The organism is Mycobacterium intracellulare ATCC 13950, from assembly GCF_000277125.1.
In the GTDB taxonomy this organism is placed as follows: domain Bacteria; phylum Actinomycetota; class Actinomycetes; order Mycobacteriales; family Mycobacteriaceae; genus Mycobacterium; species Mycobacterium intracellulare.
The window spans coordinates 3,659,606-3,885,411 of sequence record NC_016946.1 but is presented as its reverse complement, the minus strand read 5'-3'; the positions used below and the strand labels follow the sequence as shown (position 1 = coordinate 3,885,411).

The 225,806-nt window shown below is 69.9% G+C and carries 228 protein-coding genes and 4 pseudogenes (1 of these 232 cut by a window edge); 159 read left to right on the top strand and 73 right to left on the bottom strand.

Annotated elements, in window-relative coordinates:
* Positions 1-244: the 3' portion of a D-alanine--D-alanine ligase family protein gene (locus OCU_RS42720; RefSeq protein WP_014380729.1), read on the top strand. The gene continues 902 nt to the left of window position 1, outside the view; 244 of the gene's 1,146 nt are visible here — the last part of the coding sequence; its start codon lies off the left edge, out of view; the stop codon is at positions 242-244.
* Here OCU_RS42720 and OCU_RS42715 read toward each other — a convergent pair whose 3' ends face one another.
* Positions 245-829 (bottom strand): DUF3515 domain-containing protein, encoded by a 585-nt coding sequence (locus tag OCU_RS42715; RefSeq protein WP_014380728.1) that lies wholly within the window; start codon positions 827-829, stop codon positions 245-247.
* 45 nt (positions 830-874) lie between these two features.
* On the opposite strand from OCU_RS42715, the gene OCU_RS42710 reads away from it, so the two are divergent.
* The 3 genes from OCU_RS42710 to OCU_RS42700 are packed head-to-tail and all read left to right on the top strand — an operon-like array spanning position 875 to position 3,482.
* Positions 875-1,822 (top strand): thiamine-phosphate kinase, encoded by a 948-nt coding sequence (locus tag OCU_RS42710; protein WP_193375122.1) that lies wholly within the window; start codon positions 875-877, stop codon positions 1,820-1,822.
* Between the two features lie 41 nt (positions 1,823-1,863).
* Positions 1,864-2,547, top strand: coding sequence for a uracil-DNA glycosylase (locus OCU_RS42705; protein ID WP_014380726.1), 684 nt, complete (start codon positions 1,864-1,866; stop codon positions 2,545-2,547).
* A gap of 5 nt (positions 2,548-2,552) precedes the next feature.
* Complete coding sequence (locus tag OCU_RS42700) at positions 2,553-3,482, top strand: NADP-dependent oxidoreductase (protein WP_008258982.1); 930 nt, start codon at positions 2,553-2,555, stop codon at positions 3,480-3,482.
* Positions 3,483-3,492: 10 nt separating this feature from the next.
* Here the strand turns inward: OCU_RS42700 and OCU_RS42695 are convergent, their stop codons facing one another.
* The 4 genes from OCU_RS42695 to OCU_RS42680 are packed head-to-tail and all read right to left on the bottom strand — an operon-like array spanning position 3,493 to position 7,202.
* A complete protein-coding gene (locus OCU_RS42695) occupies positions 3,493-4,323 on the bottom strand; it encodes an oxidoreductase (RefSeq protein WP_014380724.1) in 831 nt (276 codons plus the stop codon).
* Between the two features lie 2 nt (positions 4,324-4,325).
* Positions 4,326-5,570, bottom strand: coding sequence for a hypothetical protein (locus tag OCU_RS42690; RefSeq protein ID WP_014380723.1), 1,245 nt, complete (start codon positions 5,568-5,570; stop codon positions 4,326-4,328).
* Positions 5,563-6,753: a sulfotransferase family protein gene (locus OCU_RS42685; RefSeq protein ID WP_009955154.1), complete on the bottom strand. Its 1,191-nt coding sequence runs from the start codon at positions 6,751-6,753 to the stop codon at positions 5,563-5,565. Before OCU_RS42685 ends, OCU_RS42690 begins: the two co-directional genes overlap by 8 nt.
* Positions 6,754-6,758: 5 nt before the next feature.
* Positions 6,759-7,202: a nuclear transport factor 2 family protein gene (locus OCU_RS42680; RefSeq protein WP_008258978.1), complete on the bottom strand. Its 444-nt coding sequence runs from the start codon at positions 7,200-7,202 to the stop codon at positions 6,759-6,761.
* Positions 7,203-7,269: 67 nt separating this feature from the next.
* On the opposite strand from OCU_RS42680, the gene OCU_RS42675 reads away from it, so the two are divergent.
* A complete protein-coding gene (locus OCU_RS42675) occupies positions 7,270-8,172 on the top strand; it encodes an SDR family NAD(P)-dependent oxidoreductase (protein WP_009955160.1) in 903 nt (300 codons plus the stop codon).
* A 2-nt stretch (positions 8,173-8,174) separates the two neighbouring features.
* On the top strand, positions 8,175-8,996 hold the full coding sequence (locus OCU_RS42670) for a mycofactocin-coupled SDR family oxidoreductase (protein ID WP_008258974.1): 822 nt from the start codon (positions 8,175-8,177) through the stop codon (positions 8,994-8,996).
* 6 nt (positions 8,997-9,002) lie between these two features.
* Here OCU_RS42670 and rpmB read toward each other — a convergent pair whose 3' ends face one another.
* Complete coding sequence (gene rpmB, locus OCU_RS42665) at positions 9,003-9,194, bottom strand: 50S ribosomal protein L28 (protein WP_008258973.1); 192 nt, start codon at positions 9,192-9,194, stop codon at positions 9,003-9,005.
* A 456-nt stretch (positions 9,195-9,650) separates the two neighbouring features.
* On the opposite strand from rpmB, the gene OCU_RS42660 reads away from it, so the two are divergent.
* The 4 genes from OCU_RS42660 to OCU_RS42645 all read left to right on the top strand — a co-directional run bounded on the left by OCU_RS42660 (position 9,651) and on the right by OCU_RS42645 (position 15,081).
* Positions 9,651-10,334 carry a transglycosylase SLT domain-containing protein gene (locus OCU_RS42660; protein WP_014380722.1) on the top strand — a complete coding sequence of 228 codons (684 nt, stop codon included), beginning with the start codon at positions 9,651-9,653 and terminating at the stop codon, positions 10,332-10,334.
* Between the two features lie 165 nt (positions 10,335-10,499).
* A complete protein-coding gene (locus OCU_RS42655) occupies positions 10,500-12,149 on the top strand; it encodes a DAK2 domain-containing protein (protein WP_014380721.1) in 1,650 nt (549 codons plus the stop codon).
* A gap of 2 nt (positions 12,150-12,151) precedes the next feature.
* Positions 12,152-14,371: an ATP-dependent DNA helicase RecG gene (gene recG / locus OCU_RS42650; protein WP_009955163.1), complete on the top strand. Its 2,220-nt coding sequence runs from the start codon at positions 12,152-12,154 to the stop codon at positions 14,369-14,371.
* Entirely contained in the window at positions 14,368-15,081 is a 714-nt protein-coding gene (locus OCU_RS42645) for an HNH endonuclease family protein (protein ID WP_009955164.1), read from the top strand. Before recG ends, OCU_RS42645 begins: the two co-directional genes overlap by 4 nt.
* A gap of 7 nt (positions 15,082-15,088) precedes the next feature.
* Here the strand turns inward: OCU_RS42645 and OCU_RS42640 are convergent, their stop codons facing one another.
* Positions 15,089-15,934, bottom strand: coding sequence for an aldo/keto reductase (locus tag OCU_RS42640; RefSeq protein WP_161807802.1), 846 nt, complete (start codon positions 15,932-15,934; stop codon positions 15,089-15,091).
* 356 nt (positions 15,935-16,290) lie between these two features.
* On the opposite strand from OCU_RS42640, the gene OCU_RS42635 reads away from it, so the two are divergent.
* From OCU_RS42635 to OCU_RS42610, 6 genes are all read left to right on the top strand, one after another.
* The gene (locus OCU_RS42635; protein WP_009955165.1) at positions 16,291-17,409 is read left to right on the top strand and encodes an alpha/beta hydrolase; all 1,119 of its coding nucleotides are present in this window, start codon (positions 16,291-16,293) and stop codon (positions 17,407-17,409) included.
* 95 nt (positions 17,410-17,504) lie between these two features.
* On the top strand, positions 17,505-18,272 hold the full coding sequence (locus OCU_RS42630) for a DsbA family protein (RefSeq protein WP_009955166.1): 768 nt from the start codon (positions 17,505-17,507) through the stop codon (positions 18,270-18,272).
* On the top strand, positions 18,269-18,901 hold the full coding sequence (locus OCU_RS42625; protein WP_009955167.1) for a vitamin K epoxide reductase family protein: 633 nt from the start codon (positions 18,269-18,271) through the stop codon (positions 18,899-18,901). Before OCU_RS42630 ends, OCU_RS42625 begins: the two co-directional genes overlap by 4 nt.
* Before the next feature lie 10 nt (positions 18,902-18,911).
* The gene (gene rsmD, locus OCU_RS42620; RefSeq protein WP_014380717.1) at positions 18,912-19,466 is read left to right on the top strand and encodes a 16S rRNA (guanine(966)-N(2))-methyltransferase RsmD; all 555 of its coding nucleotides are present in this window, start codon (positions 18,912-18,914) and stop codon (positions 19,464-19,466) included.
* 175 nt (positions 19,467-19,641) lie between these two features.
* Positions 19,642-20,124 (top strand): pantetheine-phosphate adenylyltransferase, encoded by a 483-nt coding sequence (coaD, locus tag OCU_RS42615; RefSeq protein ID WP_009953984.1) that lies wholly within the window; start codon positions 19,642-19,644, stop codon positions 20,122-20,124.
* Between the two features lie 226 nt (positions 20,125-20,350).
* Entirely contained in the window at positions 20,351-22,060 is a 1,710-nt protein-coding gene (locus OCU_RS42610; RefSeq protein WP_014380713.1) for a thiamine pyrophosphate-requiring protein, read from the top strand.
* Positions 22,061-22,066: 6 nt separating this feature from the next.
* Here OCU_RS42610 and OCU_RS42605 read toward each other — a convergent pair whose 3' ends face one another.
* Complete coding sequence (locus OCU_RS42605) at positions 22,067-23,233, bottom strand: permease (protein WP_036459368.1); 1,167 nt, start codon at positions 23,231-23,233, stop codon at positions 22,067-22,069.
* 433 nt (positions 23,234-23,666) lie between these two features.
* Between OCU_RS42605 and sepIVA the strand changes: the two genes are divergently transcribed.
* The 4 genes from sepIVA to mutM all read left to right on the top strand — a co-directional run bounded on the left by sepIVA (position 23,667) and on the right by mutM (position 26,630).
* Positions 23,667-24,404 (top strand): cell division protein SepIVA, encoded by a 738-nt coding sequence (gene sepIVA, locus OCU_RS42600; RefSeq protein ID WP_009956333.1) that lies wholly within the window; start codon positions 23,667-23,669, stop codon positions 24,402-24,404.
* 69 nt (positions 24,405-24,473) lie between these two features.
* On the top strand, positions 24,474-25,073 hold the full coding sequence (locus OCU_RS42595; RefSeq protein ID WP_193375121.1) for a YceD family protein: 600 nt from the start codon (positions 24,474-24,476) through the stop codon (positions 25,071-25,073).
* Positions 25,070-25,777, top strand: coding sequence for a ribonuclease III (gene rnc, locus OCU_RS42590; protein ID WP_009956337.1), 708 nt, complete (start codon positions 25,070-25,072; stop codon positions 25,775-25,777). Before OCU_RS42595 ends, rnc begins: the two co-directional genes overlap by 4 nt.
* A 4-nt stretch (positions 25,778-25,781) precedes the next feature.
* A complete protein-coding gene (gene mutM, locus OCU_RS42585; RefSeq protein WP_014380710.1) occupies positions 25,782-26,630 on the top strand; it encodes a DNA-formamidopyrimidine glycosylase in 849 nt (282 codons plus the stop codon).
* Positions 26,631-26,741: 111 nt separating this feature from the next.
* Here mutM and OCU_RS42580 read toward each other — a convergent pair whose 3' ends face one another.
* Positions 26,742-27,515: a PIG-L deacetylase family protein gene (locus OCU_RS42580; protein WP_014380709.1), complete on the bottom strand. Its 774-nt coding sequence runs from the start codon at positions 27,513-27,515 to the stop codon at positions 26,742-26,744.
* A 52-nt stretch (positions 27,516-27,567) separates the two neighbouring features.
* On the opposite strand from OCU_RS42580, the gene OCU_RS42575 reads away from it, so the two are divergent.
* The 7 genes from OCU_RS42575 to OCU_RS42545 all read left to right on the top strand — a co-directional run bounded on the left by OCU_RS42575 (position 27,568) and on the right by OCU_RS42545 (position 37,799).
* Positions 27,568-27,981: an OsmC family protein gene (locus OCU_RS42575; protein WP_014380708.1), complete on the top strand. Its 414-nt coding sequence runs from the start codon at positions 27,568-27,570 to the stop codon at positions 27,979-27,981.
* Complete coding sequence (locus tag OCU_RS42570; protein ID WP_008258938.1) at positions 27,968-28,261, top strand: acylphosphatase; 294 nt, start codon at positions 27,968-27,970, stop codon at positions 28,259-28,261. The genes OCU_RS42575 and OCU_RS42570 overlap by 14 nt, the downstream gene beginning before the upstream one ends.
* Before the next feature lie 135 nt (positions 28,262-28,396).
* Positions 28,397-31,987 (top strand): chromosome segregation protein SMC, encoded by a 3,591-nt coding sequence (gene smc / locus OCU_RS42565; RefSeq protein ID WP_014380707.1) that lies wholly within the window; start codon positions 28,397-28,399, stop codon positions 31,985-31,987.
* A 62-nt stretch (positions 31,988-32,049) separates the two neighbouring features.
* Complete coding sequence (gene ftsY, locus OCU_RS42560) at positions 32,050-33,381, top strand: signal recognition particle-docking protein FtsY (protein WP_014380706.1); 1,332 nt, start codon at positions 32,050-32,052, stop codon at positions 33,379-33,381.
* Positions 33,382-33,534: 153 nt separating this feature from the next.
* Entirely contained in the window at positions 33,535-34,956 is a 1,422-nt protein-coding gene (locus OCU_RS42555) for an ammonium transporter (RefSeq protein ID WP_009955175.1), read from the top strand.
* On the top strand, positions 34,953-35,291 hold the full coding sequence (gene glnB, locus OCU_RS42550; protein WP_003878721.1) for a nitrogen regulatory protein P-II: 339 nt from the start codon (positions 34,953-34,955) through the stop codon (positions 35,289-35,291). Before OCU_RS42555 ends, glnB begins: the two co-directional genes overlap by 4 nt.
* 45 nt (positions 35,292-35,336) lie before the next feature.
* Positions 35,337-37,799: a [protein-PII] uridylyltransferase gene (locus OCU_RS42545; protein WP_080552540.1), complete on the top strand. Its 2,463-nt coding sequence runs from the start codon at positions 35,337-35,339 to the stop codon at positions 37,797-37,799.
* An 18-nt stretch (positions 37,800-37,817) separates the two neighbouring features.
* Here OCU_RS42545 and OCU_RS42540 read toward each other — a convergent pair whose 3' ends face one another.
* The 5 genes from OCU_RS42540 to OCU_RS42520 all read right to left on the bottom strand — a co-directional run bounded on the left by OCU_RS42540 (position 37,818) and on the right by OCU_RS42520 (position 42,464).
* Positions 37,818-38,186 carry a VOC family protein gene (locus OCU_RS42540; protein WP_036459365.1) on the bottom strand — a complete coding sequence of 123 codons (369 nt, stop codon included), beginning with the start codon at positions 38,184-38,186 and terminating at the stop codon, positions 37,818-37,820.
* Between the two features lie 18 nt (positions 38,187-38,204).
* Complete coding sequence (locus tag OCU_RS42535) at positions 38,205-39,191, bottom strand: IS481 family transposase (protein WP_078450385.1); 987 nt, start codon at positions 39,189-39,191, stop codon at positions 38,205-38,207.
* Between the two features lie 72 nt (positions 39,192-39,263).
* Positions 39,264-39,743 carry a DUF6188 family protein gene (locus OCU_RS42530; RefSeq protein WP_014380703.1) on the bottom strand — a complete coding sequence of 160 codons (480 nt, stop codon included), beginning with the start codon at positions 39,741-39,743 and terminating at the stop codon, positions 39,264-39,266.
* Between the two features lie 61 nt (positions 39,744-39,804).
* Positions 39,805-41,568 carry a DEAD/DEAH box helicase gene (locus OCU_RS42525; RefSeq protein ID WP_014380702.1) on the bottom strand — a complete coding sequence of 588 codons (1,764 nt, stop codon included), beginning with the start codon at positions 41,566-41,568 and terminating at the stop codon, positions 39,805-39,807.
* Positions 41,569-41,669: 101 nt separating this feature from the next.
* The gene (locus OCU_RS42520; protein WP_009955181.1) at positions 41,670-42,464 is read right to left on the bottom strand and encodes an alpha/beta hydrolase; all 795 of its coding nucleotides are present in this window, start codon (positions 42,462-42,464) and stop codon (positions 41,670-41,672) included.
* A gap of 205 nt (positions 42,465-42,669) precedes the next feature.
* Between OCU_RS42520 and ffh the strand changes: the two genes are divergently transcribed.
* From ffh to OCU_RS42500, 4 genes are all read left to right on the top strand, one after another.
* Complete coding sequence (gene ffh / locus OCU_RS42515; RefSeq protein ID WP_014380701.1) at positions 42,670-44,226, top strand: signal recognition particle protein; 1,557 nt, start codon at positions 42,670-42,672, stop codon at positions 44,224-44,226.
* Positions 44,227-44,245: 19 nt separating this feature from the next.
* The gene (locus OCU_RS42510) at positions 44,246-45,328 is read left to right on the top strand and encodes an amidohydrolase family protein (RefSeq protein ID WP_009955184.1); all 1,083 of its coding nucleotides are present in this window, start codon (positions 44,246-44,248) and stop codon (positions 45,326-45,328) included.
* A 103-nt stretch (positions 45,329-45,431) separates the two neighbouring features.
* Entirely contained in the window at positions 45,432-47,264 is a 1,833-nt protein-coding gene (locus OCU_RS42505; RefSeq protein ID WP_014380700.1) for an N-acyl-D-amino-acid deacylase family protein, read from the top strand.
* A gap of 1 nt (position 47,265) precedes the next feature.
* Entirely contained in the window at positions 47,266-47,859 is a 594-nt protein-coding gene (locus tag OCU_RS42500) for a TetR/AcrR family transcriptional regulator (RefSeq protein WP_014380699.1), read from the top strand.
* A 16-nt stretch (positions 47,860-47,875) separates the two neighbouring features.
* Here OCU_RS42500 and OCU_RS42495 read toward each other — a convergent pair whose 3' ends face one another.
* Positions 47,876-48,763: a D-alanyl-D-alanine carboxypeptidase family protein gene (locus OCU_RS42495; RefSeq protein WP_009955186.1), complete on the bottom strand. Its 888-nt coding sequence runs from the start codon at positions 48,761-48,763 to the stop codon at positions 47,876-47,878.
* A gap of 59 nt (positions 48,764-48,822) precedes the next feature.
* Between OCU_RS42495 and OCU_RS42490 the strand changes: the two genes are divergently transcribed.
* The 5 genes from OCU_RS42490 to trmD all read left to right on the top strand — a co-directional run bounded on the left by OCU_RS42490 (position 48,823) and on the right by trmD (position 51,465).
* Complete coding sequence (locus OCU_RS42490; RefSeq protein ID WP_009955187.1) at positions 48,823-49,242, top strand: nuclear transport factor 2 family protein; 420 nt, start codon at positions 48,823-48,825, stop codon at positions 49,240-49,242.
* Between the two features lie 219 nt (positions 49,243-49,461).
* Entirely contained in the window at positions 49,462-49,983 is a 522-nt protein-coding gene (gene rpsP / locus OCU_RS42485; RefSeq protein WP_009955188.1) for a 30S ribosomal protein S16, read from the top strand.
* An 8-nt stretch (positions 49,984-49,991) separates the two neighbouring features.
* Complete coding sequence (locus OCU_RS42480) at positions 49,992-50,234, top strand: RNA-binding protein (RefSeq protein WP_003878715.1); 243 nt, start codon at positions 49,992-49,994, stop codon at positions 50,232-50,234.
* Positions 50,235-50,243: 9 nt separating this feature from the next.
* The gene (gene rimM, locus OCU_RS42475) at positions 50,244-50,759 is read left to right on the top strand and encodes a ribosome maturation factor RimM (RefSeq protein WP_008258891.1); all 516 of its coding nucleotides are present in this window, start codon (positions 50,244-50,246) and stop codon (positions 50,757-50,759) included.
* A 10-nt stretch (positions 50,760-50,769) separates the two neighbouring features.
* Positions 50,770-51,465, top strand: coding sequence for a tRNA (guanosine(37)-N1)-methyltransferase TrmD (gene trmD, locus OCU_RS42470; protein ID WP_014380697.1), 696 nt, complete (start codon positions 50,770-50,772; stop codon positions 51,463-51,465).
* Here the strand turns inward: trmD and OCU_RS42465 are convergent.
* The gene (locus OCU_RS42465) at positions 51,462-52,448 is read right to left on the bottom strand and encodes a serine hydrolase (protein ID WP_014380696.1); all 987 of its coding nucleotides are present in this window, start codon (positions 52,446-52,448) and stop codon (positions 51,462-51,464) included. The genes trmD and OCU_RS42465 overlap by 4 nt on opposite strands.
* Positions 52,449-52,801: 353 nt before the next feature.
* On the opposite strand from OCU_RS42465, the gene rplS reads away from it, so the two are divergent.
* From rplS to OCU_RS42445, 4 genes and pseudogenes are all read left to right on the top strand, one after another.
* Positions 52,802-53,143, top strand: a complete 342-nt coding sequence (gene rplS / locus OCU_RS42460; RefSeq protein WP_007775353.1) for a 50S ribosomal protein L19 — start codon at positions 52,802-52,804, stop codon at positions 53,141-53,143.
* 102 nt (positions 53,144-53,245) lie between these two features.
* Complete coding sequence (gene lepB, locus OCU_RS42455; RefSeq protein WP_009955193.1) at positions 53,246-54,142, top strand: signal peptidase I; 897 nt, start codon at positions 53,246-53,248, stop codon at positions 54,140-54,142.
* A 2-nt stretch (positions 54,143-54,144) separates the two neighbouring features.
* Positions 54,145-54,916 (top strand): annotated as a pseudogene (locus OCU_RS42450) (ribonuclease HII).
* 15 nt (positions 54,917-54,931) lie between these two features.
* Positions 54,932-55,237: a DUF2469 domain-containing protein gene (locus OCU_RS42445; protein WP_003875077.1), complete on the top strand. Its 306-nt coding sequence runs from the start codon at positions 54,932-54,934 to the stop codon at positions 55,235-55,237.
* Positions 55,238-55,244: 7 nt separating this feature from the next.
* Here OCU_RS42445 and OCU_RS42440 read toward each other — a convergent pair whose 3' ends face one another.
* Positions 55,245-56,015 carry a GAF and ANTAR domain-containing protein gene (locus OCU_RS42440; RefSeq protein ID WP_014380695.1) on the bottom strand — a complete coding sequence of 257 codons (771 nt, stop codon included), beginning with the start codon at positions 56,013-56,015 and terminating at the stop codon, positions 55,245-55,247.
* 191 nt (positions 56,016-56,206) lie between these two features.
* Here OCU_RS42440 and OCU_RS42435 point away from each other — a divergent pair, with 191 nt between their 5' ends.
* From OCU_RS42435 to OCU_RS42395, 9 genes are all read left to right on the top strand, one after another.
* On the top strand, positions 56,207-57,196 hold the full coding sequence (locus tag OCU_RS42435) for an NAD-dependent epimerase/dehydratase family protein (protein ID WP_014380694.1): 990 nt from the start codon (positions 56,207-56,209) through the stop codon (positions 57,194-57,196).
* Between the two features lie 46 nt (positions 57,197-57,242).
* Positions 57,243-59,582, top strand: a complete 2,340-nt coding sequence (locus tag OCU_RS42430; protein WP_029384859.1) for an FdhF/YdeP family oxidoreductase — start codon at positions 57,243-57,245, stop codon at positions 59,580-59,582.
* Positions 59,582-60,403 (top strand): formate dehydrogenase accessory sulfurtransferase FdhD, encoded by an 822-nt coding sequence (gene fdhD / locus OCU_RS42425; RefSeq protein WP_009955202.1) that lies wholly within the window; start codon positions 59,582-59,584, stop codon positions 60,401-60,403. The genes OCU_RS42430 and fdhD overlap by 1 nt, the downstream gene beginning before the upstream one ends.
* 119 nt (positions 60,404-60,522) lie before the next feature.
* Positions 60,523-60,897: a YraN family protein gene (locus OCU_RS42420; protein WP_043955203.1), complete on the top strand. Its 375-nt coding sequence runs from the start codon at positions 60,523-60,525 to the stop codon at positions 60,895-60,897.
* Positions 60,897-62,408: a YifB family Mg chelatase-like AAA ATPase gene (locus OCU_RS42415; RefSeq protein WP_014380692.1), complete on the top strand. Its 1,512-nt coding sequence runs from the start codon at positions 60,897-60,899 to the stop codon at positions 62,406-62,408. The genes OCU_RS42420 and OCU_RS42415 overlap by 1 nt, the downstream gene beginning before the upstream one ends.
* Positions 62,409-62,434: 26 nt before the next feature.
* Positions 62,435-63,574 (top strand): DNA-processing protein DprA, encoded by a 1,140-nt coding sequence (dprA, locus tag OCU_RS42410; protein WP_193375156.1) that lies wholly within the window; start codon positions 62,435-62,437, stop codon positions 63,572-63,574.
* 33 nt (positions 63,575-63,607) lie between these two features.
* The gene (locus tag OCU_RS42405) at positions 63,608-64,477 is read left to right on the top strand and encodes a siderophore-interacting protein (RefSeq protein WP_014380690.1); all 870 of its coding nucleotides are present in this window, start codon (positions 63,608-63,610) and stop codon (positions 64,475-64,477) included.
* 25 nt (positions 64,478-64,502) lie between these two features.
* Positions 64,503-65,663: a lactate 2-monooxygenase gene (locus OCU_RS42400; protein ID WP_009954248.1), complete on the top strand. Its 1,161-nt coding sequence runs from the start codon at positions 64,503-64,505 to the stop codon at positions 65,661-65,663.
* Positions 65,664-65,695: 32 nt separating this feature from the next.
* Positions 65,696-66,592 (top strand): tyrosine recombinase XerC, encoded by an 897-nt coding sequence (locus OCU_RS42395; RefSeq protein WP_014380689.1) that lies wholly within the window; start codon positions 65,696-65,698, stop codon positions 66,590-66,592.
* 231 nt (positions 66,593-66,823) lie between these two features.
* Here OCU_RS42395 and OCU_RS42390 read toward each other — a convergent pair.
* A pseudogene (locus OCU_RS42390) lies at positions 66,824-67,279 on the bottom strand (M23 family metallopeptidase); the annotation flags it as partial.
* Positions 67,280-67,618: 339 nt separating this feature from the next.
* On the opposite strand from OCU_RS42390, the gene rpsB reads away from it, so the two are divergent.
* From rpsB to OCU_RS42375, 3 genes are read left to right on the top strand one after another with little or no spacing between them, the layout of a single operon-like run.
* Positions 67,619-68,455: a 30S ribosomal protein S2 gene (rpsB, locus tag OCU_RS42385; protein WP_008258810.1), complete on the top strand. Its 837-nt coding sequence runs from the start codon at positions 67,619-67,621 to the stop codon at positions 68,453-68,455.
* Between the two features lie 12 nt (positions 68,456-68,467).
* Positions 68,468-69,295, top strand: coding sequence for a translation elongation factor Ts (gene tsf, locus OCU_RS42380; protein ID WP_009952702.1), 828 nt, complete (start codon positions 68,468-68,470; stop codon positions 69,293-69,295).
* 31 nt (positions 69,296-69,326) lie between these two features.
* The gene (locus OCU_RS42375; protein WP_009952700.1) at positions 69,327-70,730 is read left to right on the top strand and encodes an amidase; all 1,404 of its coding nucleotides are present in this window, start codon (positions 69,327-69,329) and stop codon (positions 70,728-70,730) included.
* Here the strand turns inward: OCU_RS42375 and OCU_RS42370 are convergent, their stop codons facing one another.
* On the bottom strand, positions 70,731-71,156 hold the full coding sequence (locus OCU_RS42370; protein ID WP_009952699.1) for a MarR family winged helix-turn-helix transcriptional regulator: 426 nt from the start codon (positions 71,154-71,156) through the stop codon (positions 70,731-70,733).
* A gap of 132 nt (positions 71,157-71,288) precedes the next feature.
* Here OCU_RS42370 and OCU_RS42365 point away from each other — a divergent pair, with 132 nt between their 5' ends.
* From OCU_RS42365 to OCU_RS42345, 5 genes are all read left to right on the top strand, one after another.
* Positions 71,289-71,702 (top strand): ChaB family protein, encoded by a 414-nt coding sequence (locus OCU_RS42365; protein ID WP_009952698.1) that lies wholly within the window; start codon positions 71,289-71,291, stop codon positions 71,700-71,702.
* A 143-nt stretch (positions 71,703-71,845) separates the two neighbouring features.
* Positions 71,846-73,024: a phosphatidylserine decarboxylase gene (locus OCU_RS42360; protein ID WP_009952697.1), complete on the top strand. Its 1,179-nt coding sequence runs from the start codon at positions 71,846-71,848 to the stop codon at positions 73,022-73,024.
* Between the two features lie 139 nt (positions 73,025-73,163).
* Positions 73,164-73,664 (top strand): hypothetical protein, encoded by a 501-nt coding sequence (locus tag OCU_RS42355; protein ID WP_009952696.1) that lies wholly within the window; start codon positions 73,164-73,166, stop codon positions 73,662-73,664.
* Between the two features lie 11 nt (positions 73,665-73,675).
* The gene (locus OCU_RS42350; RefSeq protein WP_014380685.1) at positions 73,676-75,166 is read left to right on the top strand and encodes a molybdopterin-dependent oxidoreductase; all 1,491 of its coding nucleotides are present in this window, start codon (positions 73,676-73,678) and stop codon (positions 75,164-75,166) included.
* A 1-nt stretch (position 75,167) separates the two neighbouring features.
* Positions 75,168-75,524, top strand: a complete 357-nt coding sequence (locus OCU_RS42345) for a hypothetical protein (RefSeq protein ID WP_009952693.1) — start codon at positions 75,168-75,170, stop codon at positions 75,522-75,524.
* On the opposite strand, the gene OCU_RS42340 is transcribed toward OCU_RS42345, so the two are convergent.
* The 4 genes from OCU_RS42340 to OCU_RS51430 all read right to left on the bottom strand — a co-directional run bounded on the left by OCU_RS42340 (position 75,490) and on the right by OCU_RS51430 (position 78,081).
* Positions 75,490-75,822: a hypothetical protein gene (locus tag OCU_RS42340; protein WP_009952692.1), complete on the bottom strand. Its 333-nt coding sequence runs from the start codon at positions 75,820-75,822 to the stop codon at positions 75,490-75,492. The two genes, OCU_RS42345 and OCU_RS42340, sit on opposite strands and share 35 nt — an antisense overlap.
* 10 nt (positions 75,823-75,832) lie before the next feature.
* Positions 75,833-76,903 (bottom strand): YncE family protein, encoded by a 1,071-nt coding sequence (locus OCU_RS42335; protein ID WP_009952691.1) that lies wholly within the window; start codon positions 76,901-76,903, stop codon positions 75,833-75,835.
* Positions 76,904-76,984: 81 nt separating this feature from the next.
* A complete protein-coding gene (locus OCU_RS42330) occupies positions 76,985-77,824 on the bottom strand; it encodes an SDR family oxidoreductase (protein WP_009952689.1) in 840 nt (279 codons plus the stop codon).
* 80 nt (positions 77,825-77,904) lie between these two features.
* Complete coding sequence (locus tag OCU_RS51430) at positions 77,905-78,081, bottom strand: hypothetical protein (RefSeq protein ID WP_020188525.1); 177 nt, start codon at positions 78,079-78,081, stop codon at positions 77,905-77,907.
* A gap of 296 nt (positions 78,082-78,377) precedes the next feature.
* Here OCU_RS51430 and OCU_RS42325 point away from each other — a divergent pair, with 296 nt between their 5' ends.
* Both OCU_RS42325 and OCU_RS42320 read left to right on the top strand, forming a co-directional pair.
* Positions 78,378-78,956: an MPT63 family protein gene (locus OCU_RS42325; RefSeq protein WP_008258797.1), complete on the top strand. Its 579-nt coding sequence runs from the start codon at positions 78,378-78,380 to the stop codon at positions 78,954-78,956.
* Between the two features lie 91 nt (positions 78,957-79,047).
* A complete protein-coding gene (locus tag OCU_RS42320) occupies positions 79,048-79,986 on the top strand; it encodes a lysophospholipid acyltransferase family protein (RefSeq protein ID WP_020188526.1) in 939 nt (312 codons plus the stop codon).
* 45 nt (positions 79,987-80,031) lie between these two features.
* Here the strand turns inward: OCU_RS42320 and OCU_RS42315 are convergent, their stop codons facing one another.
* Together OCU_RS42315 and mbp1 are read right to left on the bottom strand one after the other, a co-directional pair.
* The gene (locus OCU_RS42315; RefSeq protein ID WP_008258794.1) at positions 80,032-80,754 is read right to left on the bottom strand and encodes a winged helix-turn-helix transcriptional regulator; all 723 of its coding nucleotides are present in this window, start codon (positions 80,752-80,754) and stop codon (positions 80,032-80,034) included.
* 191 nt (positions 80,755-80,945) lie between these two features.
* Positions 80,946-81,185 carry a microaggregate-binding protein 1 gene (gene mbp1 / locus OCU_RS42310; RefSeq protein WP_008258793.1) on the bottom strand — a complete coding sequence of 80 codons (240 nt, stop codon included), beginning with the start codon at positions 81,183-81,185 and terminating at the stop codon, positions 80,946-80,948.
* A gap of 325 nt (positions 81,186-81,510) precedes the next feature.
* On the opposite strand from mbp1, the gene pyrH reads away from it, so the two are divergent.
* The 6 genes from pyrH to OCU_RS42280 all read left to right on the top strand — a co-directional run bounded on the left by pyrH (position 81,511) and on the right by OCU_RS42280 (position 86,464).
* A complete protein-coding gene (gene pyrH, locus OCU_RS42305) occupies positions 81,511-82,308 on the top strand; it encodes a UMP kinase (RefSeq protein ID WP_014712070.1) in 798 nt (265 codons plus the stop codon).
* Positions 82,309-82,323: 15 nt separating this feature from the next.
* A complete protein-coding gene (gene frr / locus OCU_RS42300) occupies positions 82,324-82,881 on the top strand; it encodes a ribosome recycling factor (RefSeq protein WP_008258791.1) in 558 nt (185 codons plus the stop codon).
* Positions 82,882-82,913: 32 nt separating this feature from the next.
* The gene (locus tag OCU_RS42295) at positions 82,914-83,858 is read left to right on the top strand and encodes a phosphatidate cytidylyltransferase (protein WP_029384172.1); all 945 of its coding nucleotides are present in this window, start codon (positions 82,914-82,916) and stop codon (positions 83,856-83,858) included.
* A 32-nt stretch (positions 83,859-83,890) separates the two neighbouring features.
* Complete coding sequence (rlmN, locus tag OCU_RS42290) at positions 83,891-84,994, top strand: 23S rRNA (adenine(2503)-C(2))-methyltransferase RlmN (RefSeq protein WP_008258789.1); 1,104 nt, start codon at positions 83,891-83,893, stop codon at positions 84,992-84,994.
* A gap of 74 nt (positions 84,995-85,068) precedes the next feature.
* Positions 85,069-85,578 (top strand): protein disulfide oxidoreductase, encoded by a 510-nt coding sequence (locus OCU_RS42285; RefSeq protein WP_009952684.1) that lies wholly within the window; start codon positions 85,069-85,071, stop codon positions 85,576-85,578.
* Positions 85,579-85,582: 4 nt separating this feature from the next.
* Positions 85,583-86,464, top strand: coding sequence for a cytochrome c biogenesis CcdA family protein (locus OCU_RS42280; protein ID WP_009952683.1), 882 nt, complete (start codon positions 85,583-85,585; stop codon positions 86,462-86,464).
* Here the strand turns inward: OCU_RS42280 and OCU_RS42275 are convergent.
* Positions 86,457-86,711 carry a DUF2631 domain-containing protein gene (locus OCU_RS42275; protein ID WP_036390065.1) on the bottom strand — a complete coding sequence of 85 codons (255 nt, stop codon included), beginning with the start codon at positions 86,709-86,711 and terminating at the stop codon, positions 86,457-86,459. The genes OCU_RS42280 and OCU_RS42275 overlap by 8 nt on opposite strands.
* Before the next feature lie 114 nt (positions 86,712-86,825).
* Between OCU_RS42275 and dxr the strand changes: the two genes are divergently transcribed.
* The 13 genes from dxr to OCU_RS42210 all read left to right on the top strand — a co-directional run bounded on the left by dxr (position 86,826) and on the right by OCU_RS42210 (position 101,450).
* The gene (gene dxr / locus OCU_RS42270; protein ID WP_009952681.1) at positions 86,826-88,037 is read left to right on the top strand and encodes a 1-deoxy-D-xylulose-5-phosphate reductoisomerase; all 1,212 of its coding nucleotides are present in this window, start codon (positions 86,826-86,828) and stop codon (positions 88,035-88,037) included.
* Between the two features lie 19 nt (positions 88,038-88,056).
* A complete protein-coding gene (locus OCU_RS42265) occupies positions 88,057-89,280 on the top strand; it encodes a M50 family metallopeptidase (RefSeq protein WP_014380682.1) in 1,224 nt (407 codons plus the stop codon).
* A gap of 8 nt (positions 89,281-89,288) precedes the next feature.
* Positions 89,289-90,455 (top strand): flavodoxin-dependent (E)-4-hydroxy-3-methylbut-2-enyl-diphosphate synthase, encoded by a 1,167-nt coding sequence (gene ispG, locus OCU_RS42260; RefSeq protein ID WP_014380681.1) that lies wholly within the window; start codon positions 89,289-89,291, stop codon positions 90,453-90,455.
* A gap of 49 nt (positions 90,456-90,504) precedes the next feature.
* The gene (locus tag OCU_RS42255; protein ID WP_009952679.1) at positions 90,505-91,359 is read left to right on the top strand and encodes a GNAT family N-acetyltransferase; all 855 of its coding nucleotides are present in this window, start codon (positions 90,505-90,507) and stop codon (positions 91,357-91,359) included.
* 167 nt (positions 91,360-91,526) lie between these two features.
* On the top strand, positions 91,527-93,341 hold the full coding sequence (locus OCU_RS42250; RefSeq protein ID WP_009952678.1) for a penicillin-binding transpeptidase domain-containing protein: 1,815 nt from the start codon (positions 91,527-91,529) through the stop codon (positions 93,339-93,341).
* Between the two features lie 51 nt (positions 93,342-93,392).
* Positions 93,393-93,977, top strand: coding sequence for a DUF1707 SHOCT-like domain-containing protein (locus tag OCU_RS42245; RefSeq protein ID WP_008258773.1), 585 nt, complete (start codon positions 93,393-93,395; stop codon positions 93,975-93,977).
* Positions 93,978-94,008: 31 nt separating this feature from the next.
* A complete protein-coding gene (gene map, locus OCU_RS42240; RefSeq protein WP_009952674.1) occupies positions 94,009-94,866 on the top strand; it encodes a type I methionyl aminopeptidase in 858 nt (285 codons plus the stop codon).
* A gap of 25 nt (positions 94,867-94,891) precedes the next feature.
* Positions 94,892-96,412, top strand: coding sequence for a cobyric acid synthase (locus OCU_RS42235; RefSeq protein WP_014380677.1), 1,521 nt, complete (start codon positions 94,892-94,894; stop codon positions 96,410-96,412).
* Positions 96,413-96,565: 153 nt separating this feature from the next.
* Positions 96,566-97,117, top strand: a complete 552-nt coding sequence (locus tag OCU_RS42230; RefSeq protein WP_008258770.1) for an alpha/beta hydrolase — start codon at positions 96,566-96,568, stop codon at positions 97,115-97,117.
* Positions 97,118-97,137: 20 nt separating this feature from the next.
* A complete protein-coding gene (locus OCU_RS42225) occupies positions 97,138-98,523 on the top strand; it encodes a glutamine synthetase family protein (protein WP_014380675.1) in 1,386 nt (461 codons plus the stop codon).
* Positions 98,504-99,301, top strand: a complete 798-nt coding sequence (locus OCU_RS42220) for a gamma-glutamyl-gamma-aminobutyrate hydrolase family protein (protein ID WP_225325552.1) — start codon at positions 98,504-98,506, stop codon at positions 99,299-99,301. The genes OCU_RS42225 and OCU_RS42220 overlap by 20 nt, the downstream gene beginning before the upstream one ends.
* Before the next feature lies 1 nt (position 99,302).
* The gene (locus tag OCU_RS42215) at positions 99,303-100,667 is read left to right on the top strand and encodes an aldehyde dehydrogenase family protein (RefSeq protein ID WP_014380673.1); all 1,365 of its coding nucleotides are present in this window, start codon (positions 99,303-99,305) and stop codon (positions 100,665-100,667) included.
* Between the two features lie 3 nt (positions 100,668-100,670).
* Positions 100,671-101,450: a 3-oxoacyl-ACP reductase gene (locus OCU_RS42210; RefSeq protein ID WP_014380672.1), complete on the top strand. Its 780-nt coding sequence runs from the start codon at positions 100,671-100,673 to the stop codon at positions 101,448-101,450.
* On the opposite strand, the gene OCU_RS42205 is transcribed toward OCU_RS42210, so the two are convergent.
* The 8 genes and pseudogenes from OCU_RS42205 to OCU_RS42170 all read right to left on the bottom strand — a co-directional run bounded on the left by OCU_RS42205 (position 101,422) and on the right by OCU_RS42170 (position 109,682).
* Positions 101,422-102,381 carry a PPE family protein gene (locus OCU_RS42205; protein ID WP_014380671.1) on the bottom strand — a complete coding sequence of 320 codons (960 nt, stop codon included), beginning with the start codon at positions 102,379-102,381 and terminating at the stop codon, positions 101,422-101,424. The two genes, OCU_RS42210 and OCU_RS42205, sit on opposite strands and share 29 nt — an antisense overlap.
* Positions 102,382-102,498: 117 nt before the next feature.
* Positions 102,499-102,960: a hypothetical protein gene (locus tag OCU_RS42200; RefSeq protein WP_014380670.1), complete on the bottom strand. Its 462-nt coding sequence runs from the start codon at positions 102,958-102,960 to the stop codon at positions 102,499-102,501.
* 82 nt (positions 102,961-103,042) lie between these two features.
* A complete protein-coding gene (locus OCU_RS42195) occupies positions 103,043-104,167 on the bottom strand; it encodes an alkaline phosphatase family protein (protein ID WP_014380669.1) in 1,125 nt (374 codons plus the stop codon).
* 47 nt (positions 104,168-104,214) lie between these two features.
* Positions 104,215-105,081, bottom strand: a pseudogene (locus OCU_RS42190) (Kae1-like domain-containing protein); the annotation flags it as partial.
* A 24-nt stretch (positions 105,082-105,105) separates the two neighbouring features.
* Positions 105,106-105,603 carry a hydrogenase maturation protease gene (locus tag OCU_RS42185; RefSeq protein ID WP_009955396.1) on the bottom strand — a complete coding sequence of 166 codons (498 nt, stop codon included), beginning with the start codon at positions 105,601-105,603 and terminating at the stop codon, positions 105,106-105,108.
* Positions 105,604-106,001: 398 nt separating this feature from the next.
* Positions 106,002-107,141, bottom strand: coding sequence for a Nickel transporter NicT (gene nicT, locus OCU_RS42180; RefSeq protein ID WP_014380667.1), 1,140 nt, complete (start codon positions 107,139-107,141; stop codon positions 106,002-106,004).
* 143 nt (positions 107,142-107,284) lie between these two features.
* A complete protein-coding gene (gene mtr / locus OCU_RS42175; RefSeq protein ID WP_008258759.1) occupies positions 107,285-108,664 on the bottom strand; it encodes a mycothione reductase in 1,380 nt (459 codons plus the stop codon).
* Between the two features lie 4 nt (positions 108,665-108,668).
* Positions 108,669-109,682: an alpha/beta hydrolase gene (locus tag OCU_RS42170; protein WP_009955392.1), complete on the bottom strand. Its 1,014-nt coding sequence runs from the start codon at positions 109,680-109,682 to the stop codon at positions 108,669-108,671.
* A gap of 166 nt (positions 109,683-109,848) precedes the next feature.
* On the opposite strand from OCU_RS42170, the gene mqo reads away from it, so the two are divergent.
* The 8 genes from mqo to OCU_RS42130 all read left to right on the top strand — a co-directional run bounded on the left by mqo (position 109,849) and on the right by OCU_RS42130 (position 120,403).
* Positions 109,849-111,282: a malate dehydrogenase (quinone) gene (gene mqo / locus OCU_RS42165; RefSeq protein ID WP_044059242.1), complete on the top strand. Its 1,434-nt coding sequence runs from the start codon at positions 109,849-109,851 to the stop codon at positions 111,280-111,282.
* Positions 111,275-111,745, top strand: coding sequence for a GNAT family N-acetyltransferase (locus OCU_RS42160; protein WP_008258755.1), 471 nt, complete (start codon positions 111,275-111,277; stop codon positions 111,743-111,745). Before mqo ends, OCU_RS42160 begins: the two co-directional genes overlap by 8 nt.
* Positions 111,742-113,583 (top strand): magnesium chelatase subunit D family protein, encoded by a 1,842-nt coding sequence (locus tag OCU_RS42155; RefSeq protein ID WP_014380664.1) that lies wholly within the window; start codon positions 111,742-111,744, stop codon positions 113,581-113,583. The genes OCU_RS42160 and OCU_RS42155 overlap by 4 nt, the downstream gene beginning before the upstream one ends.
* A gap of 15 nt (positions 113,584-113,598) precedes the next feature.
* Positions 113,599-114,213 (top strand): cob(I)yrinic acid a,c-diamide adenosyltransferase, encoded by a 615-nt coding sequence (gene cobO / locus OCU_RS42150; protein WP_009956278.1) that lies wholly within the window; start codon positions 113,599-113,601, stop codon positions 114,211-114,213.
* A gap of 11 nt (positions 114,214-114,224) precedes the next feature.
* Positions 114,225-115,607, top strand: coding sequence for a cobyrinate a,c-diamide synthase (locus OCU_RS42145; protein WP_014380663.1), 1,383 nt, complete (start codon positions 114,225-114,227; stop codon positions 115,605-115,607).
* Between the two features lie 81 nt (positions 115,608-115,688).
* The gene (cobA, locus tag OCU_RS42140; RefSeq protein WP_009953420.1) at positions 115,689-116,894 is read left to right on the top strand and encodes a uroporphyrinogen-III C-methyltransferase; all 1,206 of its coding nucleotides are present in this window, start codon (positions 115,689-115,691) and stop codon (positions 116,892-116,894) included.
* A 33-nt stretch (positions 116,895-116,927) separates the two neighbouring features.
* The gene (locus OCU_RS42135; RefSeq protein ID WP_026071284.1) at positions 116,928-118,535 is read left to right on the top strand and encodes an MFS transporter; all 1,608 of its coding nucleotides are present in this window, start codon (positions 116,928-116,930) and stop codon (positions 118,533-118,535) included.
* Between the two features lie 116 nt (positions 118,536-118,651).
* Positions 118,652-120,403, top strand: a complete 1,752-nt coding sequence (locus OCU_RS42130) for a proline--tRNA ligase (protein ID WP_014380662.1) — start codon at positions 118,652-118,654, stop codon at positions 120,401-120,403.
* Here the strand turns inward: OCU_RS42130 and OCU_RS42125 are convergent.
* Together OCU_RS42125 and OCU_RS42120 are read right to left on the bottom strand one after the other, a co-directional pair.
* Positions 120,400-120,846 carry a ferritin-like domain-containing protein gene (locus OCU_RS42125; protein ID WP_008258734.1) on the bottom strand — a complete coding sequence of 149 codons (447 nt, stop codon included), beginning with the start codon at positions 120,844-120,846 and terminating at the stop codon, positions 120,400-120,402. The two genes, OCU_RS42130 and OCU_RS42125, sit on opposite strands and share 4 nt — an antisense overlap.
* Positions 120,843-121,370: a hypothetical protein gene (locus OCU_RS42120; protein WP_014380661.1), complete on the bottom strand. Its 528-nt coding sequence runs from the start codon at positions 121,368-121,370 to the stop codon at positions 120,843-120,845. Before OCU_RS42120 ends, OCU_RS42125 begins: the two co-directional genes overlap by 4 nt.
* A 207-nt stretch (positions 121,371-121,577) precedes the next feature.
* On the opposite strand from OCU_RS42120, the gene rimP reads away from it, so the two are divergent.
* From rimP to OCU_RS42085, 7 genes are all read left to right on the top strand, one after another.
* Positions 121,578-122,102 (top strand): ribosome maturation factor RimP, encoded by a 525-nt coding sequence (rimP, locus tag OCU_RS42115; protein WP_014380660.1) that lies wholly within the window; start codon positions 121,578-121,580, stop codon positions 122,100-122,102.
* A 158-nt stretch (positions 122,103-122,260) separates the two neighbouring features.
* The gene (nusA, locus tag OCU_RS42110) at positions 122,261-123,307 is read left to right on the top strand and encodes a transcription termination factor NusA (RefSeq protein ID WP_009955964.1); all 1,047 of its coding nucleotides are present in this window, start codon (positions 122,261-122,263) and stop codon (positions 123,305-123,307) included.
* A 156-nt stretch (positions 123,308-123,463) separates the two neighbouring features.
* Positions 123,464-123,739, top strand: coding sequence for a YlxR family protein (locus tag OCU_RS42105; protein ID WP_009955965.1), 276 nt, complete (start codon positions 123,464-123,466; stop codon positions 123,737-123,739).
* 75 nt (positions 123,740-123,814) lie between these two features.
* A complete protein-coding gene (infB, locus tag OCU_RS42100) occupies positions 123,815-126,586 on the top strand; it encodes a translation initiation factor IF-2 (RefSeq protein ID WP_041787088.1) in 2,772 nt (923 codons plus the stop codon).
* Positions 126,587-126,592: 6 nt separating this feature from the next.
* Positions 126,593-127,081, top strand: coding sequence for a 30S ribosome-binding factor RbfA (gene rbfA, locus OCU_RS42095; RefSeq protein WP_008258717.1), 489 nt, complete (start codon positions 126,593-126,595; stop codon positions 127,079-127,081).
* Entirely contained in the window at positions 127,056-128,057 is a 1,002-nt protein-coding gene (locus OCU_RS42090; RefSeq protein ID WP_179960084.1) for a DHH family phosphoesterase, read from the top strand. Before rbfA ends, OCU_RS42090 begins: the two co-directional genes overlap by 26 nt.
* Positions 128,054-129,388, top strand: coding sequence for an MATE family efflux transporter (locus OCU_RS42085; RefSeq protein ID WP_014380657.1), 1,335 nt, complete (start codon positions 128,054-128,056; stop codon positions 129,386-129,388). The genes OCU_RS42090 and OCU_RS42085 overlap by 4 nt, the downstream gene beginning before the upstream one ends.
* Here OCU_RS42085 and OCU_RS42080 read toward each other — a convergent pair.
* The gene (locus OCU_RS42080) at positions 129,385-129,951 is read right to left on the bottom strand and encodes a hypothetical protein (RefSeq protein WP_036390080.1); all 567 of its coding nucleotides are present in this window, start codon (positions 129,949-129,951) and stop codon (positions 129,385-129,387) included. The genes OCU_RS42085 and OCU_RS42080 overlap by 4 nt on opposite strands.
* A gap of 49 nt (positions 129,952-130,000) precedes the next feature.
* Positions 130,001-130,750: an enoyl-CoA hydratase gene (locus tag OCU_RS42075; RefSeq protein WP_014380655.1), complete on the bottom strand. Its 750-nt coding sequence runs from the start codon at positions 130,748-130,750 to the stop codon at positions 130,001-130,003.
* Between the two features lie 71 nt (positions 130,751-130,821).
* Here OCU_RS42075 and OCU_RS42070 point away from each other — a divergent pair, with 71 nt between their 5' ends.
* Positions 130,822-131,091, top strand: coding sequence for a DUF2277 domain-containing protein (locus OCU_RS42070; protein ID WP_008258698.1), 270 nt, complete (start codon positions 130,822-130,824; stop codon positions 131,089-131,091).
* A complete protein-coding gene (locus OCU_RS42065; protein ID WP_014380654.1) occupies positions 131,088-131,648 on the top strand; it encodes a DUF1802 family protein in 561 nt (186 codons plus the stop codon). Before OCU_RS42070 ends, OCU_RS42065 begins: the two co-directional genes overlap by 4 nt.
* On the opposite strand, the gene OCU_RS42060 is transcribed toward OCU_RS42065, so the two are convergent.
* Entirely contained in the window at positions 131,607-133,328 is a 1,722-nt protein-coding gene (locus OCU_RS42060) for a CocE/NonD family hydrolase (protein ID WP_014380653.1), read from the bottom strand. The two genes, OCU_RS42065 and OCU_RS42060, sit on opposite strands and share 42 nt — an antisense overlap.
* 1 nt (position 133,329) lies before the next feature.
* Positions 133,330-133,920 carry a DUF3558 domain-containing protein gene (locus OCU_RS42055; protein ID WP_014380652.1) on the bottom strand — a complete coding sequence of 197 codons (591 nt, stop codon included), beginning with the start codon at positions 133,918-133,920 and terminating at the stop codon, positions 133,330-133,332.
* Between the two features lie 147 nt (positions 133,921-134,067).
* Between OCU_RS42055 and OCU_RS42050 the strand changes: the two genes are divergently transcribed.
* The 5 genes from OCU_RS42050 to OCU_RS42030 all read left to right on the top strand — a co-directional run bounded on the left by OCU_RS42050 (position 134,068) and on the right by OCU_RS42030 (position 139,207).
* Positions 134,068-135,045, top strand: coding sequence for a metallophosphoesterase family protein (locus OCU_RS42050; protein WP_014380651.1), 978 nt, complete (start codon positions 134,068-134,070; stop codon positions 135,043-135,045).
* Complete coding sequence (gene pptT, locus OCU_RS42045; protein ID WP_008258687.1) at positions 135,042-135,725, top strand: 4'-phosphopantetheinyl transferase PptT; 684 nt, start codon at positions 135,042-135,044, stop codon at positions 135,723-135,725. The genes OCU_RS42050 and pptT overlap by 4 nt, the downstream gene beginning before the upstream one ends.
* The gene (gene truB / locus OCU_RS42040) at positions 135,722-136,627 is read left to right on the top strand and encodes a tRNA pseudouridine(55) synthase TruB (RefSeq protein WP_014380650.1); all 906 of its coding nucleotides are present in this window, start codon (positions 135,722-135,724) and stop codon (positions 136,625-136,627) included. The genes pptT and truB overlap by 4 nt, the downstream gene beginning before the upstream one ends.
* Before the next feature lie 137 nt (positions 136,628-136,764).
* Positions 136,765-137,955 (top strand): lipid-transfer protein, encoded by a 1,191-nt coding sequence (locus OCU_RS42035; RefSeq protein WP_009955346.1) that lies wholly within the window; start codon positions 136,765-136,767, stop codon positions 137,953-137,955.
* A gap of 7 nt (positions 137,956-137,962) precedes the next feature.
* Entirely contained in the window at positions 137,963-139,207 is a 1,245-nt protein-coding gene (locus tag OCU_RS42030; RefSeq protein ID WP_014380648.1) for an acyl-CoA dehydrogenase family protein, read from the top strand.
* Between the two features lies 1 nt (position 139,208).
* On the opposite strand, the gene mntR is transcribed toward OCU_RS42030, so the two are convergent.
* Entirely contained in the window at positions 139,209-139,901 is a 693-nt protein-coding gene (gene mntR, locus OCU_RS42025; RefSeq protein WP_009955351.1) for a manganese-binding transcriptional regulator MntR, read from the bottom strand.
* A 113-nt stretch (positions 139,902-140,014) separates the two neighbouring features.
* On the opposite strand from mntR, the gene OCU_RS42020 reads away from it, so the two are divergent.
* On the top strand, positions 140,015-140,992 hold the full coding sequence (locus OCU_RS42020) for a bifunctional riboflavin kinase/FAD synthetase (RefSeq protein WP_009955352.1): 978 nt from the start codon (positions 140,015-140,017) through the stop codon (positions 140,990-140,992).
* Positions 140,993-141,005: 13 nt separating this feature from the next.
* On the opposite strand, the gene OCU_RS42015 is transcribed toward OCU_RS42020, so the two are convergent.
* The gene (locus tag OCU_RS42015; protein WP_014385417.1) at positions 141,006-141,491 is read right to left on the bottom strand and encodes an SRPBCC family protein; all 486 of its coding nucleotides are present in this window, start codon (positions 141,489-141,491) and stop codon (positions 141,006-141,008) included.
* A gap of 3 nt (positions 141,492-141,494) precedes the next feature.
* Positions 141,495-141,836, bottom strand: coding sequence for an ArsR/SmtB family transcription factor (locus OCU_RS42010; RefSeq protein WP_009955354.1), 342 nt, complete (start codon positions 141,834-141,836; stop codon positions 141,495-141,497).
* A gap of 169 nt (positions 141,837-142,005) precedes the next feature.
* Here OCU_RS42010 and rpsO point away from each other — a divergent pair, with 169 nt between their 5' ends.
* The 4 genes from rpsO to OCU_RS41990 all read left to right on the top strand — a co-directional run bounded on the left by rpsO (position 142,006) and on the right by OCU_RS41990 (position 147,360).
* Positions 142,006-142,275 carry a 30S ribosomal protein S15 gene (rpsO, locus tag OCU_RS42005; RefSeq protein WP_003878661.1) on the top strand — a complete coding sequence of 90 codons (270 nt, stop codon included), beginning with the start codon at positions 142,006-142,008 and terminating at the stop codon, positions 142,273-142,275.
* Between the two features lie 389 nt (positions 142,276-142,664).
* Positions 142,665-144,926, top strand: a complete 2,262-nt coding sequence (locus OCU_RS42000; protein ID WP_014380645.1) for a polyribonucleotide nucleotidyltransferase — start codon at positions 142,665-142,667, stop codon at positions 144,924-144,926.
* Positions 144,913-146,274, top strand: coding sequence for a M16 family metallopeptidase (locus OCU_RS41995; protein ID WP_014380644.1), 1,362 nt, complete (start codon positions 144,913-144,915; stop codon positions 146,272-146,274). The genes OCU_RS42000 and OCU_RS41995 overlap by 14 nt, the downstream gene beginning before the upstream one ends.
* A gap of 60 nt (positions 146,275-146,334) precedes the next feature.
* Positions 146,335-147,360, top strand: a complete 1,026-nt coding sequence (locus OCU_RS41990) for a nitronate monooxygenase (protein ID WP_014380643.1) — start codon at positions 146,335-146,337, stop codon at positions 147,358-147,360.
* A gap of 12 nt (positions 147,361-147,372) precedes the next feature.
* On the opposite strand, the gene ald is transcribed toward OCU_RS41990, so the two are convergent.
* A complete protein-coding gene (gene ald, locus OCU_RS41985; protein ID WP_014380642.1) occupies positions 147,373-148,488 on the bottom strand; it encodes an alanine dehydrogenase in 1,116 nt (371 codons plus the stop codon).
* A 98-nt stretch (positions 148,489-148,586) separates the two neighbouring features.
* Between ald and OCU_RS41980 the strand changes: the two genes are divergently transcribed.
* From OCU_RS41980 to OCU_RS41960, 5 genes are all read left to right on the top strand, one after another.
* Complete coding sequence (locus OCU_RS41980; RefSeq protein WP_009952942.1) at positions 148,587-149,048, top strand: SRPBCC family protein; 462 nt, start codon at positions 148,587-148,589, stop codon at positions 149,046-149,048.
* A gap of 22 nt (positions 149,049-149,070) precedes the next feature.
* Positions 149,071-150,528: a flavin-containing monooxygenase gene (locus OCU_RS41975; protein ID WP_014380641.1), complete on the top strand. Its 1,458-nt coding sequence runs from the start codon at positions 149,071-149,073 to the stop codon at positions 150,526-150,528.
* Between the two features lie 102 nt (positions 150,529-150,630).
* Complete coding sequence (locus tag OCU_RS41970) at positions 150,631-151,539, top strand: metal-dependent hydrolase (protein ID WP_014380640.1); 909 nt, start codon at positions 150,631-150,633, stop codon at positions 151,537-151,539.
* 3 nt (positions 151,540-151,542) lie between these two features.
* A complete protein-coding gene (locus tag OCU_RS41965) occupies positions 151,543-153,294 on the top strand; it encodes an SDR family oxidoreductase (RefSeq protein WP_014380639.1) in 1,752 nt (583 codons plus the stop codon).
* 8 nt (positions 153,295-153,302) lie between these two features.
* Positions 153,303-154,379, top strand: coding sequence for a PDR/VanB family oxidoreductase (locus OCU_RS41960; RefSeq protein WP_014380638.1), 1,077 nt, complete (start codon positions 153,303-153,305; stop codon positions 154,377-154,379).
* Positions 154,380-154,384: 5 nt separating this feature from the next.
* On the opposite strand, the gene OCU_RS41955 is transcribed toward OCU_RS41960, so the two are convergent.
* A complete protein-coding gene (locus OCU_RS41955; protein ID WP_009952948.1) occupies positions 154,385-154,960 on the bottom strand; it encodes a hypothetical protein in 576 nt (191 codons plus the stop codon).
* 194 nt (positions 154,961-155,154) lie between these two features.
* On the opposite strand from OCU_RS41955, the gene OCU_RS41950 reads away from it, so the two are divergent.
* From OCU_RS41950 to OCU_RS41925, 6 genes are all read left to right on the top strand, one after another.
* Positions 155,155-156,162 carry a Rieske 2Fe-2S domain-containing protein gene (locus tag OCU_RS41950; RefSeq protein ID WP_014380636.1) on the top strand — a complete coding sequence of 336 codons (1,008 nt, stop codon included), beginning with the start codon at positions 155,155-155,157 and terminating at the stop codon, positions 156,160-156,162.
* Positions 156,159-157,241, top strand: coding sequence for an NAD(P)H-dependent amine dehydrogenase family protein (locus OCU_RS41945; protein WP_014380635.1), 1,083 nt, complete (start codon positions 156,159-156,161; stop codon positions 157,239-157,241). The genes OCU_RS41950 and OCU_RS41945 overlap by 4 nt, the downstream gene beginning before the upstream one ends.
* Positions 157,242-157,305: 64 nt before the next feature.
* The gene (locus OCU_RS51840; RefSeq protein WP_026071287.1) at positions 157,306-157,845 is read left to right on the top strand and encodes a hypothetical protein; all 540 of its coding nucleotides are present in this window, start codon (positions 157,306-157,308) and stop codon (positions 157,843-157,845) included.
* 91 nt (positions 157,846-157,936) lie between these two features.
* The gene (gene dapB / locus OCU_RS41935; RefSeq protein ID WP_008258635.1) at positions 157,937-158,674 is read left to right on the top strand and encodes a 4-hydroxy-tetrahydrodipicolinate reductase; all 738 of its coding nucleotides are present in this window, start codon (positions 157,937-157,939) and stop codon (positions 158,672-158,674) included.
* Positions 158,671-159,129 (top strand): tetratricopeptide repeat protein, encoded by a 459-nt coding sequence (locus OCU_RS41930; protein WP_009952956.1) that lies wholly within the window; start codon positions 158,671-158,673, stop codon positions 159,127-159,129. The genes dapB and OCU_RS41930 overlap by 4 nt, the downstream gene beginning before the upstream one ends.
* Positions 159,122-159,583 (top strand): flavodoxin family protein, encoded by a 462-nt coding sequence (locus OCU_RS41925; RefSeq protein ID WP_008258632.1) that lies wholly within the window; start codon positions 159,122-159,124, stop codon positions 159,581-159,583. Before OCU_RS41930 ends, OCU_RS41925 begins: the two co-directional genes overlap by 8 nt.
* Here the strand turns inward: OCU_RS41925 and OCU_RS41920 are convergent.
* Positions 159,574-160,383, bottom strand: a complete 810-nt coding sequence (locus tag OCU_RS41920; RefSeq protein ID WP_036390089.1) for a thioesterase family protein — start codon at positions 160,381-160,383, stop codon at positions 159,574-159,576. The genes OCU_RS41925 and OCU_RS41920 overlap by 10 nt on opposite strands.
* Before the next feature lie 59 nt (positions 160,384-160,442).
* Between OCU_RS41920 and OCU_RS41915 the strand changes: the two genes are divergently transcribed.
* Entirely contained in the window at positions 160,443-161,975 is a 1,533-nt protein-coding gene (locus tag OCU_RS41915; RefSeq protein ID WP_179300670.1) for a class I adenylate-forming enzyme family protein, read from the top strand.
* Positions 161,972-165,208, top strand: coding sequence for an acetyl-CoA carboxylase family protein (locus OCU_RS41910; protein ID WP_014380631.1), 3,237 nt, complete (start codon positions 161,972-161,974; stop codon positions 165,206-165,208). Before OCU_RS41915 ends, OCU_RS41910 begins: the two co-directional genes overlap by 4 nt.
* 14 nt (positions 165,209-165,222) lie before the next feature.
* Here the strand turns inward: OCU_RS41910 and OCU_RS41905 are convergent, their stop codons facing one another.
* Entirely contained in the window at positions 165,223-165,537 is a 315-nt protein-coding gene (locus OCU_RS41905; protein WP_014380630.1) for a hypothetical protein, read from the bottom strand.
* Positions 165,538-165,636: 99 nt separating this feature from the next.
* Between OCU_RS41905 and OCU_RS41900 the strand changes: the two genes are divergently transcribed.
* Genes OCU_RS41900 through OCU_RS41890 form a run of 3 tightly spaced genes read left to right on the top strand, consistent with a single transcriptional unit; the run spans position 165,637 to position 168,715 of the window.
* Entirely contained in the window at positions 165,637-166,419 is a 783-nt protein-coding gene (locus OCU_RS41900) for an SDR family oxidoreductase (RefSeq protein ID WP_008258626.1), read from the top strand.
* Positions 166,416-167,606 carry an acyl-CoA dehydrogenase family protein gene (locus tag OCU_RS41895; RefSeq protein WP_014380628.1) on the top strand — a complete coding sequence of 397 codons (1,191 nt, stop codon included), beginning with the start codon at positions 166,416-166,418 and terminating at the stop codon, positions 167,604-167,606. The genes OCU_RS41900 and OCU_RS41895 overlap by 4 nt, the downstream gene beginning before the upstream one ends.
* An 11-nt stretch (positions 167,607-167,617) precedes the next feature.
* Positions 167,618-168,715 (top strand): acyl-CoA dehydrogenase family protein, encoded by a 1,098-nt coding sequence (locus OCU_RS41890; protein ID WP_014382932.1) that lies wholly within the window; start codon positions 167,618-167,620, stop codon positions 168,713-168,715.
* Positions 168,716-168,731: 16 nt separating this feature from the next.
* On the opposite strand, the gene OCU_RS41885 is transcribed toward OCU_RS41890, so the two are convergent.
* On the bottom strand, positions 168,732-169,481 hold the full coding sequence (locus OCU_RS41885) for a dienelactone hydrolase family protein (RefSeq protein WP_014380626.1): 750 nt from the start codon (positions 169,479-169,481) through the stop codon (positions 168,732-168,734).
* A gap of 98 nt (positions 169,482-169,579) precedes the next feature.
* On the opposite strand from OCU_RS41885, the gene OCU_RS41880 reads away from it, so the two are divergent.
* The 7 genes from OCU_RS41880 to OCU_RS41850 all read left to right on the top strand — a co-directional run bounded on the left by OCU_RS41880 (position 169,580) and on the right by OCU_RS41850 (position 176,596).
* Positions 169,580-170,380, top strand: coding sequence for a thymidylate synthase (locus OCU_RS41880; protein WP_014380625.1), 801 nt, complete (start codon positions 169,580-169,582; stop codon positions 170,378-170,380).
* 65 nt (positions 170,381-170,445) lie between these two features.
* The gene (locus OCU_RS41875; RefSeq protein ID WP_008258621.1) at positions 170,446-170,931 is read left to right on the top strand and encodes a dihydrofolate reductase; all 486 of its coding nucleotides are present in this window, start codon (positions 170,446-170,448) and stop codon (positions 170,929-170,931) included.
* A 99-nt stretch (positions 170,932-171,030) separates the two neighbouring features.
* Complete coding sequence (locus OCU_RS41870) at positions 171,031-171,765, top strand: coiled-coil domain-containing protein (RefSeq protein ID WP_009955236.1); 735 nt, start codon at positions 171,031-171,033, stop codon at positions 171,763-171,765.
* Between the two features lie 52 nt (positions 171,766-171,817).
* The gene (locus OCU_RS41865) at positions 171,818-173,029 is read left to right on the top strand and encodes a winged helix-turn-helix domain-containing protein (RefSeq protein ID WP_014380623.1); all 1,212 of its coding nucleotides are present in this window, start codon (positions 171,818-171,820) and stop codon (positions 173,027-173,029) included.
* Positions 173,030-173,078: 49 nt separating this feature from the next.
* A complete protein-coding gene (gene thyX, locus OCU_RS41860) occupies positions 173,079-173,831 on the top strand; it encodes an FAD-dependent thymidylate synthase (protein WP_009955239.1) in 753 nt (250 codons plus the stop codon).
* Positions 173,832-173,997: 166 nt separating this feature from the next.
* Positions 173,998-174,900 (top strand): 4-hydroxy-tetrahydrodipicolinate synthase, encoded by a 903-nt coding sequence (gene dapA, locus OCU_RS41855; RefSeq protein ID WP_014380621.1) that lies wholly within the window; start codon positions 173,998-174,000, stop codon positions 174,898-174,900.
* 19 nt (positions 174,901-174,919) lie between these two features.
* The gene (locus tag OCU_RS41850) at positions 174,920-176,596 is read left to right on the top strand and encodes a ribonuclease J (RefSeq protein WP_026071288.1); all 1,677 of its coding nucleotides are present in this window, start codon (positions 174,920-174,922) and stop codon (positions 176,594-176,596) included.
* A gap of 4 nt (positions 176,597-176,600) precedes the next feature.
* Here OCU_RS41850 and OCU_RS41845 read toward each other — a convergent pair whose 3' ends face one another.
* Genes OCU_RS41845 through OCU_RS41835 form a run of 3 tightly spaced genes read right to left on the bottom strand, consistent with a single transcriptional unit; the run spans position 176,601 to position 178,623 of the window.
* Positions 176,601-177,473: an SAM-dependent methyltransferase gene (locus OCU_RS41845; protein WP_014380619.1), complete on the bottom strand. Its 873-nt coding sequence runs from the start codon at positions 177,471-177,473 to the stop codon at positions 176,601-176,603.
* A gap of 5 nt (positions 177,474-177,478) precedes the next feature.
* The gene (locus OCU_RS41840; RefSeq protein ID WP_008258614.1) at positions 177,479-178,309 is read right to left on the bottom strand and encodes a mycofactocin-coupled SDR family oxidoreductase; all 831 of its coding nucleotides are present in this window, start codon (positions 178,307-178,309) and stop codon (positions 177,479-177,481) included.
* Positions 178,309-178,623, bottom strand: coding sequence for a putative quinol monooxygenase (locus OCU_RS41835; RefSeq protein ID WP_008258613.1), 315 nt, complete (start codon positions 178,621-178,623; stop codon positions 178,309-178,311). The genes OCU_RS41840 and OCU_RS41835 overlap by 1 nt, the downstream gene beginning before the upstream one ends.
* Positions 178,624-178,791: 168 nt before the next feature.
* On the opposite strand from OCU_RS41835, the gene OCU_RS41830 reads away from it, so the two are divergent.
* Entirely contained in the window at positions 178,792-181,296 is a 2,505-nt protein-coding gene (locus OCU_RS41830; RefSeq protein WP_193375120.1) for a DNA translocase FtsK, read from the top strand.
* Positions 181,297-181,319: 23 nt separating this feature from the next.
* On the opposite strand, the gene OCU_RS41825 is transcribed toward OCU_RS41830, so the two are convergent.
* Positions 181,320-181,853: an amino-acid N-acetyltransferase gene (locus OCU_RS41825; protein ID WP_014380617.1), complete on the bottom strand. Its 534-nt coding sequence runs from the start codon at positions 181,851-181,853 to the stop codon at positions 181,320-181,322.
* Between the two features lie 38 nt (positions 181,854-181,891).
* On the opposite strand from OCU_RS41825, the gene pgsA reads away from it, so the two are divergent.
* The 4 genes from pgsA to pspM all read left to right on the top strand — a co-directional run bounded on the left by pgsA (position 181,892) and on the right by pspM (position 184,730).
* Entirely contained in the window at positions 181,892-182,482 is a 591-nt protein-coding gene (gene pgsA / locus OCU_RS41820; protein WP_008258610.1) for a CDP-diacylglycerol--glycerol-3-phosphate 3-phosphatidyltransferase, read from the top strand.
* Positions 182,483-182,598: 116 nt separating this feature from the next.
* Entirely contained in the window at positions 182,599-182,949 is a 351-nt protein-coding gene (gene clgR / locus OCU_RS41815) for a transcriptional regulator ClgR (protein ID WP_009955247.1), read from the top strand.
* Between the two features lie 134 nt (positions 182,950-183,083).
* Complete coding sequence (gene pspA, locus OCU_RS41810; RefSeq protein ID WP_008258608.1) at positions 183,084-183,911, top strand: phage shock protein PspA; 828 nt, start codon at positions 183,084-183,086, stop codon at positions 183,909-183,911.
* A gap of 9 nt (positions 183,912-183,920) precedes the next feature.
* Positions 183,921-184,730 (top strand): phage shock envelope stress response protein PspM, encoded by an 810-nt coding sequence (gene pspM / locus OCU_RS41805; protein WP_014380614.1) that lies wholly within the window; start codon positions 183,921-183,923, stop codon positions 184,728-184,730.
* On the opposite strand, the gene OCU_RS41800 is transcribed toward pspM, so the two are convergent.
* Both OCU_RS41800 and OCU_RS41795 read right to left on the bottom strand, forming a co-directional pair.
* Entirely contained in the window at positions 184,727-185,128 is a 402-nt protein-coding gene (locus OCU_RS41800) for a DUF5313 domain-containing protein (RefSeq protein ID WP_008258606.1), read from the bottom strand. The genes pspM and OCU_RS41800 overlap by 4 nt on opposite strands.
* Positions 185,129-185,139: 11 nt before the next feature.
* Positions 185,140-185,571: a limonene-1,2-epoxide hydrolase family protein gene (locus tag OCU_RS41795; RefSeq protein ID WP_009956010.1), complete on the bottom strand. Its 432-nt coding sequence runs from the start codon at positions 185,569-185,571 to the stop codon at positions 185,140-185,142.
* A gap of 52 nt (positions 185,572-185,623) precedes the next feature.
* On the opposite strand from OCU_RS41795, the gene OCU_RS41790 reads away from it, so the two are divergent.
* From OCU_RS41790 to OCU_RS41780, 3 genes are read left to right on the top strand one after another with little or no spacing between them, the layout of a single operon-like run.
* Complete coding sequence (locus tag OCU_RS41790) at positions 185,624-186,790, top strand: glycosyltransferase (protein WP_036459457.1); 1,167 nt, start codon at positions 185,624-185,626, stop codon at positions 186,788-186,790.
* 40 nt (positions 186,791-186,830) lie between these two features.
* Positions 186,831-187,103, top strand: a complete 273-nt coding sequence (locus OCU_RS41785) for a hypothetical protein (protein ID WP_026071291.1) — start codon at positions 186,831-186,833, stop codon at positions 187,101-187,103.
* A gap of 52 nt (positions 187,104-187,155) precedes the next feature.
* On the top strand, positions 187,156-187,350 hold the full coding sequence (locus tag OCU_RS41780) for a DUF3046 domain-containing protein (protein ID WP_407558019.1): 195 nt from the start codon (positions 187,156-187,158) through the stop codon (positions 187,348-187,350).
* A 10-nt stretch (positions 187,351-187,360) separates the two neighbouring features.
* On the opposite strand, the gene OCU_RS41775 is transcribed toward OCU_RS41780, so the two are convergent.
* The gene (locus OCU_RS41775; RefSeq protein WP_008258599.1) at positions 187,361-187,999 is read right to left on the bottom strand and encodes a flavodoxin family protein; all 639 of its coding nucleotides are present in this window, start codon (positions 187,997-187,999) and stop codon (positions 187,361-187,363) included.
* A gap of 34 nt (positions 188,000-188,033) precedes the next feature.
* Positions 188,034-188,693, bottom strand: coding sequence for a (2Fe-2S)-binding protein (locus OCU_RS41770; RefSeq protein ID WP_014380611.1), 660 nt, complete (start codon positions 188,691-188,693; stop codon positions 188,034-188,036).
* A 230-nt stretch (positions 188,694-188,923) separates the two neighbouring features.
* On the opposite strand from OCU_RS41770, the gene recA reads away from it, so the two are divergent.
* The 4 genes from recA (at position 188,924) to OCU_RS41750 (ending at position 192,658) form a co-directional block, all read left to right on the top strand.
* Positions 188,924-189,976 carry a recombinase RecA gene (gene recA, locus OCU_RS41765; RefSeq protein WP_008258595.1) on the top strand — a complete coding sequence of 351 codons (1,053 nt, stop codon included), beginning with the start codon at positions 188,924-188,926 and terminating at the stop codon, positions 189,974-189,976.
* Positions 189,942-190,463: a recombination regulator RecX gene (gene recX, locus OCU_RS41760; protein WP_009955855.1), complete on the top strand. Its 522-nt coding sequence runs from the start codon at positions 189,942-189,944 to the stop codon at positions 190,461-190,463. Before recA ends, recX begins: the two co-directional genes overlap by 35 nt.
* Positions 190,464-190,595: 132 nt before the next feature.
* Complete coding sequence (miaB, locus tag OCU_RS41755; RefSeq protein WP_230487580.1) at positions 190,596-192,053, top strand: tRNA (N6-isopentenyl adenosine(37)-C2)-methylthiotransferase MiaB; 1,458 nt, start codon at positions 190,596-190,598, stop codon at positions 192,051-192,053.
* Entirely contained in the window at positions 192,041-192,658 is a 618-nt protein-coding gene (locus OCU_RS41750; protein ID WP_014380609.1) for an Rv2732c family membrane protein, read from the top strand. Before miaB ends, OCU_RS41750 begins: the two co-directional genes overlap by 13 nt.
* On the opposite strand, the gene OCU_RS41745 is transcribed toward OCU_RS41750, so the two are convergent.
* Positions 192,655-193,992 (bottom strand): DUF349 domain-containing protein, encoded by a 1,338-nt coding sequence (locus OCU_RS41745; RefSeq protein ID WP_020188536.1) that lies wholly within the window; start codon positions 193,990-193,992, stop codon positions 192,655-192,657. The genes OCU_RS41750 and OCU_RS41745 overlap by 4 nt on opposite strands.
* A 403-nt stretch (positions 193,993-194,395) precedes the next feature.
* Here OCU_RS41745 and OCU_RS41740 point away from each other — a divergent pair, with 403 nt between their 5' ends.
* The 7 genes from OCU_RS41740 (at position 194,396) to OCU_RS41710 (ending at position 203,243) form a co-directional block, all read left to right on the top strand.
* Complete coding sequence (locus OCU_RS41740; protein ID WP_014380607.1) at positions 194,396-195,370, top strand: DMT family transporter; 975 nt, start codon at positions 194,396-194,398, stop codon at positions 195,368-195,370.
* A 41-nt stretch (positions 195,371-195,411) separates the two neighbouring features.
* Entirely contained in the window at positions 195,412-196,104 is a 693-nt protein-coding gene (locus tag OCU_RS41735; protein WP_014380606.1) for a class III extradiol ring-cleavage dioxygenase family protein, read from the top strand.
* An 8-nt stretch (positions 196,105-196,112) separates the two neighbouring features.
* Positions 196,113-197,030 carry a tRNA (adenosine(37)-N6)-dimethylallyltransferase MiaA gene (gene miaA, locus OCU_RS41730; RefSeq protein WP_038538720.1) on the top strand — a complete coding sequence of 306 codons (918 nt, stop codon included), beginning with the start codon at positions 196,113-196,115 and terminating at the stop codon, positions 197,028-197,030.
* Positions 197,031-197,034: 4 nt separating this feature from the next.
* The gene (gene dapF / locus OCU_RS41725) at positions 197,035-197,901 is read left to right on the top strand and encodes a diaminopimelate epimerase (protein ID WP_014380604.1); all 867 of its coding nucleotides are present in this window, start codon (positions 197,035-197,037) and stop codon (positions 197,899-197,901) included.
* Between the two features lie 52 nt (positions 197,902-197,953).
* Positions 197,954-199,375 (top strand): GTPase HflX, encoded by a 1,422-nt coding sequence (gene hflX / locus OCU_RS41720; protein WP_014380603.1) that lies wholly within the window; start codon positions 197,954-197,956, stop codon positions 199,373-199,375.
* A gap of 121 nt (positions 199,376-199,496) precedes the next feature.
* Positions 199,497-200,657 carry an acyl-CoA dehydrogenase family protein gene (locus tag OCU_RS41715; RefSeq protein WP_014380602.1) on the top strand — a complete coding sequence of 387 codons (1,161 nt, stop codon included), beginning with the start codon at positions 199,497-199,499 and terminating at the stop codon, positions 200,655-200,657.
* Between the two features lie 369 nt (positions 200,658-201,026).
* Positions 201,027-203,243 carry an LGFP repeat-containing protein gene (locus OCU_RS41710; protein WP_014380601.1) on the top strand — a complete coding sequence of 739 codons (2,217 nt, stop codon included), beginning with the start codon at positions 201,027-201,029 and terminating at the stop codon, positions 203,241-203,243.
* Between the two features lie 15 nt (positions 203,244-203,258).
* On the opposite strand, the gene lexA is transcribed toward OCU_RS41710, so the two are convergent.
* A complete protein-coding gene (gene lexA, locus OCU_RS41705) occupies positions 203,259-203,969 on the bottom strand; it encodes a transcriptional repressor LexA (protein WP_008258568.1) in 711 nt (236 codons plus the stop codon).
* A gap of 291 nt (positions 203,970-204,260) precedes the next feature.
* On the opposite strand from lexA, the gene OCU_RS41700 reads away from it, so the two are divergent.
* The 3 genes from OCU_RS41700 to OCU_RS41690 all read left to right on the top strand — a co-directional run bounded on the left by OCU_RS41700 (position 204,261) and on the right by OCU_RS41690 (position 205,892).
* Positions 204,261-204,755, top strand: a complete 495-nt coding sequence (locus OCU_RS41700) for a LysM peptidoglycan-binding domain-containing protein (RefSeq protein ID WP_008258566.1) — start codon at positions 204,261-204,263, stop codon at positions 204,753-204,755.
* 152 nt (positions 204,756-204,907) lie between these two features.
* The gene (gene nrdR, locus OCU_RS41695; RefSeq protein WP_008258565.1) at positions 204,908-205,372 is read left to right on the top strand and encodes a transcriptional regulator NrdR; all 465 of its coding nucleotides are present in this window, start codon (positions 204,908-204,910) and stop codon (positions 205,370-205,372) included.
* 34 nt (positions 205,373-205,406) lie between these two features.
* Complete coding sequence (locus OCU_RS41690) at positions 205,407-205,892, top strand: peroxynitrite isomerase (RefSeq protein ID WP_009955003.1); 486 nt, start codon at positions 205,407-205,409, stop codon at positions 205,890-205,892.
* A gap of 24 nt (positions 205,893-205,916) precedes the next feature.
* Here the strand turns inward: OCU_RS41690 and OCU_RS41685 are convergent, their stop codons facing one another.
* Genes OCU_RS41685 through OCU_RS41675 form a run of 3 tightly spaced genes read right to left on the bottom strand, consistent with a single transcriptional unit; the run spans position 205,917 to position 208,712 of the window.
* Positions 205,917-206,603: a PhzF family phenazine biosynthesis protein gene (locus OCU_RS41685; RefSeq protein WP_014380598.1), complete on the bottom strand. Its 687-nt coding sequence runs from the start codon at positions 206,601-206,603 to the stop codon at positions 205,917-205,919.
* 45 nt (positions 206,604-206,648) lie between these two features.
* On the bottom strand, positions 206,649-207,680 hold the full coding sequence (locus tag OCU_RS41680) for an alpha/beta fold hydrolase (RefSeq protein ID WP_009955001.1): 1,032 nt from the start codon (positions 207,678-207,680) through the stop codon (positions 206,649-206,651).
* 60 nt (positions 207,681-207,740) lie between these two features.
* The gene (locus OCU_RS41675) at positions 207,741-208,712 is read right to left on the bottom strand and encodes a proteasome assembly chaperone family protein (RefSeq protein ID WP_008258561.1); all 972 of its coding nucleotides are present in this window, start codon (positions 208,710-208,712) and stop codon (positions 207,741-207,743) included.
* 230 nt (positions 208,713-208,942) lie between these two features.
* On the opposite strand from OCU_RS41675, the gene OCU_RS41670 reads away from it, so the two are divergent.
* A complete protein-coding gene (locus OCU_RS41670; RefSeq protein ID WP_014380596.1) occupies positions 208,943-209,779 on the top strand; it encodes a trypsin-like serine peptidase in 837 nt (278 codons plus the stop codon).
* A gap of 87 nt (positions 209,780-209,866) precedes the next feature.
* Here the strand turns inward: OCU_RS41670 and sthA are convergent, their stop codons facing one another.
* Positions 209,867-211,282, bottom strand: a complete 1,416-nt coding sequence (gene sthA, locus OCU_RS41665; RefSeq protein WP_009954997.1) for a Si-specific NAD(P)(+) transhydrogenase — start codon at positions 211,280-211,282, stop codon at positions 209,867-209,869.
* Positions 211,283-211,396: 114 nt separating this feature from the next.
* Between sthA and OCU_RS41660 the strand changes: the two genes are divergently transcribed.
* Together OCU_RS41660 and OCU_RS41655 are read left to right on the top strand one after the other, a co-directional pair.
* Entirely contained in the window at positions 211,397-212,458 is a 1,062-nt protein-coding gene (locus OCU_RS41660) for a DUF4192 domain-containing protein (protein WP_014380595.1), read from the top strand.
* A 119-nt stretch (positions 212,459-212,577) separates the two neighbouring features.
* Positions 212,578-213,565 (top strand): annotated as a pseudogene (locus OCU_RS41655) (IS481 family transposase).
* A 22-nt stretch (positions 213,566-213,587) separates the two neighbouring features.
* On the opposite strand, the gene OCU_RS41650 reads toward OCU_RS41655, so the two are convergent.
* The 3 genes from OCU_RS41650 to OCU_RS41640 form a co-directional block, all read right to left on the bottom strand.
* The gene (locus OCU_RS41650) at positions 213,588-214,277 is read right to left on the bottom strand and encodes a metal-dependent transcriptional regulator (protein ID WP_008258556.1); all 690 of its coding nucleotides are present in this window, start codon (positions 214,275-214,277) and stop codon (positions 213,588-213,590) included.
* 129 nt (positions 214,278-214,406) lie between these two features.
* On the bottom strand, positions 214,407-215,396 hold the full coding sequence (gene sigB / locus OCU_RS41645; RefSeq protein WP_050782802.1) for a sigma-70 family RNA polymerase sigma factor SigB: 990 nt from the start codon (positions 215,394-215,396) through the stop codon (positions 214,407-214,409).
* 135 nt (positions 215,397-215,531) lie between these two features.
* Entirely contained in the window at positions 215,532-215,978 is a 447-nt protein-coding gene (locus tag OCU_RS41640) for a DUF3099 domain-containing protein (protein ID WP_008258554.1), read from the bottom strand.
* Between the two features lie 70 nt (positions 215,979-216,048).
* Here OCU_RS41640 and OCU_RS41635 point away from each other — a divergent pair, with 70 nt between their 5' ends.
* The gene (locus OCU_RS41635) at positions 216,049-216,288 is read left to right on the top strand and encodes a DUF3039 domain-containing protein (protein WP_008258553.1); all 240 of its coding nucleotides are present in this window, start codon (positions 216,049-216,051) and stop codon (positions 216,286-216,288) included.
* Here OCU_RS41635 and OCU_RS41630 read toward each other — a convergent pair whose 3' ends face one another.
* On the bottom strand, positions 216,289-217,290 hold the full coding sequence (locus OCU_RS41630; RefSeq protein WP_009955740.1) for a YihY/virulence factor BrkB family protein: 1,002 nt from the start codon (positions 217,288-217,290) through the stop codon (positions 216,289-216,291). It abuts the gene before it with no gap.
* A 64-nt stretch (positions 217,291-217,354) separates the two neighbouring features.
* Entirely contained in the window at positions 217,355-217,540 is a 186-nt protein-coding gene (locus OCU_RS41625) for a DUF7455 domain-containing protein (protein WP_008258551.1), read from the bottom strand.
* Positions 217,541-217,663: 123 nt separating this feature from the next.
* Between OCU_RS41625 and OCU_RS41620 the strand changes: the two genes are divergently transcribed.
* On the top strand, positions 217,664-218,035 hold the full coding sequence (locus tag OCU_RS41620) for a DUF952 domain-containing protein (protein ID WP_009955739.1): 372 nt from the start codon (positions 217,664-217,666) through the stop codon (positions 218,033-218,035).
* On the opposite strand, the gene OCU_RS41615 is transcribed toward OCU_RS41620, so the two are convergent.
* The 3 genes from OCU_RS41615 to ppgK all read right to left on the bottom strand — a co-directional run bounded on the left by OCU_RS41615 (position 217,981) and on the right by ppgK (position 221,025).
* Positions 217,981-218,397 carry a RidA family protein gene (locus OCU_RS41615; protein WP_009955738.1) on the bottom strand — a complete coding sequence of 139 codons (417 nt, stop codon included), beginning with the start codon at positions 218,395-218,397 and terminating at the stop codon, positions 217,981-217,983. The two genes, OCU_RS41620 and OCU_RS41615, sit on opposite strands and share 55 nt — an antisense overlap.
* 135 nt (positions 218,398-218,532) lie before the next feature.
* On the bottom strand, positions 218,533-220,038 hold the full coding sequence (locus OCU_RS41610) for an RNA polymerase sigma factor (RefSeq protein ID WP_026071295.1): 1,506 nt from the start codon (positions 220,036-220,038) through the stop codon (positions 218,533-218,535).
* Between the two features lie 177 nt (positions 220,039-220,215).
* The gene (ppgK, locus tag OCU_RS41605) at positions 220,216-221,025 is read right to left on the bottom strand and encodes a polyphosphate--glucose phosphotransferase (RefSeq protein WP_008258547.1); all 810 of its coding nucleotides are present in this window, start codon (positions 221,023-221,025) and stop codon (positions 220,216-220,218) included.
* A gap of 102 nt (positions 221,026-221,127) precedes the next feature.
* Here ppgK and OCU_RS41600 point away from each other — a divergent pair, with 102 nt between their 5' ends.
* Positions 221,128-222,006 carry an inositol monophosphatase family protein gene (locus OCU_RS41600; RefSeq protein WP_014380590.1) on the top strand — a complete coding sequence of 293 codons (879 nt, stop codon included), beginning with the start codon at positions 221,128-221,130 and terminating at the stop codon, positions 222,004-222,006.
* Between the two features lie 5 nt (positions 222,007-222,011).
* Here OCU_RS41600 and cei read toward each other — a convergent pair whose 3' ends face one another.
* Complete coding sequence (cei, locus tag OCU_RS41595; protein WP_008258545.1) at positions 222,012-222,662, bottom strand: envelope integrity protein Cei; 651 nt, start codon at positions 222,660-222,662, stop codon at positions 222,012-222,014.
* A gap of 205 nt (positions 222,663-222,867) precedes the next feature.
* On the opposite strand from cei, the gene OCU_RS41590 reads away from it, so the two are divergent.
* Positions 222,868-223,170, top strand: a complete 303-nt coding sequence (locus tag OCU_RS41590) for a DUF4193 domain-containing protein (RefSeq protein WP_008258544.1) — start codon at positions 222,868-222,870, stop codon at positions 223,168-223,170.
* A 9-nt stretch (positions 223,171-223,179) separates the two neighbouring features.
* On the opposite strand, the gene OCU_RS41585 is transcribed toward OCU_RS41590, so the two are convergent.
* Positions 223,180-223,665, bottom strand: coding sequence for a DUF3093 domain-containing protein (locus OCU_RS41585; protein ID WP_014380589.1), 486 nt, complete (start codon positions 223,663-223,665; stop codon positions 223,180-223,182).
* Between the two features lie 25 nt (positions 223,666-223,690).
* Between OCU_RS41585 and dut the strand changes: the two genes are divergently transcribed.
* Together dut and OCU_RS41575 are read left to right on the top strand one after the other, a co-directional pair.
* Complete coding sequence (gene dut / locus OCU_RS41580) at positions 223,691-224,155, top strand: dUTP diphosphatase (protein WP_008258542.1); 465 nt, start codon at positions 223,691-223,693, stop codon at positions 224,153-224,155.
* 43 nt (positions 224,156-224,198) lie between these two features.
* A complete protein-coding gene (locus tag OCU_RS41575) occupies positions 224,199-224,972 on the top strand; it encodes a DUF3710 domain-containing protein (protein ID WP_008258541.1) in 774 nt (257 codons plus the stop codon).
* Between the two features lie 8 nt (positions 224,973-224,980).
* Here OCU_RS41575 and OCU_RS41570 read toward each other — a convergent pair whose 3' ends face one another.
* A complete protein-coding gene (locus OCU_RS41570) occupies positions 224,981-225,682 on the bottom strand; it encodes a hypothetical protein (RefSeq protein WP_014380588.1) in 702 nt (233 codons plus the stop codon).
* Positions 225,683-225,806: the final 124 nt, after the last annotated feature.

The window sequence follows — 225,806 nt, the reverse complement described above, 5'->3', positions numbered from 1 at the left end:
AATCGCCGACACAGTGCGCCAATTGGCGGTCCGCGCCTTCAAGGCCATCGACTGCCAGGGTCTGGCGCGGGTGGATTTCTTCCTCACCGAGGACGGGCCGGTGCTCAACGAGATCAACACGATGCCGGGGTTCACCACGATCTCGATGTACCCGCGGATGTGGGCGGCCAGCGGCGTGGACTACCCGACCCTGCTGGCGACGATGGTCGAGACGGCGCTGGCCCGCGGGGTGGGCCTGCGCTAGCTAGCGCGCCGGCCCGGGGCTGATGGGCCCGGCCGGGATGCGCTGCGCGATTACCTCCGACAGGCGCTGGATGGGCGCCGGGCCCGACCCGGTGGGCAGCGTGAGCGCCACGTAGACACCGCGATCCACCGCGTACCAGGTGGATCTGCCGGCGTCACCGGCGGATTGCTGGTCGGAGCGCACCTGGAACCACTGCACCCGGTCGACCACCTGGATCGGGGAGCCGACGACGAACTCGCCCGGGCGGTCCAGGCCGCAGCGCAGCACGACGGGGTCGGCGCCCCGCCCGGAGCGCCATGCCGCCGCGCCCACCGGTTCCGGCTGCTCGAGCGCCGCCCGCTGGTAGTCACCCAGGCGCTGCGGCAGCGCGTCCATCAGCGCCCGGCACGCGGGGCTGTCGGCCTGCGGCGCCGGGACGCCCGCGACGGCGACCGGCTGCGGGGGCGCCTCACGGGTGGCCGCGATCGCCAGGATCACCCCGATGGTCGTGACGGCCAGCGCCACCGCGACGATGATCACCGCGCGCGGCGGCCCGCCGTCGGCGTCCGATTCGGTTGCCACCGCCCGCACCTCCTGTCCCCACATCACTATCGCCTCAGCTCACCCCGATGGCCAATTATCGTGGGTGGCGTGCGGGACGAATCGACGCTGCGGCAACTCGGCGAATTCGCCGTGATCGACCGCCTGGTGGCCGGTCGCCGCCAGCCCGCCGCTGTGGTGCTCGGGCCGGGTGACGACGCGGCGCTGGTGGCGGCCGGCGATGGCCGCGCCGTGGTGTCGACCGACATGCTGGTGCAGGACCGGCACTTCCGGCTGGACTGGTCGACGCCGCACGACATCGGCCGCAAGGCGATCGCCCAGAACGCCGCGGACATCGAGGCGATGGGCGCGCGGCCCACGGCGTTCGTCGTCGCCTTCGGCGCGCCCGGTGAGACGCCGGCGGCCGCGGTGGACGCGCTCGTCGACGGGATGTGGGACGAGGCGCAACGGGTCGGGGCCGGCATCGCCGGCGGCGACCTGGTCAGCTGCCCGCAGTGGGTGATCTCGGTGACGGTGCTCGGCGATCTCGGCGGCCGCGAGCCGGTGCGGCGATCGGGCGCAACGCCGGGTTCGCTGGTCGCTGTCGCCGGCGACCTGGGCCGTTCGGCCGCGGGATTCGCCCTGTGGCACACCGGTATCGGCGGTTTCGAGGAGCTGCGGCGCCGGCATGTGGTGCCCGAGCCGCCGTACGGTCAGGGTGCGGTCGCCGCCGCCGGGGGAGCGCAGGCGATGATCGACGTCTCCGACGGCCTGATCGCCGACCTGCGGCATGTGGCCGACGCGTCGGGGGTGGGCATCGACCTGTCCACGGCGGCGCTGGCCGCCGACCGCGACGCGCTCGCCGCGGCGGCCGCCGCCGCAGGCGCCGATCCCTGGCCGTGGGTGTTGGGGGGCGGCGAAGACCACGCCCTGGTGGCATGTTTCGCCGGACCCGCGCCGGCCGGATGGCGCATCATCGGGCGGGTGCTCGACGGGCCGGCCCGGGTGCTCGTCGACGATCAGGAGTGGAGCGGCCACGCCGGCTGGCAGTCGTACTAGGGTGACGCGGTGACCGTTTACCCGATCGCGAAGGGCCGACGATGACGGCGCGCCCGCTGAGCGAATTGGTCGAGCCGGGCTGGGCGAACGCGCTGCAACCCGTGGCCGGGCAGGTCGCCCAGATGGGGCAGTTCCTGCGGGACGAGATCGCGGCCGGGCGCAGGTATCTGCCCGCCGGCCCGAATGTGTTGCGCGCCTTCACCTATCCGTTCGACCAGGTCCGGGTGCTGATCGTCGGGCAGGACCCCTACCCGACGCCCGGACACGCTGTGGGGCTGAGCTTTTCGGTGGCCCCCGAGGTGCGGCCGCTGCCGCGCAGCCTGGCCAACATCTTTCAGGAGTACACGACCGACCTGGGCCACCCCCCGCCGTCGTGCGGTGACCTGACGCCCTGGGCGCAGCGCGGTGTGCTGCTGTTGAACAGGGTGCTCACCGTGCGACCCAGCAATCCGGCGTCGCACCGGGGCAAGGGCTGGGAAACGGTGACCGAATGCGCCATCCGGGCGCTGACCGCGCGCTCGCTGCCGCTGGTGGCGATCCTGTGGGGCCGCGACGCCTCGACGCTCAAACCGATTCTCGCCCAAGGCAATTGCGTGGCCATCGAGTCACCGCACCCCTCGCCGCTGTCGGCGTCGCGGGGGTTCTTCGGCTCCCGCCCGTTCAGCCGTGCCAACGAACTGCTGGCCGGAATGGGCGCGGACGCGATCGATTGGCGGCTGCCCTGAACGAGATGACCGCGCTACGGGCGAACCGGCGCGGCGGACCGGAGCAGCTGGTGATCGAGCGGGCGCCCGTGCCGGTCGCGGCTGCCGGGGAAGCCTTGGTGGCCGTGCACGCGGCCGCCATCACCTTCGACGAGCTGACATGGGAGGAGACGTGGACCCGCGACGGCGTCAGCCGAACCCCCGTCATCCCGTCCCACGAGGTCTCCGGTGTGGTGTCCGCGGTGGCCGACGACGTCACGGATTTCGTGCCCGGCGACGAGGTCTACGGACTGATCGCGTTCGACCGCGACGGCGCGGCCGCCGATTTCGTCGCCGTGCCCGCGGCCGATCTGGCCGCCAAACCGTCGACGGTCTCCCACGTCGTCGCCGCCGCGCTCCCGCTGGCCGGCCTGACCGCGCTGCAGGCACTGGTCGATCACGCCGCGGTGCAGCCAAAGGAGAGCGTGCTGGTGCACGGAGGCGCCGGCGGGGTGGGCCTGTTGACCGTTCAGTTGGCCGCCCTGCTGGGTGCGCGGGTGACCGCGACCGTGCGCAGCGACACCGCGAATCTTCTTCGCGGCTGCGGCGCGCAGCGGGTGATCGACACGCGCACCGAGGCATTCGACGAGGCCGGCGCCGCCTACGACGTCGTCGTCGACACCGTCGGCGGGCAGACGCTGGAAAGGTCCTACGGCGTGCTGCGCCGCGGCGGCCGGCTGGTGACGTTGTCGGCACCGCCGCCGGACGGCCGGGCCGACGAATTCGGCGTCAGCGCAACCTTCTTCATCGTCACACCGAATCGGGATCAGCTCGCCGAGCTCGCCGCGCTCGTCGACAGCGACCGGTTGCACGTCGCGATCGCCCAGACGTTCCCGCTCGACGAGGGCCGGGAAGCGTTCGAAAGCCGGGAGCGGGGCGGCCGCGCCGGCAAGACGGTCCTGGTCGTGCGGGATTGACGGCTCGGCGTCACGAGGCCGGGAAGTTGACGTCCTTGGTGACGGCTTCCCATTCGTCGATCGACGCCGACAACGCGGCGATCTTGTCCCGCATGGCCTTGAGCACGTCGCGGCCCAGCAGCAAGCGCAGCGGGGGGTCGTCGAGCTTGGCGAGCATCAGCACCGCCTCGGCCACCTTGCGCGGGTCGCCGGGCAGGTGATCGGCGAACTGCTTGATCAGGTCCTTGCGCGCCGCCACGTCGGCGTAATCGGTGATCGGGGCGCCGGATTCCTTCATCGACCTTGTCGCCCAATCGGTGCGGAACGCGCCGGGTTCGACGGCGGTCACCTTGATGCCCAGGGGGCGGACCTCGGTGGCGAGCGCCTCGGTGAGCGCCTCCAGCGCGAACTTGGTCGACGAATAGTAGGCGTTGGGCGGGTTGGCCACCAGGCCGGTCATCGAGGAGATGTTGATGATGTGGCCCGATCCGCGGGCGCGCATGGCCGGCAGCACCGCCTTGATCATGTCGACGGCGCCGAAGTAGTTCACGTCGAACAGCTTTCGGACCTCGGCGTCCTCACCCTCTTCCACCGCGGACAGGTAGCCGTGTCCGGCGTTGTTGACCAGCACATCGATTCCGCCGAAGGCCTCGTCGGCCGCCGCCACCGCGGCCGCGACCTGGCCGGTGTCGGTCACGTCGAGCGCGACGGCCAGCGCCCGGTCGCCGAACTCGTCGGCGAGGTCCTGCACCGCCTCGGCGCGCCGCGCCGTCACCACCACGCTGTGGCCGGCTTCCAGTGCGGCGCGGGCGATTTCGCGTCCGAAGCCGGTGGAGCATCCCGTGATCAGCCAGCGAGCCATGCCTAAATCGTCCCTTCCGGTAGGCGGCGCAGATATCCCTTGCGGCGCTCGGCGAGCTGGGCGGCCCGCTGCTGCGGGCTCACCCGCTCCAGGTGTGGCACCTCCGCGTCGAGCCGGTCCAGCTTGACGACGCGGCCCCGCGCACCGAGGTCTTCCCGCGGACCGGCCTCGCTGAACTCCGCCATGCGCAGGGTCAGGATGGCCTCGCGCAGGCCGTCGGAGTCGATCCAGTTGGCCACGCCGGGGTCGATGGGGGAGATCACGTAGGTGTAGGTGCCGTCCTGGTTGGGGACCGACTGCGCCTTGTTGAGGCTGCCGGTGCGGTCGACGAGCTCGAGCGTGGTGCCCCAAACGTTGCTGAGCGGGACGGTGAAGTATTCGGCGCCACCGTCATTCAGGTCGACGACGAACGCCTCGTCGGGGCCGAGATCGAAGCGGCCCATCACGTACACCTGGTTGCGCATGGCGCCGATCCTGTCGGCCGACCAGGCCAGGTTGAACTGGTTGGCCGGCATCTTGTACACGCCGTGGCTGAGCTTGCCGGTGAAGTTCGCGAAGTAATCCATCATCGCGGCGGTGGCCTCGGCCTGCTCGTCAAGGGTGCGTGCCGGTGTTGACGCCGGGGCGCCAAGCCGTTGCACCTCAAGGTGATTGGGGTCGTCGCGGCCCCAGTCCAGCAGCACGTCTCGAATGTAGAACTCGTGTGCCGCCGGGGTGCTCCGCACGTGATTGGGCCGACCGTTGGCGGGTTCGGAGTCGACGGTGATGGTGAAGCTGCCGTCGGAGTCGACCCTCATGGTGCGGCCGTTGAGCACGTCGACGGTGCCCATGTTCGCATCCCAGAGGGTGAAGTAGTTCTCGGTCATCCGGTGTTCGCCGACCCGGCCGTGGATCTCGTAGCGCTCGTCCCCGGAGATGGGGATCACCCGGTACACGCTGTCGGGATTGTCGATGCCCCACCGCGATCCGGGGATCCGGCGGCCGTTTACGGGGTGGGCGAGCCGGGTGATGCAGCTGACCTTGGGTCGCAGCTTGTCCTGGTTGGACGACCACATCGCCGCCGAGAACATCACCTCGGCGAACGCGTCGTCGAACCGTTCGCGCATCGCGTCGGACGCCTTGGCGCGGCCCAGCCAGGTTTCGGCAACGGTCCGGTACGCGGCCTTGACGGTGGGATGCTCGATCAGCTCGAGCGCCGCCAGTTCCTGTTCGTGCTGGGATGCCGTCGCGACCGGGTCTTCAGGCATGCGCTGTTCCTCCGATATATTGTGCAAATCGCTTGTTGTACAACGTGAATCGCTCGTCGACCTGCTCGGGAAGCAGGCCGTAGTTCTCCAGGCCGTAGGGCGGGCGCGCCGCCTCGCGCGGACGCTCACGCAGCCAGCGCCGCATCGCGTCCTCGGCCTCGGCCGTCAGCGGCAGCTCGATCGCGTCGTAGACGCGGGCCACCTGCCCGATCGGGTCGGCCACCGCATCGTCGAACCCGATGTCGGTGACGCGCTCACCGTCGTCGGACCAGCCGTCGCGGGTCGTCATCGCACGGTCGTTGGTCCAGCCCACCCGTGCCAGCCATTGCGCGCCGACCCGGTGGGCGTCGACGACGTCGGCGTGCATCGCGTGCAGCGTGGCGTTCAGACTGGCCCCCGACGCGATCGTGGTGCGGGGATCGCGGTGCATGTGCACGACGTGCAGGTCGGGAAAGTGCGCGTGCAGCAGGCTCAAATACCCCAGGTGCGCCGGCGATTTGAGCACCCACCGTTGACCGGCCTGCCCGCGTTGGCGTTTTTGCCATTGCAGGAACTGCAGCATGCGGTGCAGGTAGCCATAGGCGGGGGTGAAGTCCTGGTCGTCGAGCCAGGTTCGGTAGTGGGGCAGGTGGGCGCCCGACTCGGGGACGTGCGACAAGAAGGCGTCCGCCAAAAAGACGATCTCCTCCTCGGCTTCGGTGGCGTACATCGGGTGGATGGAGAACAACTCGGGCGCCAGTTCGCGCGATTTCGCCTCGCGGGCTTGGCTGATGGCGATGCGCGGATCCACCCCGGTGAACGGATGGTTCAACCGCGGCGCGACCTCGACGACCTCCCACCCGTACGCGCAGACGAAGCGCGGATCGGCCGCCAGCAGGCGCTGCAACAGCGTGGTCCCGCTGCGCATCATCCCGACGACGACGATCGGCGCGGCCACCCGCTCGTCGAGAATCTCCGGATGGCGGCGGATCCACTCCTGGGTGCGCAGCCGCATCCGCAGGCTGTGCACGATGCCCGAGCGCAGGATGTGGGCGCCGATCGCGTTGAGGTCGGCGCGCGCATAGTCGCGCAGCAGGACGGTCAGCGGCTCTTCGAATTCGCCCGGGCCCCAGTCGGTGAGCCCTTCCTTGCGTTGCGCGTCGGCCAGGACGGCGGCCGGCTCGAAGACGCTGGGGGACGGCACGAGGCTCAGAACTTCAGGTGGTGGCTGACGTCGCCGACCTGGTCGACGAACATGGTGCGGCTGTCGAAACACCAGGCGCCGTCCACCCGGTGAAAGGTGTCCTTGTAGTGCCCGGTCACGATGACCTGCAGCGGCAGGTCGGGGGTGGCCTGGGTGACGCAGTAGTAGGACGTGCTCGTCGCGGTGCCCTGGGCCTCGTCGATGTACAGCTGGACGTTGGTGGTGTTGTGTTTGGTCTTCGGGGTGCCGTCTTCGTAGATGCGCGTGGCCATTTCGTACATCTCGCGGACCCGCGCCGAGCCGGCGAACACCGTTTCCGGCGGGCCGTCCTCGACGCCGCAGATGCGGCCGTGCTCGAAGAGGCGGGCCACCCCGTCCAGGTCGCCGCCGTCGAGCAGCTGCGCATAGGTGTAGATGAGATTCGTGATCTCGGTGGCGCTGTCACTCATGTCGAACCGCCTCGGGAAAGTCCGTCCGGTCCAACTTACATAGAACCGACGATTACTCTTAGTCGCCGTGACCTTACCGTGGACGCCGAGCAGGCTCGGCAACCTGACCGGCAAGCGCGTGATCGTGACCGGAGCGACCAACGGGGTGGGGCTGGGCACCTCGCGCGCGCTCGCCCACGCCGGCGCGCACGTGATCCTGGCCGTGCGCAACACCGAACTCGGCGAGCAACGCGCTGCCGAAATCTCCGCGAACGGCGGCGGTGCGACGTCGGTGCAAAAGCTCGACCTCGCCGACCTGTCGTCGGTGCGGGCCTTCGCCGGCCTGATCGACGAGCCGGTGGACATCCTGATCAACAACGCCGGCGCCCTCACCGACCGCCGCACCGAGACGGTCGACGGATTCGAGATGACACTGGGCACCAACCTGCTCGGGCCGTTCGCGCTGACCAACCTGCTGCTGCCCAAGGTGCGTTCGCAGATCATCAACGTCGGCTCCGACGCCCACCGGTCGGCGACGCTGCACCTCGACGACCTGCACCTGCGCCGCCACAAGTGGACGAGGTTGGGCGCCTACGCGCAGTCCAAGCTCGCCGTGATGCTGTGGGGGCTCGAGCTGGACCGCAGGCTGCGCGCGGCCGCATCGCCGCTCGTCACGCAGCTCACCCACCCCGGTTGGGTGGCCTCGAACCTGTCCAACCTGGGCGACTCGCCGCTGATGTCGCTGGCCCACAAGGGGGTCAAGGCGGTGGCCGACCGGTTGGCCAACGACATCGACGAGGGCGCGGCGCCGACGCTGTACTGCATCAGCGAGCCGATTCCCCCCGGCAGCTACGTCGGGGTCAGCGGCAGGTTCGGGCTGCGCGGTGGGCCGGTGCTCATCGGCCGCACGCAACTGGCGTGCGACTACGACACGGCCGCGCGGCTGGTGGCCTTCGCCGAGCGCGAGACCGGCACGAAACTGGAGATCTGAGCATGGGTGAATTCGACAACGTCGTCGCCGTCGTGACCGGCGCCGCGCGCGGCCAGGGCCGCAGCCACGCCGTCGCGCTGGCTGAGCAGGGCGCCGACATCATCGCCGTCGACATCTGCGCCGACCTCGAGGCCATTCCCTACGCCTTGGGCACCGAGGCAGAGCTGGCCGAAACGGTCCAGCTGGTCGGGTCGGCGGGCCGCAAAGCGGTTCCGGTGATCGCCGACGTGCGCGACCTTGCGGGTCTGCGGGCCGGCGTGCAGGCGGGCATCGACGAGCTCGGCGAGGTCGACGTCGTCATCGCCAACGCCGGGGTGGTGGCGATCGGCGTCACCGAGCCCGACGCCGAACCGGTGTTCAACACGATCGTCGACACCAACCTCAAGGGTGTGTGGCACACCATGCTGGCGACGGTCCCCTCGATCGTGCGCAAGGGTGTCGGCGGCTCGGTCGTGCTGGTCAGTTCGTCGCAGGGCCTGACCGGACGTGGCGGTGACGGCAGCGCCGCGATGTTCGCCTACGCGGCGTCCAAGCACGGTGTCGTGGGTCTGATGCGCTCGGCGGCCAATGCGTATGCGCCGCACAAGATTCGGGTCAACTCGGTGCACCCCAGCGGTGTCGCGACGCCGATGATTCTCAACGACTTCGTGGTGAACCGGATGACGGAGAACCCGAACCCGGCCGTCTCGCAGATGCTGCTGCCCGGCGTGCCGTTGGTCGAGGCGCGGGACGTCACCGAGGCGGTGCTGTGGCTGGCCGGGCCGCGGTCGCGCTACGTGACGGGGGTGTCGATCCCGGTCGACGCCGGCCACGTCGTCATGTAGGGGGAACTAGCCCCTGACGACCTTGCCGGCCTTGATGCAGGACGTGCAGACATTGAGGCGCTGCTTGTTACCGCCCGGACGGGCGACGTGCACGGTCTGGACGTTGGGGTCCCACCGGCGGCTTGTGCGGCGGTGGGAGTGCGACACCGACTTGCCGAAGCCGGGGCCTTTCCCGCAGATGTCGCACACAGCGGCCATTGTTCAAGCTCCTCAAAATCTCGGGGGTCCGGCAATCCGGCCGGGACAGCCCGGCCTCACCGGGCCCAATCAGAATACCGATTGTCGTGGTAACCACCAAAACGTCGACGGGCGGCCCGGGCCATGCCGGGGTCAGGTGTGCGCCGCGACCCCTTGGGCGGTAAACACCGAGTCGATCACAGTACCGGCGCGAATCCGGGCTGCTCGGACGCGGCGCCGCTAGGATGGCGTCGCCGCCGATGGTCGGCGCGGTCGCTGCCTATATCAGGTGCGGACGGCGCGCTGATTGGCTGAAGTCTTCTTCCCGGTGGTGCCGGCCCGCGCGGAGCTGCGGATGAGGCTGGGAAGCGAATATCGGCAGGCTTGAGGGGAGTGCGCGGGGTGGTTGCGCGCGCCGAAAACGCCGGACCAGCCGACGTCGAAAGCGGGCGGGGCTCACCGGCGGGCGTACGACGGTTGGTGTTGAGGTTGCGCCGGGTGGCGGCGGCCTATCTGGTGGTGGCGGCGCTGGGCAGCGTCGCCATAGGGAGTACGTCGGTCAACTGCCCGACCGCTGTGGGCGGGCATGACGGCATCGGGCAGGGCGGACCGGGCCCGAGAGCATCGGGCCCCGCTCCAGCCGATGCGACGTGGTGGTGGCAGCCCCGTCCGCCTCGTCCCGCGGTGCAGGAGGCGGCCGCGGTGCGCGGCGGAATCCAGCTGCGGCAGGTCGCTTTCGACGGTCGGGGAGTGTGGCCGGACGGACCCGACGCGATCCGCGGCTATCTCGAGGAGGCACTGACCCGGATCGGCGTCACCGAGGCGTCGGCCCGTGGTCACTGGATCGAGGGCATGATGACCATCGCCGACCACGAATCGCAATTCCATTCGGGTGCGATCAACCTGTCAGACAGCAACGCCTACGGGCCTTCTCAGCTCGACGGTGGCCCGCTGCACGCCACGCGCGGCCCGTGGCAGGTAATGCCGGATACCTTCGCGACCTTCCACCAGCCCGGGACGTCGAACTCGGCGTGGGATCCGGTGGCGGCCGCATGCGCGTCGATGAACTATCAGATGAGCCGCTACGGCGTCAGCCGCGACGGCAGCAATCAGCGCGCGCTGGTGGGGCAGGCCAATCCCGGTATCCGGCAGGGCTATTAAGCTCTGCCGCTGCCGGCCGGCCGCTCGATCTTCCTCAACGGCGCGGAGCAACTGAGCGCAGCGGCTGCGTCGCCGGGCTACGCTGGCGCCCACCGGGAGACAGGTGCGGAGGAGGTGGGTCAACTGGGCACTGCTGATACGTCGCAGCTACGTCTCCTGGACGCGATGACCCTGCGAGACTGGGCGCACACCGCCGTCAGCGACCTGATCACCCACATCGACGAGATCAATCGACTCAACGTCTTTCCCGTCGCCGACTCCGACACCGGCGCGAACATGCTGTTCACCATGCGTTCGGCCCTGGCGGAACTGAACGCGCAGGGCGGCTCGGGGTGCGCCGCCCGGGCCGCGGCCGCGCTGTCGGCCGGCGCGCTGAACGGCGCCCGTGGCAACTCCGGGGTGATCCTGTCGCAGATCCTGCGCGGCCTCGCCGACGTCACCGCCACCGCCGCGAGCGACGCCGGCGGCGACCTGCCCCACATCGACGCCGTCGTGCTGGGCGATGCGCTGCAGCGCGGCGTGGAGCTGGTCATCACCTCGATGGGCGGCGAGGAAGTCCCGGGGACCATCGTCTCGGTGCTACGGGCCGCCGCGACCGCCGTGCAGCAGTGCGCGCGCGCCGGGGACGGGCTCGCGCCGGCGGTCATCGCCGCCGGGGACGCGGCGGTGGTCGCCCTGGAAAAGACCCCCGAGCAGCTCGACGTGCTCGCCGACGCCGGAGCCGTGGACGCCGGCGGGCGGGGCCTGCTGGTCCTGCTGGACGCGTTGCGGACCACCATCACGGGGCAGGCGCCGGCCCGGGCGGTCTACGAGCTCGCGCCGCGGGCGCAGCGCACCGAAGCCCCCGCGCCGCGCCCGGCGCCCCAATTCGAGGTGATGTACCGGCTGGACGGCTGCGAGCCCGCGGCGGCGGACGCGCTGCGGGACCGGCTGGAGGACCTGGGCGATTCGGTGGGCATCGCGTCGGCGCCGTCGTCCGCGCAACGCACCTATTCCGTGCACGTGCACACCGACGACGCCGGCGCCGCCGTCGAGGCGGGACTGGCGGCCGGACGACTCAGCCGCATCGTCATCTCGGCCCTGAGCTCCGGGGCCCCCGGGTTGCCCGCGGGCGGCTGGACGCGGGAACGGGCGGTGCTGGCCGTCGTCGACGGCGAAGGCGCCGCCGAGCTGTTCGCCGGGGAAGGCGCCTGCGTGCTGCAACGCGACCCCGCAGCGCACGATCCCACGACCAACATCAGCGCGCACCAGCTGATGCGCGCCGTCGTCGACACCGGCGCCGCGCAGGTGATGGTGCTGCCCAACGGCTATGTGGCCGCCGAGGAGCTGGTCGCCGGGTGCACGGCGGCCATCGGCTGGGGGATCGACGTGGTGCCGATCCCGACCGGGTCGATGGTGCAGGGCCTGGCCGCGCTGGCCGTGCACGAGACCGGCAGGCAGGCCGTCGACGACGGCTACACCATGGCCCGGGCGGCCGGCGCCGCGCGGCACGGATCGGTGCGCATCGCCACCGAGAGCGCCTTGACCTGGGCGGGCCGCTGCCATCCCGGCGACGGCCTGGGCATCGCGGGCGACGAGGTGCTGATCGTGGCCGCCGACGCCGTCGGGGCGGCGATCGGCCTGCTCGACCTCCTGCTGGCCTCCGGCGGCGACCTGGTGACCGTGCTGCTGGGCGCCGGCATCGAGACCGATGGGGACGTCGGCGCCGTCGGCGACATCCTGGAAGAGCACATGCACGACCACCACCCGGGGACCGAACTGGTCACCTACCGCACCGGCCACCACGGTGACGCGCTGCTGATCGGGGTCGAGTAGCGATGGTGTCGCTGTCCGACCGGCTGGACTACGCCGTCGGCGGGAAGGTCGTGGAGCTCCTCGACGAGGTGTTCGGCATCCGGACCGTCAACGACCTGCTGCGCCACTACCCCCGCAGCTACACCGAGGGCGCCAGCCGCTGGGACGCCGACGACGAACGGCCGCCCGCCGGTGAACACATCACCATCGTCGACACGATCACCGACACCGAGACGTTCCCGATGAAAAAGACGCCGAAGAAGGTCTGCCACCGCATCACGCTCGGCTCCGGGCGCAACAAGGTGACCGCCACGTTCTTCAACGCGAACTACATCAAAAAGGACCTCACCACCGGCACCAAGGTGATGCTCTCCGGCGAGGTCGGGTTCTTCAGGAACGTCATGCAGCTCACCCATCCCGCGTTTCTCCTCCTCGACACGCCGGACGGGAAGAACCGCGGCACCGTGTCCCTCAAGAGCATCGCCAACGCCTCGCACGCCACCACCGGCGAAGACATCGCGGACGCGTATCAGCGCCACTTCTTCCCGATCTATGCGGCCAGCGCCAAGCTGCAGAGCTGGACCATCTTCGCCACCGTCCGCCAAGTGCTCGACGTCCTCGACCCGGTGCCCGATCCCCTGCCCGAGGACCTGCGCGCGAAATTCGGCCTGGTCTCCGAGGATCAGGCGTTGCGCGACATCCACCTCGCCGAAAGCGAGCCCCGCCGTCAGCAGGCACGCGAGCGCCTGACCTTCGACGAGGCCGTCGGGCTGCAGTGGGCCCTAGTGGCCCGCCGGCACGGCGAGCTTTCGGAATCGGGGCCCCCGGCGCCGCCGCGTTCGGACGGTTTGGCCGCGGAACTGTTGGGGCGGTTGCCTTTCGAGCTGACCGCGGGGCAGCGTGACGTGCTCGGCGTGCTGTCCGAGGGGCTGGCGTCCAACCGCCCGCTGAACCGCCTGCTGCAGGGGGAGGTGGGCTCGGGTAAGACGATCGTGTCGGTGCTGGCGATGCTGCAGATGGTGGACGCCGGTTATCAGTGCGCGCTGCTGGCCCCGACGGAAGTGCTTGCCGCGCAACATCTTCGATCCATCCGCGACGTGCTCGGCCCGCTGGCGATGGCGGGCCAGCTGGGCGGCGCCGATCGGGCCACCCGGGTGGCGCTGCTCAGCGGTTCCATGACCGCCGCGCAGAAGAAGCAGATCCGGTCCGAGATCGCCGGCGGCGAGGTGGGCATCGTCGTCGGCACCCACGCGCTGCTGCAGGACGCGGTGGAGTTCGACAACCTGGGCATGGTGGTGGTCGACGAGCAGCACCGCTTCGGGGTCGAACAGCGAGATCAGTTGCGGGCCAAGGCCCGTCCCGGTGTCACCCCGCACCTGCTGGTGATGACGGCGACGCCGATCCCGCGCACCGTCGCGCTCACCGTCTACGGGGACCTGGAAACGTCGACGCTGCGCGAACTTCCGCGTGGACGCCAGCCGATCACCAGCAACGTCATCTTCGTCAAGGACAAGCCCACCTGGCTCGGCCGCGCCTGGCAGCGCATCAGCGAAGAGGTCGCCGCCGGCCGGCAGGCCTACGTGGTGGCGCCCCGCATCGACGAGGACGACGATCCGGGCGCGCAGGAGCAGAACGCCAAGGCCCCCGAGACCGCCGAAGGCCTCTACGCCCGACTGCGTTCCGGCGAGCTGGCGCACCTGCGGCTGGGGCTGATGCACGGGCGGCTGTCCGGCGACGAGAAGGACGCGGTGATGGCGGCCTTCCGCGCCGGCGAGATCGACGTGCTGGTGTGCACCACCGTCATCGAGGTCGGCGTCGACGTCCCCAACGCCACCGTGATGCTGGTGATGGACGCCGACCGGTTCGGGATCAGCCAGTTGCATCAGCTGCGCGGCCGGATCGGCCGCGGCCGGCACCCGAGCCTGTGCCTGTTCGCCAGCTGGTCCGCGCCCGACTCGCCGGCCGGCCGGCGTCTGGCCGCGGTGGCCGGGACGCTGGACGGCTTCGCCCTGGCCGACCTGGACCTCAAGGAGCGCCGCGAGGGAGATGTCTTGGGCCGCAACCAGTCCGGCCGGGCGATCACGCTGCGGTTGCTGTCCCTGGCCGACCACCTGGAGTACATCGAGGCGGCGCGGGAATTCTGCGTCCGAACCTATTCCGAGGACCCCTCCGATCCCGGATTGGCCGTGCTGGCGGCGCGATTCACCGACACCGACCGCATCGAATACCTGGACAAGAGTTGAACCGCAAGGTGCTGTTGTGGTTGGCCGCGGCGGCCGCGCTCGCGGTGGTGGTGGCCTACCAGACGGTCGGGACCTCGGCCTCCCGGCACTCCGCGGAATACGCTGCGCGCGCGGATGTTCCGACGGTGCTGCCCGGCGTCGACGTGCTCGCGGGCATCGCGGTCGTGCCGGTGCGGCTGCACCGCTATGACTACCTGCGGGCGGCGTTCGGCGACGCCTGGGATGACGACAACGACGCGCCGTTGGGGCACAACGGGTGCGACACCCGCGACGACATCCTCAACCGCGATCTCGTCGACAAGACGTACGTGTCGATCAAGCGGTGCCCGGACGCCGTGGCCACGGGCACGCTGCACGACCCGTACACCAACAAGACGATCGCCTTTGCGCGCGGCCCCAAGGTCGGCGAATCGGTGCAGATCGACCACATCGTGCCGCTCGCGTACGCCTGGGACATGGGCGCGTACGGCTGGCCGGCGCCCGAGCGGCTGCGCTTCGCCAACGATCCGGCCAACCTGCTGGCCGTCGACGGGCCGGCCAATCAGGACAAGGGCGATTCGCCACCGGGCCAATGGATGCCGCCCAACGGGGCGTTCGCCTGCCAGTACGCCATGCAATTCATCGCCGTGCTGCGCGGCTATGCGCTGCCGGTGGATGCGGCGTCGACCGGTGTTTTGCGTCAGGCCGCCGCGAGCTGCCCCGCGGGGTAGCCGTCGCTTATGAACCCTCGTAGGTGTCGGGGTCCGGGCGCAGCCGGGTGCCGTCGTTGAGCCCGTTGATCGCATCCATGTGCTCGGCGGCCAACTCGAAATCGAACACGTCCATGTTGGTCGCGATGTGCTCTTCCTTGGCCGAGCGGAAGACGACCGCGTTGCCCAGCTGCAGGTTCCACCGCAGCAGCACCTGCGAGGCGGTCTTGCCGTATTCGCCGGCGATCGAGCTCACGGTCGGGTTGTCGATCAGCTTGCCCAGCGCCAGCGGCGTGTAGGACTGGGTGACGACGTTGTGCTCGGCGTTGGTCTTGCGCAACGCCTCCTGGTTGAGCAGCGGGTGCAGCTCGATCTGGTTGACCGCGGGAGTGACGAACGTGAGGTCGATGACGGTCGTCAGGTGTTCCTCGGTGAAGTTGGAGACGCCGATCGAGCGGGCCTGCCCGTCCCCGCGGGACTGGATCATTCCGCCGAAGGAGTTCACGTAGTTGCCCAGCGACGGGGCCGGCCAGTGAATCAGGTACAGGTCGACGTAATCCAGGCCCAGCCGTTCCAGGCTGGCGGTGCAGGCGTCCATCGCCCCCTTGAAACCCTGATCGGAGGTGGCCAGCTTGGTGGTCACGAACAGCTCGGCGCGCGGAATCCCGGAGGCGGCGATGGCGCGCCCGACGGCGGCCTCGTTGCCGTAGGCCGCGGCGGTGTCGATGAGCCGGCAACCGATTTCCAGCGCCGCCGATACCGCGCGTTCGGTCTCGTCGTCCGACAATTCCGCGACGCCCAGGCCCAGGGCCGGCATCGTGTTTTCGTCGTTGAGAGCAATTGAGGGTGCGGCGGAGCCCGACTCGCCAGTCAATTCATTCACCTGCCTGTGAAATTAATGGTCCGAGATTGTGCACCGAGCCGGGTTCCGCCATCGCGCGAGAAGATCAACGGCGTTCGGCGCCGAGTTCGAGGCGCTGCGTTCGAAATCGAACACGTCGAAGTTGCTCGCAATCCGTGAAGGCTTCATCGGCTTGGGGATCACGATATTACCGAGGGAGCAAATGCAACCTAATCAACACCTGGGCAGGTGTCCATCCGCGGCCTCTGGTACCCGGTGCGCCACCACGTACAGTTGGTCGCGCGGCACACCGGAATCGGCGGCCGCTCAGGGGTGAATTCACTTTCGTCGTCAAGCGGTGCCACGTTGTTTGAAAAAGGGGGTTGCCCATGACCAAGCCTCTGTCTGCCGCGCCAGACGTGCACACCGCAGCGCAGCGCGCGTCGGTGCCCCTGGCCAGTCGCATCCAGGGCGCCGTCACCAGCGCCGGGGTCAAGGTCATCCCGTGGATCCCGACCGCGGTGCGACGAGGGCTGGTTCGCGGCCGATCGGTCATCATCGACGGCAACACCCTCGATCCCACCTTGCAGCTGATGTTGTCGGGCCTGCGCGCCGTCGGCATCGACGGGCTGGTCGTCGGCGACGACCCGGCGGCGTCCCGGGCGCAGATGCACGACTCGACCGTGGGCTTCCCCGGTCCGCAGATCCACGTCGAGGTCACCGAGTTGTCGCTGCCCGGCCCGGCCGGGGACATCGGCGCCCGGCACTATCGTCCGGCCGACGGCGCGGCGGCCCCGTTGCTGGTCTTCTACCACGGCGGCGGCTGGTCGATCGGTGACCTGGACACCCACGACGCGCTGTGCCGGCTGACCTGCCGTGACGCGGGCGTCCACGTGTTGTCGATCGACTACCGGCTGGCCCCCGAGCACCCGGCGCCGGCCGCGATCGAGGACGCGTACGCCGCGTTCACGTGGGCATACGAGCACGCCGGCGAGCTGGGCGCCGCCCCCGGCCGTATCGCGGTCGGCGGCGACAGTGCCGGGGGCAACCTCGCCGCCGTCGTCAGCCAATTGGCGCGCGACGAGGGCGGCCCCGCGCCGGTGTTGCAGTGGCTGATCTATCCGCGGACCGACTTCACCGCGAAGACCCGGTCTCTGAGCCTTTTCTCGCGCGGCTTCCTGCTGACCAAACGCGACATCGACTGGTTCGAGTCCCAATACCTGCGCCGTTCGGAGCTGGACCGCACGGACCCGCGCGTCTCGCCGGCCCTGGCCGAATCGCTGGCCGGACTGGCGCCGGCGCTGATCGCGGTTGCGGGCTTCGACCCGCTGCGCGACGAGGGCGAGGCCTACGCCGAGGCGCTGCGGGCCGCCGGGACGGCGGTCGACCTGCGTTACCTGGGCTCGCTGACCCACGGCTTCGCCAACATGTTCCAGCTGGGCGGCGACAGCATGGTCGCGACCAGTGAGCTGATCTCGGCCCTGCGCGCACACCTCAGCCGGGTCTGAGTCGCCCGGCGGCCCGCGCCGGTAATCTAGAGGCGCCTTGTCCGATCGCTTTGTCGGCAGACCGACAACTCGCCTACCGAAAGATCAGGGAACCTGTGGCCGACAAACCCAAACGCCCCCCACGATTCGACATGAAGTCGGCCTCCGGCGGTAAGTCCGGCCGGCTCGTCCAGATCGGCGGTACCGCGTTCGTCGTGATCTTCGCGGTCGTCCTCGTCTTCTACATCGTGACGTCGAACCACAAGAAGCCCGCCGCCACCGGCGCGGGCGACACGGTGCGGGTGACGTCGAGCAAGCTGGTCACCCAGCCCGGCACCAACAACCCCAAGGCCGTGGTGACGTTCTACGAGGACTTCCTGTGCCCGGCCTGCGGCAACTTCGAACGCACCTTCGGGCCGACGGTGTCGCGGCTCATCGACGTCGGGGCCATCGCGGCCGATTACTCCATGGTGTCGATCCTGGACAGCTCGCGGAACCACAACTATTCGTCGCGCGCGGCCAACGCGGCCCGCTGCGTCGCCGACGAATCCCTCGACGCCTTCCGCCGTTTCCATACCGCGCTGTTCACCACCGACATTCAGCCCAGCGAAACCGGCAAGAGCTTCCCGGACAACGCGCGGTTGATCGAACTCGCCCGTGAGGCCGGCGCCGTGGGCAAGGTGCCCGACTGCATCAACAGCGGCAAGTACCTGGACAAGGTCACCGGCGAGGCCGCGGCCGCACAGATCAAGGCCACGCCGACGATCAAGATCAACGGCGAGGACTACGACCCGTCGACGCCCGACGCGCTGGTCAGCAAGATCAAAGAGATCGTGGGCAACATCCCGGGCATCGACGGCGCGGTCGCGCCGGCCGCCATGTGACCGGCGCGGTGTCGACCGAATCGGCCGATCCCAGCGCCGATCCCACCCCGGCCCCGGTGCCGGCGCCCAGCGCGTGGTGGCTGCTGATCGCCGGGGCGATCGGCCTGGTGGCGTCGATGACGCTGACGGTCGAGAAGATCGACATCCTGCTCGACCCGTCGTACGTGCCGTCCTGCAACATCAACCCGATCCTGTCGTGCGGCTCGGTGATGATGACGCCGCAGGCGTCGCTGCTGGGGTTCCCCAATCCGTTGCTCGGCCTGGTGGCCTTCACCGTGGTGATCGTCACCGGGCTGCTGGCGTTGACGAAAGTTGTTCTGCCCCAATGGTATTGGCTGGGACTGACGGCCGGGGTGCTGGCCGGAGCGGTGTTCGTGCACTGGCTGATCTTCCAGAGCCTGTATCGCATCGGCGCGTTGTGCCCGTACTGCATGGTGGTGTGGGCGGTCACCATGTCGCTGCTGGTGGTGGTCGCCTCGATCGCGTATCGCCCTGCGCTGCAGGCCCGCCAAGCCGGCCCGGCGTGGGTGGTGTACCAATGGCGATGGTCGATCGCCGCGCTGTGGTTCACCGCGGTGTTTCTGCTGTGCATGGCGCGGTTCTGGGACTATTGGTCGACGCTGCTGTAGGAATCTGGACGTGACCCGGATCATCGGCGGCGTGGCCGGGGGCCGGCGCATCGCGGTCCCGCCGCGGGGCACGCGGCCCACCACCGACCGGGTCCGCGAGTCGCTGTTCAACATCCTGACCGCGCGCCGCGAGCTGAGCGGCCTGGCGGTCCTGGACCTGTACGCCGGCTCGGGCGCCCTGGGATTGGAGGCGCTCTCCCGCGGCGCCGCCAGCGCGCTCTTCGTGGAGTCCGACCCGCGCACCGCGTCGGTCATCGCGCGCAACATCGACACCCTGGGGCTGCCGGGCGCGACGCTGCGCCGGGGCGCGGTGGCGGCCGTCCTGTCGGCCGGGACCGGCTCTCCCGTCGACCTCGTCCTGGCCGACCCGCCGTACGACGTCGCCGCCGCCGAGGTCGAGGCCGTGCTGGCGGCGCTGATCGCGCACGGGTGGGTGCGCGAGGGCGCCGTCGCGGTCGTCGAGCGCGCGGCCGGCGGCGCGCCGCTGAGCTGGCCGGCCGGCTGGTCGGTGTGGCCGCAACGCGTTTACGGCGACACCCGTTTGGAGCTCGCCGAGCGGGTATGAGCGGGCGTGTACCGTCATTTGCCATGGCGCCGCTCCTCCCCATCGCTTCGCTCTGCATCGTCTCGGCGCGCGCCATGGCGCCGCTCCTCATTGCTTGCTCTGCATCGTCGCCGGCGCACCACGTGGGCGCCGCTCCTCCTCATCGCTTCGCTCTGCATCGTCGTCGGTGCGGGTCATGAGCGGCGCGGTATGCCCGGGCTCGTTTGACCCGGTGACGTTGGGCCACATCGATGTCTTCGAGCGCGCGTCGGCTCAGTTCGACGAGGTGGTGGTGGCGATCCTGACCAACCCCGCCAAAAAGGGCATGTTCGACCTCGACGAGCGGATCGCGATGATCAACGAATCGACGACGCACCTGCCCAATCTGCGGGTGGAGGCCGGCCAGGGCCTGGTGGTCGATTTCGTGCGGTCGCGGGGGATGACCGCCATCGTGAAGGGGCTGCGCACCGGCACCGACTTCGAATACGAGCTGCAGATGGCGCAGATGAACAAGCACGTCGCCGGTGTCGACACCTTTTTCGTCGCGACCGCGCCGCGGTATTCGTTCGTGTCGTCGTCGTTGGCCAAGGAGGTCGCCATGCTCGGTGGCGACGTGTCGGAGCTGCTGCCCGAAGCGGTCAACCGTCGCTTGCGCGAAAAGCGTGCCGGTCGGTCCTGAGCGACACCGTCTGCCGCCGAAGGCGTTGGGCGGCAACGTCATTGACGAGACGGCAAGGGTGTGGAGTAGCCGGGCGCTGCGGGGGTACCCGATGGCTCCGAGCGCGCAACGCCACGCCCAGCGAGCGGAACGGGTCAATTACGCCACGGCGGAACGTATCTTGAAGATCTGATCCGAAGAAGAGGGGGGTTCGCGCGGTCGCCGACGTCAAAGGAGAACGGCAGCCATGACGGTAGACAATCTTTTCGACGTTCCCGAGGCCGCGACCAACCTGATCGCCCTGCTGGCCGACGAGGGAGTCGCGCACTTCTTCATCAACCCCGGAACCGACTCCGCCCCGATCCAGGAAGCGCTGGCGGCGGCGCGCGCGGCCGGCACGCCGAGCCCGCGGGCGGTGCTGTGTGTCCACGAGAGCGTCGCGTTGGCGGCGGCTATCGGACACCACATGGCCAGCGGCCGTCCGCAGGCGGTCATGGTGCACGTCGATGCCGGGACGCTGAACCTGGGCTGCCAGCTGCACAACGCCCAGCGCAACGGGACGCCGGTGGTGATGTTCGCCGGGCGCACCCCCTACAGTTCGGCGCCGGAGGTCCGCGGCCACCGCGATGCCTACATCCATTGGCAGCAGGAGCAACTCGACCAGCCGGCCGTCGTGCGCAACTACGCCAAATGGCACATGGAGGTTCCCCGCGGGCGAGAGCTGGCCCCCATCGTCCGGCGGGCATTCCAGGTCGCCCAGTCCAGCCCGTCCGGACCCGCCTACGTCATGCTGCCGCGAGAAGCCCTGATGGAGCCCGGCAGCCGTGCGTTGCCGCGCCGGCTGCCGCCGGCCATACCGCCCGGCCCGGACCCCGGGGCCCTGGGCCGGCTGGCCGGGATCCTGGTCGCCGGGCAGCGGGTCGTCATCGTCGCGTGTCGGACCGCGGCGGAACCCGGGGCCGCGGTCGTGTTGGCCCGCATCGCCGAGCTGCTCGGTGCGCCGGTGATCGACCAGGGCGACCGCGCCAACCTGCCGCTCGGGCACCCCCTGCACGTGGTGGGCGACGCGGGCCCGCTGGAAACCGCCGACACCGTGCTGCTGCTGGACTCCGAAGTGCCCTGGGTGCCCGCACAGCTGGCCCCGCCCGCGGATGCCCGCGTGGTGCAGATCGACGCGGACCCCGTCAAGGCCGGCATGCCGCTGTGGTCCTATCCGGTCGAGATCGCGCTGACCGCCGACACGCGGGTGACGCTGGTGCTGCTCGAGCAGACCCTGCTGCGGCTGGCCACCGACGAGCTGCGCGAGAAGTGGAGCGCGCGGCGGCGGGCGGCCGAATCCGATGTCGCGCAACGCCGCCGGGAGGCGGCGCGCCGTGCCGCGTCCGACCGCCCGGCCGATGCGCCCGACGCGATGCTGGCCGCGCTGGGCGCCGCGCTGCCACACGACGCCGTGGTGGTCCAGGAGGCGGTGACCAACTGGCCCGCCGTGGCCCGGCAGGTCCAGCGGCCGCCGGGGCAGTTCTTCGACACGGGCGCACCGGCGTTGGGCTGGGCGCTCGGCGGGGCCTTCGGGGTCAAACTGGCCAGGCCGCAGGCGCCCGTCGTCGCGATCTGCGGTGACGGTTCGTTCAACTTCGGTGTGCCCACGGCCGCGTTGTGGTCGGCGCATCGCCATGACGCGCCGTTCGTGACGGTGGTCTTGAACAACCACTCGTACCTGGCCTCGAAGCTGCCGGTGATGGAGCTCTATCGGCAGGGAATATCGATGCGGGAGAACGACTTTCCCGAGACCCGGCTCACGCCGGACACCGACTACGCCGCCCTGGCGCGCGCGTGCGGGGGAAGCGGACGCAGCGTGACTACGCCGGCGGAGATGCGCGAGGCCATCGGGTGGGCGCTCGCCGAGGCCGACGAGGGCCGGTGCACCGTGCTCGATGTGCAGTTGCCGCAACCGTGACGCGGATCAATGCGCGTGGCCGGAGCGGTCGGCGTCGGGGGAGCCGCCCATCATGCGCAGCATCGGCAGGCCCCCGGAGGTGATGAACCGGGCGACGAGGACGATCGCGAGCGCGCCGAAGGCGATGTTGAGCAAGGTCGTGTAGTTCCACGAGATAGAGGCCTCCAGCACGGTCGCGTTGCGTTGCGCCGGGATGAGATGCGTTGTGCCGAAGATCAATTCGACCAGGTATCCGGCGACCACCATCGCGGCGTAGAAGGTGCCCAGCAGGGTCAGCATCATCTTGGTGCCGTAGTACTTGCGGTAGATGTTGAGGATCGGGAGGATCAACAGGTCGGCGTAGATGAACGCGATGACGCCCCCGAAGCTGATCCCCCCGTTCCACAACACCGCGGCCAGCGGGACGTTGCCGATCGAGCACACGAAGGACACGATCGCCACGACGGGGCCCACGAGCGGACCCCACAGCGCCGACCAGACCGGGTGATCCACCAAAAAGAAGCTCTGCCAGAACTTTTCGGGAACCCACGCCGCGACGGCCCCCGCGATCAGCAGGCCAAGGACAAGGTCGCGCAGGATCGCCAGCCACTCCATCACGAACACGTGCGAGACCGAGGTGAAGCCGGCCGGGGAGAACAGCCGCCGCCAGAACGAGCCTTCTCCTTTGACCGACATGTCCATGGCGGCGTGGCCTTCCATCGATCCGGCGATTCCCTTTTCGGCCTGCTCGCGGGCGGCGTCGACGAGTCGCGAGCGCACGAACAGCCGGAACAATGCAGCGAGCACCACGATCATCAACGGGCCGCCGACGAATTCGGCGGCGGTGAACTGCCAGCCCATCAGCAGCGCCAGGATGATGCCCAACTCCGCCACGAGGTTGGTCGAACCGATCTCGAACGCCATCGCGGCGGTGAAGTCGGCGCCCTTGCGGAACAGCGATCGCGCCAGGGCCACCGCGGCATACGAGCACGACGACGACGCCGCCCCCAGCCCGGCCGACACCGCCAGGGTGCGGGGGCGGTCATCGCCCATCAGCGCCACGATCGTCGAGCGCCGCACGACCGCCTGCACCACCGCCGACAGGGTGAAGCCGACGATCAGCGCCCACAGGATTTCCCATGTCATCGAACCCGCGAGCGTCAGGGCGTGCCCGATCGCCGATAGCACCGTCATCACTGAAACCTCCTGCGGTGAGCCGCCGGCGCGAGGTGAGTCTGTTCCGACGCATCGGACTATACCCCTTGGGGGTATAAGGGCGCAGGGCCCGATCGTCCGGCGGTTCCTCGGACCCTAGAATCGCTGGCAAATAGCCGGGTCCGGGCGCGTCGACGCAAAACCCACACCGGGGCAAAGGCCGCAGCGGCGCGGCCCGGCGACGAATATGGACGAACCACCGCGCGCGGCCGTCGCCGCCGCGAAAACAGCGTGAACGGGCGCTTTCGCATGAAACTCACTGATCACGCCCACGCCGGCACCGGCGCGCCGGGGCGTTTAGGACACCGGGAACGGGCAAATACCCGACACACCGGTGTCGCCACCGCTGTCACAGAGACAACACCAGGCACACTGGTAACAACAGTTTTGCAGACGCCAGGAGGGTACGGCCGTGTATCGAGTGTTTGAAGCGCTGGATGAATTGAGCGCCATCGTCGAAGAAGCCCGCGGCGTCCCGATGACGGCCGGCTGCGTGGTGCCCCGCGGCGACGTGCTGGAGCTGATCGACGACATCAAGGACGCGATTCCGGGCGAGCTGGACGACGCCCAGGACGTGCTGGACGCGCGCGATTCCATGCTGCAGGACGCCAAGACGCACTCCGAGTCCATGGTCGAATCGGCGACCACCGAGTCGGAGTCCATGCTCAACCACGCCCGCGCGGAGGCCGACCGGCTGCTGTCGGACGCGAAGGCGCAGGCCGACCGGATGGTGAGCGAAGCCCGCCAGCACAGCGAGCGCATGGTCGGCGAGGCCCGCGAGGAGTCGATGCGCATCGCCACCGCGGCCAAACGCGACTACGAGGCCAGCGTCGGGCGCGCCCAGGCCGAGGCCGACCGGCTGCTCGAAAACGGCAACATCTCCTACGAGAAGGCCGTGCAAGAGGGCATCAAGGAACAGCAGCGCCTGGTCTCGCAGAACAGCGTGGTCGAGGCGGCCAACGCCGAGGCCACCCGGCTCATCGACTCGGCGCACGCCGAGGCCGACCGGCTGCGGGGCGAATGCGACATCTACGTCGACAACAAGCTCGCCGAGTTCGAGGAATTCCTCAACGGCACCCTGCGGTCGGTGGGTCGCGGCCGCCACCAACTGCGGACAGCGGCCGGGACGCACGACTACGCCGTGCGCTAGCGTTTCGCCGCCCGCCCAGCGGGCGGGCGAGCCCTGGAATTGTGCGGCCGGCGCCGTAGGATTTCCGATATGACGCGCCAGCACACCACCTCATCGACGCGCGGCGGTGCGCCTCGGCTATCTGGGCCGATGACGTTCGACATCACCCGGCTCGGGCGGCGGCCCGGCGCGATGGTGACCGTGCGCAACACCGTGCCCACCCCGGCGCGCATCGGGCTGGACATGATCGCGATCGAGGCCGGCGCCCCCCTGGAACTGGACCTGCAGGTCCAGTCGGTGTCCGAGGGCGTCCTGGTGACCGGGACGGTGACCGCGCCCACCGCCGGCGAATGCGCGCGGTGCCTGACCCCGCTCGACGGGACCGTGCAGGTGCGGTTGACCGAACTGTTCGCCTACCCGGACAGCACCACGGAGGCGACCACCGAGGAGGACGAGGTCGGCCACATCGTCGACGACACCATCGACCTCGAGCAGTCCATCGTCGACGCGGTGGGGCTCGAACTCCCCTTCTCGCCGGTGTGCACGCCGGATTGCCCGGGGCTGTGCCCCGAATGCGGGGTGCCGCTGGCCGCCGAACCGGGCCATCAGCACGACCGCATCGACCCGCGCTGGGCCAAGCTGGCGGGCATGTTCGACCCCGAGGCGGACGAATCGCGGGGTGAGCGGTGAGCTCACGGCAGGCTCTGCTCGACGCCCTCGGGGTTGAGCTGCCCGACGAACTGCTGTCCTTGGCGCTGACGCACCGCAGCTACGCCTACGAACACGGCGGGCTGCCGACCAACGAGCGGCTGGAGTTTCTCGGCGACGCCGTGCTGGGCCTGACCATCACCGACGAGCTCTACCACCGCCATCCCGATCGCAGCGAGGGGGACCTGGCCAAGCTGCGGGCCAGCGTCGTCAACACCCAGGCGCTGGCCGACGTCGGGCGAAAGCTCTGCGAGGGGGGCCTCGGGGTGCACCTGCTGCTGGGGCGCGGGGAGGCGAACACGGGCGGGGCGGACAAGTCGAGCATCCTGGCCGACGGCATGGAATCGCTGCTGGGTGCGATCTACCTCGAGCACGGGATCGACGTTGCGCGCGAGGTGATCCTGCGGTTGTTCGGCCCGCTGCTGGACGCCGCGCCGACGCTGGGGGCCGGGCTGGACTGGAAGACCAGCCTGCAGGAGCTGACCGCGGCCCGCAGCATGGGCGCGCCGTCCTACGTCGTCACCTCGACCGGCCCCGACCACGACAAGGAATTCACCGCCGTGGTCGTGGTGGCCGACACCGAATACGGCTCGGGCGTGGGCCGCTCCAAGAAGGAAGCCGAACAGAAGGCCGCGGCGGCGACCTGGAAAGCGCTGGAAGCGCTGGACACCGTTCCCGGCAGCTGAATCGATGCCCGAACTGCCCGAAGTCGAGGTGGTGCGCCGCGGCCTGCACGCCCATGTGGTGGGAAAGACGATCACGGCCGTCCGGGTGCACCACCCGCGCGCGGTCCGACGCCACGAGGCGGGGGCCGCGGACCTGACCGCCCGACTCCTCAACGACCGGATCACCGGCACCGACCGGCGCGGTAAGTACCTGTGGCTGCTGCTCGACAGCGACGCGGCGCTCGTCGTGCACCTCGGCATGAGCGGGCAGATGCTGCTCGGCGCGGTGCCGCGCGCCGACCACGTCCGGATCTCCGCCCTGCTCGACGACGGGACCGTGCTGAGCTTCGCCGATCAGCGCACCTTCGGCGGGTGGATGCTCGCCGACCTGGTCGAGGTGGACGGCAGCGTGGTGCCCGAACCCGTCGCGCACCTGGCGCGCGACCCGCTGGACCCCCGGTTCGACGCCGACGCCGTCGTAAAGGTCTTGCGGCGCAAGCACTCCGAAATCAAGCGCCAGCTGCTCGACCAGCAGGTGGTGTCGGGCATCGGCAACATCTATGCCGACGAGGCGCTGTGGCGCGCCAAGGTGCACGGGGCGCGGATCGCCGACGCGCTGACCCGCAAGCAGTTGACCGCCGTGCTCGACGCGGCCGCCGACGTGATGCGTGACGCGCTGGCCAAGGGCGGGACCTCGTTCGATTCGCTGTACGTCAACGTCAACGGCGAATCCGGATACTTCGACCGCTCACTGGACGCCTACGGCCGCGAAGGCCAGGGCTGCCGCCGCTGCGGCGCGGTGATGCGCAGGGAGAAGTTCATGAACCGCTCGTCGTTCTATTGCCCGAAATGCCAACCGCGCCAGCGTGTTTGAGTGTGAAGACTTGGCTTTGACGGTGACCACACGGTTGCGACACGCCGAGGGTGGGTGACCGGCTTTCACACCGGACGCCCCGCGTTCACACTCGACTACGCAATAGGTGCATCACTCGAAGATGTCACGGCGCAGCGTCCCCGTGGGCAGCGCCGGATCCACAAACCACTCGTGGCTGAACAGCGCGCCGAACACCTGGGGCGGCAACCGCATCAGGAGCCCGAACAGGCGCGCGCCCAGGCCCGAACTGCCGATCTGGGAACGGTGCGCGGCAAAAGCGTCCCGCTTCTGGCGGGCGAAGCGGAACACGTTGACCCGGTGGGTGATGGTCGCGCGCGGGGCATACGCGCCCCGGACGATGTCACGTTCGTACGGTCCGGGAAGCCGCAGCAGGTGCGCGAGATCGCTGACGCGAAGCAGCATTTCGCGCGGCATCGTCACCTCGAGCACCCGGGGAATCGCGGCGAGCTCGGCGGCTCGCTTGCCGACGTGGTGCACCTGCACATGATCGCGGTGGCCGTAGCCGCCGTTGGGCTGGTAGCTGAGCAGCAGATCGGCGCGCTCATCGCGAAGGATGGTGGCCAGCCGCCCCGCCGCCTCGTCGAGGTCCGCCCGCCCGAATCGGGTGCGCCCGGGCGGATCGGGGTAGAACAGCGGGCCGTAGCCGCTGTCGGCGTAGCCGAGGCACTCCACCCGCTGGGCCCCGAGAATGCTTGCGCTCGACCGCAATTCGCCCAGCCGGTTGTCGTCCTCGTTGTGCACCCGCCCGTCGGTCGCCGTGACCACGACGACGCGATGCCCGGCCGCGGACGCGCGCGCAAGCGTGCCGCCGGTGAGGACCACCTCGTCGTCGGGGTGCGCGTGAAACGCGACGACGGTGGCCATGCCAAACAGTATGCCCGCGCGTCACGGCACGGCGGCCCGGTAGAAATGAGCCATGGCCGAACTATGGGTGGAGCGCACCGGAACTCGCCGCTACACGGGATACAGCTCGCGGGGAGCACAGGTGCTCGTCGGCTCCGAGGACGTCGACGGCGTGTTCACTCCCGGCGAGCTGCTCAAGATCGCGCTCGCGGCCTGCAGCGGGATGTCCAGCGATATGCCGCTGGCCCGCCGGCTGGGCGACGACTACAAGGCGGTCGTCAGGGTCTCCGGCGCGGCCGACCGCGAGCAGGAACGCTATCCGCTGCTCGAGGAGACGCTGGAGCTGGATCTGTCGGGGTTGGCCGAGGACGAGAAGGAGCGCCTGCGCGTCGTGGTCAACCGGGCCATCGACCAGGTCTGCACGGTCGGGCGCACCCTGCAGTCCGGCACCGCCGTCAACTTCGAGGTGAGCGATGTCGGATCCTGACGCCCGGCTCACCGCCTGGGTGCACGGGAACGTCCAGGGGGTGGGTTTCCGCTGGTGGACGCGGTGCCGGGCGCTGGAGCTGGGCCTCACCGGCTACGCCGCCAACCAGGCCGACGGCCGGGTGCTGGTGGTCGCCCAGGGGCCGCGGGAGGCCGGCGAGAAGCTGCTGGAGCTGCTGCGGGGCGGCGCGTCCTGGCCCGCCCAGCCCGGACGCGTCGACAAGGTCGTCGCCGACTGGTCGCAGCCCCAGGAGCGTTTCGAGGGGTTCGTCGAGCGGTGACGGCGCCTGCTTCTCGTGGCTGATGTGACCACTGTGACCAGTGCGTCGCCCCGCGACGCCGCCGGCAGATTTCGGCCCGGCCGACACCCCTCGGTGAGCCTGTCCGGGATGGTTTGAGCGGTAGTCTGGCTCGCCGTGTACCTCAAGAGTCTGACGCTGAAGGGCTTCAAGTCCTTTGCCTCGCCGACGACTCTGCGTTTCGAGCCGGGCATCACCGCGGTGGTCGGGCCCAACGGTTCGGGCAAGTCCAACGTCGTCGACGCGCTGGCCTGGGTCATGGGCGAGCAGGGCGCCAAGACGCTGCGCGGCGGGAAGATGGAGGACGTCATCTTCGCCGGGACCTCGTCGCGCGCCCCGCTGGGCCGCGCCGAGGTCACCGTCACCATCGACAACTCCGACAACGCGCTGCCCATCGAGTACTCCGAGGTCTCGATCACCCGGCGGATGTTCCGCGACGGCGCCAGCGAATACGAAATCAACGGCAGCAGTTGCCGTTTGATGGATGTTCAGGAACTGCTGAGCGACTCCGGGATCGGCCGGGAGATGCACGTCATCGTCGGGCAGGGCAAGCTCGACGAGATCCTGCAGTCGCGGCCCGAGGACCGTCGCGCGTTCATCGAGGAAGCCGCGGGCGTGCTCAAGCACCGCAAGCGCAAGGAGAAGGCCCTCCGCAAGCTCGACGCGATGTCGGCGAACCTGGCCCGGCTCACCGACCTGACCACCGAGCTGCGCCGCCAACTCAAACCGTTGGGCCGCCAGGCCGAGGTGGCCCGCCGCGCCCAGACGATCCAGGCCGACCTGCGTGACGCGCGGCTGCGGCTGGCCGCCGACGACCTGGTCAACCGCAAGGGCGAGCGCGAGGCCATCTTCGAGGCCGAGGCCGCCATGCGGCGCGAGCACGACGAGGCCTCCGCGCGGCTGGCCGTCGCGTCCGAGGAGCTCACCGCGCACGAAACCGCCGTCGGCGAGCTCTCCGGGCGCGCCGAATCGGTGCAGCACACCTGGTTCGCGCTGTCCGCGCTGGCCGAACGGGTGGCCGCCACGGTGCGCATCGCCAGCGAGCGGGCCCAGCACCTCGACGTGGAGCCGGTGGCGGCCGGCGACACCGACCCCGACGCTTTGGAAGCCGAGGCCGAGCAGGTCGCGATCGCCGAGCAGCGGCTGCTGGCGGAGTTGGCCGCGGCGCGCACCCGGCTCGACGGCGCGCGCGCCGAGTTGGCCGAGCGCGAGCGCGAGGCCGCCGAGGCCGACCGGGCGCACATGGCGGCTGTGCGCGCCGAGGCGGATCGGCGCGAAGGGCTGGCGCGGCTGGCCGGTCAGGTGGAGACGATGCGGGCGCGCGTCGAGTCGATCGACGACAGCGTCGCGCGGCTGTCCGAACGCATCGAAGCCGCCGCCGCCCGCGCCCAGCAGGCCAAGGCCGAATTCGAAACCGTGCAGGGTCGCGTCGGGGAACTCGACCAGGGCGAGATGGGACTCGACGAGCACCACGAGCGCACCGTGGCCGCGCTGCGGTTGGCCGACGCGCGGGTCGCCGAACTGCAGTCCGCCGAGCGGGACGCCGAACGCCAGGTGGCCTCGCTGCGCGCCCGCATCGACGCGCTGGCCGTCGGCCTCGAACGCAAGGACGGCGCCGCCTGGCTTACCCAAAATCATTCCGGCACAGGGCTTTTGGGTCCAATGGCCAAGCTGGTCAAGGTCCGCTCCGGCTACGAGGCGGCGCTGGCCGCGGTGCTGGGATCGGCGGCCGACGCGCTGGCCGCCGAGAGCTTCGGCGCGGCCCGGTCCGCGGTCGCCGCGCTCAAACAGGCCGACGGCGGCCGGGCCGCGCTGGTGCTCGGAGACTGGCCCGCCGATCACCCCGCCCCGCAGCCCGCCCCGGCGGGCGCGCTGTGGGCGCTCGACCTGATCGACGCTCCCGAGCGGCTGCGCGGCGCGATCACGGCGATGCTCTCGGGCGTCGCGGTGGTCGACGACCTGGACCGGGCGCTGGCCCTGGTGGCGGAGCATCCCCGGTTGCGCGCGGTCACCCTCGACGGCGACCTGGTGGGCGCCGGCTGGGTGAGTGGGGGCTCCGATCGCAAGCTGTCCACGCTCGAGGTGACCTCCGAGATCGACAAGGCCGGCGACGAGCTGACCGCCGCGGAGGCCCAGGTGGCCCAGCTGAGCGCGGCGCTGTCCGGCGCGCTGACCGAGCAGGCCGCCCGTCAGGACTCCGCCGAGCAGGCGCTGGCCGCCCTCAACGAATCCGACAGCGCCATCTCGGGAATGTACGAACAGCTCGGCCGGCTCGGCCAGGAAGCCCGCATGTCCGAGGACGAGTGGAGCAGGCTGCTGCGGCAACGCGAGGAGCTCGAAGCGGGCCGGACCCAGACCGTCGCCGAAGTCACCGAACTGGAAACCCGGCTGCGCAACGCCCAGGAGACCCAGCAGGCGCCGGCGGAGGAACCGGTGGACCGCCAGCAGATCGCCGCCGCCACCGAGAACGCGCGCAGCGTCGAAGTGGAGGCCCGGCTCGCGGTGCGCACCGCCGAGGAGCGCGCGAACGCGGTGCGCGGGCGGGCGGATTCGTTGCGCCGCGCGGCCGCCGCCGAACGCGAAGCCCGGGTGCGGGCCCAGCAAGCACGTGAGGCGCGGCTGCGGGCGGCCGCGGTGGCCGCGGCGGTGGCCGACTCCGGCCGGCTGCTGGCGCAGCGGTTGAACGGGGTCGTCGACTCGGCGTCCAAGATCCGCGACGCCCTGGCCGCCGAACGCCAGCAGCGCGCGACGGCGATGGCGGCGGTGCGCGACGAGGTGAACGCGCTGGGCGCCCGGGTGGCCGCCCTGACCGACTCGCTGCACCGCGACGAGGTGGCCAACGCCCAGGCTGCGCTGCGGATCGAGCAGCTCGAGCAGATGGTGCTCGAGCAGTTCGGCATGGCGCCCGAGGATTTGATCGCCGAGTACGGCCCGCAGAACGAGCTGCCGCCGACCGACCTGGAAATGGCCGAATACGAGCAGGCCAAGGAGCGCGGCGAGCAGGTCTTCGCGCCGGCCCCCATTCCCTACGACCGCGCCACCCAGGAGCGCCGGGCCAAGCGGGCCGAGCGCGAACTGGCCGAACTGGGCAGGGTCAACCCGCTGGCGCTGGAGGAGTTCGCCGCGCTCGAGGAGCGCTACAACTTCCTGTCCACCCAGCTCGAGGACGTCAAGGCCGCCCGCAAGGACCTGCTCGGGGTGGTCGACGAGGTCGACGCCCGCATCCTGCAGGTGTTCAGCGAGGCCTACGCCGACGTGGAGCGCGAATTCACCGAGGTGTTCACCGTGCTGTTCCCCGGCGGCGAGGGCCGGCTGCGGCTGACCGATCCGGGCGACATGCTGACCACCGGCATCGAGGTGGAGGCCCGTCCGCCGGGCAAGAAGGTCACCCGGCTCTCGCTGCTGTCCGGTGGCGAGAAGGCGCTGACCGCGGTGGCGATGCTGGTGGCGATCTTCCGGGCCCGCCCGTCGCCGTTCTACATCATGGACGAGGTGGAGGCCGCCCTCGACGACACCAACCTGCGGCGCCTGATCTCGCTGTTCGAGCTGCTGCGGGCGCGCTCGCAGCTCATCATCATCACCCACCAGAAGCCGACCATGGAGGTCGCCGACGCGCTCTACGGCGTGACCATGCAGGGCGACGGCATCACCGCGGTGATCTCCCAGCGGATGCGCGGCCAGCAGGTGGAGCAGTTGGTCACGACCTGATCGGCGGGCCGGGGCACGCCCCGGTGACCGACCGGCACCGGACCGCTTGAAACAATGTCAGCGTGTCCCAAGGTCTTTGGATCGCGCTCGCGGTCCTGATAGCTCTCGTCGTCCTGGTCGCGCTGGTCTTGGGCCTGCTGCGGTACCGCCGGCGGCGGATCAGCTTCTCGACGCGCGCCGAACCCGGGGCGATCGACCGCTCCGGCGGATACACCGCGTCGTCCGGGATCACCTTCAGCCAGACACCGACCGTGGCGCCGCCCGAGCGGCTCGACACCACCGGGCTGCCCGGGGTGGGCGACGACGCCACCATCCCGCGCGACGCGCCGCGGCGCACCATCTCCGACGTCGACCTCCCCGAACCGGAGACCGTCGCGCCGCCACCGATCCCCGCCGCGCCACCCGAACCCGAAACCCCGGCGCCCGAGACCCCGGCGCCCGAAACGCCGGCCGCCCCCGAGATCGAGGAGATCGCGCCGCCCGAGGGCCGCCTGGAACGGCTGCGCGGCCGGCTGGCCCGTTCGCAAAGCGCGTTCGGCCGCAGCATGCTGGGCCTGATCGGGGGCGGCGACCTCGACGAAGACGCCTGGCAGGACGTCGAGGACACGCTGCTCGTCGCCGACCTGGGCCCCGTCGTCGCCGAATCGGTCATCGCCCAGCTGCGCGCCCGGCTGGCCGGCAGCGACGTGCGCACCGAGGCCGACGCGAAGGCCGTGCTGCGCGACGTGCTGATCAAGGAGCTGCAGCCCGGCATGGACCGGTCGATCCGGGCGCTGCCGCACGCCGACCATCCCTCGGTGCTGCTGGTCGTCGGCGTGAACGGCACCGGGAAGACCACCACGGTCGGCAAGCTCGCCCGTGTCCTGGTCGCCGACGGGCGGCGCGTCGTCCTGGGCGCCGCCGACACCTTCCGGGCCGCGGCCGCCGATCAGCTGCAGACCTGGGCGTCGCGGGTGGGCGCCGAGGTGGTGCGCGGGGCCGAAGGCGCCGACCCGGCGTCGGTGGCGTTCGACGCCGTCGACAAGGGCATCGCCGCCGGCGTCGACGTCGTGCTCATCGACACCGCGGGCCGGTTGCACACGAAGGTCGGGCTGATGGACGAACTCGACAAGGTCAAGCGCGTGGTGACCCGGCGCGCCGCGGTCGACGAGGTGCTGCTGGTGCTCGACGCCACCATCGGGCAGAACGGCCTGGCCCAGGCCCGGGTGTTCGCCGAGGTCGTCGAGATCACCGGGGCCGTCCTGACCAAGCTGGACGGAACGGCCAAGGGCGGCATCGTCTTTAGGGTCCAGCAGGAGCTCGGCGTGCCGGTCAAGCTGGTCGGGCTCGGTGAGGGCCCCGACGACCTCGCGCCATTCGAACCGGCCGCGTTCGTCGACGCGCTGCTCGGCTGACGCCACCGCAGCGGCGGGCGGGACGTTAATCCCGCCGAAACACGACGGCACCATCGCCGAAACAACCATTGCGCAATCTTCTCGCAGGTCATCGGACGCATGTCCGACGTCCCATTGCGGCCCGACCGGAGGAGATTGCGAGTGACATACCCGATGCTGGGCCAGCCCAACACCGGCGATACCGCCTGGATGCTGGCCAGTTCCGCGCTGGTGCTGTTGATGACGCCGGGTCTGGCGTTCTTCTACGGCGGTATGGTGCGCGCCCGAAGCGTGCTGAACATGCTCATGATGAGCATCAGCGCGATGGGCGTGGTCACCGTGCTGTGGGTGCTCTACGGCTATTCGATCGCCTTCGGCGACGACGTCGGCAACTTCATGGGCAAGCCGACGTCCTATTGGGGCCTCAAGGGCCTCATCGGCGTCAACGCGGTGGCCGCCGACCCCAGCAAAGGCACTGCGGCAACGGACATTCCGCTCGCCGGCACCCTGCCCGCCACGGTGTTCGTGGCGTTCCAGCTGATGTTCGCGATCATCACCGTCGCGCTGATCTCCGGCGCGGTGTCCGACCGCCTGAAGTTCGGCGCCTGGCTGGTGTTCGCCGGCCTGTGGGCGACGTTCGTCTACTTCCCGGTCGCCCACTGGGTTTTCGCGTTCGACGGCTTCGCCTCCGAGCACGGCGGCTGGATCGCCAACAAGCTGCACGCGATCGACTTCGCCGGCGGGACCGCCGTCCACATCAACTCCGGTGTGGCGGGCCTGATGCTGGCCATCGTGCTGGGGAAGCGGCGCGGCTGGCCCACCACGTTGTTCCGCCCGCACAACCTGCCGTTCGTGATGCTCGGCGCCGGGTTGCTGTGGTTCGGCTGGTACGGGTTCAACGCCGGGTCGGCCACCAGCTCCAACGGCGTCGCCGGGACGACGTTCGTCACCACCACGGTCGCGACGGCCACCGCGATGCTGGGCTGGATGCTGACCGAGCGCATCCGCGACGGCAAGGCGACGACGCTGGGGGCGGCGTCGGGCATCGTCGCGGGCCTGGTCGCCATCACCCCGTCCTGCTCGTCGGTCAACGTCCTGGGCGCGCTGGTCGTGGGCCTGGTCGCCGGGGTGCTGTGCGCGCTGGCCGTCGGCCTGAAATTCAAGCTCGGCTTTGACGACTCGCTCGACGTGGTCGGGGTGCACCTGGTCGGCGGCCTGGCCGGCACGCTGCTGGTGGGCCTGCTCGCCGCCCCGGAAAGCCCGGCGATCAACGGCGTGGTCGGGGTGTCGAAGGGATTGTTCTACGGCGGCGGCTGGGCTCAGCTCGAGCGGCAGGCGATCGGCGCGTTCAGCGTCCTCGCCTACTCCGGTGTGGTTACGCTGATCCTGGCTTTGATCCTGAAGTACACCATCGGGCTTCGCCTCAACCCGGAAGCGGAAGCCACGGGTATCGACGAGGCCGAGCACGCCGAGAGTGGTTACGATTTCGCGGTGGCTACCGGCTCGGTGCTCCCGCCCCGGGTCGCTGTCGCGGACACCCGCAACGGCGTGAAGGAGGACCGAGTGGGCGACAAAGTGGAGGCAGAGCAGTCATGAAGCTGATCACCGCGATCGTGAAGCCGTTCACGCTCGATGACGTGAAGACCAGTCTCGAGGACGCGGGCGTCCTGGGGATGACGGTCAGCGAAATCCAGGGCTACGGGCGGCAGAAGGGGCACACCGAGGTCTACCGCGGTGCCGAATACTCCGTCGACTTCGTGCCCAAGGTGCGGATCGAGGTCGTCGTCGACGACTCCATCGTCGACAAGGTCGTGGACAGCATCGTCCGGGCGGCGCGCACCGGCAAGATCGGCGACGGCAAAGTGTGGGTCAGTCCCGTGGAAACCATTGTGCGCGTGCGCACCGGCGAGCGCGGAACCGATGCGCTATGACGCATTCCGTCAATTGCTGATTCGCCCCGGGCGGGCCGCGAGGGCATGACCCCGAACGGCTCCGATCCGCCCGGGCACCCAGCGGGGACAGGAAGCGCCGGCGGGGCAGTCGATTTGGCCGCCTCGCGGCGCCAACTGCTGTCCGAGGGCAGCAAGCTACACGCCGCCGAACTGCGGCACGCCTGGCTGGATCTGCACGAATCATGGTTGATGGCCAAGGCCGCCGAGATCGGGATCGACGACGACAGCGGCTTCGCGATCGTCGGCATCGGCGGGTTGGGCCGCCACGAGCTGCTGCCGTATTCCGACCTGGACCTGATGCTGTTGCACGACAACAAGTCCGACGACGTGCTGGGCAAGGTCGCCGACGGGTTGTGGTATCCGTTGTGGGACGCCAACGTTCGCCTCGACCACAGCGTGCGGACCGTGTCCGGCGCCCTGGGTGTGGCCAATGCCGACATGATCGCGGCCCTGGGCATGCTGGACGCACGCCACATCGCCGGCGACGCGCGGCTGTCCGAGGAACTGATCGCGGGCGCGCGACGCCAGTGGCGCAGCGCAATTCGCTCCCGGATGGATGAGCTCGTCGCGATGACGCAGGCCCGCTGGGAGCGCTGCGGGCGGATCGCGCAGCGGGCCGAACCGGACCTGAAATCGGGCCGGGGCGCCCTGCGCGATGTGCAGTTGCTCGACGCGCTCGGCGTGGCCCAGCTCATCGACCGCCACGGCATGGCCCGCCCGGAGTCGCCGGGCGGCTCGCTGGACGACGCCCACCTGACGCTGCTCGACGTGCGCACCGAGCTGCACCGCGTGTCCGGGCGCGGACGCGATCAGCTGCTGGCCCAATACGGCGACGAACTCAGCGCCGCGCTGCACATCGGTGACCGATTCGACTTGGCCCGCAAGCTATCCGACGCCGGGCGCACCATCGCCTACCACGCCGAGACGGGGCTGCGCACCGCCGAGAACGCCCTGCCGCGCCGCGGCGTCTCGGCGTTGGTGCGCCGGCCCAAGCGCCGCCCCCTCGACGAGGGCGTCGTCGAATACGGCGGAGAGATCGTGCTCGCCCGCGACGCGCGACCCGACACCGACGTGGGCTTGGTGCTGCGGGTGGCCGCCGCGTCGGCCGACACCGGGTTGCCGATCGGCGCCGCGACGCTGAGCCGCCTGGCCGCCGGCGCGCCCGAGATGCCGGTGCCCTGGCCGCGGGAAGCGTTGGACGACTTACTGGTTGTGCTGTCCGCCGGCCCGACGACCGTGGCCACCATCGAGGCGCTCGACCGCACCGGGCTGTGGGGCCGGCTGCTGCCCGAATGGGACGCGATCCGCGACCTGCCGCCGCGCGACGTCGCGCACAAATGGACGGTGGACCGGCACGTCATCGAGACGGCCGTCAACGCCGCGCCGCTGGCGACCCGCGTGGCGCGGCCCGACCTGCTCGCGCTCGGCGCGCTGCTGCACGACATCGGCAAGGGCCGCGGCGTCGACCACAGCGTGCTCGGCGCGGGCCTGGCCCTGGATATCGGGCCGCGACTGGGGATCTCGCCCGCCGACTCCGAGACGCTCGCGCAGCTGGTCCGCCACCACCTGCTGCTGCCGGTCGTGGCGACCCGCAGCGACCTGAACGACCCCAAAACCATTGAGCGCGTGTCGAAATCGCTCGGCGGCGATCCGCTGCTGCTCGAAGTGCTGCATGCGCTCACCGAAGCCGACTCCAAGGCCACCGGGCCGGGGGTGTGGAGCGAATGGAAGGCGTCCCTGATCGAGGAGTTGGTTCGGCGCTGCCGGCTGGTGATGGCGGGGGAGCCGCTTCCGGAGGCCGAACCGACTGCACCCCAATATCTTTCGCTGGCCGCTCAACGCGCGGTCCACGTGGAGATCAAGCCCAGTGGCGGTGAGCGGCTGGACGTGGTGATGGCCGCCCCGGATCAGCGGGGGCTCGTGTCCAAGGCCGCGGCGGTGCTGGCGCTGAACTCGCTGCGTATCCATTCGGCGTCGGCCAGCACCGACGCGGGTTTCGCGGTCGTCGAATTCGTGGTGTCGCCGCTGTTCGGTTCGCCGCCGGAGGCGGGCCTGCTGCGCCAGCAGTTCACCGGCGCGCTCGCCGGTGACGTCGACGTGCTGGGCACGCTGGAGAAACGCGACAGCGACGCCGCCGGCGCGGCGTCCACGCGGGCCGGTGAGGTTCAGGTCGGGGTGCCGGTGACGCGCTCGACCGCCCCGCCCCGCATCCTGTGGGTCGATACGGCCACCGCCGGCCAGCTGATCGTCGAGGTCCGCGCCATGGACCGCCTGGGGCTGCTCGCGATGCTGACCCGGGCGCTGGAGCGGGCCGGAACCGACATCGTCTGGGCCAAGGTCAACACGTTCGGGTCGACGGCGGCCGACGTCTTTTGCGTGACGGCCGCCTCCGGCGGGCAAGCCGGGCGGGACGCGGTCGAGCAGAGCCTGCTTGCCGCGCTCGGCGGGCCGGCGGTCGAGGTGCTCGAGGAACCCGTCGGCGACTAACCCCGATGACGCCGGCGATCACCGCAACTTCTGGGCGAATTCGATGACGTGGCCGTCCGGGTCGGCGATGTGGAGCGTCCTTTCACGCCAGGGCCGGTCCACCGGTCCCGTGAGGATCTCGACACCGAGGTGCCGCAACCGTTCCGCCTCGCTGTCCACGTCGTCAACCAGGAAACCGATCTCACCGCACGGCGGGTCGCCGCCCTCGCGGCCGATGAGCTGCGGCAGCTTCGACCGCTCGAAAAGCGAGAACTTGGTGTTTGCCGTCTCGAACTCGACGTAGCCGTCGCCTTCGATCCGCACCTGCAGCCCGATCACGTCGCGGTAGAACGTCACCGACCTCGTGAGCGACTCCACGTAGTGGATGACGTAGTCCACGCGACGCATGAAACACCTCGGCGGGTGCTAGCTGTAGGAGGACAGGACGTTGGTGACGCCGGTGGTAAGTCGTGATGCTGGTGGCTGGCCGTCGGCGGCAGAGTGTGGTCGATGGTAGTTGAAGTGGATGTTCCAGACCTTGAGCGCTTCGGTGCGTTGGGATTCTGAGGTCCAGGTGCGGGCGTAGAGGAACTCTTCGGCCAGGATGCGGTGATATCTCTCCACCTTGCCGTTGTGGCGCGGGGTGTAGGGCGTGATGCGCTGGTGGCGTGCGCCATGCAAGACGTGGGCGAAGTCGCGGGCGCGGTAGCACGAGCCGTTGTCGGTGACGATCCGCTGGATGCGGTCGATCCCGTGTGCAGCGAACCAGACCCGGGCACGGTGCATGAATCCGATTGCTGTGATGGCCTTTTCATCGGTGAGCGCTTCGGTGTAAGTCAATCGGGAGTAGCCGTCCACCGCGGAATGCAGATAGACGTAGCCGGGGCGGGCCCTTCGCGAGGCTCTGCCCTGGGCGCTGTTCTTGCCGTGCACCCGCCACCCACCACCGTCGGGGATGCGGCCGACCTTCTTGACGTCGACGTGCACCATGTGCCCGGGGCGGCGAGCGATAATGCGTTGGGGTACTCGATTCAGATCCCCGCTGGGGTCAAGGAACTTGCGCCGATGCAAACCCAGCGCAACCAGCTGCCGGCTGACGGTGCGCCGGCCGATCACGATGCCGCGTGCATTGAGTTCGAAGGCGATCCGCGCCGCTGACCACTTGCGGCCTCGGCGCATCGCCTCGATCGCACTGATGATCTCAGCCGCAGTGGCCGTGGGTTGCCCTACCGGCGCCGAGGAGCGGTCGTAGAGGCCGAGTTCGCCGAACCGTCGGAACCGGTTGACCCACTTGGAGGCACACGCCCGCGAGATCCCCATCTCAGCAGCTACGTGGGCAATGGGACGGTCGACGCAGCGGGCAACGAGGCGGCGACGGCCTTCAACGGACAACGGGGCATTACCGTGGGTCATGGACGGGTTCCTTCAGGCTCAGGACGAGGGGTTTGGCGATTTCTCATCCTGCCGCCGAAGGACCCGTCCTCCTCACATCCCGACCATCCCGGCGTCTACAACGTCATGACCCGCAACAGCTAGCACGATGTCGCCGTCGGCCCGAGCCGTATCGAGGCGAACGACCCGCAGTTCGCCGTGCGCGAGGCAGGCTGCATAACCGTGGTGCTTGCTGTAGAGCTCCCACGCGATGGCGTTGTCGTTGCACGGCACGTCGATCTGGTGATCGTCGGAGAACTCGAGATGGAGATCTCCGGTGTCGGACCAGACGGCACTCGTGCAGCTCGATCCGGCGAAATCGAAGAGCGGACGCAGTTGACCCGCCGGGTGGTTCGGGTCGATGGCGATCACTTCGGCGGGTGAGGTTTCGATGGCCGGCAGGGTCAGACGCATCGGTGCGGTGATCACCAGCTCGTTGTAGTCCTCGAAATTCAGCACCAGGCCGTCGCGGAACATGATCCGCTGAACCGCACAGCCCTCGAGCCACTGCTCGATCACTTTCTGTTCGGTCATAGATTCCACTCTGGCCCCAATTTGGCACATGCACAACCGTGGTGGGCCATGCCGTACCGGCTCACGACGTCTCGGCGTTGAGCCGGCGCACGGCGTCGATGCGCGCCCGCAGCTGTTCGCGGCTCGCGGCGGCGATCGGGGGGCCGCCGCAGCGGCGCCGCAATTCGTTGTGGATCCAGCCGTGCGGCTTGCCCGTCCGGTGATGGGCGATCGAGACGAGCGCGTTGAGCTCGCGGCGCAGCTCGCGAAGCTGGCCGTGCACCGTGGCCGACGGGGATTCGACGGCACCCGGCGATCCGGCCTCCTGGTGCAGCCGGGCCCGCCGCTGCAGCTGTTCGTCCTGGCGCTGGTGCAGCAGCGCACGCATCTGCTCGGCGTCGAGCAGGCCCGGGATGCCGAGGTAGTCGGCCTCCTCGTCGCTGCCCGCCGGCGCGGCGGTGCCGAACGATGATCCGTCGAAGATGAGCTGATCGAGCTCCGCGTCGGCGCCCAGCGAGGTGAACCCCTTGTCGAGGTCGCTTTTCTCGTCCTGCGTCTTGGTGGCGGGATCGCCGTCGAGGGGATCGCTTTCGGATTCCCGGTGCGGCTCGCCGAGCACGTGGTTGCGCTGCGCCTCCAGCTCGCTGGCCAGCTGGAGCAGGTTGGGCACCGACGGCACGAAGATGCTGGCGATCTCGCCCGGGCGCCGCGACCGCACGAACCGGCCGATGGCCTGGGCGAAGAACAGCGGGGTCGAGGCGCTGGTGGCGTAGATCCCGACCGACAGCCGCGGCACGTCGACGCCCTCGGAGACCATGCGCACCGCGACGAGCCAGCGGCTGGTGCTCGCCGCGAACTCGCTGATGCGCGCCGACGAGCCGGGGTCGTCGGAGAGCACCAGCGTCGGCGCCTCGCCGGTCAGCTTCGTCAGCAGGGTGGCATAGGAGCGGGCCGCGGTCTGATCGGAGGCGATGATCATGCCGCCGGCGTCGGGCACGTGCGTGCGCAGCTGGCGCAGCCGCAGGTCCGCGGCGGTGATCACCGCGGGCATCCACTCGCCGGCGGGATCCAGCGCCGTGCGCCACGCCCGCGCGGTCTGCGCGGCGGACAGCGGCTCACCCAGTCGGGCGGCGTGCTCCTCGCCGGCGCTGTCGCGCCACCGGGCCTCCCCGGAGTAGGCGAGGAAGACCACGGGCCGGACCACGCCGTCGGCCAGGGCGTCGGTGTAGCCGTAGGTGTGATCGGCCTGCGACCGCCGTATCCCGTCGGGACCGGTCTCGTAGGTCACGAACGGGATGGGGCTGTCGTCGCTGCGGAAGGGCGTGCCCGTCAGTGCGAGCCGGCGGGTGGCGTCGTCGAACGCCTCGCGGATGGCGTCGCCCCAGGTCTTGGCGTCCCCGCCGTGATGGATCTCGTCGAAGACGACCAGTGTCTTGCGCTGCTCGGTGCGGACCCGGTGCAGCGTGGGATGCGCGGCGACCTGCGCGTAGGTGACCATGACGCCGTGATACTCCGGCGCGATCCGCGGGTTGGCGTTGGAGAATCTCGGGTCCAGGGCGATGCCGTGCCGCGCCGCGGCCTGCGCCCACTGCACCTTGAGGTGCTCGGTGGGCACCACGACGGTGACCTGCTCGACCGCGCGCTGGCCGAGGAGTTCGGCCGCCACCCGCAGCGCGAACGTCGTCTTGCCGGACCCGGGGGTGGCTACCGCCAGGAAGTCGCGCGGCTGGCCGGCGAGATATTTGACGAGCGCCCTGCGCTGCCAGCCGCGCAGCACGGCGGCGCCGCTGTCGTCGCCCTGGTCGGTGTCGGTCCGCGCTTGGATGCTGCTGGCCGGCATCGACACAGGCCCCCCAATCGTTGCTGTTCGACACGGCCAGCTCGGTTGAGTGGCGGCTGTGAAATCTAGCACGCCAACGCTTTTCGATGTTGGAGCGACTCGACTCGCTATCGCGCGTGGGTCACCGCTTCGTGGGTCTGCAGCCAGTCGCGGATGCGTTCGGCGACGTCGGCCCAGCCCGGCTCGAGCATCATGTTGTGGCCCATGGAAAAGAATTCCGGCTCGGTGCCGTAGGCCCGCGCGGTGGCGCGCACGTCGCCGGGGCTGACGAAGCCGTCGTGCTCGGCGCCCAGGACCAGGATCGGCGTGGTCACCCGCCGGGTCCGGACGCGGCGGACCATCGGATCGGTCATGGCGGCGCGCACGCTCTCGGCCCCGGCCTGTTGCCGGCAGGCCTCGACGATGTCCTCGGGTGTGTCGGCGCAGAAGAGGTATTCGCGGGCCAGCGCCGGGGTGGCCAAAAATTTCAGCAGCGTGGGATCGTTCCAGGCTTCCATGGTCATCGACGGCCGGCGGCGCCAGACGCGCAACGCCATTTTGAGCACGCCCTGCGGCGGCACCGAGCCCACCAGCACCGCGGCCGGGGCGCTGCGCTCTTCGAGGTAGCGCTGGATCACGAACCCGCCCAGGGAGTGCCCGATCAGGATCGGCGCGCCACCGAGGTCGTCGGCCACCGAACGGACGTCCTCGATGTAGTCGGCGATGGACACCTTGCGCAACGGCTTCGCGGTGGGGCTGGTGCCGTGCCCGCGCAGGCTCACCGCGACCGTGCGGTAGCCGGCGTCGGCGAAGAAGTCCTGGAAGTGTTCCCAGCACCACGCGCCGTGCCACCCGCCGTGGACGAAGAGCAGGGGCACCGGGTGCTCGGCAGTGCAGGACCCTTTGTCGATCAGCTCGAGCATCAGGTCATTCCCTTCGCTAGTCCCTGCCGAAACATAAGCCACGCCGACGCGTGTCCGGGGCGGATTCGTGCCGACCGGGACGGCCGAGCGTGCGGCCGCGCGCGCACTCGCGGCCGAATGGGCGGCGGGCCGCACACTCGTCGTCCGCGCGGCAAGCTGCGCCCGGCGGCGTGGGTCGCGCTTGCGGTGCCACTAGGCTGGCGGGGTGTTTGAATCGCTGTCCGACCGATTGACCGGCGCCCTCGCGGGGCTACGTGGCAAGGGTCGACTGACCGACGCCGATATCGAGGCCACCACCCGCGAGATCCGGCTGGCGCTGCTGGAAGCCGACGTGTCGTTGCCCGTCGTGCGCGCCTTCGTCACCCGGATCAAGGACCGCGCCAAGGGCGCCGAGGTCTCGGGTGCCCTCAACCCGGCGCAGCAGGTCGTCAAGATCGTCAACGAAGAACTCATCGGCATCCTGGGCGGACAGACCCGCCAGCTGGCGTTCGCGAAGACGCCGCCGACCGTGGTGATGCTCGCCGGCCTGCAGGGTTCCGGTAAGACGTCGGTGGCCGGCAAGCTGGCGGCCTGGCTGCGCGGGCAGGGCCACACCCCGCTGCTGGTGGCGTGCGACCTGCAGCGCCCGGCCGCGGTCAACCAGCTGCAGGTGGTCGGCGAGCGGGCCGGGGTGCCGGTGTTCGCGCCGCACCCGGGTGAATCCCCGGGGTCCGGACCCGGCGACCCGGTCGCGGTCGCCGCGGCGGGAATCGCCGAGGCCAACGCCAAGCACTTCGACGTCGTCATCGTCGACACCGCCGGCCGGCTCGGCATCGACGACGAACTGATGGCGCAGGCCGCGGCCATCCGCGACGCCATCGACCCCGACGAGGTGCTCTTCGTCCTGGACGCGATGATCGGTCAGGACGCCGTCACCACCGCCGAGGCGTTCCGCGAGGGCGTCGGCTTCACCGGGGTGGTGCTCACCAAGCTCGACGGCGACGCCCGCGGTGGCGCGGCGCTCTCGGTCCGCGAAGTGACCGGTGTCCCAATCCTTTTCGCCTCCACCGGCGAGAAGCTGGAGGACTTCGACGTCTTCCATCCCGACCGGATGTCCAGCCGCATCCTGGGCATGGGCGACGTGCTGAGCCTGATCGAGCAGGCCGAGCAGGTCTTCGACGCCGAACAGGCAGAGGCCGCCGCGGTCAAGATCGGCACCGGCGAGCTCACGCTCGAGGACTTCCTGGAACAGATGCTCGCCATCCGCAAGATGGGCCCGATCGGCAACCTGCTGGGCATGCTGCCCGGGGCCGGGCAGATGAAGGACGCGCTGGCGCAGGTCGACGACCGCCAACTCGACCGCCTGCAGGCCATCATCCGCGGCATGACGCCCGCCGAGCGCGCCGACCCGAAGATCATCAACGCGTCGCGGCGGCTGCGCATCGCCAACGGTTCGGGCGTCACGGTCTCGGAGGTCAACCAGCTGGTCGACCGCTTCTTCGAGGCCCGCAAGATGATGTCGTCCATGCTCGGCGGCATGGGCATCCCCGGGATGGGGCGCAAGTCCGCGACGCGAAAGTCCAAGGGCGCCAAGGGCAAGGCGGGCAAGAAGGCCAAGAAGGGCGGGCGGGGCCCGACGCCACCCAAGGCGAGAAACCCGCTGGCCGCCGGCATGCCGGCCGGGTTCCCCGACCTGTCGCAGATGCCCGAGGGTCTCAACGAGCTGCCGCCCGGGCTGGCCGACTTCGATCTGTCCAAGCTGAAGTTCCCGGGCAAGTCGTGACCGGAAGAAACTAGCCGCCGTGCGCCTGCACGTGCGGGGCGTGGGACTGCCCGACGAGACCGAGATCCAACTGTGGATCGTCGACGGCCGCATCAGCACCGAACCCATCGCCGGCGCCGACACCGTCTTCGACGGCGGATGGATCGTGCCCGGGCTGGTGGACGCGCACTGCCACGTCGGCCTGGGCCATCACGGCGAGATCCCGCTCGACGAGGCGATCGCCCAGGCCGAGACGGAACGCGACGTCGGGGCGTTGTTGTTGCGGGACTGCGGATCGCCCACCGACACGCGCAGCCTCGACGACCGCGACGACATGCCCCGCATCATCCGCGCCGGCAGGCATCTGGCCAGACCCAAGCGCTACGCGGCGGGGTTCTCGCGCGAACTGGAGGACGAGTGGCAGCTGCCGGACGCGGTCGCCGAGGAGGCGCGCCGCGGCGACGGCTGGATCAAGCTCGTCGGCGACTGGATCGACCGCGGCGCCGGCGACCTCGCGCCACTGTGGTCCGACGACGTCCTGGCGGCCGCGATCGAGGCCGCCCACGCCCACGGCGCCCGGGTCACCGCGCACGTCTTCAGCGAGGACGCGCTGCCCGGCCTGATCAACGCCGGCATTGACTGCATCGAACACGGCACCGGCCTGGACGACGACACCATCGAGCTGATGGCCTCCCGCGGCACCGTGCTGGTTCCCACGCTGGTCAACGTCCTCGAGAATTTCCCCGGCATCGCCGAGGCCGCCGCGAAGTATCCGGCCTACGCCGCCCACATGCGCGACCTGCACGCGCGCGGCCCGTCGCGCATCGCCGCGGCGCGGGAAGCCGGCGTGCCGATATATGCCGGAAGTGACGCCGGCACCATGGTCGCGCACGGTCGCATCGCCGACGAGGTCGAAGCGCTCAAGGGCATCGGCATGAGCCCGACGCAGGCGCTGGGGGCGGCCTGCTGGGACGCGCGCCGCTGGCTCGGCCGCCCCGGCCTCGACCACGGCGCCTCGGCGGACCTACTGTGCTTCGCCCGCGACCCGCGGTCGGGGCCCGCCGTGCTGAACAATCCCGATCTGATCATGTTGCGCGGCAAGATCTTCCGTTCACCGGCGTAGCCGGCGCGTCGCGGTCGCCGCGGCCGCTCGGTGACGCAGACTAACCAGAGCGTCCGGGCGCCGCCACGCTGCGCCGAAGAAAGATTGCGAGTGCGTGCTATCTATGTTAGCGTTCGGCAACGATGACCGGAAGGACGCCATGGCCTACGACGTGATCATTCGCGACGGATTGTGGTTCGACGGCACCGGCGCCGCGCCGCTCACCCGCACGCTGGGCATCCGCGACGGGGTCGTGGTCGCCGTCTCGGCCGAGGCGCTGGACGAGACCGGTTGCCCCGAGGTGATCGAGGCGGCCGGCAAATGGGTCGTGCCCGGCTTCCTCGACGTGCACACCCACTACGACGCCGAAGTGCTGCTGGACCCCGGCCTGCGCGAGTCGGTGCGCCACGGTGTCACCACCGTGCTGCTGGGCAACTGCTCGTTGTCGACCGTCTATGCCGATTCCGAGGACGCCGCCGATCTGTTCAGCCGAGTGGAGGCGGTGCCGCGCGAATACGTCTTCGGCGCGCTGAGTTCGGGCCGGACGTGGTCGACGGCGGCGGAATACGTCAAGGCGATCAACGCCCTGCCGCTGGGCCCCAATGTCGGTTCGCTGCTTGGTCATTCGGACCTGCGCACCGCGGTGCTCGGACTGGAACGGGCCACCGACCCGACGGTTCGGCCCACCGACGACGAGCTGAAAAAGATGGCGGCGCTGCTCGACGAGGCGCTGGACGCCGGGCTGCTCGGCATGTCCGGGATGGACGCGGCCATCGACAAACTCGACGGCGACCGTTTCCGGTCCCGCGCGCTGCCGTCCACCTTCGCGACCTGGCGGGAACGGCGCAAACTCATCAAAGTCCTGCGCAAGCGCGGCCGGATCCTGCAGAGCGCACCGAATCTTCAGAACCCGATCCTGTCGCTGATGTTCTTCTTGACCAGCAGCCGAATCTTCGGGCGCGGCAAGGGAGTCCGGATGAGCATGCTGGTCTCCGCGGACGCCAAGTCGATGCCGCTCGCCGTGCACACCTTCGGGCTCGGCACCCGGGTGCTCAACACCTTGCTGCGGTCCAGCGTGCGGTTCCAGCACCTGCCGGTGCCGTTCGAATTGTATTCCGACGGAATCGATCTGCCGGTGTTCGAGGAGTTCGGGGCGGGCACCGCAGCGCTTCACCTGCGGGATCAGTTGCAGCGCAACGAACTTCTGGCCGACGAGGCCTATCGTCGTCGGTTCCGCCGCGAGTTCGACCGCATCAAGCTAGGACCGTCGCTGTGGCACCGCGACTTTCACGACGCGGTCATCGTCGAATGCCCCGACGCGTCGTTGATCGGCAAGAGCTTCGGTGCGATCGCCGACGAGCGTGGCCTGCACCCACTGGACGCGTTCCTCGACGTGCTCGTCGAAAACGGCGAGCGCAACGTCCGGTGGACCACGATCGTGGCCAACCACCGGCCCAAGCAGCTCGACAAGCTCGCCGCCGACCCCAGCATCCATATGGGTTTCTCCGACGCCGGCGCGCACCTGCGCAACATGGCGTTCTACAACTTTGCACTGCGCATGCTCAAGCGCACCCAGGACGCGCACCGGGCCGGCGCGCCCTTCCTGTCGATACAGCAGGCGGTGCACCGGCTCACCGGCGAACTGGCCGAGTGGTTCGGCATCGACGCCGGCACGCTGCGGGTCGGCGACCGCGCGGACTTCGTAGTCATCGACCCGGCCGGTCTGGACGAATCCGTCGACCGCTACCACGAGGAAGCGGTGCCGTTCTACGGTGGCCTGCGCCGCATGGTCAATCGCAACGACCACGCCGTCGTCGCGACCGGGGTGGGCGGCGTCGTCGTGTTCGGCGGGGGCCGATTCCGCGACGGCTACGGGCAAACCGTGACGTCGGGCCGCTACCTGCGGGCCGGCGAGCGCGCCCGCCGACCACAGGGCGCCCTGACCCAGAGCGCCTGACATGGCCAGAACCCAGCAACAGCGCCGCGAGGAAACCGTCGGGCGGCTGCTCGACGCCTGCATCGCCACCATCATCGAGGTCGGCTACGCCCGGGCGTCCGCCGCGGTGATCACCAAGCGGGCCGGGGTGTCGGTGGGCGCGCTGTTCCGGCACTTCGACACCATGGGCGATTTCATGGCGGCAACGGCGTCGGAGGTGCTGCGCCGCCAGCTGGAGTCGTTCACCAAGGGGGTCGCCGAGATACCCGCCGACCGGCCGGCCCTGGAGGCGGCCCTGGGGATCCTGCGTGACATCACCAGCGGTCCGGCCAACGCCGTCATCTATGAACTGCTGGTGGCCGCCCGCACCGACGAAAAGCTCAGGGAGACTTTGCAACACGAGCTCGGGCAGTATGCGGCGAAGATCCACGACGCCGCCCGGGCGCTCCCGGGCGCCGAACGCTTCCCCGAGGACACCTTCCCGGTGTTCGTGGCGCTGATGACCAACGTGTTCGACGGCGCCGCCGTGGTGGAAGGCGTGCTGCCGCAACCGGACATCGCGGCCCGGCGGATCCCGGTGCTGATGGCGCTGCTGACCGCCGCGCTGCCGGATTGAGCTGCGCGAGCGGCGATTACAGCGAGCCGATGCCGGCCTGCGGGCTTTGCGCGAATCCCCAGTCGAACAACGTCGCCGCCTGATCCCAATACGACGGCCCGCCCTCTTTCACCAACCCGTACATCATGGCGATCACCAGCCGGCGGCCACCGCGCGCGGCGGCGCCGACGAAGGTCTTGCGGGCGGCGTTGGTGAACCCTGTCTTGCCGCCGATCGCACCGGGGTAGCGCTGCAGCAGTTCGTCCTGGTTGGTGATGAGGCGGTCGCCGTTATCGCCGGGGAACATCGCCGACGGCTCGGCGGTGATCTGCGCGAACACCGGGTTGGCCATCGCCGCGCGGAAGATCACGGCCAGGTCGTGCGCCGTGGACGAGCCCGACCCGCCCGGGCCGTCGAGGCCGGACGGCGTCGCCGCGTGCGTGTTGGTGGCGCCCAGCGAGGCCGCCTTGGCGTTCATCTTGGCGACGGTGACGTCGGGTCCGCCCAGCATGTGGGCCAACGTGTTGGCGGCGTCGTTGCCCGAGACCAGCAGCAGGCCGTCGAGGAGCTGGCGCGCGGTGTAGGTGCGGCCCGGTTTGATGCCGACGCAGTTGCATTCGACCTGGGTGTCGGCGACGTCGGCGACCACCGTGGAATCCAGGCTCACCGAATCCAGGACCACCTGGGCCAGCAGCGTCTTGATCGTGCTCGCCGGCGGGTGGGCCACGTTCTGGTCGCGGCCGGCGAGCACCTGACCGCTGTCCAGATCGGCGATGATCCACGTCTGCGCCGGGCCGTCGGGGATGGGGATCGAGCCGATCGGTTGGCTGCTGTCGGCGCGCGAGAGGGGGACAGGGGCACCGAACGCGACGACGGCGAGCAGCGCCGCGGCCATCCCGGACACCGAGCCCACGAGCTTCCGCATGGGCCGAGAGTCTAACTTCCGGCCCTTGTCGCCGCGGATTTTCGTCTACTGTCCGATGCATGTTGAGCCTGGCCGAGATATCCGACCGCCTTGAGATCCAGCAGCTTCTGGTGGATTACTCCACCGCCATCGACAACCGCCGCTTCGACGACCTGGACCGGGTGTTCACCCCCGACGCCTACATCGACTACACGGCGCTGGGCGGCATCGAGGGGCACTATCCCGAGGTCAAGAAGTGGCTGGCCGAGGTGCTGCCCAACTTCCCGGTGTATGCCCACATGCTCGGCAATTTCTCGGTACGCATCGACGGGGACACGGCGTCGTCGCGGGTGATCTGCTTCAACCCGATGGTGCTCGGTGGCGATAACGAGCAGGTGCTGTTCTGCGGCCTCTGGTACGACGACGAGTTCGCGCGCACCCCCGAGGGCTGGCGGATGACCCGGCGCGTGGAGACCAAGGTCTTCCAGAAGGTGATGTGAGGCTCGACCGGATGGTGGCGACCCGCCGCGCCCGGCTGCGCCGCGCTTGCGATCGCCACAATTTCTGATCGCCGCCCCTGGTCTGGCACAATAGGCGGCTGTCCGCCGAGCGATCACGCATCGCCGGCCGGTCAGAAACGCGAGGCAAAACCGGATCCGGGCATTCCCGCCCCGATCGCTGAATTGCAGCGTGACACACACAGGAGAAGTCGCTTAACCATGGCTGTCAAGATCAAGCTCACCCGGCTTGGCAAGATCCGCAATCCCCAGTACCGCATCGCCGTCGCCGACGCGCGGACCCGGCGCGACGGTCGCTCCATCGAGGTCATCGGCCGGTATCACCCGAAGGAAGACCCGAGCTTCATCGAGATCGACTCCGAGCGCGCCCAGTACTGGCTGTCCGTGGGTGCCCAGCCCACCGAGCCCGTCCTCAAGCTGCTGAAGATCACCGGCGACTGGCAGAAGTTCAAGGGCCTGCCCGGGGCCGAGGGCCGCCTGAAGGTCAAGCCCGCCAAGCCCAGCAAGCTGGAGCTGTTCAACGCCGCGCTGGCCGAGGCCGAGGGCGGACCGACCACCGAGGCCGCGAAGCCGAAGAAGAAGTCCCCGGCGAAGAAGACCGCGAAGGCCGCCGAGGGCGAGTCCAAGGCCGAGTCCGAGGGCGCCGCGCAGACCGCCGAGACGAAGCCGGCCGAGGCGCCCACCGAGGGCGGCGAGCAGGCCGAGTCGACCACCGAGAGCTGACCGCGGCGATGAGTACGGTTGTCGTTGACGCTGTTGAGCACCTGGTTCGCGGGATCGTTGACAACCCCGACGACGTCCGGGTCGACATGGTGACCAGCCGCCGGGGGCGGACGGTCGAGGTCCACGTCCACCCCGACGACTTGGGCAAGGTGATCGGCCGCGGCGGTCGCACGGCGACCGCGCTGCGCACGCTGGTCGCCGGTATCGGCGGTCGCGGCATCCGCGTCGACGTGGTGGACACCGACCAGTAGAGAACCCCGGTGGAATTGACCGTCGGGCGCGTCGTCAAAGCGCACGGGATCGGCGGCGAAATCGTCGTCGAAATCCGCACCGACGACCCGGACGCCCGGTTCGCGCCGGGTAATACGTTGCGCGGCAAGGCGTCCCGCGGCGGTGGGGAGCGGGATTTCGTCGTCGAGAGCGCGCGTGAACACGGCGGGCGGCTGCTGGTGCGGCTGGCCGGCATCACCGACCGCGACGCCGCCGACGCGCTGCGCGGCACCCTGTTCGTCGTCGATTCCGACGATTTGCCGCCGATCGACGAGGCCGACACCTACTACGATCACGAACTCGAAGGCCTGCACGTGCGGACGATCACGGGCCACGACGTCGGTGTCGTCGCCGAGGTCCTGCACACCGCCGCGGGGGAGTTGTTGGCGGTGCGGCGCGAATCCGGGGAGGCGTTGGTGCCGTTCGTGACCGCGATCGTGACGTCGGTGTCGCTGGACGACGGCACCATCGAGATCGATCCGCCCGAAGGCCTCCTGGATCTGTAGGGCCTTCGAGATGAGAATCGACGTCGTCACGATCTTTCCCGCCTACCTGGACCCGCTGCGGCAATCGTTGCCGGGCAAGGCGATTCAGTCCGGGCTGGTCGATTTGGCGGTACACGACCTGCGGCGGTGGACGCACGACGTGCACCGCTCGGTCGACGACGCCCCCTACGGCGGCGGCCCGGGGATGGTGATGAAGGCGCCGGTGTGGGGTGATGCCCTCGACGAGATCTGCTCCGGCGAAACGCTTTTGGTGGTCCCGACGCCGGCCGGGGCCCTGTTCACGCAGGCCACCGCCGCGCGCTGGAGCGCCGAGAAGCACCTGGCGTTCGCGTGCGGCCGCTACGAGGGCATCGACCAGCGGGTCATCGAGGACGCCGGACGGCGGATGCGGGTGGAAGAGGTCTCCATCGGCGACTACGTGTTGCCGGGCGGCGAGTCGGCCGCCGTCGTGATGATCGAGGCCGTGCTGCGGCTCCTCGACGGCGTCCTGGGCAATCCCGCGTCGCGCCATGATGATTCGCACTCGCCGGCGCTGGACCGCCGCCTGGAGGGGCCGAGCTATACCCGTCCGCCGACCTGGCGGGGGCTGCAGGTCCCCGAGGTGTTGCTCTCCGGTGACCATGCGCGAATCGCCGCGTGGCGACGGGAGATCTCGCTGCAGCGCACCCGCGAACGCCGCCCGGAGCTGCTTGACCCGGAAGACTAGAGGCCGCGCGCCACCGCGTCGACGCGGCCCTCGGGAAAGATCGTCTTGACCGCCCGGGTGATGGTGTCCCGCGCGGTGGCGTCGTCGGAGGCCTGCAGGGACTGCACCACCATGATGTAGCGGCGGTCGGCCCCGATCACGCCCGTCGACAGGTGCATCCAGTCGCTGCCGATGCAGCACATCCAACCCTGCTTGACGGCGACCGGTTCGGCGTACAGGCCGTCCGGGATGCCGAACCGCTGCGGGTAGCCGTCGACGCCGTTGGGGGTGGACTGGGCCAGGTCGTTGACGATGATCTTGGCCTGGTCGGCGGGCAGGCCGCCGGAGCCGTCCAGCAGCATCTCGTAGTAGCGGATCAGGTCGGTCACCGAACTCATCGTGTTCCACCAGCGCCCGTCGCTGGGCGGGGTGGTGGACGCCAGGCCGTAGCGGGCGGCCACCTCGGAGATGATGGCGGACCCGCCGCCCTGCCCCCAGAACCGCTCGGCGGCGCCGTCGTCGGAGGATTGCAGCATGATGTCGAGCGCCTGGCGGTCCTCGGCGCTCAGGGCGGCCTTGCCCTCGGCCTGGTGCAGCAACAGGTCGTCGGCGATGAACAGCTTCGCCACCGACGCGGTGCCCACGACCTGGCCGTTGCCGTTGGAAACCAGCTGGTGGGTGCGGCGATCGAGGATGGCCACCGACAGCGCGGCGCCGCTCGCGGCGGCCTCCTCGGTGGCCTGCTGGACGCGGGCCTGCAGCGGGGCGGACCCCGCGCCGGGCAGCGCCTGGGGTGGCTGGGGCTCCTGCGGCGGTGTGGCGGCTTCGAGCATCAGCGCCGCCGACTGCGGTGGTGCGGGTGCCGGCCGCTGCGGGATGACCCGAACGGGCGCGTTGATAGGCAGGCTGTACACCTTGGCCTGAACCAGCGCCTCGGAACCGGCCGCAACCAGCAACGTCACCGCCGCGGTGGCGGTGAGCAGCGTCAGTGGCCGTACCCGCATTCCACTCCTTCGGCGCGACTTCGGACGTGACTTGGACACAGTGCAGCGGTGCGGACCCTCGCGCGCCACCCGTACCGGCCGTCACGCAATGGTGCGGGTAGCGCGTTCCGACCCCAGTCATATGTACCATTCACCAGCGCATTCGGCTCGCCGCGAACCGCCGACTTCGTGTGATTTTCGCGGCACGCGCACCGTCTGGCACAATTGACCAGTTGTCTCCAGCGGCTGCAGGCCGCCCGCGCCATTTCCCGCCCGCTGCGAGATACGCCAGAAAGCCCATCGGCTCGGCGACCGCCTCACACCTACGTGTGGGTAGCTGCCGTCGGCCGCGACCTCAAGGAAGTGTCTCTCAGATGAACCGGCTGGACTTCGTCGATCAGGCGTCGCTGCGCGACGACATCCCGGTTTTCGGCCCGGGCGACACCATCAACGTGCACGTCAAGGTCATCGAGGGCGCCAAGGAGCGCATCCAGGTGTTCAAGGGCGTGGTGATCCGCCGCCAGGGCGGTGGCATCCGCGAGACCTTCACCGTCCGCAAGGAAAGCTATGGCGTCGGCGTCGAGCGGACCTTCCCGGTGCACTCGCCCAACATCGACCACATCGAGGTCGTGACCCGTGGTGACGTCCGCCGCGCCAAGCTGTACTACCTGCGGGAGCTTCGCGGCAAGAAGGCCAAGATCAAGGAGAAGCGCTGAGCCGGGACGCCTTGGCGGCGCTGGTGATTCGCCTTACGGGTTTCCGAAGCGGATCACTCGCCGGCTTGCCGGGCGACAACCTGTGCTGGCTACGCTGATCACGTGACCGACACCGCGGATTCATCTAACCCCCAGTCCCACGCTGGCGACTCAGATCCGAAGGTCTCTACGCGCAATCCGGAGACGCGCCCCGACGACGCCGCGGCGGCCGACGGGCCGGTTCCCGAACCAGGCCCCGCGGACCAGGCGTCCGAACCCGCCGCCGCCAAGCACTCCACGCTGCGCGAATTCGCCCTGCTGGCGGTCATCGCCGTCGTGCTCTACTACGTCATGTTGACCTTCGTGGCGCGGCCCTACCTGATCCCGTCGGAATCCATGGAGCCCACGCTGCACGGCTGCACCGGCTGCGTCGGCGACCGGATCATGGTGGACAAGATCAGCTACCGGTTCAGCGCGCCGAGCCCCGGCGACGTCATCGTCTTCAAGGGGCCGCCGCCGTGGAACCTCGGCTACAAGTCGATCCGGTCGAACAACACCGTGCTGCGCTGGATGCAGAACGCGCTGTCGTTCATCGGCTTCGTCCCGCCGGACGAAAACGACCTGGTGAAGCGGGTTATCGCGGTCGGCGGGCAGACGGTGGCGTGCCGGGCGGAGACCGGGTTGACGGTCGACGGCAAGCCGCTGAAGGAGCCGTACCTGGATCGCAACACCATGGCGGCCGACCCGTCGGTCTACCCGTGCCTGGGCAGTGAGTTCGGGCCGGTCGCCGTCCCGGCCGGGCGGCTGTGGGTGATGGGCGACAACCGGACGCACTCGGCGGATTCGCGCGCCCACTGCACCAGCGTGCCCGCCGAGGCGCTCAAGGGCGTGCTGTGCACGGGCGACCCCACCACGGGGACCGTGCCGGTGTCCAATGTGATCGGCAAGGCCAGGTTCATCGTATGGCCGCCGTCCCGTTGGGGTGGCGTGGAGTCGGTGAACCCGCAGCAGACTCGGTAGCCATGGCCACGACGTGGCCGCCGCGCACGGTGATCCGGAAGTCGTCAGGGTTGCGCACCCTGGAGTCGGCGCTGTACCGCAACGGGCTGGGCCCGGTGGCCGGCGTCGACGAGGTCGGCCGCGGCGCCTGCGCGGGCCCGCTGGTGGTGGCCGCCTGTGTGCTCGGCCCGGGCCGAATGGAAAGCCTTGCCGCGCTTGATGATTCCAAGAAGCTCACCGAGGCCGCCCGCGAGAAGTTGTTCCCCCTCATCCGCCGCTACGCGTTGGCCTACCACGTGGTGTTCATCCCGCCCGCCGAGGTGGACCGCCGCGGTGTGCACGTCGCCAACATCGAGGGGATGCGCCGCGCCGTCGCCGGGCTGTCCGTGCGGCCGGGCTATGTGCTCAGCGACGGTTTCCGGGTGCCCGGCCTGGCGGTCCCGTCGCTGCCGGTCATCGGTGGTGACGCGGTCGCGGCGTGCATCGCGGCGGCCAGCGTGCTGGCGAAGGTCAGCCGCGACCGGCTGATGGTGGCCATGGAGGCCGATCATCCCGGCTACGGCTTCGCCCTGCACAAGGGCTACAGCACGCCGGCGCACAGCACGGCGCTGGCGCGGCTGGGCCCGTGTCCGGAGCACCGCTATTCGTTCATCAACGTGCGGCGCGTCGCGAACGGATCGGGCACCAGGCTGGTGGCCGACTGCGATCCGGACCCACCGCTGCAGCGCGACGGATATCGGTGAGGAAAGATGGGGCCAGGGTCCCGGGGACACCATGTGGGAGAAGGACGTCTGAGCGGATGAGTGGCAGATGAGCGCAGAAGATCTCGAAAAGTACGAAACCGAGATGGAGCTCTCGCTGTACCGCGAATACAAGGACATCGTCGGCCAGTTCAGCTACGTCGTGGAAACCGAACGGCGCTTCTACCTGGCCAACAGCGTGGAGATGACGCCGCGCAACGCCGACGGCGAGGTCTACTTCGAGCTGCGGCTGTCCGACGCGTGGGTGTGGGACATGTACCGCCCGGCGCGTTTCGTCAAGCAGGTGCGGGTGGTCACCTTCAAGGACGTCAACATCGAAGAGGTCGAGAAGCCCGAGCTGCGGCTCCCCGAATAACCGCCGGTCAGGCGTTCGGCGGCACCTGGTTTTCCGCGAGGGCGGGCAGCTGGCCGCGTTGCTCGATCACCGCGCGGGCGACCTCGGCCAGCTTGATGTTCAGCGCCTGGGAGTGGCGGCGCAGCAGGTCGAAGGCGTCGTCCTCGCTCATGTCGTGCAGCAGCATCAGCATGCCGACCGCCTTGCCGATCTCGCGGTTGCTGAGCAGTCCCCGGCGCAGGCTGGCGGCGTCTTCCCCCTTGGCGACCGCGTTGATGGCGACGCTCGCGAAGGCCGCCAGCACCGCCGCCCGCCCGGCGGACTCGGCGTCGAACATGTTCGGGGTATCGCTGAACAGGTTGAGCGCCGCGCCTTTGCGTTTGTCGACCAGGAGGCGAAATCCCATCGCCCCCCGCACCGGTGTCTCCGCGACCAGCACTGCCGCCAGCTTGGGCCACAGCGACGGCGTGGTGAGGTCGGGCTCGATCTGGGGCGTCTCCTCCTCGATCGCATCGATGCACGGGCCGTCGCCGGCGCGGCGTTCCAGCTCGTCGACCTGCTGCGCCAGCCGGTCGCTGGCGCCGACGGTGACGTACCGGTCGTTCTCGCGCACCATCAGGCTGGCGTGGTCGCAGCCGCGGATGGCCAGGGTGGCGGCGACACAGATGGCCGCGTACATCTCGTTGGCATCCGAGCCCCGATAGATGATTTCGGCCAGAGCTGCGAAAACCGTCGAGGGGTCGGCTTTCTCCCCGCCAGTCGGGGGCGCGACCGCACGGGCTTTCGCGTTGTCCGCCATGCTGTGCCTCGTTTCCTGCGGTGTTGGCGCTGTGACCCTTCGGTCGCCGTAGATTATCGGTCGCCGGCCCCACCCTTACACGCGGTTTGGCCCGGTCGCAGCGAATCGGTGAGCGACCCGTCCGTCGCCTTTGACCGCGGTGGCGTTTCCGCGCAGGGTTTCGGTTGGGAACGGGAGGGAAGGACGTCTAGATGGGTGTGACCGTCGCGGTGACCGGGCCCACCGGGGAGATCGGCATCTCCGCGGTGACGGCGCTCGAGCGCGAACCGGCCGTCGACGCCATCATCGGGATGGCGCGCCGCCCGTTCGACCCGTCCTCACGCGGCTGGCTCAAGACTACCTATCAGCGGGGCGACATCTTGGACCGCGAGGCCGTCGACGCCGTGGTCGCGCAGGCCGACGTGGTGATCCACCTGGCCTTCATCATCATGGGCTCGCGCGACGAGAGCGCCCGCGTCAACCTGCAGGGCACCCGCAACGTCTTCGAGGCGACGGTGGCCGCCGAGCGGCCGCGGCGCCTGGTCTACACCTCGTCGGTGGCGGCCTACGGCTATCACGCCGACAATCCGGTCCCGCTGACCGAGGACGTGCCGGTGCGCGGGTCCGCCGAGCATTACTACTCCGCGCAGAAGGCCACGTGCGAGGCGATGCTCGCCGACATCACCCGGGATTCGCCGCTGGAGGTCTTCGTCCTGCGGCCGTGCGTGGTCGCCGGGCCCAACGCCACCGCCCTGGCCGACGCCATGCCGTGGAACCAGCTGCCCGGCCCGATCCGCGCCGTCGTCAAGGCGCTCAAGGCCGTTCCCCTGCTGAAACCGGTGGTGCCGGATCCGGGTGTCGGGCTGCAGCTGGTTCACCACGACGACGTCGCCTCCGCGATCGCGCTGGCGGCCACCGCACCGGCGCCGCCGGGCGCGTACAACATCGCCGGTGACGGCGTGGTGTCGGTGGCCGACGTGGCCAAGGCCCTGGGCGCGCGGTCGGTCCGGGTTCCCGCCGTCGCGGCCTCGGCGGCCTCGGCGGCGATTTCGCGCGTTCCGCTGATGCCGGCGATGCTGGAATGGCTGCACACCGCGCGCACGTCGATGGTCATGGACACCACCAAGGCCAAGACCCAACTGGGCTGGCGGCCGCTCTACTCCTCGGCGCAGGCCCTGGCGGCGCTGGCTTCCGCGGTCTGAGCGGTCTGAGCGGTCTGAGGCCCCCGCCAAGCGGTAATTTGATGCTGTGAGGTCTCACCGCTCGGCCGTGTCCGGGCCTGCCGCTGTCGACTACGACGAACACGCGGTCACCGTCACGCCCCGCAAGCGCGAGGCGGCGGGCGTTCGGGCGGTGATGGTCTCGCTGCAACGCGGGTTCGAGCAGATGGGCGCGCTGCGCACCGCGGCGGTGCTGGCCCGGCTCAACCAACGCAACGGCTTCGACTGCCCCGGGTGCGCGTGGCCCGAGGAGCACGGCGGTCGCAAGCTGGCCGAGTTCTGCGAGAACGGCGCCAAGGCCGTCGCCGAGGAGGCCACGAAGCGCACCGTCACACCGGAGTTCTTCGCCCGGCACTCGGTCGCCGAGCTGTCCGCGAAGCCCGAGTATTGGCTGTCCCAGCAGGGCAGGCTCACCCACCCCATGGTGTTGCGTCCCGGTGACGACCACTACCGGCCGATCGGCTGGGACGCCGCCTACCGGCTGATCGCCGACCAGCTCGGCGCCCTGGACAGCCCCGATGAGGCGGTGTTCTACACGTCGGGCCGCACCAGCAACGAGGCCGCGTTCTGCTACCAGCTGCTGGTCCGGTCGTTCGGCACGAACAACCTGCCCGACTGCTCCAACATGTGCCACGAGTCCTCGGGCTCGGCGCTCACCGAGTCGATCGGCATCGGCAAGGGTTCGGTCACCGTCGAGGACGTCGAGCTGGCCGACCTGATCGTCATCGCCGGACAAAACCCGGGCACCAACCACCCGCGGATGCTGTCGGTGTTGGAAAAGGCAAAGGCCAACGGCGCCAACATCATTGCGGTGAACCCGCTGCCCGAGGCCGGGCTGATCCGGTTCAAGGACCCGCAGAAGGTGCATGGCGTCGTCGGGCACGGCATCCCGATCGCCGACGAATTCGTGCAGATCCGCCTGGGCGGTGACATGGCGCTGTTCGCCGGGCTGGGCAGGCTGCTGCTGGAGGCCGACGACCGCGCCCCGGGGACCGTCATCGACACCGCGTTCGTCGACGCGCATTGCGCCGGGTTCGACGAATACCGGCGCCGAACCCTCGACATCGACCTCGACGACGTGTTCGCCGCCACCGGCATCGAACGCCGACAGCTCGACCGCGTCGCCGACATGCTGATGGCGTCGCGGCGGACGGTGGTGTGCTGGGCGATGGGCCTGACGCAGCACGCGCACGCGGTGGCCACCATCGGCGAGATCACCAACCTGCTGCTGCTGCGGGGCATGATCGGCAAGCCGGGCGCCGGGGTGTGCCCGGTGCGCGGACATTCGAACGTGCAGGGCGACCGCACGATGGGCATCTGGGAGCAGATGCCCGAGGAGTTTCTGGCCGCCCTGGATGATCGGTTCGGCATCGCCACTCCCCGCAAGCACGGGTATGACACCGTGGCCGCGATCCGGGCGATGCGCGACGGGCGGGCGAAGGTGTTCGTGGGTATGGGCGGCAACTTCGCCTCGGCCACCCCCGACACCGTCGTCACCGAGGCCGCCCTGCGCAATTGCGCGCTGACCGTGCAGATCTCGACCAAACTCAACCGCAGCCATCTCGTGCACGGGAATACGGCGCTGATCCTGCCCACCCTCGGCCGCACCGACCGCGACGTTCGAGGTGGGCGCAAACAGGTTGTCTCGGTTGAGGATTCGATGTCGATGGTGCACCTGTCCCGCGGCAGCCTGCACCCGCCCAGCGACCAGGTGCGCAGCGAGGTGGAAATCGTGTGCCGGCTGGCCCGCACGCTTCTCGGTGCGGCGCACCCGGTTCCGTGGGAGAGCTTCGCCGCCGACTACGACACCATCCGCGACGCGATCGCCGCGGTGGTCCCCGGCTGCGCCGATTACAACCGCAAGGTGCGTGCGCCCGACGGATTCCAGCTGCCGCACCCGCCGCGTGACACGCGCGAATTCCACACCAGCACGGGGCGGGCCAACTTCGCCGTCAACCCGCTGCAATGGGTGCCGGTGCCCGAGGGCCGGCTGGTGCTGCAGACCATACGCAGCCACGACCAGTACAACACCACGATCTACGGCCTCGACGACCGTTATCGCGGGGTGAAGGGCGGGCGCCGCGTGGTGTTCATCAACCCCGCCGACATCGACGCGCTGGGCCTGACCCCGGGAGGGCGCGTCGATCTGGTGTCGGAGTGGACGGACGCCGAGGGCCGGCTTCAGGAACGGCGCGCGAAAGACTTTCTGGTGGTTGCGTATTCGACTCCCGTCGGCAACGCCGCGTCCTACTATCCCGAGACCAACCCGCTGGTTCCGCTCGATCACACTGCGGCGAAGTCGAACACCCCGGTGTCGAAGGCCGTCGTCATCCGGGTGGAGCCCGCCGCCGGCGGTGAAACCGCGTAGTGGGGCACGTAACGTCACGCCGGCGGGTCACGCATCTGACCGCCGAGAAGGCGATCACCCGGCCGGAGACCCTGGTCGTCGAGGAGCCCTTGGAGATCCGGGTCGACGGCGCGGCGGTCACCGTGACGATGCGCACGCCGGGCGCGGACATCGAACTCGCCCAAGGCTTTCTGCTCACCGAAGGGGTCATCGGCGGCCGCGACGACATCCACAGCATCCGTTACTGCGCCGGGCGTGACGACGACGGCGCCAACACCTACAACGTGCTGGACGTGACGCTGGCGCCCGGGGTGCCCAAACCCGACCTCGACGTCACCCGCAACTTCTACACCACCTCGTCGTGCGGGGTCTGCGGCAAGGCGTCCCTGGATGCGGTGCGGTTGAGCAGCCGGTTCACCCCGGGTGCCGATCCCGCGACCGTAGCCCCGGCCACGCTGAAGGCGATGCCGGACCAACTACGTTCCGCGCAAAAGGTTTTCGAGAGCACCGGCGGGTTGCACGCGGCCGCGCTGTTCGGCGTCGACGGCACGATGCTGGTGGTGCGCGAGGACGTAGGCAGGCACAACGCGGTCGACAAGGTGATCGGCTGGGCGCTGGAGCATCGGCGGGTGCCGCTGGCAGCCTCGGTGTTGCTGGTCAGCGGGCGGGCATCCTTCGAGTTGACGCAGAAGGCCGTAATGGCTGGGATTCCGGTGCTGGCGGCCGTCTCCGCGCCGTCATCGCTGGCGGTCTCGCTGGCCGAGGAGTCCGGCATCACGCTGGTGGCGTTCCTGCGCGAGGACTCGATGAACATCTACACCAGGGCCGACCGCATCGCGTGACCCAGTGTTGCCCGGCCTCCTGTGGATGGAGGCCGCACTGGGGATAACCCGCGGGCGCGGGCGGCCGCGGCCCGCGACGGCGGCCCGACCCGTCGGCCCCGGCGGGCACCGTGGCCCGCATGACAACCGAAACGACGATGACCCGGATCCAACTGGGGGCCATGGGCGAGGCGCTCGCCGTGGACCACCTGACGCGGGCGGGATTGCGGATCCTGCACCGCAACTGGCGCTGCCGCTACGGCGAACTCGACATCATCGCCTGCGACCGCGCCGGCACGGCGGTGTTCGTCGAGGTCAAGACCCGCACCGGCGACGGCTACGGGGGACTGGCGCACGCGGTGACCCCGCGCAAGGTCCGGCGGCTGCGCAGGCTGGCCGGGCTGTGGCTGGCCGGCCAGGACCGGCGGTGGGCGGCGATCCGCATCGACGTGATCGGCGTGCGGGTCGGACGCCGGCGCACCCCGGAGATCACCCACCTGCAAGGCGTCGGCTGATGGCGCTGGGGCGCGCGTTCTCCGTCGCGGTGCGCGGCGTGGACGGCGAGATCGTGGAGATCGAAGCCGACATCACGTCCGGACTGCCGGGCGTGCACCTGGTGGGTCTGCCCGACGCCGCGCTGCAGGAGTCGCGCGACCGGGTCCGGGCCGCGGTCACCAATTGCGGCAACGACTGGCCCATGGCGCGGCTCACGCTGGCGTTGTCGCCGGCGACGCTGCCGAAAATGGGCAGCGTGTACGACATCGCCCTGGCCGCGGCGGTGCTCTCGGCGCAGCGAAAAAACCCGTGGGACCGGCTGGAGAAGACCGTGCTGCTGGGCGAGCTTTCGCTGGACGGGCGGGTCCGGCCGGTGCGCGGGGTGCTGCCCGCCGTGCTCGCCGCCAAGCGCGACGGATGGCCGGCCGTGGTGGTCCCGGCGGACAACCTCGCCGAGGCCAGCCTGGTGGACGGCATCGACGTGTGGGGCGTGCGGACCCTGGGGCAGCTGAAGAAATGGCTCGGCGGCACCGGCGCCCTGCACAACCGGGTCAATCCGGACCGCACGCCGGAGGAGCCGGTGGTGGACCTGGTCGACGTGGTCGGCCAGACGCAGGCGCGCTTCGCGGTGGAGGTGGCCGCCGCCGGCGCGCACCACCTCATGCTCACCGGGCCGCCCGGTGTGGGCAAAACGATGCTGGCGCAACGCCTTCCGGGCCTGCTACCGCCGCTGTCGGAGAGCGAGTCGCTGGAGGTCACCGCGATCCACTCGGTGGCCGGGCTGCTGTCGGGGGACACACCGTTGATCACCCGGGCGCCGTTCGTGGCGCCCCACCACAGTTCCAGCGTGGCGGCCCTGGTCGGCGGGGGCTCCGGGATGGCGCGACCGGGCGCCGTCAGCCGGGCCCACCGCGGGGTGCTGTTCCTCGACGAGTGCGCCGAGATCCGGGTCAGCGCTTTAGAGGCCTTGCGAACACCGTTGGAGGACGGCGAGATTCGCCTCGCCCGCCGCGACGGGGTGGCGTGCTATCCGGCCCGGTTCCAGCTGGTGCTGGCCGCCAACCTGTGCCCGTGCGCGCCGGCCGATCCGCGGGACTGCATGTGCCCGGCGGCGACCAAACGCCGCTACCTGGGCAAGTTGTCCGGGCCGTTGCTGGACCGCGTGGACCTGCGGGTGCAGATGGATCCGGTGCGGGCGACGGCGTTCTCGGGTCGCGACGGCGAATCCACGGCACAGGTGCGTCAGCGGGTGGCGGCCGCCCGTGCGGCCGCCGCGCAGCGCTGGCAGCCGCACGGCTTTCGCACCAATGCCGAAGTCAGCGGGACCCTGCTGCGCCGAAAGTTCCGCCCCAGCAAAGCGGCGATGGAGCCGCTGCAAAGGGCGCTGGATCGCGGCCTGATCAGCATCCGGGGCCTCGACCGCACGCTGCGGGTCGCGTGGAGCCTGGCCGACCTGGCGGGCCGCACGTCGCCCGGGCTCGACGAGGTCGCCGCCGCACTGAGCTTTCGCCAGCCGGGGACGCAGCGGTGAGCGCCCCGACCGGCCGGCAGCGCGCGCTGCGGGCGTGGGCGTATCTGTCCCGGGTGGCCGAACCGCCCTGCGCCGGGCTCGCCGCCCTGGCGCGGCGTGTCGGCCCGGTCGAGGCGGCCGAGCGGGTCCGGCGGGGCGCGGTCGACGACGTCCTGGCCCGGCACACCGAGGCCAGGCGCGACATCGACACGTCGGCGGCCGATCTCGAGGCGATCGCCCGGCGGGGCGGCCGGTTGATCACGCCCGACGACGACGAGTGGCCGGTGCTGGCGTTCGCCGCGTTCGGCGGCGCCGAAGCACGGCGGCGCGGCGGCCCGCCGATGGTGTTGTGGGCGCAGGGGCCCGCCCGACTCGACGAGGTCGCGCAGCGGGCCGCCGCCGTGGTGGGGACGCGCGCCTCGACGGCCTATGGCGAGCAGATGGCCGCCGAACTCGCCGCCGACCTGGCGCAACGCGACGTGGCCGTCGTCTCGGGCGGTGCCTACGGCATCGACGGCGCGGCCCACCGGGCCGTGCTGGATTGCGACGGCATCACCGTGGCGGTCCTCGCGGGCGGGCTCGACGTCCCCTACCCGGCCGGTCACACCGCGCTGCTGCACCGCATCGGCCAGCAGGGGCTGTTGTTCACCGAATACGCCCCCGGCGTCCGCCCGGCCCGTCACCGGTTCCTGACCCGCAATCGCCTGGTGGCCGCCGTCTCCGGCGCGGCGGTGGTGGTGGAAGCGGGCCTGCGCAGCGGGGCGGCGAACACCGCGGCCTGGGCGCGGGCGCTGGGGCGGGTGGTGGCCGCGGTGCCCGGACCCGTTACCTCGTCGGCGTCGGCGGGTTGCCACGCGCTGCTGCGCGACGGCGCCGAGCTGGTCACCCGCGCCGAGCACATCGTCGAGTTGATCGGCCACATCGGCGAACTGGCGCCCGACGAGCCGCGGCCGGTCACGCCGTTGGACGGCCTGAGCGAGGCCGAGCGCCGGGTATACGAGGCGTTGCCCGGCCGCGGCGCCGCCACGGTCGACGAGATCGCGGTCGCGTCGGGGCTGGTGCCCGAGCAGGCGCTGGGGCCGCTGGCGATGCTCGAGTTGGCCGGGTTGGTACAGCGCCAGGACGGGCTGTGGCGAATCGTCCGGGCGACCGCGGGCCACGCTGCCTCAACGCCGCGGCTCGTATAGTCGAGGCGGGTCGGGCGTCGGACAGGAGGACACGTGGCAGGTCGACCGCTGCAATGCTTCGAAGTTGTCGGTACCGAGCAACTCACCCCGCACATGGTGCGGGTGGTGCTGCGGGGCAAGAATTTTGACGCCTTCGTGCCCAGCAAGTTCACCGACTCCTACGTCAAGCTGGCGTTCGTCGCCGACGACGTGGACGTCGCCGGTCTTCCCGAGCCGCTCACCCTGGACAGCTTCGCCGGTCTGCCCCCGGAGAAGAGGCCCACGGTGCGCACCCTCACCGTCCGGCACGTCGACGTCGAGGCCCGCCAGATCGCGCTGGACATCGTCGTGCACGGTGAGCACGGGACGGCCGGCCAGTGGGCGGCCACCGCCCAGCCCGGCCAGCCGATCTACCTGATGGGCCCCGGCGGCGCCTACACGCCGGACCCCGCCGCCGACTGGCACCTGCTGGCCGGCGACGAATCGGCGCTGCCGGCCATCGCCGCGGCCCTGGAGGCGTTGCCGCCCAGCGCGGTCGGGAAGGCGTTCATCGAGGTGGCGGGGCCGGAGGACGAGATCCCGCTGACCGCACCGGATGGCGTCGAGGTGCACTGGGTGTATCGCGGCGGACGCGCCGACCTGGTGCCCGAGGACCGCGCCGGCGATCACGCCCCGCTGATCGAGGCCGTCACCAGCGCCCCGTGGCTGCCGGGGCAGGTGCACGTGTTCATCCACGGCGAGGCGCAGACGGTCATGCACAACCTGCGGCCCTACATCCGCAAGGAGCGGGGCGTGGACGCGAAATGGGCGTCGTCCATCTCGGGTTACTGGCGCCGCGGCCGCACCGAAGAGACCTTCCGCCAGTGGAAGAAAGAACTCGCCCAGTCAGAATCCGAGGCGGAGACGGCGAACTCGTCCGCCTGACCGCTCGACTGGCATTCTCGTTTCCATGGCATTCGCGGACTACCAGAACGAGATCTACTTCAAGGGCCTGGGCGGAATCGCGCCCCCGCTGCCGATGGCCTTCGCGGAGTTGGAGGCCCGCGCCGAGCGGGCGATGTCGCCGTCGGTGTGGTCGTACGTCGCCGGCGGCGCCGGTGACGAACGCACGCAGCGGGCCAACCGGGAGGCGTTCGATCGCTGGGGCCTGATCCCGCGCATGTTCGTCGGCGCCGCCGACCGCGACCTGTCGGTCCAGATGTTCGGCCTGACCTTGCCATCACCGGTGTTCATGGCGCCGATCGGCGTCATCGGCATCTGCGCCCAAGACGGCCACGGTGACCTGGCCACCGCGCGCGCGGCCGCGAGAACCGGTGTCCCGATGGTGGTTTCGACGCTGACCGCCGACCCGATGGAAGACGTCGCCGCCCAGTTCGGCGATACCCCCGGCTTCTTCCAGCTCTACACGCCGAAGGATCGTGACCTGGCCGCCAGCCTCGTGCGGCGGGCCGAAGCCGCCGGCTTCCAGGGCATCATCGTCACCCTCGACACCTGGATTCCCGGGTGGCGCCCGCGCGACCTGTCCACGGCCAACTTCCCCCAATTGCGGGGGCTCTGCCTGAGCAACTACACCAGCGATCCGATCTTCCGCGCCGGCCTGCAGCGCCCGCCCGAGGAGGACCCGCAAGGCACCGTGCTGCAGTGGATCACGACCTTCGGAAACCCGTTGACCTGGGACGACCTCGAATGGCTGCGGTCACTGACCGACCTGCCGCTGATCATCAAGGGCATCTGCCATCCCGACGACGCCCGGCGGGCCAAGGACGGCGGCGTCGACGGCATCTACTGCTCCACCCACGGTGGGCGCCAGGCCAACGGCGGCCTGCCCGCGCTGGACTGCCTGCCGGGCGTCGTCGAGGCCGCCGACGGGCTGCCCGTGCTGTTCGACTCGGGCGTGCGCAGCGGGGCCGACGTCGTCAAGGCGCTCGCGCTGGGCGCGACGGCCGTGGGTATCGGCCGGCCCTACGCCTACGGCCTGGCGCTCGGCGGCGACGACGGCATCGTGCACGTGCTGCGCTCGATCCTCGCCGAGACGGACCTCATCATGGCCGTCGACGGCTATCCCACGCTCAAAGATCTCAGCCCGGACACGCTGCGGCGCGTCGGCTAGAGCGCCCCGGCCGGCCCTGCGACCGTGGGGGAGTGCAGGCGATCCTCGAGGAGTTCGACGAATACCTGGATTTGCAGTGCCTGCGTTCGGCGCACACCCGCCGCGCCTACCTGGGCGACCTGCGCTCGCTGCTCGCGTTCGCCGCGGAGCGCGGCGCCGGCCTGGACGGGTTGAGCCTGCCGCTGCTGCGCTCGTGGTTGTCCGCCGCGGCCGCGGCCGGCGTCGCCCGCACGACACTGGCCCGGCGCACCTCGGCGGTCAAGGCGTTCACCGCCTGGGCCGTCCGGCGTGGCCTGCTGGACACGGATCCGGCCGCGCGGCTTCAGGTTCCCAAGGCGCACCGCACCCTGCCCGCGGTGCTGCGCCAGGACCAGGCCCTCGACGCCCTGGCCGCCGCCAAATCCGGTGCGCAGCAAGGTGAGCCGATGGCCCTGCGGGACCGGCTCATCGTCGAGATGCTGTATGCCACCGGGATCCGCGTCAGCGAGCTGTGCGGCCTGGACATCGACGACGTGGACACCCGGCATCGGCTGGTCCGCGTCCTGGGCAAGGGCAACAAGCAGCGCAGCGTGCCGTTCGGGGCGCCGGCCGCCGAGGCGCTCGACGCGTGGCTGGCCGACGGGCGTCCCGCCCTGGTGAACGCCGACTCAGGCCCGGCGCTGCTGCTGGGCGCGCGGGGACGCCGGATCGACGTCCGCCAGGCCCGCACGGTGGTGCACCAGACCGTCGCCGCGGTGGACGGCGCGCCGGACATGGGTCCGCACGGCCTGCGGCACAGTGCGGCCACACACCTCCTCGAAGGGGGCGCCGACCTGCGCGTCGTCCAGGAGCTGCTCGGCCATTCCAGCCTGGCGACCACGCAGCTCTACACCCACGTCGCGGTGTCCCGGCTGCGCGCCGTGCACGACCAAGCCCACCCCCGCGCCTGAGCGCCGCCGCGGCCCGGGCGACGGGCCGGCGTCGTCACACGTCGCGTCGCACCAGTCCCATCGGCCACACCAGGCGCTGGCGGAGGGCGCACTGCGAGTGCCCACCTCCGAGCGACAACACGTTTTCGCAGGTCATGGGCCCGCCCGAGATTGTCGCTCGGAGGTGGGCGCAACGCCTGTCCACCCGCGCAGCGACGCGTGTGGCGCCTGTTACCCATGTTGCGCGGCGTCGCCCGGCGGCCGCAGCGGCTTGAGCCGGATCGGCGTCGACCTCAGCAGGCCCAGCGGGTCGACATAGTGGGCCCCCGACGCCGGACCCCACATCGCGCCCCAGTGCAAACACGCCGCGACCCGGCACCCCGGGTGGCCGGCCATCAACGTCCCGATCACGGTCCCGGCCGCCACCGACTGCCCGGCCCGCACGGCCGCCCGCACCGGCTCGTAGCTGGTGCGCGAGCCCCCGGGATGCGCCAGCGACACCACCGGCCGCCCCGCCAGCAGCCCGGCGAAGACCACGGTGGCCGCGCCCGCCGCGTACACCGGCTGACCGGCGGCGCCGGCCAGGTCCACACCGCGGTGGCCGGGATGCCAATCCTGCACGGGGGCATCGAACGCCCGGGTGACGGCCGGCGGCGGGCGCAACGGCCAGTCCAGGCGATCGTCGTCGGCCGCCGCCGGCACCGCGCTGACCAGGGCCGCACCCAACGTCAGCGCCATCCACCGCATCCAGGCAGTTCAGCGCGGCCCGCCCGGCCACGCCACCCGGCCGCACCGGCACTGTGGACGGCGACGCCGCCTGGGGAAGCGTGGCAAAAGCACCCGCCGAACCGGTGTAAACTGCTGGTCGCAGCTCGTCCGCGGGCTGACTTCGCGCGTCCGCATCGCGTCTCCGGTTCCACGAGGAGAACGCAATCGCGTGCCGGGCGGTCCCGACCGGATTTTCCGGCCGGGTCCGGCATCGCAGCAGGCGCCAGGGCCCGGCTTCACCCGATGCCAGGCGACAACCGACACAAGTAAGGCACAACCATGGCCGTCGTAACCATGAAGCAGCTGCTCGACAGCGGCACCCACTTCGGGCACCAGACCCGCCGGTGGAATCCCAAGATGAAGCGGTTCATCTTCACCGACCGCAACGGCATCTACATCATCGACCTGCAGCAGACGCTGACCTTTATCGACCAGGCGTACGAGTTCGTCAAGGAGACCGTCGCCCACGGCGGCACCGTCCTGTTCGTCGGCACCAAGAAGCAGGCCCAGGAATCCGTCGCCGCCGAGGCGACCCGCGTCGGCATGCCCTACGTCAACCAGCGCTGGCTGGGCGGCATGCTGACCAACTTCTCCACCGTGCACAAGCGGCTGCAGCGCCTCAAGGAGCTCGAGGCGATGGAGCAGACCGGTGGCTTCGAGGGCCGCACCAAGAAGGAAATCTTGATGCTGACCCGCGAGAAGAACAAGCTGGACCGCAGCCTTGGCGGTATCCGCGACATGGCCAAGGTGCCGTCGGCCATCTGGGTCGTCGACACCAACAAGGAGCACATCGCCGTCGGCGAGGCCCGCAAGCTCGGCATCCCGGTCATCGCGATCCTGGACACCAACTGCGACCCCGACGAGGTCGACTACCCGATCCCGGGCAACGACGACGCGATCCGGTCGGCCGCGTTGCTGACCAAGGTCATCGCCTCCGCCGTCGCCGAGGGCCTGCAGGCCCGCGCCGGGGTCGGCCGCGGCGACGGCAAGCCCGAGGCCGAGGCCGCCGAGCCGCTGCCCGAATGGGAGCAGGAACTGCTCGCCTCCGCCGCTGCCAGCGCCCCCACCGACGCCGCTGCGGGCACCCCCGAACCAACCACCACTGAATCCTCCTAGGAAGGCTGAACATTGGCGAACTTCGCCGCTGCCGACGTCAAGCGGCTTCGGGAACTCACCGGTGCCGGCATGCTCGACTGCAAGAACGCGCTGGCCGAAAGCGACGGCGACTTCGACAAGGCCGTCGAGGCGCTCCGGATCAAGGGCGCCAAGGACGTCGGCAAGCGCGCCGAGCGGGCGACGGCCGAGGGTCTGGTCGCCACCCAGGGCGGCGCGCTCATCGAGTTGAACAGCGAGACCGACTTCGTGGCCAAGAACGCGGAGTTCCAGGCGCTGGCCGACCAGATCGTGGCCGCGGCCGTGTCGTCGAAGGCCGCCGACGTCGACGCGCTCAAGGCTTCTTCTATTGACCAAACCTCGGGTACCAAGACCGTCGAGCAGGCGATCGCCGAGCTGTCGGCCAAGATCGGCGAGAAGTTGGAGCTGCGCCGGGTCGCGAACTTCGACGGCACCGTCGAGGCGTACCTGCACCGGCGGGCGGCGGACCTGCCCCCGGCGGTGGGCGTGCTGGTCGAGTACCAGGGCTCCGACAAGGAGGCCGCGCACGCGGTCGCCCTGCAGGTCGCCGCGCTCAAGGCCCGCTACCTGTCCCGCGACGACGTGCCCGAGGACGTGGTGGCCAGCGAGCGCCGCATCGCCGAGGAAACCGCCAAGGCGGAGGGCAAGCCCGAGCAGGCCCTGCCCAAGATCGTCGAGGGCCGGTTGAACGGCTTCTTCAAGGACGCCGTGCTGCTCGAGCAGCCGTCGGTGTCCGACAGCAAGAAGACGGTCAAGGCCCTGCTCGACGACGCCGGTGTGACGGTGACGCGGTTCGTGCGCTTCGAGGTGGGTCAGGCGTAGCCGGCGCGCGTGAGCGGCTAGCGTCACTGCTATGCGGCACGTGCACGCGTTCGGCGACGACGCCCTCGGCGATCTCGACGCGGTCGGGCTCGCCGAGGCCATCCGCTCCGGACGCGTCGGCAGGGCCGAGGCGGTCGAGACGGCGATCGCCCGCACCGAAGCCGTCGACCCGGCCCTGAACGGGTTGGCGTACGCGGGTTTTCGGCAAGCGCGGGCGGCCGCCGAGCAGGCGGCCGACGGCTATTTTTCCGGCGTCCCGACGTTCATCAAGGACAACGTCGACGTCGCCGGGCAGCCCACGATGCACGGCACCGACGCGTGGACACGCCGCGACGCCGTCGCCGACAGCGTGTTCACGCAGCTGTACCTGGCCACCGGGATGACCTCGCTGGGCAAGACGCAGCTCTCGGAATTCGGTTTCAGCGCGTCGGCCGAACACCCGCGGCTGGGCCCGGTCCGCAACCCGTGGGACACCGAATACAGCGCCGGCGCATCGTCATCGGGGTCGGGCGCCTTCGTCGCCGCCGGTGTGGTGCCGATCGCGCACGCCAACGACGGCGGCGGCTCGATCCGCATCCCGGCGTCCTGCAACGGGCTCGTCGGCCTCAAACCGTCGCGCGGGCGGTTGCCCCTGGACGCGGTGCTGCGCCGGATGCCGGTCGGCGTCGTCGTCAACGGCGTGGTGACCCGTTCGGTGCGCGACACCGCGGCGTTCTACCGGGAGGCCGAGCGGATCTGGCGCAACCCCAAGCTGGCCCCGGTCGGGGACGTCACCGGGCCCGGCCGGCAGCGGCTGCGGATCGCGGTGTTGACCCGCTCGATCCAGCGCGAGTGCAGCCCCGCGGTGCGGGAGCTGACGCTGAAATCCGCGGGCCTGCTCGAAGAGCTGGGCCACCGCGTCGAACACGTCGACGAACCGCCGGTGGCGGCCAGTTTCGTCGACGACTTCGTGCTGTATTGGGGATTTTTGGCGCTGGCCCAGGTGCGCGGCGGACGGCACATGTTCGGCGAGACGTTCGACCGCGCCAAGCTCGACTGCCTGACGCTGGGCCTCATGCGACACACCGGCCGCCACCTGCACCGGCTCCCGGCGGCGATCATGCGCCTGCGCGGGGCGCGGCGGCGCACCGCGCGGTTCTACGGCACCTACGACGCGGTGCTCACGCCGACCCTGGCCGACGAGACGCCCCGCATCGGGTTCCTGGCGCCGACCGACTATCAGCAGGTCCTCAACCGGCTGATCGAGTGGGTGTCGTTCACTCCGCTGCACAACGTGACCGGCGAACCGGCGATCTCGCTGCCGTTGGCCCAATCCGCCCACGGCATGCCGGTGGGCATGATGCTGTCGACCGGTATGGGCCAGGAGTCGCTGCTGCTCGAACTCGCCTACGAACTCGAAGAGGCCCGCCCGTGGGCGCGGATCCAGGCCGGGTGATCAGGCCCGCTCGTCGGACCCGAGTTTTTCGAGCATCCTTTTGAATTCGCGCTGCTGCGTCTCGGTGAGCTTGCTCAGGATCCGGGCGTCGGCGCCGCGCACCGCCGCTTCGGCGCGCTTGAGCAGGGCGCGGCCCGCGCCGGTCAGGTTGGCCGGCAGCGCCCGCCCCGACGACACTGACGAAGGCCGCTCCACCGCACCGACGTCCTCCAGCTTGCGCAGCACCGTGTTCATCGCCTGCGGGGTGACGCCCGCGTGGCGGGACAGCTCGGCGCTCGACATCCCCGGGTACATCGAAAGGATGCGCAGGCAAACGAATTCGGGCAGGGCCAGGTCCAACGGACTCAGCACCGCGGCAACCTCCGGCCGCAACACCGTCCCCACCCGGTACAGCAGATAGCCAAGCGGGGCGTCGTCCTGATTCATGTCAACCATGTTGACATACGTCCGCCTGGCCGCGGCGCACATTTCCCGGACCGCGATTGCCCGGCCCGCAACGGGGTAACCGACCGGCGGTAACAGGTTTCCCGCACCGCTTTTGGCGCACGAGGAGGTTCGATGCCGAAGACGACGAAAGGCGGAGCGCCCAAGAAGAGCGAACTGCCCAGCACTTTGCGGCGTTCCGACGCCAAAGCGCAACGCACGTTCGCGAAATCCCACGACGCGGCCGCCGACCAGTACGGCAGCGAGGAACGGGCCCACCGGGTGGCTTACGCCGCCGTCAAGCACAGTTTCGAAAAGGTCGGCGACCACTGGGAACCCAAGGAGAAGAAGGGGCCGTCCGACGAGCGCGCCGAGCGTGGCGGGCTGCGACCGTCCGGCGAGTCGGCCGAGGGCGTCGACGCCAACGCCAGCAAAAAGCATCTGCTCGACGTGGCGCGCCGGCTCGACGTTCCGGGCCGATCGACGATGAACAAAGCGGAGTTGGTCGACGCGATCAAGAAGCACAATCGCCGCGCCCGCGGACGCTGAGCGGAATCGCCAACTCCCCGCGGTCCTTTGCGTTCGCGTGCGCACCGCGGCGATGCGGCGCCGTTTGCCGCCCGAGTCCGCGGGTACGTGACTGCCCGTGGTCGCGAAGCGTTCGCGCACAGACGACACCAGGGAGCAGTGACATGAGCGAGCCGGATTCGGTCATCCACAATCTGCGCGACACGCTCGACAGCGAGCCCGGTCTCGCGGATCGGCTCGAGCGGTCGTTGCAACAGGCGCGCCGGCGGGCCGAATCCGAGCTGAACCCGGAGCTGTACGAGGCGCTCGAGTGGCCGCGCGACATCGGCGAGTACGAGGCCTACCTGAAGCGCTTCCTCCGATGGGTGCCCCACGAGTCGGACGCGGACGCCTGGAAGAACGAAAAGCGGCAGGCTCAAGAGGTCAGCGATCGCATGGCGCACTTCTACTTCCTGGTCGACCAGGGCGACGAGCCGGCCCAGGGCTCCGGTGTCTTTCGGGAATGGCTGACGGACTTCGCCCGGCAGTGGGGGAATTTCCTGGACACGCCGGAGTCGTTCAGCCCCGAAGCCCTGCAGTCGTTCATCGACAACGCGCCGGAGTACCGCATCCATGAGTCACTGGTCGACGGCGTCCCGAACGCGCCCAGCGGATGGCTGACCGCCAACCAGTTCATCGCGCGGGAAATCAACGGAGGGCTGCGCCCGATCGCCGAGCCGACCACCAACCTGGTGGTGACCTCACCGGCCGACTGCAAATACCAGCACGCCTACGACATCGCTGCCGACTCGAGCATCCCCGCCACCACCGTCAAGAACGAAAAGTACGGCAACATCAAGCAACTCATCGAAGGAAGCCAATACAGCGAGAGCTTCGCCCGCGGCACCTTCGTCCATTACATGCTGCCGGTGCATGCCTACCACCGCTATCACCTGCCCGTCGCGGGGCTGGTCGAGGAGTCCTTCCGGATCAACGGGAAAGTCTTCATGCGGGTGGGCCTGGAAGAACACGAGTTCGCCTCCAGCGACAGCGCCAGCAGCGGGTACGAGTTCTCCCAGACCCGCGGCGTGGTTACCGTCGACACCTCGCAATCGGACTGCGGCGACATCGGCATCGTGGCGGTCATCCCGGTGGGCATGGCCCACGTGTCGTCGGTCGTCCTCACCGCGGTGCCCGGCAAACACATGGCCAAGGGGGAGGAATTCGGGTACTTCCAGTTCGGCGGCTCGGACATCATCATCCTCTTCCAGGAGGGCGTCGATCCCCAGCTGGACACCAGTGAGGAGTTCCGGCTGGTCGGTTCGCCGGTGGCGCGCTGCGCCGCGCCGCGAAACCCGCAGTGAGGGTGATTATTACGCCGCCCAAGGGGTAAAAGCCCTGCCTGCGGGGGGCAAGGCGGCTTCTCCGACGGTGCGGATCGAGCCGTTGGAGGTCGCCTCGGTCGATCGTTTGTGGGCCTATCAGTCGGGGTAGTCAGCCGCAATGGCCGGTCTCCTGGGGCGACTGTGGCTCACGGCGTGGCACAAGGCGCTGTCCTCGCCCCTCCTCACGCTCAACGGCTACGTCGCCTTCGACTTGCCGCGCACCGTAACCGCGTTGGGCACATCGCTGCTCATGGGCCTGGTGGCGGTGCACGCCTACTTGGCGGCCACCCGGCCCGGCCTGCCGCTGTATTTCTGGGTGTATCTGGCCGCGCTGATCGCCGCCTGCCTGGCCGTCGCCGCAGCGATGGCGTTTGCCGCCAAACCCCTTGTGCCGCAAGCGGGCTGGTACGCCGGGAGCCTGGTGTGCGCGGCCTTTTTGGTGATCTATCTGGTCAGCCGGTTTGTCAGCCTGCCGGGTCTGGTGGCGGTGACCGGGCGGTGGGACCTGGCCCCGGGAACGTTTGCCATGGCGTTCGCCGGGGCCTTCATCGCCGTGCACACCACCGTCCTGTCCGGCATCAACGTGGCGTATCCGCAACGACAGAACTGGCGCGACTGAACGGTGACGACATGACAGTGCTCGACTATCCGGCGTGGCTGCGCATCGACCACTGGCTCAATGTCCTTTTTCTGACGCTGGTGATCCGCAGCGGCATCGAGATCCTGTCCACGCACCCGAAGCTGTACTGGCACGACGACAGCAGGCCCGGCAGCGAGTGGGCGCGCTTCACGGTCAAGGAAATGCCGGTCAACAAGCTCTACGACACCCTCGACGAGGAGGAGGACTACAGCTCGCTGTTCTCGTTGCCCGGCCACAAGAAACTCGGCATGGGCCGCCACTGGCACTTCTTCTCGGTGATCGGCTGGATCCTCGTCGGCCTCTCGTATTACATCCTGCTGTTCGCCACCGGGCAGTGGCACCGGTACTGGCCGGCGTCGTGGTCGATCTTCGGTGAGGCGTGGAACGACATCGTCACCTACATGAGTTTCAACCTGCCGCCGCTGCTGCCGGGCGAGCCACTGGATGCCATCCAGAAGCTGACCTACGCCGGGGTCATCTTCGTGCTGGCGCCGTTCCAGATCCTGACGGGCGCCGCGCAGTCACCGGCCATCGAGGCCGCGTTCCCCTGGTATGTGCGCATGTGGGGCGGCCGGCAATGGGCGCGCAGCCTGCACTTCCTCGGCCTGATCGCGTTTGTGGTGTTCATCGTCATCCACCTGTCGATGATCTTCTTCTGGAGTTGGGGCCAGCTCACCGCGTCGATGATCTTCGGTTCCGTGCGCAACATCGGTTGGGCCACCGCCCTGTCGCTGGTGATCATCGCGGCCATCGTCGCCGTCCACGTCGCGGCGACGGTGTGGAGCCTGCGCCGGCCCGTTCAGGTACGCCGCGTGCTCGGCGCCGTGGTCACCCGCGCCCGCAAAATCCTGTTGCGGCCGCTGAATTCGAGGCAGAACTACCCCGAGCGGATGACGTCCAAGGAGCACCGGGTCAACGGCAAGCCGCCGACCAGCGCCGAGTACAAGGTGATGGCCGTGCACAACTTCGTCGATTGGCGCGTGCGGGTGGGCGGGCTGGTGGAAAACCCGGTGACGCTGGACCTCGACGCGCTGCGCGGCCTGGCCGAGCAGCAATCGCAACGCGTGATGCACAACTGCGTGCAGGGGTGGACCAGCATCGGCCAGTGGAGCGGAATTCCGCTGGCCCAACTCGCCGATCATGTGCGTCCGCTCCCGCAGGCGAAGTACATCTGCTTTTTGACCATGCAGGACACCGGCCGCGACGAGCCCAGCGCGGAGGGGGAGGGCCAGTTCTACGAGGTGATCGATCTCGAACTCGCCTACAAGCCACAGACGTTGCTGGCCTACGAGATGAACGGGAAGCCGCTGCCCATCAAGCACGGGGCGCCGCTGCGGCTGCGGGTGGAGACCCAGGTCGGTTTCAAGATGGCGAAGTGGATCAACCAGATCGAGTTCATCGACGACTACTCCGGCATCGGCCACGGCCTTGGGGGCTGGCGCGAGGACAACGTCCACTACGACAAGGACGTGGAGATCTGACATGCCCGACCCTTCGGCAACGCGTCCCGAGCTGATCGACCTGCAAAGCGTTGAGCGCGAACGAGTTTCAGAGCTGGTGGCCGTCAAGGGCGGACACTGTGCCGGCTGCGGCGGCAGGGACTTCGCCGTCGGGCACGCGCTGTATCTCGGGTTCTTGTTCCTCGACGAGGACGACGACGCCTTCATGGTGGCGTTGACGTGCCGCAACGACGACTGTCCGGCCCCGCGCACCGGAATCGTATTGGCCGCCAACGAGTTTTTGTCCGACTACCGGGAGATCTCCGACGTCGAGGACATCGCGAGCCGCGCCAGGGCGAGACAGGCTAGCGCAACGTGGGGTGGCTCGGGGTATCGGTGAACCGCGGCCGGGCGAGATCGAACCTCTCGATCAACTCCGACACGGAACGCAGGTCGCCACACAGGGATTGGAACCGTCGTTCGGCGGGCTCGTCGAGCACGCCCAGGCAACTGTAGTGCACCAACCGCCGGAACCGCCCGGCGAGCGCTGCCCCCCAACGGATTCCGAAGTCGTAGGCCCGCCCTTCGGGCACGTCGTCGAGCCGCGCGAGCTCTTTGAGCGCCGCGATCTGCTCCTCGAGCAGCTCGAAGTCGTCATCGATGCCGATCGGCTCGGGCCGCCGCGCTGTCGTGCTCACCTGACCTCCCTCACAGCCGTGGCTTCGCCACGCTGATCACGTGGGGCTGGCCGCGCAGGGTCAGATACACCCGCTTGGGGCCGATCGCCATCCCGGACAGCGGCGCCGAAGCGACCGGGCCCGACGGCAATCCCGCCCGGTAGTCGAGGGTGCGGATCACCCGGATGGTCCCGTTCGGAAAGCCGGTGAAGCTCGCGGTTTCCAGCACCGTCACGTCGCGGTCGGTGGCCGCGTAGATGCGCGTGTCGTCGGTGCCCAGATAGCGAATCGGCGATGACAGTTCGGTTCGGGCCAGCACCTCGAGCCCGTCCCCGCCGCGACGCGAGTCGACCGCGTACAGCACCTTGTCGTCGCGCCCGGCCACATAGTTGCGGGTGACCTGGGTTCCGTCGCCCGCCCACACGGCAACGGCCATCGGAAGCGAGCCGCGTTCTTCGGGCGGCGACGTGGGCCCCTTGTAATAGCGGATGCCCGAGGCGCCGTAGAGGTGGTACTCGATTTGCCGCCCGCGGTTGGACCCGTCGATCGTGTCGGCCGGATCCCCGGCGTAGGTGGCCGTCGGCAGCTTGCGGAACCCGTACTGGTCCACCGGCGTCACCGACGAACCGTCCGCGGCGAGCGCCAGCAACACCCGCATGCCGGCGTCCTCGGCCAGGTAGGAAGGGGCGGGGCCGGCGTCGATTTCGGCGACCGGCCGCAGGGTCGCGATGTCGACGACGGCGACCTTGCCGCGCTCCGGCTGCGGCACGAAGACGTGGCGGTCGTCCTTCTGGCTGATCTGCAGGTTGCGCCCGGACCCCATCGGGGCCGACAGCCGGGTATGGGCGGTGCCCGGCCCGGCGTAGCCGATCGCGGCCAGCCGGTGATCGTCGGTGAGGCCCAGCAACTCGTGGTCGTGATAGGACCAGACCGGGTCATGCAGGGCCGCGTCGATGGTCGCCACGCTGACCGCCGGCGCGCTCTCCAGCGAGGACCCGGGCGCCGAACATCCCGCTACCGCCACGACTCCGGCGGCCGCCGCGACCGACCATCGTCGCAACCTTCGCCGCTGACCGCTCCCGATGGCCACGATCGGTGCCATCCTTTCGCCGTTTCGCCCGTCCGGGCTGTACCCCGGCGGGCGGCCCGTTACACCTGCGAGAGGGCGCGACGGGATCGCCGCCTACAGTATCGGCCGCCCGCCCGTGACGGCCACCCGCGCCCCGGAGATGTAGCTCGCGTCGTCGGAGGCCAGCAGCACGTAGAGCGGGGCGAGTTCGGCGGGCTGGCCGGCACGCCCCAGCGGCACGTTGTCGCCGAAGGACTCCACGCTGTCCGGCGGCATCGTCGACGGGATCAGCGGCGTCCAAATCGGACCCGGCGCCACGCTGTTGACCCGAATCCCCTTCTCGCCCAACAGCTGAGCCAAGCTGGCGGAGAAATTGGCGATCGCCGCCTTGGTCGCCGCGTAGGGCGCCAGGGCCGGATTGGGGCTGTCGGAGTTCACCGACGAGCTGCCGATGATCGACGAGCCGGCGTTCAGGTAGGGCAGGGCCGCCTTCGCGAGGTAGAAATACGCGCCCACGTTGAGCCGGAAGGTGTAATCCCACTCCTCGTCGCTGATCTCGTCCAGGCTCTTGCGCATCATCTGATACGCGGCGTTGTTGACCAGGATGTCCACGCCGCCCAATTCCTGCACCGCCCGGTCCACGACGGCGCGGCAGTGGGCGGCGTCGGAGAGGTCACCGGGCACCAGCACGCACTTGCGTCCGGCGTTGGTGACGTAGCGGGCCACGTCGCGCGCGTCGTCGTCCTCGTTGAGGTACGCGATCAGCACGTCGGCGCCCTCGCGCGCGAAGGCGATCGCGACCGCACGCCCGATGCCGCTGTCGCCGCCGGTGATGATCGCCTTTTTGCCGAGGAGTTTTCCCGAGCCCTGGTAAGTGTTTTCACCACAATCGGGAATTGGATCCATCTCGGCCTGCACGCCCGGGACGGATTGTTGTTGCGCGGTAAAGCCCATCTGATTTCCTTTGCCTCGCTCGAAAGTTGGCCATGCATTGGAGAAGCGGGCCCGGGCAAACGCCCGCGCCGCTTCCCGCTTTACGATTCGCGACGGGTCGGGCCGGCGGTCGGAACGTCCGGATCGTCGTCGGCCGGCGGCTCCGGGTCCCGCCACTCCTCGCTACGGCTGGACCGATTGCCGCGGACCGTGCCTTCCAGTTCGTGCTTGAGCTCGTCGTCTTCCCGTGAGCTGTGCTTGGAGTTGCCACGTTGCACGCGATCGCCCCCTTCGCGGATGTCTCGGCCTGTGCTCAGAACGCCTTCGCGCACCGGTTACCCGGCGGCGCACGGCTTAATCGGGGCGCGCGGCGGGTGTTAGCGGTGATGCGGGTGTTGTGTTCTGTTACCAAAGATGTCGTCGGCGAAAACACCCGCATTTCACCAGCTAATGGACCCGATTATTGGCGTGCGGCGCGGGTAGATGTTTAAAGCCGGAGCCGCATGGCTATTTCGCTGCGTATATCTGCATGCCCTTGACGGGGGGCGTTTGTGTGCGACGAAAGGAATGAAGAATGAAGGTCACCAAGACGGCCATTAAGACAGTTGCCGCCGCCGGGATTGCGGCCGCGGGCGTTTTCGCCGCGGCGCCGGCTTTGGCTTCGCCGCCGCCCAACATTCAGGGATTCGGCACCAGCGAACAGCTCGTGGACGGCGCCCTGATCACTAATTACACCGTGAGCAACCTGCAGCCGAGCAATGTCACCATCCCGGGCTACACGCCCAAGGGCACGCTCTACCAGGCGGACATCAGCGCCCGGTCGGAGGCCGGCCTCGTGACCCCGATGGTCAACGACTTCATCGCCCGCGGACCCAACGGTCAGAATTACCGGGTGATCGACAAGGTCGGGACCCCGAACGGGCTCAGCCCCGCGCCGATCCCGCAGGGCAGCGAGTCGACCGGCACGCTGTACTTCGACGTGACCGGCGCGCCCCCCAACGGCGTCGTCTACAACGACGGCATGCAAGACGTCCTGATCTGGACGTCGAACATGGAGGGCGGCTCCGCGTCCGGGACGATCAACAGCCCGGCGCCCGGCGCGCCGAACAGCCCGGCACCCGGTGCCCCGCCGGCGCCGGCGCCCAGCGCCTGATCCGGCCGGCAAAACTCCCCGCACCCCCGTGGTGCGGGGAGTTTTTGCGTCCCGACGAATCGGGCGCGGGTGAACCGGGTACCCGGCATTCATGAGTAACCCGGACCACAGGCCGGCGAGCGTGCGCAAACAAGCGCAACGCAACGCCGAGCGAACGCGAGCGGCGATGGACGAGCGGCGCAGCGAACACAGCGGCGGGCTGAGCGGCTGGGTCGCCGAGCGCGCCGGCCGCTGGGATCTGTCCGGCCAGGACGAGGCCGCCCTGCAGCGACAGAAGTATTTGTGGAATGTGCTGGTGGACTATTGGTTTCGGATGGAGATCGACGGCTGGGAGAACATTCCGGAAGCACCGCCGGCGCTGCTGGTCGGGATCCACTCCGGGGCCCCGTTCGTGTGGGACGCCTGGACGGTTGGTCTGCAATGGTGGCGACGGTTCGGCCAGGACCGGCCGCTGCACGGCACCGCCCATGACGCGTTGATGGCAATCCCGTTGTTCGGGCGCTACTTCCGGTCGATGGGGGTGCTCCCGGCCGCCCCGGACGCGATCGCCACCGCCCTGGCCGAAGGGCGTGACGTCGCGCTGTGGCCGGGTGGGGAAGTGGACTCGCTGCGCCCATGGACGGAGCGCGATCGGGCCAACCTCGCCGGGCGGACGGGCTTCGTCAAGATGGCGATCCGGGCCGGGGTGCCGATCGTGCCCATCGCCACCGTCGGCGGGGCCGACGCGATGCCCGTGCTGATCCGCGGCGACCGGCTGTCAAAAGCCTTGCAACTGGACCGGTTACTGCGGCTCAAGGTGTTCCCGCTGGCGATCTCGCTGCCGTGGGGGATCGCCCCGGCGGCGCTGCCCCAACTGCCGCTGCCGGCCAAGATCAGGACGCGCTTCATGCCCGCCGTGGAACTCGACCACGACCCCGCGCGGGCGGACGACGAGGAATACATCGACCGCAAATACCACGAAGTGCAGGATTCCATCCAGGAGGGCATGGACGCGCTGGCGCGCAAGCGCGCCTTCCCGTTCTTCGGGTGACGGCCGCGAAAACCGTTGCGGCCACGTCGATGAGGGCGTCGTGGATCAGGTTGCCCGCGTGGGTGTCAGCGCCGGATCGGCGAGCACCCACTCCGGTTGCGGGGGCGTGGGCGCCCGGTAACCGACCCCGCGGACGGTGCCGATCATGAATTCGTGCCGGGTGCCGAGCTTGGCGCGCAGTCGCCGGATGTGGACGTCGACCGTGCGGGCCCGGCTGTTGCTGTCATAGCCGCACGCCTCCCGCATCAATCGGGTGCGCGTGAAGGCCTGGCCGGCATGCAGCACAAGGAAACTCAGCAATCTGAACTCGGTCAGGGTCAGAGTCAGGTCGTGGCCGTCCAGCGACGCGGTGAAGCTCGCCGGGTGCAGGCGGAGGTCGCCGAACTTCAAGATGCCGTCGGCGGTGCCGCGGCGGCGGCCGACCGCCAGCCGCAACCGCGCCCGCAGCTCGTCCGCGCCGGTGCCGGGCAGCATCACGTCGTCGAAATTGCCATCGGTGTCGACCGCGGCGCAATCCGCCGGCCTCACCAGGGCCACCACCGCGGTAGCGGGATTCTGCGCCGCCAGTCGGCGGCTAACCGCCTGGGCCGCAGGCATGTTGCTGCGCGCGTCGACGATCGCCACGTCGGCGGTGGCGCAATGACCGTCGGTGTGGGCGGTCAGCGCCACGCGCGCCGGGAGCGCGAACGTGGTCAAATCCGGTAAGGCCGATTCGAAATCAGCCTCGTCGGTGAGCACCACAATGTCCATCGACCTGTCCAACGACATCTCCAAACCTCGTGAGGTCCCTGCGTTCCCCCCGGTCCGTAGGCGCCTCCCGCGAGATGTCTGGCAGCGCTAGGGCTGTTTACCCACTCGGCCGAAAACTATGCAAAGCTATGCAAACTCAGGCCGGCGCGCTGGAGAAAGTCGATGGGCCCGGCCCATTTTCATGGACCGGACCCATCTTTCCCATCAAGCTACTGGTTGGACTTCTGGCGCTCCTCGGCCGCCTCGGCGCCGCCACGCGCGGCTTCCGCCTCGGCTTCCTTCTTCGCCGCGTCACGCTGCGCTTCGGCCTTGTCCTGCTGCGCCTGGCCTTCACGGGTCAGGTCATCGCGACCGGCCACCGCGCCTACGGCCTCCTTGGCCTTACCCTTGACGTCCTCGACGACGCCCTTCACCGCTTCAGCGGGTCCCGACTTGTTTTCTTCCGCCATGGATCCGTTCCTCCTCGTTGGCGTACTGTGAGCGATCCACGCTCAACGATCGCGAGCGATCGATCCGGTCATACGGCGAACCCGGTCCTCATTGCTCGAGACCGCATATGTCACCGCGTTGTAGCGGGTTCCCCTGCCGTCGGCGGCTCAAACGCAGCGCCGGGCGTCGGAACATTCGGTACCGGCAGGCTCGAAAATCGCTCCCGCACGCCAACTGTGCGCATAATGCACCCCACCGACGCCCCGTTGTGCTGCGATGAGGCAGGATGTGAAATGCCGTTCCGGATGAGATCGCCCGGGATGGCACTCTCATGCGAGGAGTCTGATGACGGAGTCCAGGGAGCCCCACGTCGCCGGCCCGGCGGCTCCGAGGCAGGAGCCCACGAACGGACTGGCTTCCGGCCAGGCGCTGACCCGGGCCAGGTATTCGCGAGTGCTACTCAAGCTCGGCGGCGAAATGTTCGGCGGCGGGCAGGTCGGCTTGGATCCCGACGTCGTGGCGCTGGTGGCGCAGCAGATCGCCGAGGTGGTCCGCGGCGGCGTCCAGGTCGCCGTCGTGATCGGCGGGGGCAACTTCTTCCGGGGGGCGCAGCTGCAGCAGCGCGGCATGGAACGCACCCGTTCGGACTACATGGGCATGCTGGGCACCGTCATGAACAGCCTCGCGCTGCAAGACTTTCTGGAGAAGGAAGGCATCGTCACCCGCGTCCAGACCGCGATCACCATGGGTCAGGTCGCCGAGCCCTACCTGCCCCTGCGCGCCGTACGCCACCTGGAAAAGGGGCGCGTGGTGATCTTCGGTGCCGGCATGGGCCTGCCGTACTTCTCCACCGACACCACCGCCGCACAGCGGGCGCTCGAGATCGGCGCCGAGGTGGTGTTGATGGCCAAGGCCGTCGATGGCGTCTTCTCCGCGGACCCGCGGCAGTATCCCGAGGCCGAGCTGATCACCGCGATCAGTCATCGCGAGGTCATCGACCGCGGGCTACGAGTGGCCGATGCCACCGCATTCAGCCTGTGCATGGACAATGGCATGCCGATCCTGGTGTTCAACCTGCTGACCAATGGCAATATCGCCCGGGCGGTCGCTGGTGAGAAAATCGGGACTCTGGTCACCACCTGATGAGGAGCGGCGCAGATGATTGACGAGGCTCTCTTCGACGCTGAAGAGAAAATGGAGAAGGCGGTAGCGGTCGCCCGCGACGACTTGTCGACCATCCGGACCGGGCGCGCCAATCCCGGCATGTTCTCGCGGATCGTGATCGATTACTACGGCGCCGCCACCCCCATCACGCAGCTGGCGAGCATCAACGTCCCCGAGGCGCGCCTGGTGGTGATCAAGCCCTACGAGGCGAGCCAGGTGGGCGCGATCGAGACGGCGATCCGCAACTCCGACCTGGGCGTGAATCCCACCAACGACGGCACCCTGATCCGCGTGGCGGTCCCGCAGCTCACCGAGGAACGCCGCCGCGAGCTGGTCAAACAGGCCAAGAGCAAGGGGGAGGACGCCAAGGTCTCGGTGCGCAACATCCGCCGCAAGGCGATGGAGGAGCTGCACCGCATCCGCAAGGACGGCGAGGCCGGCGAGGACGAGGTCGGCCGGGCCGAAAAGGACCTGGACAAGACCACGCACCAGTACACCACCCAGATCGAAGAGTTGGTCAAGCACAAAGAAGGCGAGCTGCTGGAGGTCTAGCGACCACTCGGCAGCTAAGTTGACTCAGGCCCGTGGCTACCCCAGATCCCGGCGCAGGCACCCCGCCCGACGAGCCCGGCGCCGCAGCCCAGCCGGAGCCTGCGTTCACGGCGATGCCGCCGCCCGCGAAGAAGACCTCGCGGGCCGGCCGCGACCTGCGCGCCGCGATCGCGGTGGGCGCCGGTATCGGCGGCGCTTTGGTCGTCACGCTGGTGTTCGCCCCCCGCTTCTGGGTCCCGATCGTCGCGATGGCCATCCTGGTCGCCACCCACGAGGTGGTGCGGCGGCTGCGTGAAGCCGGATTCGTCATTCCGGTCACCCCGTTGCTGGCCGGCGGGCAGCTCACGGTGTGGCTGACCTGGCCGTTCCACGCCGCCGGCGCGCTGGCTGGGTTCGGCGTCACCGTGGTGGCGTGCCTGTTTTGGCGATTGTTCATGCAGGACAACCGCACACCGCCCGAACCCGCCGGTGGGTCCCCGTCGCCGTCCTACCTGCGCGACGCGTCCGCCACTATTTTCCTGGCCGCGTGGGTGCCGCTGTTCGCGTCGTTTGCCGCGTTGCTGGTGTATCCCGCCGACGGCGCGGGGCGGGTGTTCTGCCTGATGATCACGGTGGTCGCGTCGGACGTGGGCGGCTACGCCGTCGGCGTGTTGTTCGGCAAGCACCCGATGGTCCCGGCGATCAGCCCGAAGAAGTCCTGGGAGGGGCTCGCCGGTTCGCTCGTCCTGGGCATCACCGCGGCGACCCTGACCGCGACCTTCCTCGCCGGCAAACCGCCGTGGGTGGGCGCGCTGCTGGGTCTGGTGCTGGTGCTGACCTGCACGCTCGGCGATCTGGTGGAATCACAGATCAAGCGCGACCTCGGCATCAAGGACATGGGCCGGCTGCTGCCCGGCCACGGCGGACTGATGGACCGCCTCGACGGAGTCCTGCCGTCGGCGGTCGCGGCGTGGACGGTGCTGACGCTCGTTCCCTAGGTCGGCCCGACGTGACCGATACTGGACAGGTCATGGTCCAACAACTGGTGTTCTCCGAGCCGCGACCCGGCAAGCCGCCGCGGCACCTGGCCGATCTCGACGCGGACGGCCGCGCCGCCGCCGTCGCCGAGCTGGGGCTGCCGGCCTTTCGCGCCAAGCAGCTGGCGCATCAGTACTACGGGCGGCTGATCGCCGACCCGCGGCAGATGACCGACCTGCCGGCCGGGCTGCGCGACGCGATCGCCGACACGATGTTCCCGATCCTGCTCACCGCGGTCTCCGAGGTGGCCTGCGACGCCGGCGAGACGCGAAAGACGTTGTGGCGGGCCCTCGATGGGGTCACCGTGGAGTCGGTGTTGATGCGCTATCCGCAGCGCAACACGGTGTGCATCTCGTCGCAGGCCGGCTGCGGCATGGCGTGTCCGTTCTGCGCGACGGGCCAGGGCGGGTTGAGCCGCAACCTGTCGACGGCCGAGATTCTCGAGCAGGTGCGCGCCGCCGCCGCGGTGCTGCGCGACGACTTCGGCCCCCCCAGTCAGCGGCTGTCCAACGTGGTCTTCATGGGCATGGGGGAGCCGTTGGCCAACTACGCCCGGGTGGTCGCCGCGGTGCGGCGCATCATCGCCGCGCCGCCCCACGGGTTCGGCATTTCGGCCCGTTCGGTGACGGTGTCGACGGTCGGCCTGGCGCCCGCGATCCGCAAACTCGCCGACGAAGGGCTCGCGGTGACCCTGGCGCTGTCGCTGCACGCGCCCGACGACGAACTGCGCGACACGCTGGTGCCGGTCAACAACCGGTGGAAGATCGCCGAGGCGCTCGACGCCGCACGGTATTACGCCGACGTCACCGGCCGGCGGGTATCGGTGGAGTACGCGCTGATCCGTGACGTCAACGACCAGCCGTGGCGGGCGGACCTGTTGGGGCAGCGGCTGCATCGCGCGCTGGGGCCGTTGGTGCACGTCAACCTGATCCCGCTGAACCCGACGCCGGGCAGCGAGTGGGATGCGAGCCCGAAGGCGGTCGAGCGCGAGTTCGTGCGGCGGGTCCGCGCCAAGGGCGTGTCCTGCACGGTCCGCGACACCCGCGGCCGCGAGATCAGCGCCGCGTGCGGCCAGCTGGCCTTCGAGAACCGGTAGCTCGCTGGGGGCGGATGAACCGGACTACGGGCTGTCCCGTCGAGTAAGGCATGACTCCAGTAATGAGGTGTGCCATGAGGATTCGCTTGTCAGCCCTGAACAAAGCGTTTGCCGCGGCGCTGGTCGTCGCCGCGATGATGGTCGGCGTGGCCAGCGGACCACGCGCGCAGGCCGCCGACGACCGATTGCAGTTCACCGCGACGACCCTGAGCGGTGCACCCTTCAGTGGCGCCAGTTTGCAGGGCAAGCCGGCGGTGCTGTGGTTCTGGACGCCGTGGTGCCCGTACTGCAACGCAGAGGCCCCCGGCGTCAGCCAGGTCGCGGCCGCCAACCCCGGCGTCGCTTTCGTCGGCATCGCGGCGCACGCGGACGTGGGTGCGATGCAGGGCTTCGTCTCCAAGTACAACCTGAATTTCACCACCCTCAACGACACCGACGGCGCCATCTGGGCCCGCTACAACGTCCCCTGGCAGCCCGCCTACGTGTTCTACCGTGCGGACGGCAGCTCGACCTTCGTCAACAACCCGACCTCGGCGATGTCACAGCAGGAGCTCTCCGACCGGGTCTCCGCGCTGAAGTCCTGACCAAATGGACCAGGGTCTGGTCGGCCTGGCCTTCGCCGCCGGATTGGTGGCCGCGCTGAATCCGTGTGGGTTTGCCATGCTGCCCGCCTACCTGTTGCTGGTGGTGCGCGGCCGGCGACCCGGCGAACGCTCCGGGGTGGCCGCCACCGGGCGGGCGCTGGCGGCCACCGTCGGGATGGCGCTGGGCTTCTTGACGGTGTTCGGCGTGTTCGGCGCGCTGACCGTGTCGGCGGCCACGACCGTGCAGCGCTACCTGCCATACGCCACCGCGCTGGTCGGCGTGGTGTTGATCGTGCTCGGTGCCTGGCTGCTGTCGGGTCGGGAACTGTCGGCCCTGGCCTCGCGGCCGCTGGGGCCGAGGTGGGCCCCCACGGTGCGGCTGGGCTCCATGTACGGCTACGGCATCAGCTACGCGGTCGCCTCGCTGTCGTGCACCATCGGACCGTTCCTGGCCGTCACCGCAGCCGGCCTGCGCGGGGGATCGATCGTCACCGGCGTGGCGATCTACCTCTCCTACAGCGCGGGGCTGACCCTGGTCGTCGGTGTGCTCGCCGTCGCCGCCGCGACGGCGAGCACCGCGATGGTGGACCGGCTGCGCCGAATCCTGCCGTTCGTCAACCGGATCGGTGGCGCGCTGCTGGTGCTGGTCGGGCTGTACGTGGCCTACTACGGCAGCTACGAGGTGCGCCTGTTCGGCGCAAACGCCAACCCGCGGGACGCGGTGATCACCGCGGTCGGTCGTCTGCAGGGTGCGACTGCCGGCTGGGTGCACCAGCACGGAATATGGCCGTGGCTGGTGGCCATGCTCGCGTTGGCGGTCGTCGTGATCGGCGGCGCCTGGCATCGCCGGGTGAAACGCCAGGGCAAACGGGGAGCGGCTACCTGATCCAGCCGCGCCGGCGGCCCCACAGGTCGCGGATCAGGACGACGAGGACCAGGGCTGCGAAGCCGATCAGGAACCAGTCCTCGATGTGGCCGACGTGGTTGCCGCGCAGCATTGCCAGCAACAGCCCGAAGATGCACAGGCCGACGATGTGCCAGGTCCGGTGATTGATCCGGCTCCAACCCCACGCCGCCGACGGCACCTCGACGGAGTCGACGCCGGTGAAGTGTTCGACCTCGGTACTGGCCACGGCGAATCCCTTTCGGATCGGATCGGCTTGCTGAACCCAAATTCTGGCATAAGGCCGCGCCGCGGACGCGGCCGCATCGTGGCCCCCGTCCGGGCCGGGCGGCACAATGAATGGGTGACCAACCCGACGACCGACGGGCAAACCCCGGACCGCGTGCGCGTGCTGGTGCTGGGCAGCACCGGCTCCATCGGCACCCAGGCGCTGGACGTCATCGCGGCCAATCCGGACCGCTTCGAAGTGGTCGGCCTGGCCGCGGGTGGGGCGAACCTGGACACGCTGTTGCACCAGCGCGCCGCCACCGGTGTGACCAACATCGCGGTCGCCGACGAAGCGGCGGCGCGGCGGGCCGGCGACATCCCCTTTGCCGGGCCCGAGGCCGTGACCCGGCTGGTCCAGGAGACCGAGGCCGACGTCGTCCTCAACGCGCTGGTGGGGGCGCTGGGCCTGCGGCCCACCCTGGCCGCGCTGGAGTCGGGCGCCCGGTTGGCGCTGGCCAACAAGGAATCGCTGATCGCCGGCGGTCCGCTGGTGCTCAAGGCCGCCAAGCCCGGCCAGATCGTGCCGGTCGACTCCGAACATTCCGCGCTGGCCCAGTGCCTGCGCGGCGGGACCCCCGACGAAGTCGCCAAGCTGGTGCTGACCGCGTCCGGCGGCCCGTTCCGCGGCTGGACCGCCGCCCAACTCGAGGACGTCACCCCCGGGCAAGCCGGCGCCCACCCGACGTGGTCGATGGGCCCGATGAACACGCTGAACTCGGCCTCGCTGGTCAACAAGGGGCTCGAGCTCATCGAGACCCACCTGCTGTTCGGCCTTCCCTATGACCGCATCGAGGTGGTCGTGCACCCCCAGTCGATTGTTCATTCGATGGTCACCTTCGTCGACGGCTCGACCCTCGCCCAGGCCAGCCCGCCGGACATGAGGCTGCCGATCGCGCTGGCCCTCGGCTGGCCACGCCGGGTGCCCGGCGCGGCCGCCTCCTGCGACTTCAGCACGGCGTCTAGCTGGGAATTCGAGCCCCTGGACAACGACGTCTTTCCCGCCGTCGAGTTGGCCCGGCACGCCGGGCAGACCGGCGGCTGCATGACCGCGGTCTACAACGCCGCCAACGAGGAGGCGGCGCAGGCGTTCCTGGCGGGCCGCATCGGGTTCGGTGCCATCGTCAAAACCATCGCCGACGTGCTGCACGCCGCCGACCAATGGGCCGTCTCACCCGCTAACGTGGATGAGGTACTCGACGCGCAGCGCTGGGCACGGGAGCGGGCGCAGCGTGTCGTCGCACAGGCGCAGCCCGCCAACTTATCGGTCAAAGCCTCCGGAGCGGTGTGAGAAAGGTCCTCGCAGCCTAATGATGTTCGTCATCGGCATTGTGCTGTTCGCACTGGCCATCCTGATCTCGGTGGCCCTGCACGAGTGCGGCCATATGTGGGTTGCGCGCGCCACCGGCATGAAGGTGCGGCGCTACTTCGTCGGCTTCGGCCCCACGCTGTGGTCGACCCGCCGCGGCGAGACCGAGTACGGCCTCAAGGCCGTGCCGCTGGGCGGATTCTGCGACATCGCCGGCATGACCTCCGTGGAGGAGCTGGCGCCCGACGAGACCGACCGCGCCATGTTCAAGCAGGCGGTCTGGAAGCGCATCGCGGTGCTGTTCGCCGGGCCCGCCGCGAACTTCGTCATCTGCCTGGTGCTGCTCTACGGCATCGCGCTGGTGTGGGGCCTGCCCGACCTGCACCCGCCCACCAAGGCGGTGGTCGGCGAAACCGCTTGTGTGGCACCGGAAGTGGCGCCCGGCAAGATCGCGGACTGCACCGGGCCCGGGCCGGCGGCACTCGCCGGAATCCGTCCCGGCGACGTCATCGTCAAGGTGGGCGACACCCCGGTGTCGACCTTCGAGGAGATGGCCGCGGCCATCCGCAAGGTGCACGGCAACACCCCGATCGTCGCCGAGCGGGACGGCACCGCCATCACCACGTATGTCAACGTCACGCCCACGCAGCGCTACCTGACCACCGGGCCCGACGGGCAGGGCGCTCAACCGCAAGCCTCGACGGTCGGCGCCATCGGCGTCGGCGCCGTCCGGACCGGCCCGACGCACTACGGGGTGCTCTCGGCGATCCCGGGCAGTCTGGCGTTCGCCGGGGACCTGACCGTCGAGGTGGGCAAGGCGCTCGTGACGATTCCCACCAAGGTCGGTGCGCTGGTGCACGCCATCGGCGGTGGCCAGCGCGACCCGCAGACGCCGATGAGCGTGGTCGGAGCCAGCATCATCGGCGGCGACACCGTCGACCACGGACTGTGGGTGGCGTTCTGGTTCTTTCTGGCCCAGCTGAACCTCATCCTGGGCGCGATCAACCTGGTGCCGCTGCTGCCCTTCGACGGCGGGCACATCGGGATCGCGATGTTCGAAAAGGTCCGCAACCTGATCCGCTCGGCCCGGGGCATGGTCGCGGCCGCGCCGGTGAATTACCTCAAGCTCATGCCGGCGACGTACGTCGTGCTGGTGTTCGTGGTCGGCTACATGCTGCTGACCGTGACCGCCGATCTGGTCAACCCGATCAGGCTGTTTCAGTAGGAGAACTCATGTCCGTTGGCCTGGGCATGCCGGACGCCCCGGCGCCCACGCTCGCACCCCGGCGCAAGACGCGCCAATTGATGGTGCGCGACGTCGGGGTCGGCAGCGACCACCCGATCTCGGTGCAGTCGATGTGCACCACCAAGACCCACGACGTCAACACCACGCTGCAGCAGATCGCCGAGCTGACCGCGGCCGGCTGCGACATCGTCCGCGTGGCCTGCCCGCGTCAGGAGGACGCCGACGCGCTGGCCGAGATCGCCCGGCACAGCCAGATCCCGGTGATCGCCGACATCCACTTCCAGCCGAAGTACATCTTCGCCGCGATCGACGCGGGATGCGCCGCGGTGCGGGTGAACCCGGGCAACATCAAGGAATTCGACGGCCGCGTCGGCGAGGTCGCCAAGGCCGCCGGCGCCGCCGGCGTCCCCATCCGCATCGGGGTCAACGCGGGCTCGCTGGACAAGCGGTTCCTGCAGAAGTACGGCAAGGCCACCCCCGAGGCGCTGGTCGAGTCCGCGCTCTGGGAGGCCTCGCTGTTCGAGGAACACGGCTTCGGCGACATCAAGATCAGCGTCAAGCACAACGACCCGGTGGTGATGGTCGCCGCGTACGAGCAACTGGCCGAGCGGTGCGACTATCCGCTGCACCTCGGCGTCACCGAGGCCGGCCCCGCGTTCCAGGGCACCATCAAGTCCGCGGTCGCGTTCGGCGCGCTGCTGTCGCGCGGGATCGGCGACACCATCCGGGTGTCGCTGTCGGCGCCGCCGGTCGAAGAGGTCAAGGTCGGCATCCAGATCCTCGAGTCGCTGAACCTGCGCCCGCGCGGGCTCGAGATCGTGTCCTGCCCGTCGTGCGGCCGCGCGCAGGTCGACGTCTACACCCTGGCCAACGCCGTCTCGGCGGGCCTCGACGGCCTCGACGTCCCGCTGCGCGTCGCCGTGATGGGCTGCGTGGTCAACGGTCCGGGCGAGGCCCGCGAGGCCGACCTCGGCGTCGCATCGGGAAATGGCAAGGGGCAGATCTTCGTTCGCGGCGAGGTGATCAAGACCGTGCCCGAGGCGCAGATCGTCGAGACCTTGATCGAGGAAGCGATGCGCATCGCCGCCGAGATGGGCGGCGATCACGGACCGGACACAACATCGAGCGGTTCGCCGGTTGTGACCGTAAGCTGATAAACGCCAGCGCCCTGGCCCTGAGATCGCACCACAGAGAGTTCGCCACATGTCGGCTCCGCCCCTTTTCCGCCTGGTCGGCGAGCGTCGGGTGTCCGTGGTGCGTGATGCGGCGGCGGTCTGGCGGGTTCTCGAGGACGATCCCGTCGCCTCGTGCATGGTCGCGGCCCGGGTGGCCGACCACGGCATCGACCCCAATTCCATCGGCGGGGAACTGTGGACGCTGCGCGGCGCCGAGCAATCGCTGTGCTTCGCCGGCGCCAACCTGATCCCGCTGCGCGGCGCCCCGGCCGACCTGAGCGCGTTCGCCGACGAGGCCATGCGCGGGACGCGGCGCTGCTCGTCGCTGGTCGGCAGGGCCGACCTGGTGATGCCGATGTGGGAGCGGCTCGAGGGGGCGTGGGGGCCGGCCCGCGACGTGCGCGACCGCCAGCCGCTGCTGGCGTTGTCCACCCACCCGAGCTGCGACATCGACACCGCGGTGCGCCAGGTCCGGCCCGAGGAGCTGGACGCCTACCTGGTGGCGGCCGTCGACATGTTCATCGGCGAGGTGGGCGTCGACCCGCGGATCGGGGATGGCGGTCGCGGCTACCGGCGGCGGGTGGCCAGCCTCATCTCGGCCGGTCGCGCCTGGGCGCGGTTCGAGCACGGCCAGGTCGTCTTCAAGGCCGAGGTGGGCTCGCAGTCGCCGGGGGTCGGCCAGATCCAGGGGGTGTGGGTGCACCCGGAGTGGCGCGGCCTGGGCCTGGGCACCGCCGGGACCGCGACGGTCGCGGCGGTGATCGTCGGCAGCGGACGGACGGCCAGCCTCTACGTCAACGACTTCAACGCGGTGGCGCGCGCGGCCTACGCCCGCGTCGGCTTCGCCGAGATCGGCACCTTCGCGACGGTGCTGCTCGACTAGTTGTGCTCCCCGGCAGCGGCCGCCGCCCGGCTGGGCGGGCGCCGGCCGGCGAACGCCCGGCTGCCCGGGCGCTCGGCATCGGGGCGAGCTGCCACGACCACGCATAACGGTTCGGTCTCGGTGTGGCGGCGCCGCAGTTCACGCCGCAGCTCATAACATCAGCACCGATGGTAACTAGAACAACAGTGGCCTCATCCGTTTCAGGCCTGCTGCTCGTCGCGGTCATCGCGCTGTCCGGGTGCACGCCCCGGCCCGACGGCCCGGGCCCGGCCGCGGAGAAGTTCTTCCGCGCCCTCGCCGTCGGCGACACCGCGACGGCCGCCCAGCTCAGCGACAACCCCAACGAGGCGCGCGAAGCGCTCAACGCCGCCTGGTCCGGCCTGCAGGCGACCCACCTCGACGCGCAGGTCCTCAACGCCAAGTACGCCGAGGACACCGGCACGGTCGGCTATCGCTTCGCCTGGCACCTGCCCAAGAACCGCGTCTGGAGCTACGACGGCCAGCTGAGGATGGCGCGCGACGAGGGCCGCTGGCGGGTGCGCTGGACCACCACGGCTCTGCACGCCAAACTGGGCGAGCACCAGACGTTCGCGCTGCGCGCGGATCGGCCGCGCCGCGCCTCGGTGAACGAACTCGGCGGCAGCGACGTGCTGGTGCCCGGCTACGTGTACCACTACACGCTGGACGCCACCCAGGCCGGACCCGCGCTGTTCGGTACGGCGCACGCGGTGGTCGACGTACTGCACCCGTTCAACGACACGCTCAACGACCCGCAGCTGCTCGCCGAGCAGGCCAGCTCGACACCCCACCCGGTCGACCTCGGCGTCACGCTGCACCCCGACGACAACGACAAAGTGTTCCCGGCGATCGGCCGGCTGCCCGGCATCGTGGTCACGCCCCAGCCCGAAATGCTGCCCACCGACCCGCATTTCGCGCCCGCGGTCGTCGCCGCGGTGAAGAAGGCCGTGGTGGACCAGCTGGACGGCGAGGCCGGCTGGCGGGTGGTGAGCGTCAACCAGAACGGCGTCGAGGTCGAGGTGCTGCACGAGGTCGAGGGATCACCGGCCCCCTCGGTGTCGCTCACGATGGACCGCGCGGTGCAGAACGCCGCCCAGCATGCGGTGGACACCCGCGGCGGCAAGGCGATGATCGTGGTGATCAAGCCCTCGACCGGGGAGATCCTCGCGATCGCCCAGAACGCGGGCGCCGACGCCGACGGCCTGCCGGCCACCACCGGGCTGTTCCCGCCCGGGTCGACGTTCAAGATGGTCACCGCCGGCGCGGCGGTCGAACGCGACATGGCCACGCCCAACACCATGCTGGGCTGCCCGGGCCGCCTCGACATCGGGCACCGCACCGTCCCCAACTACGGGGGCTTCGACCTCGGGGTGGTGCCGATGTCGCGGGCGTTCGCCAGTTCGTGCAACACCACCTTCGCCGAGCTCAGCAGCAAGATGCCCCCGCGCGGCCTGACCCAGGCGGCCTCCCGCTACGGGCTCGGGCTGGATTACCAGATCGACGGCATCACCACGGTGACCGGCTCGGTGCCGCCGACGGTCGACCTCGCCGAGCGCACCGAGGACGGCTTCGGCCAGGGCAAGGTGCTGGCCAGTCCGTTCGGCATGGCCCTGGTGGCGGCGACGGTCGCGGCCGGCAAGACGCCGGTACCGCAACTGATCGCGGGCCGCCAGACGGCCGTGCAGGGCGACGCCACGCCGATCAGCCCGAAGATGATCGACGCACTGCGGCCCATGATGCGGCTGGTGGTGACCAACGGGACCGCCAAGGAGATCGCCGGCTGCGGCGAGGTGTACGGGAAGACCGGTGAGGCCGAGTTCCCGGGCGGGTCGCATTCCTGGTTCGCCGGCTACCGCGGCGATCTGGCGTTCGCGGCGCTGATCGTCGGGGGTGGCAGCTCGGAGTACGCCGTCCGGATGACCAAGGTGATGCTCGAGTCGCTGCCGCCGGACTTTCTGGCCTAGCAGTCCTACGGGCCCGGTCCGCTTCGGCCGCGGCGGCGGTAAATTGCGAGCATGACCGATACCGGCGGCGACATGGTGGCGTTGCGCGTCTCCGACGCCGACCGCAACGGCACGATGCGGCGACTGCACAACGCGGTCGCGCTCGGGCTGATCGACATCGACGAGTTCGAGCAGCGCTCCTCGCAGGTGTCCTACGCGCGCACGCGCGGGGAGCTGGACCATCTGGTCGGCGACCTGCCGGGACCGGGCGCCATCGTCACCTCGGCGGCCGACCGGGTGGAACTGCGCGGCTGGGCGGGCTCGCTGAAGCGGCACGGCGAATGGACGGTGCCCACCCGCCTGGCGCTGGTGCGCCGGCTGGGCTCGGTGGAACTCGACCTCACCAAGGCCCGGTTCGCCGGGCCGGTGGTGGTCGTCGAACTGGACATGCGGTTCGGCTCCGTCGAGATTCGATTGCCCGACGGCGCCAGCGCGTCGATCGACGACGTCGAGGTCTACGTGGGCAGCGCCAGCGATCGCCGCAAAGACCCGCCTGGTGAGGGCAGGCCGCACGTCGTGCTGACCGGGCGAGTGGTGTGCGGTTCGGTGATCATCCGGGGCCCGCGCCGCTCGCTGCTGCGCCGCCAGCGAGTCTGATCGCCGGGGGGACCCCGGTTAAGCTGGTCGCATGCCCGCTCGCACCGCGCTTTCCCCCGGAGAGTTGTCCCCGACTCTGCCGGTGCCCGGCAGCGTCCCGCGCCCCGAGTACGCCTGGAAGCCGACGGTCCACGAGGGCAGCGAGCCGTGGGTGCAGACGCCCGAGGTGATCGAGAAGATGCGGGTCGCCGGCCAGATCGCGGCGCGCGCACTGGTGGAGGCGGGCAAGGCGGTCGCGCCCGGGGTCACCACCGACGAACTCGACCGGATCGCCCACGAATACATGGTCGACCACGGCGCCTATCCCTCGACGCTGGGCTACAAGGGCTTCCCGAAGTCGTGCTGTACGTCGCTCAACGAGGTCATCTGCCACGGCATCCCCGACTCGACGGTGATCGAGGACGGTGACATCGTCAACATCGACGTCACCGCCTACATCGACGGCGTGCACGGCGACACCAATGCCACCTTCCTGGCCGGCGACGTCGCCGAAGAACACCGGCTGCTGGTGGAGCGGACCCGGGAGGCGACGATGCGCGCCATCAACGCCGTCAAGCCCGGGCGTGCCCTGTCGGTTGTCGGCCGCGTCATCGAGTCGTACGCTAACCGGTTCGGCTACAACGTCGTTCGCGACTTCACCGGGCACGGCATCGGCACCACGTTCCACAACGGGCTGGTCGTCCTGCACTACGACCAGCCCTCGGTGTCGACCGTCATGCAGCCGGGCATGACGTTCACCATCGAACCGATGATCAACCTCGGCGGCCTGGACTACGAGATCTGGGACGACGGCTGGACGGTGGTCACCAAGGACCGCAAGTGGACCGCGCAGTTCGAGCACACCCTGCTGGTCACCGACACCGGCGTCGAAATCCTCACGCTGCCATGAGGGCCCCACTGCTCGCCGCGCACGGGTGAGCGGGGCGCTGCTGGTCGCCGGCACCAGCTCCGACGCCGGCAAATCGGTGGTGGTGGCCGCCCTGTGCCGGTTGCTGGCCCGCCGCGGAACCCGGGTCGCCCCGTTCAAGGCGCAGAACATGTCCAACAACTCCGTGGTCACCGTCGAAGGCGGCGAAATCGGTCGCGCCCAGGCGATTCAGGCCCGCGCGGCCGGCCTGGAGCCCAGCGTGCGGTTCAACCCGGTGCTGCTCAAGCCGGGCAGCGACCGCACCTCGCAGCTCGTGATCAAGGGCCGGGTCACCGACTCGGTCAGCGCGAAAAGCTATGTCCAACACCGCGATCGGCTCGCCTCCGTCGTGCTCGACGAATTGGCATGCCTGCGAGATGAATTCGACGCGGTCATCTGCGAGGGCGCCGGATCGCCCGCCGAAATCAACCTGCGCGCCACCGATTTGGCCAACATGGGGCTGGCCCGGGCCGCCGGCCTGCCGGTGGTCCTGGTCGGCGACATCGACCGCGGCGGCCTGCTCGCGCACCTGTTCGGCACCGTCGCGGTGCTCGAGCCCGACGACCAGGCGCTGATCTCCGGTTTCATCGTCAACAAGTTCCGGGGCGATCCCGCGCTGCTCGAGCCGGGATTGCGCCAGCTGCAGGCCATGACGGGGCGGCCCACCTACGGGGTGCTGCCGTACGCCGAGGAGCTGTGGCTCGATGCCGAGGACTCGCTGTCAGTGGTCGCGCACCGCGTCATCGGCACGCCCGCCCCGCCGCGCGGCGACGAGTGGCTGCGGGTGGCCGCGGTCCGGCTGCCCCGGATCTCCAACTCCACCGACGTCGAGGCGCTGGCCTGCGAACCGGGCGTGGTGGTGCGCTGGGTCGCCGACCCCGCCGGCGCGGCCGACGCCGACCTGATCGTCGTCCCGGGCAGCAAGGCCACCGTCGCCGACCTGTCCTGGTTGCGCGAGCGCGGCCTGGCCGAGGCGATCGTGTCGCACGCGCGGGCCGGCAAACCGGTGCTGGGGATCTGCGGGGGATTTCAGATGCTGTGCCGTCGTATCGATGACGCGGTGGAGTCCGGGGCCGGCGAGGTGCCGGGGCTGGGATTGCTCGACGCCGACATCGCCTTCGATCCGGCCAAGGCCCTGCGCCGCTGGCGGTGTGGGATCGACGGTCCGTTGGGCGGATACGAGATCCATCACGGGCGGATCGCGCGCTGCGCCGAGCAAACCTGGTTCGACGCCGGCACCGATCCGCAACCGCAAGGTGTGGTGCGCGGCGCGATCTTTGGGACGCATTGGCACGGCGTGCTCGACAACGACGACTTCCGGCGCGCCTGGCTCACCCGGGTCGCCGACGCGGCGGGCCGGGGCGGCTTCGTGGTCGACGACGACACCAACGTCGCCGCGCGGCGCGACGCCCAGCTCGATCTCGCCGCCGATCTGCTGGCCGCCCATCTCGACGTCGACGCCGTCCTCGGGCTGCTGCACGGCCCGCCGCCGGCGCGTCCGCATCTGGCAAGTCTGTTGCGCCCGTAAGGTATTCGCCGACGTCGCGATGTGAACGCCGCCGTTGACGACGCGGCCGGCGGGCCGTCATCGAGTGCCGGTGGAAACTGTGTCCCTGTATCACATGCCGCAGAATCATCGCGCGCGCATGCCGTTTGGCTGTAGCGTGCTTGGGTGTCCTCGATGATGACCACCCTGGAGGGGTTCCCGGTCCCGGTCGTTGTGGCCGGACCGGAGACGGGCGTCGTCGTCGTCATATTGGGCGACGAGGAACGCGCCCCCGCCGCGTATGACGCGGTCTGCGAGCGCCTGCACACCGCATCGCTGCGGACGGTCGTAATCGGCTTCGACCCGCGGCTGACCCCCAAGTCGGTGATCGGCATTCTCGACGCGCTGGGAATCGGTTGGGCCGTCGTCATGGGCGACCGCGCCGGTGGCGACCTCGCGTGGGAACTGACGGCGACCCGGCTGGGCCGGTTCGTCGGGCTGGTGGTGATCGACCGCGGGCATCCGCGCGCCGGCGATCGCGACGGCGCCATCCGCGACGGGCACTGCCCACCGGTGGAGATTGGCACCACCGTGTTGGTCAGCTCGCCGGCCGCCCGGTCGGTGGCCCAGGCCAGCCAGCAGTACGTCTACGCCGACTACCGGGTGGTGCATCTGGGACGGCGCACCGTGCAGGAGTCGACGGCGCAACTGGCCGCCGAGATCATTTTGCGCACCAGCACCTGGTAGCGCCTGGTTGACTAACGGTCATGGCCTCCGACGATGACGCCGTGACCGACCCGATGCTCTCGCTGAGTGCCCTGCGGCAGCTGGTGGCCGCCGGCGCGGTGGACACGGTCATCGTGGCGTTCGCCGACATGCAGGGACGCCTGGTCGGCAAGCGGGTGGCCGCGCAACTGTTCGTCGACGAGGTGGCCACCCGGGGCGCCGAGTGCTGCGACTATCTGCTGGCGGTCGACGTCGACATGAACACCGTCGATGGCTACGCGATGTCGAGCTGGGACACCGGATACGGCGACACCGTGCTGACGCCCGATCTGTCCACCCTGCGGCGCATTCCCTGGCTGCCCGGCACGGCCCTGGTGATCGCCGATGTGGGCTGGGCCGACGGCAGCCCGGTCGCCGTGTCACCGCGGGCCATCCTGCGCCGCCAGCTCGATCGGCTGGCCCGGCGCGGGTGGAGCGCCGACGCCGCGACCGAGCTGGAATTCATGGTGTTCGACGAGACCTATCGCCAGGCGTGGGCCGGCGGATACCGCGGCCTGACCCCGGCCAGCGACTACAACATCGACTACGCGATCGCGGCGTCGTCGCGCATGGAGCCGCTGCTGCGCGACATCCGCAACGGAATGACCGGCGCGGGCCTGCAATTCGAGGCCGTCAAAGGCGAATGCAACAGGGGACAGCAGGAGATCGGTTACCGTTACGCCGAGGCGCTGGTCACCTGCGACAACCACGTCATCTACAAGAACGGGGCCAAGGAGATCGCCGATCAGCACGGCAAGAGCCTGACGTTCATGGCGAAATACGATGAGCGAGAAGGCAACAGCTGCCACATACACCTCTCGCTGCGCGACCCGCAGGGCGGCGCGGTGTTCGCCGACCCCGCCCGTCCGCACGGCATGTCGTCGACGTTCTGCAGCTTTGTGGCCGGGCTGCTGGCAACCCTGCGCGAATTCACCATGTTCTATGCGCCGAACATCAACTCCTACAAGCGATTCGCCGACGGCAGCTTCGCGCCCACCGCGGTGGCCTGGGGGCTGGACAACCGCACCTGCGCGCTGCGGGTGGTCGGCCACGGGCCCAACACCCGGGTCGAGTGCCGGGTGCCCGGCGGCGACGTCAACCCGTATCTGGCGGTGGCGGCGATCGTCGCCGGCGGGCTGTACGGTGTCGAACGGGGCCTCGAGCCACCGGAGCCCTACGCGGGGAACGCCTATCACGCCCCCGGGGTCGAGCGGCTGCCCGCCACCCTGGCCGAGGCGGCCTCGGCCTTCGAGCGCTCGGCGCTCGCGCGCGAGGTGTTCGGCGACGACGTGGTCGCCCACTACCTGAACAACGCCCGCGTGGAACTGGCGGCGTTCAACGCCGCGGTCACCGACTGGGAAAGGACGCGTGGTTTTGAACGGCTCTGAGCTGGATGGTGGCGACCCGCTGCGCCCGGCTGCGCCGCGCTTGCGATCGCCACGCAAGTCCGTGCGCCCGGTCGTGGGCCTGACCACGTACCTCGAGCGGGTGCAGACCGGGATCTGGGACATCCCCGCCGGATACCTGCCGACCGACTACTTCGAGGGCGTCATCCAGGCCGGCGGGATCGCCGTCCTGCTGCCCCCGCAACCGGCGGACGCCGAGGTCGTCGGCGCGGTGCTCGACGGCGTGCACGCGCTGGTGATCACCGGCGGTTACGACCTCGACCCCGCCAGCTACGGCCAGCAACCGCATCCCACGACCGACGAACCCCGCACCGACCGCGACGCCTGGGAGTTCGCGCTGTTGCGCGCCGCGCTGGACCGGGGGCTGCCGGTGCTCGGGATCTGCCGCGGCGCACAGGTGCTCAACGTCGCGCTCGGCGGCACGCTGCACCAGCACCTGCCCGACGTGCTCGGGCACTGCGGGCACCGCGCCGGCGACGGGGTGTTCACCCGGGTGCCGGTGCGCACCGTCGCCGGCACCCGGGCGGCCGCGCTGGTGGGGGAGACCGTCGACGCGCCGTGCTATCACCACCAGGCCATCGACCGGGTCGGGGACGGGCTGGTGGTCAGCGCGACCGATCCCGACGGCGTCGTCGAGGCGCTGGAGCTCCCCGGGGACCGGTTTGTGCTTGGCGTGCAATGGCATCCGGAGCAGTCCCTGGAGGATCTGCGGTTGTTCGCCGCGATCGTGGACGCGGCCCGGGCGTATGCGGGGCGCTGACGTGGGCGCGACGCAACTGATCAACCCGGCGACCGAGGAGGTGCTGCGCTCGGTCGAGCACGCCGACGCGGCGGCCGTCGACGACGCGGTGGGCCGCGCGCGGGCGGCGCAGCGGCGGTGGGCGCGGCTATCCCCGGCCGAACGAGCCTCCGGCCTACGGGCTTTCGCCGCCGCCGTCGACGCCCATCGCGACGAGCTCGCGGCCCTCGAGGTCGCGAACTCGGGTCATCCCATCGGGTCGGCCGAGTGGGAGGCCGGCCACGTCCGCGACGTGCTGACCTACTACTCCGCCAGCCCGGAACGGTTGTCCGGCAAGCAAATTCCGGTGTCCGGCGGGCTGGACGTCACGTTCAACGAACCGCTAGGCGTGGTCGGTGTGATCGCCCCGTGGAACTTCCCGATGCCCATCGCCTGCTGGGGGTTCGCGCCGGCGCTGGCGGCGGGTAACGCCGTACTGGTCAAGCCCGCCGAGGCGACGCCGCTGACCACGATCCGCCTCGGTGAGCTGGCGGCCGACGCCGGCCTGGACCCAGACCTGCTCCAGGTGCTGCCGGGACCGGGCCCGGTGGTGGGGGAGCGGTTCGTCACGCACCCCGACATCGCCAAGATCGTGTTCACCGGCTCCACCGAGGTCGGCAAAAGGGTGCTGGCCGGGGCGGCGGCCCGCGTCAAGCGGGTGACCCTGGAGCTGGGCGGCAAGAGCGCCAACATCGTGTTCGCCGACTGCGATCTGGAGCGGGCGGCCGCGACCGCGCCGGCCGGGGTGTTCGACAACGCCGGGCAGGACTGCTGCGCCCGCAGCCGGATCCTGGTGCAGCGCAGCGTCTACGACCGCTTCATGGAGCTGCTCGAACCCGCCGTCAAAGGTGTCGTCGTCGGGGACCCCGCGTCCCGGGGCACCGAAATGGGCCCGCTGGTGTCGGCCGCGCACCGCGCCAGGGTGGCGTCCTACGTGCCCGACGGCGCCCCCGTCGCGTTTCGCGGCACCGCGCCGAGCGGGCGCGGATTCTGGTTCCCGCCAACGGTTCTCACCCCGCGGCGCACCGACCGCACCGTCACCGAAGAGATCTTCGGCCCGGTGGTCACGGTGCTGGCCTTCGATGACGAGCAGGACGCCGTCACGCTGGCCAACGACACCGCCTACGGCCTGTCCGGATCGATCTGGACGAACGACCTGTCCCGCGCCCTGCGGGTGTCCCGCGCGGTGGAAGCCGGGAACCTGTCGGTGAATTCGCACTCGTCGGTGCGGTACAACACCCCGTTCGGCGGTTTCAAGCAGTCGGGCCTGGGCCGCGAGCTGGGCCCGGACGCGCCGCTGGGATTCACCGAGACCAAGAACGTTTTCATCGCGATCGGAGAGGACTAGGCGGTGGCGGTCGATCTCACCCAACGGTTGGCGGGCCGGGTCGCCGTCGTCACCGGCGCCGGCGGCGGCATCGGGCTGGCCTCGGCGCGGCGGATGCGCGCCGAGGGCGCCACCATCGTGGTCGCCGACGTCGACCACGACGCGGGCGCCGCCGCGGCCGACGAGCTGTCCGGCCTGTTCGTGCCCACCGACGTCGCCGACGAGGACGCGGTCAACGCGCTGTTCGATACCGCGGCGCAGGCCTACGGCCGCGTCGACATCGCGTTCAACAACGCCGGCATCTCACCCCCCGACGACGACGTCATCGAGAACACCGAGCTGCCCGCCTGGCAACGCGTCCAGGACGTCAACCTGAAGTCGGTGTACCTGTGCTGCCGGGCGGCGTTGCGGCACATGGTTCCCGCGCGGCGCGGCTCGATCATCAACACCGCGTCGTTCGTCGCCGTCCTGGGGTCGGCGACGTCGCAGATCTCCTACACCGCGTCCAAGGGCGGGGTGCTGGCCATGTCGCGGGAGCTGGGGGTGCAGTTCGCCCGGCAGGGCATCCGGGTGAACGCGCTGTGCCCCGGGCCGGTCAACACCCCACTGCTGCAAGAGCTTTTCGCCAAGGACCCCGAACGGGCCGCGCGCCGGCTGGTGCACGTGCCGGTGGGCCGCTTCGCCGACCCCGGCGAAATCGCCGCGGCCGTCGCGTTTTTGGCGAGCGACGACGCGTCGTTCATCACGGCGTCGACGTTCCTGGTCGACGGCGGCATCAGCTCGGCCTACGTGACTCCGCTCTAACGGTGGCACCCACCGGCCCCGACCACGCGGGCGCCTTCGCCCGCCGGTCCCCGCCCAGGCCTTGCGCGGCGGACGCGGCCGTCGTCCAGCTGGGCGGCACCGACAGCGCGCCCAGCGACACCCCGCGGCCCACGCGCGCGTTCACCCCGTCGACGGCGGCCGGCCTGGGGAACAGTGTGCGCAGCGCCGCCGCCTTGTTCATCGAATTCAGGTGGCCGATCGCGAAATCCGACGGCGCGGTCAGCGAATTCAGCTTCGACAGCGACGGTGTCACCGAGGAAAGGGACGCCTCGAACGTGGTGCGCGATGCCGACGACAGGTGCTCGAGCGCGCCGGGAATGGCCGACATCACGCGGCGGCCGGCCGATATGACGTCGGGCGCCGCCTTCAACGGCCAGCTGTCTGCGCGCGCACCGGCGTCGGAAGGCGGAGGGGTGAACGGGGCCAACGTCGCCGCGCCGGCGGCGGCGTCGGCGTAGGCGTACATGGCGCCGGCGTTGCGCGCCCACATGGCGTCGTAGTCGGTGTCGACGTCCGCGATCGCCGCGCTGTGCTGGCCCAGCCAGTTCGCCGACACCAGTGCCGTGCGGCGCGCGCGGTTGCCCGCGATCGCCGGTGGGGGCACCGTCGCCGCGAACGCCGCCTCGTGCGCCCCGGCCGCCGCGCCCAGCTGCACGGCCGCCTCCTGGCTCCGTGCGGCGTTGGCGTCCAGCCAGTCGACGTAGCGGGCGGCCTCGCGCAGCGCCGAGGGCGCCGGGCCCTCCCATTGCGCCGCCAGCTTCGCGGTCACCGCCCGGTAGTCGGCCGCCGCGGTGCAGAGCCGCGCGGCAAGCTTGTCCCACGCCGCGGCGGCCGCGACCATCGATCCCGCACCGGGACCCGAATACATCAGCGCGGAGTTGATCTCCGGGGGCAGCGTCGCGAAATCCATTACAGCCTCCGCCGGGGGCGGGCGGTGTGGTTGATGCTCGAAAACATTGGGGGCGTCCTTCACGAGATAGACACGGGAGATATGAGCCCTGTCGCGCGAATGCGCGGCGTGCGGCGATCAGACGCGGGCGATGCAGAGCCGGGTCAACGTATCTCGGTCGGTGGCAATGATTGCGGGAGAACGGGATTGGGCGTGGTCGGGCGCCGCCCGCACCGGGCCGAACGTCGTCGGCGCCGGTGACAGGGCCACTTGCGCTGACGAACGGTTCCAGGTTTGGGGCCGTTCCTTCGTCATCCACATGCTGTGGAACGGCTTCTTGTTGGTGTTGTCCGCCGGTGCCGGCGACTCCCACGCGGCCGGCGCCGGGCGGCCGACGGCGGAGTGGAGGCCCCGGGGGAGCGCATGCGCGCCGACCCCGGCGGCCGGGCCGGACCAGGCGGCAGGCTCGGGCAGGCTGGACGCGGCGAACTGAGGCCGCAGCGACGAACCGGCTATCAGGGCGATGAACACACCCAGGGCTGCGACGATCGCGGTGGCGGGCCGCCACCGCCGAGTCTGACCGCCAACCCGGAACAACACAGTGCGCCGAATGTACAACGCGAATCGTGGTAAACCGGTCGGAACGAGCTGTGAAGTCGGTCCGAATCCACGGTCGGTGCAGCTAGGGGCGGAAAACGATGAGCGGGATCGCCATCTCGGCCGGGCTGGCTCCGCCGTGGAAACCGATCAGGCGCGAGGCTTCCGGCGGCTCGTGCGCGCTGGCCAGCACCGCCGTGTCGCCCGAGCAGACCACCACCACGTCGCCCAGCCGCTCCAGGTGCGGCGCGGCGACCGGCCCGAACATCCCGGTGCCCACCGCCTGCTCGCGGCTGTACACGGTCGCCCGGCCGCCGAGCACCTCGGCCCACGCGGCCCGCACGTCGGGCGCGGCGCCCGGCTCGGTGTGCAGGTAGCGGACCCGGGGCTCGCCGGCGACCACCCGGACGCCCCGGGCCAGCCGGGCGTCGGCGTCGAGGTCGATGCGGGCCTCCGGCGGGACGTTGAGGCCGCCGTGGTCGGCGGTCACCAGCAGCGCCGCGTTCGGCGGCAGCGCCTCGAGCAGGCGCGAAAGCAGCGTGTCGACGCTCGCCGCGGCCGCGTGCCACTGCTCGGAGCCGACGCCGAAGACATGGGCCGCGGTGTCGAGTTCGGCGGTGTAGCCGTAGACCAGTCCGGGCGCCGAGCGCAGGTCGTCGACCACCAGCTGGGCGTAGTCGTCGGCGGGGCCGGCCGGGCGGAATTCCGCGCCGCGGTACGCGGCCTCGGTCAGCCCACTGCCGAGGAACAGCGCCGGCAGCACCGCGCGGGCGCTGACGCCGGCCTCTTTGAGCCGCTGAAACCAGGTCGGCACCGGCTGCCAGACGGCCGGCGAGGGATCGTCGCGCCACCGGACGTGGTTGAGCACGGTCTCGGTGCCCGGCACCCGCAGGGTGAAGCCCAGAACCCCGTGCTCGCCGGGCGCCGCACCGGTGCCCAGGGACACCAGGCTGGTCGGCGTGGTCGACGGGAAGGTGCACTCCAGCCGGGTCAGCCGGCCGGTGGCGCCCCCCAGCACGGAGGCCAGCAGCGGCGCGCCGCCCGCCAGCTGCGGAAGCAGGTGCCAGCCCAGCCCGTCCACCAGCACGACGAGCACCCGGTCGATCCGATCGGAGCCGGCCCGCTCCGTCACCGCCAGGGTGTCGACCGCGCCCGGAACGCCGAGCAGGGCGGCCGCGGCGGGCAGCACGTCACGCAGGGAACCGGGCACCGGGCCAGTCTGACGTCGAAGCTAGACGCGCGCCAGTCGCCGGTCGGTCACCGCGTGGCCCCCTCCCGCGCCGTCAGCACCGAGACCACGGCCTGTCCCGGCGACGGTCCGCCGCCGTTCGGCGGCACGGTGCGGTGGGTGAGGACCTCGAAACCGTTGCGCTGCAATAAGTCACGGCAAGCGCGCGTCAGCAGAACGTTCTGGAACACCCCGCCGGTGAGCCCCACCAGCCGGGTGTCGCCGGCCACCCGCGCCACCACGTCGGCGACCGCGTCCGCGACCGCGAGGTGGAACGTCGCGGCCAGCACCGCGCGCGGCGTCCCGGCGTACAGCGCCGCGACCATCGTCTGCACCATCGGTACCGGATCGATCACCCCGTTGGGGCGCACCGCCAGCGGCAACGACGGCCGGGGCCGCCCGGGATCGCAGCCCGCCGACTCCGCCAGCGCCTCGAGCTCGACCGCGGCTTGCCCCTCGTAGTCGATGCGATGCCGCACGCCGAGCAGGGAAGCGACCGCGTCGAACAGCCGTCCCATGCTCGAGCACGGCACACAGCCCGTCCCGGTCTCCAGTTGCGAACGGACCAGGCGCAGTGCGTCATCGGTCGCGGCGGCGACGGGCGCCAGATCCGGGGTCCAATCGATGTCGGCCGTCCATAACTGGGACAGCGCCATCCGCCACGGTTCGCGCACCGCCGCATCGCCGCCGGGCATCGGCACCGGCCGCAGGTGGCCGACCCGGACGAACTGCCGGCTCCGGGCGCCCAGCGCCAAAATCTCTCCGCCCCAGATCGTTTCGTCACCGCCGTTACCGGTGCCGTCGAAGCAGACCCCGACGATGGGTTCGCCGATGCGCCCGCGCTCGGCCAGCAGCGACACCACGTCGGCGCGGTGGTGCTGAACGAGATCCAGCGGCCCCCCTGGTGCCGGGCACATGGTTCAGTACCCGTCTTCGGCCGCGGGTAGTGCCGCCCCGTGCAACGCCGCGACGATCTCTTCGACCGCCCGCGCCGCCCGGGGGACGGCCTTGGCGACCGGTTCGGTCAGCCCGATGCCTTCCTGGACGCTGCCGGCCTCGCACCCGACGACGACGGTGTAGGGCGGACGGCCGCCCAGCGCCCGCAGGCTGGCGAAGACGGCGGCGGGGTCCATGCTGTGGCCGTCCAGACCGCTTGTCCGCGAGGGTGTTTCGTGATCGGCCTGGAAGACGTGCAGCGTGCCGGGATGGCCGCGGCTGGGTACGGCGTCGACGAGGACCAGCGTGTCCCACTCCTCGAGCAGGTCATAGGCCAGGTGCATCCCCCTGATTCCGTAGTCGATGACCTGGACCATCGGATCATCTTGCGGCAGTTCGGCATTGCGGACCACTTCGGAGCCGAATCCGTCATCCCCCAGGAAGCTGTTGCCGATCCCGGCTACCAAGATGCGGGCTGTCATGCCGGCACCGCAGTCCGCCGGCTTTGATCGTCCGCCTCGCGCCACTGCGCCGCCCGTGCTGAAGTTCCCGTCGGCTGCACCGGGCGATCCGCCATGGCCGTCACCCCCCGACCGTGTCGACGGTGCGTTCCGTGATACCCCTCGAACTTCGAATCACGGTGCCGTGCACACGCGACGCGGCGCCCGAGACCTTGCCGCGCAGAACACGGGTCAACGGTGGTGCTGTCTGGACTGCCGCTTCCGTTGGCATGCTGCAGCTTTCCGGAGCCGGGCCGGGGCTCCTGCACCGCCGGAGTCGAACGTCGGCCCACTTGCGCGGCGCTGTTTTTTGGGTCTACTCCCGCTGCCGAGCGTTGTCAACGCTTCGCGCGCCTCGCACGCCCGCGCCCGGTGAGCCGCTAGGTCGCGGATTCGGCCCCCAGGTCGGTGGGGCCCCACTTTTCCTCGATGCGGCCGTAGCGCCAGACGAGCAGGGCCACCGCCCAGGTGACGACGAACATGCCGACGACGACGTAGCCGACCGCGTTGAGGTCCAGCCCGCCGATCCAGGTCCAGAAGGCGCCCCGCCAACCGAATTGGTCGGCGAACAGGACGAGCAGTTCGACGCTCCCGATCAGCAGGGCGACGGCCACCGACAGCGCGGTGATGGTGATGTTGTAGTAGATCTTGCGCACCGGATTGGAAAACGCCCAGCCGTAGGCGAAGTTCATGAACGAACCGTCGATGGTGTCCAGCAGGCACATGCCCGCGGCGAACAGCACCGGCAGGCAGATGATGGCGTACCACGGCAGCCCGGCGGCGGCGCTGGTGCCGGCGAGCACCAGAAGTGCGATCTCGGTGGCGGTGTCGAAGCCCAGCCCGAACAACAACCCGATCGGGTAGCAGTGCCACGACTTGGTGATCGACTTGGTGAGCCGGCCGAGCACCCGGTTCATCAGTCCGCGGCTCTGCAATTGCCGCTCCAGCTCGGCCCCGTCGGTCTCGGGGTCGAATTCGCCGCGGCGCAACCGCGCGAACACGCGCAGGATGCCGGCCAGGACGATGAGGTTGAGAAGGGCGATCGCATACAGGAAGACGCCGGAGACGCTGGTGCCGATCAACCCGGTGTAGTGGTGCAGCGTCGAGGAGTCGTCCTCGACCGGCCCGACGACCGTTTTCACCCCGCCCGCCAGCAACAGCGCCAACGCGAACACCACGGTGGAGTGGCCCAGCGAAAAGAAGAAGCCGACGGCCAGCGGGCGCTGCCCGTCGTTCATCAGCTTGCGGGTGGTGTTGTCGATGGCGGCGATGTGGTCGGCGTCAAAGGCGTGCCGCATACCCAGCGTATAGGCCGTCAATCCGATCCCGACACCAAAAGCTTTGCCGCCCAAGCTGTATTGGGCCGGTGCCACCAAGAACACCAGGGTGAGCCAGCCGAGCAGGTGCAGCGCGACGATGGACGCGAGCATCGCGGCCAGCCGCCACCACTCCGCTGTGGTCAGGGCGCCGAGAAGTCTGGTCACCCGTGACGGCCGCCGGTCGATCTCGGTGCTGGCCACTGGGGTCCTTCCGGCGCGTCCTTGCGGTATCGGGCTGAGAACAACCGGCCACGACTGTAAGTTCCCCGCCGCGCCGGATGCAAGTGAAGCGCGGATTCTTGGCCCTCGACACTGAACCGCTCACGCCCGAGCCGCCGCCGAGGTCAGTGCAGACCCAGTAGCGCGTTCTCCACCACCTCGGCCAGGGCCGGATGAATCCAGTATTGCCCGCGGGCCGTCTGCAGGGCGGTCAGCCCGAAGCTCATCGCCTGGATCAACGGCTGGATGATCGACGAGGCCTGATCACCCATGATGTGCGCACCCAGCAGGCGGCCGGTGCCGCGCTCGGCGACGAGCTTGACGATCCCGGTGGTGTCCTCGGCCGCCCAGCCGTAGGCGACGTCGCCATAATTCTGGATCTTCACCGAAATCTTGAAACCCTGTGCGATGGCCTGGTTTTCGGTCAGCCCGACGGAGGCGATCTGGGGATCGGTGAACACCGCCGCGGGCACGTAGCGGTGGTCGGTGGCGGCCAGGGCTTCGGTGTCGTCCCAGTCGCACAGCAGGTTGTGCTGCACGACGCGCGCCTCGTGGTTGGCGACGTGCTTGAGCTGATACGACGAGGAGACGTCGCCGAGCGCGAAAACGCCACGCGCCGTGGTCCGCTGGTACTCGTCGACGACCACCAGGCCGTCGGTGACGGTGACGCCGGCCTGCTCGGCGTCGAGCAGATCGCCGTTGGGCACGCGGCCGGTCGCCACCAGCAGCGCGTCGGCGTTCACGGTGCGACCGTCGTCGAGTTGCACCGCGACGCCCGAACCCTGGTTTTCGGCACCCACGACGTTGCGGTGGGTGTGCAGCTCCCACTTGCTGGCCGCGATGCGGGTGAAGCGTTCGCCGACGACGTCGTCGAGGTGCCGCAGCAATGTGGAGCCCCGGACCACCAGGGTGACCCGCGAGCCCAGGGAGGAGAAAGTGTGGGCGAATTCGGCTGCGACGAAACCGCCGCCGACGATCACCAAATGCTCGGGCAGTTCAGGGATTCGCATGATCGTGTCGCTGGTGTGGTACGTCGCGCCGCACTCGAGGATCGCGGGCGGGACCACGGCGCGCGCCCCAGCCGCGATCACCACCTGATCGGCCGTGAACTCGTCGCCGGCGTCGGTGCGCAACAGGTAGCGCCCATCGGGTTGGACCGCGCCGAACCGGGTGTGCTGTTTGTACACATCGATATTGGGCGCGGCGTTGCGATAGTCCTCGCCGCTGACCCCGATCGGGTCGATGCGCCCGAACACGCGCGAGACGATGTCGTCCCAGCGCACCCGCTCGATGCGGGCGTCGATGCCGTAGCGCGCCGCCTCCCGGATGCTCTGGGCGACCTCGGCGGCGTAGACGAACATCTTGGTCGGGATGCACCCGACGTTCAGGCACGTGCCCCCGAACGTGCCCTGTTCGCAGATGGCCACCCGTTTGTCGGCGAAGCGTTCATCGAGAATGCTGTTGCCCGAACCGGTTCCGATGATCGCGACGTCGTAGGTCTCCACACCGTCACCCCCTTCCGAACGACGCCGGGGCGTCGCTGTTGTTGGTGGGCAGGTACTCGTCCAGCCAGAGATCCAGTTCCCGATAGGCGACGTCGCGCGGGCCCTCCAACGACAAGAACACATCGTGCTTGGCATCGACCACCGGGACGATGGTGCTGCGGTTTCCGACACAGCCTGCCCACCTGGCGATCTGGGTGACGTCGAGAACGGCGTCGCCGCACCGCATGGGCTCCGGGTCCGCGGTTTCGCGCACGCTGTGGTCCGAGCGCAGGATCAGATTCGGCACGCCGACGTCGAGGCCGCGGTGCAGCCGGGCCTGGCCGCGGCGGACGGCGTGCAGCCAACCGAAGGTGATCGGGAAGCCACCCACGGGTTTCCACTGCAGGTTGTAGTCGAATTGCCCGCCATAGTCGCGGTGCAACGTGGTGCCGTAGCCGCCCTCACCCGGCGACCTGGCCACGCCCTTGGACCGCACCCGCGACAGACCCCCGAGCAGCGCCACGGTCGCCGAATGCCGCAGGATGGCCGGGCCGGGCAGATCCAAAAACGGGCTGTTGAGCACCAACCCGCCGATGTCGGCGTGCGCGTCCGGGTTGCGGCGGCGCAACCGATCCAGCCACAACGACACGATGAGCCCGCCCGCGGAATGCCCGTACACCAGCACGTCGCGGGCCTGCGCGCGCACGACGTCCAGGGCGTGCTCGAGTTCGGTGTCGTAGTTGGCGAGGTCGGTGACGAAGTGCGGCGTCTGGCCGTCGCGCCGCGACCGGCCGCACTTGTGAAGGTCCAGCGCGTAGAAGGCGAAGCCGCGCGCGGCGAAATGGTCGGCCAGCTCGGTGTGGAAGAAGTAATCGGTGTAGCCGTGCACCGCCAGCACCGCGCGCCCGGCCGGGCCCGCCTGTGCCGGCCCGCGCCGGATCAGGGTCGCGACGATGTCGCTCTCACCGGCGGGATCGCGGCCGAGCGCGATGGTGCGCTGCCAATATCCGGGGAGGACATCGGGCACCCAGCCAGTCACGAGGCAAGCTTAGCTTTTGCTGGGCACGGGGAGCCGCACGTCGTTCGCGCCCACTTTGCCTCGGGATAACCTGGGGATCGGCCCAGTCGAGGGAAGGACCAGCAAGCCGGTGTCATCGCTAGCCACAACCGCGCGGACGGACGTCGTGCTGGTGGGCGCGGGCATCATGAGCGCGACGCTGGGCGCGTTGCTGCGCCGGCTGCAGCCGGAGTGGTCGCTGACCTTCGTCGAACGCCTCGACGCCGTCGCCGCGGAAAGCAGCAGCCCCTGGAACAACGCCGGCACGGGGCATTCGGCGCTGTGCGAGCTGAACTACACCCCGCAGCGCACCGACGGCTCGATCGACATCAGCAAAGCGGTGCGCGTCAACGAGCAGTTTCAGGTGACCCGCCAGTTCTGGGCTCACGCCGTGGAGAACGGCATCCTGACCGATCGGAGCTTTTTGACCCGGATCCCGCACGCGAGCTTCGTGCGCGGGGCGCAGCGCGTGGACTATCTGCGGCGGCGCCGTGACGCGCTGGCGGCCAACCCGCTGTTCGCCGGCATCGAATTGATCGAGGACCCGGGCGAGTTCGCCCGCCGGCTGCCGTTGATGGCCGCCCATCGCGACTTCTCCACGCCGACCGCACTCAACTGGGCCGCCCACGGCACCGACGTCGACTTCGGTGCGCTGTCGCGCCAATTGGTCGGATTCTGTGTGCGGGGCGGCGCGACGGCCCTGTTCGGGCACGAGGTCCGCAACCTGACCCGCGGGTCCGACGGCGGCTGGACGGTGTCGATCCGCAATCGCCGCACCGGCCAAAAGCGCCGCTGTCACGCCAAATTCGTCTTCGTCGGGGCCGGCGGCGACGCGCTGCCCCTGCTGCAGAAGTCCGGCATCAGCGAGGTCAGGGGTTTCGCCGGATTCCCGATCGGTGGCCGGTTCCTGCGCGCCGACAAGCCGGCGCTCACCGCCGCGCATCGGGCCAAGGTGTACGGGGCGCCCGCGCCCGGCGCACCGCCCCTGGGGGCGCTGCATCTGGACCTGCGCTACGTCAACGGCAAGCCGTGGCTGGTGTTCGGCCCGTACGCCGGCTGGTCACCGAAGTTCTTGAAACACGGGCACTTCACCGACCTGCCCCGCTCGGTGAAGCCGCACAACCTGGCCTCCCTGCTCGGGGTCGGCGCCACCCAGCTGACGCTGCTTCGGTACCTGCTCGGCCAATTGCGGCTCTCCGAGCCGGACCGGCTGCGCATGCTGCGCGAATTCGCGCCCACCGCAGCGGGTTCCGACTGGGAGTTGACCGTGGCCGGTCAGCGCGTGCAGGTGATCCGGCGCGACAGGCGAAAGGGCGGGGTGCTCGACTTCGACACCACGGTGGTGGGGGCCGCCGACGGAAGCATCGCGGGTCTGCTCGGCGGCTCGCCCGGGGCGTCGACCGCGGTGCCGATCATGCTCGACGTGTTGCAGCGGTGCTTTGCCAACCGTTTTCAGTCGTGGTTGCCCGCGCTCAAGGAGATGGTTCCCTCTTTGGGGGCGTCGCTGTCGGACGAGCCGGCGCTCTACGACGAGGTCTTTTCGTGGGGAACGAAGGTACTGGGGTTGGATGTCAATGACTGAAGCACTGCGGCGTATCTGGGCCAAAGACCTTGATGCCCAGACACTTTACGAGCTGCTCAAGTTGAGGGTGGAGGTGTTCGTCGTCGAACAGGCGATCCCGTATCCCGAACTGGACGGCCGTGACCTCCTCGCCGAAACCCGGCACTTCTGGCTGGAGACGGCCGACGGCGAGGTGATCTGTACGCTGCGGCTGATGGAGGAGCACGCCGGAGGCGAGAAGGCGTTCCGCATCGGGCGCCTGTGCACCAAGCGCAGCGCCCGTGGCCAGGGCCACACCACCCGGCTGCTGCGCGCGGCCCTGGCTGAGGTGGGTGACTACCCGTGCCGGATCAACGCGCAGACCTATCTGGCCGACATGTACGCGCAGCACGGATTCGTGCGCGACGGCGACGATTTCGTCGACGACGGCGTCCCGCACGTGCCCATGCTGCGGCCGGGCTCCGGTCTGGCGGCCAAGCCGTGAGGCCCTACCCGTTCAGCGCCATCGTCGGGCACGACCAGCTGCGTCTCGCCCTGCTGTTGTGCGCCGTGCGCCCTGAGATCGGGGGCGCCCTCATCCGCGGCGAGAAGGGCACCGCCAAGTCGACGGCCGTGCGCGGCCTGGCGGCGCTGCTGTGCGCGGCGACCGGCAGCGATTCCGGCCTGGTCGAAATGCCGCTCGGGGCAACCGAAGACAGGGTCATCGGCTCGCTGGATCTGCAGCGGGTGCTGCGCGACGGCGAGCACGCTTTTTCCCCGGGCCTGTTGGCCCGCGCGCACGGCGGGGTGCTCTACGTCGACGAGGTCAACCTGCTGCACGATCATCTCGTCGACGTGCTGCTCGACGCCGCGGCGATGGGGCGGGTGCACATCGAACGCGACGGCATCTCGCATTCGCATGAGGCGCGGTTCGTGTTGATCGGCACCATGAATCCCGAAGAGGGCGAACTGCGTCCGCAGCTGTTGGACCGCTTCGGGCTCACCGTCGACGTGCACGCCTCACGCGACGTCGACGTGCGGGTGCAGGTCATCCGGCAGCGAATGGCGTATGAGGCCGACCCGGACGGCTTCGCGGAGCGATACGCCGCCGCCGACGCCGAGCTGGCCCGGCGCATCGCCGCGGCCCGCGCGCTCGTCGACGATGTGGCGTTGCCCGACAACGAGTTACGGCGCATCGCGGCGCTGTGCGCGGCGTTCGATGTCGACGGCATGCGCGCGGACCTGGTGGTGGCCCGCACCGCCGTCGCCCACGCCGCCTGGCGCGGGGCGCCCGCCGTCGAGGAACAGGACATCCGGGTCGCCGCCGAGCTGGCGCTGCCGCACCGGCGCCGCCGCGACCCCTTCGACGATCCGGGGATCGACCGCGACCAGCTGGACGAAGCCCTGGCGCAGGCCGGCTCCGAGCCGGACCCCGAGCCCGACCCGCCCGGCGGCGGTCAAACGCCGGACACCGAACAGGCTGGGCCACAACGGGACTCGGGGGACAGCACCACGGCGAAGCCGCCGAAGTCCAAGCCCAGCGCGCCTCCGTCGAAAACCTTCCGCACCCGCGCGCTGCGCGTCCCCGGGGTGGGGGAGGGCGCGCCCGGGCGGCGGTCGCGGGCGCGCAACGCCGGCGGCAGCGTCATCGCCGCCACCGACGGGGACGACACCAGTTGCGGCGGGCACGGACTGCACGTGTTCGCCACGCTGCTCTCGGCCGCCGAGCGCGCCGGGGCCGGGCCGCTGCGGCCCGGGCCCGACGACGTGCGCCGCGCCGTGCGCGAGGGACGCGAGGGCAACCTGGTGATCTTCGTGGTGGACGCCTCCGGTTCGATGGCCGCCCGCGACCGGATGGCGGCGGTCAGCGGCGCCACGCTGTCGCTGCTGCGCGACGCCTACCAGCGCCGCGACAAGGTCGCCGTGATCACCTTCCGGCACCAGCAGGCGCAATTGTTGCTACCGCCGACCTCCTCGGCCCACATCGCCGGGCGGCGACTGGCCCGCTTCGACACCGGCGGCAAGACGCCGCTCGCCGAAGGCCTGCTGGCCGCGCGCGAGCTGATCGTCCGGGAGAAGGCGCGCGACCGGGCCCGCCGCGCCCTGGTGGTGGTGCTCACCGACGGCCGGGCCACCGCAGGACCGGATCCGTTGGGCCGCACCCGATCCGCGGCGGCCCGGCTGGTGGCCGAAGGCGCGGCCGCGGTGGTCGTGGATTGCGAGACGTCGTTCGTGCGGCTGGGCCTGGCCGAGCAGCTGGCCCGCCAACTCGGCGCACCCGCCGTTCGGCTGGAGCAGCTGCACGCCGATTCATTGACGCGTGCGGTACGCGACGTGGCGTGAGAAAGGTAACCCGTTATGCCGCAAGGAGTTCCAGTCCAGGTTCCCGATGACGGCCTGACCACCCGGGCGCGACGTCACACGCCGGTGCTGGCGGTGCACACCGGCGCCGGCAAGGGGAAGTCGACGGCGGCGTTCGGAATGGCGTTGCGAGCCTGGAACGCCGGGCTTTCCGTCGCGGTGTTCCAATTCGTCAAGAGCGCGAAGTGGAAGGTCGGCGAGGAGGCGGCGTTCGCCGCGCTCGGCGACGTGCACGAACAACACGGCGCCGGCGCGCCGGTCGAATGGCACAAGATGGGTGCGGGCTGGTCCTGGACGCGCAAGGCGGGCAGCGACACCGATCACGCGGCGGCCGCGGCCGACGGCTGGGCCGAAATCGCGCGCCGGCTGGCCGACCAGCGCCACGACTTCTACGTGCTCGACGAGTTCACCTATCCGCTGAAGTGGGGCTGGGTGGACGTCCACGAGGTGGTCGAGGTGCTCGCGGCGCGGCCCGGCCACCAGCACGTCGTCATCACCGGACGCGACGCCCCGCGGCCGCTGATCGATGCGGCCGACCTGGTCACCGAGATGACCAAGCTCAAGCATCCGATGGACGCCGGGCGCAAGGGGCAGAAGGGCATCGAGTGGTGATTGTTCCCGCCATGGTCATCGCCGCACCCTCGTCCGGCAGCGGAAAGACCACCGTGGCAACGGGTTTGATCGGCGCTTTGCGCCGGGCGGGTCACACCGTCGCGCCGTTCAAGGTGGGCCCGGACTTCATCGATCCCGGCTATCACGGCCTGGCCGCAGGCCGGCCGGGCCGCAACCTCGACCCGGTGCTGGTCGGGGAGGGCCTCATTGGCCCGCTGTACGCGCACGGCGCCGCCGGCGCGGACATCGCGGTGATCGAGGGCGTGATGGGGCTGTTCGACGGCCGGATCGGGCCGTCCGCCGCCAGCCCCGCCGCCGGATCGACCGCCCACGTCGCCCGCCTGCTGGGCGCACCCGTCGTGCTGGTCATCGACGCGCGCGGTCAAAGCCAGAGCATCGCCGCGCTGCTGCACGGCTTTTCGACGTTCGACACCGCCACGCGGGTCACCGGCGTGATCCTGAACCGGGTCGGCTCGACCCGCCACGAGCAGGTGTTGCGGCAGGCCTGCGAGCAGGCCGGTGTCCCGGTGCTGGGGGCCATCCCGCGGGCGGCCGAATTGGAGCTTCCCACAAGGTATCTGGGGCTCGTCACCGCCGTGGAGTACGGCCGCCGGGCCCGGCAGGCGGTCGACGCGATGACCGCGTTGGTCGCCGCCCACGTCGACCTGGCGTCGGTGATCGCGGTCGCGCGGGCCCCGGCGGCCGGGGAGCCGTGGGATCCGGCGGCGGCGGTGGGGGAGTCGGCGCGGCGGCGCGCCACCGTGGCCGTGGCGGCCGGGAAGGCCTTCAGCTTCGGCTATGCCGAGCACCCGGAGCTGCTGGCGGCCGCCGGCGCGGACGTCGTCGCATTCGATCCGCTCAGCGACGCGTTGCCCGACGGCAGCGATGCGGTGTTGCTGCCCGGCGGCTTTCCCGAACAGTTCACCGCCGAGCTGTCCGCCAACGAGGTCGTGCGCCGGCAGATCAAGGAGCTGGCCGCCGCCGGGGCGCCCGTGCACGCCGAGTGCGCCGGGCTGATCTACCTGGCCGCCGAACTCGACGGCCACCCGATGTGCGGCGTGCTGGCCGGACGGGCCCGGTTCACCCCGCAGCTGACGCTGGCCTACCGCGACGCCGTCGCCGTGGCCGATTCCCCGCTGTACACTGCGGGCCAGCGGGCCGTCGGGCACGAATTCCACCGCACCGCAGTCACATTCAGCGACAGCTACCAGCCGGCATGGATGTACCGGGCCCCCGACGCCGACGACGCCGACGATGCCGGCGCGGCCGTGCGCGACGGCGTCGTGCACGCCGGCGTGCACGCGTCGTATCTGCACACCCACCCGGCCGCCGCGCCGGAGGCGGTGGCGCGCTTCGTCGCCCACGCGGCCCGGCGAGCGGGTTCGCGGACGTAACGTCACGGCGAAAAATCCGGCCGAACTTCGCCGCGGCGTTACGCGCGCGATGCCAAGGCCACGAACCACTAAGCTTGCCGGGTGACTGAGAGCGCCTACCTCGTAGGGCTGCGGCTGACCGGTAAGAAGGTCGTCGTCGTGGGCGGCGGCACCGTCGCCCAGCGCCGGCTGCCGTTGCTCATCGCCAGCGGCGCCGACGTCCACGTCATCTCCCGCAGCGCCACCCGGTCGGTCGAGGCCATGACCGGAATCACCCTGGCACTGCGCGAATACCGCGACGGCGACCTCGACGGCGCCTGGTACGCGATCGCGGCCACCGACGACCCGCGCGTCAACGAGGCCGTGGTCGCCGAGGCCGAAAGCCGCCAGATCTTCTGCGTCCGGGCGGACATCGCCGTCGAGGGAACCGCGGTGACGCCAGCGTCTTTCAGCTATGCGGGGCTGTCCGTCGGCGTCCTGGCCGGCGGCGAGCACCGGCGTTCGGCGGCGATCCGCTCGGCCATCCGGGAGGCGCTGCAGACCGGGGTCATCACCCCCGAGGGCCCGGTGGGCTCCGATGCCGTCAAGGGCGGCGTGGCGCTGATCGGGGGCGGTCCCGGCGACCCCGAACTGATCACCGTGCGCGGGCGCCGGCTGCTCGCCCAGGCCGACGTCGTGGTCGCCGACCGCCTCGCGCCGCCGGAACTGCTCGCCGAACTGCCCCCACACGTGGAAGTCATCGACGCCGCCAAGATCCCGTACGGGCGGGCGATGGCCCAGGACGCCATCAACGACGTGATGATCGAACGCGCCCGGGCCGGAAGCTTCGTGGTGCGCCTCAAAGGGGGGGACCCCTTCGTCTTCGCCCGCGGCTACGAGGAGGTGCTCGCGTGCGCCGAGGCCGGGATCCCGGTCACCGTGGTGCCGGGTGTGACAAGCGCCATAGGGGTGCCCGCACTGGCGGGTGTCCCCGTCACCCATCGGGCGATCAACCACGAGTTCGTGGTGGTCAGCGGCCATCTCCCACCCGGGCATCCCGAATCGTTAGTGAATTGGGATGCGCTGGCCGCGATGTCCGGCACGATTGTTTTGCTGATGGCCGTCGAACGCATCGAACTTTTCGCCGAAGCCCTTTTGGCAGGCGGTCGACCAGCGGATACGCCCGTGCTTGTCGTTCAGCACGGAACGACGGCCGCTCAACACACTTTGCGGGCCACCCTCGCCGACACGCCCGAAAAGATTCGCGCCGAGGGGATCCGACCTCCCGCGATCATCGTGATCGGCGCCGTGGCGGCTTTCGGGGTTTAAACGCTTCTTAAGATTACTGTAAGGTAACCCTTTATGACGGCTCTCAACGACTCAGAGCGCGCTGTCCAAAACTGGACGTCTGCACGCCCCGATCGTCCGGCCCCGGTGCGCACGGCGGAGACCGCCGCAAAACCCCCGGCGGAGACCGCCTCCAATCGCATCAGCAAGTACTACCCGGCGTGGCTGCCCTCGCGACGCTTCATCGCGGCCGTCATCGCCATCGGCGGTATGCAGCTGCTTGCGACGATGGACAGCACCGTCGCGATCGTCGCGCTCCCCAAGATCCAAAACGAGCTCAGCCTGTCCGACGCCGGCCGCAGCTGGGTGATCACCGCCTACGTGCTGACATTCGGCGGGCTGATGCTGCTCGGCGGGCGGCTCGGCGACACCATCGGGCGCAAGCGCACCTTCATCGTCGGTGTCGCCCTGTTCACCATCTCCTCCGTGCTGTGCGCCGTCGCCTGGGACGAGGCGACCATGGTCATCGCCCGACTGTCGCAGGGCGTCGGGTCGGCCATCGCCTCGCCGACGGGCCTGGCGCTGGTGGCGACCACCTTCCCCAAGGGACCGGCGCGCAACTTCGCGACCGCGGTCTTCGCCGCGATGACGGCCGTCGGCTCGGTGATGGGCCTCGTGGTCGGGGGAGCGCTCACCGAGGTGTCGTGGCGGCTGGCGTTCCTGGTGAACGTGCCGATCGGCCTGGTGATGATGTATTTGGCCCGCACCGCGCTGCGCGAGACCAACCGCGAGCGGATGAAGCTGGACGCCACCGGCGCCATGCTGGCCACCCTGACGTGCACCGCCGCGGTGTTCGCCTTCTCGATGGGGCCGGAAAAGGGGTGGGTTTCGATCACCACCATCGGTTCGGGTGTGGTGGCGATGCTCGCCGGGCTGGGCTTCATCATCGTGGAGCGCACCGCCGAGAACCCCGTCGTGCCGTTCGATCTGTTCCGCGACCGCAACCGCCTGGTCACGTTCACCGCGATCTTCCTGGCCGGCGGGCTGATGTTCAGCCTGACCGTGTGCATCGGCCTGTACGTGCAGGACATCCTGGGCTACAGCGCGCTGCACGCCGGCGTCGGCTTCATCCCGTTCGTCATCGCGATGGGGATCGGCCTCGGCATCTCCTCGCAGCTGGTGTCGCGGTTCTCGCCGCGGGTCTTGACCATCGGCGGCGGCATCCTGCTCTTCTGGGCGATGCTCTACGGCTGGGCGTTCATGCACCGCGGCGTCGCCTACTTCCCCAACCTGGTGTTGCCGATCGTGGTCGGCGGGATCGGCATCGGCATGGCCGTCGTGCCCCTGACGCTGTCGGCCATCGCCGGTGTGGGTTTCGATCAGATCGGTCCCGTCTCCGCGGTCACGCTGATGCTGCAGAGCCTGGGTGGCCCGCTCGTGTTGGCCGTCATCCAGGCCGTGATCACTTCGCGGACACTGTATTTGGGCGGCACCACCGGCCCGGTGAAGAACATGACCGACGCGCAGCTGCAGGCGCTCGACCACGGCTATACCTACGGCCTGCTGTGGGTGGCCGGGGTGGCCGTCATCGTCGGCGGTGCGGCGCTGCTCATCGGCTACACACCCGACCAGGTCGCGCACGCGCAAGAGGTCAAGGAAGCGATGGACGCCGGGGAGCTGTAGCTCGCTGACCCTCCGCGAGAGTGCAGCTACCTACGTCCTACTCGGGAAACGCGTCGCTGGTTGCAGTCTCGGGCTGCCGGATACCGGGCCCCGCGTCACCGCTAGGCTAGCCCGCTGTGATCACCCGGATGTCCCAGCTGTTTTTGCGCACGTTGCGCGACGATCCCGCCGACGCCGAAGTCGCCAGCCACAAGCTGCTGATCCGGGCCGGCTACATCCGGCCCGTCGCGCCCGGGCTGTACAGCTGGTTGCCGCTGGGCCTGCGGGTGCTGCGCCGCATCGAGGGCATCGTCCGCGAGGAGATGAATGCCATTGGCGGGCAAGAGATCCTGTTTCCCGCCCTGCTGCCCCGCGCGCCCTACGAGGCGACGAACCGGTGGACCGAATACGGCGACTCGGTGTTCCGGCTCAAAGACCGCCGCGGTAACGACTACCTGCTGGGCCCGACGCACGAGGAGTTGTTCACCCTGACGGTCAAGGGCGAATACAGCTCCTACAAAGACTTTCCGGTCCTGCTCTACCAAATCCAGAACAAGTACCGCGACGAGGCGCGGCCGCGCGCCGGCATCCTGCGCGTGCGGGAGTTCCTGATGAAGGACTCCTACTCGTTCGACGTCGACGACGCCGGGCTCAAGGCCGCCTACCACGCGCACCGCGAGGCCTATCAGCGCATCTTCGCGCGCCTGCAGGTGCGCTACGTCATCGTCTCGGCGGTCTCCGGCGCCATGGGCGGCAGCGCCTCCGAGGAGTTTCTGGCCGAAAGCCCGGTCGGCGAGGACACCTTCGTGCGCTGCCTGGAGTCCGGCTACGCGGCCAACGTCGAGGCCGTCGTCACCGCGCGCCCGGAGGCGCAGCCGATCGACGGGCTGCCCGAGGCGGTGGTCCACGACACCGGCGACACCCCGACCATCGCCACCCTGGTGGACTGGGCCAACACCGCCGACCTGGGCCGCACCGTCACCGCGGCCGACACGTTGAAGAACGTCCTGCTCAAGGTGCGCGAGCCCGGTGGGGACTGGGAGCTGCTGGCCATCGGGCTGCCCGGCGACCGCGAGGTCGACGACAAGCGGCTGGGCGCGGCGCTCGAACCGGCCGAATACGCGATGCTCGACGACGCCGACTTCGCCAAGTATTCCTTTCTGGTGAAGGGCTACATCGGCCCGAAAGCGTTGCGCGACAACGGTGTTCGCTACCTGGTCGATCCACGCGTGGTCGACGGCACCAGCTGGATCACCGGGGCCGACGAGCCTGGCCGGCACGTCGTCGGGCTGGTCGCCGGCCGCGATTTCACCGCCGACGGCACCATCGAGGCCGCCGAGGTGCGCGACGGGGACCCGTCGCCGGACGGCGCGGGCCCGCTGGTGTCGGCGCGCGGCATCGAGGTCGCGCACATCTTCCAGCTCGGCCGCAAATACACCGACGCCTTCACCGCCGACGTGCTCGGCGAGGACGGCAAGCCGGTGCGCCTGACGATGGGCTCCTACGGCCTGGGCGTCTCGCGGATGGTGGCCGTGATCGCCGAGCAGCACCACGACGAGCTGGGGCTGCGGTGGCCGTCGTCGGTCGCGCCCTTCGACGTCCACCTGGTGATCGCCAACAAGGACGACCGGGCCCGCACCGGGGCCACCGAGCTCGCCGGCGAGCTCGACCGGCTGGGCGTCGACGTGCTGCTCGATGACCGCCAGGCGTCACCCGGCGTGAAGTTCAAGGATGCCGAGCTGTTGGGCGTGCCCTGGATCGTGGTGGTGGGGCGCGGCTGGGCGGACGGCGTGGTGGAACTGCGCGACCGCTTCGGCGGGCAAACCCGCGAACTGGCGACGGGGGCGTCGCTGGCCGCCGACATCGCGGCGGCGCTTGAGACGGGCTAGTCGTTGCCGCCCGGGAAGCTCGTCGTGATCGGCCAGGCGCCCAACACCCGGTTCCACCGGGCGGCCATGACCGCGCTTTGCACCAGCGCCGTCGAAGCGAACGCCCGGTCCTCGGCGGTCTCGGCGTGTTCGGCGACAACGCGCCACGCGCCGGCGCCGTCGTTCTCCATCCGCGCGGCCAGCCGCGCCGCGTCCGCCGGGCTGCCGACCACCAGGGGCAGCTGGTAGCCGGCGGCGGCAACCGGGGCGGTGACCTTGCGGGCGGTCAGCATCGCGATGACGTCGTCGCGGCGCTGCCGGTGCTGCTCGAGCGCCTCCACCACCATGCCGTTGACGCTGGGCGGCGACATGGCCGAGACGATGCCGTAGCCGTAGATCGTCGAGTGTTCGATGGCCAGCGCGTCGGACAGCGCGGCGTTGTCGGCGTCCTTCCCCGAGCTCATATCGACGGTCCCCCGGGCACCAGCGCCACGGTGTAGGACGCCGTGCAGGACGCGGCGATCGAGGCGAGCAGCCCGGCCCGGTAGCCGGATTCGGTGCCCACCAGGCGAGCGGCGCTGTCGGCCGAGGCGTGCAGCGCGTTGATCACGTCGGCCACCGGCGGCGGGGGAGGCGGGGGACCGGCCGGCTCGGCCTGACTCGGGCTGGGCGTTTCGCTCGACGACGGCGCGGCGAGCTTGCCGGCGGCCCGCGCGATCTCGGTGGACAGCGCGCGGGCGTGCGCGGCGCGCTGGCTCGCCACCACCGTCAGCGCGGCGGCGACCTGCGGGGGGTTCCCGACGGCCGAGGCGGCGGCACTCGCCAGCGCGCTGTCGTGGCGCGCCTGGTCCAACGGGCCCAGCAGTTGTTCGACGGGCGGGGGCTTGGGCGCGGACTTTCCGCACGCGGACACCACACCGAGCGCGGCCAAAGCGACGCCGCCGGAGAGGACGTCTCGCCGGTTGACGAACGGAACTGCGCTAGGCACAAGCACATCCTGCCACCGGTGCGTCGGCGGGCACGAAGCCAGCACGCGATCGCGCCGCCATCCGCGATTCCTGGCGTATCGTGGATAGCTGGTTCTCGCAGAGGACAGCCAGCACGTTCTCCGCCGGGACACCGGAAGCCGGACGCGAAGCCATCGCGGCGGCGACATCCGCCAGATGACCGGACAACTCAAGATGAGGAGCTCGCCGTGACCACCGGGCTACCGTCGCAGACGCAGGTGATCGAGCTACTCGATGCAGAGTTTGCGCGCGCGGGATACGAGATCGAAGACGTGGTCATCGACGCACGCACCCGGCCCCCACGCATCACGGTGATCGCCGACGGCGACGACGGCCTCGACCTGGACACGGCCGCCACGCTGTCACGCTCGGCGTCGGCGCTGCTCGACGATCTGGACACCATCGGCGACCACTACGTGCTCGAGGTCTCCTCGCGCGGCGTTGACCGCCCCCTGACCAGCGCGAAGCACTTCCGCCGCGCCCGCGGCCGCAAGGTCGACGTCACCCTCTCCGACGGATCGACGCTGACCGGCCGCATCGGCGAGACGAACGAGGACGCCGTCGCGCTGGTGGTTCGCACCGGCCGAGACTGGGCGATCCGCGAAATCTCGCTCGGTGATGTCGTCAAAGCTGTTGTCCAGGTGGAGTTTTCGCCCCCTGCCGACGCCGAACTGGCACTGGCGAAGCGTGGGGCTGGGGAGGAGCGGTGCTGATGAACCGCGCCGGCGACGATGCAGAGCGTAGCGATGAGAAGGAGCGGTGCTGATGAACCGCGCCGGCGACGATGCAGAGCGTAGCGATGAGAAGGAGCGGTGCTGATGAACCGCGCCGGCGACGATGCAGAGCGTAGCGATGAGAAGGAGCGGCGCAGATGAATATCGACATGGCCGCACTGCATGCGATCGAGGTGGATCGGGGCATCTCGGTCAACGAGCTGCTCGAGACCATCAAGTCCGCGCTGCTCACCGCCTACCGGCACACCGAGGGCCATCAGAACGACGCGCGGATCGAGATCGACCGCAAGACCGGCGTCGTCCGGGTGATCGCCCGGGAGACCGACGAAGACGACAACGTCATCAGCGAATGGGACGACACCCCCGAGGGCTTCGGGCGCATCGCCGCCACCACCGCACGCCAGGTGATGCTGCAGCGATTTCGCGATGCCGAGAACGAGCGCACCTACGGTGAGTTCTCCACGCGTGAGGGCGAGATCGTCGCTGGCGTGATCCAGCGTGACAGCCGGGCCAACGCGCGCGGCCTGGTGGTGGTGCGGATGGGCACCGAGACGAAGGCGTCCGAGGGCGTGATCCCGGCGGCCGAGCAGGTCCCCGGCGAAAGCTACGAACACGGCAACCGCGTGCGGTGTTACGTGATCGGGGTGACCCGCGGGGCCCGCGAGCCGCTGATCACGCTGTCGCGCACCCACCCCAACCTGGTTCGCAAGCTGTTCTCCCTGGAGGTGCCCGAGATCGCCGACGAGTCGGTCGAAATCGTGGCCGTGGCGCGCGAGGCCGGCCATCGCTCCAAGATCGCGGTGAAGTCGAACCTGCCCGGCCTGAACGCCAAGGGCGCCTGCATCGGCCCGATGGGTCAGCGGGTCCGCAACGTGATGAGCGAGCTCTCCGGCGAGAAGATCGACATCATCGACTACGACGAGGACCCGGCCCGCTTCGTCGCCAACGCGCTGTCACCCGCCAAGGTGGTCTCGGTGTCGATCATCGACCCGTCCGCCCGCGCCGCCCGGGTGGTCGTCCCCGACTTCCAGTTGTCACTGGCCATCGGCAAGGAGGGCCAGAACGCGCGGCTGGCCGCCCGGCTCACCGGCTGGCGCATCGACATCCGCGGGGACTCGCCCGGCGGGCATCCGGAGAACGAGCCCGAACACGGCGCCACCCACGGAATGGCCCACGACCGCTAGGGCGTACCCGCACATCCTCGGGCGGTGCTGACCATCGATCCGGTGACGCTAGACTATTTCTGATCCAGCGTGAGCCTTCGGCCTCCGAAACCCAGAAGGGCGCACCGACACATGGGTGGACCCGTGCGGACGTGTATCGGGTGCCGAAAGCGAGAGTTGGCCGTCGAACTGCTTCGCGTGGTGGCTGTGCCGACCGGGAACGGCGAATTCGCCGTGATCGTTGACACAGGCAGTCGCCTGCCGGGGCGGGGTGCGTGGCTGCATCCCGTGCCGCACTGCGCACAACAGGCGATCCGGCGGCGGGCTTTCACCAAGGCGCTGCGCATCACCGGTTCACCGGACACCTCCGCGGTGGTCGAGCACATAGAGTCGCTGAGTGCGCCCGATCGCCCGGCAACAGAACAGGTAGCAAAGAACATGAGCACACCGTGAAGTCCCGATGACAATGTGTCATAGCTAAACCCGAGGCGCGGCCCCACGACTGTCGCCTCATAGACAGGAGATGTAGTGGCAGGTAAGGCCCGCGTACACGAGTTGGCTAAGGAACTCGGTGTCACCAGCAAGGAAGTCCTCGCCCGACTGAATGATCAGGGCGAATTCGTCAAATCCGCATCGTCGACGGTAGAAGCACCGGTCGCTCGCCGGCTGCGCGAGTCCTTCGGGGGCGGCAAGCCCGCGGCCGAGAAGGCCCCCGCGAAGGCCGCGAAAGGCGACGCCAAGGCGTCCGCCAAGGCCCCCGACAAGTCGCTCGACGCGGCCCTCGACAACGCGATCAACAAGCCCGCCGGCAACGGCGAAGCGACCGCGTCGCCGGCCCAGCCCGGTGGCGCGGCGCCCGCTGCCGCCGCCCAGGCCTCCGGCGCCGCGCCGAGCGACGCCCCGGCGCGACCGGGGCCGGCCCCCGCGCGCCCGTCGGCGCCGTCGCCAGGGCAGCCGAAGCCGCCCGCTCCCGGCCAGGCGCCGCACCCCGGCATGACGCCGGGCCCGCGCCCCGGCCCCATCCCCAAGCCCCGCGCCCCGCGCGTCGGCAACAACCCGTTCTCGTCGGCGCAACCCGTCGACCGGCCCATCCCGCGCCCGGCGGCGCCGCGTCCCGGAGCGCCCCGCCCGGGCGCGCCGCGGCCCGGCGCCTCCCCGGGCAACATGCCACCCCGGCCCGCCGGCGCCGCCGGACAGGGCCGCCCGCCGCGCCCCGGCGCCCCGCGGCCCGGCGGCGGCCGGCCCGGTGGTCCCGGCGGTCGTGACGGGGGAGGCGGCAACTACCGCGGCGGTGGCGGCGGAGTCGGCGCCCCGCCCGGAGGCGGCGGCGGTTTCCGCGGCCGGCCCGGTGGCGGCGGCGGCCGTCCCGGCCAGCGCGGCGGTGCGGCCGGCGCGTTCGGCCGTCCCGGCGGCGCGCCCCGGCGTGGCCGCAAGTCGAAGCGGGCGAAGCGCGCCGAGTACGAGAACATGCAGGCCCCGGTCGTCGGCGGTGTGCGGTTGCCGCATGGCAACGGCGAGACGATCCGGCTGGCCCGCGGCGCGTCGCTCTCCGACTTCGCCGACAAGATCAACGCCAACCCGGCCTCGCTGGTGCAGGCGCTGTTCAACCTCGGTGAGATGGTGACGGCCACCCAATCGGTGGGCGACGAGACGCTCGAGCTGCTGGGCAGCGAGATGAACTACGTCGTCCAGGTCGTCAGCCCGGAGGACGAGGACCGCGAGCTGCTCGAGTCCTTCGATCTGACCTACGGCGAGGACGAAGGCACCGAGGAAGACCTGCAGACCCGCCCGCCGGTGGTGACCGTGATGGGTCACGTCGACCACGGTAAGACCCGGCTGCTGGACACCATCCGTAAGGCCAACGTGCGCGAGGCCGAGGCGGGCGGCATCACCCAGCACATCGGCGCCTACCAGGTGTCCGTCGAGCACGACGGCGACGAGCGGCCGATCACCTTCATCGACACCCCGGGTCACGAGGCGTTCACCGCCATGCGTGCCCGCGGCGCGAAGGCCACCGACATCGCGATCCTGGTGGTGGCCGCCGACGACGGTGTCATGCCCCAGACGGTGGAGGCCATCAACCACGCGCAGGCCGCCGACGTGCCCATCGTGGTCGCGGTCAACAAGATCGACGTGGAGGGCGCCGACCCGGCCAAGATCCGCGGCCAGCTCACCGAATACGGTTTGGTGGCAGAGGATTTCGGTGGCGAGACGATGTTCGTCGACATCTCCGCCAAGCAGGGCACCAACATCGACGCGCTGCTCGAGGCGGTCCTGCTGACCGCCGACGCCGCCCTGGACCTGCGGGCCAACCCCGACATGGAGGCCCAGGGTGTCGCGATCGAGGCGCACCTGGACCGCGGCCGCGGGCCGGTCGCGACCGTGCTGGTGCAGCGCGGCACGCTGCGCGTCGGCGACTCGGTGGTCGCCGGCGACGCCTACGGGCGCGTGCGCCGCATGGTCGACGAGCACGGCGACGACGTCGAAGAGGCGTTGCCGTCGCGGCCCGTGCAGGTCATCGGGTTCACGTCGGTGCCCGGCGCCGGTGACAACCTGCTGGTCGTCGACGAGGACCGCATCGCCCGCCAGATCGCCGACAAGCGCAGCGCCCGCAAGCGCAACGCGCTGGCGGCCCGCTCGCGCAAGCGGATCAGCCTGGAGGACCTGGACTCGGCGCTGAAGGAAACCAGCCAGCTGAACCTGATCCTCAAGGGCGACAACGCCGGTACGGTCGAGGCGCTCGAAGAGGCCCTGATGGGCATCCAGATCGACGACGAGGTGGCGCTGCGCGTCATCGACCGCGGCGTCGGTGGCATCACCGAAACCAACGTCAACCTGGCGTCGGCGTCGGACGCGGTGATCATCGGCTTCAACGTGCGGGCCGAGGGCAAGGCCACCGAGCTGGCCAACCGCGAGGGCGTGGAGATCCGCTACTACTCGGTGATCTACCAGGCGATCGACGAGATCGAGAAGGCCCTGCGCGGCATGCTCAAGCCGATCTACGAGGAGAACCAGCTGGGTCGCGCCGAGATCCGGGCGATCTTCCGGTCCTCCAAGGTCGGCATCATCGCCGGCTGCATGATCAGCTCCGGCGTGGTGCGGCGCAACGCCAAGGCCCGGTTGCTGCGCGACAACGTCGTGGTCACCGAGAACCTCACGATCAACTCGCTGCGACGCGAAAAGGATGATGTGACCGAGGTCCGCGAGGGCTTCGAATGCGGTATGACGCTGGGCTATTCCGACATCAAGGAAGGCGACATCATCGAGTCCTACGAGCTGGTCCAAAAGGAACGGTCGTGACCCGGCATGGCTGACCCCGCCCGGGCCCGCCGCCTCGCCAAGCGGATCAACACGATCGTCGCCTCGGCGATCGAGTTCGAGATCAAGGACCCCGGGCTTGACGGGGTCACCATCGTGGACGCGAAGGTGACCGCCGACCTGCACGACGCGACCGTGTTCTACACGGTCATGGGGCGCACGCTGGACGACGAGCCGGACTACGGCGCGGCCGCGGCCGCGCTGGAGCGGGCCAAGGGCGCGCTGCGCACCATGGTCGGGGCGGGCACCGGCGTGCGCTTCACGCCCACCCTCACGTTCACCCGCGACACCACGTCGGACAACGTGCAGCGGATGGACGAGTTGCTGGCGCGGGCCCGCGCCGCGGACGCTGATCTGGCGCGGGTTCGTTCGGGCGCCAAGCCGGCTGGGGAGGCCGATCCATACCGGGATAGCGGATCGGGCGCCGAGCCCGGCCTCGACGGGAGCATCGGTGACGACGACCAACGCGAATACTGAACTGGCCGGTGTGGGTGCACGCGTCGACGCGCCGGCCGCCGTCGACCTACTGTCGGACGCCGCCACCGTCGCGGTGATCGCCCACGTGCATCCCGACGCCGACACCATCGGCGCCGGTCTGGCGCTTGGTTTGGTGCTCGACAAGTGCGGCAAGCGGGTCGAGGTCAGTTTCGCCGAGCCCGCCGGCCTGCCGGAATCGCTGGCGTCGCTGCCGGGCCGTCACCTGCTGGTCAGCCCGGACGCGATGCGCCGCGACGTCGATCTGGTTGTCACCGTTGACGTTCCGAGCGTCAAGCGCCTGGGCGCGTTGAGCGAGCTGGCCGTGTCGGGCGCCGAGGTGCTGGTGATCGACCACCACGCCTCCAACGACATGTTCGGCACCGCCAATTTCGTTGACGTGTCGGCGGATTCGACCACGATGATGATCGCCGACATCCTCGACGCGTGGGGCAAGCCCATCGATTCCGACGTCGCGCACTGCATCTACGCCGGCCTGACGACCGATACCGGATCGTTCCGCTGGGCCAGCGCGCGCGCCCTTCGTCTGGCCGCCCGGCTGGTCGACGCCGGCGTGGACAACGCCGCAATCAGCCGGACCCTGATGGACACCCATCCGTTCGGATGGCTGCCGCTGCTGTCGCGCGTGCTGGCGTCGGCCCAGTTGGTGCCGGGCGCGGCCGGCGGCCGGGGGCTGGTGTATGCCGTTGTCGGCCACCAGGATTGGAGCGGCTCCCGCCCGGAGGAAGTCGAAAGCATCGTCGACATCGTGCGGACCACGCAGCAGGCCGAGGTGGCCGCGGTCTTCAAGGAGGTCGCGCCGGGGCAGTGGTCGGTATCGATGCGGGCCAAGGCCGAAGTGGACCTGGCGACGGTCGCGTCCGCATTCGGCGGCGGCGGGCACCGGCTGGCGGCCGGCTACTCGACCACCGGCCCGATCGAGGACGCCGTCGCGGCGCTGCGCACCGCGCTCGGGTGACCGAGCCGGATCGACCCGACGCCGGGGGCCGTCGGATCGCCGGCCTGGCGCTACCCGCGCTGGGCGTGCTGGCGGCCGAACCGCTCTACCTGCTCTTCGATACCGCGGTCGTCGGCCGGCTCGGCGCCCTGAGCCTGGCCGGGCTGGCCATCGGCGGGCTACTGCTCAGCCTGGTGGGTTCCGACCTCACCTTCCTTTCCTACGGCACGACGGCACGCTCGGCCCGCCACTTCGGCGCCGGCAACCGCTCGTCGGCGGTGACCGAGGGCGTGCAGGCGACGTGGTTGGCGCTGGGGCTGGGCGCACTCGTCGTGATCGCGGTGCAGACTGCGGCGGTGCCGCTGGTGTCGGTGATCGCCGGCGGCAAAGTGGGCGGGGAGGCGATCGCCGCGGCGGCGCTGCCGTGGCTGCGCATCGCGATCTTCGGCGCCCCGGCCATATTGGTGTCTCTGGCGGGAAACGGGTGGATGCGCGGCGTGCAGGACACCGTCCGCCCGCTGCGTTATGTGGTTGCCGGCTTTGGGCTTTCGGCGCTGCTGTGCCCGCTGTTGGTCTACGGCTGGCTGGGGTTGCCGCGGTTGGGGCTGGCCGGATCGGCGGTGGCCAACCTGGCGGGCCAGTGGCTGGCCGCGGTGCTGTTCGGGCGCGCGCTGCTGGCCGAGCGGGCACCGCTGCGGCTGGACCGCGCCGTGCTGCGGGCCCAACTCGTGATGGGCCGGGACCTGGTGGTGCGGACGCTGGCTTTTCAGGCCTGCTTCGTCTCGGCGGGCGCGGTCGCCGCCCGATTCGGCGCCTCGGCGTTGGCCGCGCATCAGGTCGTGCTGCAGCTGTGGGAATTCCTTGCGCTGGTGCTGGATTCGTTGGCGATAGCGGCGCAGGCCCTCGTGGGCGCCGCGCTGGGCGCCGGTGACGCCGCACACGCGAAATCGGTGGCGCGACGGGTGACGCTGTTCTCGGCGGCGGCCGCCGCCCTGCTGGCGGCCCTCTGCGCGGTCGGGTTTTCCGCGCTGCCCCGCCTGTTCACCGACGACCGTTCGGTGCTGGCCGCGATCGGGGTGCCGTGGTGGTTCCTGGTGGCCCAATTACCCTTTGCCGGAATTGTTTTCGCCCTGGATGGCGTGCTGCTGGGTGCGGGGGACGCCGCGTTCATGCGCACCGCCACCGTGATCAGCGCGCTGGTCGGCTTCTTGCCGTTGATCTGGCTGTCGCTGGTGTTCGGCTGGGGTCTGGCGGGCATCTGGACGGGGCTGACCACGTTCGTGCTGCTGCGGCTGGTCTTCGTTGGCGCCCGGGCGATCTCGGGCCGTTGGGCGGCCACCACGGGCCGCTAGAACGCCCAGCTGCCCGAGCGCTGCACGACGAATCCGTGGTCGCCGCTGGTGGTGTCCAGGCAGGCGACCAGGTTGTCGGCTCCCACCGCGCAGGTGACGTTGAGGTAGGTCAACTTCTGGCCCGCGGCCAACAGCTTGGCGCCCGTGGGCAGCGCGGGCGGGTTGCCGTCGCATCCGCTGTAGGACATGCGGCTCAATTGGTAGCCGGGGCCCTTGAAGTCGACGGAACCCACGACGCAATCGCCCGGCCGCGGGTGGCCCCCGGGGATGGGGACGTCGTCCATGCCCGACATGTCGCCCTTGCACTTGATGTCCTGCGAGGGTTGCGGCGCGGGCGCCGGCCCGCCGTAAAAGTCACAGACCAGCGCGTACGGGGCGGAAAAGGCGATCCGCGGCGAGGCGCCGGTGCTGAGGTAGCCCTCGGCCGGGACGGCGGTGTAGCCGTCGAGGTTGGGGAACTTGGGCGGCGGCTGCGCGGCCGCGAGGGGGCCACCGGCCGCGATCGCCGATGCCGCCAGCGCCAGGCAGGCGAGCGCCCTGCTGATTCCCACAACCGCGCGCATCACCTGATCGTATTGGGTGGCCGGAAATCGGCCCGACCGGACCGCCCGATCAGCGAACCTGGGCCCGCCCGCGTTGCAGCACGGCCTCGCGGTTGGCGGCGATGTCGTCGCCGCTGGTCCGGAATTGCCGGGCCGCCATCGCCTCCTGCCAGAGCCCCGCGCCGGTCTGCGCGTCGTCGATGCGGTGATAGGACGCCAGCAGCGCCCGCACCGCGTCCTGGTTGTTCCCCACGATCGACGCGGCGACCTGGCGCGCGGCACCCAGCAGCCGCTCGTGGGGCACCACCTCGGTCACCAGGCCGGCGCGCAGCGCGTCGGCGGCGGACAGGTAGTCGCCGGTCATGCTCATCCGCCGGGCCAGGCCGATGCCCACCTTCTGCGGTAACCGCACGCTCAGCCCCCATGTGGGCAGCAGGCCCACCCGGGCGTGCGTGTCGGCGAAGCGGGCGTTCTCCGAGGCGATCAGGATGTCGCAGTACAGCGCCAGCTCCAGCCCGCCGGTCACCGCGGCGCCGTTGATGGCGCCGATCACCGGCTTGGTCATCGCCGGCCACCGCGGCGAGATGTCCGGCAGCGCCGACGAGCCGCCGAGCTCCTTGAGATCGAGTCCCGCGCAGAACACCGGGTCGGTGCCGGTGACGATGACGACGTCGACGTCGTCGTCGGTTTCGGCGTCGGCCAGCGCGCCGAAGAAGCGGTCCCGCAACGCCGAGGACAGCGCGTTGCGCGATTGGGGTCGGTTCAGGGTCAGGGTGCGGACCCGTTCCTCGGTGTGGATCAGCAGGATCTCGTCGGTCATGAATGCAACCGTAGTCAGCCGTCCGTTGCGACCGGAGGCGGTACGGCGGGGCAGCGCTTATCGTGGGGACCATGTGCCGGAACATCACTGAACTGCGGGGTCTTCAGCCGGCGGCCACCGCGGAGGAAATCGCCGCGGCGGCTCGCCAGTACGTGCGCAAGGTCAGCGGCATCACCCACCCGTCGGCCGTCAACGCCGAGGCGTTCGAGCAGGCGGTCGCCGAGGTCACCGAGACGACGACCCGGCTGCTCGGGCGGCTGGCCCCGCGGCGTCAGCCGCCCAAGACGGTGCCGCCGTTGCGCCGGCCCGAGGTGGTGGCCCGGTTGGCGGGTGCGACATGACGGTGACCGCCACGATGCCCGCGCTCAAAGAGTGGAGCGCCGCGGTCCACGCCCTGCTCGACGGCCGCCAACGGGTGCTGCTGCGCAAGGGGGGCATCGGGGAGAAGCGGTTCGACCTTGCCGCCCGCGAATTCCTGTTGTTCCCGACGGTCGCGCACAGCCACGCCGAGCGGGTGCGCACCGAACATCGAGACCTGCTCGAACCCGCCGCCGCCGACAGCACCGACGACGAGCTGGTGATCCGCGCCGCCGCGAAAGTCGTTGCGGCGGTGGCTGTTGAGCGGCCCGACGGCCTGGCGGCCATCGAGGACCTGCACATCTGGACGCCCGAGTCGGTGCGTGCCGACCGGCTCGATTTTCGCCCCAAGCACAAGCTGGCCGTGCTGGTGGTGTCGGTGATCCCGTTGGCCGACCCGGCGCGCATCGCCCGGACGCCCGAATACGCCGGCTGCAAGAGCTGGGTGGAGCTGCCGGTGCACGCACCGTTGGCGGCGCCGGTGCACGACGATCCCGCGCTAGACGCCGTCGCCGCCCGCGTCCGCGACGCCGTCGGCTGACAACTCCGCCGGGCCGACGGGCAACACCAGCCGGGAGCGTCCGTAGCGCACGCTGTGGGTGACCGGCGTGGCGCGCCGGGCGGTCAGCACCGGTTCGTCGCCGCCGAGGTTGTGCGCGTAGCGCGGGGACCAACTGCCGGCGATCAGAACCCGGATGCGTGACCCGGCGCGGAACCGGTGGGCGATGCCGTCGAGGTCGAGGCGAACGACCTTCTCCGACTTCGTCTTCGCCGCGGTGGCCAACCGGCGGTAGGCCTCGCTCACGTTGCGCGACCGGCCCTTCGGATCGACCTCACTCACCCGCACGAACAGGTCGACGTGCGGATTGTCGGCGCCGTGTGCGAGCTCGACGACCGGGGTTCCGTAGGCGTACAGGTCCTGGGTGAGGGTGGCGCTGGTGAACGCCAGCACGTCGGCGCGCGACGCGAGCCGGCCGTCGTCGCGGTAACCGCCGTTGGCGGACAGCATCGGGCCGCCGATGGTGGGTGTCGGATCGGCCGGGTCGTAGCGAAACGTGGCCGGGGACAGCCCTTTCAGCGTCGGGGCGGTCTCACCCAGGTAGCCACCGGGCCGCAGGTACAGCGCGCGCTCGGTGGTGACGGGCGGCCACGCGGGCAGGCTGCGCCACCCTTGGCCCCGACCCACGCCGGTGACGTAGACCCGGACCGGGGCGGGCCGGCGGGCGGGGGCCCCGCCCAGGTGGGTGCCCAGCCAATCCAGCGTCTCCCGGGCGCAGGTGGCGAGCCCGGTGGTGAGCAGCTGGGTGTGCGTCCACGGGCCGACGGTGAGCGCGACATCGACTCCCCGGCCGTGCAGATGCGCGTACTGCCGCAGCGTCTGCCTGATGAAGAGGTCCTGCCAGCCGCCGATGAGCAGCACGGGCACCTGCACCCGGTCCAGCGCCTCGTTGCAGCGCAACGCATTCCAGAAGGGATCGCAGGGATCGCTGTGTTCGGCCCACGATTCGAACCAAGGTGCGCCCGTGCCGAGCAGGGCCCGGGCGGCGTCGCCCAGTGGCGTCGCGGCCGCGGCCCGCGGCACCTTGCGGCGGGTCTGCAACTGGCGCAGCGCGGCGCGGGCGCGCACCGCGTCCTCCTGGTGCGCCACCATGTCGCTCCAGCCCAGGAAGTCGTTGACCGCGAACGACCCTGTGCCCCAAGTCGATTCGTTGAAGTCGTGCGGTCCCACCGCGATCACCGCGGTGGACAGTTCCGGCGGGGGATCCTGCAACAGGGCCCACTGCGTGAATCCCAGGTACGACATGCCGATGGTGGCGAAGCGGCCGGTGAACCAGGGCTGCTCACGCAGCCATGCGACGGTGTCGGCGCCGTCGGCGATCTCGTCGGCCATCGGCTCGAAAACCCCGCCGGACCCGAACGTTCCGCGCACGCTCTGCAGCACCACGTGGTAGCCGCGCGCCGCGTACAGCGCGCCGAATATCAGGGTGAACGGGAATCCGCGTCCGTAGGGACTGCGGATCAGCAGGGTGCCGACGGGGGTGGCGGGCGTGTAATGGTCGGCCACCAAGGCGACCCCGTCGCGCATCGGCACGCGCACGCGCTCCACGGTGTAGTCGGTGGTCGCCGGCGGCAGACCCAGCAACCGGCCAAGGGCCTTGCCGCCCAAGTGATTCAGGGTGTGCAGGGTCGGCTGCGCGGGACGGATCGAGGTGATGCTCACCCTAGAACTTGTAATACGGAGCGAGGTCGTTGGCGCGCTGCAGGTTGGTCTGCATGCAATCGACCTCGGGGTCGGAGTAGACGGTCGAGTAGTACAGCGCCTGCTGCAGCACCCCGTAACTGGTCTTGAACACGACCATGCAGGAGTAGAACCAGTAGCTGTTGTGATAGGTCGGCTTGAGCACCCAGTACTGCGCGGCGCGGTGGCCCGCGATCGTCGTCTCGACGGCGTCGGCGGGCAGCGAGGCCTCGTAGGTGCGCCAGATGATCGGCTCGACGGCCACCTGATAGTTGCCGGCGTCGAAGTGGCAGCGCAGCCCGTCCTCGTGCTCGGGCGGCGTGAATCCCAGCCCGAGGCGCTGGACGACGTCGAACGGGATGTCCTCGCACGCGTCGAACGGGCGCGGATCGGTGGTCGCCACGATCGGGCTCTTCATCGTGGTTTCCATCGGCTGGGCGGTCGACCGCAGCTCGACCGGGCGATCGCCGCCACCCGGTAGAGAAGGGGAACCGGACAACACGCCCACCGTGCCCCCGATGGCCGCTGTGAGCAGCGCACCGAGCGCCCCCATCAGACGAACATTGGCGAACACGACACCCCCTGACGCCGCAGCGGTCCTTTCGGGGGAGTGTACAAGTCGCGCGCTCGAGGTCACAGGCAAAGGTGAACTTGTTCTAGTTCACCCGCCGGCCGGGCGCGAAAACAGATCGCCCGGCCCGAGTCGTTAGGGTGGTTATTCGTGGCTGGGCATAGATCGGGGCAGGACTCGACCAACGGTGGGCAACCGACGCTGTGGGCGGTGTCCGACCTGCACACCGGTCACCTCGGCAACAAGCCGGTCACCGAATCGCTGCATCCGTCGTCGCCGGACGACTGGCTGATCGTCGCCGGCGACGTCGCCGAGCGCACCGACGAGATTCGCTGGGCCCTTGACCTGCTACGACGGCGGTTCGCCAAGGTGATCTGGGTGCCCGGCAACCACGAGCTGTGGACCACCACCCGCGACCCCGTGCAGGTCTTCGGCAAGGCGCGCTACGACTACCTGGTCAACATGTGCGACGAGATGGGTGTGATCACGCCGGAGCATCCGTTCCCGGTCTGGACCGAGCGCGGCGGTCCGGCCACGATCGTGCCGATGTTCCTGCTCTACGACTACAGCTTCTTGCCCGAGGGGGCCACGAGCAAAGCCGAGGGGCTGACCATCGCGCGGGACCGCAACGTGGTGGCCACCGACGAGTTCCTGCTCTCCCCGGAGCCGTATCCCACCCGCGAGGCGTGGTGCCGCGAGCGTCTGGAGATCACCCGTGCCCGCCTCGAAGAGCTGGACTGGATGACGCCGACCGTTCTGGTGAACCACTTCCCGTTGGTCCGCGATCCCTGCGACGCGCTGTTCTACCCGGAGTTCTCGCTGTGGTGCGGAACCACCAAGACCGCCGACTGGCACACCCGCTACAACGCCGTCTGCTCGGTCTACGGTCACCTGCACATCCCGCGCACCACCTGGTATGACGACGTGCGCTTCGAGGAGGTGTCGGTGGGCTATCCGCGGGAGTGGCGGCGCCGCAAGCCGCCCAGCTGGCTGCGCCAGGTGCTGCCGGATCCCCAGTACGCGCCCGGTGACCTCAACGACTTCGGCGGCCACTTCGAGATCACCCCCGAGATGCGACAGCAGGCCACGCAGTTCCGGGAACGGTTGCGGCAGCGGCAATCACGATGACGGGGGAGCACACGCTGGTGTCCTCCGTGTTGCCGGCCACCGACGGCCTGGCCTACTCGGAGGTGTATTCCGATCCGCCCGATCTCGCCCCGCTGCCCGAAGAGGAGCCGTTGATCGCGAGATCGGTGGCCAAGCGGCGCAACGAGTTCATCACCGTCCGGCACTGCGCCCGCATCGCGCTGGGCGAGCTCGGCCTGCCGCCGGTGCCGATCCTCAAGGGCGAGAAGGGAGAACCCTGCTGGCCCGACGGCGTGGTCGGCAGCCTCACCCACTGCACGGGGTACCGCGGCGCGGTGGTGGGCCGCACCGACGCGCTGCGCTCGGTGGGGATCGACGCCGAACCGCACGACGTGTTGCCCGACGGCGTGCTCAACGCGATCAGCCTGCCGGCCGAACGCACCGAGATCCCCGCCCACCTGTCGGGGGATCTGCATTGGGACCGAATCCTGTTCTGCGCCAAGGAGGCGACGTACAAGGCGTGGTTCCCGCTGACCAAGCGGTGGCTGGGCTTCGAGGACGCCCACATCACGTTCGAGTCCGACGGCCCCGGCGCGGCGACGGGCCGGTTCGTCTCGCGGATCCTGATCGATCCGGCGGCGCTGTCCGGTCCGCCGCTGACGGAGCTGGCGGGCCGCTGGTCGGTCGAGCGCGGGCTGGTGCTGACCGCCATCGTCCTATGAGCGGTCCGGGCATCGTCGTCGTCGACAAGCCGCCGGCGATGACCAGCCACGACGTGGTGGGCCGCTGCCGCCGGATCTTCTCCACCCGGCGGGTGGGGCACGCGGGGACCCTGGACCCGATGGCCACGGGGGTGCTGGTGATCGGCGTCGAGCGCGCCACCAAGATCCTCGGCCTGCTGTCGGCTTCTTCGAAGTCGTACGCGGCCACCATCCGCCTGGGCCAGAGCACGTCGACCGACGACGCCGAGGGCGAGCCGGTGCACAGCGTCCCGGCCGGGCACCTGACCGCCGAGGCGATCGAGACCGCCGTCGAGGGGCTGCGGGGTGACATCGCGCAGGTGCCCTCGACCGTCAGCGCCATCAAGGTGGGCGGCAAGCGCGCCTACCGCCTGGCCCGCGAGGGCCACGCCGTCGAGCTCGAGGCCCGCCCGGTGCGCATCGACCGGTTCGACGTGCGCGACATTCGCCCCGGACCGCACGGCCTGGACGTGCTCGACGTCGACGTCGAGGTCGATTGCTCGTCGGGAACCTACATCCGTGCGCTGGCCCGCGATCTGGGTGCCGCGCTGGGAGTGGGCGGGCACCTGACGGCGTTGCGCCGCACCCGGGCCGGCCGCTTCGGGCTGGACCAGGCGTATTCGCTCGACGAGCTCGCCGAGCGGCCGCGGCTGAGCTACAGCCTCGACGAGGCCTGCCTGCTGATCTTCCCGCGCCGCGAGTTGTCCGCCGGGGAGGCCGACGCCGCCGCCAACGGCCGGTCCCTGCCGGCGGCCGGGATCGACGGCGTCTACGCCGCCTGTGACCCCGACGGCCGGGTGGTTGCGCTGTTGCGCGACGAGGGGGCGCGGACCAAGTCGGTGGTGGTGGTCCGCCCGGCGACGATGCAGTCCGGAACGGACTGAGGAGGAGGCGGGCCATCGATCCCGCCCGGCGACGCTCTAGGACGCGCTAACGGGTCCCGGCCGAGCGGTTGGTTGGGCTACGTTGCAGACTGGGGTATCCAGGCGGCCCACGGGAAGGGACAACGATGTCCAACAAGATGTCCAACAAGGTTTACGTCATCGGCGTCGGCATGACGAAATTCGAGAAGCCGGGTCGCCGCGAGGGCTGGGACTACCCCGACATGGCGCGCGAGTCGGGGACCAACGCGCTGGCCGACGCAGGCATCGCCTACCACGAGGTGCAGCAGGGCTACGTCGGCTACGTCGCCGGGGATTCGACGTCCGGGCAGCGCGCGCTCTACGAGCTCGGCATGACGGGTATCCCGGTGGTCAACGTCAACAACAACTGCTCCACCGGCTCCACCGCGCTCTTCCTGGCCGCGCAGGCGATCCGCGGCGGCATCGTCGACTGCGCGATCGCGCTGGGTTTCGAGAAGATGCAGCCCGGTTCGCTGGGCGGCGGAGCTCAGGACCGCGAATCGCCGATGGGCAAGCACGTCAAGGCGATGGCCGCGATCGACGAGTTCGCGATGCCCGTCGCGCCGTGGATGTTCGGCGCCGCCGGCCGCGAGCACATGAAGCAATACGGCTCCACCGCAGAGCATTTCGCCAAGATCGGCTATAAGAATCACAAGCACTCGGTGAACAACCCGTTCGCGCAGTTCCAGGAGTCCTACACGCTCGAGGACATCCTGGCGGCGCGGATGATCTCCGACCCGCTGACCAAGCTGCAGTGCTCGCCGACCTCCGACGGTTCGGGCGCGGCCATCCTGGCCTCGGAGAGCTTCGTCGACAGCCACGGGCTGGCGGGCCAGGCCGTCGAGATCGTCGGTCAGGCCATGACCACCGACTTCGCCTCGACGTTCGACGGGAGCGCCAAGAACCTCATCGGCTACGACATGAATGTGCAAGCCGCACAACAGGTCTACGACCAGTCCGGGCTGGGTCCGCAGGACTTCCAGGTGATCGAACTGCACGACTGCTTCTCGGCCAACGAGCTGCTGCTCTACGAGGCGCTGGGCCTGTGTGGGCCGGGTGAGGCGCCCAAGCTGATCGACAACAACGACACCACCTACGGCGGCCGCTGGGTGGTCAACCCCTCCGGTGGCCTGATCTCCAAGGGGCATCCCTTGGGCGCGACCGGGCTGGCGCAGTGCGCGGAACTGACCTGGCAGCTGCGCGGGACGGCCGAGGCGCGTCAGGTCGACAACGTCAGCGCCGCACTGCAACACAACATCGGACTGGGCGGCGCCGCCGTCGTCACCGCCTACCAGCGCGCCGAACGCTAAGGGCGCCATGATCGAGTGGTCCGACACCGACCTGATGGTCCGCGACGCCGTTCGGCAGTTCGTCGACAAGGAGATCCGCCCGCATCTCGACGAATTGGAAACCGGCACGATGTCGCCCTATCCGATCGCGCGCAAGCTGTTCAGCCAGTTCGGCCTCGACGCCATGGCCGCCGAATCGGTCAAGAAGATGCTGGACCGGGAGCGCTCGGGAGAGCGTCAAAGCGACGGCGAGGCAAGCGGTTTCGGCGGCGGAGCCCAGGGATCGATGATCGCGGTGCTGGTCTCCGAGATCGCCCGGGTCAGCATCGGGTTGCTGAGCACCGCGTCGGTGAGCCTCGGTCTGGGCGCGGCGACCATCATGAGCCGCGGCACGCTGGCCCAAAAGGAGCGCTGGCTGCCCGAGCTGATGACGCTGGAAAAGATTGCGGCGTGGGCCATCACCGAGCCGGACTCGGGCTCGGACGCGTTCGGCGGCATGAAGACCTACGTCAAACGCGACGGTGCCGATTACATCCTCAACGGGCAGAAGACGTTCATCACCAACGGGCCCTGCGCCGACGTCCTGGTCGTGTACGCCAAACTCGACGAGGGCGACGCCGGCCCGACGAAGGTGGACAAGCGCAACCGCCCGGTGCTGGTGTTCGTGCTCGACGCCGGCATGCCGGGCCTGACGCAGGGCAAGCCGTTCAAGAAGATGGGCATGATGTCCTCGCCGACCGGCGAGCTGTTCTTCGACAACGTGCGGCTGAGCCCGGACCGGCTGCTCGGCGAGAGCGAACAGCACACCGACGGCGACGGCCGCGACAGCGCGCGCGCCAACTTCGCTGCCGAGCGGATCGGGATCGCCATGATGGCCCTGGGCATCATCGACGAATGCCACCGGCTGTGCGTCGACTACGCGAAGAGCCGCACGCTGTGGGGCAAGAACATCGGGCAGTTCCAGCTGATCCAGCTCAAGCTGGCCAAGATGGAAATCGCGCGAATGAACGTGCAGAACATGGTCTTTCACACCATCGAGCGCCAACAGGCCGGTAAACCGCTGACGCTGGCCGAGGCGTCGGCGATCAAGCTGTACTCGTCGGAGGCGGCGACCGAGGTGGCCATGGAGGCCGTGCAACTGTTCGGCGGCAACGGATATATGGCCGAGTACCGGGTGGAGCAGCTGGCCCGCGACGCCAAGTCGCTGATGATCTACGCCGGCAGCAACGAGGTGCAGGTCACCCACATCGCCAAGGGATTGCTGGCCGACTGAGCTAGGCGGTCACCCAGATCGCCCGCGCGGCCGGGCTGCCCAGGTCGACGGTCGTCTCGTCGCCGTCGCCGGATTCGATCGCCACCGAGATCATGCCCGCGAACTCGCGGCGGGTCAGCACCCGCAGCCGGGAGTCGAGGTTGATGCCCACGTCGGTGAAATAGCGCAGCATCTCGGGGTCGGCGTCGGAGATGCGGGCCACCGTCCCGGCGTCGCCGTCGCCGCACGCCCACAGCTGGCGCGCCGGCGGGGTGGGCACCTGCCCGTCGGTGGCGGGGATGGGGTCGCCGTGCGGATCGCGCTGCGGGAATCCCAGCTTGGCGTCGATGCGGGAAACCAGACGATCCGACACCGCGTGCTCGAGCACCTCGGCCTCGTCGTGCACCTCGTCCCACGCGTAGCCCAGCTCGTTGACCAGGAAGGTCTCCAGCAGCCGGTGCCGGCGCACCATCTCGAGCGCCGCGCGCCGTCCGGCCTCGGTCAGCGTCACCGCGCCGTACTTCTCGTGGTCGACGAGGCCCTGCTCGGCGAGTTTGCGGATCGACTCCGAGGCCGTGCTGGCCGACACCCCGATCTTCTCGGCCAGCATCTTCGTGCTGACCTTGTCGGGGGACCACTCCTGGGCATTCCAGATCGCCTTGAGGTAGTCCTGGCCGACCGCGGTGAGACCGCCACGCTCTTCGTCAGCACTCACAACGACAAAGTTTAGGCAACCCCATCCAAATCCGGCGTGTTCCCCGCCAGCCTGGCGGGTGTCGGGCCCTCTGGATCTCCCGGCCGGGCACTCGGCGCCGTAGGCTTGCGGTCGTGCAGCGGTGGCGCGGCCAAGACGAGATTCCCACGGACTGGGGCAGGTGTGTGCTCACCATCGGTGTGTTCGATGGTGTGCATCGCGGGCACGCGGAGCTGATCGCGCATGCGGTGAAAGCGGGGCGGGCGCGCAGCGTGCCGACGGTGTTGATGACGTTCGACCCGCACCCGATGGAAGTGGTCTATCCCGGCAGCCATCCGGCCCAGTTGACGACGCTGACGCGGCGCGCCGAGCTGGTCGAGGAGCTGGGCATCGACGTCTTCTTGGTGATGCCGTTCACCACCGACTTCATGAAACTCACGCCGGACCGCTACGTGCACGAGCTGCTGGTGGAGAACCTGCACGTGGTCGAGGTCGTCGTGGGGGAGAACTTCACCTTCGGCAAGAAGGCGACCGGCAACGTCGAGACCCTGCGGCGCGCCGGCGATCGATTCGGGTTCGCCGTGGAGTCGATGTCGCTGCTCTCCGAGCACCACAGCAACGAGACCGTCACGTTCTCGTCCACCTACATCCGGTCCTGCGTGGACGCCGGCGACGTGGTGGCGGCCACCGAGGCCCTGGGTCGCCCGCACCGGGTCGAGGGCGTGGTGGTGCGGGGTCACGGCCGCGGCGCCGAACTGGGCTTCCCGACCGCGAACGTGGCGCCGCCGATGTATTCGGCCATCCCGGCCGACGGCGTGTACGCCGCGTGGTTCACCGTCCTCGGCCACGGCCCGGTGACCGGCACCGTCATCCCGGGCGAGCGTTACCAGGCCGCGGTCTCCGTCGGCACCAACCCGACCTTCTCGGGGCGCACCCGCACCGTCGAGGCGTTCGTCCTGGACACCGACGCCGACCTGTACGGGCAGCACGTGGCGCTGGATTTCGTCGGCCGCATCCGTGGGCAGCACAAGTTCGACTCCGTCGAGGAACTCATCGTCGCGATGGGCGAGGACACCGAACGGGCCCGCACCATCCTGTCGACGCAGGACTGATCCACCGCTGTTTTCAGGAAGCGACCAGGTCGTCGATCTGGTTGATGGCCGACGATGAGCCCTCGACCACCCCCATGTCCAGCACCTGCTGCAGCGCCTCGGCGGACTCGAAGGCGCTCACGTAGGTCGCGCGAGTGCCGCCGTCGTGCTCGGTGAAGGTGTAGACGTTCCTCGAGACCGGCAGTCCGGGGTTCGGGTTGAAGTCCAGGTCGGCGAAGCCGTCGAGGAACGAGAAGCTCGTCGGCTCGTCGACGGCCGTGATCTCCCAATATCCGGCGTATTTCTCGCCGTCCGGACCGGTCATGAAGTACGTCGTGCGACCTCCGGGCGTCAGGCTGTGGTCGACGACGGTCGCCGGATGGGACGGCGGCCCCCACACCTTCTCCAGTTGACGCGGGTCGGCGTAGACCTGCCAGATCCGGTGCACCGGCGCGGCGAAGTCCGCGGTGATGGTCAGCGTCAGGTTGTCGGGATCGTGCTCGACGCCGGTCACGGGCATGGTTCAGTCCTCCTTGGTTGAGTCGGATGAGATGAGTTCGTCGATGCGTGCGATCCGGTCGCGCCAGAGGAGTTCCAACTCGGCGAGCATCGAGGCCACCGACCGCACGGCGGTCACGTCACCGCTGGCCAGCTGCTCTCGACCGCTGCGTCGTTTGGTGATCAGGCCGGCCTTCTCGAGCACGACGACGTGCTTCTGCACCGCGGCGAAGCTCATGTCGTACTTGCGGGCGAGCGTGGAAACCGATTGTTCCCCGGCCAGCGTCCGTCGCATGATGTCGCGCCGGGTTCGGTCGGCGAGCGCGTGGAACAGGGCGTCCACCCGGTCCTCTTCGTCCACGTCCACCCGGCAAACATACAACCAAATGGTTGTATGTTGTCAAGTGTGCGGCGCTGGCCTGCGATTTCGGCGAACATCGCGGCCGCTGATAGACTCGCCCCCCGATACGGAGTGTGCTGCAGTCCGCGGCGGCCACGACCGAAATTTTCGCGGCACCGATTGATGGAGATAGTTCGTGGCGCTGACAGCCGAGCAGAAAAAAGAAATCCTGGGCACCTACGGCCTGCATGACACCGACACCGGTTCCCCGGAGGCGCAGGTCGCGCTGCTGACCAAGCGGATCGCCGACCTGACCGAGCACCTCAAGGTGCACAAGCACGACCACCACTCGCGGCGCGGCCTGTTGCTGCTGGTCGGGCGCCGTCGCCGGCTGCTCAAATACGTCGCCCAGATCGACGTGGAGCGCTACCGCTCGCTGGTCGAGCGCCTCGGCCTGCGCCGCTGACGCCGCCGTCACCGGGGCTATGACGCCCGCCCGATCCCGCGCGATGCTGGCGGGGCGGGCCCGCCCGTGTAGAGTAAGGACGTTCTGGGCCGGTTCGGCCCGAGCAAAACGGTGCGGCCACGCAGATCCGCGTGCGCCGTTCCAGCGTGTCACTACGCACCTTCGAGGGAGCAGCCCAGTCTGCATCGGGCGGTCTTCGGTAGTGGCTGCCGGGCTCTCCGGATCTGGGGCTTCTCGGCCGCTTCGATCGATGGCCGTAGCCGCATTCAGACTGGCTCTTCGGGATAGCTCCCAGGGTGACTCGCAGGCCCCAACGGGTGCTGCGGACCCTCTCCAGGTTGCGCGTGACGACGCGAAACAGCCGAATAAGAGAGGCCGTACGGACGTCCATGTCTGTCGCTGAAATTGAAGAGGGCGTGTTCGAGGCGACCGCCACCATCGACAACGGGAGCTTCGGCACCCGCACCATCCGTTTCGAGACCGGCCGGCTGGCCCAGCAGGCCGCCGGCGCCGTGGTCGCGTACCTGGATGACGAAAACATGCTGTTGTCGGCGACCACCGCCAGCAAGAGCCCCAAGGAGCACTTCGACTTCTTCCCGCTGACCGTCGACGTCGAGGAGCGGATGTACGCCGCCGGTCGCATCCCCGGCTCGTTCTTCCGCCGCGAGGGCCGTCCCTCCACCGACGCGATCCTGACCTGCCGGCTCATCGACCGCCCGCTGCGCCCGTCGTTCGTCAGCGGACTGCGCAACGAGATCCAGGTCGTGGTCACGGTCATGAGCCTGGACCCCAACGACCTGTACGACGTGCTGGCGATCAACGCCGCGTCGGCCTCCACCCAGCTGAGCGGGCTGCCGTTCTCGGGTCCGATCGGGGGCGTGCGGGTCGCGCTCATCGACGGCCAGTGGGTGGCGTTCCCGACCGTCGAGCAGCTCGAGCGGGCGGTGTTCGACATGGTGGTGGCCGGCCGCATAGTCGGCGGCGGCGCCGCCGAAAAAGACATAGCGATCATGATGGTCGAGGCGGAGGCCACCGAGAACGTCATCGAGCTCGTCGAGGGCGGCGCCCAGGCGCCGACGGAAACCGTTGTGGCCGAAGGGCTCGAGGCCGCCAAGCCGTTCATCGCCACCCTGTGCACCGCGCAGGAGGAGCTGGCCGGGGCGGCCGCCAAGCCGGTCGGCGAGTTCCCGACGTTCCCGGACTACCAGGAAGACGTCTACTACTCGGTCGCCTCGGTGGCCACCGACGAGCTGGCCAAGGCGCTGACCATCGGCGGCAAGGCCGAGCGCGACGCGCGCACCGACGAGCTGAAAGCCGAGGTGCTCGCACGCCTCGCCGAAACCTACGAGGGCCGCGAGAAAGAGGTCAGCGCCGCGTTCCGCTCGCTGACCAAGAAGCTGGTGCGCCAGCGCATCCTCACCGATCACTTCCGCATCGACGGCCGCGGCATCACCGACATCCGCGCGCTCTCGGCCGAGGTCGCCGTGGTGCCCCGCGCGCACGGCAGCGCGCTCTTCCAGCGCGGTGAGACCCAGATCCTGGGGGTGACCACGCTCGACATGGTCAAGATGGCCCAGCAGATCGACTCGCTGGGGCCGGAAACCTCCAAGCGCTACATGCACCACTACAACTTCCCGCCGTTCTCCACCGGCGAGACCGGCCGGGTGGGTTCGCCCAAGCGGCGCGAGATCGGGCACGGCGCGCTCGCCGAGCGGGCCCTGATCCCGGTGCTGCCCGGCGTCGAGGATTTCCCGTACGCCATCCGCCAGGTCTCCGAGGCGCTGGGCTCCAACGGCTCGACGTCGATGGGGTCGGTCTGTGCGTCCACCCTGTCGCTGCTGAACGCCGGTGTGCCGCTGAAGGCGCCGGTGGCCGGCATCGCGATGGGCCTGGTCTCCGACGACGTCGAGATCGACGGTCGCACCGAGCGGCGGTTCGTCACGCTGACCGACATCCTGGGCGCCGAGGACGCGTTCGGCGACATGGACTTCAAGTGCGCCGGCACCAAGGACTTCGTCACCGCGCTGCAGCTGGACACCAAGCTCGACGGCATCCCGTCGCAGGTCCTGGCGGGCGCCCTGGGCCAGGCCAAAGACGCGCGCCTGACGATCCTCGAGGTCATGGCCGAGGCCATCGACGCGCCCGACGAGATGAGCCCGTATGCCCCGCGGGTCACCACCATCAAGGTTCCGGTGGACAAGATCGGTGAGGTCATCGGCCCCAAGGGCAAGGTGATCAACGGCATCACCGAGGAGACCGGCGCGCAGATCTCCATCGAGGACGACGGCACCGTGTTCGTCGGCGCCACCGACGGGCCCTCGGCGCAGGCCGCGATCGACCGGATCAACGCCATCGCCAACCCGCAGCTGCCGACGGTCGGCGAACGTTTCCTCGGAACCGTGGTCAAGACAACGGATTTCGGCGCCTTCGTCTCGCTGCTGCCCGGTCGCGACGGCCTGGTGCACATCTCCAAGCTCGGCAAGGGCAAGCGCATCGCGAAGGTCGAGGACGTGGTGAACGTCGGCGACAAGCTGCGCGTCGAAATCGCCGACATCGACAAGCGCGGCAAGATCTCGCTGGTGCTGGTGGAGGACGACAACTCGGCGCCCGCCGATGCCCCGGCGGCCGCCCCTGCCGATGCCGCGAGCTGATTCGGGAAAGCGAGCAGCTGACCCCGCGCTGCGGCGGGGTAACCACACGGCCGCGGCGGACCCGCACGCCGCACTGCGGCGCACGACGCTGCCGGGCGGCTTGCGGGTGGTCACCGAATACCTGCCGGCGGTGCGTTCCGCCTCGGTCGGGGTGTGGGTCGGGGTCGGCTCGCGCGACGAGGGTGCCACCGTCGCCGGCGCGGCCCACTTCCTCGAGCACCTGCTGTTCAAGTCGACCCCCAGCCGCACCGCGGTGGACATCGCCCAGGCGATGGACGCCGTCGGGGGAGAGCTGAACGCGTTCACCGCCAAGGAGCACACCTGCTACTACGCGCACGTGCTCGACAGCGACCTGGCGCTGGCCGTCGACCTGGTCGCCGACGTGGTGCTCAACGGCCGCTGCGCCGCCGAGGACGTCGAACTGGAACGCGACGTGGTCCTCGAGGAGATCGCGATGCGCGACGACGACCCCGAGGACGCGCTCGGGGACATGTTCTTGGGCGCGCTGTTCGGCGACCACCCGGTGGGCCGGCCCGTCATCGGCACCGCGCGGTCGGTGACGTCGATGACGCGTAGCCAGCTGCACTCGTTTCACGTCCGGCGCTACACGCCCGAACGCATGGTGGTGGCGGTGGCCGGCAACGTCGACCACGACGAGGTGGTCGCGCTGGTGCGCGAGCACTTCGGCCCGCATCTGGTCCGCGGGCGCGCACCCATCGCGCCGCGCAAGGGCGCCGGGCGGGTCAACGGCCGGCCCGGGCTGGCGCTGGGCCACCGGGACGCCGAGCAGACGCACGTGTCGCTGGGGGTGCGCACGCCCGGCCGCGGCTGGCAGCACCGCTGGGCGCTGTCGGTGCTCAACACCGCGCTGGGCGGCGGCCTGAGTTCTCGGCTCTTCCAAGAGGTCCGGGAGCTGCGCGGGCTGGCCTACTCGGTGTACTCGACGGTGGACATCTTCGCCGACAGCGGCGCGCTGTCCGTGTACGCGGCCTGCCAGCCCGAACGTTTCGCCGAGGTCATGGAGGTGACCGGTGCGGTCCTCGACGCCGTCGCGCGCGACGGCATCACCGAGGCGGAGTGCCGGATCGCCAAGGGCTCGCTGCGCGGCGGCCTGGTCCTCGGCCTGGAGGACTCGGGCTCGCGGATGAGCCGCCTGGGCCGCAGCGAGCTCAACTACGGCAAGCACCGCAGCATCGAGCACACCCTGCGGCAGATCGACCAGGTGACCGTCGATGAGGTCAACGCCGTCGCCCGCCGGCTGCTCGGGCAGCGCTACGGCGCCGCGGTTCTCGGCCCCTATGCCGCCAAACGGTCACTGCCCCAACAACTTCGGGCGATGGTAGGCTAGCTCGAATGTCCGCCTCCTCACTCGCGCCCCCTCGGCGCTCGCCGTCGGCGGACTAGCCGAATGGTACTGGGCTTTTGGGACATCGCGGTGCCCATCGTGGGTGCCCCGATGGCCGGCGGGCCCGGGACTCCCGCGCTGGCCGCGGCGGTGTCCAACGCCGGTGGGCTCGGTTTCGTCCCCGGCGGGTACCTCACCGCCGAGCGGTTCGCCGACGACATCGCCGCCGCGCGCAAGGCCACCACCGGCCCGCTGGGCGTGAATCTGTTTGTGCCCCAGCCCAGTGTGGCCGACTGGGTGGCCCTGGACTACTACGCGGCCGAACTCGAAGAGATCGCCGATCACTACCAGGTGGAGGTCGGTCACCCGCGTTACGGCGACGACGACGGGTGGGAACAGAAGCTCGAGGTGGTCGCCGACGTCCGGCCCGAGCTGGTGTCGTTCACCTTCGGCGTCCCGCCGCCCGACGTGATCCAGCGCCTCGGCGCGCTGGGCCTGCTGGTGATGGTCACGGTGACCTCGGCGTACGAGGCCGGGGTGGCCGTCGCGGCCGGCGCCGACAGCCTGGTGGTCCAGGGTCCCGCCGCGGGCGGGCACCGCGGCACGTTCGCGCCCGACATGGAACCCGCCAACGAGTCGCTGCACCAGCTCATCGACCGCATCCGCAACACCCATGACATCCCGATCATCGCCGCCGGCGGGCTGGGCACCGCCGACGAGATCGGCGCCGCCCTGCGCCGGGGAGCGGTGGCCGCGCAGGTCGGCACCGCGCTGCTGCTCGCCGACGAGGCCGGCACCAACCCCGCCCACCGCACCGCCCTGAAGAACCCGCTCTTCGCGACCACCGTTGTGACACGGGCCTTCTCGGGCCGCTACGCGCGCGGGCTGGAAAACGACTTCACCCGCATGCTCGACCACGTGGCGCCGCTGGGCTACCCCGAGGTCAACCAGATGACATCGCCCATCCGGGAAGCCGCCGCCGCCCTCGAGGACCCGAACGGGATACCGCTGTGGGCCGGGGCGGCCTTCAAGCACGCCAGCGCCGGCCCCGCGGCCGACATCATCGCCGGCCTCGTGGCCACCGATTAGCCGATTAGCCGATTAGCCCAGCACGCCGGCGGGGTCGGTGCACGGTAGCCCGAGATCGGCGGCCACCTGCTCGGACAGCAGCGCGCCGTCGTGCGTCGAAAGGCCTTTGGCCAGAGCATGATCCGATCGGCACGCCGCACGCCAGCCGCGCTCGGCGAGCGCGAGCACATACGGCATGGTCGCGTTCGTCAGCGCCACCGTCGACGTCTTGGGCACCGCGCTGGGCATGTTGGCCACGCAGTAGAACAGCGTGTCGTGCACGGCGAAGGTCGGGTCGTCGTGCGTGGTCGGCCGCGAGTCCTCGAAGCAGCCGCCCTGGTCGATCGAGATGTCGACCAGCACCGCGCCCGGTTTCATCTGCGCGACAAGGGAATTCGAGACCAGGCTGGGGGCCTTGGCGCCGGGGCGCAGCACCGCGCCGATCACCAGGTCTGCGCGCTTGACGGTGCCCTCCAAGTCGTAGGCCGACGAGTACCGGGTGCGGACCTGCCCGCCGAACTCGGCGTCGAGCAACCGCAGCTTGTTGATGTTGACGTCGAGCACCGACACCATCGCCCCCATGCCGTTCGCGACGCGGGCCGCGTTGTAGCCCGCGGTACCCGCCCCGATCACGACGACGTCGGCCGGCTTGACGCCCGGCACGCCGCCCATCAGCACGCCGCGCCCGCCGTGGGTGCGCATCAGGTGATACGCCCCCACCTGAGCGGACAGCCGGCCCGCCACCTCGCTCATCGGCGCCAGCAACGGCAGTGTGCCGTCGGCGGTTTGGACCGTCTCGTACGCGATCGACGTCGTTCCGGACGCCAGCAAGGCCTCGGTGCACGCGCGCGAGGCGGCCAGATGCAGGTAGGTGAACAGAATCTGGTTGCGCCGCAACAGCTCATACTCGGCGGGCACGGGTTCTTTGACTTTGAGCAGCAGGTCGGCGTCGCCCCAAACCTGTTCGGCCGTATCGGCGAGTTGCGCGCCCGCCGCCTTGAACTCGGAGTCGGCGATCGCCGATCCCTCGCCGGCGCCGGTCTGGACGAGCACGTCGTGTCCGCGGCGGACCAACTCGGCGACACCGGCGGGGGTGATGGCCACGCGAAACTCGTTCGTCTTGGTCTCGGTCGGTACGCCGACTCGCATGATCGCCCCTCGTTCGCGCAGTCACTTTCGATTGTGAAGAAACTTCACAGGGCCCGCAATCGATGTGCATCGCATCGCCCGCTGGCTATGATCGGCGGATGACCGCCCCGTGCGTTTCGGCCACCGTGCAGATCGACGCCCGCCCCGACGTGGTGTACCGGCTCATCACCCACCTGCCCACCCTGGCTTCGCTGGCCGAGGAGGCGGTGGCGATGCAGTGGCGCAAGGGTGAGGCGGTCGCCCCGGGCGCGGTTTTCGCGGGCCACAACGAGAACCGCGGCCGGCGCTGGAGCACCAGATGCACCGTCACCGACGCCGAACCGGGCCGCCGCTTCGCCTTCGACGTGCGCTACAGCATCCTTCCCGTCGCCCGCTGGCAGTACGACATCGTCGCGGCGGACGGCGGCTGCGAGGTCACCGAGAGCACCTGGGACCGCCGGCCCGGGTGGTTCCGCAAGGTCGCCGGCAAGGCCACCGGCGTCAGCGATCGGGTGGCCGCCAACACCGAGCACATCCGGCTCACCCTGCAGCGCCTCAAGCAGCGCGCCGAAACCGAGTAGCCGAAGAGCCGCGGGAGTTCCGATGACGCGACGCGATCCCGCCGTAGCGGTCGTCGGAGCGGGCATGTCCGGGCTGTGCGTCGCAATTGCGTTGCTGCGCAGCGGCATTACCGATGTGACGATCTTCGAAAAGGCTGACGAGGTGGGCGGCACCTGGCGCGACAACACCTATCCGGGCCTGACCTGCGACATACCGTCCCGGGTCTACCAGTACACGTTCGCCACCAACCCGCACTGGTCGCACATGTTCTCACCGGGCGGTGAAATCCAGGACTACTTCCGGAAAATCGCGGACCGGTTCGGCCTGCGGGACCGCATCCGGTTCGGCACCGAAATCACCGACGCCCGTTTCGAGAACGGGCGCTGGTCCCTGCGCACCGCCGCCGGAGAACAGTGCGCGGCGGACTTTTTGATCACGGCCACCGGCGTGTTGCACCATCCCCGGATGCCGTCGATCGCCGGCCTGGACGACTTCGGCGGCCACGTCTTTCACTCGGCGCGCTGGGACCATTCCGTCGAGCTGGCCGGCCGGCGGATCGCGATCGTCGGCAACGGGTCCACGGGGGTGCAACTCGTCTGCGGCCTGGCCGGCGTGGCGGGCAGGGTCATGTTGTTCCAGCGCACGGCGCAGTGGGTGCTCAAGCTGCCCAACCCCCGCTACACCCGGTTGACCGGCATCACCCGCAACCGGTTTCCGTGGCTGGACCGGGGGGCGTACCGCGGCTACAGCATGGTGTTCGACCTCTTCGCGGTGGGGCTGACCAAGCCCGGCGTGCGCCGAAAGATCATGGGCGCGCTGTGCCGCGCCAGCCTCCGCGAGGTCCGCGACCCCGAACTGCGCCGGGCGCTGACCCCCGACTACACGCCGATGTGCAAACGGCTGGTGATGTCGGGCGGCTTCTACCGCGCAATGCAGCGCGACGACGTCGACCTGGTCACCGCCGGCATCGACCACGTGGAGCGGCGCGGCATCGTGACCGACGACGGCGTCCTGCACGACGTCGACATCATCGTGCTCGCCACCGGCTTCGACACCCACGCGTTCTTTCGGCCGATGCGGCTGATCGGCCGCGACGGCATCGCCGCCGACGACGTGTGGCGCGACGGGCCGCGTGCCTATCAGACCGTCGCGATGCCGGGTTTCCCCAACTTCTTCATGATGCTGGGGCCGCACAGCCCGGTCGGCAACCTGGCGCTCACGACCGTCGCCGAATCGCAGGCCGATCACATCCTGGGGTGGATCCAGCGTTGGCGCCGAGGGGAATTCGACACCGTCGAACCGACACGCTCGGCGACCGACAGCTTCAACGCCCGGCTGCGGGCCGCGATGCCGAACACCGTGTGGACCACCGGCTGTGACAGCTGGTATCTCAACAAGGACGGGGTGCCCGAGGTGTGGCCGTTCACCCCGGCCGCGCATCGCGCCATGCTGGCCAACACCGATCCGGGATCCTACGACCTGCGCCCGGTCGCGCCCTAGACACCGGCCGGGACAAAACCCGGTACCGCCGGTTCCGCATACTTGGTTGCGCAACTATACTGGCAGCGCGCGGCGTCGGAAACGCCGAGGTAGGGGGCAATAATGCTGACCGTTGACGACCAGGCGGCGGGTCCGCACGACGCGTCGCTCGACCACGAACGGCTGGTCCTCGAGGCGCGCGACGTGCACTTCGATTGGGCGGCACTGCCGTTCCATTACGTGCCCGGCGAGCCGTTCTCCACCCACGTCCTCAACGTGCTGCACCTGCTGCTGCCCGCGGGCGAGGAGTTCTTCGTCGACGTGTTCAAGAAGACCCTGCCGCTGATCAAAGACGATCAGCTGCGGCTCGACGTCCAGGGATTCATCGGGCAGGAGGCGGTGCACTCCCAGGCGCACGCCGGCGTGCTCGCCCACTTCGCCGCGCGGGGCATCGACCTGACCCCCTATACCGGCCAGATCAAGTGGCTGTTCGACAAGCTGCTCGGCCCGCGGCCCCACTGGAGCGAGCGCCGCCAGCACAGCTGGCTGCTCGAGCAGGTGTCCGTGGTCTCCGCCATCGAGCACTACACCGCCATCCTGGGCGAGTGGATCCTGAATTCGCCGGCCCACGACGCGATCGGCACCGATCCGGTGATGCTGGACATGCTGCGCTGGCACGGCGCCGAGGAAGTCGAACACAAGGCGGTGGCCTTCGACACCATGAAGCATCTGCGGGCCGGCCACTGGCGGCAGGTCCGCGCCCAGCTGGTCGTGTCGCCCGCCATGCTGCTGTTGTGGATTCGCGGCGTGCGGTTCCTGTACTCGCTGGATCCCTACCTGCCGCCGGGCGCCAAGCCGCGCTGGCGGGACTACTTCGCCGCCGCGCGCCGCGGATTGGTGCCCGGGCCACTGCGATTCGTGCGCGCGATCGGGAACTACTACCGCCCGGGCTTCCACCCCTCGCAGCTCGGCGGGCTGGGACTGGCCGTGGACTACCTGGCCGTCTCACCGGCCGCGCGGGCCTCGCACTGACCGATGGGCACCACGTCTCGCATCACCGCCAGCGACGGCGTCACGCTGGCCGTGCACCGCTACACCGACATCGACCCGGCGCGCCCGACCATCCTGGCGATCCACGGCTTCCCGGACAACCACCACGTGTGGGACGGCGTCGCCGGCGAGCTGGCCGGCCGACCCTACAACTTCGTCGCCTACGACGTGCGCGGGGCCGGTGAATCATCTTCTCCCGCAGAGCCTTCCGGGTACCGGTTCGCGCAGCTCGTCTCCGACATCGAGGCGGTCATCGACAGCCTGGGCGTCGAGCGGGTCCACCTGCTGGGCCACGACTGGGGCTCGATCCAGGCCTGGGCGGCGGTCACCGACGACTCGGTGATGCCCAGGGTGGCCTCGTTCACGTCGATCTCGGGCCCGCACCTGCAGTACGCGGGGGCGTTTCTGCGGTCCGCGCGCACCCCACGGGCCGTGGCCCAGGTCGCCAGGCAGCTGATCTCCTCGGGCTACATCGGCTTCTTCTTGTGCCCGGGGGTGCCCGAGCTGTCGTTTCGCTCGCACGTCGGCGTGAAAGTCATTGAGGCCCTTGAGCGCATCGGCCGCTCCAGCACCCGCAGCCAGCGCCACGACACCAGGCGGTCGCTCACCGATTATGTCAACGGGCTCAACCTGTACCGGCAGAACATGCCCGCGCCCATGCTGGCGCCGGGCCCGCAACTCCCCGAGACCTCCGTCGCGGTCCAGACGGTGGTTCCGCGGCGGGACGTCTTCGTCACCCCCGCACTGCAGCGCTTCACCGGCGCAATTCCTCAGGGCGCCAGGGTGATCGCGATCGAGGGCGGGCACTGGGTGGTGACCTCGCGCCCCGACGTCGTCGCCCGGCTGACCGCCGAGTGGGTCGACCGGACCGTCGCCGGTGCGCCCCCCGCGGTCGAGTCGCGCGGCGAACGGGGAGAGGTGCGCGGCAAGCTCGCCCTGGTCACCGGCGCCGGTGCCGGGATCGGCAGGGCCACCGCGGTGGAGCTGGCCCGGCGCGGCGCCCGCAAAATCGTGCTGGCCGACCGCGATCGGACGGCCGCCGACGAGACCGCCGACGCGGTCCGCGCCGCGTGCGCCGAGGCCGCGGTCTACCAGGTCGACGTCAGCGACGAGGCCGCGATGAACGACCTTGCCACACAAGTGCGTAACGAGCACGGTGTGGTCGACATCCTGGTGAACAACGCCGGCATCGGGATGGCGGGCCGCTTCCTGGAGACCAGCTCGGCGAATTGGGAAAACATCATGGGGGTCAACGTCGGCGGCGTCATCTCCGGCAGCCGGGCGTTCGGTGCGCAGATGGTCGAGCGCGGCGAGGGCGGAACGATCATCAACGTGGCCTCGGCCGCGGCCTTCCTGCCGTCGAAGTCGATGGTCGCCTACAGCACCACCAAGGCGGCGGTGCTGGCGCTCAGCGAATCGTTGCGCGCCGACTTCGCCGACGAGGGCATCAGCGTCACCGCGGTGTGCCCGGGCTTCGTCAACACCAACATCGCCAAGAGCACCATCTACGCCGGGATGAGCGCCGAGCAGCAGGAGCGGGCGCGGGGCAAGGCCGACGCCGCCTACCGGCGCCGCAACTTCACCCCCGAGGCGACCGCCAAGGCGATCGTGAAGGCCGTCAAGACCGGACCGGCGGTGCTGCCGATCGCCGCCGAATCCAGGATCGGCTACGCGATGCGACGCATCAGCCCGGGGGCGGTCCGGCTGTTCGCGCGGTTGGACATTCGGCAGACCTAGGGGGACCGGTGCCGGAAAGCATTTGGGCCAGCAGGCCCGCCGACCTGTACGGCCGGCGCGCCCACGACCGCTTCGGGTCGTTGCTGTGGGGTGTGCGGGCGGTGTTCGAGGGATTCGCCTCGGTGTCGCGGTGGGAACCCTCGCGGGTGAAGCCGGTGCAGCGCACGCTGACCGCGGTCGTGACCCAACGCGAGCTCGTCGCGCCCGATGTCGTCGCGCTGACGTTGGCCGACCCCGACGGCGGGCTGCTTCCCTCCTGGACGCCCGGCGGGCACATCGACGTCCTGTTGCCCTCCGGCCGGCGCCGGCAGTACTCGCTGTGCGGTCCGCCCGGGCGGCGCACCGACTACCGCATCGCGGTGCGCCGCATCGCCGGCGGCGGCGGCGGATCCATCGAGATGCACGAGGCTTTCGGCGTGGGCGACACGTGCGAATTCGAAGGCCCGCGCAACGCGTTCTATCTCGGCACCGCCGAGCGCGACGTGTTGTTCGTCATCGGCGGCATCGGCGTGACCCCCATCCTGCCGATGATCCGCGCGGCCGCGCAGCGCGGGATCGATTGGCGCGCAATCTATACCGGGCGCAGCCGCGAGTACATGCCTCTGCTCGACGAGGTGGTGTCGGTGGACCCGGACCGGGTGACGGTGTGGGCAGACGACGAGCACGGCCGCTTCCCGAGCGTGGCGGAACTGCTGGCCGGCGCCGGCCCGGCGACCGCCGTCTACGTGTGCGGCCCGAGCGCCATGCTCGAGGCCGTGCGGATCGCCCGCGACCAATATGCCGGGGCGCCACTGCATTACGAGCGGTTCAGCCCGGCGCCCGTTGTCGACGGGGTTCCGTTCGAACTCGAGCTCGCGCGCTCCCGGCGGGTGCTCGCGGTGCCGGCCAACCGCACGGCGCTGGACGTCATGCTGGACCGCGACCCGACGACGCCCTACTCGTGCCGGCAGGGGTTCTGCGGCACGTGCCGGGTCAAAGTGCTTGCCGGGCAGGTGGATCACCGCGGCCGTGCCTCGCCCGGGGACGACGGCATGCTGGTGTGCGTGTCGCGGGCCGGCGGCGATCGGGTGGTCATCGACGCCTGAGCCGGTTACGGCCGGGACGGCTCCAGGTAGGCGGCCAGCGCGTTGGTCAGGCCCCGGCGCGCCATGTCGAGGTCGGCGTAGGAGCCCAGCTGGCGCTCGGACACCAGGCCACGCATCGCGCCGGGGATCAGGGCGGCCACCTCGCGGACCCGGTCGGGGTCGACGGCCAGACCGGCGAAGGCCTGCTGGCAGGTCTCCAGCCAGCTCTTGCCCCAGGAAAACAGCTCGGCGGCCGTGCGCGGATAGAGGCGTTCGAGCTCGTCGGGATCGCGGGGCAACGCCGCGCGCAGGTTCTCGATCGCGCGCGAATCGGCCGATGCCAGGCCGGTGTAGAGGGTGTCGATGATGGCGCCGACGCGTTCGCGCAGCGGGGCGTCCGGCGAGATCGGGGCCGACAGCGTCGAGAACGTCGCGGCGCGGCGTTCGGCGGTGCGGTGCAGCACCGCGGCCCAGAACCCGTCGGTGTCGCCGAACTGGTACTGCACCGCGCCCCAGGTGGCGCCGATGTCCTTGGCGATGCGGTTGGCCGATACCGAGCCCGGCTCGCCGGAGGCCAGCGAGCGCAGCGCGGCCTCGAGCATGCTTTCGCGAGTCGCATGGCCCCGCCGGTTCGGGCGCCGGCCCGCGATCCCGGCTCCGCTGGTCTGAGGGGTCATTGGGTGATCTTATCCATCGGGCGGGCAGGCCGCCGACGTTTCATAGAGGGTACTTTGATTTTCTCGGGGCGCGGCTTATATTCGTACCCGAGGGAGGGCAGCTCACATGGCAGGGTTCGATGGCTAAGCCGCCGTTGTCGATGAAGCCGACCGGTTGGTTCCAGGTCGCCTGGTCCGACGAGATCGGCGTCGGCGACGTGCACAAGATAAAGTACTTCGACTCCGAGATGGTCGCCTGGCGCGCGGAATCGGGCCAACTCACCGTGATGAACGCCTACTGCGAGCACCTCGGGGCGCACCTGGGGTACGGCGGCACCGTCGTCGGCGAGGTGCTGCAGTGCCCGTTCCACGGCTGGCAGTGGAGCACCGACGGGCGCAACGTCTGCATCCCGTACCAGGACCGCCCCAACCGCGGCCGGCGCATGCGCACCTACCCGGTGGTCGAACGCAACGCGTCGGTCTACATCTGGCACGACGTCGAGCGCCGCGAACCGTACTTCGAGCCGCCGGATGTGTTCGCCGCCTTCGACGACGGCAGCAGCGCCGACGATTACTACCCGCAGCAGCGGCTGTACCGCGAAACCCTGGAAATGCACCCGCAGTACGTGCTGGAAAACGGGGTGGACTTCGCGCACTTCAAGTTCGTGCACAAGACCCCGATCGTGCCGGTGTTCACCCGCCACGACTTCGCCGAGCCGGTGTCGTACGTCGATTTCACCATCACCTTCGAGGGCGACGACGCCCAGTTGATCGAGGACGTCAACAGCGGCGTGCAGGCCATCAACGGCGGCCTGGGCATCGCGGTGACCAAGAGCTGGGGGATGATCGACAACCGCACCATCTCCGCGATCACCCCGGTGGACGAGCGCACCTCCGACGTCCGGTTCATGGTCTACATCGGCCGCGCGCCGGGCGGCGATTCGGAACGCGCCGAGCGCAAGGCGGACGAATTCGGCCAGGAAGTGATCCGCCAGTTCACCCAGGACATCGAAATCTGGCAGCACCAACGGTATTCGGATCCACCCGCACTGGCCCCCGACGAGTACGAGGGATTCACGGCAATTCGCCAGTGGGCCAAGCAGTTCTATCCCGAGGCGTTCGTATCGCAGGAAGGCTTAGCGCAATGAGTACAGCACCGATCCGCGTCTTTCAGGTCGGAAGCGGCAACGTCGGCTCGGAGATGATCAGGCGGATCGCGACCCAGCCCGATCTCGAACTCATTGGCGTGCATGCCTATTCGCCGGAGAAGGTCGGCACGGACACCGGGGAGTTCGCCGGCGTGGGCACCAACGGGGTGAAGTTCACCGGCACCATCGAGGAGATCATCGCCGCCAAGCCGGACGTGCTGACCTTCCACGGCGTGTTCCCCGACGAGGACCTCTACTTACACGTGCTCGAGGCGGGCATCGATATCGTCACCACCGCGGACTGGATCACCGGCTGGCATCGCGACACCAATCACCCGCATCCGTCGGGCAAACCGGTGAGCAAGCTGCTGGCCGAGGCCTGTGAGAAGGGCGGTGCCACGTTCTACGGCACCGGAATGAACCCGGGGCTCAATCAGATTCTGGGCGTGGTGTGTTCGGCCGACGTCGCCGACATCGAGAACATCACCACCATCGAGTCCGTCGACGTGTCGTGCCACCACTCCAAGGACACCTGGATCGAGGTGGGCTACGGCCAGCCGGTCGACGATCCCGACATCCCGTCGAAGCTCGAGAAGTACACCCGCGTCTTCGCCGACAGCGTGTACATGATGGCCGACTGCTTCGACCTGACACTCGACGAGGTCACGTTCAGCTACGAGTTGGGCGCCTGCACCAAGGACGTCGACCTGGGCTGGTACACGCTGCCCAAGGGTTCGCTGGGCGGCAACTACATCAAGTACCAGGGCATGGTCGACGGCGTGCCGCGGGTCGAGACACACCTGGAATGGCAGATGACCCCGCACACCGACCCCAGCTGGAACATCAAGGGCTGCTACATCACCCAGATCAAGGGTGATCCGTGCATTTACAACAAGCACATGATCTTTCCCAAGCCCGGCGTGGACCTGTCCAACCCGGACAGCTTCGCCTCGATCGGCATGACCGTGACCGGCATGCCCGCCCTCGCCGCGATCAAGTCGGTGATCGCGGCGCCGCCGGGGCTGATCACCAGCGCCGACCTGCCGCTGCGCGGCTTCGCCGGGCGGTTCAAAAAGTAGGCGAGGCGTCGCACCGCCGCCAGCCACGCGTTTCTCGTGGCAGCGCCGCGGGTAACCACCCGTGGTGCGCGCGGGATTTGTAGGTGCGGCAGCCGCGGCCGCGGCGGTCATTGCCACATGCTCGTGTCCCTCCGGTTCGGCCGACCCCGCGTCCGAGAGCCCACCGTTCCCGACCGGTCAGATGGGCGTGCCCGTGCATGCGCGGGCGGCCGGCGGCGCGACCGCCGACATCACTATCGACAGTGCAACGTGGTTACCGCCGGGGTGCGCCTCGCATTTTGCGAGTCCGACGCCTGGCTCCGCATGCAACGTGGTGGAAATGACGATCACCGCGACGTCCCACTACTTCTTCCAGTTCGACCAGCGTTATATGTTCGCCGGATACGGCGGCGGCAACGACGCCCCCCAGCCGGCGACGATGGCGGTCGACTACCAGAGACTGAACAAGATGCCCCCGCTGGAATCCGGTGGCCTTCACGACGGGCAGACCGCACATGGATTCGTCGGTTTCGCTATGCCGACGGGAGGCGAGCTGTACATCACGATCAACGATCCCTCGCAACCCGCTCCCTACACCGAAGCGGCCTGGATCGTCCACACCTGATCGGCGCGAGAAACCCACGTCCGAGCTGTCATTGAGATAACCCCTCGACGCACGCCGCGGCGCAGAAGGGACTCGGTCTAGGGTGAAGGCCATGCGAGTGGGAGTGCTGGGAGCCAAGGGAAAAGTCGGTTCGACGATGGTGGCCGCCGTGCAGGCCGCCGAGGATCTGACGCTGTCCGCCGAGGTGGATGCCGGTGACCCGCTGAGCCTGCTGACCGACGGCGGCACCGAGGCGGTCATCGACTTCACCCACCCCGACGTGGTGATGGGCAACCTGGAGTTCCTCATCGGCAACGGGATTCACGCCGTCGTCGGCACCACCGGCTTCACCGCCGAGCGTCTGCAGCAGGTGCGGGCCTGGCTCGCCGAGAACCCGAAAACCTCGGTGCTGATCGCGCCGAACTTCGCCATCGGGGCGGTGCTGTCGATGCACTTCGCCAGGCAGGCGGCGCCCTTCTTCGACTCGGCCGAGGTGATCGAGCTGCATCACCCGCACAAGGCCGACGCACCGTCGGGCACCGCCACGCGCACCGCCAAACTGATCGCCGAGTCACGAAAAGGCTTGCCGCCCAACCCCGACGCCACCAGCACCAGCCTGCCGGGCGCGCGGGGCGCCGACGTGGACGGCATCCCGGTGCACTCGGTGCGCCTAGCCGGGCTGGTCGCGCACCAGGAGATCCTGTTCGGCACCGAGGGGGAGACGCTGAGCATCCGCCACGACAGCCTCGACCGGACATCGTTCGTGCCGGGCGTGCTGCTGGCGGTGCGGCGCATCACCGAACACCCCGGACTGACGGTGGGCCTGGAGCCCCTGCTCAACCTGCAATGACCAAAGCGCTGCGCACCCAACTGCTCGTCGCCTTCATGTGCGTCGCGCTGTTGGTGTACTTTGCGCTGCTGGGACGGGTGGCCGTCGCCATGATCGCCTCCGGGCGGGCCGCCGCCGTCGGCCTCGGGCTGGCGGTGTTGGTCATGCCCGTCATCGGCCTGTGGGCGATGGTCGCGACCCTGCGCGCGGGGTTCGCGCATCAGCGGCTCGCGCGCCTGATCGCCGCCGACGGAATGGAACTGGACACCAGCGACCTGCCGCGCCGGCCGTCGGGCCGCATCCAGCGTGACGCGGCCGACGCGCTGTTCGCCACGGTGCGCACCGAAGTGGAAGACCACCCCGACGACTGGCGGCGCTGGTACCGGCTGGCCCGCGCCTATGACTACGCCGGGGATCGACGCCGCGCCCGCGAAGCCATGAAGACGGCCGTGAACCTGCAGGGCGACCATGAGTAAGACGCTGCTGATCGTGCACCACACGCCGTCGCCGCACACGCACGAGATGTTCGAGGCGGTCGTCTCCGGCGCGACCGACCCCGAGATCGAGGGCGTGGAGGTGCTGCGCCGCCCGGCGTTGACGGTGTCGCCGGCCGAGATGCTGGCCGCCGACGGCTACCTGCTGGGCACCCCGGCCAATCTCGGCTACATCTCGGGCGCCCTCAAGCACGCGTTCGACTGCTCCTACTACCAGCTGCTCGACTCCACCCGCGGGCGACCATTCGGGCTGTACCTGCACGGCAACGAGGGCACCGAGGGCGCCGAGCGCGCGGTCGACACCATCACGACCGGGCTGGGTTGGTCCAAAGCCGCTGAGACGGTGGTGGTTTCGGGCAAGCCCGGCAAGGAGCAGCTGCAGGCGTGCTGGGAACTCGGGGCGACGGTCGCCGCCCAGTTGATGGATTACGCGTAGGTCGGCTTGAACGCGTCGGCCGGTTGCGCCAGGGCCAGCGCCGAGCTGGTGCCGAGCGGGCCGCGCCGGTCGAACAGGGTGGCCGCCCCGGTGGCGACCCCGGCCGTGCCGTAGTGACTCTGGGCGGCCAACCCCAGGAATTCGCCGTCGGGCAACCGGCTAGCGGTGACGGTGTAGTCGGCGTTGATGTAGCGCAATCCGCCGGTGCCCCAATGGGTGAGCGAACTCGTGATGTCACCGACGAACGCCAGCCGGGTGAACGGGGTCAGCGGGTGGCCCTGCACCATCGGTCGAAAGATCCTGGCCCACGCGAACTTCTGCGAGTCGGACTGCTCCCACTCGCCGGCGGCGATGCCCGGGCTGCCGTCGCGGGTGGCCCCATACCCCCAGATGAGGAACGGCATGGCCTCCGGGAAGCCGTCGGAGGATGTCGGCGGCGGCGGCATCTCGACCGGGAAGGACCACACCCGGCCGTCCGGATGATCGCCGCGACGGAGGAACAGCGCACTGGCCCGCGCGACGACCGTGCCGTTTTGTACCAGCTCGCCGTCGACCAGCTTGATGCGCCGACCCTCCCGCAGGACCGATGTCCGGATCTGCACCGGCGACATCAGCGCCGGGCGCAACAGGTCGACCGTGAACCGGGCGGGCTGCAGGTCCGGATCGACGCCGGATTGCTCTATGCCCCAACCCAACAGGCCGCCGACGATCTGGCCGCCCATGGCCGCGCCCCACGGCCCTTGCGTCATCGCGCCCGGAACGTAGGAGTCGCCGTCTACAGTGAAAAACGCCTCGGGCATGATGGCGGAATCGTTCGTCACCGCTATCACGATAGGACACCGGATAGTAAGGACCGGGTATGCCTCCAGTGATCGAAATCGCGCGCGACCACAACCCGTTCCCGACGGTCGGCGTGTCCCGCGGCCCCGACGGCGTCCCGCGCTACGACGAGCTGCCCGCCACCCTGCTGGACATGCTCGCCGAACACGTCGACACCCGTCCGGGCAGCGAGGCGCTGGTCGAGCTGGGCGGCGGCCGGCTGACGTACCGACAACTCTGGGACCGCGCCGCGCGGGTGGCCGGTGGGCTGCGCGCGGAAGGTATCAAGCGGGGCGACCGGGTCGCGGTGCGGTACCCCGCGGGGATCGACTGGGTGCTCGCGTTCTGGGGCGTCGTGATGGCCGGCGGCATTGCGGTGGCGGTCAATACGCGCTCCGCTCAACCGGAGGTCGACTTCGTCCTGTCCGACTCGGGTGCGGGGCTCGATCTGGCGCCGGATTCCCCGCTGCCCGAAGGGCCGCCGTACGTCAGCGAGCAACTCGGCCGCACCGACGTGGCCGCCCTGTTCTACACGTCGGGCACCACCGGCCACCCCAAAGGGGTGCCCACCACCCACGAGGCGTTCCTGACCAACACCGAGAACGCGATCCGGTGTCTGCAACAACCGCGGGACCTGGGCGAGGGAATGCGGACGCTGATCTCGGTTCCCCTGTTCCACGTGACGGGTTGCAATTCACAACTTTTGGCCGCCGCACGGCTCGGGGGAGCGTCGGTGATCATGCCCACCCTGAACCTCGACGCGTTGATCGCCGCGCTGGGCGCCGAGCGCGTGTCGGTGCTGGTGACGGTGCCGGCGATCTACTCACTGTTGTTGCGGCACAAGGGGTTTGCCGGGACCGACGTCTCGGGGATCCGGTGGGTGGGATACGGCGGGGCCCCCATCGCCCCGTCGCTGGTGCGGACGGTGAAGAACGCGTTCGGCCACGCCACCGTGTTCAACGGCTACGGCATGACCGAGACGGCATCGCTGATGACGGTGCTGCCCGACGGCGAGGCCGTCGAACACGCCGACTCGGTCGGGTACGCGGTCCCGTCGGTGGACCTCGGGCTGATCCCGTTGGGGGACGAGCCCGGCGTGGGTGAGCTGGTGACCCGCGGCGCCAACGTCACCGCCGGCTACTGGAACCGGCCCGAAGCCACGGCGACGACCTTTGCCGACGGCTGGCTGCACACCGGCGACGTGGTGCGCGTCGACGACGCGGGCAGGGTGCACCTCATCGACCGGCTCAAGGACATCATCAACCGCGGGGGCGAGAACGTCTCCAGCGTCGAGGTCGAGGCCGTGCTGCTGGGGGCGCCCCACGTCGCGGACGCCTGCGTGCTCGGGGTCGCCGACGACGTCATGGGGGAGAAGGTGGGGGCGGTGTTGTTCGGCGGTGACGACGACATCGACGTGCCGGCCGTGCTGGAGCACTGCCGCGGCCGGCTCGCCGATTTCAAAGTGCCGCAATACGTCACGGTGGTCGATACCGCGCTGCCGCGCAACGCCGGCGGCAAGCTGCTCAAGGCCAGGCTCCGCGAACAGGTGCGGTGGGGGGAGCCGCTGCGATGAGCGCGAGCCTGTTGGTCGCCAACCGCGGCGAGATCGCACTGCGGATCATCCGCACCGCAACCGAACTGGGCATGCGGACCATCGCGGTGTACGCCGGCGACGACGCGCAGAGCCCGCACGTGCACGCGGCCGACGAGGCGATCGGGTTGCCCGGCAGCGGCCCGCGGGCCTACCTGGACCAGTCCGCCGTGTTGGCGGTGGCGAAGAGCTCCGGCGCGGACCTCATCCACCCCGGATACGGATTCCTCAGCGAGAACGCCGAATTCGCCGACGCGTGCGCGGCCGGCGGCCTCACGTTCGTCGGTCCCGACCCCGGGGTGCTCGGGTTGCTCGGCCACAAGACCGCGGCCCGCGGCGCCGCGCTGGCCGCCGGGGTGCCGGTGCTTCCCGCGACCGACGGGGCGAGCAGCGTCGGGGACGTCAAGGCGTTCTTCGCGGCGCAGCAGGGCGGCATCATGCTCAAGGCCCTCGCCGGCGGCGGCGGACGGGGAATGCGCAAGGTGCACCGCGCCGATCAGATCGACGACGCCTACCAGCGCTGTGCGGCCGAGGCGCAGCTGGGTTTCGGCGAACCGGCGCTGTACGCCGAGGCGCTCCTCGACGACGCCCGCCACATCGAGGTGCAGGTCGTCGCCGCGCCGGCCGGCCACCAGACGCACGCGTTGGCGGTCGGGGATCGCGACTGCAGCATCCAGCGCCGCTACCAGAAGCTGGTCGAAATAGCCCCCGCCCAAGGGCTTTCGGATGAGCTGCGCCGGGCGCTGCATCAGGCGGCGGTGCGGCTGTGCGCGCGCGTGGGCCTGCGCGGGCTGGCCACGGTCGAATTCCTGGTCACCGGCGAGGATTTCGTCTTCCTCGAAGTCAACCCGCGCATCCAGGTGGAGCACACCATCACCGAGGAAACCACCGGACTCGACCTGGTGGCCGTCCAGCTGGCGATCGCCGGCGGCGCGTCCTTCTATGGGCTGGGGTTGCCGGCCGGGATCGCGTCCGACGGGCTCGAAGTCATCGGCGAGCCGGCCGCCCAGCGCGGCATCGCGATTCAGCTCAGGGTCAACGCGGAGACTTTCGGGCCCGACTTCTCCGTGCTGGCGTCGGCGGGCACGCTCACGGCGTTCACCCCGCCCAGCGGGCCGGGCGTGCGGGTCGACACCTATGGCCGGCCCGGGCTGGTCGTGAGCCCCCAGTACGACTCGCTGCTGGCCAAGGTCATCGTCCATGTGCGGGGGACGTCGTGGCCGGCGGCGCTACGCAAAGCCGGCACCGCCCTGTCCGAGTTCGGCATCGAGGGCATCCACACCAACATCGGATTCCTCCGCGAGCTGCTGCGCGCGGACCGCGTCGAATCCGGTTGGGTGAGCACCGGTTTCGTCGACGAGAAACTTCCCGAGCTGGCCCGCGCCGCGCAATCACACGTGCAAGAACCGCCGCCGGCGGAGGTCGAGCTCTATCCCGGCGAGGACGCGCTGCGCGCGCAGCTGGCCGGCACCGTGGTCGAGGTGGCGCCCGAGGGGGCGCAGTACGCCGCCGGAAGCCAACTGGTCGTCCTGGAGGCGATGAAGATGCAGCACGTGCTCGTCGCGCCGGACGCGCTGCGGACCGTCCGGATTCTGGTGACGCCCGGGCAGGTCGTCGGCACCGGCGACCCGCTGCTGATCTTCACCCGCACGGACGCGGGGGACGGCGGAGAATCCGCGAGGGCCGCAACCGATCTCGACCGGCCTCGCGCCGACCTCGACGAGGTGACGCGGCGCCACGCGCTCACCCTGGACGAGGGCCGTGCGGCGGCCGTCGCCAAGCGGCACCAGCAGGGCCGCCGCACCGCGCGGGAGAACATCGCCGATCTGGTCGATCCCGGCAGCTTCGTCGAATACGGCGCGTTGGCCATCGCGGCGCAGCGCAGCCGCCGTTCCGAAGAGGACCTGATCGCCAACACCCCGGCCGACGGCCTGGTCGCCGGCCTGGCGACCATCGGCGCGGAGCGGTTCGGGCGGGCCGCCGCCGAGGCCGTCGTGGTGTCCTACGACTACACCGTGCTGGCCGGCACGCAGGGCATGCGCAACCACGCCAAAACCGATCGCGCCTTCGACCTGGCCGCGCGCAAGCGACTGCCCGTGGTGCTGTTCGCCGAGGGCGGCGGGGGCCGTCCGGGCGACACCGACGTCGGCGGCGCTGCCGGGCTGGACGTGCCGACCTTCCGGATGCTGGCCGGGCTGCGCGGCGAGGTGCCGCTGGTGTCGATCGTGTCCGGCCGATGCTTTGCCGGCAACGCCGCCCTGGCCGGGGTCTGCGACGTGATCATCGCCACGCCGGACGCCAACATCGGGATGGGCGGGCCGGCGATGATCGAGGGCGGCGGGCTGGGCGTGTACCCGCCGGAGGCGATCGGGCCGATCGGTGTGCAGCGCCGCAACGGCGTGGTCGGCCTGGTCGCCCGGGACGAGGCGCACGCCGTGGCGCTGGCCAAGCAGTACCTGTCCTACTTTCAGGGCAGCCTGGGTGAGTGGGAAGCGCCCGACCCCCGGCTGGCCCGGCATGTGGTGCCTCAGAACCGGTTACGCGCCTACGACGTGCACCGGGCGATCGAGGCGATCGTCGACGTCGGATCGGTCCTTCAGCTGCGGGCAGACTACGGCGTGGGCATCGTCACCGCGCTGGTGCGCGTCGAAGGGGTGCCGTACGGGCTGATCGCCAACAGCACCCACCACCTGGGCGGCGCGATCGATGCCGAGGCGGCCGACAAGGCGGGCGACTTCCTGGCCCTGTGCGAATCGTTTGGGCTGCCGGTGATTTCGCTGTGCGATACCCCCGGCTTCATGGTGGGTCCTGACGCGGAGACCCAGGCGGCGGTGCGCCGCTTCGGCCGCATGTTCGTACTCGGCGCGCGGCTGACGGTGCCGCTGGGCATGATCATCTTGCGCAAGGCATACGGGCTCGGCGCGATGGCGATGGCCGCCGGCTCCTTCCGAGCGCCCCAGTTCACCATCGCCTGGCCGACCGGCGAGATCGGCGGCATGGGATTGGAAGGCGCTGTGCGCCTTGGCTACAGCAAGGAATTGGCCGCGGCGGAAAATTCAGGCGATCCCGCCGAACGGCAGAGTCTCTTCGATCGCCTCGTGGCCGCCGCCTACGAGCACGGCAAAGCGTTGCGGGCGGCCACCACGTTCGAGCTGGACGACGTGATAGACCCGTCAGCCTCCCGGGCCTGGATCACCAGGCTCTCGGGAGGCTGACCGGGTTTGAGCGATTATCCGTGGCCGGAGCCGCAGCCGACGCCGGGCAGGCAGCCGGTGCCGCCGGGCACTCCGCCGGGGCCGGCGAACTGGCCGCCGGAGCCGCAGCCCACACCCGGGACGCAGCCCTGACCACCGGGTCCGCCGCCGGGACCGTTGAACTGGCCTCCCGAGCCGCAGTTTCCGTTGGCGTCGCAGCCGCCGCCGCCCGGGTCCTGCTTGAACGTGATGTGGGTCGGCGCGGGTCCGGCGACGGAAACGTCAGCGACGGCCGCGGGCGCTGCGGCGATAGCCGCTGCGACAGCCCCGGCGACGACCAGCGGTTTCATGAGTGTCAATTTCGATAGCATGCGCGTGGCATACCACCTCAACACATGTCCAAAACATCGCGAATAAGATTCGGTGGCAAACGACGGAAGGCCAACGACATGACCTCACAAGATCTGACCGGCCGTACCGCAATCATCACCGGCGCGTCACGCGGAATTGGCCTGTCGATCGCTCAACAGCTCGCGGCAGCGGGCGCCAACGTGGTGCTGACCGCGCGCAAGCAGGAGGCGGCCGACGAGGCCGCCGCGCAGGTCGGCGAGCGGGCCGTCGGCGTCGGGGCGCACGCGGTCGACGAGGAGGCCGCCCGGCGCTGCGTGGACATGACCCTCGAGCGCTTCGGCACCCTCGACATCCTGGTCAACAACGCCGGGACCAACCCCGCGTACGGCGCGCTGATCGACCAGGATCATGCCCGTTTCACCAAGATCTTCGACGTCAACCTGTGGGCTCCGCTGCTGTGGACCTCGCTCGCCGTCAAGTCGTGGATGGGTGAGCACGGCGGATCGATCGTCAACACGGCCTCCATCGGCGGCATGCACCAGTCGCCGGCGATGGGCATGTACAACGCCACCAAGGCGGCGCTGATCCACGTCACCAAGCAACTGGCGCTGGAACTTTCGCCGCGCGTGCGGGTCAACGCGATCTGCCCCGGGGTGGTGCGCACCCGGCTGGCCGAGGCGCTGTGGAAGGACCACGAGGATCCGCTGGCGTCGTCGATCGCGCTCGGGCGCATCGGCGAACCGATCGACGTGGCCGCGGCGGTCGCCTTCCTGGTTTCCGACGCGGCGAGCTGGATCACCGGCGAAACCATGGTCATCGACGGCGGTCTGCTGCTGGGCGCCGCGCAGGGATTCCGCTCCGCCCCCGGCGGCGGTCAATGAACGCCTTCGACGCGGCCGAGCTGGACGCGCGGGTGCAGGCACTGCTCGACGAGCATGATCCGAAGGACGGCGACGCGCGGGAATTCCTTGGCGCGCAATACGATGCGGGACTGGCCTGGGTGCACCTGCCGCGGGGCTTCGGCGGGCTGGATCTGCCGCGCACCGCTCAGGAGCGCGTCGACGCCCGGCTGGCCGCCGCCGGGGCGCCGGTGGGCGGCACCCCCAAGAACTACATCGGCATGGGCATGGCCGCGCCGACCATCGCGGAGTTCGGCACCGACGAACAGAAGCGAAAGTTCTTGCGCCCGTTGTTCACCGGTGAGCAGATCTACTGCCAGCTGTTCAGCGAGCCGGGTGCCGGATCCGACCTCGCCGGGGTGTCGACCCGCGCGGTCCGCGACGGCGACGAGTGGATTGTCAACGGGCAGAAGGTGTGGACGTCGCAGGCGCAGCACGCGCACATGGCCATCCTGGTCGCCCGCACCGATCCGGCCGTGCCCAAACACGCCGGCCTGACCTACTTTCTCTGCGACATGACGCAGCCCGGCGTCGAGATCCGGCCGCTGCGCCAGATCACCGGCGAGGCCGAGTTCAATGAGGTCTTCCTCACCGACGTCCGGGTGCCCGACGCGAACCGGCTGGGCCCGGAGGGTGGGGGCTGGCGGGTCGCGACCACCACGCTGAACAACGAACGGGTCGCCATCGGTTCCCGCGCCGGCGCGCCGCGCGAGGGCGGCCACATCGGCAAGGTCGCCGACGCCTGGCGCGCCGAGCCGGCCCTGCGCGACCCCGCCATGCACGATCAGCTGATGCGGTTGTGGGTGGAGGCGGAGGTCTTCCGGCTCGCCGGTGAACGGCTGCGGCAGCAGGCCGCCACCGGTCAGCCGGGGCCCGAGGGGGCCGGCATGAAGGTGGCGTTCGCCAAGCTGGCGCAAGCGATTTCGGGCTTCGAGATCGAGCTGCACGGCGAATCCGGCCTGTATTACGACGACTGGACCATGCGCCGGCCCGAGACGGTCGACCTGGTCGGCCGCGGGCCCGGCTACCGCTACCTGCGGGCGCGCGGCAACTCGATCGAGGGCGGCACGTCGGAAATCCTGCGCAACACCATCTCCGAGCGGATCCTCGGCCTGCCGGGTGAACACCGCGTCGACAAGGACGCCGCGTGGAAGGACCTGCCCCGATGAGCCCCCTTGCCGTGCTGACCAGGGACCTGCTCTATTCGGACACCGAAGAGGCGCTGCGGGCCGGCGTCCGTCAGCTCTTCGCCGAGCGTTGCCCGCCCGAGTCGGTGGCCGGCGTGTATGACGCCCAACCCCAAGACTTCTCGGGCGTGTGGCGGACGCTGGCCACCGAATTGGGCGTGGCCGGCCTGCTCGTTCCCGAGTCGCTCGGCGGGGCCGGCGCAAGCGCCCGCGAGGCTGCGGTGGTCATGGAGGAGATCGGCCGGGCCGTTGCGCCGGTGCCGTTCTTGTCCAGCGCGGTCCTCGCCACGGTGGCACTGCTGCGCGCCGGGGACACGCGGACCGTCTCGGCGCTGGCCCAGGGCGAGCTGACGGCGGCGTTGGTGGTGCCGCTGACCACCGCGCCGGGCGACCCGGTCGCCGGGGTCAGCGGCGGACCCGGCGGACTCAGCGGATCGGTCACCGCCGTGGCCGGCGCCGGCGAGGCCGACGTGCTGGTGGTGCCCGTCACCGGTCCGGACGGGCTCGAGCTGCACACCGTCGACCGCGCCGCGGCGGGCGTGCAGGTGTCGCCGCTGCTCGCGCTGGACATGACCAGACCCCTTGCCGCCGTGACGTTTTCGGGCGCGCCCTCCTCGAAGGTCGGCGCGGGCGACGGGCCGGTGGCCGATGCTGTCCTCACCGGGGCGGCTTTGCTCGCGTCCGAGCAACTCGGAGTCGCCCAATGGTGTTTCGACACCACGCTGGACTACGCCCGGCAGCGCCGGCAGTTCGGCCGCACGATCGGCTCCTACCAGGCGATCAAGCACCGGCTGGCCGACCTGTGGTTCGACGTCGGCGCCGCCGCGGCCGCGGCCCGCTACGCGGCCGACACCTGCGCCCGGGCCGACGACGACGCGGCCGCGGCGGCCGCCATCGCCCAGGCCTACTGCAGCGATATCGCCGTGCACGCCGCCGAGGAATGCATCCAGCTGCACGGCGGCATCGGGATGACCTGGGAGTATCCCGCGCACCTCTACCTCAAGCGGGCCAAGAGCGACCAGCTGGCGTTCGGCACCGGCTACCGCCACCGCGCCCGGCTGGCCGAGTTGGTGAACCTGCCGCCGACCTGACGGCCCCGCGCGACCGTCAGCGCGGGAACGCCGCGGCGAACACCTCCGTCATCGCGTGCCAGTGCCGCTCGGCGGCCGCGGGGTCATACGGCGCGTTGTCCGGGACGGCGAATCCGTGGCCCGCCGAATACCACTCGATGGTGTGCTCGACGCCGGCCGCCGTCAGCGCCTTGTCGAGCTGTTCGGCGTGATCGGCGGTGAACGACGCGTCGTTCTGGGCGCCGCCCACGTACACCGTCGCGCTCATCCGGTCGGCCAGCAGGTGCGGGCTGTCGTCGGTGTCGGTCACCAGGCCGCCCCCGTGGAACGACGCCGCCGCGGCCACCCGGTCGGGCACCCGGCCGGCGACGATCAGCGACGTCCGCCCGCCCATGCAATAGCCGCACACGCCGAAGCGCTCGCCGGACACCTCGGGGCGCGCCGCCAGGTAGTCGAAGAACGCGGTGGCGTCGGCGGCCATCCGGTCCGGGGTGACGCTGCCGATCATCGAAAACAGGCGCCCCCGTTCTGACTGGTCGTTGAAGACGGTCGCCATGTCGAACGGCGCCCAGTCGGCGGTGCGGTAGTAGACGTCCGGGAGCAGCACGGCATAGCCGAATCCGGCCAGCTTGGCGGCCATCTCCTCGAACGTGCCCCGCACGCCGCCGGCGTCGGGATACATGACCACACCGGGCCACGGGACTTGGGATTCCGGACCGTCGGGCGTGAACAGGTGCACCGGGCAGGTGCCATCGGGGGTGGTGACGACGTCGGTGATATTCGGCATGGCACCCGTTCTACTCCGCTTGCCTAGACGCCCAAACATCGGCGTCGACCCGCCGCGCCCGGCTTCGCCGCGCTTGCGATCGCCGCTAAGCTGACCGCGTGCCAATCCCGACGCCCTACGAGGACCTGCTCCGACTGGTGCTCGACGAGGGAACGGCCAAATCCGACCGCACCGGCACCGGGACCCGAAGCCTGTTCGGCCGGCAGCTGCGCTATGACCTGTCGGCCGGTTTCCCGCTGCTCACCACCAAAAAGGTGCACCTCAAGTCGGTGGTGTATGAGTTGCTGTGGTTCCTGCGCGGCGATTCCAACGTCGCCTGGCTGCACGAGCACGGGGTCACCATCTGGGACGAATGGGCAAGTGACACAGGCGATCTCGGGCCGATCTACGGCGTACAGTGGCGGTCCTGGCCGACGCCGACGGGTGAGCACGTCGACCAGATCAGCGCCGCCCTGGATTTGCTGCGCACCGACCCCAACTCGCGGCGCATCATCGTGTCCGCCTGGAACGTCGGCGAGATCCCCCAGATGGCGCTGCCGCCGTGTCACGCCTTCTTCCAGTTCTACGTGGCCGACGGCCGGCTGAGCTGCCAGCTTTACCAGCGCAGCGCCGACCTGTTCCTCGGCGTGCCGTTCAATATCGCCAGCTACGCGCTGCTGACGCACATGATGGCCGCCCAGTCCGGCCTGTCGGTCGGCGAGTTCGTGTGGACGGGCGGGGACTGCCACATCTACGACAACCACGTCGAGCAGGTGCGGCTGCAACTGAGCCGCGAGCCGCGGCCCTACCCGGAACTCGTTCTGGGCGAACGTGATTCTATCTTCGACTACACCTACGACGACGTCGTCGTGCGCAACTACGATCCGCACCCGGCCATCAAAGCCCCCGTCGCGGTATGACACGCTCTGCCGCCCGCGCCCGCGACGATGCAGAGCGAAGCGATGAGGAGCGGCGCTCTACCACAGTGGGCCTGGTGTGGGCCCAGTCGACCTCCGGCGTCATCGGGCGCGGTGGCGGCATCCCCTGGAACGTGCCGGAAGACCTCGCCCGGTTCAAAGAGGTGACGATCGGGCACACCGTGGTGATGGGCCGGCGGACCTGGGACTCGTTGCCGGCCAAGGTGCGGCCGCTGCCCGGCCGGCGCAACGTCGTGCTGTCCCGCGAGGACGGCTTCGCCGCCGACGGGGCGCAGGTGGTCGGCTCGCTGGACGCAGCCTTCGCCCGGGCCGAAGGGGAGCCCGCGGTCTGGGTGATCGGCGGCGGGCAGGTGTATCTGGCCGCGTTGCCGTACGCCACCCGGTGCGAGGTCACCGAGATCGAGCTCGACCTGCGCCGCGACGACGACGACGCGCTGGCGCCCGCCCTGGACGACACCTGGGTGGGCGAGACGGGGGAGTGGCAGGCCAGCCGGTCCGGGCTGCGGTACCGCTTCCACAGCTACCGTCGCTGAGCCTGCGCAGCCGCTCGCGCCCGGCCCCGACCTGACATACTCGGACTCGGGGTCGGTCGCAGGGTCTACCAGGAGTTTGGTCAGAAGGGGGAATTGGCAGTGATAACCGAACCCGTGAAGACGTTCTCGCGAAAGTTCATGGGCTACGACGCGTCCGCCGTCGATGCCCACATCGAAATGTTGACCACCAAGCAGCAGCTGCTGCTTGACGACGTCGAAAGCCTGCGGGCCCGGCTGCAGGAATCCGGCGAGCAAACCGCCGCGCTGCGCAAGGAGGTCGCCGCCCTCACCGACACGTCACCCTCGCCGCACGCAATGCAGAAGCGGATGGCGAAAATGCTGCAGCGCGCGGTCGACGAGGTCGCCGAGATGCAGGCCGAGGCGCGCGCCGAGGCGGACGCGCTGATCGCGGCGGCCGAGGCCGAGGCCGAAGCCGCCGAACGCAAGCGCGACGAGGTGCTCGCCGACATGGCCGCCCAGCAAAAGGCGCTGGAAGCCGAGTACGAACAGACCAAGGAAAAGCTCGACGCCGAACTGGCCGAGATGCGCGCCGAAACCCAGGCGGCGATCGACGAAGCGCGGCGAAACGCCGAGCTGGAGTGCGAGCGGCTCCTCGGTGACGCCAAGCAGGGGGCCGATCACTACCGTGACAAGGCACGGCGCGCGGTCGATGAGGCGACCGCGCAGCGGATCGAGATCCTCGAGCAGCTGATGGGCGTCTACCGCGACCTCGACGGCGTTCCGGCCGCACTCGAGGCGGCCTACCAAGAACAGAAGAACCCGTCCGAGGACGGCGCCCTGGCTCCGGTGGACGGCAAGGTCCGCGCGAGCTGAGCTCGCGCCAGCCCGCGCCGACGGGCCCCGACGGCGGGGTATTCTCGGCGCCGTGTCGACCCGCAGGCTCTCCGCCGCTCAAGCCCGGCGGATAGCCGTTGCGGCCCAAGGATTTACCGAGCCCCGGCCCGGCGGCGAGATCACCCGGGCGCACCTGAAACGGCTGATCTCCCGAATCCAAGTGCTGCAACTGGATTCGGTCTCGGTGGCGGTGCGCGCCCATTACGCCCCGGTGTTCAGCCGGCTCGGCCCCTACGACCGTGACGTGCTCGACCGCGCGGCCTGGGGCCCGCGTTCGTCGCGGCTGCTGGCCGAGTACTGGGCGCACGAGGCCGCGCTGATGGCCGTCGAGGACTGGCCGCTGCTGCGCTGGCGGATGCGCCAGTACCGCCACGGCCGGTGGGGGACCCACATCGTCAAGGCCAATCCGCGGCTGGCCGAGAAGGTGGTCGCCGCCGTCGCCGAGCTCGGGCCCAGCACGGCCGGCCAGATCGAGGCGCATCTGGCCGCCGGGCCGCGCGGGCCACGCGGAAGCTGGTGGGGCAGCCGCAGCGACACCAAATGGGTGGCCGAGGCGCTGTTTTCGGCCGGGGTGCTCACCACGGCCACCCGGGTGGGCTTCGCCCGCCATTACGACCTGGTGGAACGGGTGCTGCCGGCCGCGGTGCTGGCCCGCGAGGTCGACGACGACGAGGCGCTCCGCGAACTGACGCTGCGGGCGGCCACCGCGCTGGGGGTGGGCACCGAGGCCGACATCCGCGACTATTTCCGGCTGTCCGCCGCGCAGGTCAAGCCCGCGATCGCCCAGTTACTGGCCGCCGGTGACATCGAGCGGGTCGACGTTGACGGCTGGTCCGCCCCCGCCTACCTGCGTGCGGGCCGGACGGTGCCGCGCGCCGACCGCGGCACCGCGCTGCTGTGCCCGTTCGACCCGCTGATCTTCTTTCGGCCCCGGGTCGAGCGGCTCTTCGAATTCCATTACCGCATAGAGATTTACACGCCGGCGGCCAAACGGCAGTACGGCTATTACGTGTGGCCGCTGCTGATGGACGGGCGGTTGGTGGCGCGGGTCGACCTCAAGGCCGACCGGCCCGCCGACAGACTGCGTGTCGTCGGCGCATTCGCCGAGCCCGACACCCCCAAAGCCCGCGTGGCCGCCGCGCTGGCCGGCGAGCTTCGGTCCATGGCGTCCTGGCTGGGCCTGGGCGGGTTCAGCGTCTCCGGGCGGGGAGACCTGGCCGCCGACCTGCGGGCGATCAGCTGATGTCCGGCCTGCGACACCGATCCGCCCGGCACGCCTTAAGGTGAGCGCCGTGGCCGAGATCGCGCCGCTGCGCGTGCAACTGATCGCCAAGACCGAGTTCTTGGCGCCCCCGGACGTCCCGTGGAGCACCGACGCCGACGGCGGCCCCGCGCTGGTCGAGTTCGCCGGCCGGGCCTGCTACCAGAGCTGGTCGAAACCCAACCCCAAGACCGCGACCAATGCGGGCTACATCAAGCACATCATCGACGTCGGACATTTTTCGGTGCTCGAGCACGCGAGCGTGTCGTTCTACATCACCGGCCTGTCGCGCTCGTGCACCCACGAGCTGATCCGGCACCGGCACTTCTCCTACTCGCAGCTGTCGCAGCGCTACGTCCCCGAGACGGACTCGCACGTCGTCGTGCCGCCCGGCATGGAAGACGACCCCGAACTGCGGCAGATCCTGGCCGCGGCCGCCGACGCCAGCCGCGCCACCTACACCGAGTTGCTGGCCAAGCTGGAGGCGAAGTTCGCCGACCAGCCCAACGCCGTCTTGCGGCGCAAGCAGGCGCGTCAGGCCGCCCGCGCGGTGCTGCCCAACGCCACCGAAACCCGCATCGTCGTCACCGGCAACTACCGGGCGTGGCGCCACTTCATCGCCATGCGCGCCAGCGAGCACGCCGACGTGGAGATCCGGCGGCTTGCCATCGAATGCCTGCGTCAACTGGCGGGCGCGGCGCCGGCGGTGTTCGCCGACTTCGAGATCTCCGCCCTGGCCGACGGGACCGAGGTCGCGACCAGCCCGTTGGCGACCGAAGCCTGACCGACCATCGGGGACGCTTCAAAGACGCCGTCGTCGCTGCTAGGCGGGCGCTTATCGGCCACCCGCCCGGGTGTGACTCCTGCGACGGCTGAGCCGGCGTGCGTCGCGGCAACGCGCGCTCGTGCGGGTGCGAAATTGCTTGCCGGCGCCAGGTAACCTGAACACCGTGAGCACGGCCGGATTCGACGCCCCAGCGCGGTTGGGAACCGTGCTGACCGCGATGGTCACACCGTTTCGCCCGGACGGCTCCCTTGACACCGCCACCGCCGCCCACCTGGCCAACCACCTGATCGACGCGGGGTGTGACGGGCTGGTGGTCTCCGGCACCACCGGCGAATCGCCGACCACCACCGACGACGAGAAGCGGGAGCTGCTGCGCGTCGTGCTGGAGGCGGTGGGCGACCGCGCCCGCGTCATCGCCGGCGCGGGCACCTACGACACCGCGCACAGCGTCCGGCTGGCCAAGGCCTGCGCGGCCGAAGGCGCGCACGGGCTGCTGGTGGTCACGCCGTACTACTCGAAACCGCCCCAGAGCGGGCTGATCGCGCATTTCACCACCGTCGCCGACGCGACCGAATTGCCGGTGGTGCTCTACGACATCCCGCCCCGGTCGGTGATCCCGATCCAGCCCGAGACCATCCGCGCACTCTCGGCTCACCCGAACATCGTCGGGATCAAGGACGCCAAGGCCGACCTGCACAGCGGCGGCCAGATCATCGCCGAGACCGGCCTGGCCTACTACTCCGGCGACGACGCGCTGAACCTGCCGTGGCTGGCCATGGGCGCCACCGGCTTCATCAGCGTGATCTCCCACGTGGCGGCCAATCAACTTCGGGAAATGTTGTCCGCCTTCAACTCCGGGGATATCGCCACCGCCCGCAAGATCAACTCCACCGTCGCCCCGCTGTGCGACGCGATGGCGCGCCTGGGCGGCGTGACCTTGTCCAAGGCCGGCCTGCGCCTGCAGGGCATCGACGTCGGCGATCCCCGGCTGCCCCAAATGCCCGCTACGCCAGAGCAAGTCGACGCCTTGGCCGCCGATATGCGCGCGGCGTCGGTGCTCAGGTGACCCAAGGAGCGTCCGAGAAGTGGATGTAGACCTCGCCCCGCCAGGCCCATTGGCCACTGGAGGGTTGCGGGTCACCGCGCTGGGCGGCATCAGCGAAATCGGCCGCAACATGACGGTTTTCGAACACCTGGGCCGGCTGTTGATCATCGACTGCGGGGTGATGTTCCCCACCCACGACGAGCCCGGGGTCGACCTGATCCTCCCGGATCTGCGCCATATCGAGGACCGGCTCGACGACATCGAAGCGCTGGTGCTCACCCACGCCCACGAGGACCACATCGGCGGCATTCCGTTCCTGCTCAAGCTGCGACCCGACATCCCGGTCGTCGGTTCGAGATTCACCCTCGCGCTGGTCGCCGCGAAGTGCCGCGAGCACCGCCTCAAGCCGGTGTTCGTCGAGGTGGCCGAGGGCCAGAAGAGCACCCACGGCGTGTTCGATTGCCAATACTTCGCCGTCAACCACTCCATCCCCGACGCGCTGGCGATCGCCGTGCACACCGGCGCGGGAACGGTTCTGCACACCGGCGACATCAAGCTCGACCAGCTTCCCCTGGACGGCCGGCCGACCGACCTGCCCGGCATGTCCCGCCTCGGTGACGCCGGGGTGGACCTGTTCCTGTGCGATTCGACCAACGCCGAGCACCCCGGCGTCGGGCCGTCGGAAAGCGAGGTCGGGCCGACGCTGCACCGCCTGATCCGCGGCGCCGAGGGCCGCGTCATCGTCGCGTGCTTCGCCTCCAACGTGGACCGGGTCCAGCAAATCATCGACGCCGCAGTGGCATTGGGCCGGCGGGTGTCGTTCGTCGGCCGCTCCATGGTGCGCAACATGGGCATCGCCCGAGAGCTCGGCTTCCTGCGGGTGGCCGATTCCGACGTGATCGACATCGGCGCCGCCGAGATGATGCCGCCCGAGCGGGTCGTGCTGATCACCACCGGCACCCAGGGCGAGCCGATGTCGGCGCTCTCGCGGATGTCGCGCGGCGAGCACCGCAGCATCACGCTGACCGCGGGTGACCTCGTGGTGCTGGCGTCGTCGCTGATCCCGGGCAACGAGGAGGCCGTCTACGGCGTCATCGACGAACTCGCCAAGATCGGGGCACGCGTCGTCACCAACGCCCAAGCGCGCGTTCACGTTTCGGGCCACGCCTACGCCGGCGAACTGTTGTTCCTGTACAACGGGATCCGGCCCCGCCACGTCATGCCCGTGCACGGGACGTGGCGGATGCTGCGCGCCAACTCCAAGCTGGCGGCCCGCACCGGCGTGCCGGAGGAGTCGATCCTGCTCGCCGAGAACGGGGTCAGCGTCGACCTGGTCGCGGGCAAGGCCGCGATCGCCGGGGCGGTGCCCGTCGGCAAGATGTTCGTCGACGGCCTGATCAACGGCGACGTCGGCGACATCACGCTGGGCGAAAGGCTGATCCTCTCATCGGGTTTCGTCGCGGTGACCGTCGTGGTCGCCCGCGGCACCGGACGTCCGGTGGTCCCACCGCAGCTGCATTCGCGCGGCTTCTCCGAGGACCCCAAGGCGCTCGAGCCGGCCGTGCGCAGGGTCGAGGCGGAGCTGGAAGCGCTTGCGGCCGAGAACATCACCGACCCGAGCCGCATCGCCCAGGGCGTCCGGCGCACCATCGGCAAGTGGGTGGGCGAAACCTATCGCCGCCAGCCGATGATCGTGCCGACCGTCATCGAGGTCTGACCAGTTAGGTCTTCTCCGCGTAGGCCGACCACTCCAGTTGCGACGCCTTGAGTTTGCGACCCGTCGGTGCGACGTAGCGCTCGGCGAGCTCGTCGGGGCCGGCCTGCTCCACCAGCCGCCACCCGTACTCGCCGACGAACGCGGCGGCGTCGTCGGGTTGCAGGCCGAAATGCCACAGCTGCCGGCGCTGGCGGACGTTGCGGTACAGCGTGCGGGTGCCATACCGATTCGTGCCGTCGATGAAATCCCTACGGACGTAGGTGAACACCAAACGGCTGCCGGGTGCGGCCGCACGCAGCCCCTCCAGCGTGCGGCGAACGGTGGCCTCGGTCAGGTATTGGGTCACGCCCTCGCAGATGAAGAAGACCCGGTAGTCGGTGCGATAACCGTGCTCGGCCAGCGCGGTGAGCAGGTCGTCGTGCTCGAGGTTCAGCGCCACCAGCCGAACCGACAGCGGCGGCTCACCCAGCACCCGGCGGACCGTCTTGAACTTGCGGGCGATGTTGACCGGCAGGTCGACCTCGAACACCGGGATGCGGACCCGACGCGTCAGCAGATAGGCGCGGGTGTCCAGCCCCGCCCCCAGGATGACTACGGCGTCGATGTCGTCGAGCGACTCGGTGAGCTTGTCGGCGATAAAACGCTTGCGGCAGGCCAGGTTCGCCCACAATCCGGGGCCGGTGAACTCCGAGCCGCGGATCATCAGGCGACGAACCGGCGCGAACCGCGTCGCGCCGACCAGCCACCGCAGCGGGGTGGGCAAGAACAGCTCGGCGAAATCGTCGTCCACCAGGCGGCGCCCGGGCGGCTCGTTCTGCTCGACGGCGGCCAACACCATGGGGCCGAACGCCGTCTGCGCTACCGGATTTCGAGCCATGGCCGCTACTTGTTCAGGAAGCCCGCGTCGACCGGCAACGTGACCCCCGTGATGTAGCGGGCCTGATCCGACACCAGCCAGGCCACCGCGTTGGCGACGTCCTCGACGTCCAGCACCTCCACCGGCATGGCGTTGCCCATGGCGCCGGGTGTGTCGGTCGCGGCGGCCATCTTGGCCAGCCACTCGCGAGTGAACTCGTTGTTGATCATCGGCGTCTCGACACCGGACGGATGAATGGAGTTGACCCGGATCATCTGCCCGGCAAGCAGATTCGCGTAAACCCGCATCAACCCGACGACCCCGTGCTTGGCGGCGGCGTAGCCCACCGAACCGGCGTCCGGGCTGCCGACGCCGGCCAGCCCGGCGCTCGAGCTGATCAGCACGATCGATCCGCCGGTGCCCTGCTTGACCATCGTGGGTATCGCGGCCTTGATCGTGTGGTACACGCCGGTGAGGTTGACGTCGATGACGTCGTGCCAGCCGTCGTCACCGGACTGCATGGGAGCGATCCCCGCGTTGGCCACCACGATGTCAAGGCGGCCGAACACGTCGAGCCCCGCTTGCAGTGCCGCCGACAGGGATTCGCGGTCGCGGACGTCGCCACGGGAGGCCACGATGCGCGCGCCGGTGTCCTCCACGAGCTTCACGGTGGCCGCCAGGTCCTCCGGCGTGGCCAGCGAGTAGGGGACGCTGGCGATCTGGTCGCACAGATCGACGGCGATGATGTCGGCGCCGTCGGCAGCCAGTCGCACGGCGTGTGCGCGCCCCTGGCCGCGCGCCGCGCCGGTGATGAACGCGACCTTGCCTTTGAGCGGGCCTTCCGACGAGGGGGCCATCAGGGGCGCAACTGTCCTTTGGCCGGGTCGCCCGCCGAGATCGTCTGCAACATCTTGATGTCGGGGGCGCCGTCGAGGTGTTCGCCGGCCGCGCTGAACATCTTGCCGATCGCCGGGGCGGTGCTGTGCGCCTTGAGCGCCTCCTCGTCGGCCCACTGCTCGATGAAGACGAAGGTCTCGCCCGAGTGATGCAGCGAGTACAGCTGACAGCCCGGCTCGTCGTGCACCTCTTCGACCGCGCGGGTGAGGATGTCGCGAACGGTGTCGACCGATTCCGGTTTGACGGTCATGGTGGCGACGACGACAACGGGCATTGATGGCCTCCTGGGCGCTCCGGGACGGGTGACGAGCACGACTTCGCTCACCGAAATGTCACCCTACTCACGCGGCCGGGGAGCCGACCCGCCACATGCCGCACAAGCCGGGCGGTTACCAGTGTGGCGGGTGGTGTAGATGATGCCGTTGCGACTACCCTTGCCGTCATGCCCAGTAAGACCGCCGCCCGCTCCGCAAGCCGAACGAGCAGGTCAAAGGCCCCTTCGCGCGCGGGCGGATCCCGCGGCGCGCGACCAGCGGCGCCCCGCAGGAAGCCCAGCAAGCCCGCCCGCCGCCGGAATCGCTCACCACTGGTCGGAATCGGGCTGACCTGTGGCCGCGCCCTGCGCGCCACCTGGTTGATGGCCGCGCGGGGGACCGGCGGCGCGGCCCGGTCAATCGGGCGGGCCCGCGACATCGACCCCGGCCACCGCCGCGACGGCATCGCGCTGCTGTTGCTGGGCTTTTCCGTGGTGGTCGCCGCGAGCTCGTGGTTCCACGCCGCCGGGCCGGTCGGGGCGTGGATCGACACCCTGGTGCGGACCTTCATCGGCGCCGGCGTGCTGGCACTGCCCGTCGTCACCGCCGCGGTGGGGGTGACCCTGATGCGGACGGAGCCCGACCCCGAGGTGCGGCCCCGGCTGATCCTGGGCGCCAGCCTGATCACCCTGTCTTTGCTCGGCCTGCGTCACCTGTGGTCGGGCTCGCCGGGCGACCCGGAGGCGCGCCGGCGCGCGGCGGGATTCATCGGCTTCGCCATCGGCGGGCCGCTCGCGGACGGGCTCACCCCGTGGATCGCGGCGCCGCTGCTGTTCATCGGCTTCATGTTCGGGCTGTTGCTGTTGACGGGCACCACGATCCGCGAGGTGCCCGTGGTGATGCGCAACCTGTTCCACACGCGGTTCGTCGACGAGGACTACGACGACGAGCCCTACGACTACGCCGACGAGTTCGACGACGCCGAACCCGACGATTACTCCGACGACGCCTCGAGCGAGCCGGCGCCGTGGTCACCGGACGACGACGCCCAGGCCGCGCTGCAGGACGACATCCCCACCGTTCCCGAACCCGCCTTGCAACCCGGCTCAGAGCCCGGCGCGGCGCGGGGCCGCAAGCGCGGACGGTCGGCGGACAAGCAGGACACCATCGAGCTGGACCGGGTCGTCGAGGGCCCCTACGTGCTGCCGTCGCTGAGCCTGCTGGTGGCCGGGGACCCGCCCAAGAAGCGCAGCGCCGCCAACACCGTCATGGCCGACGCCATCACCGAGGTGCTGACCCAGTTCAAGGTCGACGCGGCGGTCACCGGCTGCACCCGCGGACCGACCGTCACCCGCTACGAGGTCGAGCTGGGCCCGGGCGTGAAGGTCGAGAAGATCACCGCCCTGCAGAAGAACATCGCGTATGCGGTGGCCACCGAAAGCGTGCGCATGCTGGCGCCCATCCCCGGCAAGTCCGCCGTCGGCATCGAGGTGCCCAACACCGACCGCGAAATGGTGCGGCTGGCCGACGTGCTCACCGCGCCGTCGACGCGGCGCGACCATCACCCGCTGGTGATCGGGCTGGGCAAGGACATCGAGGGCGACTTCATCTCGGCGAACCTGGCCAAGATGCCGCACCTGCTGGTCGCCGGCTCCACCGGATCCGGTAAGTCCAGCTTCGTCAACTCGATGCTGATCTCGCTGCTGGCCCGGGCCACCCCGGAAGAGGTCAGGATGATCCTGATCGACCCGAAGATGGTGGAACTCACGCCGTACGAGGGCATTCCGCACCTGATCACCCCGATCATCACCCAGCCCAAGAAGGCGGCGGCGGCGCTGGCATGGCTGGTCGAGGAGATGGAGCAGCGCTACCAGGACATGCAGGCGTCGCGGGTGCGCCACATCGACGACTTCAACGAGAAGGTCCGCTCCGGCGCCATCACCGCGCCGCTGGGCAGCCAGCGCGAATACCGGCCCTACCCGTACGTGGTCGCGATCGTCGACGAGCTGGCCGACCTGATGATGACCGCGCCCCGCGACGTCGAGGACGCCATCGTGCGGATCACCCAAAAGGCCCGCGCCGCAGGCATTCACCTGGTGCTGGCCACCCAGCGCCCGTCGGTGGACGTGGTCACCGGGCTGATCAAGACCAACGTGCCGTCGCGGCTGGCGTTCGCCACGTCGTCGCTCACCGATTCCCGGGTGATCCTGGACCAGGCCGGCGCGGAGAAGCTGATCGGCATGGGCGACGGCCTGTTCCTGCCGATGGGCGCGGGCAAGCCGATCCGGCTGCAGGGCGCCTTCATCACCGACGAGGAGATCCAGGCCGTCGTCACCGCCTGCAAGGACCAGGCCGAACCCGAGTACACCGAGGGCGTCACCACCGCCAAGCCCACCGGGGAACGCACCGACGTCGACCCCGACATCGGCGACGACATGGACGTCTTCCTGCAGGCCGTCGAGCTGGTGGTGTCCAGCCAGTTCGGCTCCACCTCGATGCTGCAGCGCAAGCTGCGCGTCGGCTTCGCCAAGGCCGGCCGGCTGATGGACCTGATGGAGACCCGCGGCATCGTCGGGCCGTCGGAGGGGTCCAAGGCGCGCGAGGTGCTGATCAAGCCCGACGAGCTGGCCGGGACGCTGGCGTTGATCCGGGGCGGCGCCGACGCCGACGGCGGCGACCCCGACCCCGACTAGCGCGAGCGTGGAAGTCCGGCCGGTTAGAGCACCAACAGCATCCGGGAGTTGCCGAGGATGTTGGGCTTGACGTAGCTCAGGTCCAGGAACTCGGCCACACCGATGTCGTAGGAGCGGCACATCTCCTCGAACACCTCGGCGGTGACGGGCGTGCCCTCGATCTCGGTGAACCCGTGCCGCGCGAAGAACTCGGTCTCGAACGTCAGCACGAACAGCCGCTTGAGCGCCAACTCGCGGGCGACCTCGAGCAGCCGGTCGACGATCGCGTGGCCGATGCCGTGGCCGGTCATCGCCGGGTTCACCGCGACGGTCCGCACCTCGCCGAGGTCGGCCCACAGCACGTGCAGCGCGCCGCAACCGACGACGCGGCCCTCGTGCTCGGCCACCCAGAACTCCTGAACGGCCTCGTAGAGCGTCACGAGGTTCTTTTCAAGCAGGATCTTGCCCGAGTAGGTGTCGACCAGTTGCTTGATGGCGGGAACGTCGGATGTTCGCGCTCGCCGCACCAGCGGCCGGTAGCCCTGTGGACTTGTGCTCACGGCTAACAGTATCGGCATCGGGAACGGCGACGCTGGTCAACGGTTATTCTGTTGCCGTGTCGGGGCAGCCGCAGACCGGTCCGGTGGTAGGCCGCGCGAACATCGCCAACCTCGCCAACACGCTGACGCTGCTGCGGCTGGTGCTGGTCCCGGTCTTTCTGCTCGCCCTGTTCGCCGGTGACGGCCAGGAGCCCGGCTTCCGGGTGGTGGCGTTCCTGATCTTCGCGGTGGCGTGCATCACCGATCGCCTGGACGGCCTGCTGGCCCGCAACTACGGCATGGCAACCGAATTCGGCGCGTTCGTCGACCCGATCGCGGACAAGACCCTGGTGGGATCGGCGCTGATCGGCCTGTCGATGCTCGGGGAGCTGCCGTGGTGGGTCACCGTGGTGATCCTGGTTCGCGAATTCGGGGTCACCGTGCTGCGGCTGGCCGTGATCCGCCGCGGCGTCATCCCGGCCAGCTGGGGCGGCAAGCTCAAGACCGTCGTTCAGGTGTTGGCTATCGGATTGTTCGTCCTGCCGCTGGGGGGACCGTTCCGGGTGGCCGCCGCGGTGGTGATGGGCGCGGCGATCGTGCTGACGGTGATCACCGGGATCGACTACGTGGTCTCGACCGTTCGGGAACTGCGCCGCACGAACGGCTGATTCTTTGGCCGCCGAGCGGGAACCAGACCGCCGCTGACGGCGTTCACCTAATGAGCACCTGCCGGAGGCAAGCTGACGACGTGCCGCGCAGGGCCGACTGGACGAAGGAGGGCGGGATGCCGCCATTGGTGCGCGAGGTGATCGGCGACGTGCTGCGCGAGGCCCGCACGGCACAGGGCCGCACGCTGCGTGAGGTGTCCGATTCGGCGCGAGTGAGCCTCGGGTATCTGTCCGAGGTCGAGCGCGGCCGCAAGGAGCCGTCCAGCGAGCTGCTCAATGCGATCTGCGACGCGCTGGACGTCCCGTTGTCGTCGGTTCTCACCGACGCCGGTGAGCGGATGGCCGGCCAGGAACGGGCCCACGAGCGGGCCCCCGCCGGCGTGCCCGCCGACGCGGCCGCGGGCAGCAGCATCGACGTCAGCACCAAGGTCGTCATTCCGCCGGTGGCGTCGCTCGCGCTGGCCTGAGTGCCGGTCGGCCGATGCCGCGCAAAGGGTGGGGCGATCGGCGCCGACCCACTAAATTGAGCGTCAGGCGCGCGGCCCGTCAGGGTCGATCCGGAACCATCCGGCCCCTCAGGAAGCGAAGGTGGAGCTAACTCATGGCCAATCCGTTCGTCAAGGCGTGGAAGTACCTCACGGCGCTGTTCAACGCGAAGATCGACGAGCACGCAGACCCCAAGGTGCAGATCCAGCAGGCCATCGAGGAGGCGCAACGCACGCACCAGGCGCTGACCCAGCAGGCCGCGCAGGTCATCGGCAACCAGCGGCAACTCGAGATGCGGCTCAACCGTCAGCTGGCGGACGTGGAAAAACTTCAGGTCAACGTGCGTCAGGCCCTGACGCTGGCCGACCAGGCCACCGCCGCCGGGGACGCCGCCAAGGCCACCGAATACAACAACGCCGCGGAGGCGTTCGCCGCCCAGCTGGTCACCGCCGAGCAAAGCGTCGAAGACCTCAAAACGCTGCACGATCAGGCGCTTAACGCGGCCGGACAGGCCAAGAAGGCGGTCGAACAGAACGCCATGGTGCTGCAGCAGAAGATCGCCGAGCGCACCAAGCTGCTCAGCCAGCTCGAGCAGGCCAAGATGCAGGAACAGGTCAGCGCCTCGCTGCAGTCGATGAGCGACCTGGCCGCCCCGGGCAACGTCCCCAGCCTCGACGAGGTGCGCGACAAGATCGAGCGCCGCTACGCCAACGCGATCGGGGCCGCCGAGCTGGCGCAGGGCTCGGTGCAGGGCCGGATGCTCGAGGTCGAGCAGGCCGGCGTGCAGATGGCCGGCCATTCCCGCCTCGAGCAGATCCGTGCCTCCATGCGCGGCGAGGCGCTGCCGACCGGGGGGACGCCCGCGGCGGGGACCACGCCCGCCACTCCGGCGCCGGCGGAGAGCGCCGGCGGTGCGGTCAGCGAGAAGCCACTTGGCCAGTAATCCGGTCTCATGGCGGTGAACGCGCCGCGGCCCCGCCTGTGGCGCGCGCTGCTGCACCGCGGATTGGCCACCGCCGCCGACGTTTCCGACCTGGTGGCCCGCAAGATCAGCGCGGCCGCGGATCCGCGCGCACGCCAGCTGCGCCGTCGCCGCCGCGCGCTGCGGTGGGGCCTGATCTTCGCCGCCGGGTGCGCGTTCTGGGCGGTGGTGACCATCTTGCTCGCGGCCTGGGGATGGTTCGCGTTGCTGCTGGAGATCACCGGCGGGGTCGCGGTCGTCATGGCCATTCCGGCCACCTTGCTGCTGCTGCGCTACCGCTGGCTGCGGTCCGAGCCGCTGCCGGTACCGCGGACCACGACCGCGCGCCGGCTGCCGCCGCCGGGTTCGGCGGCGCGCCCCGCCATGTACGCGCTGGGGGCCTCTGAGCGCGGATTCTTCTCGCTGGTGGCCGTGCTGGAGCGGGGCGCGATGTTGCCGACGGCCGAGATCCGCGACCTGACCGCGGCCGCCACCAAGACCTCGGCGGCCATGGCGTCCACGGCCGCGCAGGTGGTGTCGATGGAGCGGGCGGCGCAGGCCAGCGAACAGTCGCGGTCGTATCTGGTGCCCACCATCAACGCGTTCACCGCGCAACTGAGCGCCGGCGTTCGCCAATACAACGAAATGGTCACCGCCGCAGCGCAATTGGTGTCCTCTGCCAACGGTGACGGGCTCACCGAGTCGCAGCGCTACCGCGCGGAGCTGGCCGGGGCGACCGACCGCCTGCTCGGTTGGGCGCAGGCGTTCGATGAACTCGGCGGACTGCGCGGCGCCGGCTAATCTTCCGGGCGCGGGCCGTAGCGCTCGATGTACGACTGGTGCATGCGGGCGTCGCGCTTGCGGGCCAGCTCGTCGACCAACTCGGGATCCAGATCGTGCACGGCCAGCATGTGGCGCCGCCACACCTTGTTCAGCGCGTGCGAAAAGTACACGAACGGAATGAGAATCGGCAGCGTCATGCTCAGATGCACGTCGAGCGTCGTCGGGATCAACCAGAACGGCGCCAGCACCACCACCGCCGGCACCGCCACGCGGCGCATCATCCGCGCGCTCGCGCCCTTGCCGGCCAGGTCGTTGCGCACCCAGTCGCGCATCGAGTCCGGTAGCCGGCCACCGCAGCAATAGCGGACGAACTGCCAGAAATTCGGCCGCGTGCGGGCGGCGTCCCGGTTTATCATCGTGCCCCCGCTCAGAACGCCGCTTTCAGCGACGGCACCACCAGCGCCGCCAGGCCGCGCGCGGTGGCCTTGAGCATGTCGAAGAAGTCAAAGTAGTCCCGCCACAGCGTGATTCGCCCGTTGTGCACCTCGAACACGCCGCACACCCAGAACTGCAGCCGCAGGGGGCCGAAGATCAGCGCGTCGGTGCGTTCGGTGAGCACCGCGCCGCCGTCGGCCGCGATGCGGTGGATCTTCACCTCGAAGGCCGCGCGGCCCTCCATCTGGCGAAACAGCTTCATGGCCCTGGCGCGGCCATGGATGGTGGGCAGGCCGACGTTTTCGTAGACGAGGTCGTCGGCCAAAGCGGCATCGGCGGCCTCGTAATCGGCGTCCTGCAGCGCGTTCAGGAATCCCTCGACCGTGCGGGTGTTCGCCACGGTTGTCCCAGTCAGCTCGGTCATCTTGCCAGCGTAGGCGAGCGTGGCGGCCGGGCGCTGTGGCAGGGTGAACCCGATGCGTGTCGCCGTGGTCGCCGGGCCCGATCCCGGGCATTCGTTCCCGGCGATCGCGCTGTGCCGGCGCTTCGCCGAGGCGGGCGACGAGCCCACGCTGTTCACCGGCGCCGAATGGATCGACACCGCCCGCGGCGCCGGCATCGACGCCGTCGCGCTGGACGGGCTGGTGGCCACCGACGACGACGTCGACGCCGGGGCCCGGATCCACCGGCGCGCCGCGCGGATGGCTGTGCTCAATGTGCCCGCGCTGCGCGACCTGGCGCCCGACCTGGTGGTCTCCGACGTCATCACCGCGGGCGGCGGGATGGCCGCCGAGCTGTTGGGGATCCCGTGGATCGAGCTCAATCCGCATCCGCTGTACCTGCCGTCGAAGGGCCTGCCCCCGATCGGCAGCGGGCTGGCGCCGGGGACCGGCATCCGGGGCCGGTTGCGCGACGCCGCGATGCGCGCGCTCACCGCGCGCTCCTGGCGGGCGGGCCTGCGGCAGCGCGCGGCGGTGCGCACCGAGATCGGCTTGCCGGCCGCCGACCCCGGTCCGCTGCGACGGCTGATCGCCACGCTGCCCGCGTGCGAGGTGCCCCGCCCGGACTGGCCGCCGGAGGCAGTGCTGGTGGGCCCGCTGCACTTCGAGCCGACCGACCGGGCGCTGGACATCCCCGCGGGGTCCGGGCCCGTGGTCGTGGTCGCGCCGTCGACCGCGTCGACCGGCACCGAAGGCCTGGCCGAGGTGGCGCTGGCCTGCCTGATACCGGGGGACACCCTGCCGCCGGGGGCGCGGGTGGTGGTCTCGCGGCTGGGCGGGGCGGAGCTGACGGTGCCGCCGTGGGCGGTGGCCGGGCTGGGCAGCCAGGCCGAGTTGCTGACGCACGCCGACGTGGTGATCTGCGGCGGCGGGCACGGCATGGTGGCCAAGACGCTGCTGGCGGGGGTGCCGCTGGTCGCGGTGCCCGGCGGCGGCGACCAGTGGGAGATCGCCAACCGGATCGTCCGCCAGGGCAGCGCGCGGCTGGTTCGTCCGCTGAGCGCCGACGCGCTGGTGGCCGCGGTCAACGACGTGCTGGCAGCGCCGGGCTACCGGGCCGCGGCGCGGCGGGCCGCCGCTAGCATCGCCGACGTCGCCGACCCGGTCGCAGTGTGCCACGACGCACTGGCGGTGGCCGGATGACCCGCCCCGCACGGCCCTATGCTTCGGCGGGAGGCACGCAATGAGGATGATCACGGCGGTCACGGCCGGCGCCCTGCTGGCGGGGCCGGTGTTCGGGGCGGGCGTCGCGCGCGCCGACAGCCCCGAGGAACAGCAGGCCTGTCAATTGATGGACGATCCCGCCGCCGCCGAGCAGGGACTCGCGCCGGCCGAATACGCCTTCATGCGGTTGCGCGCCACGATGTCGGCGCAACACGCCCGCGACACCATGTCCCTCGCGGTCCAGGAGGACTGCCCGAATCACATCATCGACCTGCCGGCCAGCTGGCGATGACCGGCGTCGCGCGCCGGTGTCCGATCCATGCCCGCTGGGTATGTTCACTGGCGTGCGGCTAACGGAGTTTCACGAGCGGGTGGTGCTGCGCTTCGGTTCCACCTACGGGTCATCGGTCTTGGTCGATCACGTGCTGACCGGTTTCGACGGCCGGACGGCCGCCCAGGCCATCGAGGAGGGCATCGAGCCCCGCGACGTCTGGCGGGCGTTGTGCGTCGACTTCGACGTGCCCCACGAGCAGTGGTGACTCGCGCGCGTTATTCGTATGCCGGATAAGGGTTTTGCCGCAGCACCGTGGCCAGGTGCACGGCATTGCGGGCCGCGTTGGCGGTGGCGGACGCGACCGCGTCCGGGACGTCGTCGAGGTCGGTGTAGTCCGTGCCCTGCATCGCCTCGCCGTTCCAGTAGGTGCAGCCCTGCGCGGCGATCGAGAACCCGATGTCGTTGAGCGCCTGAAAGAGGTCGGCCACGATCTTGTGCGCGCCGTCCTCGTTGCCGACGACCGCGGCCAGGGCCACCTTGCCCACCATTGCCGGCCGTCCCGCGTCGTCGGTGTCGGACAGCTCGGCATCCAGGCGCTCCAGGACGCGCTGCGCGACGCTGGACATGTGCCCGACCCAGGTGGGCGTCGACACGATGACGATGTCGGCCGCCTTGATCTTGGTCAGCACCGCCGGCCACTCGTCGCCCGGGCCCATGTCGGCCTCGACACCCGGCAGCAGCGCCAGGTCCACGCATCGCACCTTCTCGCCCTGGACGCCCGCGCCGCGCAGCTGATCGAGCAACTGGTCGGCGAGCAGGTCGCTGCTGGACGGCGCGGGGCTCTTCTTCAACGAGCAGACCAGCGCGAGGGCGCGCAGGGACGGTGCTGAGGTCGGGGCCATGGTGGGCCACATACCCCGGCGCGGCGGCACCAAACGGCGCCCGGCCCTACCGCGGCGTCGGGTGCAGCACGCAGTCGCCGCACAACGAGCCGTCGGGCAGGCGATAGAACAGGCAGCAGCTGCGGCGCCGGAAGCCCAGCCGCGGGCCGGTGATCACGCCGGATCCGGCCAGCGCGCCGGTGTCCAGCAGGGACCGGGTGGTCTCGGTGATCGCGCGGCGCAGGTCGGGCCGCGCCGTCAGCAGCGCCCGCGCGGCGCCCACCAGCGCGGAGGCGATGTTGCCCGCGAGCAGCGCCGGCGCCAGCTTGACCCGCAGGCCGGCGGCGAGCGGGCGCATGTGCTCACTCACCACGGCGCGATACAGCGCGTCCGGTGAATCGGCGGGCATCCCAACGGGTCGGGGCAGTCGTAGCTGCGCGCCGTCGTCGGCGCGTTGCAGGTCGTCGAGCCGGGGGAGGACGCCGTGGCCGATCGCGCACGCGAGCACCGGCGACCACAGCCGGGTGGCGTGGCCGAGGTGAACCAGCGAGGCGCCGATCCGCAGGTCGGTCGTGCGGTAGCGCCGGGCGGTGGCGTCGATCAGGTCGGCGCAGCCGTCGGCGTAGGACTGGGTGACCGGATGCCATCCCGCCGCGTCGCCGCCGACGGTCAGGGCGAAAAAGCCTCCATAGGAAGCCGTTTCGGCCAGCTCGGTGGAGATGTCCATCGCGTCGTCGCCCGCCTCTTGAGGAAATCCGCCGCGAAGCCCCGTCGACGCCTTTCGGTGGCCGATGTTGCCACACGCGATGGCGATGAACGGCGTGTCAGACTTGAATCGAACACCTGTTCGGCTAGTGTGGGGAGCGTTCGGCCAGTCAACTTGTCGGTGGGCTTCTCTAGTGTCACCGCCAACCGACCGATACCGGTCAGACGAACACCGACTATAGGAGAGACACCATGGCGCAAGCCCCCGATCGCGAGAAGGCTCTCGAACTGGCGATGGCCCAGATCGAAAAGAGCTACGGCAAAGGCTCGGTAATGCGTCTCGGCGACGAGATGCGCCAGCCGATCTCGGTCATCCCGACCGGATCCATCGCACTGGACGTGGCCCTGGGCATCGGCGGCCTGCCCCGCGGCCGGGTCGTGGAGATCTACGGCCCGGAATCCTCGGGTAAGACCACCGTCGCCCTGCACGCCGTGGCCAACGCCCAGGCCGCCGGCGGCGTCGCGGCCTTCATCGACGCCGAGCACGCCCTGGACCCGGAGTACGCCAAGAAGCTCGGCGTGGACACCGATTCCCTGCTGGTCAGCCAGCCCGACACGGGGGAGCAGGCCCTCGAGATCGCCGACATGCTGATCCGCTCCGGCGCCCTGGACATCCTGGTCATCGACTCGGTGGCGGCGCTGGTGCCGCGCGCGGAGCTCGAAGGCGAGATGGGGGACAGCCACGTCGGCCTGCAGGCCCGGCTGATGAGCCAGGCGCTGCGGAAAATGACTGGCGCGCTGAACAATTCGGGCACCACCGCGATCTTCATCAACCAGCTGCGCGAGAAGATCGGCGTGATGTTCGGCAGCCCCGAGACCACCACGGGTGGAAAGGCGTTGAAGTTCTACGCCTCGGTGCGCATGGACGTTCGCCGGATCGAGACCCTCAAGGACGGCACCAACGCGGTGGGTAACCGCACCCGGGTCAAGATCGTCAAGAACAAGGTGTCGCCGCCGTTCAAGCAGGCCGAGTTCGACATCCTCTACGGCCGGGGCATCAGCCGGGAAGGCTCGCTGATCGACATGGGTGTGGATCAGGGCTTCATCCGCAAGTCCGGTTCCTGGTTCACCTATGAGGGCGAGCAGCTCGGCCAGGGCAAGGAGAACGCCCGCACCTTCTTGATGGAGAACGACGAAGTGGCCAACGAGATCGAGAAGAAGATCAAGGAAAAGCTCGGCATTGGCGCGGTCGTGACCGATGACTTGTCCGATGACAGCGTCCTGCCCGCCCCCGTCGATTTCTGATCCCTCCCGCGAGGAGCAGGCGCGGGCGCTGTGCCTGCGCCTGCTCACCGCGAGAGCGCGCACCCGGGCCGAGCTGCGCGGCCGGCTGACCCAGCGCGGTTATCCCGCCGACGTCAGCGAGCGGGTGCTCGACCGGTTGGCCTCCGTCGGCCTGATCGACGACACCGACTTCGCCCAACAGTGGGTGCGGTCCCGCCGCGCGCACGCCGGGAAAAGCAAGCGCGCCTTGGCCGCGGAGCTGCACACCAAGGGCGTCGACAACGACGTGATCACCACCGTGCTCGCCGACATCGACGCCGGGGCCGAGCGGGACCGGGCGGAACAGTTGGTCCGGGCCAAGCTGCGCCGCGAGACGCTGAACGACGACGACGCCCGGGTGACTCGCCGGCTGGTGGGGATGCTGGCGCGCCGCGGCTACAGCCAGAACCTGGCGTGCGAGGTGGTGTTCGCCGAGCTGGCCGCCGAGCGGGAGCGCCGCCGCGTCTAGGCGGTGACGTGCGGTTTCACCCGCGCCGACCGCCCGCCGTACCATGGCCCCGTGACTTCGACGGTGCGAGAGGCGGTGGCGCGGGGCGCCGCACCGGCGCGCACCTACCAGGTCCGCACCTACGGCTGCCAGATGAACGTCCACGATTCCGAGCGGCTGGCGGGCCTGCTGGAGGCGGCCGGATACCAGCGGGCGGCCGAGGACGCCGACGCCGACGTGGTGGTGTTCAACACCTGCGCGGTCCGCGAGAACGCCGACAACAAGCTGTACGGCAACCTCAGCCACCTGGCGCCGCGCAAGCGCGACGATCCCGAGATGCAGATCGCGGTCGGGGGCTGCCTGGCGCAAAAGGACCGGGATGCGTTGCTGCGCAAGGCGCCGTGGGTCGACGTCGTCTTCGGCACCCACAACATCGGGTCGCTGCCCACGCTGCTCGAGCGGGCCCGGCACAACAAGGTCGCCCAGGTCGAGATCGCCGAGGCGCTGCAGGAATTCCCGTCGTCGCTGCCCAGCGCCCGCGAATCCGCTTACGCCGCTTGGGTTTCCATCTCAGTCGGGTGCAACAACAGCTGCACGTTCTGCATCGTGCCGTCGCTGCGGGGCAAGGAGGTCGACCGCAGCCCCGACGACATCCTGGCCGAGGTCGCCTCGCTGGTGGACGACGGCGTGCTCGAGGTCACGCTGCTGGGCCAGAACGTCAACGCCTACGGGGTGTCCTTCGCCGATCCCGCGCTGCCGCGCGACCGCGGGGCCTTCGCCCGCCTGCTGCGCGCCTGCGGCGACATCGACGGGCTGGAGCGGGTGCGGTTCACCTCGCCGCACCCGGCCGAATTCACCGACGACGTCATCGAGGCCATGGCGCAGACGCCGAACGTGTGCCCCGCCCTGCACATGCCGCTGCAATCCGGGTCCGACCGGGTGCTGCGCGCGATGCGGCGCTCGTATCGCGCCGAGCGCTACCTCGGCATCATCGACCGCGTCCGGGCGGCGATGCCGCACGCCGCCATCACCACCGATCTGATCGTCGGGTTCCCGGGTGAGACCGAGGAGGATTTCGCCGCCACGCTGGACGTCGTGCGCCGAGCCCGGTTCTCGGCCGCCTTCACCTTCCAGTACTCCAAGCGGCCCGGCACCCCCGCCGCCGACCTCGACGGTCAGCTACCGAAAGCCGTTGTGCAGGAACGCTATGAGCGGCTGGTCGCGCTGCAGGAGGAGATCTCGCTGCAGGGCAACCAGGCCCTGGTCGGCCAAACCGTCGAACTGCTCGTCGCCACCGGCGAGGGGCGCAAGGACACCGCCACCGCCCGGATGAGCGGGCGGGCGCGCGACGGCCGGCTGGTTCACTTCGCCGTCGGCGACGCGGCCCGCGGGTCCGCCGACACCCGGCCGCGCCCCGGCGACGTCATCACCACGGTGGTCACCGGGGCCGCACCCCACCACCTCATCGCCGACGCGGGCATCCTGACCCACCGCCGCACCCGGGCGGGTGACGCGCACGCCGCAGGGCGGCGCCCGCGCGGCATCGGCCTGGGCATGCCCGCCGTCGGTCCGCCCGCCGGCCCGGCCCAACCCTTGGGATGTGCACGATGAAAAAAGACGACACACAACTTGGCGCCCTGCGCACCGAGATCGAGGCCGCCGAACGCCGGGTGGCGCGCGGGATCGACCCCGGCCCGCGGGGGTTCTTCGTGTCGATCCTGGTGTTCGTGCTGCTCGGGTCGTTCATCCTGCCGCACACCGGCGATGTGCGCGGCTGGGACGTGCTGTTCGGCAGCCACGGCGCCGGCGCGGCCGCGGTCGCGCTGCCGTCGCGGGTGTTCGCCTGGCTGGCGCTGGTCTTCGGCGTGGGCTTTTCGATGCTGGCGCTGGTGACCCGGCGCTGGGCGCTGGCCTGGGTTGCGCTCGCCGGCTCGGCGATCGCGGGCGCGGCGGGCATGTTGGCGATCTGGTCGCGTCAGACCGTGGCCGCGGGGCACCCGGGGCCGGGGTGGGGCCTGATCGTCGCCTGGATCACCGTGCTACTGCTCATTTACCACTGGGCGCGCGTGGTGTGGCAGCGCACCATCGTGCAGCTCGCCGCCGAGGAGCAGCGCCGCCGCGCCGCCTCCCAGCAGCAGTCGACCTCGTTGCTGGACGACCTGGACCGCCCGCGTGACGATCCCGCAAGCGGTACCGGATCGGGCGGCGGCAGCTAGGACTTGCGGCTCAGGGCCTCCACGGCCGCCTGCGCCCACTGCCGCCACTGTTCGGCGTTGGCTTTGGCCTCTTCGGCCTCTTTGGCCCGGCCCGCCGCCGCGGCCTTCTGGGCCTGCTGTTCGTATTGCTCGGCGCGCGCCTGGAATTGCTCGGCCCGGGCCTGCGCCTGGGGATCCGACCAATCCGCCTCGCCGGCGTCGCGCACCTTCTTCTCGACCGCGCGCAGCCGGCGCTCCAGCTCGGCGGTGCGCTCCCGCGGGACCTTGCCGATCGCGTCCCACTTCTCGACGATCGAGCGCAGCGCCGCCCGAGCGGCGTCGTGATTGCTGGTGTCCAGCTTTTCGGCCTCCGCCAGCAGCGCCTCTTTGGCCGTCGCGTTGGCGCGGAACTCCGCGTCCTTTTCCGCGGTCGCCGCGTTGCGGGCGGTGAAGAACACGTCCTGGGCGGCCTTGAAGCGCCGCCACAGCGCGTCGTCGACCTCCCGGGTCGCCCGCCCGGCCGCCTTCCATTCGGTAAGCAACTTGCGGAACTCCGCGCTGGTGGCCGTCCAGTCGGTCGAATCGGAGAGTTCCTCGGCCCGCTCGCACAGCCGCTCCTTGGCCTGGCGGATTCCCGAGCGTTCCCGATCCAACTCGGCGAAATGGGCTCCCCGCCGCCGGTTGAAGGCCTCGCGGGCCGCCGAATAGCGCTTCCACAACGCGTCGTCCACCTTGCGGTCCAGGCCGGTGATGGTCTTCCACTCGTCGAGGATCGCGCGCAGCCGGTCGCCGGCGGCCTTCCATTGCGTCGCGGTGGCGGCCAACTCCTCGGCCTCGGCGGCCAGCGCCTCCTTGCGCGCGGTCTGGGCGGCCCGATGTTCCTCGCGCCGGGAGCGGTCCGCGGCGACGGTCGCCTCGGCGTGTTCGGCGATGCTGGCCAGCCGGGTGGCCAAAGCGTCGATATCGCCCAGCACGGCGGCCGTCGGCAGCGTCTCGGCCAGCTCGGACGCGTGCGCCTTGATCTTGCGCGCGTCCCCGGTGCCCGAGGCCAGCCGCTCCTCCATCAGCGTGACCTCGGTGGCGAGGTCGTCGAATCGCCGGCCGAAGTGGGCGAACGCCGCTTCGCGGTCACCGGCCTGCCAGGAGCCCACGACCCGCTCGCCGGCGGCGCTGATCAGCCACACCGTGCCGTCGTCGTCCACGCGCCCGAACTGGTGCGGATCGCTGGGCGGGGGCGGCACCACGACCGGGTGAGCGGCCGGCCGCGACCCCGAGCCCGCGGGCCGCGGACCGGGACGCGGCCCCGGGCGCGGCACCGGCCGGGCCGATTCGTCGCGAGGCTGGTCAGCCGTCATGCGCTCGTCACTACCCTTTCGCAACCTTCCGCGCGGTTGGCGTACCGCGCGCCTGCCGCGCGTAGCGGCACCGTCTCTTGCATCTGCGGACGTCCCACCCGGGTTTTCCCAGCAGGCGCCTAACAGTATTCAAGCAGCTTGCGCGCCCACACGCCGCCACCTTGGTATTCGGGGCGGGGAACCGGGGCGGCCGCGTCGGCTCGCGCTACCTGTGATGTTCTCTTAGAGTTATCCAAGCGGTCACATAGATTGCTGAAGTAATAATCGAAGGATCGCCCGCGGCGCGGCCGGACGTGTGAAACGTCATAGATTTGTATCTGAACTGAACGCGAAATGTGCGTGTATTTGCTTGCGCCCCGGGGAAAGCTGGGTCGGACGGTCGTGAGCTCTGGGGGTCGGGGATATGTCGAAAGTTGATGTCGCAGCGTTGATTGCCTTGTGCGCGGCGCTGGCATCGGCGATCGGCGACGTGATCCGTCAGCGCTCCGCGCACGAGATCACCGACAAGCAGGTCGGGCACCTCGAACTGTTCCGCATGTCGCTGCGCGACGCGCGATGGTGGCTCGGCGGCATGGCCGCGGTCACCAATTACAGCCTGCAGGCCGCCGCCCTGGCGTGGGGCTCGGTGGTCATGGTGACGGCCCTGCAGGTGACCGCGCTGCTGTTCGCGCTCCCCATCTACGCGCGGCTCGCCCATCATCGGGTCAAGCCGCGGGAATGGATCTGGGCGCTGGTCCTGGCGGCCGGGCTGGCGGTGGTCATCATCGTCGGCGACCCGGAGTCCGGCCACCAGCGCGCGCCGCTGCAGACCTGGATCATCGTGGCCCTGGTCATGGCGCCGCTGCTGGTGGGCTGCGTGGTGGCCGCGCGAATCTGGTCCGGCAGCCCGTTCGCGGCGGTGCTGCTCGCGGTGGTGGCGGGTTCCTCGCTGGCGCTGTTCGCGGTGTTGACCAAGGGCATCGTCGAGATGTCCGAGCACGGCGTCGCGCGCGTGCTGACCTCGCCGGAGTTCGTGCCCTGGCTGCTGGTGGCGCTGGCCGGGATGATCTTCCAGCAATCGGCATTCCGCGCCGGCACGCTGACGGCGTCGCTGCCGACGATGACGGTCGCCAAGCCGGTGGTCGCGGGGCTGCTCGGAGTGCTGGTGCTGGGCGAGACGGTCAACGCCAGCGGGGCCGAGTCGTTCGTGCTGGTCGCCGCGGTGTCGGTGGTGATCGTCGCGACCATCGCGCTGGCGCGCGGCGAGGCCGCCGCCGTCGACCGGACCGAATCCGGTGGGGGCGCACCGCGCAGAAAGCGGGCCCGGGACGCATCCGCCGAAGAGAGCCTCGGTCCCTACGGCGAGTGCCTGGTGGTCGCCGACGGCCCACGCTGCTGACTGGTTCGCTGGTGGCGGCCCGATCACGTTAGTTTGGTGGCGTGCTGAGCGCCATTGCCATCGTCCCGTCGGCGCCGGTGCTTGTTCCCGAACTTGCCGGGGCGGCCGCCGCCGAGGTGGCCGATCTGGTCGCGGCGACGCTCGCGGCGGCCGCGTTGCTGCCCGAACGCTGGGTGATCATCGGGACCGGCCCCGCCGACGAGGAATTCGGTCCCGACGCCGCGGGCACGTTCGCGGGTTTCGGAGTTGACGTGCGTGTCCGGTTGTCACCGCAGGACGGCGACGAGCCCGAGCCACTTGCACTCCCGGTGTGCGCGCTGCTGGGCGGCTGGGTGCGCGGCCGGGCGCAGCCGCAGGCCAGCGCGTGGGTCCGCGTCTACCGCGGCGACCACGGCGCCACCGCGGCGCTTCGCCGGGGCCGCGAACTGCGAACCGAGATCGACCGGCTGCCCGAGCCGATCGGGGTGCTGGTCGTCGCCGACGGCGCCAACACCTTGACCCCGTCCGCCCCCGGCGGACACCACCCGGACAACGCGCCCGCGCAAGAGGCCCTGAACGACGCGCTCGCCGACGGCGACGTGGCGGCGCTGACCCGCCTGCCGCCCCAGATCCTGGGGCGGGTCGCCTTTCAGGTGTTGGCCGGCCTGGCCGAGCCGGGGCCCCGATCCGCCAAGGAGCTGTACCGGGGGGCGCCCTACGGGGTGGGCTACTTCGCCGGCGCCTGGCAGCTGTGACGGTGGCCGTGCGACCACTGGCCATCATCGGTCCCACCGGAACGGGCAAGTCGCAGCTGGCCCTCGACATCGCGGAGCGGCTGGGCGCACAGATCGTGAACGCCGACGCGATGCAGCTGTACCGGGGCATGGACATCGGCACCGCCAAGTTGGCCGTCGACGCGCGCCGCGGCATTCCGCATCACCAGCTCGACGTCCTCGACGTCACCGAGACCGCGACCGTCGCCCGCTATCAGCAAGCCGCCGCCGCGGACATCGAGGCGATCGCGGCCGCCGGCGCGGTGCCCATCATCGTGGGCGGCTCCATGCTCTACATCCAGTCACTCCTCGACGACTGGTCGTTTCCCGCCACCGATCCCGCCGTGCGCGCACGCTGGGAGCGGCGGCTGGGCGAGGTCGGGGTGGGGGAGCTGCACGCGGAGCTGGCCCGTCGCGACCCCGCCGCGGCCGCATCGATCCTGCCCACCGACGCGCGCCGCACGGTGCGGGCCCTGGAAGTGGTGGAACTGACCGGCCGGCCGTTCGCCGCCTCCGCGCCCCGGATCGGCGCCCCGCGATGGGACACCGCCATCATCGGATTGGACTGTGACACAACGATTCTCGATGACCGGCTGGCCAAGCGGACCGACGCCATGTTCGACCAGGGCCTGGTCGGGGAGGTCACCGCCCTGCTCGAGCACGGCCTGCGCGACGGGGTCACCGCCTCGCGAGCCCTGGGCTACGCGCAGGTGATCGCGGCGCTCGACGACGGTGGCGGCCCGGATCGACTCCGCGAGGCCAGGGAGCAGACGTTCGTGGGCACCCGCCGCTACGTGCGACGGCAGCGCTCGTGGTTCCGGCGCGACCACCGGGTGCAGTGGCTCAACGCCGACGATCGCGCCGGGCTCGTCGACGGCGCGGTACGCGCGTGGCGGCACGTATCCTGAACTGGTGAAATTCGCAAAGGGCCACGGCACCCAGAACGACTTCGTGGTGCTGCCCGACCCGGCGGCCGAGCTGAGCCTGACCGGGTCCCGGGTGGCCGCCCTCTGCGACCGGCGACGCGGGCTGGGCGCCGACGGGGTGCTGAGGGTCACCACGGCCGGCGCCGCCGCCGCGGCCGGCGTGCTGGACCGGTTGCCCGACGGCGTGGCCGCCGACGACTGGTACATGGACTACCGCAACGCCGACGGGTCCATCGCCCAAATGTGCGGCAACGGCGTGCGGGTCTTCGCCCACTACCTGCGCGCGAGCGGGCTGGAGGACCGCGACGATTTCGTCGTCGGGTCGCTGGCCGGCCCCCGGGCGGTCAGCGTGCATCGCGTCGACGGGACCACCGCCGACATCAGCGTCGACATGGGCAAGGCCAACACGCTCGGCCCGGGCGACGCCGTCCTGGGCGGGCGGCGGTTTTCCGGCGTGGCGATCGATGTGGGCAATCCCCACTTGGCCTGCGTCGACCCCGGCCTGACCGTCGACGCGCTGGCCGCGCTGGACGTGGCCGCGCCGGTCAGTTTCGACCCCGCCCAATTCCCGGACGGGGTGAACGTTGAGATCCTCACCGCACCGGACGCCGGGGCGGTGCACATGCGCGTCCACGAGCGGGGGGTCGGCGAAACACGCTCGTGTGGCACCGGAACGGTCGCGGCCGCGGTCGCCGCGCTGGCCGGCACCGGGGCGGACACCGGCACGCTGACCGTCCGGGTGCCGGGCGGCGAGGTCGTCGTCACCATCACCGACGCCACCAGCTACCTGCGGGGGCCGTCGGTACTGGTGGCCCACGGAGAAATCAGCGAGGAATGGTGGCGCGAACAGTAGCGTTAAATCAGATGCACGCCACCGACTTTGCGTGCATCATCTCTTATTGCCTATGACACATCCCGAATTTCGCGATCACGCGGTCACGGAGCCCAGCACGGGCGAACTCGCCCTCGAGGATCGGTCGGCGCTGCGCCGCGTCGCCGGCCTGTCCACCGAGCTCGCCGACGTCACCGAGGTCGAATACCGCCAGCTTCGGCTGGAGCGGGTCGTCCTGGTGGGCGTGTGGACCGACGGCACCGCCGCCGACAGCCAGGCCAGCATGGCCGAGCTGGCCGCCCTCGCCGAAACGGCCGGCTCCCAGGTGCTCGAAGGGCTCATCCAGCGCCGCGACAAGCCCGACCCGTCGACCTACATCGGCTCGGGTAAGGCCGCCGAACTGCGCGAGGTGGTGCTGGCGACCGGCGCCGACACCGTCATCTGCGACGGTGAGCTGTCCCCGGCTCAGCTGACCGCGCTGGAGAAGGCGGTGAAGGTCAAGGTCATCGACCGCACCGCGCTGATCCTGGACATCTTCGCCCAGCACGCCACGAGCCGGGAGGGCAAGGCGCAGGTGTCGCTGGCCCAGATGGAATACATGCTGCCGCGGCTGCGCGGTTGGGGTGAGTCGATGTCGCGGCAGGCCGGTGGCCGCGCCGGCGGCAGTGGGGGAGGCGTGGGCCTGCGCGGTCCCGGTGAGACCAAGATCGAGACCGACCGGCGGCGCATCCGCGAGCGGATGGCGAAGCTGCGCCGCGAGATCAAGGACATGAAGCAGGTCCGCGACACCCAGCGCAGCCGCCGGTTGCACAGCGACGTGCCGTCGATCGCCATCGTCGGCTACACCAACGCCGGCAAGTCCAGCCTGCTCAACGCGCTGACCGGCGCCGGGGTGCTGGTGCAGGACGCGTTGTTCGCCACCCTGGAGCCCACCACGCGGCGCGCCGAGTTCGACGAAGGACGTTCGTTCGTGCTCACCGACACCGTCGGGTTCGTCCGGCACCTGCCCACCCAGCTCGTCGAGGCCTTCCGCTCCACCCTGGAGGAGGTCGTCGACGCCGACCTGCTGGTGCACGTCGTCGACGGCTCCGACGTCAACCCGCTGGCGCAGATCAATGCGGTCCGACAGGTGGTCACCGACGTCATCGCCGACCATGACGGCGCGCCCCCGCCCGAGCTGCTGGTGGTGAACAAGGTCGACGCCGCAAGCGATTTGGCGTTGGCCAAGCTCCGCCACGCGCTGCCGGGCGCGGTGTTCGTCTCCGCGCGCACCGGCGAGGGCATCGACGCCCTGCGCCGCCGCATCGCCGAGCTGGCCGTGCCCGCCGACACGGCCGTGGACGTGGTGATCCCGTATCACCGCGGGGACCTGGTGGCCCGCCTGCACGCCGACGGGCGCGTCCAGCACGAGGAGCACGACGCCGAGGGCACCCGGATCAAGGCCCGGGTCCCGGTCGCCTTGGCCGGCCGGCTGCGCGAGTTCGCCGCCCGCTGAGCCGTCGGCCGTAGCGGCCGATTCCCCAGCGCACCGCCGGCGCCGACCCGCCAGCTGCCGACCAACCGTCCGGTTGGTATATGTTGGGCTGCAGAAATCACCGTCGCCGGAGGTCTATTCCATGAGCAGCGCCATCAAATACCAGCGCACTCTTTTCGAGCCAGAGCACGACCTGTTCCGCGAGTCCTACCGGGCCTTCCTCGAGCGCCACGTCGCGCCGTACCACGACGAGTGGGAGAAGGCGAAGATCGTCGACCGCGGCGTGTGGCTCGAGGCCGGCAAGCAGGGCTTCCTGGGCATGGCGGTGCCCGAGGAGTACGGCGGCGGGGGTAACCCGGATTTCCGGTACAACACGATCATCACCGAGGAGACCACCGCCGGTCGCTACAGCGGCATCGGTTTCGGCCTGCACAACGACATCGTGGCGCCGTACCTGTTGGCGCTGGCGACCGAGGAGCAAAAGCAGCGCTGGCTGCCGAAATTCTGCACCGGAGAACTGATTACGGCGATCGCGATGACCGAGCCGGGCACCGGCAGCGACCTGCAGGGCATCAAGACCCGCGCGGTCAAGCAGGGCGACCACTACGTGCTCAACGGTTCAAAGACGTTCATCACCAACGGGATCAACTCCGACCTGGTCATCGTCGTCGCGCAGACCGATCCGGACAAGGGCGCCCAGGGCTTCTCCCTGCTCGCCGTCGAGCGTGGGATGGAAGGCTTCGAGCGCGGACGGCACCTGGACAAGATCGGGCTCGACGCGCAGGACACGGCCGAGCTGTCGTTCACCGACGTGAAGGTGCCGGCCGAGAACCTGCTGGGCCAAGAGGGCATGGGGTTCATCTACCTCATGCAGAACCTGCCCCAGGAGCGGATCTCGATCGCTATCATGGCCGCCGCGGCGATGGAGCAGGTGCTGGAGCAGACGCTGCAATACACCAAGGAGCGCAAGGCTTTTGGCAAGCCGATCGGCAGCTTCCAGAACAGCCGCTTCGTGCTCGCCGAGCTGGCGACCGAGGCGACCGCGGTGCGCATGATGGTCGACGAATTCGTTCGCCTGCACCTGGACCACAAGCTGACCGCCGAGCAGGCCGCAATGGCCAAGTGGTATTGCACCGAAAAGCAGGTGCACCTGATCGACCGCTGCCTGCAGCTGCACGGCGGCTATGGTTACATGCGCGAATACCCGGTCGCCCGTGCCTATCTGGACGCCAGGGTGCAAACCATCTACGGCGGCACGACCGAAATCATGAAGGAAATCATCGGCCGCAGCCTCGGCGTATAGCTTTTCGTTTAACGGATCGTCGTCCAGTCGGCGAACGCCCCGCGGGCCGCGGTGGCAGTGCTCGATTGATGAAATCCCGGCCGGCTTTGGGCGCGATATGCGCCGACGCATGGATGGTCGCGATTCGGCCGTGGCCCGGCATCATTTCGACATCGGTGTGGTATCCCTTTTTGTAAAATTCGTGATTTGACTTCGCATTTCTTGTTGGCTGGAGCAAAGTTATGCGAGCCCGGCGATAAGGCGGATCGTGAGCGGGTCCATTCCCCGCGGAAGAACGGCCCGTTTCGCCGGTTATGCAGGTAAGGGCATAGCCGCAGATAGAGCCGTATCCGGAGGCTGGAAGGCTTGGTGAAGGTGCATAGAGGTCACATGCGCAAGCTGATCGGAAGCGCGCTGGTCAGCCTGACGACCACAGCACTAGCCGCCGTATTGCTGGGGCCCGTCGCCGCCGCGAGCCCGATAGGTGACGCCGAAGCGGCGATGATGGCCGCGTGGGAGAAGGCCGGCGGCGACACGTCCCCGCTCGGCCCCCGCAAGGGTGACGTGTACCCCGCCGGGGAGGGGTTCGCCCTGGACTTCGACGGCGGCAAAATGTTCTTCACCCCGGCCACCGGCGCCAAATTCGCCTACGGGCCCATCCTCGAGAAATACGAGATGCTGGGCGGGCCGGCCGGTAGCGATCTGGGTTTCCCGGCCATCAGCGAAGTGCCGGGCCTGGCGGGCCCCGACAGCCGGGTGATCACCTTCTCGGCCACCGACAAGCCGGTGATTTTCTGGACACCCGAGCACGGCCCGTACGTGGTGCGCGGCGCCATCAACTCCGCCTGGGACAAGCTGGGCAGCTCGGGCGGGGTGCTCGGTGTTCCGGTCGGCGACGAGACCTACAACGGCGAGGTGTCCTCGCAGAAGTTCAGCGGCGGCCAGGTTTCGTGGAACCGGCAGACCAAGCAGTTCACCACCGAACCGCCGGGGCTGGCCGACCAGTTGAAGGGCCTGCAGGTGGCGATCGATCCCACCGCGGCCATCAACATGGCGTGGCGGGCGGCCGGGGGGCCCAACGGACCGCTGGGTGCCAAGCAGGGCGGGCAGACCCCCATCGGCGGTGACGGCATCGTCCAGAACTTCGCCGGCGGCAAGGTGTTCTTCACCCCGGCGACCGGCGCGAACGCGCTCGAGACCGACATCCTGGCCAAATACGAGTCGCTCGGCGGGCCCGTCGGCAGCGGCCTCGGATTCCCGGTCACCAACGAAACCGAGGGCGGCATCGGCCCGTCCAGCCGGATCTGCACCTTCTCGGCCGCCGACAAACCGGTGATCTTCCGTACCGCCGAGCACGGCGCGTTCGTCGTGCGCGGGGCGATGAAGGCCGCCTGGGACAAACTGCGCGGTCCGGCCGGCAAACTGGGGGCGCCCGTCGGCGACCAGGCCGTGGACGGCGACGTGATCTCGCAGCAGTTCACCGGCGGCAAGATCTCGTGGAACCGGGCGAAGAACACGTTCAGCACCGACCCGGCCAACCTGGCGCCGTTGTTGAGCGGCCTTCAGGTCTCGGGCCAGAACCAGCCGAGCAGTTCGGCCATGCCGTCACACGCCGACAAGTTCGGCTGGCATTCGTGGTGGTGGCTGGCCGCCATTCCCGTCCTGGTGCTGCTGGTGGTGGTGGCGTGGGCGCTGTTCGGATGGCGCCGGCGCCGCTCCGGCGCGGACGGCGCCGCCGGGTATGCGTCCGACCAGGGGTATGACGCGCCCTGGGGCCCGGAGGACCCCGACCTCGCGACCGAGCATTTCGCGCCGGGCGGGCCGCGCGAACCCGAGCGGCCGACCGATGCCGCGGCCACCGCGCGGGTCAGCTGGCAGCGTCAGGCGCCGTCGGAGAGCGACTACGGCGTCGAGCAGGAAGACCCCGACGCGATCGACACCGACTCCATCCCCGTCGTCTCGGAGGAGATGCTGGCGGAGGCCGACTATCCCGATGCCGAGGCCGATTACACCGACTACACCGACGCCGTTCCCGAGGTCGCCGAGGCCGAGACCGCCGACGATGCCGCCTACGTCGACGCCGACTACGCCGACGCCGGCTATCCGGAGGACGAGTACGCCGACGACGAGTATCCCGACGTCGCCGTTGCGCACACGCCGCCGGATGCCGACGCCGTCACCGGTGCCCTGGAAACCGCCGCGCCCGAGGATGAGTATCCCGACGTCGCGGTCCCTGAGGCGGAAGTCGAACCCGAGGACGATGTCGCCGCGGAGCCCGACGTGTCCGGGGCCGCCGAGGCCGGGGCGGTCGGCGCAGGCGCGGCCGGGGCCTTCGTCGCCGCGCAGCGATCCGGCGGTCGGCACGCCGCCGCGGACGACGCCGAGGAGGGCTCGGAGAACGGGCTGGCGGGCCCGGACGGGCGCCCGACCATCCACCTGCCACTCGACGACCCGTACCAGGCGCCCGACGGCTACCCGATCAAGGCGAGCGCCCGGTACGGCCTGTATTACACGCCCGGCAGCGACCTGTACCAGGACACGCTGCCCGAGATCTGGTTGTCCAGCGAAGAGGTCGCGCTGGCCAACGGCTTCACCCGGGCCGACTAGCGGGGCCGCCGGCCGCTAGACCTTGCGGATCACCGTGACGACCTTGCCCAGCACGGTCGCGTCGTTGCCCGGGATGGGGTCGAACGCCGGGTTGTGCGGCATCAGCCACACCTGACCGCCGGCGCGCTTGAACGTCTTGACGGTGGCCTCGCCGTCCAGCATCGCCGCGACGATGTCGCCGTTGTCGGCGACGTTCTGCTGGCGCACGACCACCCAGTCGCCGTCGCAGATCGCGGCCTCCACCATCGAGTCGCCCACCACTTTGAGCAGGAACAGCGTGCCCTCGCCGACCAGCTCGCGCGGCAGCGGGAACACGTCTTCGACGGCTTCCTCGGCCAGGATGGGTCCACCGGCCGCGATCCGCCCGAGAACCGGGACGAATGTGGGCTCCGGCAACGCATCCGACCCGGCCACCTCGGTGGCGGGCGCGGCCACGTCGTCGTCGGCGCCGCGGACATCGACCGCCCGGGGGCGGTTGGGGTCGCGGCGCAAATACCCCTTGCGTTCCAGCGTGCGCAGCTGGTGCGCCACCGAGGACGTCGACGTCAGCCCGACGGCGTCGCCGATCTCCCGGATGCTCGGGGGATAGCCGCGGCTGGTCACCGAGGCGCGAATGACATTCAAAATGGTGCGCTGCCGCTCGGTCAGCGCGGAGTCCACGGAGTGCAGCCGGCCGTCCGCCGCGGCCGGGCCGGTGTTCGGGGAAGTGTCGTTGCTGTCGCCCATGGCACTGAATGTAGCCGCACCGCCGACAAGAATCAAACATGTGTTCGACTGGCGTGTCGCCGGGCGTCCCGGGCCGGAAAAGCGCCGCCATCGGCCGAATCACAAATGTGTAACTCTTGCCGAGACCGGGTATTTGTGCCTCGTGACAGTGGTAGAGGCCGACGGAGTTGTCGGTGGTGTGATCTAGCGTTTTGCTCGTGCGACACGCTTCGCTCAAATGTTCGGGTTTCGAACACACAAGCGATTAGAGTCGAACACACGAGCGAGAGCTAGTTGACCGGAGGAACGCAGATGACAGTCATCCACACGCTTGCGCCGCGCACCAGCAGTCTTCGGCGCCCGGTCAACGGACCGGTTCAGGGCGTTCGGTACGGCAGGGACGGCCTGGCCCGCTCGCGGCGCCCCGCGCCGTCGCGGCCCGCGGGCGCCCCGACGCGCTACTACGGCACCGGGGTCGCGATGTCTGTCGCTCCGCACCGCAGGCGCGCCGTCACCTGGGCGACGACGGTTGGTCTGGCACTCGCCGCCGGGGCGATCACGCTGTGGCTGGGCCTCGTCGCGAACGTGGGGCAGGCGCTCAACGGCGACTCGACGAATTCGGCCGCCCCCGTCCCGAACCGGCTCGCCGTCGTGCGGGTCGACGCGGGGGAGTCGCTTCAGGATGTCGCTCACCGCGTGGCCCCCGACGCGCCGGCCGCCGCGGTGGCCGATCGCATCCGTGAGCTCAACGATCTGAACTCGCCGACGCTGGTTGCCGGCCAAACGCTGATCGCCCCGATCGGCTGACGATCGTTGTGTCCCAACGGTTCCGGCCCGTGAGGTGTGCGGCCCGCGTGGTGCCGCCCCGGGGACGGCGGCTCCGTTAGCCGTGCAGGTCAGCGCACGGGTACGCTCAAAGTTCTGCGGTACCCGGTTGTCGGCACGGTGAAGGAGCGGTCATGCACTGTCCCTTCTGCCGTCATCCGGATTCCCGGGTGATCGACTCGCGCGAAACCGACGAGGGGCAGGCCATCCGGCGTCGCCGATCGTGCCCCGAATGCGGAAAGCGTTTCACCACCGTGGAAACCGCGGTCCTGGCGGTGGTCAAGCGCAGCGGCGTCACCGAGCCCTTCAGCCGGGAAAAGGTCATCAGCGGAGTCCGCCGGGCCTGCCAGGGCCGCCAGGTGGACGACGACGCGCTGAATCTGCTGGCCCAGCAGGTCGAAGACACCGTGCGCGCCGTGGCCTCCCCGGAGGTCCCCAGCCACGAGGTCGGCCTGGCCATCCTCGGGCCGCTGCGCGATCTCGACGAGGTGGCGTACCTGCGGTTCGCGTCCGTGTACCGCTCCTTCGAGTCCGCCGACGACTTCGAGCGCGAGATCCAGGCGCTGCGCGAGCACCGCGGAGTGGCCACGCCGGGCTGACGGATCCCGCCGGGGGGCCCGCTAGGCTCGGTGCATGCCCCCTGAGTTGCATCCCGACCTGGCGGCCCTGGCCCCGCTCCTCGGCACGTGGGTCGGCCAGGGCGCGGGCAAGTACCCGACGATCCCGCCGTTCGACTACCTCGAAGAAGTCACGTTCGCCCATGTGGGCAAACCGTTTTTGGCCTACGCCCAGAAAACCAAGGCGGTGGCCGACGGCAAGCCGCTACACGCCGAGACGGGATACCTTCGCGTGCCGCAGCCGGGTCACGTCGAGCTGGTGCTGGCCCACCCGAGCGGCATCACCGAGATCGAGGTCGGCACCTATTCGGTCACCGGCGACCTCATCGACATGCAGATGTCCACCACGACGGTCGGCCTCACGCCTACGGCCAAAGAGGTGACGGGACTGGGGCGTTGCTTCCGCATCGACGGCGATGAGCTGTCCTACACGGTGCAGATGGGTGCGGTCGGCCAGCCGCTGCAGGACCACCTGGCCGCGGTGCTGCACCGGCAGCGCTGAGCGTGCGACCGCCGGCGGCCCCGGTCAGTCCAGCTGTCGCACACCGTCGTTGACCACCCGACCGGCCACCGCGACCCAGCCCTCGGCGCTCCAGGTGGTTTCGATGACCGAGCCGTTGCCCTGGGTGATCCGCAGGTTTTGGCTCAGGTAGTCGGTGATGCGCATCGCGGCCGAACCGGTCGCCTCGTCTTCGGCCACACCGAGGTTGGCGGCGAACATGCGCACCCGCAGCGCCCCGGCGGCCCGGTCGGTCCAGGCCCACAGGTAGTGCGCCGTGTCGTCGGGGAAGTCCGTCGGGTCGGCGGCGAGAACATCGTCGGCCGAAGCGAATTCGTGCAACGCGAACTCGGGCGCCCATTCCGCGCGGGCGCTGATGCGGGTGTGGTGTTCGTCGTAGCCCACCTGCACGATTCCCGCCGGTATCTGCAACGTGTTGACCGGCCGACCGTTCTCTCGCAGCCACCACGAGGCGCCGACGGTCGGGTGCCCGGCGAACGGCAGCTCGGTCCGGGGCGTGTAAATGGTGGCGTGCGCGGTCGCGGAGCCCGCGGCCGGACGGTCGACGAAAACCGTTTCGCTGTAGCCCAATTGGGTCGCTACCCGTTGCCGGTCCCCGACCCCGACCTCAGCGGCATCCACCACGCCGAGCGGATTGCCGAAATTGCCGTCCGCGTCGGTGAACACCCGCAACACCGTGACGTCGATACCCATGGCCCGACTGTACGGCCCCGAACCGGGCCGCCTCGGCCAAGGTGTTCAGGTGGCGCTGCGTTCGTCGGACCCCATGGCGTTCAGCACGGCGACGCGCGTGGGCGCCGGGCCGCTCACGGCCCGCTCGCCACCACCGGTGCGCAGCAACCCGCGCAGCGCGGCCTGATCGTATTCGGCGGGCGCGGTCGAATCCATGAAGCGCTCGACGACCTCGATGAAGCGGGCGGGGTCGTCGTGAAAGGGAAAGTGGCCGGAGCCCTCGAAGATCTCGAGCCGCGAACCGGGCATCGCGGCGTGGGCCATCCACGCGTGCCGGACCGGGACCACCACATCCTTGGTGCCCCAGACGATCTGCACCGGGATGGCTTCGGTCAAATAACATCGGTCGAGCATGGTGACGATCTGCCCGCGCCAGTCCACCACCGCCCGCAGGGTTCGGCTGAATGCCGCCGACGCCGTCGGTTCCGGCAGATCGTCGAGGATCCGCAGCACGTTGGGCAGGTCGCGGCCCAGGCCGGTGCTGCCCAGCGCGGCGCCCAGGACCCGGCCCGCGACCTGGACCGCCGGCAGCACCAGGGGCAATCGCAGCAGGGCGATGGCTTCGCTGCCCATCGGCAGCGAAGCCCACCGCAAGACGAAGTTGACGTCCTTGGTCACGCCGCCGGCGCCCACCAGGATCAGCCGCTCCACCAAATGCGGGAACTGGTAGGCGAATTGCATGGCCACACCGCCGCCCAGCGAATGACCGACGATGGTGGCCCGTTCGATGTCGAGCACGCTGAGCAGGTCCCGCATCCCGTTGGCGTATGCGGCGATCGAGTAGTCGGCGCGCGGCTTGTCGGATCGGCCGTGACCCAGCAGGTCCGGGGCGATGACCGTGAAGCGCTGGGCGAGCTTGGCCTGCACGGCATTCCACGTGGTGGAGTTGTCGCCGATGCCGTGGATCAGCAGGATCGCCGGCCCGGAGCCCGCGATGCGGTAGGCGCGCCGGTAACCGTGGATGGTGCGGAACTCGAGTGTGGGTGCGGTCACTTCGCGCACCGGGCGGAGCCTGTTCTTGCGCTTCCGCTCGGTCATAGGGCCAACCTTGCTGTCGGGCCGGGCTAAGGGCGGTGTGGCTGGGTGTTCGGCAGAGGGTCAGGCCTGATCGTCGTCGTCGAACTTCTTCTCCGCCTGCTGGGCGAGAAATCGCTCGAACTCCGCGCCCAGCTCGTCGCCGCTCGGCAGATCCTCGTCGCGCGACAGTAACGATCTGTTCTCCTGAGCGTCGATGAAGGCATCGTACTGGCGCTCCAGCGCGGCCACCACCTGAGCGACCTCTGCGCTCGCCTCGACCTGCTCGTCGATCTTGGCCCGGATCACCTCCGCGGCTTCGGTCAACGCGGTCAGCGGCAGCTCCAGCGACGCGGTCTTGGCGACCTGCTCGAGCAACGCCTGAGCTGCGGCCGGGTAATCGGTCTGGGTGAGGTAGTGGGGGACGTGCACGGTGAAGCCGACCACCTCATGGCCGTGCTGGGCCATCCGGTACTCGAGCAGGTTGGACGCGCTGCCCGGGACCTGGATCTCGGCGATCCACGGCTGGAAATTGGCGATCAGCTCCGGGTTGTTGGAGTGCGCGGTCATCGTGGTCGGCCGCGTGTGCGGAACGGCCATCGGGACGGTACCCAGGCCGATGGTCTGGCGCACGTTGAGGCGCTCGGCCAGCAGGCGGACCGCGGTGATGAAGCGCTCCCACTTGAGATCGGGCTCCATGCCGGCCAGCAACAGGAACGGGGTGCCGACGGTGTCGCGCAACGCGTAGAGGCTCAGCTCCGGGTCGTCATAGTTGGTGAAGTGATCGGTCTTGAAGGTCATCAGCGGCCGCCGTGAGCGGTAGTCCAGCAATTCGTCGATCGCGAAGGACGCGACCAGCTCGGTGTCCAGCACGGCCTTGAGATGCGAGGCCGCCAGCCGGATGGCGTGACCGGCGTCGGAAAAGCCCTCCAGGGCGTGCACCAGTACGGGGCCGCGGCCGTCGGACGTCGACAACTGCGGCGCGGGCAGCTCCAGCTCGTACATGCCGGGCTGGCCCTGCTGGTACTGGTCACCTGGGTCTCGATGGTGATCCATCATCGATCGCCTCCTCTCGGGGGTCCCTTCAGGGTGCCCTACCAAGTGTCCCCTGAATCAGGCGGCACCCGGATAGAACAGCGAACTCGGTTCCGGCGTTCGCACCGTGGAACGCGATAATTCTCAGGCGTAATCCGGTGAGACCCTATCGGGGGTCCCCTCCGCGGCGTCAGCAAACCCCGTGGCGCACGGCGTCGCGCGGAAGTCGGCTCGCCGCCGCGGCGTCGGGCATGATGAAGGCGATGCGCATACCGATCCTGGTGCTCTGCTCGGTGGTGGGGGTGGCGGCGTCGCTGACGTCGTGTCATCGGCCCGTCGAGCAGGTGTCGGGCGCCCCGGTGTCGGCGCCGCGGACCGGCGGCCCCGTGCAGCGGCTCAGCCAGCCCGAGCAGAAGGCGGTCGCGGGTCCGGTGGAGCCGGACCGGCGGATCGGGGCGATCTTCATCGACGGTGGGCCGCTCCACGTTTGCACCGGTTCGGTGGTGCATTCCAAGGGCGGGGACCTGATCATGACCGCGGCGCATTGTCTGGCCGGGGCGTCGCTGATCACCTTCGTTCCCGGTTTCGCCGGCGACGCCGCGCCCGCTCCCACCGACGTGTGGAAGGCCGACGCGGTCTACCTCGATCCGCGCTGGGTCGCCAGCAAGGATCCGCATGCCGACTACGCGATCGCGCGAGTCAGCAACGACACCGGCGCCAGCGTCGAGTCCCGCGCGGGTCTGGCGCTGACGCTGGGCGTGACGCCCCCACCGGGCAGTCGCGTCACCGTGCTGGGTTATCCGGTCGGCGTGGGCGGCGAGCCCATCGGGTGCCAGGGCAGCACCTCGGTCAGCGACAGCGGGTTCCCCGCGCTCGCGTGCGAAGGTCTGGTGGACGGCACCAGCGGCGCTCCGTGGGTCAGCGGCACCACGCTCACCGGGCTGATCGGCGGTCTCGAGCGCGGCGGGTGCGCGCCGGACATCTCGTATTCGGCGCCGTTCGACGCCCAGACCGCGGAGCTGCTGGCACGCGCCGAAGTCGGTGGGCCGGGCGACCCCGTCCCCGGCGACCTGCAGGACGCCTGTTAGCTATGGCGACCGCCAGCGCGGCCGTGGCCGGGCGCAGCGGTCGCCACCATCTGTCGGAGCCGGGCGCAGCGGTCGCCACCATCTGGCCTAGCGGCGGAACTGATTGAGCGCGCGCACCTTGTTCATCACGTCGAGCGCGGCCACCTTGTAGGCCTCGGAAAACGTGGGGTAGTTGAACACGGCGTCCACCAGGTAGTCCACCGTGCCCCCGCACCCCATCACCGCCTGCCCGATGTGCACCATCTCGGTGGCGCTGGTGCCGAAGATGTGCACGCCGAGCAGTTTCAGGTCCTCGGTGGACACCAGCAGCTTGAGCATCCCGTAGGAGTCCCCGGCGATCTGGCCGCGGGCCAGCTCCCGGTACCGGGCCACCCCGACCTCGTAGGGGACCGCGTCCTTGGTCAGCTCCACCTCGGTGGCCCCGACGTAGGAGACCTCGGGGATCGAGTAGATGCCGATCGGCTGCAGCTCGGTGATGCCGTCGCACGCTTCCCCGAACGCGTGGTAGGCGGCCAGCCGCCCCTGCTCCATCGAGGTCGCGGCCAGCGCGGGGAAACCGATCACGTCCCCGACGGCGTAGATGTGCGGCACCTTCGTCTGGAAATAGTCGTCAACGAAGATCCGGCCGCGGTTGTCGGCCTCCAGCTCGGCGTGGTGCAGGTCGAGATGGTCGGTCTGGCCCTGCCGACCGGCCGAGTACATCACCGTCTCGGCCGGGATCTGCTTGCCGCTGGCCAAGGTGGTGACGGTGCCCGCCGAGCCGACGTCGACCGCGGTCACCTCCTCGCCGAACCGGAACGTCACCGCCAGGTCGCGCAGGTGGAACTTCAGGGCCTCGACCACCTCGGGGTCGCAGAAGTCCAGCATGTCACCGCGCTTTTCCACCACGGTGACCTTGGTGCCCAGCGCGGCGAACATCGAGGCGTACTCGATGCCGATGACCCCGGCGCCGACGACCACCATCGAGGCCGGCAGGGTCTTGAGGTCGAGGATGCCGTCGGAGTCGAGCACGCGCTCCTCGTCGAACTCGACGCCGGACGGCCGCGCCGGCCGCGTTCCGGTGGCGATGACGATGTATTTGCCACTGATGGTTACCTTTTCGCGCCGCGACGGGTCTTCGACCTCGATGGTGTGCGGGTCGACGAACCGCCCGTGGCCGATCAGCAGGTCGATCCGGTTGCGCATCAGCTGGTTGCGCACCACGTCGACTTCCTTGCCGATCACGTGCTGGGTGCGGGCCAGCAGATCGGCCGGGGTGATCTTCTCCTTGACCCGATAGCTCGCGCCGTAGAGTTCGCGCTGGCTCATCCCGGTGAGGTAAAGGACCGCCTCGCGCAACGTCTTTGACGGGATGGTGCCGGTCTGGACGCAGACGCCGCCGATCATCTGGCCGCGTTCGACGATGGCGACCGACTTGCCCAGCTTGGCCGAGGCGATGGCGGCCTTCTGCCCGCCGGGCCCCGAACCGATGACCACCATGTCGTACTCTTGCGCCGAGCCCATGGGCTAAACAGTAGAGCAGCACAACTCACAGTGCCGGGTTCATCCACAGCTGGGTTGCCGCGCCGGCGCGCGCGAGCACCGGACCGACGGTGGCGGCCGTCAGCGTTGGTGCTCATGACCACGCATGCACAACCCGACTTCGAGCTTTCCCGCCCCGGCGCGCTCATCGCCGCGCTGCCCGCCGTTCTCGGCTTCATTCCCGAAAATTCATTGGTATTAGTGTCTTTGGAGGATCGGCACCTCGGGTCGGTGATGCGCGTCGACCTCTCCGAGGAGTTGCTCGCACGGGTCGGTCATCTGGCCGAGGTCGCCGCGGCGGCCCGCCCCGAGGCCGTCATCGCGGTGATCGTCGACGCCGACGGCGCGCACTGTCCCAGCTGCAACGACGAGTACCGGCAGTTGTGTGAGGCGCTCGCAGAGTCCTTGTCGCAGCACGACATTGAGCTCTGGGCCACCCACGTGGTCGACCGGGTCGCCCTCGGCGGGCGCTGGCATTGTGTCGAGGGCTGCGGGTCGAGCGGCCTCGTCGAGGACCCCTCGGCCTCGCCGCTGGCCGCGGCGGCGGTGCTGGAGGGCAGGCGGCTCTACCCGCGCCGCGCCGACCTGCAGGCGGTCATCGCGCCCGACGACCCGGCCCGCAGCGCCGCATTGGCCGGCGCGGTCGGCCGGCAGGCCGCCCGGCGCCGCGCCGCGCATCGCGCGCATCCGGTCCGCTGCACCCGCGGCGACGTGGAGGGCGCGATGGCGGCCGCCGCCCGGGTCGCCTCGGGCGAATTGCTGTCCGACGCCGAACTGGCGGCGCTGGGCTGCGCGCTGAGCGACCCGCAGGTCCGCGACATCCTGTACGCGCTGGCCGTCGGCGAGGGCGCCGACGACGTCGAGTCGCTGTGGGCGGTGCTGGCGCGCACCCTGCCGCCGCCGTGGCGGGTCGAGGCGCTGGTCCTGCTCGCGTTCAGCGCGTACGCGCGCGGCGACGGCCCGCTGGCCGGGGTGTCGCTGCAGGAGGCGCTGCGCTGTGAGCCCGAGCACCGGATGGCGGGCATGCTGGACACCGCGTTGTCCTCGGGCCTGCGGCCCGAGGACATCCGGGATCTCGCGCTCACCGGGTACCGGCTGGCCAAGCAGTTCGGGGTGCGGCTACCGCCGCGTCGGCCGTTCGGCCGCAGGGCGGGCTAGCTGTTGCGGGTCATGACGTTGTAGACGCCGGGATGGTCGGGATGTGAGGAGGACGGGTCCTTCGGCGGCAGGATGAGAAATCGCCAAACCCCTCGTCCTGAGCCTGAAGGAACCCGTCCATGACCCACGGTAATGCCCCGTTGTCCGTTGAAGGCCGTCGCCGCCTCGTTGCCCGCTGCGTCGACCGTCCCATTGCCCACGTAGCTGCTGAGATGGGGATCTCGCGGGCGTGTGCCTCCAAGTGGGTCAACCGGTTCCGACGGTTCGGCGAACTCGGCCTCTACGACCGCTCCTCGGCGCCGGTAGGGTCAACCCACGGCCACTGCGGCTGAGATCATCAGTGCGATCGAGGCGATGCGCCGAGGCCGCAAGTGGTCAGCGGCGCGGATCGCCTTCGAACTCAATGCACGCGGCATCGTGATCGGCCGGCGCACCGTCAGCCGGCAGCTGGTTGCGCTGGGTTTGCATCGGCGCAAGTTCCTTGACCCCAGCGGGGATCTGAATCGAGTACCCCAACGCATTATCGCTCGCCGCCCCGGGCACATGGTGCACGTCGACGTCAAGAAGGTCGGCCGCATCCCCGACGGTGGTGGGTGGCGGGTGCACGGCAAGAACAGCGCCCAGGGCAGAGCCTCGCGAAGGGCCCGCCCCGGCTACGTCTATCTGCATTCCGCGGTGGACGGCTACTCCCGATTGACTTACACCGAAGCGCTCACCGATGAAAAGGCCATCACAGCAATCGGATTCATGCACCGTGCCCGGGTCTGGTTCGCTGCACACGGGATCGACCGCATCCAGCGGATCGTCACCGACAACGGCTCGTGCTACCGCGCCCGCGACTTCGCCCACGTCTTGCATGGCGCACGCCACCAGCGCATCACGCCCTACACCCCGCGCCACAACGGCAAGGTGGAGAGATATCACCGCATCCTGGCCGAAGAGTTCCTCTACGCCCGCACCTGGACCTCAGAATCCCAACGCACCGAAGCGCTCAAGGTCTGGAACATCCACTTCAACTACCATCGACCACACTCTGCCGCCGACGGCCAGCCACCAGCATCACGACTTACCACCGGCGTCACCAACGTCCTGTCCTCCTACAGCTAGCCGGGGGGCCAGGGGTGGTGGGTCAGACCTTTTCGACCTTGACCGCGTGGGCCATCTCGTGGGGCAGGGTGACGTTTTCGTGGCCGGGGATGACGATGGTCACGCCGGCGGGGCCGGTCTCGACGGTCACGCGCGCGTTGGGGACCACGCCGGCGTCCTTGAGGCGGGTGATCAGGTCGGTGTCGCCCTGGACGTGTTCGGTCAGCTGCCGGACCACCACCGCCACCGGGGAGCCGGGCGGCAACTCGGTCAGCCGGACGAGGATGGCCTCCTCGGCGCCGGACTCGGGGCCCACGCCCAGGTCCAGAAGCCCGGGGATCGGGTTGCCGAACGGCGAGGTGGTCGGGTGGTTGAGCACCTTGACCAACCGCCGCTCGACCTCCTCGCTCATCACGTGCTCCCAGCGGCACGCCTCGGCGTGCACTTCCTCCCAGGGCACCCCGATGACGTCGACCAGCAGTCGCTCGGCGAGGCGGTGCTTGCGCATGACGGCCACGGCCAGCGCCCGGCCCTTGTCGGTGAGCTCGAGGTGGCGGTCACCGGCCACGTGGAGCAGCCCGTCGCGCTCCATCCTGGACACGGTTTGGCTGACAGTCGGCCCGCTCTGATCGAGGCGTTCGGCGATTCGGGCACGTAGCGGCGTTACGCCCTCTTCTTCGAGGTCGTAGATGGTCCGCAGGTACATCTCGGTGGTGTCAACCAGGTCGTTCATTCAGCACCTTCCATCGACGCTGAGTCTACTTGGCCAGCTGCATGAATGGGTGTAACGCCTCCCAGGCAAGCAGTATGCCCGCCGCTGACGCGGCGGGCATACTGTCTGCTACCTAGCTTGAGTGAGTTGTCAGCTCGCGTACGACCGTAGCCTGTCGGCGCGCTCCCCGTTGCGGAGTTTGGACATTACGTCCCGCTCGATTTGGCGAACCCGCTCGCGGGACAGCCCGAACAGCTTGCCGATCTGGTCCAGCGTGCGGGGCTGGCCGTCGTCGAGGCCGAACCGCAACCGGATCACCTGGTGCTCGCGCTCGTCGAGCGTGGCCAGCACGCTGCGGATGTCGGTGTGCAGCAACTCGGCGATCACCGCGTTCTCGGCCGACATCGCCTCGGCGTCCTCGATGAAGTCGCCCAGGGGGGCTTCCTCCTCGGAGCCGACCGGCATGTCCAGGCTCACCGGGTCGCGGCTGTGCTCGAGCAGGTCGTTGATCTTGTCGACCGGGATGCCGGATTCGGCGGCCAGTTCCTCGTCGGTGGCCTCGCGGCCGAGGTTCTGGTGCATCTCGCGCTTGATCCGCGCCAGCTTGTTGACCTGCTCCACCAGGTGGACGGGCAGCCGGATGGTGCGGCTCTGGTCGGCCATGCCGCGGGTGATGGCCTGACGAATCCACCACGTGGCGTAGGTCGAGAACTTGAATCCCTTTGTGTAGTCGAACTTTTCCATCGCGCGGATCAGCCCGAGGTTGCCCTCCTGGATCAGGTCCAGCAGCGGCATGCCACGACCCGTGTACCGCTTGGCCAGCGACACCACCAGGCGCAGGTTCGCCTCCAGCAGGTGACGGCGCGCGGCCTTACCATCGCGCACCACGGCCTCTAGATCGCGTTTACGGTTCTCCCCGAGGCGCTTACGCGTTTCGAGCAGGTGCTCGGCGTAGAGCCCGGCTTCGATCCGCTTCGCGAGTTCAACTTCCCCCGCCGCATTGAGCAACGCCGTCTTGCCGATTCCGTTCAGATATACGCGCACTAGATCCGCCGCGGGGCTTTGAGCATCCAGATCGCCGTCAAATCTGCTCGTGCTGGCGTTCGCCATAGCGACCTCCCGTTCGGCTTGTACTGTCATCGAGTTCAACGACCGATTAGGGTTCAGAGTTCCCAGCGGTTCCCCATCTCACACGTCTTGACGTGCACAAATGTCCCGAAGACCTGAGAATGTCCTGAGAAGTGCGCCGCGACGGCACCGAAGAAGGAACGAGCGCTAGCCGTCGTCGATTCCGCCCCGCGGGTCGGGAGGCCACCCCGGCTGGGGGTGTCGCGGCGCCTCGAGCGCCGGGCGTTCGGCGCGGGGGAACAGGGGGGTGCGCCGGCGCGCGTTGTCGAACCGGCGGGGCTCGTCGGGGCGGCGCGGCGGGCGGTCGTTGGCGATCAGCACGGCCATCCAGGGCAGGGGGATGGACACCGCCACGATCGCCAGCGAGATCAGGCCGTTGTGCCACGCGCCGTAGGCGAGCGCGGCGAGGATGAGCGCCGGAATCCGGAATGCCATCAGGGTCAGGTATTTACGGACCCGCGCGCGATGCTGCTCCTCATAGGAGGGCTCGGCGGCGGTGATGAGCACCGGGCGGCCCTTGTGGCCGGCGAAGTCATCGAAGCTGCCGTCGAACCCCGCGTCGGAGCCGTGCTTCATTTCTCCACTGTCCCACACCTGGACGATTCCGGCGTGGCGGGTTTCGGGGCGGCCCGGCAGCGCACCGGGCAGTGCAAGAATGTCAGGTATGCAGACCCAGACGATCGAGCGCACCGAGACCGACGAACGCGTCGACGACGGGACCGGCAGCGACACACCCAAGTATTTTCACTACGTCAAGAAGGACAAGATCGCCGAGAGCGCGGTGCTGGGCAACCACGTCGTCGCGTTGTGCGGCGAGGTGTTCCCCGTCACCAAGGCGGCCAAGCCGGGCTCGCCCGTCTGCCCGGAGTGCAAGCAGATCTACGACCGGCTCAAGAAGGGCTGATCACCCGGGCGGCTTCGCCGGCGCGGTATCGCGTTGTTGCGTGGCGGGATTCGCGATCGGGCTGGCCAGCGTCTCCACCGTCTTCTTCAGGGCGGGCGAGCGGGAGAACAACCAGGTGCGCACCCGGTGGGCGTGCGTGGTGGGCGCGGGAAACTCCTCCTGGACCGCGGCGTTGAGTTCGGCCCCGAGCATGATCGCGAACCCGCCGAAGAACGCGAACAGCAGGAATGCGATCGGGGTGGAGAGCGCGCCGTAGGTGTAGCCGGTGCTGGTGATCCACCTTAGATAGAACCGCAGGCCCAGCGTGGCGGTGACGAACACCGTGGTCGCCAGCATCGCGCCGAGGATCAGCCGGTGTGACGGCAGCGGTTCGGGCAGTGCGACCCGGTACAGGATCATCACCCCGAGCGTCAGGCCGATGATCAGCGCCGGGTAGTAGCCGTAGCGCAGCACGTTGGACAGGCCGAGCGGGATGTGTTCTTCCACCTTGCGCGGGCCCACCACCACCAGCGGCGCGGTCGCCACCACGACCACAAGCATCACGACGTAGAGGAACAGCGCGAAGAAGCGCTGCCGCACCGGATGGCGCAGCGGCGTCTGGTCATGCGCCTCGACGACGGAATCGACGAACGCCGAGATCGCCGACGACCCCGCCCACAGCGAGATGATGAATCCCAGCGACACCACCTCTCCGCGGGCGTTGCTGGCGATGTCGCGGACCGTCGGCTCGATGATCTCGTTCACCACGCTGGGGGAGAACACGCTGTGCGCCGTCGAAAGCAGCTGCCGCAGGATGTTGGGCAGCATGTCCGGCCCGAACAGCGGCGCCACGTAGGCCATCGTGCCCAGCATCCCGAGCAGCAACGGCGGCAGGGACAACGCCGACCAGAAACCAGCCTGAGCCGACTCGGAAAAGATTGAGTCGTCCCAGCTCTTCGACAGAGCCCTCAGGGTGATTCGCCAGATGTGGTGGCGCGACGGTTTTGCGACCTGATCGCTCATACCAGTCCAGCATTACCGAAGATCGCCCGCGCTGCCCACATTGGGGACGGGCGAGTTCGGTTGGCTAGCTTCCGCTGACCTCCAGCACGGCGTCCAGCTCGGTCAGCTTGGCCTCGTGCTCGTTGGCGTGGTGCTGGCAGAAGAGAAGCTCGAGGCCGGAAGGCAGCTTGGCGCGCACACGGGCCGCGGCACCGCAGCGGTCGCAGCGGTCGGCCCGTGTCAGTTCTGGACTCGTCAGAGTTGCATTCATGGCTTCTCCGTTCTCGTACATTCACTTTCTCAGACGTATGGCGTTTTCGCCTTGTTCCCCGATCGTTATCGGGTGTGTCGTTTCTCACGGCCTGGTCAGATTTGGTGTGGACGGTTCTCTAGGGTGACCGTCGTGACCTTCGCTGCCGACGTGCTGGTGCACCTGTGCGGGGCCGAGCAGTGGGCGCAGGCCCGCCGTGACGGCGCCATCCGCCCCGCGGACGGCGCCGACTTCATCCACCTGTCGACGCCCGAGCAGGTCCACCTGCCCGCCAACCGGCTCTACCGGGGCCGGCGCGACCTGGTGCTGTTGCGCATCGACCCGGCTCGCCTCGACGCACCGGTGCGCTGGGAGCCGGGAGTGCCAACCGATCCGGCGTCGATGTTGTTCCCGCACCTGTACGGCACCCTGCCGGTCGCCGCGGTGACCCGCGTCACCCCTTACCCCCCGGGGGCCGACGGCGCCTTCCCTCCGGTCACCGGCGAGTCGACGTAGGCGTCGGCCTCGATCTCCACCAGCAACTCGGGCGCGATGAGCGCCGAGACCTCGACCATGGTGGCCACGGGGCGGATCGCGCCGAACACCTCCTCGTGCACGGCGCCCACCTCGCGCCAGCGCGAGATGTCGGTGACGTAGAGGCGCGTGCGTACCACGTCGGTGAGTGACGCGCCGGCTTGTTGCAGTGCAATGTCGATGCGGCGCAGGGCATCTCGCGTCTGGGCGGCGATGTCACCGGCGGGCCCGGTGCCCGTCGTTCCTGCCACCGCCACATGCGGACCGACCCGCACCGCGCGCGAGTAACCGGCCACCGATTCGAATTCCGAACCGGACGCGACCACCGTGCGGTGTGCTGACATGCGCCTCACCGTACGACGGCGGCGCCGCCAGCGCAGCCGAATTTCCCCGCGGCAGGGGCTGTTTGGCTCGGCCCGGGTTCAGCGAGCCGCGAACAGCTTGTGCGCCAACCGTTCTCACGGAAGGCCGGACCGGGCTCAGTCCAGGTAGTCGCGCAGCACCTGCGAGCGGCTGGGGTGGCGCAGCTTCGACATGGTCTTGGACTCGATCTGGCGGATGCGCTCGCGGGTCACCCCGTACACCTGCCCGATCTCGTCCAGGGTGCGGGGCTGGCCGTCGGTGAGGCCGAAGCGCAGCCGCACCACGCCGGCCTCGCGCTCCGAGAGCGTCTCGAGCACCGACTGCAACTGGTCCTGCAGCAGCGTGAACGACACCGCGTCGACGGCCACCACGGCCTCGCTGTCCTCGATGAAATCGCCCAGCTGGCTGTCGCCCTCGTCGCCGATGGTCTGGTCCAGCGAGATCGGCTCGCGCGCGTATTGCTGGATCTCCAGCACCTTTTCCGGCGTGATGTCCATTTCCTTGGCCAGCTCTTCGGGCGTGGGCTCGCGGCCCAGGTCCTGCAGCAGCTCGCGCTGGATGCGGCCCAGCTTGTTGATCACCTCGACCATGTGCACGGGGATGCGGATGGTGCGGGCCTGGTCGGCCATGGCCCGGGTGATGGCCTGGCGGATCCACCAGGTGGCGTACGTGGAGAACTTGTAGCCCTTGGTGTAGTCGAACTTCTCGACCGCGCGGATCAGACCCAGGTTGCCTTCCTGGATGAGGTCGAGGAACGCCATGCCGCGGCCCGTGTAGCGCTTGGCCAGCGACACCACCAGCCGCAGGTTGGCCTCCAGCAGATGGTTTTTGGCGCGGTCGCCGTCGCGGCAGATCCACTGCATGTCGCGGCGCTGGGCGGCCGGCAGTTTGTCGCCGCGCTCGGTCATCTCGGTCATCAGCTGCGTGGCGTACAGGCCGGCCTCGATCCGCTTGGCCAGCTCGACCTCTTCCTCGGCGTTGAGCAGCGCGACCTTACCGATCTGCTTGAGGTACGCGCGAACCGAGTCGGCGGAGGCGGTGAGCTCGGCGTCCTTGCGGGCCTGGCGCAGCGCCTCGGATTCGTCCTCGTCCCAGACGAAATCGCCGGAGGCCTTGTCCTTTTCGGTGGGCTCGGCGATCTCGTCGTCCTCGTCGGCGGCGGGCTCGGCGGCCGCCGCGGGGGCGGGCGCCTCCTCGTCGTCACCCACCTCGGAATCGCCCGATTCGACCTCGGCGTCTTCGGACGCCACGTCTTCCTCGAGGTCGTCGAGGGACAGGTCGCTGTCGATGTCGAGGTCCTCGCCGGGCTCAGCCTCGAGGTCTGGTTCGTTGTCGAGATCCTCGACGGCGCCGTCGGAATCGAGGGCGTCGGGATCCGCCGGGCCGCCCTTGGCCGCTTTGGTGCCGCGGCCCTTGGCCTCGGCGCCCTTGGCGCGGGTCTTCTTGGCGGGCTCGGCGGCGTCGGACTTGGTGGACCGCGCGGTCGTCTTGGCGGCCCGTTTGGCGGGCGCGGAGCCATTGGCGGCCTTGGCCGCCGGACGCTTGGCGGGGGACGACGCAGACTTCGTGGCGGTGCGTTTCACCGGCCCATCGGTTGCCGGGCTTGCCTTGGTCGCTGCCACTTACACCCCTTCGTTTGGGCTCACCTTCGGTGGGTATTGGGCATGGTTAACCGAAAGTGTCTGCTATGTCGATGTCGGCGTTGGTATCAGCGTGCGTAGTCGCACGCTATCGGTTGGGCGTTCGCCGAAGACCATTGTAACGACAGTGCGCGGTACTACAGCTGTGCCGGGCGAAATTCAGTGGGTCACGTCCGAGGTGGCGGCCATCGCCGCGCCGACGATCCCGGCCGTGTTGAGCAGGGCCGCGGCCACCACCGGGGTGCGGTTTTCGAGCAGCGGCAGCCACTTGTCGGCCTTGCGGCTGATCCCGCCCCCGGCGATGAACAGGTCCGGCCACATCGCGTTCTCGATGCTCACCAGCACCTCGGTGACGTGTTTGGTCCATTTTTCGTAGGACCAGCCCTTCTTTTCCTTCACCGAGGAGGCGGCTTGTTTCTCGGCTTCCTTGCCGCCGACCTCCAAGTGCCCGAATTCGGTGTTGGGGATCAGCGTGCCGTTGTGGATGACCGCCGAGCCGATACCGGTGCCGAACGTCAAGAGAATCACCAGGCCCGTCTGATTCCTGCCCGCCCCGTAGTGCTCCTCGGCCAGCCCGGCCGCGTCGGCATCGTTGAGGACCGTCACGTCCTGACCGTCCAGCTCGGCGCTGATGATGTCGCGGGCGTTGACCCCGATCCAGGACTTGTCCACGTTGGCGGCGGTTTGCACCACACCGTGCGTGACCACCCCGGGGTAGGTCACGCCGAGGGGCCCGGTCCACCCGAATTCGTTGACGACCGCGGCGATGGTCTTGGCGACCGCCGACGGCGTCGCGGGTTGCGGGGTCAGCAGTTTGACCCGTTCGCCGATCAACAACCCCGTGTCCATGTCGACGATGCCGCCCTTGATGCCGCTGCCGCCGACGTCGATGCCGAAGCCGCGGCGTTCATGTGTGCCGTCGGCCGGTGCTGCGCCGGGCGTGTCCGTGGTCGAGTCGGTGCTGGTCATCGAATCTCCTCGGCGTGACGGGGCTGTCCGCTCACCTTAACGCCGCGACGCCGGCAGCCCGCGGTGTCTGCGCGCCCGCGCCGACTGTGATGCGATAGACCGGTGATCCAATCCGATGACGAGCTCGTGCGGCTGCGTTCAGTGGCCGAAACCGTGGCCACGGAGGCCGCCGCGTTCGTGCGGCGCCGGCGCGCCGAGGTATTCGGCGCCGAGCCGGCCGGCGTGACAGGCCCCGACAGCGGCGCGGTGCGGACCAAGAGCACCCCGACCGATCCGGTGACGGTGGTCGACACCGAGACCGAGCGCCTGTTGCGGGACCGGCTGGCCGAATTGCGGCCTGGGGACCCCATTCTCGGCGAGGAGGGCGGCGGACCGACCGACCCGGCGGGCACCCCGCCCGGATCGGTGACCTGGGTGCTCGATCCCATCGACGGCACAGTGAATTTCGTTTACGGCGTTCCCGCCTACGCGGTGTCGGTCGCCGCGCAGGTCAACGGCGAGTCGGTGGCCGGGGCGGTCGCCGACGTCGTCGCCGACCGGGTGTACTCGGCGGCCAGCGGCCTCGGCGCGCACGTCAGCGACGGCCAAGGGACTCAGCCCTTGCAGTGCGCGGCGGTCGAGGACGTGTCAATGGCGTTGCTGGGCACCGGTTTCGGCTATTCGCGGCAGCGCCGCGCGGCGCAGGCGGCGTTGTTGGCGCGCATGCTGCCGGTGGTCCGCGACGTTCGCCGCATCGGCTCGGCGGCGCTGGATCTGTGCATGGTGGCCTCGGGCCGGCTGGACGCCTACTACGAGCACGGCCTGAAGGTGTGGGACCGCGCCGCGGGCGCGCTGATCGCCGCCGAGGCGGGGGCCCGGGTGGTGCTGCCGGCGCACGACGCCACCGGGGCGGGATTGGTGCTGGCCGCCGCCCCCGGGATCGCCGACGAGCTGCTGGCCGTCCTGGAGCGGTTCAACGGCCTGGATCCGATCCTGGATTGAGCGCCTCAGCAGCTGCTGGCGTGAATCTTGGCCAGCAGCGTGGGATCTGACGGCTCGGTCGCGCCGGGCCGCAGGGTGGCGAGCACGGCGTCGATGTCGTCGTTGTGGGCCAACGCGCTGAAGTCGGTTCCCAAGGCGAGGTCGACGGAGTCGTCGGCGCGGCTGTCGTTGAACAGTTCGGTGCACGGCGCCACCAGCCACACCGCCGCGGCGGTGGCCTGTCCGGCGGTGCCGAAACGGATTTGGCCTTGGCAGGCGAGCCGGGTGCCGGCGTAGAGCGGGTCGTTGGCGGCGGTCGGCTGCGCGAAGCCGAGGTCTTTCATCGCCCCGGCGACGTCGCCGGCCTGCCCGCCCCGGCCGCTGGCGTTGAGGACGCGGACCTTGGTGTCGGCGAGTTTGGCGGGCGCGACGTCCATCATGGCGCTGCGCGACACCTGCTCACCGAGCTGCGCCGACGCCGAACCGGTCGCCTGCGGCGGGGGATTGCACACCACCGCCTCGTGCACCTTGGCGGGCCGGGTCAGCGCCACGGTCCAGACGACCGCGGTGGCCACTGCGAGCAAAATCACCACGACGATCGCGGGCTTGGGGTTGCGCCGCCGGAAGGGCCGACCATGCTTGTCAAAAGCTGTACCCTCGGTGATTTGCGTGACCACAGCTGCACTCTAGTCGCACCCCAAACCCACTGTTCAGAAGCGAGCGCAAGGATGAAAATGGGTGTGTGAGGTAAATCACACCTTAATGGGCCGCGATACGGGCACGAATCATTTGGTGGATGCGTTCGACGCTGGTACAAAGCGATGCTTGAGATTTACGAGGGCATGCAGAGGCAAGCAGAGGCAATAGGGCAGGGGAATAGATATGCCTACCGATTATGACGCTCCACGGCGCACCGAGACGGACGACGTTTCGGAGGACTCGCTGGAGGAGCTCAAAGCGCGACGGAACGAGGCGGCCTCGGCCGTCGTCGATGTCGACGAATCTGAATCCGCTGAGAATTTCGAACTGCCCGGCGCCGACCTGTCCGGTGAAGAACTTTCGGTCCGTGTCGTTCCGAAGCAGGCTGACGAGTTCACCTGCTCGAGTTGCTTTCTGGTGCAACACCGCAGTCGGCTGGCCAGCGAGAAGAACGGCGTGATGATCTGTACCGACTGCGCGGCCTGATAGCTGCCGCTACGTTGTCAGGGCCGACAGCACCCGTTCCGGGTGACGGCAACTCACCAGCCAGTACGGCGTCGGGTCGTCCGGGTCGTCGAGGACGATCAGGATCATCGGCGCCACCCACGCCCTGTGCAGCACGTAGGCCGCCGGGTCGAGCTGGCGGCCCAACGCGGCGGATTTGGCCGAGGGCGCTACCTGTGCGGACCGGGCGATCGCGGTGACCGGCAGGTGCGCGGGGCCCGCCCACAGTTCCACTTCCCCCGGCGCGCAGGGGTTGGCGGTGACCCGGATCTCGACGCGCCCCAGCCACAACAGCGCCGCGGCCGCCACCGCGAACAGTGCCGCGTACGGCCACCACGAGGAGTGGCGGGTGACGCCCATGTTGAACTCGAACGCGAGGATGCCGGCGAGCGCGAGGGCCGGTGGCCACCACCACCACGGAACCCACAATCGTTCGCGATACCGCACGTTGTGCGGCGCGACGCGGGTGTCGGACACGCAGTCAAGGGTAGTCTGTGGCCCCGTGTCGACCAGTCTGGCCATCGTCCGCCTTGACCCCGAGCTTCCGCTGCCCGCCCGCGCCCACGAAGGCGACGCCGGGATCGATCTCTACAGCGCCGAGGACGTCAAGCTCGAGCCCGGGCGGCGCGCCCTGGTGCGCACGGGCGTGGCGGTCGCCATCCCGTTCGGCATGGTCGGGCTGGTCCATCCTCGGTCGGGATTGGCTGCGCGCGTTGGGCTTTCGATCGTCAACAGTCCCGGTACCATCGACGCGGGCTACCGCGGCGAGATCAAGGTCGCGCTGATCAACCTCGATCCGGCCGAGCCGATCGTGGTGCATCGCGGCGACCGCATCGCCCAGCTGCTGGTGCAGCGGGTCGAGTTGGTGGAGCTGGTCGAGGTGTCGTCGTTCGACGAGGCCGGGCTGGCCGAAACGTCCCGTGGCGACGGTGGTCACGGTTCCTCCGGCGGACACGCGAGTCTGTGATGCGCCGGCGAGCAGGGCGAAGCGATGAAAAGGAGCGGCGCTGATGGCTGCATTCGGTAAACGCTCACGCAAGGACGACAGCGCTTCGGCCGCGGACGCCCGGGCGGACGAGGCCGTGACGCCGGGCGCCGACGAGCCCGCCGCCGAGGAACTCGAGGGCCCGTTCGACATCGAGGACTTCGACGATCCCGCCGTCGCCGAGCTGGCCCGGCTCGACCTGGGCTCGGTGCTGATCCCCATGCCCGAGGCCGGCCAGCTGCAGGTCGAGTTGACCGAAACCGGTGTCCCGAGCGCGGTCTGGGTCGTTACGCCCAACGGTCGTTTCACCATCGCCGCCTACGCGGCGCCCAAGACGGGTGGGCTGTGGCGTGAGGTGGCCGGCGAGCTCGCCGAGTCGCTGCGCAACGACTCCGCCCAGGTCAGCATCAAGGACGGGCCGTGGGGGCGCGAGGTGGTCGGCACCGCCACCGGCGTGGTGCGCTTCATCGGCGTCGACGGCTACCGCTGGATGATCCGCTGCGTCATCAACGGCGCCCACGAGACGATGGAGGCGCTCGAGCAGGAGGCGCGAGCGGCGTTGGCCGACACCGTGGTTCGGCGCGGCGACACGCCCCTGCCGGTGCGCACACCGCTGGCCGTGCAGCTGCCCGAGCCGATGGCGCAACAGCTGCGCGAAGCCGCCGCGGCGCAACAGGCCGCCCAACAAGCGGATGCGCAGCAATCCGAGGACCAGCAGGCCCCCGCCGACCAGCCGGCCGCGCGCCGCAGCGCCGACGGGTCGGCGATGCAACAGCTGCGCACCACCACCGGCGGCTGAGACCCCGGCTAGCCCAGCTCGGCCAGCGCCGCCAGGCAGGCCGCGCCCAGGGCGGCGGGATCCGCGCCGATCTGATCCAGCGTCACCGTGCGCAGCGCCGCGCGCGGCGCCGCGGCGACCCAGTCGAGGCCGGCCTGCAGCGGATGGATCGGATCGTCGACCGCGGCCGCCACCGCCAGCGGCGCGGCCAGCCCGGCCAGCTCGTCGCAGCTCGGCGCGACGTAGGCGGCCGCCTCCTCCATGGCGTCCGGAAGGTGCGGCCACTGGGCGCCCCAGGAGCGGGTCAGCTCGTCGGCCAGCCACGGGGGGCTGGACGCCCGCATCTGGGTCGTCGTCGCCGCCAGGCCGTCGGCGCGCAGCCGGGAGGCCGAGTACCGCGCCGCGAGGGCGGCCGGCGCCTCACCGGGCGCCCCCGCCCACGCCGGCAGCGCGGCCAGCACCGCGACCGTCCGGTCCGGATGGGCCAGCGCCCAGGCCGCCGCGACCGCCGCGCCGATCGACACGCCGCCGACGGCGATCGGACCTTCGCACGCCGCGGCATCCAGCGCCGCCAGGTAGCCGTCGATCAGCCGGTCGGGACGCGGCGGCGGGTTCACCAATACCGCGCCGACGTGGGCCAGCGGGCCCGAAAACGCCCGCTGAACGTAGTCGTCGTCGGAGCCGGTTCCGGGCAATAACACGGTCGTCACACCGTTCAGATCGACCACCACCCCTCGATAGTGCACGGCGTTGACCTGCGGTCCAACATCACGTTTGAGTCGGTTGGCGCTGGGGAACCAAGAGGTCTACGGTGTCCGTTGGCATAGAGGAAGCATCGAAGCTTTTATCGTCAGG

What these genes read in the sequence shown, in the direction of transcription:
- OCU_RS42715 (WP_014380728.1), bottom strand. Translation starts at nt 829, where the DNA reads ATGTGGGGACAGGAGGTGCGGGCGGTGGCAACCGAATCGGACGCCGAC.
- OCU_RS42705 (WP_014380726.1), top strand. Translation starts at nt 1,864, where the DNA reads ATGACGGCGCGCCCGCTGAGCGAATTGGTCGAGCCGGGCTGGGCGAAC.
- OCU_RS42700 (WP_008258982.1), top strand. Translation starts at nt 2,553, where the DNA reads ATGACCGCGCTACGGGCGAACCGGCGCGGCGGACCGGAGCAGCTGGTG.
- OCU_RS42695 (WP_014380724.1), bottom strand. Translation starts at nt 4,323, where the DNA reads ATGGCTCGCTGGCTGATCACGGGATGCTCCACCGGCTTCGGACGCGAA.
- OCU_RS42690 (WP_014380723.1), bottom strand. Translation starts at nt 5,570, where the DNA reads ATGCCTGAAGACCCGGTCGCGACGGCATCCCAGCACGAACAGGAACTG.
- OCU_RS42680 (WP_008258978.1), bottom strand. Translation starts at nt 7,202, where the DNA reads ATGAGTGACAGCGCCACCGAGATCACGAATCTCATCTACACCTATGCG.
- OCU_RS42670 (WP_008258974.1), top strand. Translation starts at nt 8,175, where the DNA reads ATGGGTGAATTCGACAACGTCGTCGCCGTCGTGACCGGCGCCGCGCGC.
- rpmB (WP_008258973.1), bottom strand. Translation starts at nt 9,194, where the DNA reads ATGGCCGCTGTGTGCGACATCTGCGGGAAAGGCCCCGGCTTCGGCAAG.
- OCU_RS42655 (WP_014380721.1), top strand. Translation starts at nt 10,500, where the DNA reads ATGACCCTGCGAGACTGGGCGCACACCGCCGTCAGCGACCTGATCACC.
- recG (WP_009955163.1), top strand. Translation starts at nt 12,152, where the DNA reads ATGGTGTCGCTGTCCGACCGGCTGGACTACGCCGTCGGCGGGAAGGTC.
- OCU_RS42635 (WP_009955165.1), top strand. Translation starts at nt 16,291, where the DNA reads ATGACCAAGCCTCTGTCTGCCGCGCCAGACGTGCACACCGCAGCGCAG.
- coaD (WP_009953984.1), top strand. Translation starts at nt 19,642, where the DNA reads ATGAGCGGCGCGGTATGCCCGGGCTCGTTTGACCCGGTGACGTTGGGC.
- OCU_RS42610 (WP_014380713.1), top strand. Translation starts at nt 20,351, where the DNA reads ATGACGGTAGACAATCTTTTCGACGTTCCCGAGGCCGCGACCAACCTG.
- OCU_RS42605 (WP_036459368.1), bottom strand. Translation starts at nt 23,233, where the DNA reads ATGACGGTGCTATCGGCGATCGGGCACGCCCTGACGCTCGCGGGTTCG.
- OCU_RS42595 (WP_193375121.1), top strand. Translation starts at nt 24,474, where the DNA reads ATGACGCGCCAGCACACCACCTCATCGACGCGCGGCGGTGCGCCTCGG.
- mutM (WP_014380710.1), top strand. Translation starts at nt 25,782, where the DNA reads ATGCCCGAACTGCCCGAAGTCGAGGTGGTGCGCCGCGGCCTGCACGCC.
- OCU_RS42580 (WP_014380709.1), bottom strand. Translation starts at nt 27,515, where the DNA reads ATGGCCACCGTCGTCGCGTTTCACGCGCACCCCGACGACGAGGTGGTC.
- OCU_RS42575 (WP_014380708.1), top strand. Translation starts at nt 27,568, where the DNA reads ATGGCCGAACTATGGGTGGAGCGCACCGGAACTCGCCGCTACACGGGA.
- OCU_RS42570 (WP_008258938.1), top strand. Translation starts at nt 27,968, where the DNA reads ATGTCGGATCCTGACGCCCGGCTCACCGCCTGGGTGCACGGGAACGTC.
- OCU_RS42555 (WP_009955175.1), top strand. Translation starts at nt 33,535, where the DNA reads ATGCTGGGCCAGCCCAACACCGGCGATACCGCCTGGATGCTGGCCAGT.
- glnB (WP_003878721.1), top strand. Translation starts at nt 34,953, where the DNA reads ATGAAGCTGATCACCGCGATCGTGAAGCCGTTCACGCTCGATGACGTG.
- OCU_RS42545 (WP_080552540.1), top strand. Translation starts at nt 35,337, where the DNA reads ATGACCCCGAACGGCTCCGATCCGCCCGGGCACCCAGCGGGGACAGGA.
- OCU_RS42540 (WP_036459365.1), bottom strand. Translation starts at nt 38,186, where the DNA reads ATGCGTCGCGTGGACTACGTCATCCACTACGTGGAGTCGCTCACGAGG.
- OCU_RS42535 (WP_078450385.1), bottom strand. Translation starts at nt 39,191, where the DNA reads ATGACCCACGGTAATGCCCCGTTGTCCGTTGAAGGCCGTCGCCGCCTC.
- OCU_RS42530 (WP_014380703.1), bottom strand. Translation starts at nt 39,743, where the DNA reads ATGACCGAACAGAAAGTGATCGAGCAGTGGCTCGAGGGCTGTGCGGTT.
- OCU_RS42520 (WP_009955181.1), bottom strand. Translation starts at nt 42,464, where the DNA reads ATGCTCGAGCTGATCGACAAAGGGTCCTGCACTGCCGAGCACCCGGTG.
- OCU_RS42505 (WP_014380700.1), top strand. Translation starts at nt 45,432, where the DNA reads ATGTTAGCGTTCGGCAACGATGACCGGAAGGACGCCATGGCCTACGAC.
- OCU_RS42500 (WP_014380699.1), top strand. Translation starts at nt 47,266, where the DNA reads ATGGCCAGAACCCAGCAACAGCGCCGCGAGGAAACCGTCGGGCGGCTG.
- OCU_RS42495 (WP_009955186.1), bottom strand. Translation starts at nt 48,763, where the DNA reads ATGCGGAAGCTCGTGGGCTCGGTGTCCGGGATGGCCGCGGCGCTGCTC.
- OCU_RS42490 (WP_009955187.1), top strand. Translation starts at nt 48,823, where the DNA reads ATGTTGAGCCTGGCCGAGATATCCGACCGCCTTGAGATCCAGCAGCTT.
- rpsP (WP_009955188.1), top strand. Translation starts at nt 49,462, where the DNA reads ATGGCTGTCAAGATCAAGCTCACCCGGCTTGGCAAGATCCGCAATCCC.
- OCU_RS42480 (WP_003878715.1), top strand. Translation starts at nt 49,992, where the DNA reads ATGAGTACGGTTGTCGTTGACGCTGTTGAGCACCTGGTTCGCGGGATC.
- trmD (WP_014380697.1), top strand. Translation starts at nt 50,770, where the DNA reads ATGAGAATCGACGTCGTCACGATCTTTCCCGCCTACCTGGACCCGCTG.
- OCU_RS42465 (WP_014380696.1), bottom strand. Translation starts at nt 52,448, where the DNA reads ATGCGGGTACGGCCACTGACGCTGCTCACCGCCACCGCGGCGGTGACG.
- rplS (WP_007775353.1), top strand. Translation starts at nt 52,802, where the DNA reads ATGAACCGGCTGGACTTCGTCGATCAGGCGTCGCTGCGCGACGACATC.
- OCU_RS42445 (WP_003875077.1), top strand. Translation starts at nt 54,932, where the DNA reads ATGAGCGCAGAAGATCTCGAAAAGTACGAAACCGAGATGGAGCTCTCG.
- OCU_RS42440 (WP_014380695.1), bottom strand. Translation starts at nt 56,015, where the DNA reads ATGGCGGACAACGCGAAAGCCCGTGCGGTCGCGCCCCCGACTGGCGGG.
- OCU_RS42435 (WP_014380694.1), top strand. Translation starts at nt 56,207, where the DNA reads ATGGGTGTGACCGTCGCGGTGACCGGGCCCACCGGGGAGATCGGCATC.
- OCU_RS42420 (WP_043955203.1), top strand. Translation starts at nt 60,523, where the DNA reads ATGACAACCGAAACGACGATGACCCGGATCCAACTGGGGGCCATGGGC.
- OCU_RS42415 (WP_014380692.1), top strand. Translation starts at nt 60,897, where the DNA reads ATGGCGCTGGGGCGCGCGTTCTCCGTCGCGGTGCGCGGCGTGGACGGC.
- OCU_RS42400 (WP_009954248.1), top strand. Translation starts at nt 64,503, where the DNA reads ATGGCATTCGCGGACTACCAGAACGAGATCTACTTCAAGGGCCTGGGC.
- rpsB (WP_008258810.1), top strand. Translation starts at nt 67,619, where the DNA reads ATGGCCGTCGTAACCATGAAGCAGCTGCTCGACAGCGGCACCCACTTC.
- OCU_RS42375 (WP_009952700.1), top strand. Translation starts at nt 69,327, where the DNA reads ATGCGGCACGTGCACGCGTTCGGCGACGACGCCCTCGGCGATCTCGAC.
- OCU_RS42370 (WP_009952699.1), bottom strand. Translation starts at nt 71,156, where the DNA reads ATGAATCAGGACGACGCCCCGCTTGGCTATCTGCTGTACCGGGTGGGG.
- OCU_RS42365 (WP_009952698.1), top strand. Translation starts at nt 71,289, where the DNA reads ATGCCGAAGACGACGAAAGGCGGAGCGCCCAAGAAGAGCGAACTGCCC.
- OCU_RS42360 (WP_009952697.1), top strand. Translation starts at nt 71,846, where the DNA reads ATGAGCGAGCCGGATTCGGTCATCCACAATCTGCGCGACACGCTCGAC.
- OCU_RS42355 (WP_009952696.1), top strand. Translation starts at nt 73,164, where the DNA reads ATGGCCGGTCTCCTGGGGCGACTGTGGCTCACGGCGTGGCACAAGGCG.
- OCU_RS42350 (WP_014380685.1), top strand. Translation starts at nt 73,676, where the DNA reads ATGACAGTGCTCGACTATCCGGCGTGGCTGCGCATCGACCACTGGCTC.
- OCU_RS42345 (WP_009952693.1), top strand. Translation starts at nt 75,168, where the DNA reads ATGCCCGACCCTTCGGCAACGCGTCCCGAGCTGATCGACCTGCAAAGC.
- OCU_RS42335 (WP_009952691.1), bottom strand. Translation starts at nt 76,903, where the DNA reads ATGGCACCGATCGTGGCCATCGGGAGCGGTCAGCGGCGAAGGTTGCGA.
- OCU_RS42330 (WP_009952689.1), bottom strand. Translation starts at nt 77,824, where the DNA reads ATGGGCTTTACCGCGCAACAACAATCCGTCCCGGGCGTGCAGGCCGAG.
- OCU_RS42325 (WP_008258797.1), top strand. Translation starts at nt 78,378, where the DNA reads ATGAAGGTCACCAAGACGGCCATTAAGACAGTTGCCGCCGCCGGGATT.
- OCU_RS42320 (WP_020188526.1), top strand. Translation starts at nt 79,048, where the DNA reads ATGAGTAACCCGGACCACAGGCCGGCGAGCGTGCGCAAACAAGCGCAA.
- OCU_RS42315 (WP_008258794.1), bottom strand. Translation starts at nt 80,754, where the DNA reads ATGTCGTTGGACAGGTCGATGGACATTGTGGTGCTCACCGACGAGGCT.
- mbp1 (WP_008258793.1), bottom strand. Translation starts at nt 81,185, where the DNA reads ATGGCGGAAGAAAACAAGTCGGGACCCGCTGAAGCGGTGAAGGGCGTC.
- pyrH (WP_014712070.1), top strand. Translation starts at nt 81,511, where the DNA reads ATGACGGAGTCCAGGGAGCCCCACGTCGCCGGCCCGGCGGCTCCGAGG.
- frr (WP_008258791.1), top strand. Translation starts at nt 82,324, where the DNA reads ATGATTGACGAGGCTCTCTTCGACGCTGAAGAGAAAATGGAGAAGGCG.
- rlmN (WP_008258789.1), top strand. Translation starts at nt 83,891, where the DNA reads ATGGTCCAACAACTGGTGTTCTCCGAGCCGCGACCCGGCAAGCCGCCG.
- OCU_RS42285 (WP_009952684.1), top strand. Translation starts at nt 85,069, where the DNA reads ATGAGGATTCGCTTGTCAGCCCTGAACAAAGCGTTTGCCGCGGCGCTG.
- OCU_RS42280 (WP_009952683.1), top strand. Translation starts at nt 85,583, where the DNA reads ATGGACCAGGGTCTGGTCGGCCTGGCCTTCGCCGCCGGATTGGTGGCC.
- OCU_RS42265 (WP_014380682.1), top strand. Translation starts at nt 88,057, where the DNA reads ATGATGTTCGTCATCGGCATTGTGCTGTTCGCACTGGCCATCCTGATC.
- ispG (WP_014380681.1), top strand. Translation starts at nt 89,289, where the DNA reads ATGTCCGTTGGCCTGGGCATGCCGGACGCCCCGGCGCCCACGCTCGCA.
- OCU_RS42255 (WP_009952679.1), top strand. Translation starts at nt 90,505, where the DNA reads ATGTCGGCTCCGCCCCTTTTCCGCCTGGTCGGCGAGCGTCGGGTGTCC.
- OCU_RS42250 (WP_009952678.1), top strand. Translation starts at nt 91,527, where the DNA reads ATGGTAACTAGAACAACAGTGGCCTCATCCGTTTCAGGCCTGCTGCTC.
- OCU_RS42245 (WP_008258773.1), top strand. Translation starts at nt 93,393, where the DNA reads ATGACCGATACCGGCGGCGACATGGTGGCGTTGCGCGTCTCCGACGCC.
- map (WP_009952674.1), top strand. Translation starts at nt 94,009, where the DNA reads ATGCCCGCTCGCACCGCGCTTTCCCCCGGAGAGTTGTCCCCGACTCTG.
- OCU_RS42230 (WP_008258770.1), top strand. Translation starts at nt 96,566, where the DNA reads ATGATGACCACCCTGGAGGGGTTCCCGGTCCCGGTCGTTGTGGCCGGA.
- OCU_RS42225 (WP_014380675.1), top strand. Translation starts at nt 97,138, where the DNA reads ATGGCCTCCGACGATGACGCCGTGACCGACCCGATGCTCTCGCTGAGT.
- OCU_RS42205 (WP_014380671.1), bottom strand. Translation starts at nt 102,381, where the DNA reads ATGGATTTCGCGACGCTGCCCCCGGAGATCAACTCCGCGCTGATGTAT.
- OCU_RS42185 (WP_009955396.1), bottom strand. Translation starts at nt 105,603, where the DNA reads ATGACAGCCCGCATCTTGGTAGCCGGGATCGGCAACAGCTTCCTGGGG.
- mqo (WP_044059242.1), top strand. Translation starts at nt 109,849, where the DNA reads ATGAGCGCGACGCTGGGCGCGTTGCTGCGCCGGCTGCAGCCGGAGTGG.
- OCU_RS42160 (WP_008258755.1), top strand. Translation starts at nt 111,275, where the DNA reads ATGACTGAAGCACTGCGGCGTATCTGGGCCAAAGACCTTGATGCCCAG.
- cobO (WP_009956278.1), top strand. Translation starts at nt 113,599, where the DNA reads ATGCCGCAAGGAGTTCCAGTCCAGGTTCCCGATGACGGCCTGACCACC.
- OCU_RS42145 (WP_014380663.1), top strand. Translation starts at nt 114,225, where the DNA reads ATGGTCATCGCCGCACCCTCGTCCGGCAGCGGAAAGACCACCGTGGCA.
- OCU_RS42135 (WP_026071284.1), top strand. Translation starts at nt 116,928, where the DNA reads ATGACGGCTCTCAACGACTCAGAGCGCGCTGTCCAAAACTGGACGTCT.
- OCU_RS42125 (WP_008258734.1), bottom strand. Translation starts at nt 120,846, where the DNA reads ATGAGCTCGGGGAAGGACGCCGACAACGCCGCGCTGTCCGACGCGCTG.
- nusA (WP_009955964.1), top strand. Translation starts at nt 122,261, where the DNA reads ATGAATATCGACATGGCCGCACTGCATGCGATCGAGGTGGATCGGGGC.
- rbfA (WP_008258717.1), top strand. Translation starts at nt 126,593, where the DNA reads ATGGCTGACCCCGCCCGGGCCCGCCGCCTCGCCAAGCGGATCAACACG.
- OCU_RS42080 (WP_036390080.1), bottom strand. Translation starts at nt 129,951, where the DNA reads ATGCGCGCGGTTGTGGGAATCAGCAGGGCGCTCGCCTGCCTGGCGCTG.
- OCU_RS42075 (WP_014380655.1), bottom strand. Translation starts at nt 130,750, where the DNA reads ATGACCGACGAGATCCTGCTGATCCACACCGAGGAACGGGTCCGCACC.
- OCU_RS42070 (WP_008258698.1), top strand. Translation starts at nt 130,822, where the DNA reads ATGTGCCGGAACATCACTGAACTGCGGGGTCTTCAGCCGGCGGCCACC.
- OCU_RS42065 (WP_014380654.1), top strand. Translation starts at nt 131,088, where the DNA reads ATGACGGTGACCGCCACGATGCCCGCGCTCAAAGAGTGGAGCGCCGCG.
- pptT (WP_008258687.1), top strand. Translation starts at nt 135,042, where the DNA reads ATGACGGGGGAGCACACGCTGGTGTCCTCCGTGTTGCCGGCCACCGAC.
- truB (WP_014380650.1), top strand. Translation starts at nt 135,722, where the DNA reads ATGAGCGGTCCGGGCATCGTCGTCGTCGACAAGCCGCCGGCGATGACC.
- OCU_RS42035 (WP_009955346.1), top strand. Translation starts at nt 136,765, where the DNA reads ATGTCCAACAAGGTTTACGTCATCGGCGTCGGCATGACGAAATTCGAG.
- OCU_RS42030 (WP_014380648.1), top strand. Translation starts at nt 137,963, where the DNA reads ATGATCGAGTGGTCCGACACCGACCTGATGGTCCGCGACGCCGTTCGG.
- OCU_RS42015 (WP_014385417.1), bottom strand. Translation starts at nt 141,491, where the DNA reads ATGCCCGTGACCGGCGTCGAGCACGATCCCGACAACCTGACGCTGACC.
- OCU_RS42000 (WP_014380645.1), top strand. Translation starts at nt 142,665, where the DNA reads ATGTCTGTCGCTGAAATTGAAGAGGGCGTGTTCGAGGCGACCGCCACC.
- OCU_RS41995 (WP_014380644.1), top strand. Translation starts at nt 144,913, where the DNA reads ATGCCGCGAGCTGATTCGGGAAAGCGAGCAGCTGACCCCGCGCTGCGG.
- OCU_RS41990 (WP_014380643.1), top strand. Translation starts at nt 146,335, where the DNA reads ATGGTACTGGGCTTTTGGGACATCGCGGTGCCCATCGTGGGTGCCCCG.
- ald (WP_014380642.1), bottom strand. Translation starts at nt 148,488, where the DNA reads ATGCGAGTCGGCGTACCGACCGAGACCAAGACGAACGAGTTTCGCGTG.
- OCU_RS41980 (WP_009952942.1), top strand. Translation starts at nt 148,587, where the DNA reads ATGACCGCCCCGTGCGTTTCGGCCACCGTGCAGATCGACGCCCGCCCC.
- OCU_RS41975 (WP_014380641.1), top strand. Translation starts at nt 149,071, where the DNA reads ATGACGCGACGCGATCCCGCCGTAGCGGTCGTCGGAGCGGGCATGTCC.
- OCU_RS41970 (WP_014380640.1), top strand. Translation starts at nt 150,631, where the DNA reads ATGCTGACCGTTGACGACCAGGCGGCGGGTCCGCACGACGCGTCGCTC.
- OCU_RS41965 (WP_014380639.1), top strand. Translation starts at nt 151,543, where the DNA reads ATGGGCACCACGTCTCGCATCACCGCCAGCGACGGCGTCACGCTGGCC.
- OCU_RS41955 (WP_009952948.1), bottom strand. Translation starts at nt 154,960, where the DNA reads ATGCTCGAGGCCGCGCTGCGCTCGCTGGCCTCCGGCGAGCCGGGCTCG.
- OCU_RS41950 (WP_014380636.1), top strand. Translation starts at nt 155,155, where the DNA reads ATGGCTAAGCCGCCGTTGTCGATGAAGCCGACCGGTTGGTTCCAGGTC.
- OCU_RS41945 (WP_014380635.1), top strand. Translation starts at nt 156,159, where the DNA reads ATGAGTACAGCACCGATCCGCGTCTTTCAGGTCGGAAGCGGCAACGTC.
- dapB (WP_008258635.1), top strand. Translation starts at nt 157,937, where the DNA reads ATGCGAGTGGGAGTGCTGGGAGCCAAGGGAAAAGTCGGTTCGACGATG.
- OCU_RS41930 (WP_009952956.1), top strand. Translation starts at nt 158,671, where the DNA reads ATGACCAAAGCGCTGCGCACCCAACTGCTCGTCGCCTTCATGTGCGTC.
- OCU_RS41925 (WP_008258632.1), top strand. Translation starts at nt 159,122, where the DNA reads ATGAGTAAGACGCTGCTGATCGTGCACCACACGCCGTCGCCGCACACG.
- OCU_RS41920 (WP_036390089.1), bottom strand. Translation starts at nt 160,383, where the DNA reads ATGCCCGAGGCGTTTTTCACTGTAGACGGCGACTCCTACGTTCCGGGC.
- OCU_RS41915 (WP_179300670.1), top strand. Translation starts at nt 160,443, where the DNA reads ATGCCTCCAGTGATCGAAATCGCGCGCGACCACAACCCGTTCCCGACG.
- OCU_RS41910 (WP_014380631.1), top strand. Translation starts at nt 161,972, where the DNA reads ATGAGCGCGAGCCTGTTGGTCGCCAACCGCGGCGAGATCGCACTGCGG.
- OCU_RS41905 (WP_014380630.1), bottom strand. Translation starts at nt 165,537, where the DNA reads ATGAAACCGCTGGTCGTCGCCGGGGCTGTCGCAGCGGCTATCGCCGCA.
- OCU_RS41900 (WP_008258626.1), top strand. Translation starts at nt 165,637, where the DNA reads ATGACCTCACAAGATCTGACCGGCCGTACCGCAATCATCACCGGCGCG.
- OCU_RS41895 (WP_014380628.1), top strand. Translation starts at nt 166,416, where the DNA reads ATGAACGCCTTCGACGCGGCCGAGCTGGACGCGCGGGTGCAGGCACTG.
- OCU_RS41885 (WP_014380626.1), bottom strand. Translation starts at nt 169,481, where the DNA reads ATGCCGAATATCACCGACGTCGTCACCACCCCCGATGGCACCTGCCCG.
- OCU_RS41845 (WP_014380619.1), bottom strand. Translation starts at nt 177,473, where the DNA reads ATGGCTCGAAATCCGGTAGCGCAGACGGCGTTCGGCCCCATGGTGTTG.
- OCU_RS41840 (WP_008258614.1), bottom strand. Translation starts at nt 178,309, where the DNA reads ATGGCCCCCTCGTCGGAAGGCCCGCTCAAAGGCAAGGTCGCGTTCATC.
- OCU_RS41835 (WP_008258613.1), bottom strand. Translation starts at nt 178,623, where the DNA reads ATGCCCGTTGTCGTCGTCGCCACCATGACCGTCAAACCGGAATCGGTC.
- OCU_RS41830 (WP_193375120.1), top strand. Translation starts at nt 178,792, where the DNA reads ATGCCCAGTAAGACCGCCGCCCGCTCCGCAAGCCGAACGAGCAGGTCA.
- OCU_RS41825 (WP_014380617.1), bottom strand. Translation starts at nt 181,853, where the DNA reads ATGCCGATACTGTTAGCCGTGAGCACAAGTCCACAGGGCTACCGGCCG.
- clgR (WP_009955247.1), top strand. Translation starts at nt 182,599, where the DNA reads ATGCCGCCATTGGTGCGCGAGGTGATCGGCGACGTGCTGCGCGAGGCC.
- pspA (WP_008258608.1), top strand. Translation starts at nt 183,084, where the DNA reads ATGGCCAATCCGTTCGTCAAGGCGTGGAAGTACCTCACGGCGCTGTTC.
- pspM (WP_014380614.1), top strand. Translation starts at nt 183,921, where the DNA reads ATGGCGGTGAACGCGCCGCGGCCCCGCCTGTGGCGCGCGCTGCTGCAC.
- OCU_RS41800 (WP_008258606.1), bottom strand. Translation starts at nt 185,128, where the DNA reads ATGATAAACCGGGACGCCGCCCGCACGCGGCCGAATTTCTGGCAGTTC.
- OCU_RS41795 (WP_009956010.1), bottom strand. Translation starts at nt 185,571, where the DNA reads ATGACCGAGCTGACTGGGACAACCGTGGCGAACACCCGCACGGTCGAG.
- OCU_RS41790 (WP_036459457.1), top strand. Translation starts at nt 185,624, where the DNA reads ATGCGTGTCGCCGTGGTCGCCGGGCCCGATCCCGGGCATTCGTTCCCG.
- OCU_RS41785 (WP_026071291.1), top strand. Translation starts at nt 186,831, where the DNA reads ATGAGGATGATCACGGCGGTCACGGCCGGCGCCCTGCTGGCGGGGCCG.
- OCU_RS41775 (WP_008258599.1), bottom strand. Translation starts at nt 187,999, where the DNA reads ATGTGGCCCACCATGGCCCCGACCTCAGCACCGTCCCTGCGCGCCCTC.
- OCU_RS41770 (WP_014380611.1), bottom strand. Translation starts at nt 188,693, where the DNA reads ATGGACATCTCCACCGAGCTGGCCGAAACGGCTTCCTATGGAGGCTTT.
- recA (WP_008258595.1), top strand. Translation starts at nt 188,924, where the DNA reads ATGGCGCAAGCCCCCGATCGCGAGAAGGCTCTCGAACTGGCGATGGCC.
- recX (WP_009955855.1), top strand. Translation starts at nt 189,942, where the DNA reads ATGACAGCGTCCTGCCCGCCCCCGTCGATTTCTGATCCCTCCCGCGAG.
- miaB (WP_230487580.1), top strand. Translation starts at nt 190,596, where the DNA reads ATGAACGTCCACGATTCCGAGCGGCTGGCGGGCCTGCTGGAGGCGGCC.
- OCU_RS41750 (WP_014380609.1), top strand. Translation starts at nt 192,041, where the DNA reads ATGTGCACGATGAAAAAAGACGACACACAACTTGGCGCCCTGCGCACC.
- OCU_RS41745 (WP_020188536.1), bottom strand. Translation starts at nt 193,992, where the DNA reads ATGACGGCTGACCAGCCTCGCGACGAATCGGCCCGGCCGGTGCCGCGC.
- OCU_RS41740 (WP_014380607.1), top strand. Translation starts at nt 194,396, where the DNA reads ATGTCGAAAGTTGATGTCGCAGCGTTGATTGCCTTGTGCGCGGCGCTG.
- hflX (WP_014380603.1), top strand. Translation starts at nt 197,954, where the DNA reads ATGACACATCCCGAATTTCGCGATCACGCGGTCACGGAGCCCAGCACG.
- OCU_RS41715 (WP_014380602.1), top strand. Translation starts at nt 199,497, where the DNA reads ATGAGCAGCGCCATCAAATACCAGCGCACTCTTTTCGAGCCAGAGCAC.
- OCU_RS41710 (WP_014380601.1), top strand. Translation starts at nt 201,027, where the DNA reads ATGCGCAAGCTGATCGGAAGCGCGCTGGTCAGCCTGACGACCACAGCA.
- lexA (WP_008258568.1), bottom strand. Translation starts at nt 203,969, where the DNA reads ATGGGCGACAGCAACGACACTTCCCCGAACACCGGCCCGGCCGCGGCG.
- OCU_RS41700 (WP_008258566.1), top strand. Translation starts at nt 204,261, where the DNA reads ATGACAGTCATCCACACGCTTGCGCCGCGCACCAGCAGTCTTCGGCGC.
- nrdR (WP_008258565.1), top strand. Translation starts at nt 204,908, where the DNA reads ATGCACTGTCCCTTCTGCCGTCATCCGGATTCCCGGGTGATCGACTCG.
- OCU_RS41690 (WP_009955003.1), top strand. Translation starts at nt 205,407, where the DNA reads ATGCCCCCTGAGTTGCATCCCGACCTGGCGGCCCTGGCCCCGCTCCTC.
- OCU_RS41685 (WP_014380598.1), bottom strand. Translation starts at nt 206,603, where the DNA reads ATGGGTATCGACGTCACGGTGTTGCGGGTGTTCACCGACGCGGACGGC.
- OCU_RS41680 (WP_009955001.1), bottom strand. Translation starts at nt 207,680, where the DNA reads ATGACCGAGCGGAAGCGCAAGAACAGGCTCCGCCCGGTGCGCGAAGTG.
- OCU_RS41675 (WP_008258561.1), bottom strand. Translation starts at nt 208,712, where the DNA reads ATGGATCACCATCGAGACCCAGGTGACCAGTACCAGCAGGGCCAGCCC.
- OCU_RS41670 (WP_014380596.1), top strand. Translation starts at nt 208,943, where the DNA reads ATGATGAAGGCGATGCGCATACCGATCCTGGTGCTCTGCTCGGTGGTG.
- sthA (WP_009954997.1), bottom strand. Translation starts at nt 211,282, where the DNA reads ATGGGCTCGGCGCAAGAGTACGACATGGTGGTCATCGGTTCGGGGCCC.
- OCU_RS41660 (WP_014380595.1), top strand. Translation starts at nt 211,397, where the DNA reads ATGACCACGCATGCACAACCCGACTTCGAGCTTTCCCGCCCCGGCGCG.
- OCU_RS41650 (WP_008258556.1), bottom strand. Translation starts at nt 214,277, where the DNA reads ATGAACGACCTGGTTGACACCACCGAGATGTACCTGCGGACCATCTAC.
- sigB (WP_050782802.1), bottom strand. Translation starts at nt 215,396, where the DNA reads ATGACAGTACAAGCCGAACGGGAGGTCGCTATGGCGAACGCCAGCACG.
- OCU_RS41635 (WP_008258553.1), top strand. Translation starts at nt 216,049, where the DNA reads ATGCAGACCCAGACGATCGAGCGCACCGAGACCGACGAACGCGTCGAC.
- OCU_RS41630 (WP_009955740.1), bottom strand. Translation starts at nt 217,290, where the DNA reads ATGAGCGATCAGGTCGCAAAACCGTCGCGCCACCACATCTGGCGAATC.
- OCU_RS41625 (WP_008258551.1), bottom strand. Translation starts at nt 217,540, where the DNA reads ATGAATGCAACTCTGACGAGTCCAGAACTGACACGGGCCGACCGCTGC.
- OCU_RS41615 (WP_009955738.1), bottom strand. Translation starts at nt 218,397, where the DNA reads ATGTCAGCACACCGCACGGTGGTCGCGTCCGGTTCGGAATTCGAATCG.
- ppgK (WP_008258547.1), bottom strand. Translation starts at nt 221,025, where the DNA reads ATGACCAGCACCGACTCGACCACGGACACGCCCGGCGCAGCACCGGCC.
- OCU_RS41590 (WP_008258544.1), top strand. Translation starts at nt 222,868, where the DNA reads ATGCCTACCGATTATGACGCTCCACGGCGCACCGAGACGGACGACGTT.
- OCU_RS41575 (WP_008258541.1), top strand. Translation starts at nt 224,199, where the DNA reads ATGGCTGCATTCGGTAAACGCTCACGCAAGGACGACAGCGCTTCGGCC.